This is a genomic window from Streptomyces resistomycificus, assembly GCF_001514265.1.
Classification (GTDB): domain Bacteria; phylum Actinomycetota; class Actinomycetes; order Streptomycetales; family Streptomycetaceae; genus Streptomyces; species Streptomyces resistomycificus.
This window is the reverse complement of record NZ_KQ948989.1, coordinates 341425-572110: the sequence shown is the minus strand read 5'-3', so window position 1 is coordinate 572110 and position 230686 is coordinate 341425. Positions and strand designations below refer to the sequence as shown.

The 230686-nt window shown below is 70.9% G+C and carries 175 protein-coding genes and 5 pseudogenes (2 of these 180 running past the window's edge); 104 read left to right on the top strand and 76 right to left on the bottom strand.

The window, feature by feature from the left end:
- Positions 1-518: the 5' portion of a TetR/AcrR family transcriptional regulator gene (locus AQJ84_RS07670; protein ID WP_030045048.1), read on the bottom strand. Its footprint begins 181 nt before the window's first position; only the first 518 of its 699 coding nucleotides appear in the window; it begins with the start codon at positions 516-518; its stop codon lies beyond the left edge, outside the window.
- 164 nt (positions 519-682) lie between these two features.
- Here AQJ84_RS07670 and AQJ84_RS07665 point away from each other — a divergent pair, with 164 nt between their 5' ends.
- Entirely contained in the window at positions 683-1132 is a 450-nt protein-coding gene (locus tag AQJ84_RS07665; protein ID WP_030045047.1) for a nitroreductase family deazaflavin-dependent oxidoreductase, read from the top strand.
- Here the strand turns inward: AQJ84_RS07665 and AQJ84_RS07660 are convergent.
- A complete protein-coding gene (locus AQJ84_RS07660; protein WP_030045046.1) occupies positions 1122-2369 on the bottom strand; it encodes a geranylgeranyl reductase family protein in 1248 nt (415 codons plus the stop codon). The genes AQJ84_RS07665 and AQJ84_RS07660 overlap by 11 nt on opposite strands.
- Before the next feature lie 133 nt (positions 2370-2502).
- Between AQJ84_RS07660 and AQJ84_RS07655 the strand changes: the two genes are divergently transcribed.
- Both AQJ84_RS07655 and AQJ84_RS40635 read left to right on the top strand, forming a co-directional pair.
- A complete protein-coding gene (locus tag AQJ84_RS07655) occupies positions 2503-3858 on the top strand; it encodes a dipeptidase (RefSeq protein WP_030045045.1) in 1356 nt (451 codons plus the stop codon).
- Positions 3859-3924: 66 nt separating this feature from the next.
- Positions 3925-4614 (top strand): annotated as a pseudogene (locus tag AQJ84_RS40635) (MBL fold metallo-hydrolase); the annotation flags it as partial.
- A 1069-nt stretch (positions 4615-5683) separates the two neighbouring features.
- Here the strand turns inward: AQJ84_RS40635 and AQJ84_RS07645 are convergent.
- From AQJ84_RS07645 to AQJ84_RS07630, 4 genes are all read right to left on the bottom strand, one after another.
- Positions 5684-6742, bottom strand: coding sequence for an NUDIX hydrolase (locus AQJ84_RS07645; RefSeq protein ID WP_030045042.1), 1059 nt, complete (start codon positions 6740-6742; stop codon positions 5684-5686).
- A 126-nt stretch (positions 6743-6868) separates the two neighbouring features.
- Entirely contained in the window at positions 6869-7060 is a 192-nt protein-coding gene (locus tag AQJ84_RS07640) for a hypothetical protein (RefSeq protein ID WP_030045041.1), read from the bottom strand.
- Positions 7061-7091: 31 nt separating this feature from the next.
- Positions 7092-8102 (bottom strand): TIGR01777 family oxidoreductase, encoded by a 1011-nt coding sequence (locus tag AQJ84_RS07635; RefSeq protein WP_053190631.1) that lies wholly within the window; start codon positions 8100-8102, stop codon positions 7092-7094.
- 140 nt (positions 8103-8242) lie between these two features.
- Entirely contained in the window at positions 8243-9196 is a 954-nt protein-coding gene (locus AQJ84_RS07630) for an ROK family protein (RefSeq protein ID WP_053190630.1), read from the bottom strand.
- 226 nt (positions 9197-9422) lie between these two features.
- Between AQJ84_RS07630 and AQJ84_RS07625 the strand changes: the two genes are divergently transcribed.
- Positions 9423-10472: a LacI family DNA-binding transcriptional regulator gene (locus AQJ84_RS07625; RefSeq protein ID WP_030045039.1), complete on the top strand. Its 1050-nt coding sequence runs from the start codon at positions 9423-9425 to the stop codon at positions 10470-10472.
- A 7-nt stretch (positions 10473-10479) separates the two neighbouring features.
- Positions 10480-11306, top strand: a pseudogene (locus tag AQJ84_RS07620) (hypothetical protein).
- Here the strand turns inward: AQJ84_RS07620 and AQJ84_RS07615 are convergent.
- Together AQJ84_RS07615 and AQJ84_RS07610 are read right to left on the bottom strand one after the other, a co-directional pair.
- The gene (locus tag AQJ84_RS07615) at positions 11252-13201 is read right to left on the bottom strand and encodes a serine/threonine-protein kinase (RefSeq protein WP_053190628.1); all 1950 of its coding nucleotides are present in this window, start codon (positions 13199-13201) and stop codon (positions 11252-11254) included. The pseudogene AQJ84_RS07620 and the gene AQJ84_RS07615 overlap by 55 nt on opposite strands.
- Before the next feature lie 125 nt (positions 13202-13326).
- On the bottom strand, positions 13327-14631 hold the full coding sequence (locus AQJ84_RS07610) for a DUF6986 family protein (protein ID WP_053190626.1): 1305 nt from the start codon (positions 14629-14631) through the stop codon (positions 13327-13329).
- A 251-nt stretch (positions 14632-14882) separates the two neighbouring features.
- Between AQJ84_RS07610 and AQJ84_RS07605 the strand changes: the two genes are divergently transcribed.
- Positions 14883-15788: an endonuclease/exonuclease/phosphatase family protein gene (locus tag AQJ84_RS07605; protein WP_030045034.1), complete on the top strand. Its 906-nt coding sequence runs from the start codon at positions 14883-14885 to the stop codon at positions 15786-15788.
- A gap of 78 nt (positions 15789-15866) precedes the next feature.
- Here AQJ84_RS07605 and AQJ84_RS07600 read toward each other — a convergent pair whose 3' ends face one another.
- The 4 genes from AQJ84_RS07600 to AQJ84_RS07585 form a co-directional block, all read right to left on the bottom strand.
- Positions 15867-16829 (bottom strand): electron transfer flavoprotein subunit alpha/FixB family protein, encoded by a 963-nt coding sequence (locus AQJ84_RS07600; protein ID WP_053190624.1) that lies wholly within the window; start codon positions 16827-16829, stop codon positions 15867-15869.
- A 53-nt stretch (positions 16830-16882) separates the two neighbouring features.
- Positions 16883-17671 carry an electron transfer flavoprotein subunit beta/FixA family protein gene (locus tag AQJ84_RS07595; RefSeq protein ID WP_030045032.1) on the bottom strand — a complete coding sequence of 263 codons (789 nt, stop codon included), beginning with the start codon at positions 17669-17671 and terminating at the stop codon, positions 16883-16885.
- Between the two features lie 219 nt (positions 17672-17890).
- Entirely contained in the window at positions 17891-18400 is a 510-nt protein-coding gene (locus tag AQJ84_RS07590; protein WP_030045031.1) for a flavin reductase family protein, read from the bottom strand.
- Positions 18401-18607: 207 nt separating this feature from the next.
- Positions 18608-19021, bottom strand: a complete 414-nt coding sequence (locus tag AQJ84_RS07585; protein WP_030045030.1) for a TlpA family protein disulfide reductase — start codon at positions 19019-19021, stop codon at positions 18608-18610.
- Between the two features lie 77 nt (positions 19022-19098).
- Here AQJ84_RS07585 and AQJ84_RS07580 point away from each other — a divergent pair, with 77 nt between their 5' ends.
- The 3 genes from AQJ84_RS07580 (at position 19099) to AQJ84_RS07570 (ending at position 23509) form a co-directional block, all read left to right on the top strand.
- Positions 19099-19515, top strand: a complete 417-nt coding sequence (locus tag AQJ84_RS07580; RefSeq protein ID WP_030045029.1) for a DUF4395 domain-containing protein — start codon at positions 19099-19101, stop codon at positions 19513-19515.
- 190 nt (positions 19516-19705) lie between these two features.
- On the top strand, positions 19706-20434 hold the full coding sequence (locus AQJ84_RS07575) for a lysophospholipid acyltransferase family protein (RefSeq protein ID WP_030045028.1): 729 nt from the start codon (positions 19706-19708) through the stop codon (positions 20432-20434).
- 171 nt (positions 20435-20605) lie between these two features.
- The gene (locus AQJ84_RS07570) at positions 20606-23509 is read left to right on the top strand and encodes an NACHT domain-containing protein (protein WP_053190622.1); all 2904 of its coding nucleotides are present in this window, start codon (positions 20606-20608) and stop codon (positions 23507-23509) included.
- Between the two features lie 16 nt (positions 23510-23525).
- Here AQJ84_RS07570 and AQJ84_RS07565 read toward each other — a convergent pair whose 3' ends face one another.
- From AQJ84_RS07565 to AQJ84_RS07545, 5 genes are all read right to left on the bottom strand, one after another.
- On the bottom strand, positions 23526-24227 hold the full coding sequence (locus AQJ84_RS07565; protein WP_030045025.1) for a B3/B4 domain-containing protein: 702 nt from the start codon (positions 24225-24227) through the stop codon (positions 23526-23528).
- A gap of 8 nt (positions 24228-24235) precedes the next feature.
- On the bottom strand, positions 24236-24808 hold the full coding sequence (locus AQJ84_RS07560; RefSeq protein WP_030045024.1) for a transglutaminase-like domain-containing protein: 573 nt from the start codon (positions 24806-24808) through the stop codon (positions 24236-24238).
- 69 nt (positions 24809-24877) lie between these two features.
- Positions 24878-25954 (bottom strand): threonine aldolase family protein, encoded by a 1077-nt coding sequence (locus AQJ84_RS07555; protein ID WP_030045023.1) that lies wholly within the window; start codon positions 25952-25954, stop codon positions 24878-24880.
- A gap of 11 nt (positions 25955-25965) precedes the next feature.
- Complete coding sequence (locus AQJ84_RS07550; protein WP_030045022.1) at positions 25966-26721, bottom strand: SDR family oxidoreductase; 756 nt, start codon at positions 26719-26721, stop codon at positions 25966-25968.
- Positions 26722-26759: 38 nt separating this feature from the next.
- Complete coding sequence (locus tag AQJ84_RS07545) at positions 26760-28157, bottom strand: DUF6421 family protein (protein WP_030045021.1); 1398 nt, start codon at positions 28155-28157, stop codon at positions 26760-26762.
- Between the two features lie 287 nt (positions 28158-28444).
- Between AQJ84_RS07545 and AQJ84_RS07540 the strand changes: the two genes are divergently transcribed.
- A complete protein-coding gene (locus tag AQJ84_RS07540) occupies positions 28445-29128 on the top strand; it encodes a glycerophosphodiester phosphodiesterase (RefSeq protein ID WP_030045020.1) in 684 nt (227 codons plus the stop codon).
- A 3-nt stretch (positions 29129-29131) separates the two neighbouring features.
- On the opposite strand, the gene AQJ84_RS07535 is transcribed toward AQJ84_RS07540, so the two are convergent.
- The gene (locus AQJ84_RS07535) at positions 29132-29671 is read right to left on the bottom strand and encodes a GNAT family N-acetyltransferase (RefSeq protein ID WP_030045019.1); all 540 of its coding nucleotides are present in this window, start codon (positions 29669-29671) and stop codon (positions 29132-29134) included.
- A 117-nt stretch (positions 29672-29788) separates the two neighbouring features.
- On the opposite strand from AQJ84_RS07535, the pseudogene AQJ84_RS07530 reads away from it, so the two are divergent.
- Both AQJ84_RS07530 and AQJ84_RS07525 read left to right on the top strand, forming a co-directional pair.
- Positions 29789-29965 (top strand): annotated as a pseudogene (locus AQJ84_RS07530) (VOC family protein); the annotation flags it as partial.
- Positions 29966-30218: 253 nt separating this feature from the next.
- Complete coding sequence (locus AQJ84_RS07525; protein ID WP_053190620.1) at positions 30219-30983, top strand: VOC family protein; 765 nt, start codon at positions 30219-30221, stop codon at positions 30981-30983.
- 466 nt (positions 30984-31449) lie between these two features.
- Here AQJ84_RS07525 and AQJ84_RS07520 read toward each other — a convergent pair whose 3' ends face one another.
- From AQJ84_RS07520 to AQJ84_RS07510, 3 genes are all read right to left on the bottom strand, one after another.
- A complete protein-coding gene (locus tag AQJ84_RS07520) occupies positions 31450-34026 on the bottom strand; it encodes a cellulosome protein (RefSeq protein WP_030045015.1) in 2577 nt (858 codons plus the stop codon).
- Positions 34027-34139: 113 nt separating this feature from the next.
- Positions 34140-34682: a MarR family winged helix-turn-helix transcriptional regulator gene (locus AQJ84_RS07515; RefSeq protein WP_030045014.1), complete on the bottom strand. Its 543-nt coding sequence runs from the start codon at positions 34680-34682 to the stop codon at positions 34140-34142.
- Complete coding sequence (locus AQJ84_RS07510; RefSeq protein ID WP_030045013.1) at positions 34679-36364, bottom strand: FUSC family protein; 1686 nt, start codon at positions 36362-36364, stop codon at positions 34679-34681. Before AQJ84_RS07510 ends, AQJ84_RS07515 begins: the two co-directional genes overlap by 4 nt.
- Positions 36365-36522: 158 nt before the next feature.
- On the opposite strand from AQJ84_RS07510, the gene AQJ84_RS07505 reads away from it, so the two are divergent.
- From AQJ84_RS07505 to AQJ84_RS07480, 6 genes are all read left to right on the top strand, one after another.
- Positions 36523-37053 (top strand): DUF5134 domain-containing protein, encoded by a 531-nt coding sequence (locus tag AQJ84_RS07505; RefSeq protein ID WP_053190618.1) that lies wholly within the window; start codon positions 36523-36525, stop codon positions 37051-37053.
- Between the two features lie 143 nt (positions 37054-37196).
- Positions 37197-38129 carry a M56 family metallopeptidase gene (locus AQJ84_RS07500; protein WP_053190616.1) on the top strand — a complete coding sequence of 311 codons (933 nt, stop codon included), beginning with the start codon at positions 37197-37199 and terminating at the stop codon, positions 38127-38129.
- Positions 38130-38443: 314 nt separating this feature from the next.
- Positions 38444-39115: a phosphatase PAP2 family protein gene (locus tag AQJ84_RS07495; RefSeq protein ID WP_030045008.1), complete on the top strand. Its 672-nt coding sequence runs from the start codon at positions 38444-38446 to the stop codon at positions 39113-39115.
- Complete coding sequence (locus AQJ84_RS07490; protein ID WP_030045007.1) at positions 39112-39627, top strand: hypothetical protein; 516 nt, start codon at positions 39112-39114, stop codon at positions 39625-39627. Before AQJ84_RS07495 ends, AQJ84_RS07490 begins: the two co-directional genes overlap by 4 nt.
- A gap of 9 nt (positions 39628-39636) precedes the next feature.
- Positions 39637-40329, top strand: coding sequence for an HAD family hydrolase (locus AQJ84_RS07485; protein WP_030045006.1), 693 nt, complete (start codon positions 39637-39639; stop codon positions 40327-40329).
- 161 nt (positions 40330-40490) lie between these two features.
- Positions 40491-41189, top strand: coding sequence for a TetR/AcrR family transcriptional regulator (locus AQJ84_RS07480; protein ID WP_030045005.1), 699 nt, complete (start codon positions 40491-40493; stop codon positions 41187-41189).
- Here the strand turns inward: AQJ84_RS07480 and AQJ84_RS07475 are convergent.
- Positions 41177-42679, bottom strand: coding sequence for an LVIVD repeat-containing protein (locus AQJ84_RS07475; protein ID WP_030045004.1), 1503 nt, complete (start codon positions 42677-42679; stop codon positions 41177-41179). The genes AQJ84_RS07480 and AQJ84_RS07475 overlap by 13 nt on opposite strands.
- 194 nt (positions 42680-42873) lie before the next feature.
- On the opposite strand from AQJ84_RS07475, the gene AQJ84_RS07470 reads away from it, so the two are divergent.
- Entirely contained in the window at positions 42874-43527 is a 654-nt protein-coding gene (locus tag AQJ84_RS07470) for a DUF305 domain-containing protein (RefSeq protein WP_030045003.1), read from the top strand.
- A 25-nt stretch (positions 43528-43552) separates the two neighbouring features.
- On the opposite strand, the gene AQJ84_RS07465 is transcribed toward AQJ84_RS07470, so the two are convergent.
- Positions 43553-44008: a DUF6214 family protein gene (locus AQJ84_RS07465; RefSeq protein ID WP_053193546.1), complete on the bottom strand. Its 456-nt coding sequence runs from the start codon at positions 44006-44008 to the stop codon at positions 43553-43555.
- Between the two features lie 208 nt (positions 44009-44216).
- Between AQJ84_RS07465 and AQJ84_RS07460 the strand changes: the two genes are divergently transcribed.
- Together AQJ84_RS07460 and AQJ84_RS07455 are read left to right on the top strand one after the other, a co-directional pair.
- Entirely contained in the window at positions 44217-45563 is a 1347-nt protein-coding gene (locus tag AQJ84_RS07460; RefSeq protein ID WP_030045001.1) for an FAD-dependent oxidoreductase, read from the top strand.
- A gap of 129 nt (positions 45564-45692) precedes the next feature.
- A complete protein-coding gene (locus AQJ84_RS07455) occupies positions 45693-47078 on the top strand; it encodes a nucleobase:cation symporter-2 family protein (RefSeq protein WP_053193544.1) in 1386 nt (461 codons plus the stop codon).
- On the opposite strand, the gene AQJ84_RS07450 is transcribed toward AQJ84_RS07455, so the two are convergent.
- Positions 47001-47351, bottom strand: coding sequence for an ArsR/SmtB family transcription factor (locus tag AQJ84_RS07450; protein WP_030045000.1), 351 nt, complete (start codon positions 47349-47351; stop codon positions 47001-47003). The genes AQJ84_RS07455 and AQJ84_RS07450 overlap by 78 nt on opposite strands.
- A 124-nt stretch (positions 47352-47475) precedes the next feature.
- Here AQJ84_RS07450 and AQJ84_RS07445 point away from each other — a divergent pair, with 124 nt between their 5' ends.
- The gene (locus AQJ84_RS07445; RefSeq protein ID WP_053193541.1) at positions 47476-48555 is read left to right on the top strand and encodes an NADH:flavin oxidoreductase/NADH oxidase; all 1080 of its coding nucleotides are present in this window, start codon (positions 47476-47478) and stop codon (positions 48553-48555) included.
- Between the two features lie 100 nt (positions 48556-48655).
- Here the strand turns inward: AQJ84_RS07445 and AQJ84_RS07440 are convergent, their stop codons facing one another.
- Complete coding sequence (locus AQJ84_RS07440; RefSeq protein ID WP_374935445.1) at positions 48656-49969, bottom strand: extracellular catalytic domain type 1 short-chain-length polyhydroxyalkanoate depolymerase; 1314 nt, start codon at positions 49967-49969, stop codon at positions 48656-48658.
- A gap of 507 nt (positions 49970-50476) precedes the next feature.
- Here AQJ84_RS07440 and AQJ84_RS07435 point away from each other — a divergent pair.
- Positions 50477-51454: a pectate lyase family protein gene (locus AQJ84_RS07435; RefSeq protein WP_030044998.1), complete on the top strand. Its 978-nt coding sequence runs from the start codon at positions 50477-50479 to the stop codon at positions 51452-51454.
- A 31-nt stretch (positions 51455-51485) separates the two neighbouring features.
- Positions 51486-52268: a pectate lyase gene (locus AQJ84_RS07430; RefSeq protein ID WP_030044997.1), complete on the top strand. Its 783-nt coding sequence runs from the start codon at positions 51486-51488 to the stop codon at positions 52266-52268.
- Positions 52269-52335: 67 nt separating this feature from the next.
- Here AQJ84_RS07430 and AQJ84_RS07425 read toward each other — a convergent pair whose 3' ends face one another.
- On the bottom strand, positions 52336-53106 hold the full coding sequence (locus AQJ84_RS07425) for a PaaX family transcriptional regulator C-terminal domain-containing protein (RefSeq protein WP_030044996.1): 771 nt from the start codon (positions 53104-53106) through the stop codon (positions 52336-52338).
- A 73-nt stretch (positions 53107-53179) separates the two neighbouring features.
- On the opposite strand from AQJ84_RS07425, the gene AQJ84_RS07420 reads away from it, so the two are divergent.
- Positions 53180-54880, top strand: a complete 1701-nt coding sequence (locus AQJ84_RS07420) for an acyl-CoA dehydrogenase family protein (protein ID WP_030044995.1) — start codon at positions 53180-53182, stop codon at positions 54878-54880.
- Positions 54881-55422: 542 nt separating this feature from the next.
- Here AQJ84_RS07420 and AQJ84_RS07415 read toward each other — a convergent pair.
- Positions 55423-56007, bottom strand: a complete 585-nt coding sequence (locus tag AQJ84_RS07415; RefSeq protein ID WP_053193539.1) for an Rv1733c family protein — start codon at positions 56005-56007, stop codon at positions 55423-55425.
- A 281-nt stretch (positions 56008-56288) separates the two neighbouring features.
- Here AQJ84_RS07415 and AQJ84_RS07410 point away from each other — a divergent pair, with 281 nt between their 5' ends.
- The 4 genes from AQJ84_RS07410 to AQJ84_RS07395 all read left to right on the top strand — a co-directional run bounded on the left by AQJ84_RS07410 (position 56289) and on the right by AQJ84_RS07395 (position 60208).
- The gene (locus AQJ84_RS07410) at positions 56289-57374 is read left to right on the top strand and encodes a WD40/YVTN/BNR-like repeat-containing protein (protein ID WP_053193550.1); all 1086 of its coding nucleotides are present in this window, start codon (positions 56289-56291) and stop codon (positions 57372-57374) included.
- 70 nt (positions 57375-57444) lie between these two features.
- On the top strand, positions 57445-58122 hold the full coding sequence (locus AQJ84_RS07405; RefSeq protein ID WP_030037599.1) for a uracil-DNA glycosylase: 678 nt from the start codon (positions 57445-57447) through the stop codon (positions 58120-58122).
- The gene (locus AQJ84_RS07400) at positions 58119-59102 is read left to right on the top strand and encodes an N-acetylglucosamine kinase (RefSeq protein WP_053193535.1); all 984 of its coding nucleotides are present in this window, start codon (positions 58119-58121) and stop codon (positions 59100-59102) included. The genes AQJ84_RS07405 and AQJ84_RS07400 overlap by 4 nt, the downstream gene beginning before the upstream one ends.
- 182 nt (positions 59103-59284) lie before the next feature.
- Complete coding sequence (locus AQJ84_RS07395) at positions 59285-60208, top strand: sirohydrochlorin chelatase (RefSeq protein WP_030037601.1); 924 nt, start codon at positions 59285-59287, stop codon at positions 60206-60208.
- Between the two features lie 110 nt (positions 60209-60318).
- On the opposite strand, the gene AQJ84_RS07390 is transcribed toward AQJ84_RS07395, so the two are convergent.
- Both AQJ84_RS07390 and AQJ84_RS07385 read right to left on the bottom strand, forming a co-directional pair.
- Positions 60319-61359, bottom strand: a complete 1041-nt coding sequence (locus AQJ84_RS07390; RefSeq protein ID WP_053193533.1) for a lactonase family protein — start codon at positions 61357-61359, stop codon at positions 60319-60321.
- A gap of 125 nt (positions 61360-61484) precedes the next feature.
- On the bottom strand, positions 61485-62996 hold the full coding sequence (locus AQJ84_RS07385; protein ID WP_053193530.1) for an FUSC family protein: 1512 nt from the start codon (positions 62994-62996) through the stop codon (positions 61485-61487).
- Between the two features lie 215 nt (positions 62997-63211).
- Between AQJ84_RS07385 and AQJ84_RS07380 the strand changes: the two genes are divergently transcribed.
- The 4 genes from AQJ84_RS07380 to AQJ84_RS44925 all read left to right on the top strand — a co-directional run bounded on the left by AQJ84_RS07380 (position 63212) and on the right by AQJ84_RS44925 (position 66340).
- Positions 63212-63688 carry an Lrp/AsnC family transcriptional regulator gene (locus AQJ84_RS07380; protein WP_053193527.1) on the top strand — a complete coding sequence of 159 codons (477 nt, stop codon included), beginning with the start codon at positions 63212-63214 and terminating at the stop codon, positions 63686-63688.
- Between the two features lie 19 nt (positions 63689-63707).
- Positions 63708-64406, top strand: coding sequence for an HAD family hydrolase (locus AQJ84_RS07375; RefSeq protein WP_030037604.1), 699 nt, complete (start codon positions 63708-63710; stop codon positions 64404-64406).
- Positions 64407-64489: 83 nt separating this feature from the next.
- Positions 64490-64819, top strand: a complete 330-nt coding sequence (locus AQJ84_RS07370; protein ID WP_128092172.1) for a hypothetical protein — start codon at positions 64490-64492, stop codon at positions 64817-64819.
- Positions 64820-64852: 33 nt separating this feature from the next.
- Positions 64853-66340 carry a S8 family serine peptidase gene (locus AQJ84_RS44925; protein ID WP_030037606.1) on the top strand — a complete coding sequence of 496 codons (1488 nt, stop codon included), beginning with the start codon at positions 64853-64855 and terminating at the stop codon, positions 66338-66340.
- A gap of 86 nt (positions 66341-66426) precedes the next feature.
- Here the strand turns inward: AQJ84_RS44925 and AQJ84_RS07360 are convergent, their stop codons facing one another.
- Complete coding sequence (locus AQJ84_RS07360; RefSeq protein ID WP_030037607.1) at positions 66427-67818, bottom strand: FAD-binding oxidoreductase; 1392 nt, start codon at positions 67816-67818, stop codon at positions 66427-66429.
- A gap of 246 nt (positions 67819-68064) precedes the next feature.
- Here AQJ84_RS07360 and AQJ84_RS07355 point away from each other — a divergent pair, with 246 nt between their 5' ends.
- The gene (locus AQJ84_RS07355; RefSeq protein WP_059198807.1) at positions 68065-70869 is read left to right on the top strand and encodes a beta-L-arabinofuranosidase domain-containing protein; all 2805 of its coding nucleotides are present in this window, start codon (positions 68065-68067) and stop codon (positions 70867-70869) included.
- Between the two features lie 51 nt (positions 70870-70920).
- Here AQJ84_RS07355 and AQJ84_RS07350 read toward each other — a convergent pair whose 3' ends face one another.
- Positions 70921-71694: a LysR family transcriptional regulator substrate-binding protein gene (locus tag AQJ84_RS07350; protein ID WP_053191667.1), complete on the bottom strand. Its 774-nt coding sequence runs from the start codon at positions 71692-71694 to the stop codon at positions 70921-70923.
- Positions 71695-71752: 58 nt separating this feature from the next.
- On the opposite strand from AQJ84_RS07350, the gene AQJ84_RS07345 reads away from it, so the two are divergent.
- The 9 genes from AQJ84_RS07345 to AQJ84_RS07305 all read left to right on the top strand — a co-directional run bounded on the left by AQJ84_RS07345 (position 71753) and on the right by AQJ84_RS07305 (position 81994).
- Positions 71753-72142 (top strand): DUF5997 family protein, encoded by a 390-nt coding sequence (locus tag AQJ84_RS07345; protein WP_030037613.1) that lies wholly within the window; start codon positions 71753-71755, stop codon positions 72140-72142.
- Positions 72143-72235: 93 nt separating this feature from the next.
- The gene (locus AQJ84_RS07340; protein ID WP_030037614.1) at positions 72236-74407 is read left to right on the top strand and encodes a TerD family protein; all 2172 of its coding nucleotides are present in this window, start codon (positions 72236-72238) and stop codon (positions 74405-74407) included.
- 399 nt (positions 74408-74806) lie between these two features.
- Entirely contained in the window at positions 74807-75643 is an 837-nt protein-coding gene (locus tag AQJ84_RS07335; RefSeq protein ID WP_030037615.1) for a DUF4397 domain-containing protein, read from the top strand.
- A gap of 337 nt (positions 75644-75980) precedes the next feature.
- Positions 75981-76364 carry a class F sortase gene (locus AQJ84_RS44680; RefSeq protein WP_259294319.1) on the top strand — a complete coding sequence of 128 codons (384 nt, stop codon included), beginning with the start codon at positions 75981-75983 and terminating at the stop codon, positions 76362-76364.
- A gap of 237 nt (positions 76365-76601) precedes the next feature.
- The gene (locus tag AQJ84_RS07325) at positions 76602-77933 is read left to right on the top strand and encodes an ABC transporter substrate-binding protein (RefSeq protein ID WP_030037617.1); all 1332 of its coding nucleotides are present in this window, start codon (positions 76602-76604) and stop codon (positions 77931-77933) included.
- On the top strand, positions 77930-78841 hold the full coding sequence (locus AQJ84_RS07320) for a carbohydrate ABC transporter permease (protein ID WP_030037618.1): 912 nt from the start codon (positions 77930-77932) through the stop codon (positions 78839-78841). Before AQJ84_RS07325 ends, AQJ84_RS07320 begins: the two co-directional genes overlap by 4 nt.
- Positions 78838-79782, top strand: coding sequence for a carbohydrate ABC transporter permease (locus tag AQJ84_RS07315; RefSeq protein WP_053191665.1), 945 nt, complete (start codon positions 78838-78840; stop codon positions 79780-79782). The genes AQJ84_RS07320 and AQJ84_RS07315 overlap by 4 nt, the downstream gene beginning before the upstream one ends.
- Positions 79783-79829: 47 nt before the next feature.
- Positions 79830-80738 (top strand): 5-dehydro-4-deoxyglucarate dehydratase, encoded by a 909-nt coding sequence (locus AQJ84_RS07310; protein WP_030037620.1) that lies wholly within the window; start codon positions 79830-79832, stop codon positions 80736-80738.
- Complete coding sequence (locus tag AQJ84_RS07305; protein WP_053191663.1) at positions 80735-81994, top strand: glucarate dehydratase family protein; 1260 nt, start codon at positions 80735-80737, stop codon at positions 81992-81994. The genes AQJ84_RS07310 and AQJ84_RS07305 overlap by 4 nt, the downstream gene beginning before the upstream one ends.
- Positions 81995-82111: 117 nt before the next feature.
- Here the strand turns inward: AQJ84_RS07305 and AQJ84_RS07300 are convergent, their stop codons facing one another.
- Positions 82112-84424: an ABC transporter permease gene (locus tag AQJ84_RS07300; RefSeq protein ID WP_053191661.1), complete on the bottom strand. Its 2313-nt coding sequence runs from the start codon at positions 84422-84424 to the stop codon at positions 82112-82114.
- Complete coding sequence (locus AQJ84_RS07295) at positions 84421-85128, bottom strand: ABC transporter ATP-binding protein (RefSeq protein WP_053191659.1); 708 nt, start codon at positions 85126-85128, stop codon at positions 84421-84423. Before AQJ84_RS07295 ends, AQJ84_RS07300 begins: the two co-directional genes overlap by 4 nt.
- A gap of 76 nt (positions 85129-85204) precedes the next feature.
- On the opposite strand from AQJ84_RS07295, the gene AQJ84_RS07290 reads away from it, so the two are divergent.
- From AQJ84_RS07290 to AQJ84_RS07245, 11 genes and pseudogenes are all read left to right on the top strand, one after another.
- Complete coding sequence (locus AQJ84_RS07290) at positions 85205-86128, top strand: sensor histidine kinase (RefSeq protein ID WP_225889076.1); 924 nt, start codon at positions 85205-85207, stop codon at positions 86126-86128.
- A complete protein-coding gene (locus tag AQJ84_RS07285; protein WP_053191657.1) occupies positions 86125-86808 on the top strand; it encodes a response regulator in 684 nt (227 codons plus the stop codon). Before AQJ84_RS07290 ends, AQJ84_RS07285 begins: the two co-directional genes overlap by 4 nt.
- A 235-nt stretch (positions 86809-87043) precedes the next feature.
- The gene (locus AQJ84_RS07280; protein WP_030037625.1) at positions 87044-88102 is read left to right on the top strand and encodes an NAD-dependent epimerase/dehydratase family protein; all 1059 of its coding nucleotides are present in this window, start codon (positions 87044-87046) and stop codon (positions 88100-88102) included.
- Positions 88103-88348: 246 nt separating this feature from the next.
- Positions 88349-90091 (top strand): C40 family peptidase, encoded by a 1743-nt coding sequence (locus AQJ84_RS44920; protein ID WP_059198806.1) that lies wholly within the window; start codon positions 88349-88351, stop codon positions 90089-90091.
- Between the two features lie 287 nt (positions 90092-90378).
- Positions 90379-93312: a glycosyl hydrolase 115 family protein gene (locus AQJ84_RS07270; protein WP_037801934.1), complete on the top strand. Its 2934-nt coding sequence runs from the start codon at positions 90379-90381 to the stop codon at positions 93310-93312.
- A 275-nt stretch (positions 93313-93587) separates the two neighbouring features.
- A complete protein-coding gene (locus tag AQJ84_RS07265) occupies positions 93588-95066 on the top strand; it encodes a cytochrome P450 (protein ID WP_078631473.1) in 1479 nt (492 codons plus the stop codon).
- Entirely contained in the window at positions 95050-96057 is a 1008-nt protein-coding gene (locus tag AQJ84_RS07260; RefSeq protein WP_053191653.1) for a (-)-alpha-amorphene synthase, read from the top strand. The genes AQJ84_RS07265 and AQJ84_RS07260 overlap by 17 nt, the downstream gene beginning before the upstream one ends.
- 168 nt (positions 96058-96225) lie before the next feature.
- Positions 96226-96738, top strand: a pseudogene (locus AQJ84_RS44915) (AAA family ATPase); the annotation flags it as partial.
- 1279 nt (positions 96739-98017) lie between these two features.
- Complete coding sequence (locus AQJ84_RS44910) at positions 98018-99136, top strand: helix-turn-helix transcriptional regulator (protein WP_310591775.1); 1119 nt, start codon at positions 98018-98020, stop codon at positions 99134-99136.
- Between the two features lie 142 nt (positions 99137-99278).
- Positions 99279-100394, top strand: coding sequence for a GDSL-type esterase/lipase family protein (locus tag AQJ84_RS07250; protein WP_030037632.1), 1116 nt, complete (start codon positions 99279-99281; stop codon positions 100392-100394).
- A gap of 36 nt (positions 100395-100430) precedes the next feature.
- Positions 100431-102080: a cellulase family glycosylhydrolase gene (locus AQJ84_RS07245; RefSeq protein WP_030037633.1), complete on the top strand. Its 1650-nt coding sequence runs from the start codon at positions 100431-100433 to the stop codon at positions 102078-102080.
- On the opposite strand, the gene AQJ84_RS07240 is transcribed toward AQJ84_RS07245, so the two are convergent.
- From AQJ84_RS07240 to AQJ84_RS07225, 4 genes are all read right to left on the bottom strand, one after another.
- Positions 102069-103559, bottom strand: a complete 1491-nt coding sequence (locus AQJ84_RS07240) for an alpha-amylase family protein (RefSeq protein ID WP_053191651.1) — start codon at positions 103557-103559, stop codon at positions 102069-102071. The genes AQJ84_RS07245 and AQJ84_RS07240 overlap by 12 nt on opposite strands.
- A gap of 95 nt (positions 103560-103654) precedes the next feature.
- The gene (locus AQJ84_RS07235) at positions 103655-107029 is read right to left on the bottom strand and encodes a pyruvate carboxylase (protein WP_053191649.1); all 3375 of its coding nucleotides are present in this window, start codon (positions 107027-107029) and stop codon (positions 103655-103657) included.
- Positions 107030-107236: 207 nt separating this feature from the next.
- Positions 107237-108049 (bottom strand): DUF427 domain-containing protein, encoded by an 813-nt coding sequence (locus AQJ84_RS07230; RefSeq protein ID WP_030037634.1) that lies wholly within the window; start codon positions 108047-108049, stop codon positions 107237-107239.
- A 62-nt stretch (positions 108050-108111) separates the two neighbouring features.
- Positions 108112-109317, bottom strand: coding sequence for a cysteine desulfurase-like protein (locus AQJ84_RS07225; protein ID WP_030037635.1), 1206 nt, complete (start codon positions 109315-109317; stop codon positions 108112-108114).
- Between the two features lie 332 nt (positions 109318-109649).
- Between AQJ84_RS07225 and AQJ84_RS07220 the strand changes: the two genes are divergently transcribed.
- The gene (locus AQJ84_RS07220; protein WP_374935401.1) at positions 109650-110567 is read left to right on the top strand and encodes a trypsin-like serine peptidase; all 918 of its coding nucleotides are present in this window, start codon (positions 109650-109652) and stop codon (positions 110565-110567) included.
- A 181-nt stretch (positions 110568-110748) separates the two neighbouring features.
- Positions 110749-111651, top strand: a complete 903-nt coding sequence (locus AQJ84_RS07215; protein ID WP_030037637.1) for an amidohydrolase family protein — start codon at positions 110749-110751, stop codon at positions 111649-111651.
- 250 nt (positions 111652-111901) lie between these two features.
- On the opposite strand, the gene AQJ84_RS07210 is transcribed toward AQJ84_RS07215, so the two are convergent.
- The 4 genes from AQJ84_RS07210 to AQJ84_RS07195 form a co-directional block, all read right to left on the bottom strand.
- Positions 111902-113065, bottom strand: a complete 1164-nt coding sequence (locus AQJ84_RS07210; protein WP_030037638.1) for a substrate-binding domain-containing protein — start codon at positions 113063-113065, stop codon at positions 111902-111904.
- A gap of 68 nt (positions 113066-113133) precedes the next feature.
- Positions 113134-114234 carry an ABC transporter permease gene (locus AQJ84_RS07205; RefSeq protein ID WP_030037639.1) on the bottom strand — a complete coding sequence of 367 codons (1101 nt, stop codon included), beginning with the start codon at positions 114232-114234 and terminating at the stop codon, positions 113134-113136.
- Positions 114231-115823: a sugar ABC transporter ATP-binding protein gene (locus AQJ84_RS07200; RefSeq protein ID WP_079022678.1), complete on the bottom strand. Its 1593-nt coding sequence runs from the start codon at positions 115821-115823 to the stop codon at positions 114231-114233. The genes AQJ84_RS07205 and AQJ84_RS07200 overlap by 4 nt, the downstream gene beginning before the upstream one ends.
- A gap of 89 nt (positions 115824-115912) precedes the next feature.
- Entirely contained in the window at positions 115913-118756 is a 2844-nt protein-coding gene (locus AQJ84_RS07195; protein ID WP_107082731.1) for a SpoIIE family protein phosphatase, read from the bottom strand.
- 295 nt (positions 118757-119051) lie between these two features.
- Here AQJ84_RS07195 and AQJ84_RS07190 point away from each other — a divergent pair, with 295 nt between their 5' ends.
- From AQJ84_RS07190 to AQJ84_RS07180, 3 genes are all read left to right on the top strand, one after another.
- On the top strand, positions 119052-121244 hold the full coding sequence (locus tag AQJ84_RS07190) for an MMPL family transporter (protein ID WP_053191647.1): 2193 nt from the start codon (positions 119052-119054) through the stop codon (positions 121242-121244).
- A 79-nt stretch (positions 121245-121323) separates the two neighbouring features.
- On the top strand, positions 121324-122511 hold the full coding sequence (locus AQJ84_RS07185; protein ID WP_030037644.1) for a sensor histidine kinase: 1188 nt from the start codon (positions 121324-121326) through the stop codon (positions 122509-122511).
- A 77-nt stretch (positions 122512-122588) separates the two neighbouring features.
- A complete protein-coding gene (locus AQJ84_RS07180; protein WP_030037645.1) occupies positions 122589-123266 on the top strand; it encodes a response regulator in 678 nt (225 codons plus the stop codon).
- A 90-nt stretch (positions 123267-123356) separates the two neighbouring features.
- On the opposite strand, the gene AQJ84_RS07175 is transcribed toward AQJ84_RS07180, so the two are convergent.
- Positions 123357-124517, bottom strand: coding sequence for a sensor histidine kinase (locus tag AQJ84_RS07175; protein ID WP_053191679.1), 1161 nt, complete (start codon positions 124515-124517; stop codon positions 123357-123359).
- Between the two features lie 88 nt (positions 124518-124605).
- On the opposite strand from AQJ84_RS07175, the gene AQJ84_RS07170 reads away from it, so the two are divergent.
- On the top strand, positions 124606-125076 hold the full coding sequence (locus tag AQJ84_RS07170; RefSeq protein ID WP_051869426.1) for a DUF4333 domain-containing protein: 471 nt from the start codon (positions 124606-124608) through the stop codon (positions 125074-125076).
- Positions 125077-125118: 42 nt separating this feature from the next.
- On the opposite strand, the gene AQJ84_RS07165 is transcribed toward AQJ84_RS07170, so the two are convergent.
- Positions 125119-125601, bottom strand: coding sequence for a MarR family winged helix-turn-helix transcriptional regulator (locus tag AQJ84_RS07165; RefSeq protein WP_030037649.1), 483 nt, complete (start codon positions 125599-125601; stop codon positions 125119-125121).
- A 160-nt stretch (positions 125602-125761) separates the two neighbouring features.
- Here AQJ84_RS07165 and AQJ84_RS07160 point away from each other — a divergent pair, with 160 nt between their 5' ends.
- The gene (locus tag AQJ84_RS07160) at positions 125762-127126 is read left to right on the top strand and encodes a pyridoxal phosphate-dependent decarboxylase family protein (protein ID WP_053191645.1); all 1365 of its coding nucleotides are present in this window, start codon (positions 125762-125764) and stop codon (positions 127124-127126) included.
- 42 nt (positions 127127-127168) lie between these two features.
- On the opposite strand, the gene AQJ84_RS07155 is transcribed toward AQJ84_RS07160, so the two are convergent.
- Positions 127169-127819, bottom strand: a complete 651-nt coding sequence (locus tag AQJ84_RS07155) for a DUF4232 domain-containing protein (protein WP_157874959.1) — start codon at positions 127817-127819, stop codon at positions 127169-127171.
- A 150-nt stretch (positions 127820-127969) separates the two neighbouring features.
- Between AQJ84_RS07155 and AQJ84_RS07150 the strand changes: the two genes are divergently transcribed.
- On the top strand, positions 127970-129877 hold the full coding sequence (locus tag AQJ84_RS07150; RefSeq protein ID WP_053191677.1) for an SMI1/KNR4 family protein: 1908 nt from the start codon (positions 127970-127972) through the stop codon (positions 129875-129877).
- A 132-nt stretch (positions 129878-130009) separates the two neighbouring features.
- Here AQJ84_RS07150 and AQJ84_RS07145 read toward each other — a convergent pair whose 3' ends face one another.
- Positions 130010-130432 (bottom strand): YjbQ family protein, encoded by a 423-nt coding sequence (locus AQJ84_RS07145; protein WP_030037654.1) that lies wholly within the window; start codon positions 130430-130432, stop codon positions 130010-130012.
- 124 nt (positions 130433-130556) lie between these two features.
- Here AQJ84_RS07145 and AQJ84_RS45075 point away from each other — a divergent pair, with 124 nt between their 5' ends.
- The 6 genes from AQJ84_RS45075 (at position 130557) to AQJ84_RS07120 (ending at position 135804) form a co-directional block, all read left to right on the top strand.
- Positions 130557-130640 (top strand): putative leader peptide, encoded by an 84-nt coding sequence (locus AQJ84_RS45075; protein ID WP_349817350.1) that lies wholly within the window; start codon positions 130557-130559, stop codon positions 130638-130640.
- Positions 130641-130773: 133 nt separating this feature from the next.
- A complete protein-coding gene (locus tag AQJ84_RS07140) occupies positions 130774-131724 on the top strand; it encodes an ABC transporter permease (protein ID WP_030037655.1) in 951 nt (316 codons plus the stop codon).
- Positions 131697-132437, top strand: a complete 741-nt coding sequence (locus AQJ84_RS07135) for an ABC transporter ATP-binding protein (protein ID WP_030037656.1) — start codon at positions 131697-131699, stop codon at positions 132435-132437. Before AQJ84_RS07140 ends, AQJ84_RS07135 begins: the two co-directional genes overlap by 28 nt.
- A 63-nt stretch (positions 132438-132500) precedes the next feature.
- A complete protein-coding gene (locus AQJ84_RS07130) occupies positions 132501-133526 on the top strand; it encodes an ABC transporter substrate-binding protein (protein WP_053191643.1) in 1026 nt (341 codons plus the stop codon).
- A 1-nt stretch (position 133527) separates the two neighbouring features.
- Positions 133528-134679, top strand: coding sequence for an LLM class flavin-dependent oxidoreductase (locus AQJ84_RS07125; protein ID WP_030037658.1), 1152 nt, complete (start codon positions 133528-133530; stop codon positions 134677-134679).
- Between the two features lie 42 nt (positions 134680-134721).
- A complete protein-coding gene (locus AQJ84_RS07120; protein WP_198536322.1) occupies positions 134722-135804 on the top strand; it encodes an NAD(P)-binding domain-containing protein in 1083 nt (360 codons plus the stop codon).
- Between the two features lie 12 nt (positions 135805-135816).
- On the opposite strand, the gene mltG is transcribed toward AQJ84_RS07120, so the two are convergent.
- Positions 135817-136656: an endolytic transglycosylase MltG gene (gene mltG / locus AQJ84_RS07115; protein WP_030037660.1), complete on the bottom strand. Its 840-nt coding sequence runs from the start codon at positions 136654-136656 to the stop codon at positions 135817-135819.
- Between the two features lie 43 nt (positions 136657-136699).
- Positions 136700-138508 carry an ABC transporter ATP-binding protein gene (locus tag AQJ84_RS07110; RefSeq protein ID WP_030037661.1) on the bottom strand — a complete coding sequence of 603 codons (1809 nt, stop codon included), beginning with the start codon at positions 138506-138508 and terminating at the stop codon, positions 136700-136702.
- 126 nt (positions 138509-138634) lie between these two features.
- Here AQJ84_RS07110 and AQJ84_RS07105 point away from each other — a divergent pair, with 126 nt between their 5' ends.
- Positions 138635-139090, top strand: a complete 456-nt coding sequence (locus AQJ84_RS07105) for a MarR family winged helix-turn-helix transcriptional regulator (protein ID WP_030037662.1) — start codon at positions 138635-138637, stop codon at positions 139088-139090.
- Positions 139091-139265: 175 nt separating this feature from the next.
- Here the strand turns inward: AQJ84_RS07105 and AQJ84_RS07100 are convergent, their stop codons facing one another.
- From AQJ84_RS07100 to AQJ84_RS43955, 3 genes and pseudogenes are all read right to left on the bottom strand, one after another.
- On the bottom strand, positions 139266-140714 hold the full coding sequence (locus AQJ84_RS07100) for a cation:dicarboxylate symporter family transporter (RefSeq protein WP_030037663.1): 1449 nt from the start codon (positions 140712-140714) through the stop codon (positions 139266-139268).
- A gap of 199 nt (positions 140715-140913) precedes the next feature.
- Positions 140914-142542, bottom strand: a complete 1629-nt coding sequence (locus AQJ84_RS07095) for a peptide-N4-asparagine amidase (RefSeq protein WP_030037664.1) — start codon at positions 142540-142542, stop codon at positions 140914-140916.
- Positions 142543-142713: 171 nt separating this feature from the next.
- A pseudogene (locus AQJ84_RS43955) lies at positions 142714-143163 on the bottom strand (hypothetical protein); the annotation flags it as partial.
- Positions 143164-143314: 151 nt separating this feature from the next.
- Here AQJ84_RS43955 and AQJ84_RS07085 point away from each other — a divergent pair.
- The 4 genes from AQJ84_RS07085 to AQJ84_RS07070 all read left to right on the top strand — a co-directional run bounded on the left by AQJ84_RS07085 (position 143315) and on the right by AQJ84_RS07070 (position 148455).
- Positions 143315-145165 carry an ABC transporter transmembrane domain-containing protein gene (locus AQJ84_RS07085; protein WP_030037666.1) on the top strand — a complete coding sequence of 617 codons (1851 nt, stop codon included), beginning with the start codon at positions 143315-143317 and terminating at the stop codon, positions 145163-145165.
- Positions 145162-146943: an ABC transporter ATP-binding protein gene (locus AQJ84_RS07080; RefSeq protein ID WP_053191641.1), complete on the top strand. Its 1782-nt coding sequence runs from the start codon at positions 145162-145164 to the stop codon at positions 146941-146943. Before AQJ84_RS07085 ends, AQJ84_RS07080 begins: the two co-directional genes overlap by 4 nt.
- A gap of 735 nt (positions 146944-147678) precedes the next feature.
- Entirely contained in the window at positions 147679-148149 is a 471-nt protein-coding gene (locus AQJ84_RS07075) for a DUF5709 domain-containing protein (RefSeq protein ID WP_053191639.1), read from the top strand.
- 54 nt (positions 148150-148203) lie between these two features.
- Positions 148204-148455 carry a type B 50S ribosomal protein L31 gene (locus AQJ84_RS07070; protein ID WP_030037671.1) on the top strand — a complete coding sequence of 84 codons (252 nt, stop codon included), beginning with the start codon at positions 148204-148206 and terminating at the stop codon, positions 148453-148455.
- 56 nt (positions 148456-148511) lie between these two features.
- On the opposite strand, the gene AQJ84_RS07065 is transcribed toward AQJ84_RS07070, so the two are convergent.
- Positions 148512-149306: a metal-dependent hydrolase gene (locus tag AQJ84_RS07065; protein WP_030037672.1), complete on the bottom strand. Its 795-nt coding sequence runs from the start codon at positions 149304-149306 to the stop codon at positions 148512-148514.
- Between the two features lie 145 nt (positions 149307-149451).
- Here AQJ84_RS07065 and AQJ84_RS07060 point away from each other — a divergent pair, with 145 nt between their 5' ends.
- Both AQJ84_RS07060 and AQJ84_RS07055 read left to right on the top strand, forming a co-directional pair.
- On the top strand, positions 149452-151965 hold the full coding sequence (locus tag AQJ84_RS07060; protein WP_030037673.1) for a DEAD/DEAH box helicase: 2514 nt from the start codon (positions 149452-149454) through the stop codon (positions 151963-151965).
- 19 nt (positions 151966-151984) lie between these two features.
- Complete coding sequence (locus AQJ84_RS07055) at positions 151985-152851, top strand: acyl-CoA thioesterase (RefSeq protein ID WP_030037674.1); 867 nt, start codon at positions 151985-151987, stop codon at positions 152849-152851.
- On the opposite strand, the gene AQJ84_RS07050 is transcribed toward AQJ84_RS07055, so the two are convergent.
- On the bottom strand, positions 152838-153737 hold the full coding sequence (locus tag AQJ84_RS07050) for a DUF6397 family protein (protein ID WP_030037675.1): 900 nt from the start codon (positions 153735-153737) through the stop codon (positions 152838-152840). The genes AQJ84_RS07055 and AQJ84_RS07050 overlap by 14 nt on opposite strands.
- Before the next feature lie 125 nt (positions 153738-153862).
- Complete coding sequence (locus tag AQJ84_RS07045; protein WP_030037676.1) at positions 153863-154276, bottom strand: roadblock/LC7 domain-containing protein; 414 nt, start codon at positions 154274-154276, stop codon at positions 153863-153865.
- A 94-nt stretch (positions 154277-154370) separates the two neighbouring features.
- Between AQJ84_RS07045 and AQJ84_RS07040 the strand changes: the two genes are divergently transcribed.
- Positions 154371-154799, top strand: a complete 429-nt coding sequence (locus tag AQJ84_RS07040; RefSeq protein ID WP_030037677.1) for a PPOX class F420-dependent oxidoreductase — start codon at positions 154371-154373, stop codon at positions 154797-154799.
- Positions 154800-154813: 14 nt separating this feature from the next.
- Here the strand turns inward: AQJ84_RS07040 and AQJ84_RS07035 are convergent, their stop codons facing one another.
- The 5 genes from AQJ84_RS07035 to AQJ84_RS07015 form a co-directional block, all read right to left on the bottom strand.
- Complete coding sequence (locus tag AQJ84_RS07035; RefSeq protein ID WP_030037678.1) at positions 154814-155419, bottom strand: GTP-binding protein; 606 nt, start codon at positions 155417-155419, stop codon at positions 154814-154816.
- Positions 155420-155606: 187 nt separating this feature from the next.
- Positions 155607-156020 (bottom strand): DUF742 domain-containing protein, encoded by a 414-nt coding sequence (locus AQJ84_RS07030; RefSeq protein WP_030037679.1) that lies wholly within the window; start codon positions 156018-156020, stop codon positions 155607-155609.
- Positions 156021-156042: 22 nt separating this feature from the next.
- Positions 156043-156480 carry a roadblock/LC7 domain-containing protein gene (locus tag AQJ84_RS07025; protein WP_030037680.1) on the bottom strand — a complete coding sequence of 146 codons (438 nt, stop codon included), beginning with the start codon at positions 156478-156480 and terminating at the stop codon, positions 156043-156045.
- Entirely contained in the window at positions 156477-159008 is a 2532-nt protein-coding gene (locus AQJ84_RS07020; protein WP_053191637.1) for a sensor histidine kinase, read from the bottom strand. The genes AQJ84_RS07025 and AQJ84_RS07020 overlap by 4 nt, the downstream gene beginning before the upstream one ends.
- A 57-nt stretch (positions 159009-159065) precedes the next feature.
- Complete coding sequence (locus AQJ84_RS07015; protein WP_053191635.1) at positions 159066-159839, bottom strand: MHYT domain-containing protein; 774 nt, start codon at positions 159837-159839, stop codon at positions 159066-159068.
- 152 nt (positions 159840-159991) lie between these two features.
- Here AQJ84_RS07015 and AQJ84_RS07010 point away from each other — a divergent pair, with 152 nt between their 5' ends.
- Positions 159992-160591, top strand: a complete 600-nt coding sequence (locus tag AQJ84_RS07010) for a class I SAM-dependent methyltransferase (RefSeq protein ID WP_030037684.1) — start codon at positions 159992-159994, stop codon at positions 160589-160591.
- 68 nt (positions 160592-160659) lie between these two features.
- Here AQJ84_RS07010 and AQJ84_RS07005 read toward each other — a convergent pair whose 3' ends face one another.
- On the bottom strand, positions 160660-161415 hold the full coding sequence (locus AQJ84_RS07005; protein ID WP_030037685.1) for an alpha/beta fold hydrolase: 756 nt from the start codon (positions 161413-161415) through the stop codon (positions 160660-160662).
- Positions 161416-161528: 113 nt separating this feature from the next.
- Between AQJ84_RS07005 and AQJ84_RS07000 the strand changes: the two genes are divergently transcribed.
- A complete protein-coding gene (locus AQJ84_RS07000; RefSeq protein ID WP_053191633.1) occupies positions 161529-162062 on the top strand; it encodes a PadR family transcriptional regulator in 534 nt (177 codons plus the stop codon).
- Here the strand turns inward: AQJ84_RS07000 and AQJ84_RS06995 are convergent.
- A complete protein-coding gene (locus AQJ84_RS06995) occupies positions 162039-162944 on the bottom strand; it encodes an oxygenase MpaB family protein (protein WP_030037688.1) in 906 nt (301 codons plus the stop codon). The genes AQJ84_RS07000 and AQJ84_RS06995 overlap by 24 nt on opposite strands.
- Before the next feature lie 99 nt (positions 162945-163043).
- Here AQJ84_RS06995 and AQJ84_RS06990 point away from each other — a divergent pair, with 99 nt between their 5' ends.
- Together AQJ84_RS06990 and AQJ84_RS06985 are read left to right on the top strand one after the other, a co-directional pair.
- Complete coding sequence (locus tag AQJ84_RS06990) at positions 163044-163340, top strand: hypothetical protein (protein WP_030037689.1); 297 nt, start codon at positions 163044-163046, stop codon at positions 163338-163340.
- A 135-nt stretch (positions 163341-163475) separates the two neighbouring features.
- Entirely contained in the window at positions 163476-164354 is an 879-nt protein-coding gene (locus tag AQJ84_RS06985) for a hypothetical protein (RefSeq protein ID WP_053191631.1), read from the top strand.
- Between the two features lie 152 nt (positions 164355-164506).
- On the opposite strand, the gene AQJ84_RS06980 is transcribed toward AQJ84_RS06985, so the two are convergent.
- Together AQJ84_RS06980 and AQJ84_RS06975 are read right to left on the bottom strand one after the other, a co-directional pair.
- Positions 164507-164689: a hypothetical protein gene (locus tag AQJ84_RS06980; RefSeq protein WP_030037692.1), complete on the bottom strand. Its 183-nt coding sequence runs from the start codon at positions 164687-164689 to the stop codon at positions 164507-164509.
- A gap of 116 nt (positions 164690-164805) precedes the next feature.
- Positions 164806-165858 (bottom strand): acyl-CoA desaturase, encoded by a 1053-nt coding sequence (locus AQJ84_RS06975; protein WP_030037693.1) that lies wholly within the window; start codon positions 165856-165858, stop codon positions 164806-164808.
- A 251-nt stretch (positions 165859-166109) separates the two neighbouring features.
- On the opposite strand from AQJ84_RS06975, the gene AQJ84_RS06970 reads away from it, so the two are divergent.
- Both AQJ84_RS06970 and AQJ84_RS06965 read left to right on the top strand, forming a co-directional pair.
- On the top strand, positions 166110-168959 hold the full coding sequence (locus AQJ84_RS06970) for a DEAD/DEAH box helicase (protein WP_063785372.1): 2850 nt from the start codon (positions 166110-166112) through the stop codon (positions 168957-168959).
- Positions 168959-170227 carry an SWF or SNF family helicase gene (locus tag AQJ84_RS06965; RefSeq protein WP_053191673.1) on the top strand — a complete coding sequence of 423 codons (1269 nt, stop codon included), beginning with the start codon at positions 168959-168961 and terminating at the stop codon, positions 170225-170227. Before AQJ84_RS06970 ends, AQJ84_RS06965 begins: the two co-directional genes overlap by 1 nt.
- A 377-nt stretch (positions 170228-170604) precedes the next feature.
- On the opposite strand, the gene AQJ84_RS06960 is transcribed toward AQJ84_RS06965, so the two are convergent.
- A complete protein-coding gene (locus AQJ84_RS06960) occupies positions 170605-170886 on the bottom strand; it encodes a hypothetical protein (protein WP_225877083.1) in 282 nt (93 codons plus the stop codon).
- Between the two features lie 580 nt (positions 170887-171466).
- The gene (gene xylA / locus AQJ84_RS06955; RefSeq protein ID WP_030037700.1) at positions 171467-172633 is read right to left on the bottom strand and encodes a xylose isomerase; all 1167 of its coding nucleotides are present in this window, start codon (positions 172631-172633) and stop codon (positions 171467-171469) included.
- 119 nt (positions 172634-172752) lie between these two features.
- Between xylA and xylB the strand changes: the two genes are divergently transcribed.
- The 4 genes from xylB (at position 172753) to exaC (ending at position 178801) form a co-directional block, all read left to right on the top strand.
- Positions 172753-174198 (top strand): xylulokinase, encoded by a 1446-nt coding sequence (gene xylB, locus AQJ84_RS06950; protein ID WP_030037701.1) that lies wholly within the window; start codon positions 172753-172755, stop codon positions 174196-174198.
- Positions 174199-174276: 78 nt separating this feature from the next.
- Positions 174277-175485 carry an ROK family transcriptional regulator gene (locus tag AQJ84_RS06945; RefSeq protein ID WP_030037702.1) on the top strand — a complete coding sequence of 403 codons (1209 nt, stop codon included), beginning with the start codon at positions 174277-174279 and terminating at the stop codon, positions 175483-175485.
- Positions 175486-175739: 254 nt separating this feature from the next.
- Positions 175740-177017, top strand: a complete 1278-nt coding sequence (locus AQJ84_RS06940) for a GAF domain-containing protein (protein WP_030037703.1) — start codon at positions 175740-175742, stop codon at positions 177015-177017.
- A 260-nt stretch (positions 177018-177277) separates the two neighbouring features.
- Entirely contained in the window at positions 177278-178801 is a 1524-nt protein-coding gene (gene exaC / locus AQJ84_RS06935) for an acetaldehyde dehydrogenase ExaC (protein ID WP_030037704.1), read from the top strand.
- Between the two features lie 67 nt (positions 178802-178868).
- Here exaC and AQJ84_RS06930 read toward each other — a convergent pair whose 3' ends face one another.
- The 5 genes from AQJ84_RS06930 to AQJ84_RS06910 all read right to left on the bottom strand — a co-directional run bounded on the left by AQJ84_RS06930 (position 178869) and on the right by AQJ84_RS06910 (position 188694).
- Positions 178869-180212, bottom strand: coding sequence for an IS630 family transposase (locus AQJ84_RS06930; protein ID WP_164872978.1), 1344 nt, complete (start codon positions 180210-180212; stop codon positions 178869-178871).
- 241 nt (positions 180213-180453) lie between these two features.
- A complete protein-coding gene (locus tag AQJ84_RS06925; protein ID WP_053191627.1) occupies positions 180454-181716 on the bottom strand; it encodes a TIGR02679 family protein in 1263 nt (420 codons plus the stop codon).
- The gene (locus tag AQJ84_RS06920; protein WP_053191625.1) at positions 181713-185861 is read right to left on the bottom strand and encodes a TIGR02680 family protein; all 4149 of its coding nucleotides are present in this window, start codon (positions 185859-185861) and stop codon (positions 181713-181715) included. The genes AQJ84_RS06925 and AQJ84_RS06920 overlap by 4 nt, the downstream gene beginning before the upstream one ends.
- Complete coding sequence (locus AQJ84_RS06915; RefSeq protein WP_053191623.1) at positions 185858-187144, bottom strand: TIGR02678 family protein; 1287 nt, start codon at positions 187142-187144, stop codon at positions 185858-185860. The genes AQJ84_RS06920 and AQJ84_RS06915 overlap by 4 nt, the downstream gene beginning before the upstream one ends.
- Positions 187141-188694 (bottom strand): TIGR02677 family protein, encoded by a 1554-nt coding sequence (locus tag AQJ84_RS06910; RefSeq protein WP_030037710.1) that lies wholly within the window; start codon positions 188692-188694, stop codon positions 187141-187143. The genes AQJ84_RS06915 and AQJ84_RS06910 overlap by 4 nt, the downstream gene beginning before the upstream one ends.
- A 267-nt stretch (positions 188695-188961) precedes the next feature.
- Here AQJ84_RS06910 and AQJ84_RS06905 point away from each other — a divergent pair, with 267 nt between their 5' ends.
- Genes AQJ84_RS06905 through AQJ84_RS06890 form a run of 4 tightly spaced genes read left to right on the top strand, consistent with a single transcriptional unit; the run spans position 188962 to position 202909 of the window.
- A complete protein-coding gene (locus AQJ84_RS06905) occupies positions 188962-195243 on the top strand; it encodes a protein kinase domain-containing protein (RefSeq protein ID WP_053191621.1) in 6282 nt (2093 codons plus the stop codon).
- Between the two features lie 29 nt (positions 195244-195272).
- Positions 195273-198209: a DEAD/DEAH box helicase gene (locus AQJ84_RS06900; RefSeq protein ID WP_030037715.1), complete on the top strand. Its 2937-nt coding sequence runs from the start codon at positions 195273-195275 to the stop codon at positions 198207-198209.
- Positions 198209-202390: an Eco57I restriction-modification methylase domain-containing protein gene (locus tag AQJ84_RS06895; RefSeq protein WP_053191619.1), complete on the top strand. Its 4182-nt coding sequence runs from the start codon at positions 198209-198211 to the stop codon at positions 202388-202390. Before AQJ84_RS06900 ends, AQJ84_RS06895 begins: the two co-directional genes overlap by 1 nt.
- Before the next feature lie 27 nt (positions 202391-202417).
- Entirely contained in the window at positions 202418-202909 is a 492-nt protein-coding gene (locus AQJ84_RS06890) for a hypothetical protein (protein WP_030037718.1), read from the top strand.
- A 29-nt stretch (positions 202910-202938) separates the two neighbouring features.
- On the opposite strand, the gene AQJ84_RS06885 is transcribed toward AQJ84_RS06890, so the two are convergent.
- Positions 202939-203124: a DUF397 domain-containing protein gene (locus tag AQJ84_RS06885; RefSeq protein WP_030037719.1), complete on the bottom strand. Its 186-nt coding sequence runs from the start codon at positions 203122-203124 to the stop codon at positions 202939-202941.
- Positions 203121-203990, bottom strand: a complete 870-nt coding sequence (locus tag AQJ84_RS06880; protein ID WP_030037720.1) for a helix-turn-helix domain-containing protein — start codon at positions 203988-203990, stop codon at positions 203121-203123. The genes AQJ84_RS06885 and AQJ84_RS06880 overlap by 4 nt, the downstream gene beginning before the upstream one ends.
- A gap of 167 nt (positions 203991-204157) precedes the next feature.
- On the opposite strand from AQJ84_RS06880, the gene AQJ84_RS06875 reads away from it, so the two are divergent.
- The 6 genes from AQJ84_RS06875 to AQJ84_RS06850 all read left to right on the top strand — a co-directional run bounded on the left by AQJ84_RS06875 (position 204158) and on the right by AQJ84_RS06850 (position 213358).
- Complete coding sequence (locus tag AQJ84_RS06875) at positions 204158-204616, top strand: ATP-binding protein (RefSeq protein WP_037801858.1); 459 nt, start codon at positions 204158-204160, stop codon at positions 204614-204616.
- 117 nt (positions 204617-204733) lie between these two features.
- Positions 204734-206026, top strand: a complete 1293-nt coding sequence (locus AQJ84_RS06870; RefSeq protein WP_030037722.1) for a PIN-like domain-containing protein — start codon at positions 204734-204736, stop codon at positions 206024-206026.
- A gap of 1 nt (position 206027) precedes the next feature.
- Positions 206028-208373, top strand: a complete 2346-nt coding sequence (locus AQJ84_RS06865) for a competence protein CoiA family protein (RefSeq protein WP_053191614.1) — start codon at positions 206028-206030, stop codon at positions 208371-208373.
- Positions 208374-208464: 91 nt separating this feature from the next.
- Positions 208465-209451, top strand: coding sequence for a hypothetical protein (locus AQJ84_RS06860; RefSeq protein WP_030037725.1), 987 nt, complete (start codon positions 208465-208467; stop codon positions 209449-209451).
- Entirely contained in the window at positions 209444-209875 is a 432-nt protein-coding gene (locus tag AQJ84_RS06855) for a hypothetical protein (RefSeq protein ID WP_030037726.1), read from the top strand. The genes AQJ84_RS06860 and AQJ84_RS06855 overlap by 8 nt, the downstream gene beginning before the upstream one ends.
- 105 nt (positions 209876-209980) lie before the next feature.
- Positions 209981-213358, top strand: coding sequence for a type ISP restriction/modification enzyme (locus AQJ84_RS06850; RefSeq protein ID WP_053191612.1), 3378 nt, complete (start codon positions 209981-209983; stop codon positions 213356-213358).
- A 46-nt stretch (positions 213359-213404) separates the two neighbouring features.
- Here AQJ84_RS06850 and AQJ84_RS06845 read toward each other — a convergent pair whose 3' ends face one another.
- The gene (locus AQJ84_RS06845) at positions 213405-213950 is read right to left on the bottom strand and encodes a hypothetical protein (protein ID WP_030037729.1); all 546 of its coding nucleotides are present in this window, start codon (positions 213948-213950) and stop codon (positions 213405-213407) included.
- Positions 213947-215128 carry a helix-turn-helix domain-containing protein gene (locus AQJ84_RS06840; protein ID WP_030037730.1) on the bottom strand — a complete coding sequence of 394 codons (1182 nt, stop codon included), beginning with the start codon at positions 215126-215128 and terminating at the stop codon, positions 213947-213949. The genes AQJ84_RS06845 and AQJ84_RS06840 overlap by 4 nt, the downstream gene beginning before the upstream one ends.
- Before the next feature lie 216 nt (positions 215129-215344).
- Here AQJ84_RS06840 and AQJ84_RS06835 point away from each other — a divergent pair, with 216 nt between their 5' ends.
- The 7 genes from AQJ84_RS06835 (at position 215345) to AQJ84_RS06805 (ending at position 226522) form a co-directional block, all read left to right on the top strand.
- Positions 215345-217792: an ATP-binding protein gene (locus AQJ84_RS06835; protein ID WP_053191610.1), complete on the top strand. Its 2448-nt coding sequence runs from the start codon at positions 215345-215347 to the stop codon at positions 217790-217792.
- Positions 217792-218181: a hypothetical protein gene (locus tag AQJ84_RS06830; RefSeq protein ID WP_051869430.1), complete on the top strand. Its 390-nt coding sequence runs from the start codon at positions 217792-217794 to the stop codon at positions 218179-218181. The genes AQJ84_RS06835 and AQJ84_RS06830 overlap by 1 nt, the downstream gene beginning before the upstream one ends.
- A gap of 45 nt (positions 218182-218226) precedes the next feature.
- Positions 218227-219864 carry a hypothetical protein gene (locus AQJ84_RS06825; RefSeq protein WP_128092174.1) on the top strand — a complete coding sequence of 546 codons (1638 nt, stop codon included), beginning with the start codon at positions 218227-218229 and terminating at the stop codon, positions 219862-219864.
- A 90-nt stretch (positions 219865-219954) separates the two neighbouring features.
- Positions 219955-221253 (top strand): hypothetical protein, encoded by a 1299-nt coding sequence (locus AQJ84_RS06820; RefSeq protein ID WP_225877087.1) that lies wholly within the window; start codon positions 219955-219957, stop codon positions 221251-221253.
- A 73-nt stretch (positions 221254-221326) separates the two neighbouring features.
- Entirely contained in the window at positions 221327-223144 is a 1818-nt protein-coding gene (locus AQJ84_RS06815) for a DUF4357 domain-containing protein (protein WP_030037736.1), read from the top strand.
- Positions 223141-224352: an McrC family protein gene (locus tag AQJ84_RS06810; protein ID WP_053191608.1), complete on the top strand. Its 1212-nt coding sequence runs from the start codon at positions 223141-223143 to the stop codon at positions 224350-224352. The genes AQJ84_RS06815 and AQJ84_RS06810 overlap by 4 nt, the downstream gene beginning before the upstream one ends.
- A gap of 40 nt (positions 224353-224392) precedes the next feature.
- The gene (locus AQJ84_RS06805) at positions 224393-226522 is read left to right on the top strand and encodes a UvrD-helicase domain-containing protein (protein ID WP_030037739.1); all 2130 of its coding nucleotides are present in this window, start codon (positions 224393-224395) and stop codon (positions 226520-226522) included.
- A 12-nt stretch (positions 226523-226534) separates the two neighbouring features.
- On the opposite strand, the gene AQJ84_RS06800 is transcribed toward AQJ84_RS06805, so the two are convergent.
- Positions 226535-228211 (bottom strand): N-6 DNA methylase, encoded by a 1677-nt coding sequence (locus tag AQJ84_RS06800; protein WP_053191605.1) that lies wholly within the window; start codon positions 228209-228211, stop codon positions 226535-226537.
- A gap of 525 nt (positions 228212-228736) precedes the next feature.
- Between AQJ84_RS06800 and AQJ84_RS42945 the strand changes: the two genes are divergently transcribed.
- Positions 228737-229234 (top strand): hypothetical protein, encoded by a 498-nt coding sequence (locus AQJ84_RS42945; RefSeq protein ID WP_128092175.1) that lies wholly within the window; start codon positions 228737-228739, stop codon positions 229232-229234.
- A gap of 216 nt (positions 229235-229450) precedes the next feature.
- Here the strand turns inward: AQJ84_RS42945 and AQJ84_RS06795 are convergent, their stop codons facing one another.
- Both AQJ84_RS06795 and AQJ84_RS06790 read right to left on the bottom strand, forming a co-directional pair.
- The gene (locus AQJ84_RS06795; protein ID WP_030037742.1) at positions 229451-229840 is read right to left on the bottom strand and encodes a hypothetical protein; all 390 of its coding nucleotides are present in this window, start codon (positions 229838-229840) and stop codon (positions 229451-229453) included.
- Between the two features lie 279 nt (positions 229841-230119).
- A protein-coding gene (locus AQJ84_RS06790; protein ID WP_128092176.1) for a cation:proton antiporter family protein crosses the window boundary here: on the bottom strand, positions 230120-230686 show its 3' portion. The gene runs 837 nt beyond the window's last position; only the last 567 of its 1404 coding nucleotides appear in the window; its start codon lies off the right edge, out of view; its stop codon occupies positions 230120-230122.

Sequence of the window (230686 nt, the reverse complement as noted above, 5' to 3'; positions counted from 1 at the left end):
AGGTCGGCGGTCATCCGGTCGGCCTCGGGGCGCAGCTCCGGGGCCAGCGGGGGAACGGCCAGACCGGGGCCCTGGTGGGCGTCGCGGAGGATGCCGATGAGGACGAGCCCGACGCGGGAGGCGGCCGGGACGGTGGTCTTCGGCGCGACGTAGCCGGGCACCGGGGACCCGTAGATCAAGGCGTACTCGTGCGGGTGCCCGAGCGCCCACGTGCGTACGGCCTCGCACACCGCCGACCAGCGTCGCACCGCTCCGGCGTCGGCAGCGGCGGCGTGGGCCGCTTCCGCGGTCTCGCCGAGGGAGTCGTAGGCGTCGATGATGAGTGCGGTGAGCAGGTCGTCGCGGCTCGGGAAGTAGCGGTAGAGCGCGGAGGAGACCATGCCGAGTTCGCGCGCCACGGCTCGCAGCGAGAGTCTGGCGGCGCCTTCGTCCGCGAGCTGTCTGCGTGCCTCGTCCTTGATGGCCGCCGTGATCTCGGTCCTGGCGCGGGCTCGGGCGCCGCGTGCGGTGCTGCTCATGGGGCCAGTGTCGCACGGAAGGAGATCGGTGCACACAAACGAGAGCAGTGCCCAGAAACGAGAGCAGTGCTCTTGCTTCGATCACCGATCGGGGCCAGACTGTTCATCAAGCGAGAGCAGTGCTCACAAAAGTGAGCGGCGCTCACTCGATCCTGGGGGTCACCATGTCCACGCACGTCCAGAAGCCCGGCTGGTTCACCGTCAACGTCTTCAACCGCGTCGTGGCGTGGATGACCCGCCGGGGCATCAGCGTCTGGGGCTCCCGGGTGCTGGCGGTCCGCGGCCGCAAGAGCGGCGAGTGGCGGACCACACCCGTCAACCTGCTGACCGTGGACGGACAGCAGTACCTGGTCGCCCCGCGCGGGCACGTCCAGTGGACGCACAACATGCGGGCGGCCGGCGGCGGCGAACTGCGCCTGGGCGGGAACGTGGACACGTTCACCGCGACCGAGGTCGCCGACGACGAGAAGGCCCCGCTGCTGCGCGCCTACCTCAAGCGCTGGAAGGCCGAGGTCGGCGTCTTCTTCAAGGGCGTCGGCCCCGACTCCCCGGACGCCGACCTGCGCCGGATCGCCCCCGACCACCCCGTGTTCCGGATCACGGTCACGAGCTGACGTCGGCGGCGGTGCCGGCGGGACCCTCCTGGCGCCGGTCCAGCGCGGTCAGTGCACGCTGGGCCAGCGGATACGTGCGGACGATCTCGCCCAGCGACGTCGCGCCGCGGGTGATGTCCATGAACGCCTTCCAGACCGGGCGGAAGCCGGTCAGCCCCGCGTGGAACAGACCGGGGCGCCGCTCGAACACGGTCAGCATGCGCTTGCCGACGCTCATCTCCACACCGAGCCCCGCCTTGATCGCGAACGCGTAGTTCAACGCCTGTCGGCGGGCGTCCACCGCGTCGTGCGCCTCCGCGATCCGGACCGCCCACTCCCCCGCGAGCCGGCCGGAGCGCAGCGCGAACGAGATGCCCTCGCGGGTCCACGGCTCGAGCAGCCCCGCCGCGTCCCCGCACACCAGCACCCGCCCGCGGGACAGCGGGGAGTCGTCGGCACGGCAGCGGGTCAGGTGGCCGGAGGAGATGCCCGGTTCGAAACCGGCGAGGCCGAGCCGGCCGATGAAGTCCTCCAGGTACCGCTTGGTCGCGGCGCCCTCGCCGCGCGCGGAGATCACGCCGACGGTGAGGGTGTCGCCCTTGGGGAACACCCAGCCGTAGCTTCCGGGGATCGGGCCCCAGTCGATGAGCACCCGGCCCTTCCAGTCCTCGGCCACCGTCTCCGGCACCGGGATCTCCGCCTCCAGGCCGAGGTCCACCTGGTCGAGCTTCACACCGACGTGTGCTCCTATCCGGCTGGCGCTGCCGTCGGCCCCGACCACCGCCCGCGCGAGCACGGTCTCGCCGCCCTGCAGGACCACCGCGACGGTACGCCGGTCCGGCACGGACGAGCCGTGCTGCTCGACCCGCTGGACCGCGACGCCCGTCCGCAGCTCCGCGCCCGCCTTCTGCGCGTGCTCGACCAGCTGCTGGTCGAACTCGGGCCGGTTGATCAGCCCGAACAGCATCTGCCGGGAACGGCGGGTGCGGGCGAAGCGGCCGTTGTGCGAGAACGTCACCGCGTGCACCCGGTCCCGGAACGGCAGTTCGAAGCCGGGCGGCAGCGCGTCGCGAGAGGGGCCGATGATGCCGCCGCCGCACGTTTTGTAGCGGGGCAGCTCCGCCTTCTCCAGCAACAGGACGCGCCGCCCCGCGACCGCCGCCGCGTAGGCCGCCGAGGCCCCCGCGGGTCCCGCGCCCACCACGACGACGTCCCACACCCGCTGCACGTCGTCCGCCGAAGAGTTCTCGCTGCTCACGATGGTCTACTGCTCCCGATCAAGCCGCTGCCGCACCTGTCCCCCGCATCCTACGGCGGACGTCCCCACAGACCGCTGTGGGAGGATCTACGGCACTCATCGGTACAACGTCGCACCCACAAGGAGCGTGCCCATGTCGTCGAATCCGGTCGCCGAGACCGTCGCCTCGCTGATGCCGAGAGCGCGGGTGGAGCTCACCGAGCTGGTGGCCTTCAAGTCGGTGGCGGACTTCGACCAGTTCCCGAAGAGCGAGAGCGAGGGCGCCGCCCGCTGGGTCGCCGACGCGCTCACCGCCGAGGGTTTCCAGGACGTGGCCCTGCTCGACACCCCCGACGGCACACAGTCGGTGTACGGCTACCTGCCCGGCCCCGAGGGCGCTAAGACGGTCCTGCTGTACGCCCACTACGACGTGCAGCCGCCCCTGGACGAGGCCGCCTGGGCCAGCCCGCCCTTCGAGCTGACCGAGCGTGACGGCCGCTGGTACGGACGCGGGGCCGCCGACTGCAAGGGCGGCGTGATCATGCACCTGCTCGCGCTGCGTGCGCTGAAGGCGGACGGGGGCGTCCCGGTGCACGTCAAGGTCATCGCCGAGGGCTCCGAGGAGATGGGCACCGGCGGTCTGGAGCGGTACGCCGAGGAACACCCCGACCTGCTGGAGGCGGACACCATCGTCATCGGCGACGCGGGCAACTTCCGCGTCGGTCTGCCGACGGTCACCTCCACCCTGCGCGGCATGACCCTCGTCCGCGTGCAGATCGACACCCTCGAAGGCAACCTGCACTCGGGCCAGTTCGGCGGCGCCGCCCCGGACGCGCTGGGCGCCCTGATCCGCGTACTGGACTCGCTGCGTGGCCAGGACGGCTCGACCACGGTCGACGGGCTCACGCCCGAAACCCGGTGGGAGGGGCTGCAGTACGACGAGAAGCAGTTCCGCCAGGACGCCAAGGTGCTCGACGGCGTGCGGCTGATCGGCGACGGCACGGTCGCCGACCGCATCTGGGCCCGCCCGGCGGTCACGGTCCTCGGCATCGACTGCCCACCGGTCGTCGGCGCCACCCCGTCCGTACAGGCGAGCGCCCGCGCGCTGGTCAGCCTTCGGGTGCCGCCGGGCGTGGACGCGGTCGAGGCGACCAAGCTGCTCGAAGCCCATCTGGAGGCCCACACCCCGTGGGGCGCCCGGGTGCGCACCGAGCAGATCGGCCAGGGACAGGCGTTCAGCGCGGACACCACCAGCCCGGCGTACGCGGCGATGGCCGAGGCGATGGCGGTCGCCTACCCGGGCCAGGAGATGCAGTACGCCGGCCAGGGCGGCTCCATCCCGCTGTGCAACACCCTCGCCTCGCTGTATCCGCGCGCGGAGATCCTCCTCATCGGCCTGAGCGAGCCGGAGGCCCGGATCCACGCGGTGAACGAGAGCGTGTCTCCCGAGGAGCTGGAGCGCCTCTCGGTGACGGAGGCACTGTTCCTGCGCAACTACGCGACGAGCTGAGCCCCCCGCTCTGCTGTCGGCAGAGGGCCCTCGTCTTCGGTCGGGGGCCCTTTCTACGGTCGTTCCATGGACGTCATCGCACTTCTCCCGCACCTGCGTCTCCTGCGTTTCCCGGTCGGTCAGGCCTATGTCTGGTGCGACGGCGACGAGTTGACCCTGATCGACGCCGGTCCGGCGGACGCCGGAGCACCGATCGCCGAACTCGCCGGGACGCTGGGGCGGTTACGGCGGATCGTGCTCACCCACTTCCACAAGGACCACGTGGGCGGCGCCGCCGAACTGGCGGAGTCGACAGGCGCCGAGGTGCTGGCCCACCGCCTGGACGCACCCGTCGTTCGCGGCGAAGTGCCGGGACCGCCACCGGTGTTCGAGGACTGGGAGGTTCCCCTCCACGCGGAGGCCGTACGGCACCTGCCCCAGGCGGAGTTCACGCGCCCGTCGCAGGTCACCGAGCTGTCCGACGGTGATGTCCTCGACTTCGGCGGCGGAGCGCGGGTCGTGCACGTCCCCGGCCACACCCACGGCAGCATCGCGCTGCATCTGCCTCGGCACGGCGTGCTGTTCACCGGGGACGCCGTCGCCGCGTCCCCGGTCGACCAGAGCGTGCTGCTCGGCGTGTTCAACGTCGACCGCCCCCAGGCCGTCGCCTCCTTCCGGCGGCTGGCGGCGCTGGAGGCGGAGGTGGCCTGTTTCGGCCATGGTGACCCGGTGGTCGGCCAGGCTTCCACAGCGCTGGGGCGTTCCGCCGACACCTACCAGCGGAACGCCGATGATGGGCTCATGCCCCGCACCGCACGCCTCGCCCGTCACACCGCGGTCGCCACCGCACTCGACCTGCTGAGCGATCAGGAGGTCGCGGGGCTCGTGGCGGCGGGCACGCCAGGCGGCTCGGGGATCGGCGGGCGTTCGTCGCTGGTCGAGGTGGAGGGTGTCCAGGTCTTCGTGAAGCGGGTGCGGCTCACCGACATCGAGCGGCGGCCCGAGCACGTCCGCTCCACGGCGAACCCGCACGGCCTGCCGACCTTCCTCCACTACGGCCTCGGCGACCCCCCGGGCCCGGGGTTCGGCGCGTGGCGGGAGCTCGCCCTGCACACGACGACGACCGACTGGGTCCTGTCGGGCGAGTTCCGGGGCTTCCCGTTGCTGCACCACTGGAGGATCCTGCCGGACCGGCGACGGCCCCTGCCCGAGGAGCTCGGGGACGTCGAGCGGGCCGTCGCCTACTGGGGCGGCACCCCGCGGGCGCGCGAGCGCGTCGAGGCGCTGCGGACGGCGACCGCGGACATCGCCCTCTTTCTGGAGTACCTCCCCACCACCCTCCACGACTGGCTCCGTACGCAGTTGCGGACGGGTGACCCGGAGGCGGCCTGCCGGCTGGTCGAACGAGGACTGGAGGAGATCGTCTCGTTCCTGGAGGGACACGACGTCGTGCACTTCGACGCCCACTTTGGCAACATCCTCACCGACGGCCGGCGCCTCCACCTCACCGACCACGGCCTCGCGCTCTGCTCACGCTTCCGCCTGACACCGCACGAGCGCGCCTTCTTCGACGCCCACCGCCACTACGACCGCGCCTACACCCGCATGTACCTGGTGATCTGGCTCGTCACCGAGCTGTACGGGTACCGGGGAGCGGAACGCGAGGCGTTCGTCCGCGCCTGCGCCGAGGGCGAGCGGCCGCGCCACATCCCCGAGGCCGCCGCCGCTCTCATCACCCGGTACGCCCGGCAGGCCGCGGTGATGGACGAGTTCAGCCGGAGGTTCCGGGAGGAGAGCCGGCTGACCCCCTGTCCCCCGCCGTTCGGTGAGGCGAGCGACGCGCGGGTCAGGGAGTAGGAATTCCGGCCTCCAGATACATGGCCGCATCCCGTTCCCGCGCCCGCAGGGCCCAGCGCAGCCGCTCGTAGCGCACCGGCGGAAGCAGGCCCGCGGCCTCCTCCTCGGTGACGAAACGCCAGCCGCGCAACTCGGGGCCGGGCAGCAGGAGACGGTCGGCGTCGGCGGAGTCGAGCCTGCCACCGTCGAAGAGCAGCCGCAGACCGCCGTAGCCGGGCGGTGCGGGCGGCTCCCAGTCGACGACGAGGAGCCGGGGGACGTCCTCGAGACGGATCCCGGTCTCCTCGGCGACCTCGCGCATGCCGGCGCGGGCGGGCGCCTCACCGGGTTCGACGACACCGCCGGGAAACTCCCAGCCGGCCTTGTAGGTGGGGTCCACCAGCAGCACCCGGTCCTGCTCGTCGAAGAGCAGGACGCCCGCGGCGAGGGTCTCGGCGGTGGGCTCGGGCGTCTGCACGATGTCGCACACCGGCACGGTCCCGGCGCTGACGGCCTCCGCGACCTTGGCGGCGGTCTCGTACGGCGTGAGGTTACCGCTGTCGATCGGGTGGGCGTCGGCGGTGAGCCAGGAGGCGAGGGCGGCCCGGTACGGCTCGATGTGCTCGTAGGCCCACTGCCGTTGCCGGATCTCCCCGTCGGGCAGGTCCGGCGGGATCTCCCGGCCGGCTATTCGCTCCCGCAGGATCGTTTCCGCCGGGGCGAGCAGGACATGGCGGACGGTGATCCGGCGCGCGGCCAGGCCGCCGAAGATCTCGTCCCGGTAGTCCTGGCGGAGCAGAGTCATCGGGACCACCAGCACCCCGCCCAGCTCGGCGAGCATGGCGGCGGCGGTGTCGATCACGAGCCGGCGCCAGATCGGCAGGTCCTGGAAGTCGCCGACCTCGGCGAGGCGCTTGGGCGGGAGCAGGTGCGCGAGTGCTCCGCCGATGACCTCCGGGTCGAAGAGCGTGCTGTTCGGGATCAGTTCGATCAGTTCGCGTGCGGTGGTGGTCTTCCCCGCACCGAACGCGCCGTTGACCCAGACGATCACGTTGCCCCCTCTTCTCATGGCCCCCTGAGGCTTGCCCGCTCCACCCTGCCACGAAAACCAGCCGCAGTTGAGGGCGCGTGAACGGACGCCGGCGCCCCCTCCTGGTGGGGGCGCCGGCGCCGGGTGCCGTTGTGCTGTGTCTCGTCAGCCGTTCTGCCCGAGGGCCGCCTTGTCCACTCCGGCCAGGCTGTCGCTGGCGATGGTCTGGTCGAGGGCGCTGAGGGTCTTGTCGACGTCGAGGTCGCCCAGCTCCTCCGCGGAGTGGGACGGGGAGACCGCGGCGACGACGAAGCCGGTGGCGAGGGAGGCGATGGCGAGCATGCTGCGCTTCTTCATGCCGGATTCAACTGGGGAACGGCCGTGGGGGTCACGCCCGCCGTCGAAGTGATCGGGACGGTTCCGCAAGCCGCCCGCGAGGGCCGGGGCCGGCCGGGACGGACCTGCCGCGCAGCCGCCGTACCAGGTCGTCGGCGGCTCCCGGCCACTCCGCGTGCTCGAAGGCGAAGCCCGCGTCGAGCAGACGGTCCGGTATCACGCGTCGGCTCTTCAACAGCAGTTCGGTGTCCGAGCGCAGGGCGAACGCGCCGATCTCCGCCATCCACCTCGTGGCGGGCAGGCCGACAGGGACGCGCCACGCGGAGCGCAGCTCGCGCATGAACGCCCGCTGCGGCAGCGGCCCGGGAGCGGCGAGGTTCACCGGCCCCTCGAGGTCGTCCCGGTCGATCAGGAACGCGAAGGCGCGCACGAGGTCACGGTCGTGGATCCAGGACACGTACTGGGCGCCGCCCGCGACGGGACCGCCGAGCCCGAGCCGGGCCAGCCGCGACAGGACGTCGAAGACACCGCCGCGGTCGGGACTCATCACCATGGCCGCGCGCAGAGCGACCTTGCGGGTGGCCGGGGTTCGCGCCTGCCGCTGGGCCTGTTCCCAGTTCCTGGCGATCTCGACGCTGTAGGCCCAATAAGCCGGTACTCCGGGCTCGTCGCCGCCGATCGCGCCCGTGGCCTCGTCGTGCGGGGCGTCGAAGCGGTGGGCGTAGACGGTGGCCGTGCTCATCTGCAGCCAGAGCCGCGGCGGCCGGGCGGCGGCCTGCACCGCCTCGCCCACGACCCGGGTGGAACTGACCCGCGAGTCCATCATGGCCCGCAGGTTGGCGGGGGTGTAGCGGCAGCTGACGCTGCGGCCCGCCAGGTTGATCACGACGTCGCTGCCGTCGATCTCCCGGGTCCAGCTTCCCAGTGTCTCCCCGTCCCAGGCGACCTGGCGCTCGCGCAGCGGCCGACGCGTCAGGACGACGACGTCGTGGCCGGCGGCGGTCAGCGCACGGTCCAGGACCGTGCCCACCTGCCCTGTTCCTCCGGGTATCACGATCTTCATCGGGCTCCCCCTTCGTGTGGGGACAGCCTAGCCCAGAAAGTTGAACATGTTCAAAACTCTCCCGGTGTCACGAAACCAAGGAGCTCGGCCGACCCGCGCGGGTCGGCCGAGCTCCAGGTAAACGTTCCTGCCGAGGTGTCTCAGACGCCTGCCGCGGCCGCGTCCGGTCGCCGGGCGAGGGCCGCCGCGGCCGCCCCCACCAGCCCCGCGTCCGTGCCCATCTGGGCGGGCGTCACGGTCAGCCGCTGGACGAAGGACAGCGTCGCGTAGTCACCGAGCGCCTTGCGCAGCGGCGTGAACAGTACGTCCCCGGCCTTGCCGACCCCGCCGCCGATGACGGCCACGTCGATCTCCACGAGGGTCGCGGTGGCCGCGATGCCGGCGGCCAGCGCCTGGGCGGCCCGCTCGAAGGAGGCCACGGCGACCGGGTCGCCCGCGCGGGCCGCGGCGGCCACCGCGGCGGCGGAGGTGTCACCTTCCGGGCCGGGGCGCCAGCCGTTCTCGATGGCCCGCCGGGCGATGTTGGGGCCACTGGCGATCCGCTCGACACAGCCACGCGAACCGCACGGGCACAGGTCGCCGTCGAGATCCACGCTGATGTGACCGATGTGCCCCGCGTTGCCGGTGGGGCCCGGATGCAACTGCCCGTTGAGAACCAGACCGCCGCCGACGCCCGTCGAGACCACCATGCACAGAGCGTTGTCGTGGCCACGCGCCGCGCCCTGCCAGTGTTCGGCGGCCGTGATCGCGACGCCGTCGCCGATCAGCTCCACGGGCAGCCCGTCGGCCGCCGCCCGCACCCTCCCGACCAGCGGGTAGTCGCGCCAGCCGGGTACGTTCACCGGGCTCACGGTGCCCGTGGAGGCGTCCACCGGACCCGCGCTGCCGATCCCCAGCGCCGTGACACGCCCCCACAGCGGCGACACCGTCAGCTCAGCGAGCACCTCCTCGACGGCCCGCATCACGGTCTCACCGTCCTCCCGCGCGGGCGTGGCGCGCTGCGCGCGCGACTGGATCCGGCCGTGGCCGTCGACCAGCGCGCCGGCGATCTTGGTGCCGCCGATGTCGAGCGCGGCCACGAGGTCGGTGTGCATCAGTGTCGGATCTCCCCGTCAGACATGAGAACAACCTTGCGAAACAATGGTGAGGAAAGAGCGGAACAGCAGGCCGGTCGCGCAGTGGGGACGCGGGACGGAGAGTGCGGTGGACAGTGTCCCCCGCACCTGACAACGTTGTCCAGGCTCTATGCTCGACGCCACATCCTCATACAACATCATGGATCTCCGCATCCCGTGGACGACAAGGACAGGACGCCGCATCGTGCCCGAGACCCACAGCCGAGCAGACCGCATCTCCGGTACCCGCTACGGCAACCGTCCGACCATGAAGGACGTGGCCGCACGGGCCGGTGTGGGCCTCAAGACCGTCTCCCGGGTGGTCAACGGGGAAACGGGCGTCACGGCGGAGACGGAGCGCCGGGTCCAGGAGGCCATCGACGCGCTCGGCTTCCGCCGCAACGACAGCGCGCGGGTGCTGCGCAAGGGCCGCACCGCGAGCATCGGCCTGGTGCTTGAGGATCTCGCGGACCCGTTCTACGGCCCGCTCAGCCGAGCCGTGGAGGAGGTGGCCCGGGCCCACGGGGCGCTGCTGATCAACGGTTCCAGCGCGGAGGACCCCGATCGGGAGCAGGAGCTGGTGCTGGCCCTGTGCGCACGGCGGGTGGACGGGCTGGTGGTCATCCCGGCCGGGGACGACCACCGTTATCTGGAACCGGAGCTGAAGGCGGGCGTGGCCACGGTGTTCGTGGACCGTCCGGCCGGGAGGATCGACGCGGACGTCGTCCTCTCGGACAACTACGGGGGCGCCCGCGCCGGCGTGGCCCACCTGATCGCCCACGGGCACCGGCGGATCGGGTTCATCGGTGACATGCCCCGTATCCACACCGCCGCCGAGCGCCTGCGCGGCTACCGGGCCGCCATGGAGGACGCCGGCATACCGGTGGAGGACTCCTGGATGTCCCTGGGCGTCACCGACCCCGGGCGGGTGCGGCGGGCGGCCGAGGAGATGCTGTCCGGCCCCTCCCCCGTCACCGCGGTCTTCGCGGGCAACAACCGCGTGACGGTCACCGTGGTCCGCGTCCTCGCCGAACAGGCCCGCCGGGTCGCCCTCGTGGGCTTCGACGACTTCGAGCTCGCCGACCTGCTGCGACCGGGGGTCACGGTCGTCGCCCAGGACGCCGCGACCCTCGGCCGGACGGCCGCCGAGCGCCTCTTCCGCCAGCTGGACGGCCTCCTGCTCACCCCGGAGCGCATCGAGCTGCCGACCCGGCTGATCACCCGAGGCTCGGGCGAGCTGCCGCCGACGGACTGAGCGGCCCATGACCGACGACGTCGACCGCACGCTGGAGGCCCTCGGCCTGGCCGTGGTGCCGCGCGAGCACCCGCTGCTCTACCCCGGCGTGTGGCCGCGCGCATCCGGACTGCTCGACGGTGACCGGCTGCTGCCCCTCGACGCCCTCGTGCACGAGGACCGCGCCCCTGTCCTGGCCATCGGCTCCAACGCCAGCCCGGCCCAACTGCGTCACAAGATGGCCGAGTTCGGGATCACCTCGCCCATCCCGATGGTCAGGGCCAAGGTCACCGGCATCGGAGTGGGCGTCTCCGCGCACGTCAGCCGCATGGGGTACGTCTCGGCGTCCCCCTTCGAAGCGCCGCGCGCGGTGAGGGAGTTGTTCGTCATCTGGCTGGACGCCGAGCAGCTCGAGGTGATCGACGCGAGCGAGGGTGTGCCGCTGCCGAACGGCAACTACGGCCGCGCCTGGCTGCCCTCGCCCCAGGTGAGCGTCGAGGTCAGGGCGGAGGCCGGGGCCGAGGGCGGGGCCGGGGTGACGCTCCCCGGGGTGTACTCGTACGTCAACCGTCACGGTGTCCTGCACGACGGCACCGGCGTCCCACGCGCCCACCCCGGCCAGCGGCCTCTCCTCACCGAACTCCTGGTGGGGTCCGCCCGGTTGCGTGGCATGTTCGGGGGCACGCCGGAGGAGTTCTGCGCGCGGGCGCGTGCCGACCGGCGGCTGTGCGAGCGGGGCACGCGGCTGTTCAGGGAGGAGCAGCGGGTGACGGCTTCCGGGCTGGAGCGCTTCCTCCCGATCAGCAGACCGGAAGCCCGGGTACCGGCTCGTCGTTGTCGCCGCCCTTGATATAGACGTCACTGACATAGACGTTCGTGTTGCCGCTGTCGTCGTCCGTCTTCGCCCACCAGACGTTGGTCCATTCGCCGTAGGTCTCGCGACGGCCCAGGTTCTGCTGGCAGTAGAAGTAGTTGGTGCCCGCGCCGAGTTCGCCGGCCTCGGCGCCGGACGCGGTGTAGGACGTGGCGGTGCGCCAGACCTCGCAGTTGTACTTGCCGCCGCCGATGGAGTGACAGACCGGGGCCTGGGTCGTGGCCGTACCGCCCCCGCCCGTCGCGCCGCCGTCGCCCGAACCGCCCCCGGAGGTACCGCCGTCGCTGCCTCCGCCGGTTCCGCTCCCCGCCGTCCGTGCCGGGGAGGACTTGTCGGTGGGCCGACCCGGGGGCGTGGCCTTGTCCTCGATCGTGGCCTCGCCGGCCGACGGGGACTCGCCGGCACTCTCCTTCGTGGCCTCGGGGTCACCCGAGCGGCCGGCCTCGACCCGCTCGGCCGCCGCGGCGGACGCTCCGGCGGAGGCGGCGGACGCCGAGGGCCGCGCACCGGCGTCCGGTTCCCCCTTGTGGTTGAGCAGGGCGACGGTGGCTCCGGCCGACGCGAGGACGACGGTGACGGCGGCGGCGGCGAGCAGGGCACGGCCCTTGCGGCGACGGGGCGGGGCCGGGGTGGCGGCCGTGGGAGGACCGGACGCCGCGGACGCCGCAGGCCAGGCCCCCGCCGTTCCGGCCGCCATGGGTGCGGCAGGTCCGGAACCTGCCGTTCCGGCCGTCATGGGTGCGGCGGGTCCGGAACCTGCCGCTGAGTCCGTGCTCCGTGTCGCGGCCTCGGATCCCGGCGTGGACGGGGCGACTGGCTCGGCGGGCCCGAACCCCGGCGTGGCCGCTGCCGCGGCCCCGGCCGAACCGGCTCCCGGCTGCCCGGGCGTCACCTGGGCCGTCGGCCCGAACCCCGGCGACACCGCCGGGCCGTTCGGCTCTGCCTCCTCCGCGGTCGGACGCGCGGTACCCCGGGGAACCGCCGGCCCGCGCAGGGTCGTCGTCGGGGTGTCCTTGCCGCCCGAGTCCGCCACCGCCTGCAACAGGCGCCGGGCCTCGTCCGCCTCCGGGCGGGACTCGGGGCGCTTGTCCAGCAGGCGCTGGAGGACGGGGCCCAGCCGACCGGCACGGTGGGACTCGGGAAGGGGCTCGGTGACGATGGCGTTGAGGGTGGAGAAGGTGGACGTGCGACGGAAGGGCGAGGCGCCCTCGACCGTCGCGAACAGGGTGGCGCCCAGGGCCCAGATGTCGGAGGCGGGGCCCGGTTCGGCGCCCTGGGCGCGTTCGGGTGCCAGGTAGTCGAGCGAGCCGACGAGTTCACCGCTGCGCGTGAGGTGGGTCGCCGAGCCGTCGCCCGGGTCCTCCATGGTGGCGATGCCGAAGTCGGTGAGGAGGACGCGGCCCGACCGGTCGAGCAGGATGTTGCCGGGCTTCACGTCGCGGTGCAGGACACCGGCACGGTGGGCGGCGGCCAGCGCGTCCATGACCTTGGCGCCGATTCCGGCCGCCTCGCGGGGGTCGAGGGTGCCACGCTCGCGCAGCACGTCGTCCAGCGACGGTCCGTCCACCAGCTCCATCACGATCAGCGGCCGGCCGTCGACCTCCGCGACGTCGTGCACGGCCACGACCCCGGGGTGCCGCACCCGTGCCGCCGCCCGGGCCTCGCGCTGCATCCGCAGGCGCAGCCCGGCGAGTTCGGGCCCGTCGGCGTCCGTGTACGTCCGCAGTTCCTTGACCGCGACCTCACGCCCGAGCACCTCGTCGACGGCCCGCCACACGACGCCCATTCCGCCGCGCCCCAGCTGCGCCACGACGCGGTACCGCCCGGCCAGCACCCGCCCGACCCCGTCCGTCTGTCCGCTCTCCCCCGAAGACACCGCCGCCCCGTTCCTGTGACCTGTCCGTGCCTGGCGTACAGACTACGGGGCCCGGGTGACGACTTCGGCCGACAGTGACCGCTGTGACAGGCAAGCTACCCGGCGGGGACGCGAGGCCGCCGACGTCACGTGCCGGAGACCGTGAGGTCCCCTCGCCGCGGTGCCGCGAAGCCCTCCAGGTCCGCCCGGGTCAGGCCGGCGAGGCGGGCGACCTCGGCGATGTCGAGGGCGCCGCAGTCGAGACCGCGCAGCAGGTAGCCGGCCAGGGCCTTGGCGGTGGCGGGCTCGTCCATGACGTCGCCGCCGGTGCGGTTGGCGTAGCGGGCGAGACGGGCGGCGGCCTGTTCGAAGCCCTCGCGGTAGAAGGCGAAGACGGCGGCGTAACGGGTCGGGATGTGGCGGGGGTGCATGTCCCAGCCCTGGTAGTAGGCGCGGGCCAGGGCGCGGCGGGTGAGCCCGTAGTGCAGGCGCCAGGCGTCGTGGACCTTGTGGGTCGGGCCGACCGGGAGCACGTTGGTCGAACCGTCCGAGACCCGTACGCCCGTGCCCGCGGCGGCGACCTGCATGATCGCCTTGGCGTGGTCGGCGGCGGGGTGGTCACTGGCCTGGTAGGCGGCCGACACCCCCAGGCAGGCGCTGTAGTCGAAGGTGCCGTAGTGGAGTCCCGTGGCGCGGCCCTCCGCGGCCTGGATCATCCGGGCGACGGTGGCGGTGCCGTCGGTGGCGAGGATGGACTGGCTGGTCTCGATCTGGATCTCGAAGCCGATCCGGCCGGGCTCGAGTCCGCGCGCCTTCTCGAAGGCCTCCAGCAGGCGGACCATCGCGGTGACCTGCTCGGCGTACGTCACCTTCGGCAGCGTCAGGACCAGCCCGTCCGGGAGGCCGCCCGCCTCCATCAGCCCGGTGAGGAAGATGTCGAGGGTGCGGATGCCCCGGTCACGGACGGGCGCCTCCATGCACTTCATGCGGATGCCCATGTACGGCGCCGCCGTGCCGTCCCGGTACGCCTCGGCGATCAGCCGCGCGGCCCGGGCGGCCGCCTCGTCCTCCTCGGTGTCCGGGCGGGGGCCGTAGCCGTCCTCGAAGTCGACGCGGAGGTCCTCGACCGGCTCGCGCTCCAGCTTGGCGCGGACGCGGGAGTGGACGGGCTCGGCGAGTTCCTCGGACAGGCCGAGGACCGCGGCGAAGGAGGCGGCGTCCGGGGCGTGTTCGTCGAGGGCGGCGAGTGCCTGGTCGCCCCAGGAACAGATGGTGTCGGCGGCGAACGCGTCGCCGGGCACGTAGACGGTGTGGACGGGCTGGCGGGTGCCGGGGTCGCCCGGGTAGCGGCGCTCCAGTTCGGTGTCGACGGGGGCGAGGGAGGCGCTGATCTCCTCGCTGACGGCTCCCGCGAGGCTCGTCGCCACCTGCTCCTGCTGGCCCTGACCCATCCCGCACCCTCCTGTTTTCCGCTCTACGGAATCAACAATCCGTAGAACGAAGTTATCCGGCGACCTTCCCGCTGGTCAACACCGGCTTTCATCCGATCCACTCCGACATCTCGGCATGTTCACGTCCATCTGGCACCGTTCAACAGACAACTTCACAGCGCACACCGCGACTTCACAGCAACCGCACCCCGATCCGCTCGACCCGCCCGACTCGCCCGACTCGCCCCCAAGCCGCCACAGAAGGAGACCCTGTGCCGAACCACAGCCGAGTCACGCGCCGCATGGGCCTGAGGACCGCGTTGGCTGCCACGATCTCCGTACCCCTGTCCAGTACAGCACTGTCCCCCGCCCCCGCCTCGGCGGACGAGCCCCGGAGTGGTCCCCTGGAAGTGATGTCGTTCAACCTCCGTTTCGCGAGCGCCGCCGAACCCAACAGCTGGACGGCCCGCAGACCCGTCATGCGCGAGCTGCTGCGCCGTGCGAGCCCGCACCTAGTCGGCACCCAGGAAGGCCTCTACCAGCAGCTGCGTGACATCGAGACCGACCTCGGCCCGCACTACGACTGGATCGGCACCGGACGCGCGGGCGGCAGCCGCGACGAGTTCATGGCGATCCTCTACGACACCCGCCGGCTCGCCCCGCGGGAGTACGACCACTTCTGGCTCTCCGACACGCCGAACGTGATCGGGTCCAACACCTGGGGCGGCAGTTCCATCCGGATGGTGACCTGGGTCCGCTTCCGCGATCTCCTCGACGGGGACCGGGAGTTCTACCTCCTCAACACGCACCTCGACAACGCCAGCCAGTACGCACGCACGCGTGCCGCCTCTCTGACCACCCTGCGGATCGCCGGATTCGACCGCACGCTCCCGCTCCTGATGACCGGCGACTTCAACGTCGCAGCCCACGGGAACCCGGTCTACGACACGATGCTGGCCGCGGGGCTGGTCGACACCTGGGACCACGCTGCCGAGCGGAGCAGGCTGTACGGCACCTTCCACGGCTACCAGCCCCTGACGCCGGACGGCGACCGTATCGACTGGATCCTCGCGTCGTCCGGAGTGACGACCCACCGCGCCTCGGTCAACACCTTCGCGGTGAACGGGCAGTTCCCGAGTGACCACCTCCCGGTGCAGGCGTCCCTGACCCTGGGATGACCCGAGGCCCCCGCGACCGTCTCAACGGTCACGGGGGCCTCGTGCAGCCACATCACCCGGAGTGCGCCGGGAGCGGGATCAGCCCTTGCGGGTCTTGATCTCCTCGGTCAGGGACGGGACGACGTCGAAGAGGTCGCCGACCACGCCGTAGTCGACCAGGTCGAAGATCGGGGCCTCGGCGTCCTTGTTGATCGCCACGATCGTCTTCGAGGTCTGCATGCCGGCGCGGTGCTGGATCGCGCCGGAGATGCCGGAGGCGATGTACAGCTGCGGCGAGACCGACTTGCCGGTCTGGCCGACCTGGTTGGTGTGCGGGTACCAGCCGGCGTCCACCGCGGCACGCGAGGCACCGACGGCCGCACCGAGCGAGTCGGCGAGGGCCTCGATGATCGCGAAGTTCTCCGCGCCGTTGACACCACGGCCGCCGGAGACCACGATCGCGGCCTCGGTCAGCTCCGGACGCCCCGTCGACTCACGCGGCGTGCGGCCGGTGACCTTGGTGCCGGTGGCCTGCGCGGAGAAGGACACCGCGAGCGCCTCGACGGCCGCATCGGCCGGGGCAGCCTCGACCGCGGCCGAGTTCGGCTTGACGGTGATGACCGGGATGCCCTTGGAGACACGGGACTTGGTGGTGAAGGACGCGGCGAACACCGACTGGGTGGCCACCGGACCCTCGTCGCCGGCCTCGATGTCGATGGCGTCGGTGATGATGCCGGACCCGATGCGCAGCGCCAGACGGGCGGCGATCTCCTTGCCCTCGGCGGAGGACGGGACAAGGACGGCGGCCGGAGAAACCGACTCGACCGCGGCCTGGAGGGCGTCCACCTTCGGGACGACCAGGTAGTCGGCGTACTCGGAGGCGTCGTGGGTGAGGACCTTGACGGCGCCGTGCTCGCCGAGGACGGCGGCGGTGTCGGCGGCGCCGGCACCCAGTGCGACAGCAACCGGCGAACCGATACGACGAGCGAGCGTCAACAGCTCCAGGGTGGGCTTGCGGACGGCACCGTCCACGTGGTCGACATAGACGAGAACTTCAGCCATGGGAATGCTCTCCTGCGTGTTGCGAAGTCTGAGGGGGCGGTAAGCGGGGGGCCTTAGATGAACTTCTGGCCCGCGAGGAACTCAGCGAGCTGCTTGCCGCCCTCGCCCTCGTCCTTGACGATCGTGCCGGCGGTGCGCGCCGGGCGCTCGGACGCGGAGGCGACGGCCGTGTAGGCGCCCTCCAGACCGACCTCCTCGGCCTCGAGGTCGAGGTCGGACAGGTCCCAGGACTGAACCGGCTTCTTCTTCGCCGCCATGATGCCCTTGAAGGACGGGTAACGCGCCTCGCCCGACTGGTCGGTGACCGAGACGACGGCCGGCAGGGAGGCCTCCAGCTGCTCGGACGCGGCGTCGCCGTCGCGGCGGCCCTTGACGGTGCCGCCCTCGACGGAGACCTCGGACAGCAGCGTCACCTGCGGTACGCCCAGGCGCTCCGCCAGCAGGGCGGGTACGACACCCATGGTGCCGTCGGTGGAGGCCATGCCGGAGATGACCAGGTCGTAACCGGCCTTCTCGACGGCCTTGGCCAGCACCAGGGAGGTACCGAGGGCGTCGGTGCCGTGCAGGTCGTCGTCCTCGACGTGGATGGCCTTGTCGGCGCCCATCGACAGCGCCTTGCGCAGCGCGTCCTTGGCATCCTCGGGGCCCACGGTCAGGACGGTGACCTCGACGTCGTCGTCGGAGTTCTCCGAGATCTGCAGCGCCTGCTCGACCGCGTACTCGTCCAGTTCGGAGAGCAGACCGTCGACGTCGTCCCGGTCGACGGTCAGGTCATCGGCGAAGTGCCGGTCGCCAGTGGCGTCGGGCACGTACTTCACAGTGACAACGATCCTCAAGCTCACGCCGGCTCTCCTACTGCATCGTCATTTTTCGGCTGCCTACTTGCAGGCAGCATAGGCGCCCCAAGCGGCCGATCCCGGTCGGGGCGACCTGCGCTCCGAGCGAAATATTACTCGCCAGTACACCCAGTTCCTGCCCGCTAAGCAAGCGCTTTGAACTGTGACCTTTGCAACGCAGCGTAATCGGAACTCGACGGCTTCGCAGAAGGGCGGGCGGGTGGGTCAGTCACGCAGCCCATGGAAACGGCCCTGGTGGTAGAGCAGCGGGCGGCCCGGCCCGCTGGAGTCGCCGAGGACGACCTCGGCCAGCACGAGACGGTGGTCGCCGGCCGGCACGCGGGCGACGATCCGGCACAGCAGCCAGGCCTGGACGTCGTCGAGGACGGGGACGCCCTCGGGACCGTGGCGCCAGGCGGTGGCCGCGCCGAAACGGTCGGCGCCGCTGCGCGCGAAGGTGGCGGCCAGGTCCTGCTGGTGTTCGCCGAGTATGTGCACCCCGACGTGGTCGCTCTCGGAGACCGCGGGCCAGCTGGAGGCCCCGGTGCCGATACCGAACGACAGCAGCGGGGGCTCGGCGGAGACCGAGGTGAGGGAGGTGGCGGTGAAGCCGACGGGGCCGGTGTCACCGACGGCGGTGATCACCGCGACTCCCGCCGCGTGCCGCCGGAAGACGGACCGCAGCAGGTCGGGCGAGGCGAGCCGGGTGGTGTCGAGGTCGGGTGTGGCCGTCATGGAGCTGTCCTTCGGCGAGAGGTGGCGTGGGCGTCCCGGGCTGTTCACCAGCCCGGACAGCGCGCGCTCGCGGTGCGGGCGAGGTCCACGTGCGCCCGCCCGAAGAGAAGGAGTTCCGAAGGCATACGGTCAGGCTGACGATAGGTGGTGCGCACAGTCAAGTACGTCCCGGCATATGGGAGATGCTTCACGCCCGCCCCGCGCCCCTCACACCGCCTCCCCGAGCGCGGCGATCACGTCCGCCTTGCGCGGCTGGCCGACGGCCCGTCGCACGATCCGGCCACCGGCGTCCAGGACCAGCACGGTCGGGGTCTTGAGGATGCCCAGTTCGCGCACGAGGTCGAGGTGGTCCTCGGCGTCGATCTCGACGTGCGTCACACCGGGGACCATCGCGACCACCTCCCCCAGCACCCGCCGGGTGGCCCGGCAGGGGGCACAGAAGGCGCTGGAGAACTGGACGAGCGTGGCGCGCTCACCGAGCGGCCCGCCCAGTTCGTCCGCGCCGAGCCGCTTCCCGTCGTCGCGCCCGCGCACCCTCACCCTCCCGCTCCGCCGCCGATGCAGCACTCCGTAGGCGCTCGCCACCGCGAGCACCGCCACGCACACCACCAGTCCGGTCATCCCCTGCACAAGCATTCACACGACTGCAAAGATTCCCGTCTCCCCCGAATCCGCACGGTGCGGAATCCTTGGTTCCCATGGACATCGATGTGAGGGGGCCGCGCTTCGGGGCGGCCGTGACGACCGCGCTGCTGGCAGTCGTGCTGATCACGGGCAGCGTCTGGCTGCTGGCCTGGCAGACGCTGGCGTTCGCACTGGGCGCGGCGGGCGGGGTGGGCAGGTCGCCGTACGGCTGGCTGTTCCGCACGGCGGTGCGGCCGCGGATCGGTCCGCCGAGCGAGTTCGAGGCGCCCGAACCGCCGCGGTTCGCGCAGGCGGTCGGGCTGGTCTTCGCGGGGCTGGGCCTCGTCGGCTACACCCTGGGACCGCAGTGGCTGGGACTCGCCGCCGCCGGGGCCGCCCTCGCCGCCGCGTTCCTGAATGCCGCGTTCGGGTACTGCCTGGGATGCGAGATGTACCTGCTTGTACGTCGGGCTACGGTACGCGCGCAGTAAAGGCAGCGTAAAAGCCCGAGGTGGATCACTGGGTGGACGTGACGAGAATCTCGCCGTCCACGGGCTCGAGGACTGGCTACCGGTCCGTTCTTGGGGCACGATCTGCGAGATGCCGTAAACCTACGGCTGCGTAGCTTTCCCGCCGGGAGTTTCCTTTTCCCAGGCAGAGAAGGAAGGGTCCACACCGTCCATGGCAGAGCTTGTCTACCGCCCCGTCGTCGGTCTCGCCCAGACGTTGTTCAAGGTGTGGGACCTCAAGATCGACTGCCAGGGTTCGGAGAACATCCCGCGCTCGGGCGGCGCCGTGCTGGTGAGCAATCACATCAGCTACCTGGACTTCATCTTCGACGGGCTCGCGGCGCTCCCGCAGAAGCGCCTCGTGCGTTTCATGGCGAAGGAGTCCGTCTTCCGCCACAAGGTCTCCGGCCCGCTGATGCGCGGGATGAAGCACATCCCGGTGGACCGCAAGCAGGGCGAGACGGCGTACGCCCATGCGTTGGACTCGCTCAGGTCCGGCGAGATCGTGGGCGTCTTCCCGGAGGCGACGATCTCCCCCTCCTTCACGCTGAAGTCCTTCAAGTCGGGCGCCGCGCGCATGGCCCAGGAGGCGGGCGTGCCGCTGATCCCGATGGCGCTGTGGGGCACCCAGCGGCTGTGGACCAAGGGGCACCCGCGCAACTTCAAGCGCAGCCACATCCCGATCACCATCCGGGTGGGCGAGGCGATCGAGGCGTCGCGGGACAAGTACGCGGGTGCGATCACCCGCCAGGTGCGCGAGCGGGTGAACGAGCTGCTGGAGGCGGCCCAGCGCGCCTACCCGGTCCGCCCCAAGGACGCGGACGACACCTGGTGGATGCCGGCCCACCTCGGCGGCACCGCCCCGACCCCGGAGCAGGTACGCGAGGCCGAGGCCCGCTGACGCGCACCTGAGCGGAGCGCGGTCTGCGAGGGGCGCGCCGCGCGACCCTCCATGGGACAGGCGAGTCCGTCGCCCCGCACACCTTCGCTCCCCCCTCGCCGTCTGGACGCACGGTAGCCGGGCAACTACGGTCGCGTTACCGAGCCACGTGCGGGAGGGGGCCCGAGCTCAGTGCTTGCCGAGATCGCAGCCGGCCTGATGATCGAGGCCGTCGCGGGGACCGCGCGCTGGCTCAGGCGCGAGACCACGGGTGCGGACGGCGCGGACGAGGCCCTGCTCCGCTGGTTCGACACCTATGAGTTGTCCGTGGGGGCGGACGACGGCCCCCGCCTTCCGGACGGGCTGCCCCGGGCGCAGGCCGAGGAGTTCCTCCGCGGCGACGACAGCCAGGCCGTCCTGCACGAACTGCTCGCGGCTCGGCTCACCGACGCACCCGAAGCCGTGGTCGGACAGCTGCGCGAGGCGTATGCGGCCTGTGCGCAGGTGTCGTTGACGCCGGTCCTGGCCTCGACGGGACATCAGGATCCCGGCGTGGCAACGGCCACGCTCGCGAGAGAGTTCTTCGACCACTGCGACCTCCGAATCAGCACGGTCGTAGGCCGGTTGACGGGTTCCGACTCCGCGTTGCTGGACCGGATCCGCCAGGATGCGTTCTCGGCGCGCATCACCGCCGTCCTCGGCGCGATCGAACGGCACACCCGCGCGCTGTCCCTGCGCGACACGGCCTGCCTCGAGGCGGACCAGGCGTTCGCCGCGGCCTATCGTCGGCAGGCGAGGTTCGCTCACGGTTCCCTGGAGCCGCCCGACTTCGAGCGCCGCAGGCGGGTGCCGATCGGCGCCCTGCACGTGAGCCCGGGTTTCGAGAGGGTCGTCGAGAACCACGCCGGCCAGGACGACGTGTTCACGCTCGGTCTCGCCGACCTGGACCGTGCCCTCGACCGGACGGTACTCCTGGGAGATCCGGGGTGCGGCAAGTCCACCACGTGCCAGGTGCTCATGCACCGGCGTGCGTCCGACCCGCGGCAGCCGCTGCCGTTCCTCGTCTTGCTGCGCGACTTCGCCGCAGACGCGGAGAAGCGCTCCGTCGTCGACCACATCGAGGCACGTCTCGAAGCCCTCTACCAGTGTCCCGCGCCACCCGGTGCCGTCGACCGGCTGCTGCTCAGCGGTGCGGCGTCGGTCGTCTTCGACGGGCTCGACGAACTCGTCGACTCCACCCGGCGCCGCGAGGTCACCGAGATCGTGGAACTGTTCTGTGCGAAATACCCGCTGGCACCGGTCCTGGTGACCTCCCGGATCGTGGGCTACAACGAGGCACGTCTCGACGACCGCTACTTCGAGTGCTACCGGCTGGGCCCGTTCGGCCCGGACCGGACCAAGGAGTACGTCGAGAAGTGGTTCGCCCAGGAAGAAGGCACGCGGGAGGAAGCCGAGCTCAGCGCCCGCAGCTTCCTCGCCGAGAGCGCGGGCCTCACCGATCTGCGCGCCAACCCCCTCATGCTGGCGCTCATGTGCATCCTCTACCGGGGCACGGGGTCCGTTCCCCGCAGCCGCCCGGAGGTGTACGAGCAGTGCGCGTCGCTGCTGTTCCACAAATGGGATGTCCGACGGCGCATCCACGTGGAACTCTCCATGGCCCGCCTCGTCGAACCGGCCCTGCGCCACATCGCCTTCTGGCTCTTCACCCGGGGCGCGGACGCCCCGGCGGTCACGGAGCGCGAACTCGTCGGCGGGGTCGTCGAGTTCCTTGACGGCCGGGGCTACGAGGAGCGCGCGGAGGCCGAATCGGCGGCCCGCCAGTTCGTGCGCTTCTGCCGCGGACGCGCCTGGGTGTTCAGCGAGGTCGGCACCACCGCACGCGGTGAAGGCCTCTACACCTTCACGCACCGCACCTTCCTGGAGTACTTCGCCGCGGCCCAGCTCGCCGGCACCAGCGACACCCCGGAGATACTGGCCCGCCGCCTCGCGCCGAAAGCGGCCCGGCAGGAGTGGGACATCGTCGGCCAACTGGCGGTCCAGATCAAGGAACGCACGACGGTGGACGGGGCGGCCCGGGTCTTCGCCGCGCTGCTCGGTGAACGGCGTCAGCGCTCGGCCGGCGGTCGCGGGAATGTACTGGCGTTTCTCGCACGGTGTCTGAGCTGTGTGGATCCGCCACCACGCATGGTGCGGCAACTGACCAGGTCCGTCGTGGACCACCTCATGTCGGGGGATCCGGAGGCCGAGGAGTTCAGCGGTCCGATGGAGGCGCTCCTCGCAAGCTGCTGGAACAGCCGGGATTTGGTCGCGGGCGAACTCGTCGCAGCGATCGCCGAAACCATGGCATCCACGGACAGGCGCCGGAGGCGAACGGCGCTGCTCCTGGCCGCGTACGCGAGTATGCAGTTCAACGACGACCTGTCCACGTACTGGTGGGACTTCACCCGGCGGATGATCAGCGAGTACGAGGCGGAGTTCCGGGCGGCGAGAGCGGACGATCTCGGTCTGGTCGACGTCGCCCTGGGCCATGGGCTGACGGACCTCGGTGACTGCTTCCAGGAGCGCGGCCTGGAGTTCGGTTCCCTGTTCCAGAGCTGGCCCATGGGCATCTACAGTCCGAACCACACGTGGCACCCCTACGCGGCCCGGTGCGTGTACGTGCTTCTCCTGGGCACGGAAGGCTGCCGTCCCCCCTTCGAGACGACGGTGCGTGACTGCGCGGCGGTCGGTTCGTGGTTGCGGGACCATTCCGGTCCGCCCTGGGTGCCACGTGCTGACGACGTGACCCGGTTCCTGGACATCATCGCCGAGGGGCTCGCCGCCAACACGGAGGGCCGACGGCCCGTACTCGACCCGGACGCCTACCTGGGCGCCTCCGTCCTGCTGCTGACCTCCCTGGAAGCAAGCCGCGAACCCCCGATCGAGCAGCTGGCGCCCTTCCTTGGCCCACTGGCCGACCTGGCCCCGTATGCACGGGCCAGGTACGGCGGCGGGAGCGGGCGTGACAGCCTGCCCGAGCTGCCCGTTCCGGACGGCTTCGGGGCAGTACTGCGGGCCTGGGCGCGGCGCGAGGTGGACTTCGTGGGCCGCCCGTAGCCGACGCCCCCGACGCTCACTCCCCCGACACCGGCCCGCCGACCACGATCCGCGCCCCCGGGCTGAACTTCTCGAGCAGCTCGGCGAGTTCGGTGGCCGCCGTCTGCGCGGCGGTGGTCGGCAGGGGAGCCAGGGTCTCCAGCAGGAAGACGGCGGAGACGGTGTCCTCGGTGAGCCTGGTGCGCGGCCCCTGGCGCCAGTTCCAGCGGCGGCAGGTCACCCCCGCCTCGTCACGCCACACGACCTCGCCCACGTCGGGGTGCTCGACTACCTCCTCGCCGCCGGCGACGGTCACGAAGTCCTCGTCCCCGGTGGCACGCACGAGGCGCATGCCGCCCTGGATGCGGTCGATGTCCTCGCCGCCGACGGGGACCAGGTGGGCGACGCTGACGGCGTTGTAGAGGTCGACGAGCCGGTTGATCCGGGGCAGCCCGCCCTCCGCGAGGGCCCTCTTCGCCAGCGCCTCCGCCGAGTTGCGTGTCCGTGAGGGCTTCGCGCCGAACGCGGTGTAGGCCGCACGCCAGGCGGCCATGTGCGGGTCCTCGTGCGGGGCACGTCCGTCCAGGCGTACGGCGAGACGGCGGGCCGCGTCGTCGAGGAGGGCGGAACTCGCCTCGGTGCTGGGCCCGTTGACCAGGCCGTGTGCCTCGACGGCGAGGTGCGAGAAGCCGGGTGCGAGGGCGCGCACCTCGTCGGAAACGGTCAGGGAGAGGGTCATCGCCGGCCTCAGAGTGCGGTGGGGAGCGTCTTCCAGAGGTACGGGCGGTCGGGGGCGGCCTTGAGTGCGCCGACGACCACCGGATGCGGTTCAGCGTACAGTACCGGATAGTCCATCTCGTTGGACTCCGGGTCCGGCGTGAAGGCCAGGCGCTCCCCGTCGAGAGAGAACCGGGCATCCACACCCGGCTTATTGCCCCTCGGATCCTGTCGGTGCCAGGCCCCGTTGAACCGGACGGCGACCAGGCCGTGCACCACGTCGAGCCGCTGGTAGCAGAGCGCGGTCGGGATGTCCTCGGCTCGCAGCAGAGCGGTCAGCGCATGGGCCTTGGCGTAACAGATTCCGGTCCCCTGCTCCAGGACGTCGGAGGCGCGCCACGTGACGCGCGGGTCGCCCGAGTCCTGCGAGTGGGGAATGGTGTCGCGGACGAACTCGAACGCCAGCCGCGCATAGGCATACGAATCCTCGGCCTCGCCCGCGAGACGGGCAGCCGTCTCGCGCACGAGCGAATGGTGATGGTCGATGACGTCGTCGGCTGCCAAGTAGGCCGACAGGTCCGGGGTGTTCTGGATCAGCTCCATAGCCGCAGAGCATAGGAAAGCGATCACTGAAGAGTCAATGACTTTTCAGCGAAACGCATACCTATGCACTCACGCCTGGTGAGCCATCTCCTCCTTCAGCGCCGCCACGAACGCGTCCACGTCGTCCTCGGTCGTGTCGAAGGCGCACATCCAGCGCACGACGCCGGCGGCCTCGTCCCAGAAGTAGAACCGGAACCGCTGCTGCAGTCGCTCGCTCACGTCGTGCGGAAGCCTGGCGAACAGCCCGTTGGCCTGCACGGGATAGAGGATCTCGACCCCGTGCACCGCCCGCACGCCCTCCGCCAGCCGCTGTGCCATGTCGTTGGCGTGGCGGGCGTTGCGCAGCCAGAGGTCCTTGGCGAGCAGCGCCTCCAGCTGCACCGACACGAACCGCATCTTGGAGGCGAGCTGCATGGACAGCTTGCGCAGGTGCTTCATGTGGCTGACGGCGTCCTGGTTGATGACGACGACGGCCTCACCGAACAGGGCGCCGTTCTTCGTGCCGCCCAGGGAGAGGATGTCGACGCCCACCGCGTTGGTGAACGTCCGCATCGGGACGTCCAGCGAGGCCGCCGCGTTGGCGATGCGGGAGCCGTCCAGGTGGACCTTCATGCCGTGCGCGTGGGCGTGGTCGCAGATGGCGCGGATCTCGTCGGGCGTGTAGAGGGTGCCGAGTTCCGTGCTCTGGGTGATCGAGACGACCTGCGGCATCGCCCGGTGCTCGTCCTCCCAGCCGTACGCCTGCCGGTCGATCAGCTCCGGGGTGAGCTTGCCGTCCGGCGTGGGCACGGTGAGCAGCTTGAGGCCGCCCATGCGCTCGGGGGCGCCGCCCTCGTCGACGTTGATGTGCGCGCTCTCCGCGCAGATCACCGCGCCCCAGCGGTCGGTGACCGCCTGGAGCGCGACCACGTTGGCCCCGGTGCCGTTGAAGACCGGGAAGGCCTCCGCCGTGGCGCCGAAATGGCTGCGGACGATCCGTTGGAGGTTCTCGGTGTAGACGTCCTCGCCGTAGGCGACCTGGTGCCCGCCGTTGGCCAGGGCCAGGGCGGCGAGCACCTCCGGGTGGGCCCCGGCGTAGTTGTCGCTGGCGAAGCCGCGGACGTCCGGGTCGTGGTGACGACGGGCGTCGGTCCTCGGTGGGTTCACGGCTTCTCGTATCACGGCTTCTCGGTCAGCCACAGACGCTTTCCGTTCACTTCTGCGGCGGGCTTCTCCCAGACCCCGACGATCTGCTCGGCCAGATCCTTGACGTCGGTGAAGCCCGCGAACTTCGCGTTGGGGCGCTCGGCGCGCATCGCGTCGTGCACCAACGCCTTCACCACCAGGATGGCAGCGGCCGACGTCGGCCCGTCCGCCCCCTCGGACAGGCCCGCCTTGCGGAAGTAGTCGGCCAGTGCCAGCGTCCACGCCTCGGCGGCCGCCTTGGCGGCGGAGTACGCGGCGTTGCCCGCGGTCGGCTTGCTGGCCCCGGCGGCGCTGATCAGGACGTAACGGCCGCGGTCGCTGCTCTGCAGAGCCTCGTGGAAGGCGAGGGAGGTGTGCTGCACGGTGCGGATGAGCAGCATCTCCAGCAGGTCCCAGTCGTGCAGGTTGGTCTTCGCGAAGGTCTCGCTGCCGCGCCAGCCGCCGACCAGGTGGACCACCCCGTCGACCCGGCCGAACTCCTTCTCGGTGCGGGCGGCCCAGTCCCTGGTCGAGTCCAGGTCGAGCAGGTCGACCGTCTCGCCGGTGACCGCGGCACCGCCGGCGCTGTAGCGGGCCGCGTCCACGGCCTCCGCCAGCCGCTCCGGGTCGTTGTCCGCGCCGACCACGGTCGCGCCCGCCTCGGCGAGCCTGAGCAGCGTCGCCCGCCCGGCGGGTCCGCCCGCGCCGGCCACCGCGATCACCGCACCGCTGAGAGCCCCGTTCCCCATGTTCTTCGCCTCCTGAGCAGTGTTCTGGACGCGGTCGCTCACGCGGCGACCCGCTCGGCACTCTCCGCCGTGATGCCCTTGGTGGAGGCGATCACGTTCTTCAGCTTCTTGGAGAGGGCCTCATAGAACATGCTCAGCGGAAACTCGTCCGGAAGCACGTCATCGACGAGTTTCCGCGGCGGCAGGTTCAGGTCCAGGGCGTCGGGGCCCTTGGCCCACTTGGATCCCGGGTGCGGGGCGAGGTAGGTGGAGACCAGCTCGTACCCCGCGAACCAGTGGACGAGCTTGGGGCGGTCGATGCCGTCCCGGTAGAGCTTCTCGATGGCGGCGCACAGTTCGTTGGTGACCCGGGGCGCGCGCTGCCAGTCGATGAACAGCTTGTTGTCCGTCCAGCGGACGACGTCGTGCTTGTGCAGGTAGGCGAAGAGCAGCTGGCCGCCGAGGCCGTCGTAGTTGCGGACGCGCTCGCCGGTGACCGGGAAGCGGAACATGCGGTCGAAGAGGACCGCGTACTGCACGTCTCGGGCCTGCGGAACGCCGTCGGCCTCCAGCTTCACGGCCTCCTTGAAGGCAGTGAGGTCACAGCGCAGCTCTTCCAGGCCGTACATCCAGAACGGCTGGCGCTGCTTGATCATGAACGGGTCGAAGGGCAGGTCGCCGTGGCTGTGGGTGCGGTCGTGGACCATGTCCCACAGGACGAAGGCCTCCTCGCAGCGCTTCTGGTCGTGGACCATCGCGGCGACGTCCTCGGGCAGCTCGAGGCCCAGGATGTCGACGGCGGCGTCGGTCACATGGCGGAAACGGGCGGCCTCGCGGTCGCAGAAGATGCCGCCCCAGGTGAAGCGCTCGGGGGCCTCGCGCACGGCGATGGTCTCCGGGAAGAGAACGGCCGAGTTGGTGTCGTAGCCGGCCGTGAAGTCCTCGAACTTGATGCCGCAGAACAGCGGGTTGTCGTAGCGGGTGCGCTCCAGCTCGGCGAGCCAGTCCGGCCAGACCATGCGCAGTACGACCGCCTCGAAGTTGCGGTCCGGGTTGCCGTTCTGCGTGTACATCGGGAAGACCACCAGGTGCTGGAGGCCGTCCGCACGGTGCGCGGCGGGCTGGAAGGCCAGCAGCGAGTCCAGGAAGTCGGGCACCCGGAAGCCGCCGTCGGCCCACCGGCGGAGGTCCTTCACCAGGGCCTCGTGGTAGGCGACGTCGTGCGCGAGCAGCGGCGACAGCTCCTGCACGGCGTCGACGACCCGCCGTACGGCGAGCTCGGCGTCCGCCGGGTCGGGGGCGCCCTCGGCCTCGAAGTCGATGGCCCCGTCCTTGGACTGCCATGGCCGGATCTGCTCCACGGCATCCTTGAGCACCGGCCACGCCGGGTGCTCCACCACCCTGGTCGCGGGAGAAACCTGTTCCCCCGTAGCCGCCTGCACAAGAATTTCCGTCATGTCCCATCCTCCACGGGAGAACCTCACGTCAGGACACCGTATGCATATGCGGTTTCTCCAAGCAAGTGCATGCCCGGGAAATTATCCTGTACACCCCCATGGTCACAGGATTTTTTCCTGTGCGACATGCACGTGGCGGCTGCTTACGCATCGCACACCCGCTCGCGTCGCAGGAGCGGGTCCACTCGCACGCCCGGGCCGTTAGGCTGCACAACTGCCCGCGTGACCGTCCGCCCCGGCCCGCGCGGGGAGCCGAGCAGCCGCCCCCGACGGAAGCGAGTCGAACCTTGAACTTCCTCACCATCGGTCACCGCGGAGTCATGGGTGTCGAACCCGAGAACACCCTCCGTTCCTTCGTCGCCGCCGAGCAGGCCGGCCTCGACGTCATCGAACTCGATCTGCACCTGTCCAAGGACGGCGCCCTCGTCGTCATGCACGACACCGACGTGGACCGCACGACCGACGGCACCGGCCCGATCGCCGAGCAGACCCTCGACGAGCTGCGCGCCCTGGACGCGGGCCGCGGCGAGCGGGTCCCGGTGTTCGAGGAGGTGCTGGACGGCGTGCGGTCGCGCCTGCAGGCCGAGATCAAGGACGCGGCGGCGGCGCGTGCGCTGGCGGAGGTCATGCACCGCCGGGACCTGATCGGCCGCGTGGAGGTGTCCTCGTTCCACGACGAGGCGATCGCCGAGATCCGCCGGCTGGTGCCCGGCGTGCGGACCGCCCTGATCGGCAGCCGGTTCGGCACCGACATCGTGGACCGCGCTGTCGCGGTCGGTGCCGCGACCGTCTGCCTGAACATCCGCCGCCTCACCCTGGAGGTCGTGGAGCGCGCCCGCAAGGCCGATCTGAAGATCATCGGTTGGGTGGTCAACACACAGGACCACCTGCGGCTCGTGCGCGCTCTGGAACTGGACGGCGCGACCACCGACTACCCGGAGATCAAACGCACCGGCCGCTTCACGGCGTAACGATTATGCGACCGGGGTCAGCTCCTTGACCAGCAGCTCGAACTGCAGGTCGGCGCGCTGCGGGATGCCGAAACGCTCGTCGCCGTACGGGAAGGGGGTCGTCTTTCCCGTACGGCGGTAGCCGCGGCGCTCGTACCAGGCGATGAGGTCGTCGCGTACGGAGATCACCGTCATGTGCATCTCCGTGACACCCCAGGTCTCGCGGGCGATGCGCTCCGCCTCGGCGATGATGACCTTGCCGAGGCCGCCGCCCTGGAGCGCGGGGCTGACCGCGAACATCCCGAAGTAGGCGTGCGCGCCACGGTGTTCGATCTGGCAGCAGGCGACGACTCGTCCGTCGTGCTCGACCGTGAGCAGTCGGCTGTCGGGCGACTTGATGACCTCCAGCACACCCTCCGGGTCCGTCCGCTGCCCTTCGAGGATGTCCGCCTCGGTGGTCCATCCGGTGCGGCTGGACTCTCCCCGGTACGCCGACTCGATCAGCGCGACGAGCGCGTCCACGTCGGCGTCGGTGGCATCACGGAAGGTCAGGGCGGATTCCATGGTCGGCTCTCCGGTTCTCACGCGCGGCTCGGGCATCGACGAGGGTAACCCTGCCACCAGGCTCAGGATGCATGGCGCATGTACTGAGCGGCCGGACCTTGCTGCGTGCCCGTCGACGAGGACGTGGCCGCCGCGCGCGAGGAGTTGCGGGCCAAAGGCGTCACGATCGTGCGGGAGCCGGTGCGGGAGCCCTGGGGGCTGGTCGGGATGTGGATCGCGGATCCGGACGTCACGCCGGTCGTGCTGGCGGAGGTCCCGGCCGATCATCCCCTGCGGTACCGGCCCGGGACCTGAGGGCCGACCTCGTGTCGGTCTCGACGAAGCCGAGCGCGCGGCCGTCGTGGTTCACGGCCTCGGCGGGTCAGTGAGGGACTGCCCGGCTGTCGCTCCAGGCCGCTCGGGACGGAGACTCCGAGGACGACGGCGGCGACGTGGTGTTCCTTCCGCACCCGCGGGACGCCCCGGCCTCGTCGCCGGATGGCCGGGCCGTCGCCGCGGGTCTAGCGTGCGGAGAGGGGCACCCGCGTGGCAGGAAGGCCGTGACGTCATGAAACTCGACAAGCCGGTGGCCGGCGGGCCCTGCTGGGCCGAGGTGGGAGCGCCCGATCTGGCGGCGGCCCAGCGGTTCTACTCCACCGTGTTCGGCTGGCGGACGGAGACGGACAGCCGCGAGGAGATGGGCGGCTACACGATCGCGTCCCTGGACGGCCTCCCGGTCGCCGGGCTCGTCCCGCTGGGCGATGAACCGCAACCCGTCGTCTGGTACGTGACGTTCGCCGTGTCGGACGTGGACGCCACGGTGGAGACGCTGCGGGCGGCGGGCGGCTCGGTGGTGTTCGAGCCGGGGGACGTCCCCGGCATGGGCCGCTTCGCCTCCGTCACCGATCCGCAGGGCGCCGCCTTCCATCTGTGGCAGGCGGCCGGATTCGAGGGCGCGGGCCTGCTGAACGCGCCCGGTTCGCTGGGCTGGGTGGAGCTGATGACCCGGGCTCCCGAGCGGGCCGTGGACTTCTACCCGGCGGTCTTCGGCTGGAGCGTCGACGCCTCGGAGCACTACACGCAGTGGGGCCTCGACGGCGCGGACTTCGGCGGCATGGTCACGATGGACGACAAGTTCCCGCCGGAGGTGCCGCCGCACTGGCTGCCGTACTTCGCGGTGGCGGACGTGGACGCCGCCTCGGCCACGGCGGCCGGGGCGGGCGGCACCGTCCTGATGGAACCCACCTCCGTACCCGACGGGCCGCGGATCGCGGTGCTGCGGGACCCGCACGGGGCGATGTTCGGCGTGTATCCGGCCGGCTACGAGCGCTGAGGACCACACGCCCTCACCCACACCCGGTCAGAGCGGCTGCGCAGCACGATCAGCGCGTCGCCGACAGGGATGCCGGCGGCGAACGGCGTCGACACCGCTTGATCCGGGAACCCGCGGGCACGTTGCATTCATGGCGACGGGGGAAGTCCTTTCACCTGCTACCTCACCGACGCCACCGGCAACCTCCCTGGCCAGGTCGACGACATGGGGAACGCGACGGAAGGGCACATCGATGGATGACGCGATCAGAGGAGTGCGAACCCTTTCTGCGGTTTCGATCGCCGGAGGGATATGTGCGTGCGTCGCAGGAACGGTCACCGGCGATGCCGTGCCCATCGCACTCGGCGTGATCGCCACCGTCAGCGGAGTGGTTCTGGCGGTCCTCGCCCTCCTGGCCCATCGCAGGACCCGCTCCTGACCCGATGACTCGTATGGCGGAGCGGCGCTCGAACGCCGGCCGCTCGACCTAGGACAGCGGTGTCACCGTCACCTGGTCGACGACCGGTGCGTACGCGGAGCGTTGGCCGTACCGGTTGCGGGACTTGCCGTCGAAGTCCGGGAGTTCGTCGGCGGTGAGGGTGAGCGTGTTGGTGCCCTCCTCCAGGGTCACGGGGACCGAGAGGTTCCAGAAGTTGTTGAAGTGGAAGGTGGTCGGGAACAGGACGCGGTGCGGGGCGGCCCCGTTGACCGAGACGTCGGCGTGGCGGCAGACGGGGTCGGGGTTGTAGTGCGTGGCGGGGGCCTGCTCGCCGTTGGCGTAGCGGATCGTGAGGGCGTGGCGTCCGGCTCGTGTGGCGGTCACGGTGAGGGTGAGGGCGTTGCCCGGGCCACCGCCGATGCCCTCCACCGCCTTGCCGCCGGTGGCGTACGGGTATCCGGTCACCTTCGCGGAGCCGGTGAGGGCGCCTTCCTCGGCCGGGTACGCCGTGCTCGGCAGCAGGTCGTGGGAGGGGCCGACGCGCAGCCGGTCGACGACCAGGAGTTGCGAAGTCCCGGTGACGGTGAGCTTGTTGACGCCTCCGGCCAGGAAGAGCGGCATCGCACCCCGTACGACGGGGCCGACCGGCTCGCCGTTGACCGCGAGGAGGCCTTCGCCGGGGCCGAGGACGTCCACGTTCACGCTCGCCTCGCCGTCGTCGGCCGCGTGCACCCAGAAGGTGACCGTGCCTTCGCGCGGGAGGACGGCGGCTCCGGGGCCCGAGGCCCCGCGGTGCGCGTGGCTGACGACCGCCCCGCCGTCGAGGGACGCGTACTCGGCCTCGTAGACGGCGGTACCGTCGTCGTCGCGCAGGATGAGGTCCACCTTGTCGACGACGGCGTCGCCCTTGGTGACGCCCAGGTCGGGGTCCTGCGCGGCGAGGGTGATGCGGTGCCTGCCCGCGGACAGCTCGACCCGGGTGTCGGTGTGGCCCCACACCGCCCACTTGTAGCCGAGCGGGAGCCGCAGTTCGCGGGGTGCCTCGCCGTCCACCCGCAGGAAGACGTTGGTGGGGCCGAACTCCCGTACCAGGTCGGCCTGGTTGTAGGAGTTGGCGAAGACGCTGACCTCGTACGTCCCGTCCCGGGGGACCTCGACGTCGAAGGCGAGCACGCCGTCGGAGCCGGTGCGCAGACCGCCCACGTGGTAACCGCCCGAGGTGGCGAACCTGTCGACGTCGGACGGGGAGCCCTCGGGCCCGTTCTTCGCGTAGCCGCCGCCCGTGTAGGTGGCGTCCTCGGCCTCGTAGGTGCGCCGCCAGGCGACGGAGGCCGGCAGCAGGCGGGCTCCGTTGCCGCCGGGCGACAGGACGACCTGGTAGGCGGACATCGCGTCGAGGTCGCTCACGGACAGGGTCACCCGCCCTTCCCCGACCGGTAGTTCCTCGTCCCGCAGCCGCAAAGGCTGCGCGCCGGCGCCGACTTGGCCGGTCCAGGGGATCTCCTGGAGCCGTACGTGAACGGTCGCGCCGAAGACGTCCGGGTCGACGCCCTCGAAGACGATGTCCGCGGCGCCCGCCGCGCCGCCGAACAGCAGGCGCGCCTGCCGCTTGTCCCGGTCCAGTGCGGCGACGCCCTGAAGGGTGTACTGCACGTTGGGGCGCGGGGCGGCGACCTGGACGGTGTTGCCGGTGAGCTGCCCGTAGGCGTTGAACAGCCACCACTGCCCGTTGGCCTTGTTCGCCTCCACCGCCGAGTCGTTGAGGTTGCCTGCGATGTTCCAGTACGCCAGGTCTGCGTCGACCTTGGACTCCTCGATCGCGGAGATCCACTGCACCATCTGACCGGGCACGGAGACGTGGTAGTTGTGCGCGTACTCGTTGAGGTTGACCGGCAGCGGCCCGATACCCAACTCCCGTTCCATCTCACGATACTTGGCGACGTTCGTACGGACCTCGGCCGGTGACGAGAGTTCGTGCCAGGTGATCACGTCGGGCAGCACGTCGTGCGCCTTGGCGAACTCCAGGAAGCCCCGGACCTCGGGGTACAGGATGCTGGTGTTGGGGCCGGCGACACGGGCGTCCGGATCGAGGCCCTTGATGAGGTGGTACGCCGCCTTCCAGGCCTCGAAGTAGTGCCGCGGGTCGGTGCGCCAGGAGATCCCGTCGTGGCTCCACTCCCCCTCGCCGAACATGTTGCCCTCGGGTTCGTTGAACGGGACGTACACGACCGGGGTCCGGTCGGGGCCGAGCGTCAGGACGTGCTCGACCTGGCGGCGGACGACCTCCAGGAATCCGGCCAGCCGCTCCTCGCCCGTCGAGCCGGGCCACTCGTAGGGGAAGCCGCGGTAGAAGTCGGGGAGGTAGACGTACACGTCCCTGCCGCCGGCCGCGACGAAGGGCGGCAGGATCTCCAGGGCGTCGCCGCCGGGGTGCTGGATACCGTCCTGGGCCTTGGTGGTGACGGTACGGACGTACATGCCCTCGACGAGGGTGCGGCTGGGCACTCCGTCGCCGTACAGGCCGTAGAGCGTGCCGCTGGCGCCGCCGTGGAAGGGGCCGGTCTCGGTGCCGAGGTCGACGGTGAGGGTGTCGGGCGACGGGGTCTCGGCTGTCACGGCGTCCATCTTTCGTCCGGTATGTCGTACGCCGATCGATGATCCGAACCGGCCTGGTCGAACGTAGGAACCAGGCGCCGCTCACGTCAATGGCCTGCGGGCTTTCGAAACTTCCGGCCCGCTCAGGGGCGCGGCGCTCCGAGACGGCCCTCCAGCCTGCCGAGCAACGCGGAGAGCAGTACCGCCAGCCCGTCCTGCTCGGCCGGGTCCATGCCGGACAGGACACTGGTCTCATAGGCGAGCTGCTCGGGCAGGAGGCCGTCGACCAGATCGCGTCCGGCGTCCGTGAGGCGCAGGTGGGCGACGCGGCGGTCGCGGGTGTCGCCGCGGCGTTCGACCAGACCGCGTTCGGTCAGGGCCTTGACGCGTTTGGTGACGGCGGCGCCGGAGGAGAAGGTCTCGCGGGCCAGGTCGCCGGGGGTGAGTTCGTGACCGGTGCGGCGTAGGGCGCCCAGCAGGTCGAACTCGGGGCGGCTGAGGCCGGCCCGGCGCAGCGGGGCGTCCTCGGCCTGCTGGAGGAGTGCGGCACAGCGGTTGACGCGGCCGATGATCTCCATCGGCCCGGTGTCGAGATCGGGGTGGACGGCCTCCCACTGCCGGACCACCGTGGCGACGGTGTCGCTCCTCGTCGCGCCGGGCACGCCCGCTCCGCTGCTCGCCGTCATGGCCGTACGTCCTCCGTCGCCTGGTCCGTGGGCAGGTCCAGGTGCAGTCCCTGGCGCCGTACCGTCGCCGCGAGCGTACGGTGTCCGGACTGTTCGGCGAGCACGACCCTCTCGTGGGGCAGGGCACGCTGCCACCATTCGCCGGATGCGGCCTCGACGGTGGCACGCAGGTCGACGAGGGCGGTGGCGAGGCCGCGGCGGGCGGTTTCCAGGGACCCGGGGGCGGGGTGCGGCTCCGCGAGGAGGCGGGCGGCACGCTCGCGGGAGCGCTCGAGGTCGGTCAGCGTCTGCTCGACACGGTCGCCCGCGCGCCGGTTGGTGACGGCGACGGCCGCGACGAAGCCGACCAGGGCGCCGACGGCGGTGTCCACCATCCGCTCGGCGATCAGCAGGCCGGGCCGCTGGTACCCGGCGAACTCGGTGATGAGCAGGGCCATCGGGGTCACGCAGACGCTGCCGAGCCAGTAGTTCCGGCTGATCAGGGCCTCCGCGCCGAAGTTGAAGGCCAGGCAGCACAGGACCAGGGCCGCGGGCCCGAGGTGGGCCAGCGGTACCACGGCGGCGAAGAGAAGGACGCCGAGGAGGTTGCCGACGACACGCTGGACGCCCCGGCTCCAGGTCAGGGTGAGGTTGGCCTGGTAGAGCGAGGCGGCGGTGACCAGGGCCCAGTAGGGGCGGCCCACACCGAGCGCGAGGGAGGCGTACCCGGCGAGGGCGCAGCCGAGGGCGGTGCGGACGGCGAGCGGGGCCAGCGGGCCGAGCCGGCTCCACCACGGCCGGACGGGGGCGGCGAACTCCTCGTCCACGCCGAGGAGTTCGTCGCTCTCGGTCGGCAGCTGTCCGGTCCGCGGGACGGGACCGGTGCCGCGCAGGTCGCGTGCCCAGGCGCGCAGCCTCTCCGGGTCCGTGTCCGAGGGCGCCGCGAGGGCGACCTCGGCGCGCACGACGAGCCGTTCGAGTGAGCGCCGGGTCGCTGTGGGGGCACCGGCGGACAGCAGCGACTGCCAGGCGGCCTGCACGGCGGCGGCCGCGGCGGTACGGGCCTTGGCGTGCCCCGCGCCGGCGCCCCGGGTGACCGCGTACCCGGCCGCCGCGGTCAGGGCGTGTGCGGTGGCGCGCCGCTCGGGGCCGTGCGGCCGCAGCAGGCCGGGCGCCATGCCGACGAGCCAGGCCCAGACGCCCGCCACGGCGGCCAGCGCCAGATGGGCCGGGATCTGCCCGAGGGTCTGGGGCGCGAACAGGGCGGCGGAACTGATGAAGGTGAGGACCACGTTGCCGGGCGGGCCGACCCGGGTGGCGTCGCACAGCACCTTCTGTACGGCGGCCAGGACGGCCCCGACGGCGACCAGGACGACGGCGTCGCTCGTCAGCGCTGCCGCGAGCAGGGCCACGGCGAGGCCGCCGATCATGCCGAGGACCACCCATGCGAGGACGCGGGCCCGTGCGACGTAGGGGCGGTTGTGGGCGTAGAGCGCGCACAGGGACCCGGCCATCGTGTACATCGCCAGGTCGAGGCGGCCGAGGACCAGCAGGAGCAGGTTGGGCGGCGCGACCGCGACGACCACGCTCAGGGCGGGCTTGAACCAGATGTCGGAGGGGCGGCCGAGACGCAGTACGCCGGCCAGCGGGAGGCGGCGGACGGGCGGGGCGTCGGCGTGCGGGGCGGGGGGCGTACGGCTCATTCCGATAAGATTAGCAGGTGTTTTACTCGTAAAGCACCTACTCTCACCTGTCGTGCTCCGTCGAATGCTCCCCATGTACACCCTTGCGCTTGCTTGCGCGCCGCATGACCAGGGCATTCCTTGACCGACCGTCTAGCGGGTCGAGCGGGGAGGTGGGCGTGCACGGACCGGCTTCGCCCGGCTGGCTGCTGGTGGCGCTGTGCGCGGCGACCGGGGCGTACTGCCTGCTGCGGATGCGCAGCAGCGTCGAGGAACAGCGTCGGGCCGCGGGCGGCGAGGCGCTGATGGGCTTCGGCATGGCCGCGATGGCCGTGCCCGCGGCGGTGTTCACCCCGCCGTCGTGGGCCTGGCCCGCCTACGCCGTCGTGTTCGGCGCGGCGGCGCTGCGCGCGCTGTGGGCGGCCCGGGCGAGCGCCCACCACCTGCACCATCTCGTGGGCGCCTCGGCCATGGTCTACATGGCGGTGGTGATGGCCACCTCCCCAGGCCACCACGGCGGCGCCGGGATCCCGGCGCTGACCGGTGCGCTGCTCCTCTACTTCACCGGGTACGTGCTGCTGTCCGGCCTGCGGCTGGTGCCCGTCGCCGCCGGTGGCGGGGCCGTCGGGTGGGGCGACCGTCCTGAGGTGGCGCGGGCGTGCCGGCTGTCGATGGGGATCGGGATGCTGGGGATGCTGCTGACCCTGTGACGCGTCGGCACCGGTTGGCCGCGCGCCCGGGGGCTGGTCGCGCGTCGACACCGGTCGCGCGCCGGGCCGTGGGCGACCGTTGCCTGCGTCACTTCGCGCCACGGGCCGTACCTGCGGGGGCACGGCGCTCATAGGGTGCTCCCATGATGCTCCCCGCGGCACTGTTGCTGCTCGGCGCCCTCACGGCCGTCGTGGCCCCCCGGCTGCTGGCCCGGGCCGACTGGGCGGACCGCGAACCGGTGCTCGCCCTGTGGGTGTGGCAGTGCGTGGTGGCGGCCGTACTGGTGTGCTGCGCCCTGTCGATGACCCTCAGCGCGGCGAGTGCCTGGCAGGCGGTGCGCGGGCGGGTGTTCGCCCCGGCGCCGCGAGTCGTGGCGGAGGCGTACGCGCTCGGTACGGCCGAGCCGTGGGCCGCGACGACGGCGTTGACGCTCGCGTGCGGCGGGGTGTGGAGCGCGGTGATGCTGGTCCGTGAGGTCGCACGGGCGCGTACCCGGCGTCGGTCGCGCCGGGCCGAACTCCTGCTCCGGTCCCCGGTGTTGCCCGGCGAGGAGCCCGGCGGCCGACTCGTGGTCCTGGAGGGTGAGCGGTCCGACGCCTGGTGGCTGCCGGGCGCCACACCCCGCCTCGTCATCACGACGGCCGCGATGCGCCGCCTGAAGGGCCGGCAGCTGGACGCGCTCGTCGCCCACGAGGAGGGTCACGCGCAGGCCCGGCACGACTGGCTTCTGCACTGTTCGGCCGCGCTGGCCGGCGGTTTCCCACAGGTCCCCGTCTTCGCCGCGTTCCGCGACGAGATGCACCGGCTGGTCGAACTCGCCGCCGACGACATGGCCTCCCGCCGTTTCGGCCGGCTGACGACCGCGCTCGCCCTGGTCGAACTCAACGAGGACCGGGGCGTGTTCGGCCCCTCCCCGACCCCACAGGCCCATGTGCCGCAGCGGGTCCACCGGCTGCTCACACCCCCGGACCGCCTCACGACGGCCCGCCGAGTAAGGCTGACGGCTACGGCCGCGCTGGTGCCGGTCGTCCCGGTGCTGGTGGCGTTCGTCCCGGGGCTGCGGGCGCTGGGGTGAGGTGGTGGGCTGAGGTGGCGGGCAGAGGTAGTGGGCAGAGGTAGTGGGCAGGTGGACTGAGGTGGTGGACTGAGGTAGCGGGCTGAGGTAGTCGTCGAGGTGCCGGGCAGTCACCCCAGCCACTCCCTCACGTTGGACCACTCCCTCACGTTGAGCCACTCCCGCACTCCCAGCCACTCCCACCCCACACCCCGAAGTCCCCCACCGTCCGCACCTCACACCCCCACCCCGAAGCCACCCCGAGGTTGCCTCGATTTCGCCACGAGGTCTCCCGGAATTCGCTTCCCGCCCCTTCGTTCGGCGAGTATCTCTGCATGCACACCCCGCCCGTCGACTCCCCGCCCCGCCCGCCGGCGCACCGCCGCGCCGCCCGCGCCGCAGGCATCCTCGCGCTGTGCTCCGTGCTGCTGCTCGCGTTGGTCGCCGCCGAGTGGCGCCCTCTGTTCAGCCTGGACGGCGACATCTCCCGGACCACCCACCGCTGGGCCGTGGACGACCCGGACGTCACGCAGGCGTTCCGCATCCTGACGGACTGGGTCTGGGACCCCTGGACGATGCGCATCCTGTGCGCGGTCGTCGTGGTGTGGCTGGTGTGGCGGCGTGCGGCCTGGTGGACGGCCGGCTGGCTGGCGGCGACCTGCCTGCTGGGCAGCCTGCTCCAGCAGGCCATGAAGGCCGCCGTCGGGCGCCCGCGGCCCGTCTGGCCCGACCCGGTCGACTCGGCCCACTACAGCGCCTTCCCCTCCGGCCACGCCCTGACCGCGACGGTCGTGTGCGGCCTCCTGCTGTGGCTGCTGCGCCGTCACGGCGCCGGCCGGGTGTGGTGGCGTACGGCTCTGGCCGTGACCGTGATCTCCGTCGTCGGCGTCGGCCTGACCCGCGTGTGGCTGGGCGTGCACTGGCCCTCGGACGTGGTCGGCGGCTGGCTCCTTGGCGCGATGGTCGTGGCGCTGGCGGTGACGGTCCACAAGCGCCTGCGCCCGTGAGCACCCCCGCACGCCGCTACCCCTACGTCGGTCCGCCCGAGCTGCGGGCGGCGGCGGGGCCGCACACCGCGGCCCGGGTGCTGCGCGACACCGCCGACCTGGACGTCTGGCTGTCCGGACGCGGGGCGGCCGAGAGCGGAGAGCCGTTCACCTTCGTCGTCGCCCCGGACGGTCTGCTGCGGCTCGCGCCCCGCAGAAGCGAGCACGTGGCGTGCGCGGGCGGCGGCGAGGTCCTGGCCGCCGGCGAGATGGGCTTCGACCGTGCCTTCGGGCGCTGGACGGTCCGGGAGGTCACCAACCAGTCCACCGGCTACTGCCCCGACCTCGGTTCCTGGCACGCCGTGGCCCGCGCCCTGGACGGCCTGGGCGTCGAGCACCCCGGCGGTTTCACGCACGAGGTCGTGTTCCGGCGGTGCGAGCGGTGCCACGAGTGCTCCGTGGTGCGTGAGGGCGACTTCGTCTGTGTGTTCTGCGGCAGCGATCTTCCCTCGGCGTGGAACATCGCCTCTTAGGATCACCGCATGGCTGCTGTGTTGTTCGACTTCTCCGGAACGCTGTTTCGTATCGAGTCCACCGAGTCATGGCTGCGAGCCGTCCTGGCCGATGCCGAACTCTCCCTCCCCGACGCCGAGTTCCACCTGACCGCGCAGGCCCTGGACCGGGTGGGCGCGCTCCCCGGCGGGACCCACCCCGTCGAGCGGATCCCCGACGAGCTCGCCCATGTCTGGGAGATCCGCGACAAGAGTGCCGAGCTGCACCGGGCCGCGTACACCGGCGTCGCCCGCCAAGTACCGCTCCCCGACCCCGCGTTGTACGACCTGCTGTACGACCGGCACATGACCCCGACGGCCTGGCTGCCGTACCCGGACGCCATCGACGTGCTCCGGACGCTGCGCGAGCGCGGGATCCGCGTCGGTGTGGTCAGCAACATCGGCTGGGACCTGCGGCCGGTGTTCCGCGAGCACGGTCTCGACCCCTACGTCGACACCTACGTCCTGTCCTACGAACACGGCATCCAGAAGCCCGACGCCCGGCTGTTCGCGACCGCGTGCGCCGCGCTGGACGTCGACCCACGGGACACGCTCATGGTCGGTGACGACCGGCGGGCGGACGGCGGGGCCGCGGCCCTGGGCTGCTCGGTGCACTTCGTGGACCACCTGCCGGTGGCCGAACGGCCGGACGGGCTGCGGGCGGTGCTGGATCTGGTGGGCTGATCTCGAGGTTGCCCGGGGCCACCATCAGGGTGTGCGCGACCGTCCTGGACGATCCCCCGCGTCGTCCAGGACGGCGGCAGCCCTGACCAGGCCCTTTCGGGAACCGGTCCGGACGCCCTGAGTATAGTTGGCTGATAGCCAGTCAACGCAGGAGTTACAGCATGTCCCCGCGCAGCGCCTCGGTCAACGAAGAGTTGCGGCGGCGTTCCCGGGAGCGGCTGCTGCAGGCGGCCGTCGAGCTGGTCAGCGAGCGCGGGTACGAGGCGACGACCCTCGCAGACATCGCCGACAGGGCGGGCTCGGCGCGCGGTCTGGTGTCGTACTACTTTCCCGGCAAGCGCAGGCTCGTGCAGTCCGCCGTGCACCGGTTGATGCACCGCACGCTGGAAGAGGCGCTGGAGCGCGAGCCGCGTACGGAGGACGGCCGGGAGCGGATGGCCCGGGCCATCGACGCGATCCTGGGCCTGACGCGTGACCAGCCCGTGCTGATGCGCCAGCACATGGCCGGGATCCTGGAGGCCGAGGGCTTCGTGCAGTGTCCGGAGCAGCAGCGCCTGGGCCGGCTCCTGCGGGACACCGTGGCCCGGCACGGCTCCGAGGACGTCGAGGCGGACTACGCCGTCCTGCGCGCCTTGTTGATGGGCTCGGTGTTCGCGGCCCTGGTGCCGGGGGTGCCGATGCCGCTGCCGGTGCTGCGCGCCGAGTTGTTCAAGCGGTACCGGCTGGACCGGGAGCTGGGGTTCCCGTCGGACACCGGGCCGGCGTCCGACGGGGCGTGCGACAGCGATCTGTCACGGTTCTTCGCCACCGGGTCCGCACCGGAGTGCGGACCCGGGCCGGAGGCGGCTCAGTCGAAGTAGTCCGGCTGCGTCTGGACGTTGAGTTCGTCCAGACGGACCCGCTTCGCCGGGTCGGTACGCCGGTCGTTGATCTTCAGAACGTCGAAGCCCTTGGCGATGTCGTTCGAGTAGATGTAGCCGTTGTAGTAGTACGCCGACCAGGAGCCGGCGGTCGTGAGGCGCTCGGTGTTCACCGGCCCGCGCTCGAAGTAGGCGATCTCCTTCGGGCGGGAGGAGTCGGTGAAGTCCCAGACGGAGACGCCGCCCTGGTACCAGGCCTGGACCATGAGGTCCTTGCCCTTGACCGGGATGATCGAGCCGTTGTGGGCCACGCAGACCTCGACGTCCGCCTGGTGACGGTCGATCTTGAAGTAGCTGCGGAAGACGAGCTTGCGGTGCTCACCCCTGCCGACGATGTCGTAGATGCCGTCGGCGCCCTTGTTCGGGCCGATCTCCGCGTTGCAGGTGGCCGCTCCGCCGCCGCCCAGCTCGTCGGTGAACACGATCTTGTCGGCCTTCTGGTTGAAGGTCGCCGAGTGCCAGAAGGCGAAGTTCACGTTGTCCTGCACCCGGTCGATGACCTTCGGGTTCTCCGGGTCCTTGATGGAGAAGAGAATGCCGTCGCCCATGCAGGCGCCCGCGGCCAGGTCCTTCGACGGCAGCACGGTGATGTCGTGGCAGCCGGTGGTCTTGGAGACGCCCGGGTTGGTCGGGCCGCCCGGGTTGCCACCGCCGTCCGGGCCCTCACCGGGGAAGAGCACCGGGAAGCCCACGACCGCCGCCTTCTCGGGAGCCTTGCGCGGCACCTTGATCACGGAGATGCCGTCGTGCGGCGGCTTGCAGTCCGGGTAGGTGGCGTTCGGCGAGTACGAGGAGACGTAGACGTAGACGTTGCGCCGCTCGGGCACCAGCGTGTGGGTGTGCGAACCGCAGGCGGTCTCGACGGCGGCGACGTACTTCGGGTTCCTCTTGTCGCTGATGTCGAAGACCTTCATGCCCTCCCACGACGACTTCTCGGTCGCGGGCTGCGAGGTGCTGTTGCAACTGCTGTCGCTGCGCGAGGAGTCGGTGGACAGGAAGAGCAGGTCGCCGGAGACGGATATGTCGTTCTGCGAGCCCGGGCACAGGACCTGCGAGACGGTCTTCGGCGCCTTCGGGTTGCTGATGTCGAAGATGCGGAAGCCGTCGTAGTTGCCGGAGAAGGCGTACTTCCCCTGGAAGGCGAGGTCCGAATTGGTGCCGGGCAGCACGTCCTTGGGGATGTTGACGACGTGCTCGATGTTGGCGGAGTGGACGATCTCGTCCTGGCCCGGTATCTCGCCTCCGGCGATCGCCGCGCGGACCTCCGCCTCGGTACTCCTGGACACCTCCTCGCTCGTGGCCGGCGCGTCCCCGGGGTCGGGGGTCGCGACGGCCGGGCCGGCCGTCAGCAGCGCGGCCAGCAGGCCGACCGCCGTGGCGGCAACACCCAGGCGTCTGTGACGCGTTCGGGGTTCGTTCAACAGGATCACTGTGTTTCCTCCCTGGCGCCGTTCGTGTGGGAACGGTTCACGCACCACCGAAGTATCGTCTTCACCATGCACATATCAACAGGGGGCAACGAACATGTAATGAAGGTTTTTGATCAGCCACGCGCCCGAGCGTGCTAGGACGGTCCTCGACACTCACGAGGTGTCACCCACCACGCCTGCCACAGGAGGTCGTTGTGCCCTTCCGCCGTGCGTACCGCGCGCCCCTCGTCACGGTCTCGCTCGCCGCCCTGGCCGTACTCGGCCTCGGGGGCTGCGACTCCGGTTCGGACGCGAAGCCGGCCGGGGCGACCGGCCCCTCCGTGCTCGTACCCGGCAAGCCCGGCGAGGCGAACCGCACGATGTCCGCCGAGGACGCCGCACGGCAGCGCAGCGACGACGACACCCCCAACTCGGCCGACATCGCCTACGCGCGGATGATGATCGAACACCACGCCCAGGCCCTGGAGATGACCCGGCTGGTCCCCCGGCGCGCCGAGTCGTCGAAGCTCGAGAAGCTCGCCGAGCGGATCGCGTCCGCCCAGGGGCCGGAGATCGAGAGCATGCGGGCCTGGCTGGCGGAGCACGGCGAGGACGAGAAGGGCGACGGCCACGAGCACGCCACCATGCCCGGCATGGCGAGCGAGGCCCAGCTGAAGAAGCTGGACGCGGCCGACGGCAGGCAGTTCGACGAACTCTTCCTCAAGCTGATGATCACTCATCACGAGGGCGCGATCACGATGGCGACGGACGTGAAGGCACACGGCAACAACATCCGGATCGAGGAGATGGCCGACGACGTGGTCGCTCAGCAGACCAGCGAGATCACGCGGATGCGCGCCATGCAGTGACCCTCCCGCCCACCGGCCGGCGTACTCAGCGCCGCGCGTGACGCGGCGTCAGATATCCCGCGTCGCGCGCCTGGGCGATGAGACGGAGCGACTTGCGACGGCTGTGCCCGGTCGCGCACATCACGGCGAGAACGGGGTCCACGCCCCCTTCCTGGGCCGCCCGGTACTCCTGGGCGACGAGCCACCGCCCCTCGGTGCCCCGCGGCCACGGCGGGCGGGCGCGGCGTGAGGTCCCCTCGGGCGCGGTTGCCGGTCCGACGCCCGCGGCCTCGGCGAGCGGACCCTCGATCCAGTCCGCCAGCGTCGCCAGGTCGTCGAGGGACAGCGCCGGCTGGGCCCGTACGTCCTCCAGGGAGACGCCCCCCTCGCACACCACGGCGAGCACGTGGACCCGGGCACCGTCACCGAACTCCAGCCGGACGTCGAACCACGAGGTCGAGACCCCACCCTCCTGCACTTCCCACGCGGGCCACACGGACACGGCGCCGTCCGCCGGACAGCGATCGGAAAGATTAAGAAAGGATGCTTCTAGCACACACGCAACGTAACCGCATGATCACATTCCATACGAACGGACACGCCTGCCTCTCCCCCGCACGGCCCCTGTCAGCGGAGCCTCCGCGGTGCGATGCTGGAGGTGAGAGCGATCTCCCGTCGACCCCGCAGGTCCCCCGGTGAGGAGTTCCGCCGTGCTGCATGTCGCCGTCATCGGCTCAGGGCCGAGCGGGTGCTACACCGCCCAGAGCCTCGTTCAGCAGGACCCGGACGTGCTCGTCGACGTACTGGACCGGCTGCCGTGCCCGTACGGCCTGGTGCGGTACGGGGTGGCGCCGGACCACGAGAAGATCAAGTCGCTGCAGGGCAGTCTGCGCACGGTCCTGGAGCACGAACGGGTGCGCTTCCTCGGGGGCGTCCAGGTCGGCCCCGGAGGTGTGCCGGCCGCGCGGCTGCGGGAGCTGTACCACGCCGTCGTGTACTGCGTGGGCGCCGCCACCGACCGGCACCTGGGCATTCCCGGTGAGGACCTGCCGGGCAGCTGGTCGGCGACGGAGTTCGTGTCCTGGTACAGCGCGCATCCCGACTCCGCCGCCGACGGTTTCGTGGTCGGCGCCCGGTCGGCGGTGGTCATCGGTTTGGGGAACGTCGCCGTGGACGTCACCCGGATGCTGGCCCGGGGCCTCGCGGAGCTGAGCCCCACCGACATGCCGCAGGCGGCGCTCGCCGCGCTGGCCGCGAGCCAGGTGACGGAGGTCCACATGGTGGGGCGGCGCGGCCCCTCCCAGGCCCGTTTCACCACCAAGGAGCTGCGCGAGCTGGGCACCCTGCCCGGCACCGATGTCGCCGTCGATCCGGCCGAGTTGGCCCTGGACCCGGCCTGCGCCGACCCCTCCGGGCTGCCCGCCGCGCAGCGCCGGAACGTGGAGGTGCTGCGCGGCTGGTCGGAGTGTGCGCCCGGCGACCCGGCACCTCACCGGATTCAGCTCCGGTTCTTCCTGCGGCCCGTCGAACTGCTCCCCGACGCGGGGCGCGTGGGCGCGGTGCGGTTCGAGCGGACGGTGCCCGACGGGCTGGGCGGAGTGACGGGCACCGGCGTGTTCGAGGAGGTCGAGGCGCAGCTGGTGCTGCGCTCCGTGGGCTATCGCGGCGTACCGCTGGAAGGGTTGCCGTTCGATCCGGCGAGCGGCACGGTGCCGCATTCGGCCGGACGGGTGCTGCGTGACGGTGTCGTCGCGCGGGGCGAGTACGTGGCGGGCTGGATCAAGCGGGGCCCGACGGGCGTGATCGGCACCAACCGGCCGTGCGCCAAGGAGACGGTGATCTCCCTGCTGGAGGACGCCCCGGTCCTCGCGCACAGGAGACTTCCCGGCGAACCGCTCGCGGCGCTGCGGGCCGACGGGACCCGGCCGGTCGAGTGGGCGGGGTGGCAGGCGATCGAGCGGGCGGAGGCGGAACTCGGGGCCTCGCTGGGGCGCGGCGTGGTCAAGCTGCCGGACTGGCCATCGCTGCTGGCGGCGGCGCGGTCGGCCACCTCTTAGCGGGCTTCGCCGGCCATCGGGTGGGCAGGACACACATCGGCAACAGCGTCGAAATCAACAAACTGTTCAAGGCCCTTACGGTCTCGTTCAGTTCGCAGGTTCCCCGCCACCCGCCGCTCTGGAGTGCCCATGGCAACGACCTCACCCGTGCATCCCGTCGACGAGGTCCCACCCGTCCGGCAACTGGCCGCCTTCGGCCTCCAGCACGTCCTCGCGATGTACGCCGGCGCGGTGGCCGTGCCGTTGATCGTCGGCGGTGCGATGAAGCTGTCCGCCGCGGACCTGGCGTATCTGATCACCGCCGACCTGTTGGTGTGCGGGATCGCCACCCTCATCCAGTGCGTCGGGTTCTGGCGGTTCGGGGTACGGCTGCCGATCATGCAGGGCTGTACGTTCGCGGCCGTGTCGCCGATGGTTCTGATCGGCACGACGGGCGGCGGACTCCCCGCGATCTACGGCTCGGTCATCGTCGCGGGGCTCGCGATCGTGCTGCTGGCCCCGGTCTTCGGCAGGCTGCTGCGGTTCTTCCCGCCGCTGGTGACGGGCACGGTCATCCTGATCATCGGCATCTCGCTGCTGCCGGTCGCGGGCAACTGGGTCGCCGGCGGGGCCGGGGCCGAGGACTTCGGGAAGCCGAGGAACATCGCCCTGGCCGCCTTCGTGCTCGCCGTGGTGCTGGGTGTCCAGCGGTTCGCGCCGGTGTTCCTGAGCCGGATCGCAGTGCTGATCGGCATCGTGGTGGGCCTGGCGGTCGCCGTACCCTTCGGCTTCACGGACTTCGGCGGGGTCAAGGAGGCCGACTGGGTCGGCATCAGCACGCCGTTCCACTTCGGCGCGCCCACCTTCGAGGCCTCGGCGATCATCTCGATGCTGGTGGTGGCGCTGGTGACGATGACCGAGACGACCGGCGACCTGATCGCGGTCGGCGAGATGACCGACCGGAAGGTGGAGCCGCGCTCCCTGTCGGACGGCCTGCGCGCCGACGGCCTGTCCACGGTGCTCGGCGGAGTCTTCAACACCTTCCCCTACACGGCGTACGCGCAGAACGTCGGCCTCGTCGGCATGACCCGGGTACGCAGCCGCTGGGTGGTCGCCGCCGCGGGCGGCATCCTCGTTCTGTTGGGTCTGCTCCCCAAGCTGGGCGCGGTGGTCGCGGCGGTGCCGGCGCCGGTGCTCGGCGGTGCAGGTCTGGTGATGTTCGGGACGGTCGCGGCGAGCGGCCTGCGGACTCTGGCCCAGGTGGACTTCAGGGGCAACGACAACCTGACGGTGGTGGCGGTCTCGGTCGCCATGGGCGTGCTGCCGGTCGGCGTGCCGACGATCTACGAGGGGTTCCCGGACTGGTTCCGGACGGTGATGAACAGCGGCATCAGCGCGGGCTGCCTCACGGCGATCGTGCTCAACCTGCTCTACAACCACCTGCCGGGCAGGAGGCGTTCAGACTCCGACGCGGGCGGCCTGCCGGGCGGCGGCGTCGAGGAGGGCGTCGAGAAGTCCCGGGAACAGGCCGTCTAGGTCGTCCCGGCGCAGCCCGTTCATCTTGGCCGTGCCCCGGTAGATCTGCCGGATCACCCCGGCCTCCCGCAGCACCCGGAAGTGGTGCGTGGTCGTGGACTTGGTGACGGGCAGGTCGAAGCGCGAACAGGAGAGCTCGTCGCCGACCGCGGCGAGCTCTCGCACGATCCTGAGCCGCATCGGGTCCGACAGCGCGTGCAGCACAGATTCCAGCCGGATCTCCTCGCGCGCCGGATGCGGAAGGTCACGACTGCTGACGACGGGGGAGGTCACGGCTGCTCCACAGGCTCTCGGGGCGTCCCATTGTACGAGAGGTCTCGTAGTTTGACACTTCCCGTACTACGATGCCTATCGTACGAGTCGTCCATCGGCACCGCGACGATTGGAGCAGCTCTCCATGAGCTCCCTCTTCCAGCCCCTCAGCCTGCGTGACGTGACCATCCCGAACCGGGTCTGGATGCCCCCGATGTGCCAGTACTCGGCGGCGCCCCAGGGGCCGGAGACGGGCGCCCCGAACGACTGGCACCTGGCGCACTACGCGGCACGCGCGGCCGGCGGCACGGGCCTGATCATCGTCGAGGCCACCGGCGTCAGCCCCGAGGGCCGGATCTCCCCGTACGACCTCGGCATCTGGAACGACACCCAGGCCGAGGCGTTCCGCCGGATCACCCGCTTCCTGGTGTCCCAGGGCACCGTGCCCGGCATCCAGCTCGCCCACGCCGGCCGCAAGGCCTCCACCGACCGGCCCTGGACCGGGGGCGCGCCGCTCGGGCCGGACGCCGACGGCTGGCAGCCGCTGGCGCCGAGCCCGGTGGCGTTCGACGAGAGGCACCCGGTACCCACCGAACTGACGGCCCCGCAGATCCACGAGGTCGTCGGCCAGTTCGCGGACGCGGCCCGCCGTGCTCTCGCCGCCGGCTTCGAGGTCGCCGAGATCCACGGGGCGCACGGTTACCTGATCGGCAACTTCCTCTCCCCGCACTCCAACCACCGCACCGACGAGTACGGCGGCTCGTATGAGAACCGCACCCGTTTCGCCCTCGAGGTCGTCGACGCCGTACGGGAGGTCTGGCCGGACGACAAGCCGCTGTTCTTCCGCGTCTCGGCGACGGACTGGCTGGAGGAGGGCGGCTGGACGGCGGACGACACGGTCCGCTTCGCCCGCGACCTCAAGGCCCACGGCATCGACCTCCTCGACGTCTCCACCGGCGGCAACGCCTCCGGCGTCCGCATCCCGACCGGCCCGGGCTACCAGGTGCCCTTCGCCGCGCGGGTGAAGGCCGAGACGTCCCTGCCGGTCGCCGCGGTCGGCCTCATCACCGACCCCGGGCAGGCCGCGAAGATCCTGGCGAACGACGAGGCCGACGCCGTACTGCTGGGCCGCGAACTCCTGCGCGACCCGTCGTGGGCGCGGCACGCGGCACGCGAGCTGGGCGGGGACGTGCACGTTCCGGACCAGTACCACCGGTCGGTCTGAGCGCACGAGGTTCCGTGCCGCGGCGCGACCGCACGACGGCGCGGCGCGACCGCACGACGGCCGGGCAGTTACCCCGTCCGCCGTGCGTCCCGCCGTGACATCAGCCCGTGCAGGCCGTCCCGTTGAGCTTGAACGCGGTGGGGGCCGCGCTGTTGCCGGAGTGGTTCGCCTGGTAGCCGACACTGACGCTCGCGTTCGGGGCGAGCGTGCCGTTGTACGAGGCGTTGGTGGCCGTGACCGACCCGGAGGCCGGCGCGTAGGTGGCGCCCCAGCCGTTGGTGATGCTCTGGCCGGCGGGCAGGGTGAAGCCGAGCTGCCAGCCGTTGATCGAGGTCGTACCGGTGTTGGTGATCGTGACCGAGGCGGTGAGGCCCGTGCTCCAGGCGCTGGTGCTCGCGGTCACCTTGCAGGCGCCGGGCTGCGGTTGCGGCGCGGGCCCCGAGCTGTCCAGGCCGAAGAAGGTGAGGGCGCGGGCCGCCATGCCGTTGGTGTAGAGGTTGTGGCCGACACCCTGGAGGCTGATCGCCTCCACGGGGGCCCGGTCACCGGTGGCGCCGTAGCGGGTGCGGGTCCAGCCGGAGACGGGAGTGTCGGTGGCGGCCGGGGTCTGGCTGACACCGAGCACGTTCGTCCACTGTTTGACCTCCTCCCCGAAGTTGGGGTAGCGCAGGACGTCGTCCTGGGTGCCGTGCCACACCTGCATGCGGGGCCGGGTGCCGGTGTAGCCGGGGTAGGCGGCGCGGACCAGGGCGCCCCACTCCTGCGGGGTGTGGGTCACGGTGCCGCCCGAGCACGCGCTGTTCCACTCGGAGCCGTCGGTGGTGGCGAAGCAGCCGAACGGCACTCCGGCGAAGGCGGCGCCCGCCGCGAACACGTCGGGGTAGTCGCCCAGCAGGACGTTGGTCATCATCGCGCCGGAGGAGATGCCGGTGGCGAAGATCCGGCCGGTGTCGGCGGAGTAGGTGCGGGTGACCCAGTCGACCATCGACTTGATGCCGACGGGATCGCTGCCGCCGCCACGCTTCAGCGCCTGCGGCGAGGAGACGTCGAAGCACTTGCTGGCCCGGGTGACGGACGGGTAGACCACGACGAATCCGTAGCGGTCGGCCAGCGAGGCCCACTCGGTGCCCTGGTACATGGCAGGCCCCGAGCCGGTGCAGTAGTGCACGGCCACCACGACCGCCGGGTTGGCGGTGACGCTGTCCGGCACGTACAGGTACATCTGGAGGTTGCTGGGGTTGGCGCCGAAGCCGGTGACCTCGGTGAGCGCCGCGGTGGGGGCCGCGGCGGTCCGCGCGGGGCGGGCCGAGGCCGTGGGCGCGGCAAGGATGGTCGTCGCGAGCAACGGCACCAGTGCCGCGAACAGCGTCACGAGCACCGAACGCAGCGCTCTCCTAGCGGTGTTGCCGGGGATCGTGGGCACGTCCTCGTCCCTTTCTGATCGCGACTCGGGGACCTCGTGCTCGGGTGGTTCAGCAGGAGGAGTTCGTCTGGGTCAACAACACGCGTCCGTCCGGACGGCCCCAAAACCCGCGGCGGCCCGCCCCGGGGGCGACAGCCGCCAGGCCGGCGGCCACCAGCGCGAGCACCGGGCCGCTGACGAACGTACGCGTGCGTGGAGTCGTCATCGACCGGCCTCTCACGGAAGGAAGCGTCCGCGGAGCATCGTGGCATGCACATGGCTGACGTGGAAGCGCTCCCACGCTTCGAAAGAATTCGCTCCCGAGTTCACAGGGTGGCCGAATGTGTTCTGCGCAAAGCGTTGACTAGAAAGCGCTTGCCCCCTACGTTCCGTTCAACAGTGTGACCGATCCGCTCCCCCCACGACCTACACGGCCACCCTGAACCCGCGCAGCGAACAGCATGGAGAACACAGTTCACATACATATTCACGCCGGGCATCCTGAAGGGACGCACCCGCATGCGTACTCTCCCCCCACGTACACACGCGCAAAGATCCGCACTGGCGGTCGGCGCGGCCGCTCTCACCACCGTGGCCGCCCTGGCCCTTCCCCAGTCGGCCGGGGCCGCCGAGACCTCGCCGATCGGGTTCGGCGCCGGCACGACCGGAGGCGGCGGCGCCACGGCGGTCTCCGTATCGACACTGGACGCCTTCAAGTCGGCCGTCACCGGCAACTCGGCCAAGGTCGTCAGGGTCAACGGCCTGATCTCGCTGAGCGGTCAGGTCGACATCGGCTCCAACACCACGGTGGTGGGCGTCGGTTCGTCCTCCGGGTTCACCGGTGGCGGGCTGCGGCTGAAGAAGGTCACCAACGTCGTCCTCCGCAACCTGAACATCAGCAAGCCGGTCGCGCCCGCCGACGGCGTCACCGTCGAGGCGTCGACGAAGGTGTGGATCGACCACAACTCCTTCTCGGCCGACCGCAATCACGACAAGGACTACTACGACGGTCTGCTGGACATCAACCACGGCTCCGACAACGTCACGGTGTCCTGGAACACCTTCAAGGACCACTTCAAGGGCTCGCTCGTCGGCCACAGCGACAACAACGCGAGCCAGGACACCGGGCACCTGAAGGTGACGTACCACCACAACCACTTCAACAACGTGTACTCGCGCATCCCCAGCCTGCGCTTCGGTACCGGGCACTTCTACGACAACTACGTCGTCGGCGCCGAGACCGCCGTGCACTCCCGCATGGGCGCACAGATGCTCGTCGAGAACAACGTCTTCCGTTCGACGAAGGTCGCGGTCACCACGAACCGCAGCAGCGACGTCGACGGATTCGCCAACCTGCGGGGCAACGACCTGGGTGGAGCCGCCACCGAGGTCTCGCAGGTCGGCACCTTCACCACCGCTCCGTACGGCTACACCGCCGAGCCCGCCTCCTCCGTCGTCGCCTCGGTGACGAACGGCGCGGGCGCCGGAAAGCTCTGACCACCCCACAACTGGAAGAAGGCATCGGGACATGACTTCACCAGCGATTCCGCGCACCCGCCGGCGCGCACTGACCGGCACCCTGGCCGCATTCGGCCTCTCGTCTGTCATGATCACGACAGTCGGCGCCCCTCCGGCGAGTGCCGCCTCCTGGCCGACACCCTCCAGCAGCAAGCCCGTGAGTTCGACCATCTCCGTCTCGGGCGTCCGGGACGGCGGCATGGTGCGGTACTACGGCAGCGGCGACCTGGCAGGCGACGGGCAGGAGGAGGGCCAGGACCCGATCTTCAAGCTCGCTGCGGGCGCGACCCTGAAGAACGTCATCATCGGCGCCCCCGGCGCCGACGGTATCCACTGCGAGGGCAACTGCACCCTGCAGAACGTCTGGTGGGAGGACGTCGGCGAGGACGCGGCGACCTTCCGCGGCGGCTCCACCTACACGGTGACCGGTGGCGGCGCCAAGAAGGCGGCCGACAAGGTCTTCCAGCACAACGGACCCGGCACCGTGAACATCTCGAACTTCGCCGTCAGCGAGTTCAAGACGCTGTACCGCTCCTGCGGAGACTGCTCCACGCAGTACACGCGCAAGGTGAACCTCAGCAACATCGAGGTGACCGGGACCGGCTCCACCGCGCGGCTCGTCGGCATCAACGTCAACCGCAACGACGTGGCGACCCTGCGCGGGATCACCATCCTGAACGACTCCAGCCGCAAGGTCGTCCCCTGCCAGAAGTACAACAACACCACCGCGGTCGGTACCGGCCCCGACAGCACCAACTGCCGGTACGCCACCTCGGACATCACCTATAAATAAGCCCCCCACGGTAGGTGAGGCGGCCGTCCGCAGCGTCCCCCGCACGGCGCTCCGGACGGCCGCCGCGTCATGCCCGCGGGCCGCCGTGCTGGGGCACGGTCTCCGCCAACTCCCCCTGGTAGTCGGTGTACGCCATGCGCAGCTCACTGCCCGGCCAGTCCTCAGGCAGCAGTTCGGCGGGCAGGACGGGGTCGGCGAGCAGATGCCGTACGACGGCCGCGAAGGCGGTGAGCCGGTCGGCGGGCCGGTCCGGCCCGGCCACCTGTCGCACGTGGACGAGCAGCGCCCTGGCCGTGTCCGCCCAGCTGTCGAGCGGCCACAGACGTGCCGCCAGCTCGGGCGCGGGCCGGTCGGGCCGGGCCGTACAGCGCTCGGCCACGGTGTCGAGGTCGTCGGGGAGCGTCCGGCGCAGGTTGGCGGGGCGGAGCCAGACGCCCTCGCGGAGTTCGGCGAGCCTCAGGGTGGTCAACCGGGCACGCAGCTCGGCGCGTTCGGCCGGCGTGCGGCCGGTCGCGGTGATCACGGCCATCTCCCAGTCGCCGTCCCACGCGCGCGTGTGGGGATGCACGGCCTCGTCCTGACGGCGCTGGCGGGCGAGCAGCCGGTCGCTGAGACGGTGCACGGAGTCCGTCCGCCGCAGATCTCCGGCGGCCACCATCCGGCTGAGCGCGGCCCGCAGGGTGGAGCCGCCGACGCCGAAGGGCTCGACCGCCCGGACGAGATCCTTGGCCGACAGCTCCGGCGGATGTGCCCCCAGCAGCAGGCTCAGCACGACCGACCGGGCGGACAGCGGCCGCAGGTCGACCTCGCCGGGCTGCACTGTCACGTTCGTCCGCATGGCCACGTACTCTACGAGCCGCCACGATGTTGCACTATTGCTGCGGTCGCAGCAGGAGTGCAACATAGGGTGCATGGTCTCGATACCCTTCCCGAACCGGCCGACGTCAGCGTCCGTGCGTGAACCGTCCGCCACGCACACCGTCACCAACCAGCCGCCGCCCCTGGCCCCGTACGACGCGTCGCAGGACGCGGCGCTCCTCGAGGGGCTGCGCCGGGAGGGCGCCGGATGGGCCGAGGGGGACATCCGGCGGCTCGGCCTCCGGGCGGGCAGCGCGGAGGCCCAGGAGTGGGCGGAACTGGCCAATCGGCACGAGCCCGAACTGCGCACGCACGACCGGTACGGCAACCGCGTCGACGAGGTCGACTTCCATCCGAGCTGGCACCACCTGATGCGGGTGGCGGTCGGCGAGGGGCTGGCGGGCGCCCCCTGGGCACAGGAGCGGGCCGGTGCCCATGTCGCCCGGACCGCCGGTGGCCTGGTGTGGGGGCACACCGACGCCGGCCACGGCTGCCCCACGTCGATGACGTACGCGGCGATACCCGCGCTGCGCAGGCAGCCGGAGCTCGCCAAGGTCTACGAACCGCTGCTGACCGGTCGTGAGTACGACCCGCAGCTCAAGGTTCCGACCGAGAAGCGCGGCTTGCTCGCGGGCATGGGGATGACCGAGAAACAGGGCGGCTCCGACGTCCGCACGAACACGACGACCGCCACGCCCAGCACCGAACCGGGCGTCTACACGCTGCGCGGGCACAAGTGGTTCACCTCGGCGCCGATGTGCGACGTGTTCCTGGTGCTGGCGCAGGCGCCGGGCGGGCTGTCCTGCTTCTTCGTGCCGCGCGTGCTGCCCGACGGGAGCCGCAACACGTTCCGGATCCAGCGCCTGAAGGACAAGCTGGGCAACCGGTCCAACGCCTCCTCCGAGCCCGAGTTCGACGGGACCGTCGCCTGGCTGGTCGGTGCCGAGGGGCAGGGCGTCAAGACGATCATCGAGATGGTCAACTGCACGCGGCTGGACTGCGTGATGATGTCGGCCACGCTGATGCGCAAGACGCTCGTCGAGGCGGGCCACCATGTCCGGCACCGCGCCGCGTTCGGCGCGCGGCTGGTGGACCAGCCGTTGATGCGCAACGTGCTGGCCGACCTCGCGCTGGAGTCCGAGGCGGCCACGACGCTCACGCTGAGGCTGGCCGGCGCGGCCGACCGTGCGGTGCGGGGAGCGGACGATCCCGGCACGGCCGGCGCCGAGACGGCGTTTCGCCGAGTCGCCACCGCGGTCGGCAAGTACTGGGTCACCAAGCGGGGGCCGGCCTTCACCGCCGAGGCTCTGGAGTGCCTCGGCGGCAACGGGTACGTCGAGGAGTCGGGCATGCCCCGCCACTATCGCGAGGCGCCCCTGCTGTCGATCTGGGAGGGCTCCGGGAATGTCAACGCGCTCGACGTGCTGCGGGCGTTGCGGCGCGAGCCGGCCGGCGCCCAGGCCCTGTTCGACGAACTCGCCCTGGCCCGGGGGGCGGACGCCCGGCTGGACTCCGCCGTGACACGGCTGAAGGGGCGGCTGGCCGAGACCTCCGAGGCCGGTGCGCGTCGGATGGTGGAGCTGATGGCGCTGACGCTTCAGGGTTCCCTCCTGGTCCGGCACGCCCCGCCCGCCGTCGCCGACGCCTTCTGCGCCACCCGCCTCGGCGGCGACTGGGGCCACGCCTTCGGCACACTTCCCGACACCGCCGATCTGGACGCGATCCTGGCACGAGCGCTGCCTGAGGGAAGCTGAGACGCTGCCCGGGCGGCTCCGGTGGCGGGGGCCGTCCCGCCGGGTACGGCTCGCGCACGTCCAGCAGCACGGCGTCACCTCCGCTGTCGGCGGCGCCGCCGTGGCCGGTGCCCGGTGCCGGGCCCGGTGCCGGGCCCGGCCGCCACACCTCCGATGGCGGGGCCCGTCCCGCCGCGTCCCCGATGGCGGGGGCCGACCGCCAAGCGACCACGCCGACCCCTCCGACGGCGGGGGCCCGTCCCGCCGCGTCCCCGATGGCGGGGGCCGACCGCCAAGCGACCACGCCGACCCCTCCGACGGCGGGGGCCCGTCCCGCCGCGTCCCCGATGGCGGGGGCCGACCGCCAGGCCTCCGATGCCGCGAACCGGCCGCCGGGCCTCCGATGGCGGGGCCCAGCCCGCGGCATCCCGCGCCCCAGCAAGCGGGCGTCTGCGACCGGCCCGCGTCCCAGCAAGCGGCGGCTGCGTCCGGCCAGGGCATCGGTGGGGGCGTCCGCCGATGCCCTCCGGCGGGACGGAGGGCCGGCGGGTGCGGGGCGTGGGTCAGCCCGTCGTGCGGCCCCACAGCGGGCCAAGGAGGGCCCACTCCGTGTCCCACCGGTCCAGGCGGCGGCGTTCCAGCCGGCCGCGGAGCACCCGGCCGCACACGAAGGGGACCGTTCCAGCGCTGGCTCCTATCAGGCCGCCGATCAGGGCGGCCCGCAGACGGGCCTGGGCGGGCGTGGCGGGCTCCGAGACCAGGCGGCCCTGCGGGTCCGTCCACACGGTGACCGGGGCCCCGAAGGTGCTGCCGGGCGGGACCCGGACCTGGCCCTCGTGCGCGGAGCCGTCGGCCATGGTCCAGCGCACCTCGGCCCACACCCGCTCGCCGCTCACCGTCTCGGAGGCCCCGTCGGACGTACCCGGCGCCTGTTCGGCGAGGCGGGCCACGACCGGCCGCCACTCGACCCGCTCCCGAGCAAGCTCGCGCTCCACGGACCAGGTGACCGCCAGACCCGCGAGCACACCGGCGAGGAGGGTCAGCACCCAGGCGCCGAGCACCACCCAGGCCTCCAGCACGTCGGCCCCGCGCTTGAGCGGATTGCGCCGCCAGCGCCACAGCCACACCTTCGGACCACGGAACGCCATCGAAGGCATCCTCCTCACCAGCGCCGGAAGCGGGCGCACGAACGTGCCGCACCGCACTCCCATACGGGAGACGTCTCTTCGATGCTCACGCCAACTTCCCCGACTCGCCTGTCCACGGGTCCCCCGACGGTGCGGTAACCGCCCGAAACCGGCCCACGACCGTCCGCGGCAAGCTATCCTCGCCGCCCTGACCTGCGACGAAGCGCTTCCGGGGGTGACTGTCAGTGGTGGGGTGCAGACTGACGGGTGTCTGAGACGAAGACGTCGCGGAGGTGATCGGCATGACCGAAGTACTGCTCGCCGTGGGGACACGCAAAGGCCTGTTCATCGGGCGGCGGCGAGGTGGCACCTGGGAGTTCGACGAGAGCCCCTACTTCAACGCGCAGGCGGTGTACTCGGTCGCCATCGACACCCGGGGCGAGCGCCCGCGGCTGCTGGCCGGCGGGGACAGCGCGCACTGGGGGCCCTCCGTGTTCCACTCCGACGACCTGGGCCGGACCTGGACCGAACCGGCGCAGCCGGCCGTCAAGTTCCCGCAGGACACGGACGCCTCGCTGGAGCGGGTGTGGCAGCTGCACCCGTCCGCCGCGGAGCCGGACGTGGTGTACGCGGGCACGGAACCCGCCGCGCTGTACCGCTCCGAGGACCGCGGCGAGAGCTTCGAGCTCGTCCGCCCGCTGTGGGAGCACCCCACGCGCTCCAAGTGGGTGCCGGGCGGCGGCGGTGAGGGCCTGCACACCGTGCTCACCGACAAGCGGGATCCGCGCGCGGTGACGGTCGCGGTCTCGACGGCCGGGGTGTTCCGTACGCGGGACGGCGGCGCGAGCTGGGAACCGTCCAACTCCGGTGTCTCCGCGGTGTTCCTGCCGGACCCGAACCCGGAGTTCGGCCAGTGCGTGCACAAGATCGCCCGCGACGCGGCGGACCCGGACCGGCTGTATCTGCAGAACCACTGGGGGGTGTACCGCAGCGACGACGCCGGTGGCCACTGGACCGACATCGGCGAGGGACTGCCGTCCACCTTCGGCTTCGCGGTGGCCGCACACCCGCACCGGGGCGAGACGGCGTACGTGTTCCCGATCAACGCGGACGCCGACCGGGTGCCGGCCGACCGCCGATGCCGGGTCTTCCGCACGGCCGACGCGGGCAAGAGCTGGGAGCCGCTCACCGCGGGCCTGCCCCGGGAGGACCACTACGGCACGGTCCTGCGGGACGCGATGTGCACCGACGACGCCGACCCGGCAGGCGTGTACTTCGGCAACCGCAACGGCGAGGTGTTCGCGTCGGCCGACGACGGCGACAGCTGGCGGCAGTTGGCCTCGCACCTGCCGGACGTGCTGTGCGTGCGGGCCGGGGTGGTGGGGTAAGCCGAGGCGGTGACCGAGGCCTTGGCCACTGGTTGATCTCCGCCGCGTGTACGGCAGTAGGGTGACGCCCGTGGCACCACGACCCTTGCATGAAATCGTCGAACCGGGCTGGGCGAAGGCCCTCGAACCCGTTGCCGGGCGGATCGCCGACATGGGCGACTTCCTGCGCGCGGAGATCGCCGCGGGACGCACCTACCTCCCGGCCGGACCCAACGTCCTGAGGGCCTTCCAGCAACCCTTCGACGAGGTGAGGGTCCTGATCGTCGGGCAGGACCCCTACCCGACGCCGGGGCACGCGGTGGGCCTGTCGTTCTCGGTCGCTCCGGACGTACGCCCGCTGCCCGGCAGCCTGATCAACATCTTCCGCGAGCTGAACACGGACCTGGGGCTGCCCCAGCCGTCGAGCGGCGATCTGACGCCCTGGACCCGACAGGGTGTGCTGCTGCTCAACAGGGCGCTCACCACGGCGCCGCGCAGTCCGGCAGCCCACCGGGGGAAGGGCTGGGAGGAGGTCACCGAGCAGGCGATCCGCGCGCTGGCGGCGCGCGGCAAACCGATGGTGTCGATCCTCTGGGGTCGCGACGCCCGCAATCTCCGTCCGCTGCTCGGCAGCCTGCCGTCGGTGGAGTCGGCGCACCCCTCCCCCATGTCGGCCGACCGCGGGTTCTTCGGCTCCCGCCCCTTCAGCCGGGCCAACGACCTGCTGGTCGGGCTCGGCGGACAGCCGGTGGACTGGCGCCTGTCGTGACCGGTGCGGGGGACGGGTTCCTCGCCGTCGACTCCGGCGGCTCCGGCCTCCGTGCCGCCGTCGGTGCCCCCGGGGGTGCCCGCCTTCCCCAGCGAGAGTCCCGCGAGCCGGTGCGCACCGGCGGGCGGGGCATCGATCCGGCGCACTTCATGGAGCAACTGGTTCCCCTGGTGCGTGCATTGACCGCGGAGGCCGGAGTCGACGCTCTGCGCACGGCCGTCGTCGGCGCCGCGGGGCTCGCCACTCTGGGCGAAGCGCTGCGCGCCGAACTCCCGGCAGCGCTGGCACGGGAGTTCGGTGTCGGCACGGTCGCGCTGGCCGCGGACGCCGTCACCGCCTACGTCGGCGCTCTCGGGCCGCGCGCGGGTGCGGTCCTCGCCGCCGGCACCGGGCTGATCGCGGTCGGCACCGATCTCGTCCGCTGGCGACGCGCGGACGGCTGGGGCCATCTGCTCGGCGACTGCGGAGGCGGCGCCTGGATCGGCCGGTCGGGGCTGGAGGCGGCGTTGCGCGCGCATGACGGGCGGGAAGGGGGATCCGTCGGGCTGCTGGCCTGCGCCGAGGAGTTGTTCGGCCCGATGCCGGAACTGCCCGGGAAGCTGTACCCGCGCCCCGACCGCGCCGCCGTCCTCGCCTCGTTCGCCCCGCGGGTGGCCACGTGCGCCGCCGGCGGCGACCCCGTCGCCGGGGGGATTCTGCGCGCGGCTGCCCGGCACATGGCCGACTCCGCGGCCGCTGTCTGCCCGCCGTCCGGCGAACCCCCCGTCGCCCTCACGGGTGGCCTGGCCAGGTTGGGCGACCCGCTGACGGTCCCCCTGGAGGAGGAACTGGCACGTCGGTTGCCGCACGCGCGGCGTGTGGTCGCCGAGGGTGATCCACTGCACGGCTCCGTGCGCATCGCGACCGGTCTGTTCGCAGGTCGGCTCACTCTGCCGGGTGACGAGAAGATGTTGTACGTGGTGACCGTGAAGGGTGATTGATCCCCCGGAACGGCAGGTGTCCGGCACATACCCTTTCGCACCCCGGCACTTGAGCCCACCGCCGGGAAAACCGCTGATCACTTCGGATGCGTACGTAACTCATCAGACAAAAGCGGACGGATACCGCTCACCTGCCCCCTCCCCGAACAGAGGAGCCCAGGAAGCCAGTAACATGCGACGCCATGAGCTCCCCCACTGGGCCCGCGTCCGGCCTGCCAGTACGAATGCCGCGACCTCGCCAGCCCGGGCGGCACCGCCGACCCGAACCGCTGGCGGCTCCCGAGGGCGCGCCCGCGCTCGTCCTCGCGGTGCCGGGCACGCCGGGTACCGCCACGCGCAGCCTGGCCGAAGAGGTCGTGAGCATCGCGCGTTCCGAGCTGCCGGGCCTCGACGCCCGGATCGGGTACCTCGACGGGGACGACGCGGAGTTCCCCACGCTTCAGGCCGTGCTGGTGCACGCCGCCGAGGAGCGCGCCGCCCGCTATGAGCAGGCCAAGGCCGCGGGCCTGGACGTCAGGGAGCCGGAGGGTCCGGTGGCCGTCGTCGTACCGCTGCTCGCCGGCCCGGACAGCGCGCTGCTGCGCCGGATCCGCCAGGCCGTGATGGACAGCCGGATCGCGGCCGACCTGACCGATGTGCTGGGCCCGCACCCGCTGCTCGCGGAGGCGCTGCACGTGCGGCTGTCGGAGGCCGGCCTGGCCCGTGCCGACCGCGCCCGGCTGTTCACCGTGGCGACCGCCGCGGACGGCATCATCCTGGCCTCGGTGGGTGGCGACGAGGCCGTGCAGGCCGCCGGGATCACCGGCATGCTGCTGGCCGCGCGCCTGGCCGTGCCGGTGATGGCGGCGGCCCTGGACCAGGAGGGCTCGATCGCGTCCGTCGCCGAGCAGCTGCGGTCCTCGGGTTCGCAGCAGCTGGCGCTGGCGCCGTACCTGATAGGGCCGGAGATCGACCCGGCGCTGGTCACGGAGGCGGCCAAGGAGGCGGAGTGCTCCGCAGCCGAGGCGCTCGGCCCCTACCCGGCGATCGGCAAGCTCGCCCTGGCCAAGTACACGACCGCGCTGGGCATCGCCCCGCAGCAGGCGCAGGGCGCCCCGGTCCGCTGACGCGCACCGCACGTCCGTGCGGGAAGGGCCCGCTCCCGTAAGGTGAGCGGGCCCTTCGCCGTGTCCGGGACGCCGTACGCCGCCCGGTGGGCCCCGGTCGCGGCCTCGGCTCAGCCGATGACCACGCACGACGCCGCGGGCACCTCGACCGAGCCGCCGTGGTACGGCAGGCCGGTGTCCGGGTCGACTGCGAACCAGGAGACGTCACCCGAGCGCTCGTTCGCGGCGTAGAGGAAACCGCCCGACTCGGCGATCGCCCGGGGCCAGTGGCCGCCGCAGGGCACCGTGCCGACCAGCCGCAGCCCCTCGCCCTCACCCTCGACGGCGAAGGTGGACAGGACGTCCTCGCCGCGGGTGGCGGTCCACACGAAGCGGCCGTCGGACGAGACGGCGATGCCCGACGGATACGCGTCGCCGGCCGGGGAGCCGGCCAGGACCGTCGTCTCGGTCAGCGGCTTCAGGGTGCCGTCCGCCACCTCCCAGCGGCAGACGGTGACGGTCGGGGCCAGTTCGTTGACGACGTAGGCGTAGCCGCCTGCGGGGTGGAAGGCGAGGTGCCGTGGTCCCGAGCCGGGACGCAGGGCGGTCTCGCGGTGCAGTACCGGAGCGCCGTCGGTCAGCGTGCACACCCGCACCGAGTCCGTGCCGAGGTCGACGCTGACCGTCCAGCGTCCGCTCGGGTCGGGCTGCACCTGGTGCGCGTGCGGTCCCTGCTGGCGGGGCGGGTACGGGCCCGACCCCACGTGCCGGAGCGCGCCGGACGGGGCGCCGGCGAGGCTGCCGTCAGGACGTACGGGTACGGCCGTGACGCTGCCGGAGCCGTAGTTGGCGGTCAGGACGTGGCCGGCGTGGTAGCTGAGGTGGGTGGGCCCGATCGCGTCGACCGGCACGGGCCGGCCGACGGGTTCGGGCTTGTCGCCGGTCACGCGGTACGCGGCCACCGCGCCCTCGGCGGTCTCGCTCACCGCGTACAGCGTCTCGCCGCCGGGCCCCAGGGCCAGGTACGAGGGGTCGGGCAGGCCGTCCAGGCTGCTGAGGACGGTGAGCGCCCCGGTGGCCGGGTCCACGGCCGCCGTCACGATGCCGGGGCCTCCGGCCGCCGTGAAGGATCCGATGAAGGCTCGCTGTGCCTGCCTGCCGCCGTCTGCCACCGCAGTCCCCTCTCGGTCCGGTGTCCCTCGGGGTGACGGTAGCAGCCGATCATGCGAGGTCTAGACCAAAAGGGGGACGTTCCTCGGCTCGAGGCGGTGTTCGTGACCGCCCGGCGGACCGCGCCTCAGGCGCCGACCAGCGGCGAGCGCGAGGGCGCCCGCAGTGGCGTGGCGAGTTCCGCCAGGGCGCGTTCCAGGCCGTGCAGATGGGCCAGCGCGGGCTCGGCGGCGGCCGGGCGGGGTGCGGGCACGGTGATGTGCTCGCGGCCGGCCGCGCTCAGTCCGTCACCGACGAGCGCCTCGACCGCGGCCTCGACACGCCAGCACGCGGCGGCCAGCCGAGCGTCGTGCGAGGCCTCCGGATCGGCGGCGACGGCGACCAGGCCGCGGATCTCGCGGGCGCCGTCGTCGAGCAGGGCCAGCACCCGGCGGGCCCGCCGCTTGCGGCCGAGCATCGGGTTGAGCGGGTGCACCAGCGGGGCGACCGACAGCCGTACCCGGCCCAGCAACTGCTCCAGTTCGGCCACCCGGGACGCCGGGTCGGCGGTCGCGGAGCCGGCCAGCCGGGCCGCCGCCTCCGCGGTACACGCGTGGACACAGCGCAGGGCCCGGTGGATCCAGGCGTCGGTGACGGCGTGGGTGGTGACGGGCAGCACGAAGAGCACCGCCAGCACGGCCCCGAGCGCGCCGATTCCGGTCTCCGCCAGGCGCAGGGCGAGCAGCGACGGCTCGAGGACGCCCAGCAGGCCGTAGAGCAGCTCCGCGAGGAGCGTCACGCAGAGCATCATCCAGGTGTACGACACGGCTGCCGTGTAGAAGATGCCGAAAACGCAGGCGGCGAGCAGAACCGCCGAGGGGAGCGCGGCCCCGTGCAGGGGGACGGCGAGGAGCAGCCCGAGGCCGATGCCGATCACGGTGCCCAGGATCCGGCGGAAGCCACGGACCAGGGTCTCCCCGCGCGAGGTGGTGTTGACGAAGATCCACCAGGTGGCGCCGACGGCCCAGTACCAGCGCTGCCCGGACACCAGCTGGCCGACGACGAGGGCGAAGCCCGCGCCGGCGGTGGCCTGGACCGCCTGCCGTGTGGTCACGCGGGCGAGGCCGGTGCCGCCCGGCGGGGCGGGCACGGGGGGCGGCGGCAGGCGGCGCTCGTAGCACCACAGGCCGAAGCGCACGGCCGCGGCGGTCAGCACGGACAGCACGACGGCGGCCCAGAGCTCGGGCAGCCGGTCCGGGGTGGCGTGCAGGAACTGGGCCACGAAGAACGTCATGAACGCGAACACGCCGAGGCTGTGTCCGCGCGGTCCCCAGCGGCGCGCGTAGACGCCCGCGCCGACCACGGCGAGGAAGGTGAGGTCCCGGGCGACGGGCTGGTCGTGCAGTCCAGCCGCGGCGGCGAGCACGGGCAGCCCGACGGCGGGCAGCAGCGCGGTGGTGACGGCCTGGCCGCGGACCGTGGCGTCGGTGACGGTGAACAGGGCGAGCAGCGCGGCGAGGCCGCCGGTGACCGCACCGGCGAGCGAGTGGCCGGCGAGTCCGCACAGGACGACCGCCAGACCGATGCCCAGCACGGCCCGCGTGGCGAAGCGCAGCCGCGTCCGCCCTGGGTCCGGCGCCACGAACACCCTCTTCAGCACTGCTTCCCGCCCCCTTCCGCGCCCGGAACGAGACCAGGCGTGAACGACATGGAAAAGGCGCCGCGGGATCCGCAGCGCCATCGACCTGCCCATCAGAGCATCCGGGCGCCTCGTGGCTCAAGTCGCGACTAGAATGCTGAGCCATTGGCACAGTGATCGTGGTTCCGGCATGTCCATCGGCATGCCAACGGACCATGCGGGAGGAGGCCGGCCTCATGGCCGTGGACGAGCTGGACACCCGCATCCTGCGACTGCTGCTGGAGCAGCCGCGGACGAGCGTGCGGGAGTACGCCCGCATCCTCGGGGTGGCTCGCGGCACGCTGCAGGCCCGGCTGGACCGGCTGGAGCGGGACGGGGTGATCACCGGCACGGGGCCGTCCCTCTCCCCCGCCGCGCTCGGCCATCCGGTGCTCGCGTTCGTGCACATCGAGGTCACCCAGGGACATCTGGACGACGTGGGCGACGCGCTGGCCGCCGTGCCGGAGATCGTCGAGGCCTTCTCGATCACGGGCGGGGGCGATCTGCTGACACGGGTCGTCGCGCGGGACAACGCGCATCTGGAGGACGTGATCCAGAAGCTGATCAGCCTGCCGGGTGTGGTCCGCACCCGCACCGAGGTGGGTCTGCGCGAGCGCGTCCCGTACCGGCTGCTGCCACTGGTCGACTCGGTGGGGCGGGCCGCACGGAAATGACCTTTGACATCCTGAGGACATGAGCAATCTCGGTACCCTCTCGGTCATCTTCGATCTCGACGGAACGCTCGTGGACAGCGAGCCGAACTACTACGAGGCGGGTCGGCAGATCCTCGCCGAGCACGGCGTCCCGGGCTACTCCTGGTCGGACCACGAACGGTTCGTGGGTATCAGCACGCTGGAGACGGTCACCGTCTGGAAGGACGAGTACGGCCTGCGCGCCTCCGTGGACGAGCTCTTCGCCGCCAAGAACCAGCGCTACCTCGAACTGGCCCGCGCCGCCACGCCCGCCTATCCCGAGATGCGCAGGTTCGTGGAACTGCTGGCGGGCGAGGGCGTCCCCACCGCCGTGGCCTCCGGCTCCTCCCCGGAGGCCATCGAAGCGGTGCTGGCCGGCACCGGCCTGGACGCGTACGTGCCGCTCGCCGTGTCGGCCGACGAGGTCGCGCACGGCAAGCCCGCCCCGGACGTCTTCCTGGAGGCGGCCCGCCGACTGGGCGCGGACCCGGCCGACTGCGTCGTCGTGGAGGACGCCGCTCCGGGCGCCGTCGCCGCCCACGCGGCCGGGATGCGCTGCATCGCCATCCCGTACCTCGCCGCGCAGGCCGACGCACCGGAGTTCGCCACCGCCGGTCTGCTCCTGCGGGGCGGGCAGACGGAGTTCACGGCGCGGGTCGCGTACGACTGGCTGGTACGGACGGCGCCCGTCACGCGGTGACTGCCGCGCCGCGAGAAGGAGATTCGAGCCGGATTACCATCTTTTGCGGAGCGCCGCAACAAATGCGAAGCTTGAAGAGATGAGTGAACTACCAGGAGAAACAAGTGACATCAGGGCAAGGTGACGCGCCCGACGACGAGTTCGTCGAGGCCCTGGTCGAGCTGCAGGCCGACGCTTCGGTCGGCGACCTGGTCCCGTGGTGTTCCCGTCATGGCATCGACGTGCTGCCCATGACCGCCGGAGCGCTTCTCACCGGATCGAGCCGACGATTCGCCGAGGCGTTCGGCGTCGCGCATCTCGAGAGCCGCTCACGTCCCCGGACGCTGGCAGTGCCACCGGCACTCGCGAACACCGCGAGGTCCGTCACCGTGCTGTCCGCACCCACGCCCGGAGCTCGTGACCGGCAGCCGTGACACGTGCGTCCGGGCCTCCCCTCTGGAGGACAGATGACCAGCCCGACAACTCCCCACTACGGGCAGGACGTTCCGGAAACGGTGTACGGCTATGTCTCCGCCCGCTCCCAGGGCGGGGTCCCCATGACCCAGGCGACCAGCTTCGAGTCGGCGACGCCGTTCCGCGCCGAGGGTGACTCCCGGCAACGCGCCGAGGAGTACGCACGGACCGCGGGGCTGACCGTGACCGCCGAGAGCCGTCTCGGCTTCACCGTGGCCGGTACGCCGGCCGCCTACGAGCAGCTGACCAGCGGACGGCTCGCCAGCTACGAGGTCCGCCAGCGCGTGTCGATGAACCGGACGCGTACGGTCACCCACCTCGACATCATCGGCGACCGGCAGCCGGACGCCCGCGGCATCGGCTCAGCGCCCGGCGAGGACGCCATCGAGGCCGTCGCGCTGGAACGGCCCCGCACGCCCATGCATGTCCTCCCGGCCGCCGCCACGCCGCCTGAGGTCACCGCGTTCCACCTCGAACTCCCGGACGACGTGGCCAGGCTGCTCAACGCGGCCCAGGCACACCAGGCGGGGGAAGTGGGGAGAGCGGTGCAGGTCGCCATGGTGGACACCGGGCAGGCTCCGCACGCCTTCTTCTCCGCCCACGGCTACGACGTCGCCCCGACCGTCGCCCTCGTCCCCGGCACCAGTCCCGCGGAGGACCCGGTCGGCCACGGCACCGGGGAATCGGCGAACATCTTCGCCGTGGCTCCGGGCGCGCGGCTGCGCCCGTACCGTGCGAGCAACCGCCAGGGCCGTCTCACCGCCGCGGTGGCGGGCTTCCTGCGCGCGAAGGCCGACGGTCCGCAGGTGCTCACCAACTCGTGGGGCGGGGACGGTGAGTTCCCTCCGGCCGGGCCACCGAGCCAGGCCGACGTGATCTTCGCTCTGGAGGTCCTGGACGCGGTGGAACAGGGCATCGTCGTCGTCTTCTCGGGCGGCAACGGCCAGTTCGCCATCGAGCCGCAGGTGCCGGGCGTGATCGCGGCCGGTGGTGTGTTCGCGGGGCCGGACGGCCGGCTGCAAGCGTCGAACTACGCCAGCGGGTACGTCAGTCCCTGGGTCGACGGCGTCGTCGTGCCGACGGTGTCCGGTCTGGTCGGCATGCTGCCCCGCGCCCAGTACCTGATGCTGCCGGTGCCGCCCGAGTGCGAGATCGACGTCGGCGAGAGCCTGCCGGACCCCGGCGACCCGAGCGCCCTCGCGGACGGCACCACGAGAATGGACGGCTGGGCCCTCTTCTCGGGTACGTCGGCCGCGGCCCCGCAGATCGCGGGTGCGGCGGCGGTCCTCCTCGGAGCCCGGCCCGGACTCACGCCCGCCCAGGTCGGCGAGGCCCTCGTCAGGACCGCCACCGACGTCACGGCCGGCACCTGCCACCCGCGGTTCGGCAACCGCGCCCGGCTGGGCCCGGACAAGGCCACCGGAGCGGGGCTGGTCGACGTCAGCGCCGCGCTGGACTTCGTCCTGACGCAGAACCCGTAGCTACTGGGCAGTCTGGAAGTTCCGTCTGACGCAGCACCTGTTGCTACCGGGCAGGCTGGAAGTTCCGCCTGACGCAGCACCCGTTGCTACCGGGCAGGCTGGATGTTCTGGTTGAGCCGGAAGACGTTGTCCGGGTCACGGTCGGCCTTGACGCGGGCCAGGCGGTCGTAGTTGCCGCGGTAGCTGGCCCGGACGCGTTCCTGCCCCTCGTGCATCATCATGTTCACGTAGGCGCCGCCCGCCGAGTACGGGTGCAGGGCGTCGAAGTAGTCGACGGTCCAGCGCTTGACGAGTTCGGCGTTGGCCGGGTCGGGGTCGACACCGGCGTACACCGAGGCCCAACGCGAGTCGCGGTAGGCCCACGGCGTCTCGTCGGGGCCCACGTCGTGGACTGCGCCGTCGATCGGGTACAGGTGCATGGTCGAGTGCATCGTCGGCGTCCGCGCACCGAACTCGGCGTGCAGGTCCACCGCCTCGGCCGGGATGTCGTTCACGAAGTCGGCCCGCCAGTACCACTGGTGACCCGGCGGGTAGAGCCCGTCGAACATGGACTGCAGTTCCGGGTGGGGCAGCGGGCCCGGCGCGTGCATCAGTGGCTGCGGCAGCGCGTCGAGGAGCGGAGCCATCTCGCGCGCGGCGGCCTCGGGGTCACCGCCCGCGTAGCACCACACGACGCCGGCGACCTTGCGCAGATGGAGTTCCTCGGGGAACGGCGGGGCCGGCGGGACGGTTCCGAACATGAAGAAGCCGTTGAGCTCCCGGGGTGCGTTCGGGAGGAAGTCGCGGTAGGCGGCGAGGACTTCGGCGCCGTTCTCGACGGGCCAGAAGGTCGGTCCGGCGACGACCGTGCTGATCTCGTGCAGCCGGAAGACGAACGAGGTGACGACCCCGAAGTTCCCGCTGCCTCCCCGGATCGCCCAGAACAGGTCGCTGTTCTCGTCGGCGTCGGCCCGCACCCGCTGTCCGTCGGCCAGGACCACGTCGGCCGCCAGCAGGTTGTCGATGGTCAGCCCGCACCTGCGGGTCAGGTGGCCGAGCCCGCCGCCGGTGGTGAGGCCGCCGACGCCGGTCGTGGAGATGATGCCGCTGGGGGTGGCGAGGCCGTGCGCGTTGGTGGCACGGTCCACCTCTCCCCAGACGCAGCCGCCGCCGACCCGCACGGTTCGGGACTCGGGGTCGACCTCGACGTCCTTCAGAGGGGACAGGTCGGCGACCACTCCCCCGTCGACGGTGCCGAGGCCCGCTCCGTGGTGCCCTCCACCGCGGACGGCGAGGGGCAACCCCTGCGCTCGGGCGAAGCCGATCACGCGGGCCACCGCGTCGGCGTCGGCGCAGCGCGCCAGGAGTGCGGGCCGCTTGTCGATCATCGCGTTGTAGACGGCGCGGGCCTGCTCGTAGCCGGCGTCGTCGGGGCCGATCAGCTCTCCCGTGAACCCGGTCAGTTCACTGCGGGCCGCCTGTACGGGTGTACCGGACATGTGGTCCCCCGTTCAATATCGGGTCAATCATCCGAAATGATGTCGATTCGCATGATTCTAGTCCCGCGCGTGCACGCAGGCATCCGTGCCCGCCACTCAGGACGGGCCCGCCGGCTACCCACGCTTCGCGGGGCCGACTGTGGAACTCGGCCCCTCCTGAACCGTTGACGCTCAACTCCCCCCTCCCTATCGTCTGGTCGACTATTCGTACGACATTCGGCATTTCGAACACGGAGGAGCACCCCCATGGCACCGCCCCTCTCCCGACGGCACCTTCTCCAGGCCGCGGCGATCACCGCGGCGACCCCGGCGATTTCGTACGCGGCAGCCACCCCGGCCGCCGCCGCAGTCTCGGAGGAACCGTCCGTGTGGACCGTACGGCCGTTCGCGCTCGAGGACGTGAAGCTGGGGAAGGGCGTCTTCGCCGACAAACGGCAGTTGATGCTCGACCACGCGCGCGGGTACGACGTGAACCGGCTGCTCCAGGTCTTCCGCGCCAACGCCGGTCTGTTCACGGGCGGCGCCGTCGCCCCCGGCGGCTGGGAGGGCCTGGACGGCGAGGCCAACGGCAACCTGCGCGGCCACTACACCGGCCACTTCCTGACCATGCTGTCCCAGGCGTACGCAGGTACCGGCGAGCAGGTCTTCGTCGACAAGACCCTCACCATGGTCGAGGCACTGACCGAGGTTCGAGAGGCACTGCGCCACGACCCCGTCGTACTGAACTCCCCCGGCCGGTTAGGGACTTCGGCGGAGAACGTGCGCGGCTCATACCAGTACGTCGATCTCCCCGGCGGCGTCCTCGGCGACGCCTCGGCGATCACCCTGTCCTCCTGGGTGAAGCCCACGCACGACGCCGACTGGACACGGATCCTCGACTTCGGCAACGACACCACGCGCTATCTGTACCTGGCCACGAGGAACGCGAGCGGTGTGCCCCGCTTCGCCATCACGACGAGCGGAGCGGGCGGCGAGCAGGGCCTCAACGGCACCGCCGCACTGCCGATGGACCGCTGGAGCCATCTGGCTGTGACCATCGCGGGCGGCACCGGCACCCTGTACGTCAACGGGACCGCGGTGGCACAGAACACGTCGATGTCGCTCACGCCCGCGACCCTCGGCACACTCGCCCACCACTGGCTCGGCCGCTCCCACTACTCCTCCGACCCCGTCTTCCCGGGCGCCTTCGACGAGTTCAACGTCTGGTCACGCGCCCTGAGCGCCGCCGAGATCGCCGGACTGCAGGACAGCCGGGCCGCCGACGCCTCCGCCGGCCGGGGCGACCTCGTGTCGTACGCCTTCGACGAGACCACCGGGTCGACGTTCGCGGACGCCTCCGGGCGTGGCCTGACCGCCACCCTGCGCCGCACCTGGGGCGCGCCCAGCCATCCCGGGTTCCTGGCGGCGTACCCCGAGACGCAGTTCATCGACCTGGAGACGAGGACCAGCCCCGACTACACCAAGGTGTGGGCGCCCTACTACACCGCTCACAAGATCCTCAGGGGCCTGCTGGACGCGTACACGGCGACCGACGACGACCGGGCGCTCGACCTCGCGTCCGGCATGTGCGACTGGATGTACTCCCGGCTGTCCAAGCTGCCTGACGCCACCCTCCAGCGGATGTGGGGCATCTTCTCCAGCGGCGAGTTCGGCGGCATCGTCGAAGCGATCGTCGACCTGCACTCGCTCACCGGCAGGGCCGAACACCTCGCCCTGGCCAAGCTGTTCGACCTCGACAAGCTCATCGACGCCTGTGCGGCGAACACCGACATCCTCGACGGCCTGCACGCCAACCAGCACATCCCGATCTTCACCGGGCTGGTCCGGCTGTACGACGCGACGGGCGAGGAGCGCTACCTCACCGCCGCGAAGAACTTCTGGGGCATGGTCGTACCGGGCCGCATGTACGGCATCGGCGGCACCAGCGCCACGGAGTTCTGGAAGGCCTCCGGGGTGATCGCGGGGTCGATCAACACGACGACCGCCGAGACGTGTTGCGCGTACAACCTGCTCAAGCTCAGCAGGATGCTGTTCTTCCACGAGCAGTCGCCCAAGTACATGGACTACTACGAGCGGGCCCTCTACAACCAGGTGCTCGGCTCCAAGCAGGACAAGGCCGACGCGGAGAAGCCACTCGTCACCTACTTCATCGGCCTGACACCCGGTCATGTCCGGGACTACACGCCGAAGCAGGGCACCACCTGCTGCGAGGGCACCGGCATGGAGAGCGCCACCAAGTACCAGGACTCGGTGTACTTCAAGAAGGCCGACGGCAGCGCCCTCTACGTCAACCTCTACAGCCCGTCCACCCTCACCTGGGCGGAGAAGGGCGTCACCGTCACCCAGAAGACCGGCTACCCGAGGGAGCAGGGGACCACGCTGACCATCGGGGGCAGGAGAGCCGCCTTCGAACTGCGGCTGCGGGTGCCCTCCTGGGCCGGCGCCGGGTTCCGGGTCACGGTCAACGGGCGGGCCGTACCGGGCACTCCGACTCCCGGCAGCTACTTCCCCGTGTCCCGGACCTGGCGCGCGGGCGACACCGTGCGCGTCTCCATCCCCTTCCGGCTGCGCGTGGAGAAGGCCCTCGACGACCCGTCGCTCCAGACCCTCTTCTACGGTCCGGTCAACCTGGTCGGCCGTAACGCGGCCACGGACTACCTGCCGCTGGGCCTGTACCGCAACGCCGGACTCTCCGGCGACCTGCTGCCCACCCTGACGCCCGTGCCCGGCAAGCCCCTCCACCACACCCTGGACGGCACGGAGTTCGCCCCGTTCTCGGAGGGGACGGAGGATCCGACACACGCCTACTTCCGACGGTCCGAACCGCGGGTGTGCTTCGGCACCCTCGACTCCGGCGTGGTCAACCCGGCGAAGCCCGACGGGACCACGCTGCTGGACGAGATCTGGTCGGCGGCCCCGTTCCGCAGCAAGGGGACGCTGGTCTCGCGGGTACGGGCCGTGGTGGACACCTGGGTGTCGGCCGGGCTGCTCACCCGGGCCGACGGCGCCAAGGTGGTGAGCACGGCGGGCAGCGCGACCTACGCGGCCTGACGGTCCTCGCGAGGCGCGCCAGGACCGCGCCGGGGCCGAGCCAGGACCGCGCTAGGACCGGCGGCGGGGCTTGCCGCGCCGGGCGCCCTTGGTGCCGGCGGCGCCACCGGCCCCGCCGCGGGAACCCTTGCCGGCCGCCCGGCCCGGCGCCGGCTTGCGGGCTCCGCTCTTGTCGGTGCGCTTGCGTTCGGGGCGGGCCTCGGCCTCCGGCCTGGCCCGGCCCCGGGTGCTGTTGACCGTCCGGCCCCGGACGATCCCGATGAAGTCCTCGACCAGGTCGGTCGTCGCGTCCTCGGGCCAGGCCAGGGCGACGTCCGACTGCGGCGCGTCCACGAGCGGCCGGTAGGTGAGGTCCTTGCGGTGGTGCAGGCGGGCCAGCGACTGGGGGACGGCCAGCAGGCCGATGTTCGCCGCCACGAGTTCGATCGCGTCCGCGGTGGTGGCGGGGCGTTCGAAGGCGGGCTCGCCGGGCGGCCGCTCCCAGTCGAGGACGTCGTCGAGCGGGTGCAGTACGACCTCGTCGGCGAGGTCCTCGGCGGACACCTCGTCGGCGGCGGTGACGACATGGTCCTTGGGGACCACGACGACGGTGGTCTCGGTGTAGAGAGGGATCGCGCTGAAGACCGTACGGTCGACCGGGAGCCGTACGAGCGCCGCGTCGGCCTCGCCCGCGCGCAGCACGTCGGACACCTCGGCGGCCGACACGGCGACGAGCTCCAGGGGGACGTCCGGCAGGCGTTCCTGCCAGGTCCGCACCCACTTGCCGGGGGTCACTCCCGGGACGTACGCGAGCCGGAACGAAGGGGATGCCGCAGAGCCTGTCACCTGGCCAGGCTACCCGCCGTGGTCGGAGGCCCCGTGCGCGGTCGATAGTCTTGACACCATGAAGTCGCACCAGAGCACCCAGACGATGAAGCCCGCGACCGCGGCGAAGAAGCTGGGTGTGTACCTCCCGGCCACCCCTCAGGACTTCCAGGACGGGGTCGTCACACGCTCCGAGCTGAACGAGTTCCAGGCGAACCCGCCCGCGTGGCTGCAGGAGCTGCGGAGCAACGGCCCGCACCCGCGTCCCGTCGTCGCGGCGAAGCTCGGTGTGTCCATCGCCGGACTGGCACGCGGCGGGGTCACGGAGGCGCTCACCACCGAGCAGATCGAGGCGATCAAGCAGGACCGGCCCGAGTGGCTGGAGAAGGAGCGCGCCACCCAGGCCGAGGTGCGCAAGGAAGCGGTGCGCCTCAAGGAGAAGAACGCCGAGCGCGACGCGCGTTCCTGACGCCGCTCCGCACACGGGTCGCGGAGGTTCCAGCTCGAACACCGGTCGAAAACTCCGGTGCGGTGGTGTGTGCCGTTCTGCGACCATCCCGGCATGGTCCTCAGCTTGGAATCGCTGGTCGTACGGCACACTCACCGCATCCCCGCCCCCACGGGTCCCGCCGGGGCGGGCGACGTCGCGGCGCGGCAGTTCGACGCCGCGCTGATGTCGGCCGGCTTCAAGTTGTCGGCGCAGCTGCTGGAGCACCTGTCGGAGCTGTCCGAGGCCGCGGTCGTCGACACCGCCGTACGCACGCTGCGCACGGTCCGCGAGCTGGTCGGCGACCACGTCGAGCACAACGTCTACTTCGTGGACTTCCCGGCCAACGTGCCGGACACCTTCGACTTCTGGATGCGCTGCGTCGCCGAGGCCCTCGACGACAGCGGGTCGCGCGCCGGCGTGCTCGAACAGCTCCGCAAGGGTGTCGTCGACCTGCTCACCCTGCCCTCGTACGGCCGCTACCAGCACACCTACGCCGAGATGCTCACCTCCCACGACGAGCTGCTGGCCGCGGCGGGCGACCGGATGACGGTGCTCCACCTCGGCGGTGCCCTCGACGACGAGGTCACCGGCCTGTACCTGGCCCTGGCGGGCAGCGCGACGCCGCTCGGTGAGGAGGGCCTGCGCGATCTGAAGGCGCTCGCCGAGCACTGCGCGAGCGGCCCTCAGCCGGAGACGATCGCCGTCCGCGAGAACCGTGCCGTCGTCAACGAGGCCCGGTTGCGGGTGGGTGCGGAGCTGCTGCTGGACACCGTGACCGACGTGCTGCGTCTGGCGTGCGCGCTGTCGGGCGGCGATGTGACCCTCCAGGAGCCGACGCGCTTCCGTGCGCTGCCCCGGCCGACGCGTCGTGCCCTGCTCGCCGGGCTGGACGCCGTCGTGGCCGCGGCGCCGGCGAAGCTCGCCGACGTGCACGCGCACCGCGAGCAGTTCAAGCGCCTCGGTGAGCGGCTGCACCCCCACGAGTACCCGCGCTGGCCGCGGGCGGCCGAGGTGTTCGCCGTCGCCCGTGGTGAGCGGCAGGCGCGGTCCTTCGACAGCCGGGTCGAGGAACTGCTCTGCGCGGGCGACGTGCTCGCGGCGGCCGGGCTGCTGCGGTCCGCTCCCGGCAAGCTCTTCCGGGCGCTGGACCGGCTGCTGCGCTCGGCCGTCACGGAGGCCGAGCGGGAGGCCGTCGTGGCCGCCGTCGAGGAGGCTGCCCCCGCGGTCGCCGGGCGGGTCGTGCTGTCGGTGCGCGAGCACCTGGACAACCGCGCCGACGAGTCGGGCGACCGACGGGTCTTCATCAACCGGCTCGGCCGTGCCTGGGTCACCGACGAGCGGCGTCCGCCCCTGCCCAAGGCGCACCGGCGGCGGCTGGTTGCCCTGCTGGACGCGGAGATCCGCCGCCGGCTCCCCGCTCCGGGACGGCTGCTGGTCGACCCCGACGTGCTCGACGTGGCGCTTCCGCTCAGCGGGAAGGCGACCGCGGCGGGCCTCGGCGTACTGCCGCGCGGTTCGGTGTCCCCGGTCGACGGTGAGCTGCTGCGGTTCTTCGTGTACTGGAAGCAGCGCGAGCGCTCGACCGACTACGACCTGTCGGCGCTGATGCTGGGCGCCGACTACGAGACGGTGTCCTGGCTGTCGTACACGAACCTGTCCGCGGTGGACGGTGAGCACTCCGGCGACATCGTCGACGCGCCCGAGGGGGCCTCGGAGTTCATCAACCTGCGGCTCGGTGCGGTGCGGGGCACGTTCGTCGTGCCGCAGGTCAACCTGTTCGCGGGTGAGGGGTTCGAGGAGGTCGAGGAGTCGTTCTTCGGCTTCATGCTGCGTGACGGCGATCAGCAGGGCCGGCCTTTCGAGGCGCGTACGGTGCGGATGAAGTCGGATCTCCGGGGTCCGGGCCGGGTGGCGCTGCCGCTGGCGTTCGTACGGGGCGAGGACGGCCGGTGGCGTGCCAAGTGGCTGCACCTGTACCTGAAGGGCACCCCGACGTCGAACCAGGTCGAGGGCAACCGGGTCTCGGTCGCCACCCTGCTGCGCGGGATCGTCGAGCGTGAGCAGCTGACGGTGCGGTACCTGACGGAGCTGATGGCCGAGGGTGCCGGCGGCACGACGGTGTGGGACGGGGTGTCCGTGCCCGACCACCCCGTGACCTACGTCGGCCTGGAGCGCCCCGAGGGGCTGCATCCGGACTCCCGGATCGTCACGCTCGAAAATCTGTGCGACCTGATCCCGGACTGACTGCTACCTTTGATCACGGCGAGGCCATGAAGGGGCTTCCTTCTCACCCACTCCTTGAATCTAGTCCCTTCGCTTTCCTCGCCCTCGACGTCACGCCGCAGGGCGTTGTTCGTACGGCGGCCCGGCACGCGGATCAGCGTGCCGGGCCGTTCGTGCCTCCGGTGCACTCCGCCGCGGTCCCGTCGGTCTTCGGCACCCCACAGCACGTTGCCGCTCCACAGGTCGCCGTGGAGCCGGGCCGGCCACTCGGCGCGTGCCGTCCGTGGCTGCCGGCCACTCGGCGCGTGCCGTCCGCGGCTGCCGCTCCCTCTCGGTGCCGCCTGCATCCGACCGTCTCGTTTCAGCGGTAGAGGAGGTAGGGCCCGCAGCCAGCAGGCCTGTGCGTGAAGGGAACGCATGATGAGGAAATCCCGTACGACCGCCGTGATCGCCGCCTGTGTCGGAGTCGGTGCTCTGAGCCTTGGTTCTGCCGTTCCGGCCGGCGCGGCACAGGCCGACGACCCAGTGATGCTCTCCGTCTTCCACGCGGTTCCCGGTCTGACGGTGGACGTCTACGCGAACGGCGACGAGCTCCTGCCGGACTTCGAGCCCGGCACTCTCACCGACCCGCAGGAGCTGCCGGCCGGCTCCTACGACCTGAAGGTCTTCAAGGCCGGTGCCGACCCCAGGACGGCAGACCCCGCGATCCAGAAGACGGTCGCGGTACCCGCCGGGGCCAACGCCACGGTCGTGGCCCACCTTTCGGCCGACGGCAAGCCTCAGCTCGACGCCTTCGTCAACGACACCTCCGCTGTCGCAGCGGGCAAGTCGCGCCTCACGGTGCGACACGTCGCCGCCGCCCCGGCCGTGGACGTCCGCGCCAACGGCACGGCGGTGTTCAAGGAACTGGTGAACCCGAAGGAGGACACCACCGAGGTCGAGGCGGGCACCGTCTCCGCCGACGTGGTCCTCGCCGGCACCGACACCGTCGCCATCGGCCCCGCTGAACTGAACCTCGAGGAGGGCACGAACAACATCGTCTATGCCTGGGGCAGCGCCGACGACAAGAACCTGGCGCTGAAGGTCCAGACGATCAGTGGCATGCACTCGCCGCCCCGCGGAGTGGACGCGGGCGGAGACGGTGCCATGGCCTCGGCGAACTCCTCCGACGCGTGGATGGCCTGGGCAGCGGGCGCAGGGGTGCTCGCCCTGGCCGGAGCACTCGCCATCAGGTCCCGGGCACGGCGGGATGCCTGACCGTCCACACCAGCGTGCGCGGTGGTGGACGGGAGCGGCAGGCTCTCTCTGGTCCGCTGTCGCCGCCGGCTCGGCCGCGGCCGTCGTCACCGCCCTGCTCCTGTTCCCCTCCGGTGGTCCGGGGCCGCCGGCCGGTTTCGGGCCGGCGCCCGACACCGGCCGCGGTACGGGGACAGCCGCGCGCCCTTCTGCCCGGACGGCAACGCCGCCCGGGCAGAACCTCGCGCCCTCCCCACAAGCCACTCACCAGAGCAGCACCACCAGGGCCCACGGTGCTCCACCGGTTCGCGTCATCATCCCGAGAGCCGACCTGTCCGCCCGCGTCGTTCCCGTCGGCGTGCGGGACGACGGCCGGACCGACGTACCGGCCGACCCCGCCCAGGCAGGCTGGTACCGCTTCGGGCCGGCGCCGGGCGACGCCGCCGGCTCGGCCGTCCTCGTCGGACACGTCGATTCACGCACGGGGGAACTCGGCGAGCTCGCAGCGCTCTACGACGTACGCGCCGGCGACCGCGTCGGCGTCCGGCGAGGAGACGGCACGACCATCGCCTACGAGGTCGTCGCCCGTCGCACCGTCACGAAGGACCGGCTGCCCGCCGACGTCTTCCGGCGTGAGGGTGACCCCGTTCTCACCCTCATCACCTGCGCGCCTCCCTACGATCCCGGCCGAGGCGGCTATCAGAGCAACCTCATCGTGACAGCGGTCCGCTCAGCGTCCTGAACGCCCTCTCGCAGCGGCCTGAACGCCTTCTCCCAGCGGCCTGAGCGCCTTCTCTCCCTCCAGCGGCACCGGTCAGGTGCCGCTCGTCGCGTCGGCGGACGCCCATGGTCGTCGCTCCACACCGTGTGACGCTGGTGAAACATTTCAGCCATGTATTGACATGTGAATGAACCATTCGTAGCTTGGGCGATCATTTAGATTCGTGAAACGAGTTCACGGATATGAACGGAGAGCTCCATGGGCGATCGCCGACGAAGTCGCCGCCTGGCTGCCGCGCTGACTGCCGCGGGATTGACGTTCGGAACGGCCGCCTGTGGGTCCGGCTCCGACAGCGCAGGTTCCGGCGACCCGAACACTCTGGAGGTCTGGACCCGGAGCAACCCGGACTCCGCCGCCACCTACGACCGTGTCTTCGCCGCCTTCACCAAGAAGACCGGCATCAAGATCGACTATCAGCCGGTCATCAACTTCGACCAGCAGCTCCAGAGCCGGGCGTCCACCAAGGACCTGCCGGACGTCATGATCAACGACACGGCGCTGATGGGCAGTTACCAGAGCCAGGGGCTTCTCAAGCCGATCGACCCCGACTCGATCGCGGGCCACGCCCAGATCACCGCCAAGAGCTGGGCCTCCACCGTGGGCATCGACGGCCGGCACTACGGCATCCCGTACTCCCGCCAGGCCCAGACCTTGATGATCCGCAAGGACTGGCTGCACAAGCTCGGCCTGCCGGCCCCCAGGACCTGGGCGGACATGCTGAAGGTCGCCACCGCGTTCGCCACCGAGGACCCCGACGGCAACGGCAAGGCCGACACCTACGGCATGGTCGCCCCCGGCAGCGCCCAGAACGGCTACGTCGCCTGGTGGGGCTCCAGCTTCCTGTGGCAGGGCGGCGCGCAGATCATCGAGAAGGACGGCGACGGCTACCGCCCCGCCATGGACTCCGCGGCCGCCCTGCGCACCGTCACCTGGATGAAGGACAACCTCTTCTGCGGCCGGAAGAACGTCCTCCAGCCCGGCGCGATCACGGCCGTCACCTCGACCGCCACCAACTTCCAGGACGGCAACGCCGGTATGTACCTCACCGGCCCGTACAACATCACCACCTTCGACGCGACGCCCGGCAAGGACAAGTACGAGGTGGTCCCCGCCCCCGCGGGCCCGGCCGGCTCCGACGTGCTGGCCGACGGCGAGAACGTCTACTTCGGCGCCAGGACCGGCAAGACGGAGCAGGAACAGGCACTGGCCGCGTTCCTCGTCTCCGCAGAGGGCCAGAAGATCGCCATGACCAGCGTCGACGGCCACCAGCCCGTCGTGCGCATTCCCACCAACGCCACGCTGGACGCGGCGAAGGTGCGCGACGACGCCCGCTGGAGCGTCGTGCAGAAGGCGTACGAGGACACCTCCCGGCAGTTCCCGAACGCTCCGGACTTCGCCCCGATCAAGCAGGACACCGCCGACAGCCTCAACGCGATCTTCACGTACTGCGGCAGCGACGTCAGCTCCAGCCTGAAGGAACTCAACGACACCCTCGCCGGTGACCTCAAGGACCAGGACCTGTTGAAATGACCGCTACCGTGACCGCGCCCGGAGCGCGCAGAATTCGGGTCTTCGGGAAGAAGGCCGTCCTGCCGTGGGTGTTCCTCGCCCCCGGCCTGCTGCTCGCCCTCGTCTTCAAGTTCGTCCCGATGGCCAAGGGCATCTGGCTGAGCTTCTTCGACGTACGGCCCTTCCTCGGCGACAAGTGGGTCGGCCTCGACAACTACACCCGCGTCCTGACCGACCACCGCTTCCAGGACGCGATCGGCCACACCCTCCTCCTCGGCATCGGCATGTCGCTGGGCGGCATCGTCGTCGGCTTCGCGCTTGCCCTGCTGCTCGAGGGTCAGGCCCGCTCACTGAAGATCGTGCGCACGGCGGTCTTCCTGCCGGTCGTCACGGCGACCGCCGTCGTCGGCGAGATGTGGCGGCTGCTCTACTACCCGACCTCCGACGGCCTGATCAACCAGGGCCTCGGCTTCCTCGGCCTCGGGCCCACGCCCTTCCTCGACAACCCGGACACCGCGCTGTGGGCCACGATGGTGATGAGCGTCTGGATGCTCGCCCCGTACAACATGGTGATCATCCTCGCCGGCCTGGCGGGCGTGGACCGAACCCTGTACGAGGCCGCCGCGATGGACGGCGTCTCCCTGTGGCAGCGCCTGCGCCACGTGACGCTGCCCGCGATCCGTCCCGCGCTCGGCATCGTCCTCACCCTCGCCGCGATCCGCGGACTGCGCGTGTTCACCGAGGTGTACGTCCTCACCGGCGGCGGCCCGGCCGGCTCCACCGAGGTCTGGATGACCCGCGCATACACCCTGGGCTTCACCCGCAACGACATCGGCGGCGCCTCCGCGGCCTCCGTGGTGCTGCTCTGCGTGACCCTGCTGCTGACCGTCACGGTCAACCACTTCCGCAAGAGGGGAGACGCGCGATGAGCGCACCCGCCATCGACCCGGTCCGCACACCGGTACCGAGCGCCGCCGTGCGCAAGGCCGCCGAGCCCCGGCGCGCGACTCCCGCCCGCTTCGACACCGCGCTCGGCTGGAGCGACAGGCCCTCGGCCGCCTGGGCCCTGCGGATCCTGCTCTGCGCGATCGCGCTGGGGATCTTCGCGGCGCCGTTCCTGACGATCGTCTCCGGCGCGTTCAGCACCCACGCGAGCGGCTCCTCGCTGTCCTTCCTGCCGCGCGACAGCACCATGCTGAACTTCAGGGTGGCGGGCGAGCGCGGCATCTGGGACTACTTCACCAACTCGCTGGTCATCGCCGGCGGCGCGCTGCTGCTGCAGCTCGCGGTCTCGGTGCTCGCCGCGTACGCGCTGGCCCGGCACAGGTTCTGCGGTCAGGCGCTGATCCTGACCCTGTTCATGCTCACCATGATGCTCCCCGAGGAGGTCATCGCGATCCCGCTGTCCCTGGTCCTCGGCCACGTCCCGGTGGTCGGCCTGGACCTGAAGGGCACGGCCTGGGGTGTGATCCTGCCTCTCGGAGCCTGGGGCTTCTCCGTGATGCTCCTGACCGAGTTCATGAAGGACATCCCCACCGAGATCGAGGAGGCCGCCCGCCTCGACGGCGTCGGCGAGTTCCGCATGCTGTGGCAGATCGTGCTGCCCCTGTGCAAGCCCGCCCTCGGCGTGGCCGGCGTGCTGGGCTTCGTCATGATCTGGGACCAGTACCTGCTGCCCCTGATCGCCGCCAAGGACCCCACCGACTACACGGTCACCGTCGCCCTGTCCATCCTGCGCACCGACCCCGAGGTCGGCTCCGGGGTGGTACTCGCCGGTGCGCTCATCGCCCTGGTCCCCAGCCTGATCGTCTACCTGCTCCTCCAGCGCTCGCTGGTCACCGGCATCGCCGCCGGTGCCACGAAGGGCTGATCCCCCCGCGCAAGTGCTGCCCCCACACCCGTAGTTACGAGGGAGACATGAAGTTCCAAGGAGTGCTGTTCTTCCCGGTCACGCCGTTCGCCGCGGACGGCTCGCTGGACGAGGAACGGCTCGCCCGGCACATCGAGGCCGGAGTCACGGCCGGAGCGGGCGGCGTGTTCGTCGCCTGCGGCACCGGTGAGTTCCACGCGCTGACGCCCGACGAGATCGAGCGGGCCACCCGGGTCGCGGTCGCGACGACCGGGGGACGGGTGCCCGTCCTGGCGGCCGCGGGCGGCCCGACGCCGGTCGCCGCGGACCAGGCCGCCCGCGTCGAACGCGCGGGCGCCGACGGCATCCTGCTGCTGCCGCCGTACCTGGTGACCGCGCCCCAGCGGGGTCTGGTGCGGTACGTCCGCGAGGTCACCGCCTCGACGTCCCTGCCCGTGGTCTTCTACCAGCGCGGCACCGCCCGGCTCACCGCGGCGACGGCCGCCGAGATCGCCGCCCTGCCCGGGGTGGTCGGCCTCAAGGACGGCCTCGGGGACATCGAGCGGATGCACCGCATCGTGCGTGCCGTGCGGATGGTGCCGGGCGGGGAGGACTTCCAGTTCTTCAACGGCCTGCCCACCGCCGAGATGACCGCCCCCGCCTACCAGGGCATCGGCGTCGACCTGTACTCCTCCGCCGTGTTCGCCTTCGCCCCGGAGATCGCCCTGGCCTTCCACCGTGCCCTCACCGAGGGCGACGAGACGCTGGTCAACACGCTCCTCGACGAGTTCTACGCCCCGCTCGTGGAGCTGCGCGACGAGGTTCCCGGCTACGCCGTGGCGCTCGTCAAGGCCGGGGTGACGATCCGCGGTCTGGACGTCGGCGGCGTCCGGGCGCCCCTGCTCGACGCCACGCCCGAGCACGTCGCGCGGCTCGCGAAACTCATCGACCACGGCCTGGAGGTGATCGGCGCGTGAGCACCTCGGGCGACACCAGGATCCGTGAACTCGTCGTCACTCCGATCGCGTTCCGCGACCCGCCGCTGCTCAACTCCAACGGGGTCCACGAACCCCTGGCACTGCGCGTGATCCTCCAACTCGTCCTGGAGGACGGCACGGTGGGCCTCGGCGAGTCGCCGGGCGGTACGGCCCGTCTGGAGCGGCTCAAGGCGGCGGCCAAGGTCGTCGTCGGCATGGACGTCTTCGACACGACCGCCCTCTCGGCCGCGATCGACGCCGCCCTGCTGCCGACCGTGCCCAGCTCCCACGAGCGCGGGTGGACGACCTCGGCGGTGGAGGTGGCCTGCCTGGACGCGCAGGGCAGGCTGCTCGGCCGCCCGGTCGTCGATCTGCTCGGCGGTGCGGTCCGCGACCACGTGCCCTTCGCGGCGTACCTCTTCTACAAGTGGGGCGAGCACCCGGCGCTCGACGGCCGCGCGGCCGTCGGCGACGACTGGGGTGAGGCGCTGGACCCCGCCGGGATCGTCGAGCAGGCCCGGCTGATGCGGCAGCGCTACGGCTTCCGCTCGTTCAAGCTCAAGGGCGGGGTCTTCCCACCCGACGAGGAGATCGCCGCGATCAGGGCGCTGGCGGAGGCGTTCCCCGGGGAGCCGTTGCGACTGGACCCGAACACCGCCTGGACGGTGGAGACCTCGCGGTACGTCGCCCGCGAACTGGACGGCGTACTGGAGTACCTGGAGGACCCGACCAAGGGCATTCCGGGTATGGCCGAGGTCGCGAAGAACTCGCCCCTGCCACTGGCGACGAACATGTGCGTGATCGCCTGGGAACACCTGAGGCCGGCGGTCGAGCAGGACGCGATCCAGGTCCTGCTCACCGACCACCACTACTGGGGCGGCCTGCGCCGGACTCGCGAACTGGCCGCCGTCTGCGAGGCGTTCGGGCTCGCCCTGTCCATGCACTCCAACTCCCACCTGGGCATCTCTCTCGCCGCGATGACCCACGTGGCCGCCGCCATCCCGAATCTCGACCACTCCTGCGACACGCACTACCCGTGGAACTCGGCCGACGACGTGATCGTGCCGGGTGTATTGGAACTGCGCGACGGTGCCGTCGCGGTGCCGAGCGGTCCCGGCCTCGGGGTGGAACTCGACCACGACGCCCTGGGCCGGCTGCACCGGCTGTACGTGGACTCCGGGATGCGGACGAGGGACGACACGGGGTACATGCGGCGGATCCAGCCGGACTACGAACTCAGGCTGCCGCGCTGGTGACCGGGTTCGGGCAGCGGCTGCCGCTCTCCTGAGCGGAGGGGTCGGTGGCACGTCGGCGGGCGTGCCACCGACCCCGCAGGGGTCACCCGCCGGCAGCAGCGCTGTCGCCGCGGCACGTCACTCGCTGTGGAGTACCTGCGCGACCGTCAGCCGCGCCGCCCTGCGCGCCGGGACGTACGCACCGAGGACGGCGATCCCGACACCCGCCGGCGCCAGGGCCAGCAGCGTGCCCGCGTGCCAGACGTCCGTCATGAACGAGGGCAGCGTGATGTCCACGGCATCCGCCATCCGCGGCACCACCAGGTGGTGACCCGCGATACCGAGCGGGACACCGACCAGGGTGCCGAGGGCGCCGAGCACCGCCATCGAGGTCACCGTCATCGCCGTGACCTGTCGTGGCGTCATGCCGATTGACTTGAGCATGCCCAGGTCGCGGCGGCGGTCGCGGGTGTTGAGGACGGCGGTGTTGAAGACGCCGAGGGAGGCGACCACGGCGAGCATCAGGGTGAGCACCGCGGCCGAGCCGATGATGGTCTGGGTGGTGGCGTTGGCTCCGACCGGGTCCGGGCTGACCCCGGGGTCGGCGGCCCGCGCCGCGCGGGCATAGGCGGTCGGATCGGCTCCGTCGCGCAGCTTGACGTGGTAGGCGATGGGCTTCTCCCCGGGCACCAGGGCGGTCAGCGTCGACTGGTGGGTGACCACGAGACGGCGGTCGTTGTGCATGAACTCGCCGACGATCACCAGCGACTCGTGCCGGTCGCCCTTCTCCAGGCGGAAGCGGTCGCCGACCCGCAGGTCGTTCTGCCGCAGGAAGGCGGAGCCCGCGACGACCTCGCCGGGCCGGTGCAGCCACCGCCCGTCGGTCAGCACACTGTCCAACCGCGGCCGGTCGCCCCGACGGCCTTCGAGCATCACCGGCTGCGCGGAGCCGGCCATGCGCACCTCGACGTCCGACCTCGCCGTGACCTCCTCGGCTCCGGGCAGGTCCCCCAGCAGCGAATGGAGCGCGAGGTCGTCGTGCGTCGGCCTGATCTCCTTGCCGTCCTTGTACTTGCCCACGTACACCGTGACTTGGTACGAGTCCCGGCCCGCCTCACCGAACCGGGTCATCGTCGTGGCCAGACCGGTCGCGAACGTCACCGTGGTCACCCCGAGGATGACGGCGGCGAGCGTGAGGGCGCTGCGGCCGGGACGGGCGAACGGCAGACCGACTCCGAGGCTCACCGAGCGCGGCAGCCGGCTGCCGGCCAGCCGCCGCTGGACACCCAGGGCGCGCCCGGCGCGCGGGGCGCTGCCCGCGCTGATCGCCCGGGCCGCGGACAGCCGGTGGGCACGCGCCGCCGGGGCGAGGGCGGCGAGCAGACACACGCCGGGCATGCCGAGCAGGGCGAGGACGTTCACCCACACCGCGATGCCCACGTTGCCGTGGAACACCCCGGCATCGGGCCCCGTGAAGACGAGCTCGAAGAAGGGGCGCGCCAGCAGGTTGCCGGTGACGGTACCCAGGACGCACCCGGCGACCGCGGGGACGGAGATCATCGTGAGGTACACGGCGACCACCTGCCCCGGCGTGAAGCCCAGGGCCTTCAGAATGCCGATGTGCCGGAAACCGGAGATGACCGCGCCGCTGACCACGTTGGCGACGATCAGCACCGCGACCACGATGCCGAGGACGCCGAAGGCCATCAGGTAGGGCGTGTACGCCTTGGCCGAGCTGCCGATCCGGTCCTTGAGGGTGAGGTACGACTGCGAGGCCGTCAGCGCGTTGGGCGCCAGCGACTCGGTGACGTCGGCCAGGCTCGCCTGGAGCCCGTCCTTCGACGCCGCGTCGGTGAAGCGGAAGAGCATCTGCGTGGCCGTGGGGTGCAGGGCGTCCATCTGCTCGGGGGCCACCCAGCCGTGCGCGCTGCGGCTCAGGTCGAAGGCGAATCCGACGACGGTGAGGTCCGGGCCCGACGGCACCTCGAGTTTCTTGCCGAGGTCGTCGGCGGTCCAGTCCGGCTGCCGGTTCAGGACGACCTCACCGGGCCGGGTCGCCCAGCGCCCCGCCCACACGTCGAGCCGGTCCACCGGCGCGGCGGGGTCGGCACGTCCGACGATGGTGAGGTCGCTTCCGAGGCCGAAGTCCATGGTCCCGCGCGGGAGTTCGATCACGGCCTGGGCGAAGGGCCCCGCGGCCGCCTCCACCCCGGGCTGCCGGGCCGCCCGCGCCAGCTCCGCGTCTAAGACCGCGGCGGGATCGAAGGCGGCGACGACATGCGGGCCGCGCTGCTTTTCGAAGGCCTTGTCGAAGGGGGCGGTGGCCGCGTCGAGCAGGCCGAGCGCCACCACGATCGCCGTCGTCGAGGTCAGCGTGACCAGCGCGATGACGAGGGTCTGGAGTCTGCGCCGCCGAACCGCCGCGCGGGCCGTGCGCCACACCGCCCTCATGCGGACGGCTCCAGGGTGTGCTCGCCCTTCACCCTGCCGTCGGCGAACTCGACCAGCCGGCTGGCACAGCGTTTGGCGAGGCGCTCGTCGTGGGTCACCAGGATCAGGGTCTGGCCGATCTGGTTGAGGTCGAGCAGCAGGTCCATCACCTGCTCGCCGGAGCGGCTGTCGAGGGCGCCGGTCGGCTCGTCCGCCAGCAGCAGGGCCGGGCGGTTCATCAACGCCCGGGCGACGGCGACGCGTTGCCGCTCGCCGCCGCTGAGCGCCGCCGGGTAGGCGTTGCGGCGGTCGGCGACACCGAGCTCGTCGAAGAGTTCGAGCGCGCGGCGGCGGGCCTGGCGCGCCGGGGTGCCGGTCAACTGCGCGGCGAGGGCCACGTTGTCGAGCGCCGACAGGTCGTCGACCAGGTTGAAGAACTGGAAGATCATGCCGATGCGCCGGCGCCGGTACAGGGCGAGGCCCTTCTCGTTCAACTCCCCCACGTTCTCGCCGTGTACGACGACCGTCCCGCCCGTCGGCCGGTCCAGTCCCGCAATCATGTTGAGGAAGGTGGACTTGCCGCACCCCGAGGGCCCCATCACCGCGACCGCCTCCCCCGCCCGGATCTCCAGCGACACCCCGTTCAGCGCGGTCGTCTCGCCGTACTCCTTGCGCACACCGTCGAGCCGTACGACGGCCTCTCCCCTGCTCTCCTCTGTGATCATGCGGGAAACGCTACGGAGGGGACGAGGGCCTGAACATCCCTCCAGGGATGGCAGCTTGGCCCCTCTCATCCCGGAGATGCAGTCACGCTGGATCCACAGGCTGATGCGGATCCTGTGCCGGTCTGCCAAGGTGAACGTCGTGTGGGACGGGGAGACGAACGCGCTGATGACGGCGTTGGGGGTGGCCTGTGCGGCGGCTGTCGGGCTGGCGGTGGCGCTGTGGCGTACGCGGCGCCGGTGGCAGGCGGCCGTCGGGGAACGCGGCTGGCTGCTGGAGCGGGAGCGGGAGAGCGCCACGCGGGCCGCGGTCGAGGCCGAACGCGACCGTATCGCACGGGAGTTGCACGACATCGTCAGTCACAACGTCAGCCTGATGGTGGTGCAGGCCGGCGCCGCCCGGGAGGTGCTGGGCACCATGCCGGACGAGGCCGCGGCGGCACTGCGGGCCGTGGAGGACGCCGGGCGCGGGGCGATGACCGATCTACGGCATCTGCTGGGGCTGTTGGCGCCGTCGGCGGACGGGGAGGACGAAGAGGTGGAGCACGGCCCTGCCAGGGGCGTCGATTCGGTGGAACTGGTTCCGCAACCCGGCCTGGACCGGCTCGGCGCGCTCGTCGACCGGATCTCGTTCGCGGGACTGCCCGTCGAGGTGCGGATCTCCGGGGAGCCGCGTCCGCTGCCGCAGGGCGTCGACGTGACCGCGTACCGGATAGTCCAGGAGGCGCTGACCAACGCGCTGCGGCACGGCGACGGAGGCAAGGCCGAGGTCACCGTGCGGTACGCGGACCACGCCCTGCGGGTCGAGGTGCTGAACACCGGATCGAGCGTGCTGACCGGTGCCGCGCCCGCGCGGACATCGCCCCGGCACCGGGACGGCACGGGACGCGGCCTGCTGGGTCTGCGCGAGCGGGTCGCGGTGTACGGCGGTGACCTGGACGCCCGGCGCCGGCTCGGCGGCGGCTACCGGGTCCGGGCGCGCATCCCCCTGGACCGCCCGTGACGGCGGCCGAGCGGACACCCCGCGTCCTGGTCGCCGACGACCAGACCCTCATCCGGACCGGTTTCCGGCTGATCCTCACCGCGCGCGGCATCGAGGTGGTGGGCGAGGCGGCCGACGGTGCCGAAGCGGTGGTGATGGCGCGTGAACTCGTACCGGACGTCGTGCTGATGGACATCCGCATGCCGAACATGGACGGCCTGGAGGCCACCCGCCGCATCCTGGAGCACACCCCGGGCTGCCGGGTGCTGATGCTGACCACCTTCGACCTGGACCGCTACGTGTACACCGCCCTGTCCGTCGGAGCCAGCGGCTTCCTCCTCAAGGACGTCACCCCGGAGCACCTGGCGGCGGCCGTACGGCTGGTCGACACGGGCGACGCCCTGCTGGCCCCGTCCATCACCCGGCGGCTGGTGGAACGCTTCGCGTCCGACACCGGCCGTCCGAGAGCCGTCCCCGCGGATCTCGCCGCCCTGACACCTCGCGAGCTGGAGGTCCTGACCCTGCTGGGCCGTGGCCTGTCCAACACCGAGCTCGCCGCCGAACTGACCCTGAGCGAGGCCACGGTGAAGTCCCACGTGGCCCGCATCTTCGCCAAGCTGGCCCTCCGCGACCGCGCCCAGGCCGTGGTGCTGGCGTATGAGACGGGGCTGGTGCGGCCGAGTGGGCTGCGGGATCGCTGACAGCGGCAGCCGGGCCTTCACCGACAGCCATGAAGGTCGCGGTGCGGTGGTGCTCGGCCCTCGTTCGGGTGGTGCTCGACCCTCGTTCGCTACGGACGGCACTGCCGAGTAGTGCCGGGAACGATCACAACTCGGCCATTGATATTCCCTTCCGGTGGGGGCATGCCCGACTCTGGCCGGGGGCGCGGAACACCGCGCTCACGGACGTCCAAGTGACCGGACCGAGGAGTAGGGCGTGGGCGCAGGCGGGCAGACGGTCGTCGCGGTGACCGGCGGCAGTGGTTTTGTCGGCAGTCACCTGGTGCGGCGGCTGCTGGAGCGTGGCTACGCGGTGCGCACCACCGTCCGCAGCCTCGCCCACACGGCGAAGGTGCGCCCGCTCAGGGAGATGCAGGAGGAGTTCCCCGGCCGGCTGGACCTGTTCGAGGCGGACCTGCTGCGCGAGGGCTCCTTCGACGACGCGATCCGCGGCTGCCGGGTGGTCTTCCATGTGGCGTCGCCGTTCTTCATGCCGGAGAAGATCAAGGACGGCCGACGGGACATGCTCGACCCGGCCCTGCGCGGCACCCGCAATGTCCTGGCGAGCCTGGAACGGACGCCGACCGTCAGAAGACTGGTCTTCACCTCCACCGTGGGCGCGATCTTCGGCGACTACGCCGACGTGCGGAAGATGGACGACCAGGTGCTCTCGGAGAAGTACTTCAACACCACCAGCACGGTGCAGAACAACCCCTATCACTACGCGAAGACGGTCGCGGAGCAGGCCGCGTGGGAGGCGGAGGCAGCCCAGGACCGCTGGCGCATGGTCTCCGTCAACCCCGGTCTGATCCTGGGCCCCTCGCTCGCGCCCGCGTCCGAGTCCGGCAGCCTCTTCCTGCTGGAGGAGCTGTTCAAGGGCTACTTCTTCTACGGCGCGCCGGACTTCGCCTTCACGACGGTGGACGTGCGGGAGGTGGCCGACGCCCACATCGCGGCGGCCGAGAACCCCGATGCGAGGGGGCGGTACATCGTCGCGGCGGAGACGATGACGTCGTTCCACGAGATGTCCCGCATCATCCGGGCGCACCATCCGCGCGACCTGCGGATCCCGCGCACCGAACTCCCGCACTGGCCGGTCAGGGTCCTGGGCCCCGCTTTCGGCCTGACGCAGGACTACATCCGCAAGCACCTCGGCATCCGCTTCCAGGTCGACAACAGTCGCAGCGTGCGTGAACTCGGGGTCACCTACCGCCCGATCGAGGAGACGGTGCTCGACCACTACGAGGCGTGGCGGGAGCATCGCGCACCGCGGTGACGGTCGCCGCCCACCGGAGGCCATCCGGAGGAACACGACGAAGGTCACACTTACGTATCGGGCATTTCACCCGTGAATCTTCACGTGAGCCACACAAGTTGGTTAAGTTGGCCGCCGGACCGCACGACTTTCTCCGGCGAACCCCGCCGCGTCACGCGTTCCTCGGTCGAATCACCCCTGTCTGTCCGCCAGAAACCGGCTCAGTGACAGCACTTGGGTGACGGTTACGGAAGGAGTACGTCTTCCATGGCGTCGGAGCGAACCCCGCGTCCCGGAGGGATCAACCTCCCGGGCATACGCAACTCCGCACTTGCCACGGCGGCTCTGACCTCCGTGGCCCTCCTCTCCCAGACGGCGAGCGCGACTCCCGCGGCAGCGGACGACGGACCGAGCCGTGAAGAGGTCAAGCAGCGCGTCGACAACCTCTACGACCGGGCCGAGAACGACAGCGGCACCTACAACGCGACCCGCGCGGCCGGCCCTCGCAAGCGCGCCGGCTCGGTGGCCGACCGGGGCCGCGAGCGTGCGGGTTCGGCCGCCGACGCGGGCCGACGAGCCGACCGGGGCGGCGACGACGCCCCGCGTCGGCAGGCCGGTCCGGCCGTCGGCGACGTGGCCCGGCAGTGGTTCGACGTGGGCCGCGCCAAGCTCGGTCCCACCGTCGCGGCGGCGCTGCCGACCGAGCGGCCGCCGACGTCGTCACCTCAGGCCCGGCCCGCCCGCCCGGCGACCGCCCCGGCCGTCCGTGACGCGGCGACGGCAGGCCGTTCCACCCCGGAGCTGACCTCGGGCTCCCGCCCCGCCCTGCCCGCAGCGCCGGACGCCCAGCCGGACGCCGCCCCCAAGGCACTGACGGCCGCCCCTGAGACGGCGCAGTCCTCGCTGCAGGCGACCAAGCGGCGCGTCCAGCGCCAACTGGCCGACGCCCGCGCTTTGTTGACCGCCCGAACGGGGCAGGTCACGCAGGTCGCGCTGCCGAGCGCGTCTCTCCCCGCGATCGAGTCCCGCCCGGCGGAGGCCGCTTGGACGCCTCCGGTCCAGGAGACCCTCCCCGCAGCCGACCCGCTCTGGCAGCAGCCGACCGCCGCCACGGGCACGCCGTTCACAACGAGCACGCCGCGCCCCATGGACGCGACGCCGGCCACGGGCATCCCCCTCACCGCGGACTCGTCCCTCGCGACGAACGCGCCCCTGACGGCGGACCCGTACCTCCCCACCTACACGTCCCTCCCCATGGACGCGACACCCGCCCACGGCACCCCCCTCACCGCGGCCACGCCCCCCGCGACGAACACACCGCTCACCACGGACCCGTACCTCCCCACCTACACGTCCCTCCCCATGGACGCGACACCCGCCCACGGCACCCCCCTCACCGCGGACCCCTACCTCACGACGAACACACCCCTCGCGGACGCGTCGTTCACCATGAGCACCCCCGTCGCCACGGACGCCCTCGCCACCGCGCAAGCGCCCTACGCCGCGACCCCGCCCTACGCCCCGAACGCGCAGTTCCGGGCAGACGCGACCTCGGGCACCGGGCTTCCGCTCGCGACACCGGCCCCCGCCGGCATCGCGTCCGCACCGTCCCCCGTCGGCATCGCGCCCGCACCGGAGGCCTCGGCAGCCGACACCAAGGCCCATCGCGCCAGTGCCTTCGCCCGCGCGCAGATCGGCAAGCCGTGCGTCTGGGGTGCGGCCGGTCCGGGCTCGTACGACGCCGCCGGGCTCGTCCAGGCCGCCTGGAAGGCCGCCGACGTCGCCCTGCCCCGTACCGCGCCCGCCCAGGCGGCCGCCGGCACGGTGGTGTCCCTCGCCGACGCCCGCGTCGGCGACCTGATCTTCTTCTACGACGACCTGAGCCACGTCGGGCTCTATGTCGGCAACGGCACGATGATCCACGCGCCGGGCCCGGGGGCGTACATCCGCGAGGAGTCCGTCTTCCACGCGGGCGAGTCGGCGATCCGCGGCGCGGTACGACCCGCCTGAGCCCCTCACGCCCCTTGCCGGTGCCGGCAACACCAACGGTCCCCTGTGGTCCCTGCCGGCACTCCGCCAACGCAAGGCTCTGGACGCCCCGTTGGGCCCTGCCCTAGGCTGCGACAGCAAGCGCTTTCTAGCCTGCTCACGCCACCCGCCCCACGCGCTCAGCCCCGCCGGACGGTCCGCACGAGGGGCCGCCTCGGGTGCCCGGCGCGGAAAGGAAGCGTCTCGTGCCCCACAACGAACCGCAGGGCCCGTCGCAGCCATGGACCCGCAAGTCGTTCCTGCGCGGAATGGCGGCCGTAGGGGCCGCCCCGTTGCTCCCGGGGGTGATTGCCGCGACGGCCCCGGCCGCCGAGGCCGCCCCCTCCGACCGGCCGGCGTTCCCCCTCGTCCGGGACGGCTCCGCCGTCGACGTGTTCGTGGACCCGTCGGACGACCCGGCCGTGGTCCGCGCCGCCGGGGACCTGCCGGCGGACGTCGAACGGGTCGGCGGCGTACGGCCGCGACTGTTGCACACCCTCCCCGAACGGGCGGCACACCTGGTGCTGGTGGGCACGATCGGCGCCAGCCCGGTCATCGACCGGCTCGTCGCGGAGCGGCGCCTGGACGTGTCCGGAGTAAAGGGCCGCTGGGAGGCCTCGGTGACCCAGGTGGTGGAGCGACCCGTACCCGGCGTGGACCGCGCCCTGGTGATCGCGGGCAGCGACCGGCGCGGCACGGTCTACGGCGTGTACGACACCTCGGAGCGTATCGGGGTCTCGCCCTGGTACTGGTGGGCCGACGTGCCCGTCGTGCGCCGGGAGACGGTGTCGGTGCCGTCGGGAGCGGTCAAGCGGCGTGAACCGTCCGTCCGTTACCGGGGCATCTTCATCAACGACGAGCAGAACCTGACCACGTGGTCGCGCCGCAAGCAGGAGCCGGACAAGAACATCGGCCCGGAGACCTACAAGCGCGTGTTCGAACTGCTGTTGCGCCTGCGGGCCAACTACCTCTGGCCTGCCATGCATCCCTACTCCGACTTCTTCAACAAGCACCGCGAGAACCCGGAACTCGCCGACCGCTACGGCATAGTCGTCGGATCGAGCCATCCCGAGGCCCTGCTGCGCAACGGCGTCCACGAGTGGGATCCGTGGGCGAAGGAGCACCCCGGACCGGACGGCGCCCTGCCGGTGTACGACTACACGGTCAACCCCGGCGTCATCTCCGACTACTGGCGCGCCAGAGCGCGGCAGAACGCCTCGTACGAGAGCAGTTGGACGCTGGGAATGCGCGGGCTGCACGACAGCGCGCTGGAGACGAAGCACGCCACGACCATTCCGGAGAAGGTCGTGGTGATGAACAACATCATCGCGGACCAGCGCAGGATCCTCGCCGAGGAGGTCACCGCGGGGGCCGAGCCGCAGATCTTCATCCCGTACAAGGAGGTGCTGGACCTGTACAACGCGGGCGTACAGGTCCCCGACGACGTCACGCTGATCTGGCCGGACGACAACCACGGCAACATGCGTCAGCTGCCGGACGACGCGGAGCGGGTGCGGGCGGGCGGCAACGGCATCTACTACCACCTGTCCTACTGGGGCCGGCCGCGCAGCTACCTGTGGCTGGACACCACCCAGTTGTCCAAGGTCTGGCAGGAGCTGCGCCGGGTGTACGAACACGGCGCCGACCGGATGTGGATCTTCAACGTCGGTGACGTCAAGTCGATCGAGACCGGCCTGTCCTTCTCCCTGGACATGGCCTGGGACGTGGACCGCTGGAACGCCGACGGCGAGGACGACGTCGAGGACTTCGTCGCCGAGTGGGCCGGGCGGCAGTTCGGGCGGCGCCACGGACCGGAGATCGCGGCGATCCGTACGGAGTACTACCGGCTCGCGGCCGAGCGCAGACCGGAGTTCATCGACCGCGGGATGTTCTCCGTCGTCCACCACGGTGACGAGGCCGGGCGCCGGATGGCCGCCTACGGCCGGCTGCTGGAACGGGTCCGAGGTCTGGGCGCCGAGCTGCCCGAGGCCTACCGGGACGCGTTCTACGAGCTCGTCGAATATCCGGTGTACGGCGCGTACCTGATGAACGTGAAGTACTACTGGGCGGACCGCAACGCGCTCGCCGTCCGGCAGGGGCGCGGGGCCGGCGCGAACCGCTTCGCGGACCTGGCCGAGGCCGCCCACGCCGAGGAGGCGGCGATCACCAAGCGGTACAACACCGAGGTGGCGGGCGGGAAGTGGGACGGGATCGTCAACCCGTACCCCTCCCAGATCCCGAAGGCGCCGGGCCGGCCGACCGTCACCAGGGTCCCCCGGCAGGAGACCTCGGGACTCGGGGTGGCGGCGGAAGGGAACGAGACGGGGGCGGGCCGGCCGCTGTCCTTCTCCTCCTACACTCGCGACCGCCGCTTCCTGGATGTCTTCAACACCGGTTTCCTGAGCGTGGACTGGGCGGCCGAGGCCGGTCACCCGTGGGTCCTGCTGAGTGCGACGGGCGGCTCGGTCAGCGAACAGACCCGGGTGTGGGTGGAGATCGACTGGTCGCGCGCTCCCCTGGGCGCCCAGGAGTCCACCGTCGTCGTCACCGGCGCCGGGCAGCGGGTCGAGGTGCCCCTCAAGGTGGTCAACGACGGGGATCGGGCACGTCGGCGGGCCCGCGGGTTCGTCGAGGCGAACGGGTACGTGTCGATCGACGCCGTGCACTTCGAACGCCGGGTGACGCGGGGCGGATCCCGCTGGCGGACCGTGCGGGGGCTCGGCCGTCGTAGCGCCGCGGTGGAGGCGGTGCCGTCCACGGCCGCGCCGGTCACCGGCGACTTCGCCGCGCGGGCACCGGAGTTGCGCTACCGGGTTCGCTTCGCGAGTGCCGGGGTCTTCCCGGTCACCGTGTTCCGGCTGCCCTCCCTCGACGAGCGCGGTCACCGGCGGATCGCTGTCGGTCTCGACGACCAGCCGGTCTCCGTGCTGAGCGGGCAGTCCGTCGCGACCGGCAACCGCGGTGACGCCTGGGCCCGGAACGTGGAGGAGGGCATCGAGAAGCTCACCACCACCGTGACCGTCGACGAACCCGGCGAGCACGTCCTGAGGCTCTTCATGGTCGACCCCGCGATCGCCGTGGACCAGATCGTCGTCGACACCGGCGGCCTGCCCGCCACCTATCTCGCGCCGCCGGAGAGCTACCACCCGGTGTTCAACCCGAATCCCGATTCCACTGCCGGGCTGGACGCTCCGTCCCGATGAGCGGCAATACCACCTGCGAGTGCCCTGCCCCATAGTGATTCGGGCCGTGCGAAATGGGAGCACGAAAGGCGCTTGAGTGACAGAAGGCGACCATTCTTTGGTGTATAACGCATCGAAGGTCGCTCACTCAATGCGTCTTCGTGCTCCTGTGCGCCCCCGCGCACAGGCGATTCGGGGCGCCGTCGGCTGCCTGGACTGGGCAGGACATGACTCGAACGCCAAGTCGGTGGAACATCCAACGACTTTCGGGCGTCGACTGAGACAGGTGGTATTCGATGAGCAATGCCGTACCTGAAACAGAGCGAGTATGGACCGTGGGTACTGCGCCGGGCATATTCCCTTCCGTCAGCCACCCTATCGCCTTGTTCCGTCGGCCGCTGGGTTTTCTCAATTCCCTTCCACTCTGCGGCGACCTCGTCGAGATACGTCTGGGCCCGCACCGCGCATGGATGGCGTGCCATCCGGAACTGGCCCACCAGGTCCTCATGGACCCACGCACCTTCGACAAGGGCGGGCCGCTGTACGACCGGCTGCGGCAGTTGATGGGCGAGGGCGTCGTGACCTGCCCGCACCACGCGCACCGGCGCCAACGCAGGCTGCTGCAACCCGACTTCCGCGCCTCCCGGGTAGCCGACCACACCGACATGATGGGCAGGGAGGCCGAGGCGGTGTGCCGTCGGTGGCGAGCGGGCGACCGGGTCGACGTGAGTGCCGCCACGATGGCCGTGACGACCCGGGCGATGAACCGTGTCCTCTTCTCCGACTCGCTCGGCAGCGCTGCGGCGGCTGAGGTGCGTGAATGCCTCGCCGTCATCGTGCGCGGCCTGTTCGTCCGTACGGCTGTCCCGGTCGACGCCCTGTTCCGTGTTCCGACTCCCTCGAACCGGCGCTATCGCGACGCGGTCGGGCGGGTGCGCGCGATCGTCGACGAGGTTGTCGCTCAGCGTCGCCTCGGCGGCCCGGGCGGCGGCCGTCGGGACGTACTCGACACCCTGTTGTCGGCCGCGCGCGGTGCGGCCTCGCCGGTCACCGGACAGGAGGTCCGCGACCAGCTCGTGACCCTGTTGCTCACCGGCGTCGAGAGCACCGCCCTGTGCCTCGCCTCCGCCCTCGACCTGCTGGCCCGGCACCCGGAGGCGGAGCGCCGGCTGCACGCAGAGGTCGATTCCGTGCTCGCCGGCCGGCCCACGCCCGGCCCGGACGAGCTGGCGCGGCTCACCTACACCCGGTGCGTCGTCGACGAGACGCTGCGCCACCGGCCGCCCGGCTGGCTCTTCACCCGGGTCACCACCGAGGAGACCACGCTCGCCGGACACCGGCTGCCCAAGGGCGCCACTGTCCTCTACAGCCCCTATCTGCTGCAGCACGACCCCGCCTCGTTCGCCGAACCCGAGCGCTTCCTCCCCGAACGCTGGCTGCCCGGACAGGCCGGCGCCGTGCGGCAGGGCGCGATGATCCCGTTCGCCACGGGCAGCCGCAAATGCCTCGGCGACACCTTCGCCCTGGCCGAGACCACGCTGGCCCTCGCCACCATCGCCGGTCGCTGGCGACTGCGCCATCTGCCCGGACACAGGGAACGACCGCGCCCCGCCGCCACCTTGGGGCCACGGTCGCTGGTCATGACATGCGAGCCCCGGGCGCAGCGGCCCGCCGACGCCGCACGAGGTGCACGATCCCTGACTCCCCGAGCAACCGCAGCAGCCCGCGCACAGGACTCCCGGACGGCAGGAGACAACGGTGTCGACGACGCATGAGGAAATCACCGCGGTTCCGCGCGGCATGGTCCGCCCCGGCAGCCTCAGGGATCTGATCGACGCCCACCTCTACATGCCCTTCCCGTTCCGGCAGAACCAGCACGCGGCCAAGGCGGCGGCGGGCATGGTGACCTGGCTGAGCGACCGGCGGCTGACCGACGACCCGACCGTGTCGGCGATGATCACCGCCACCCGCCCCGCCGAACTCGCGGCCTACAACAGCCCGGACATGGATGCCGAGCTGCTCCAGATCGTCGCCAACCAGATCGCCTACCAGTTCGTCTTCGACGACCGGGCGGAGGAGGTCGGCCGCCACTGGCCGGGCCGGCTGCTGCCCATGCTGACCGAGAGCATCGAGATCCTCAGGGACGGCCGGCCCCCGCGCACCCTTCTGGGAGCCGCCCTCGACGACCTTCACCGGCAGGTCCGGGAACGCTGCACGCCCGCCCAGGCCGCGCGTTGGGCGTTCAACAGCAGGGAGTACGTGCACGGGCTGCTGTACGAGGCGGTGGCGCAGACCGACACCGTGCCCCTGCGGATCGGGACGTGCAAGTCGATTCGGTCGCTCATCGCCGGCGTCGAGCCCTTCCATCCGCTGTGTGAGGCCGCCCAGCCCCGCGAGCTGACCGCCGACGAACTGCATCACCCGCTCATGCGGCGTCTGGGACGGCTGTCCGCCGACGCGGCGGTGTGGATCCCCGACCTGTTCTCCGCGGTGAAGGAACAACGCGCGGGCGGGCTGATCAACCTCTCGCTCGCCTACCAGCGCGCCGAGCGGTGTTCCCTGCCGGCCGGGGTCATGCTCGCCCTCCGTCTGATCAACAGCACGATCCGCGAGTTCGAGGAGGTCTACGACGAGATCAAGCCGCAGTTGAGCCCTGCGGGCGCCGGCTACGTGGAGGGGATGGCCGGCTGGATCCGCGGGTGCTACTTCTGGTCCCGCACCGTGCCGCGCTACGCGGACACCTTGGTGACGTCCGCCGCTCGGTGAGGTGAAAGCAAGCGAAGTATTTTACCTGACAAAGGCTCATCCGGGCCGTTGCCTTGAATATTTCACCCTCCTTGCCGTCCTCCTGTCCGAACTCGACCGCCGAGTGCTCGCCCAGGCGTACGCTCGGCGCCGTCCTTCAAGGATCAACCACAGGAAGCGGTAGCGCGTATGGCGCCTGGGCTGCGGGAACCCTTCACCCCACACCGTCTGTTGCTGGAACGCCATCGGGAACTCGAGTCGCTCGACTCGGCTCTGGCCGAGCTCTGTGAGACGGCCGGCGGGGTACCGCGCTCCCCGGTCAGTGAGCTCGTCACCTTCGCCGGTCCGGCCGGCATGGGAAAGACCACCCTCGTCGCGGCGGCACGGACCCGCGCCGCCGCACGGGGCTGCACGGTGCTGTCGAGCAAGGGTGCCGAGAACGAGCACGGGCTGGCGTTCCGCGTGGTGCGCCAGCTGATGCAACCCGCCCTGGCCGCGATGGACGAGACGGAACTGCGTACCTTCCTGGGCAGTTGGTACGACATCGTCGCGGTCGCCCTCGGCCTGGAGGCCAAGGACACCTCCCATGTGCCGGACCCGACCGGGGTGCGCGACGGTCTCGACTGGGTGATGACGCGCCTGGCGGTGAAGAAGGCGCCGCTCGTCCTGCTCCTGGACGATCTGCAGTGGGCCGACGCCGAGTCCCTGGGCTGGCTCGCCTCCTTCGCACCACGGGCCGCCGACCTCCCGATGCTGATCGTCGCCGCCTACCGCCCCGACGACATGCCGCCGGAGGCGAAGGCCTTCCGCACCCTCGTCGAGCGCCACGGCAACCGCCCCCACACCCTGGCCCCGCTCAACGCCGACAGTGTCGCGCGGATCGTCAGGAACGAGGTGGGGGAAGAGGCCGAGGACGAGTTCTGTCACGAGTGCTGGACCGCCACCGGCGGGAGTCCGTTCGAGGCCGTCGAACTCGCCATCCGGCTCGCCGAACGGCATGTCCGGGGCATGCGGCACGAGTTGCCCCTCATGCGGGACCTCGCGGCGGCCGTCAAGGGCCCCGGGCTGATCGAGCGTCTGCACCGACTCGGCCCGGCCACCGTCCGCTACGCGTGGGCCGCCGCCGTACTGGGCGGGTCCTTCTCGCCGGAGCTCGCCGCGAACATCGCGGTCATCGGCACCGCGGAGTCCGTACAGGCGACCGAGCGGCTGCGCGCCGCGCGGATCCTGGCCGAAAGCCAAGGGCCGGGCTGTGGCCTGGAGTTCGCCCACCCGCTGATCGGGAGGACGATCTACGACGACGTGCCCACGCACCTGCGCGTCGGCATGCACAACACGGCCGCCGAGGTCGTCCGCGCCGCGGGCTTCGGCCCGACGGCCGCCGCCCGGCACCTCCTGGAAGTCCCCTGCGACTCGCGGCCCGAGGCGGTCGAATGCCTGCGCGCCGCCGCCCGTGAGTACCTGCGCGCCGGGGCACCGGAGGCGGCCCGGCGCATGCTGACCCGGGCGCTTCAGGAGCCGCCCCTTCCGGAGGACCGCGCGGCCATCCTCCACGAACTCGCCTGCTCCACCTTCCTGATCGAACCCACGGCCACGGTCAGCCACCTCCGTGAGGCGCTGGCCGAACCCGGGGTCGACCCCGATCTGCGAGCCGCCATCGCCTATCGGCTCGCCCAGGCGCTGGCCCACACCGACCGGATGGCCGAGGCCGCCTCGGTGGCCGCCGACGAGGCACAGCAGGCCCGCAGTCCCCGGATCAAACTGCGCATGCAGGCCGACCACTTCGTGTGGAGCATGTTCCGCAACGACGAACCCGACTCCTGCGCCCGCTCCCGCAAGCTCACCCGGCTGGCCGCGAAGCTGACCGGCCGCGGATTGGAGGAGCGCTACATCCTGGGCCTGCGCGCATGGGACGCCCTGGTGCGCGGCGAGCCCCGCCCGACCGTCCTCACGTGTGCCGACGACGCCCTGCGCGGGGGGGATGAGCTGGACCGACGAGCACCGGGGCTTCGAGATCCCGGTCTCGGTCGCTCTCGTGTTCATGTACTGCGACCAGCCCCGACGGGCCGAGGAACTGTTCACCAAGGGCATGGCGGAGTGCGAGACCAAGGGCTGGCGCGGCTCCCATCTGGCCCTGGGCCAGGCCCTGCTGGGCTACGTCCGCTACCGGCGCGGCTGCCTCGCCGAGGCGGAGGAACTCGCGCGGGAGGGTCTGCGCATCGCCGACCGGGTGGAGGGCGCGGTACCCGCCCAGTGGTTCGCCATCGGCATCCTCATCCAGATCCTGCTGGCCAGGGGGCGGGCCGCAGCCGCCCGTCGGCTCGCCGACCGGTACCACTACGGCGAGATCGTCCCGAACGCCGTCATCTACCCGGATCCGCGCACGGTGTACGCCGAACTGCTCCTCGCGGAGGGCCGGCGTGCCGAGGCGGAAGTACTCCTGTTGGAGGTCGGGGACCAGCTGGAGACCCGGGCCTGGCGCAATCCCTCCTGGTGCTCCTGGCAGCTGGATCTCGCCTCCTCCCTCGCGCCCACCGCCCCCGACCGGGCGGTCCGCCTGGCCCAGGACGCCGTCAGGCGGGCCCGCGACTTCGGTGCGGCGTCCGTGATCGGCCAGGCACTGCACGTCGAGGCCGAGGTAACCGGCGGTCCGGCGGCGCTCGACCTGCACGCGCAGGCAGTCGAACAGCTGGAGCAGTCGCCCGCCGCCTACGAACTGGCCCGGGCGCTGGTCGGCCACGGGGCCGCCCTGTCCCGCCACAACCGGCTCCAGGAGGCCGCCGACCGGCTCTACCGTGGCCTGGAGACCGCCGTGCACTGTGGCGCCGAGTCGGTGGTCACCCGGGCGAGGGAGGAACTCTCCGCCGCCGGCATGCGGCCGCTGCCCCTGCGCTACGGCCAGACGGACACCCTCACCGCCCACGAACGCCGGGCGGCGGAGATGACGGCCCAGGGGCATCCGGTGGCGGTGGTCGCGAAGGAACTGCGCCTCACCGAGCAGGGTGTGCGGCAGCTGCTGTCCGCCGCCTACCGCAAGGTCGGCACCGACGCGGCGGGCCTGGCGGCGGCGTTGCGGACGTTCCCCCGCCCGTTGGCGTGAGGTGGGGGCGGGTGAGCAAGGCTCCCCCGCCCCCACCTGGGCCTCGGTCACGGCCTCACGCCGACATCTTGACGCGTAACTGACAAGAGTGGCTTGATGGCTTCATGGGAGCGCTCCCACCTCGCTCAGGGAAGGGAACACCATGCGCGACACCCGCCACACACCCTTGTCACGGATCGTTTCGCTGCTCGGCCTGCTGACCGCCCTCCTCCTGCCCCTCGGGATCACCCTCGCACCGGGCGCCGCCGCCGCACCGTCGGCGGACCCCGTGCGTGTCATGCCGCTGGGCGACTCCATCACCGGTTCGCCGGGCTGCTGGCGGGCGGTGCTGTGGAACCGCCTGCAGAACGCCGGCCACACCGACGTCGACTTCGTGGGCACCCTCGGCCCACAGGGATGCGGACAACCGCACGACGGTGACAACGAGGGGCACGGCGGCGAACTGGTGACCAACGTCGCCGACCAGAACCTGTTACCGGGACGGCTCGCGGCGACGGATCCGGACATCGTTGTCATGCACTTCGGCACCAACGACGTCTGGAGCGCGATCGCCCCCGACCGCATCCTGAGCGCCTACACCAAGCTCGTGGCCCAGATGCGGGCGTCCAACCCGGACATGAGGATCCTCGTCGCCCAACTCATCCCCATGAACCCCGGCAGCTGCGCGGCCTGCGCGCAACGTGTCGTCGACTTCAACGCGCGGATTCCCGACTGGGCCCGGGCCACCGGCACCAGCCGCTCCCCGGTCACCGTGGTCGACCAGTGGACGGGCTTCAGCACGGCCGCCGACACCTACGACGGTGTCCACCCCAACGCCTCCGGCGACGACAAGATCGCCGCCCGCTGGTACCCGGCGCTGGCCGCGCTCCTCGACACGGTCCCGCCGGAGGACCCGGATGACCCCGGTGACCCCGGTGACCCCGGTGACAAGTCCTGCACCGCGTCCTTCCGGGCCGTCGGCACCTGGCAGGGCGGCTATCAGGGCGAGGTGACGGTGACCAACACCTCCGCCGCCCCCGTCAAGGGCTGGACCGCGACGGTCGTACCGGCGGCGGGCGCACGCGTCGGCCAGGTCTGGAACGGCACCGCGAGTACCGCCTCCGACGGTACGGCCACCGTCACCGACGCCGGCTGGAACGGCGGCCTCGCCCCCGGTGCGAGCGCCACCTTCGGCTTCATCGCCACCGCCCCCGCGGCCGGCGGCACCCCGTCGGCCACCGTCACCTGCACGGTCCGGACAGCCGCCGCCTCCTCCTGACTCCGGCACGGACCCCACCCCTCTCCTGGAGCCGCCATGAGATCCCGTACGACCTTCCGTCCTCCCGTCGTCCCACGGCTGACCGCCATCGCCGTCACCCTCCTCGGTCTGCTCCTCCCCCTCCTCGCCCTCACCACGCCGTCCGCCCATGCCGCACCGACCGGTTTCCGCGTCCAGGGCGGCCGTCTGCTGGAGGCGTCGGGGAACGACTTCGTGATGCGGGGCGTCAACCACGCGCACACCTGGTACCCCGACCGGATCAGTTCGCTGGCCCACATCAAGGCCAAAGGCGCCAACACGGTCCGGGTGGTCCTCTCCAGCGGTGACCGCTGGACCCGCAACGACACCGCGGACGTGGCGAACGTCGTCGCCCAGTGCAAGCGGAACCGGCTCATCTGCGTCCTGGAGGTACACGACACCACGGGATACGGGGAACAGAGCGGCGCCGTCACCCTGGCGCGGGCCGCCGACTACTGGATCAGCGTGCAGAGCGCGCTGACCGGTCAGGAGAGCCACGTCATCGTCAACCTCGGCAACGAGCCGTACGGCAACAACGACTACGCGAGCTGGACGGCCGACACCAAGGCGGCGATCCAGAGGCTGCGCACGGCCGGCTTCGGCCACACCCTCATGGTCGACGGGCCCAACTGGGGACAGGACTGGGCGTTCACCATGCGCGACAACGCGGCGTCGGTCTTCGCCGCCGACCCCGACGCCAACACCGTCTTCTCCATCCACATGTACGGCGTGTTCGACACCGCCGCGGAGGTCAACGACTACCTGAACCGGTTCGTCGCCGCGAGACTGCCCATCGTGGTGGGCGAGTTCGGCCACAACCACTCGGACGGCAACCCGGACGAGGACGCCATCCTGGCCGCCGCGCAGCGGCTGGGCCTCGGCTACCTGGGCTGGTCGTGGAGCGGCAACGGCGGCGGGGTCGAATACCTGGACATGGTCACGGGCTTCGCCCCCGACCAGCTCACCACCTGGGGGCAGCGGATCTTCAACGGGGCGAACGGCATCGCCGCCACCGCCAAGGAGGCCGCCGTCTACTCCTCCGGCGGCGGCGACACCACTCCCCCGACCGCGCCCGGCACACCGACCGCCTCGGCGGTGACCTCCTCGTCGGTCACCCTCACCTGGCGGGCGGCCACCGACGCGACCGGAGTCACGGGGTACGACGTCGTCCGGGTCAACGGCACGACCGAGACCGCCACCACCACGACGACCGGAGCCACCGCCACTCTCACGGGCCTCTCCCCCGCCACCTCCTACACCTACGCGGTGTACGCCCGCGACGCCGCCGGCAACCGCTCTCAGCGCTCCGGCGCGGTGACGGTCACCACCGCTGCCGACGGTCCGGCGGCCTCATGCGGTGTCGGCTACCGGGTGACGAGCCAGTGGTCCGGCGGGTTCCAGGGCGAGATCGTCGTCCGCAACACCTCGAGCTCGGCGGTCAACGGCTGGACCCTGCGGTGGACCTTCCCCGACAGCCAGCGCGTCACCAGTCTGTGGGGCGGCACCGCGACACAGACCGGCTCCGACGTCGCCGTGGCGTCCGCCTCGTACACGGCGGCGATCCCCGCGGCGGGCTCGGTCACCCTCGGCTTCACGGCGACACGGGGCGCGGCGAATCCCGGCCCCTCGGCGTTCACCCTGAACGGGGCCGCCTGCTCACTGACCTGACCGTGGATCCGGAGCGCGCGCACCGGTCCCGGGCCGTACCGAGAGGACGTGCCCCTGCCAGGCGTCCAGGGCCACGAACAGGCCCGGGTCGGTGAGTTCGTCGCCCTCACGGTCGTACGTCCGGTCCGTGAGGAGGTCGGTCAGGTGGGGCGTGGTGCCGCGCAGGTCGTGCCACGGCAGGGGGAGGCGGGCCCGGGCCGGGTGGCCGGAGTAGTTGACGACGACCACGTGGCGGGCCTCGTCGCGGGTCCAGGTCCATGCCAGCAGGTGGCGGTGGGTGTCGTCGTCCGGCCATCCGGTCGGGGCCAACGGCCGCCACTCCCCCTGGCGCACGGTCGCGGCGGCGGGCAGCAGACGGGCGTAGAAGTCCCGCAGCCGCTCGTCGACCGGCTCCCGCGGCCTGCGGGACAGGAACACCGGTGGGCGCACCCGGCGGCCCTCGAACTGGCCCTCGTGCCACAGCGTCGCGCCGGGCAGGGTCGCGACGATCGTCGCCGCCGCCCGCCCCCTCAGCCCCGGCACGGTGGCGGCGGCCCGCGGCTCGTCGTGGTTCTCCAGAAAGCGGACCAGGCCCCGCTGGTGCGCGGGGTCGGCCCGCAGGTGGCTGCGGACGGACGCGGCGTCCTCCTGGCACAGACGGTCGTACAGCGGCTTGTCGTAGCAGTGGTCGAAGCCCTGTTGCCGCAGGGCGTGTTCGAGGTCCCAGTACGCCTCGGCGACGAGGAGGAGGTCGGGGTGGCGGGTCCGGACGCGCGGGATGACGTACGGCCAGAAGTCCTCGGCGGGAGCCGGGCCCGCCCGCTCGCCCCAGGTCCTGGCGAAGACGTCGTTCATCATCAGCATCGCCATGTCGCAGCGCACGCCGTCGGCCTGGTCGCCGATGGCCACCAGGGTGTCCACCGTCGCCGCCCGCAGCCCGTCGGCGAAGGCGTTCAGCTGGACCACGTCCGGCCAGGGCGGGAAGTACGGGTCGCGGCCACGGGCGTAGATCCGCCCGCCGGCCTCGACGAAGTCGGCGGGCGCCCGCTCCAGGTCGTCCGCGGTGCCCCGGATCAGGCGGTCGGGGTGCTCGGTGAGCCAGGGATGGTCGGGGGCGACGTGGTTGGGGACGAAGTCCAGGAGCAACCGCAGCCCGCGCGCGGCCAGTTGGGCGCGGGCTGCGGCCAGCCCCTCCGGTCCGCCGAGGGAGGCGTCGACGACGTGGTCGCGTACGCAGTACGGGGATCCCGCGACGTCCCCCTCGGTGACGTCGGGCAGGGCCTGGCGGAACGACGCCGACAGGGCCGGATCACGCAGGGCGATCGCCAGCCCGGCCGGGCTGCGTTCCCAGACCCCCATCAGCCAGACGGTGTCCAGGCCCGGCCGGGCGATCTCGTCCCACGCCTCGCCCGGCACCTCGCCCAGGGTGACGCGGTGGCCGCGTCGGCGGCTCAACCCGTCCAGCCAGACACCGGTGTTGACCTCGTAGATCACCGTCACGACCGGACCTCCTCCCGCTCACCCGGGGCCGTGGGGGCCGGCCCGGCCCCCACGGCCACTCGCCGCGCTGACAGCACGGAGCGGGGCTCAGGCGGTCAGGCGATCTCCACGAGCAGGTCGCCGCCCTCCACCTGCTGGATCCGGTTGATGGCGAGCCGGGAGACCTGTCCGGCCTTCGGCGCGGTGATCGTGGCCTCCATCTTCATCGCCTCGATCGTGGCGACCGTGGCCCCGGCCTCCACCTCGTCGCCCTCGGCGACGGCGAGTGTCACCACTCCGGCGAACGGCGCGGGAACGTGGCCGGGCTTGGAACGGTCGGCCTTCTCGGTCACCGGTACGTCGGAGGACGCGGCGGTGTCGCGGACCTGGATCGGGCGCAGCTGGCCGTTCAACGCGGACATCACCGTGCGCATGCCGCGTTCGTCGGCCTCGCCGACCGCCTCCAGCTCGATCAGGAGCCGCACGCCGGGCTCGAGGTCGACGGCGTACTCCGTGCCGGGCCTGAGCCCGTAGAAGAAGTCCTTGCTGTCCAGCACGCTGGTGTCGCCGAAGGTCTGCCGGTGGGTCTCGAACTCGCGTGTCGGCCCGGGGAACAGCAGCCGGTTGAGCGTGGCACGCCGGTCCTTCTCCAGTCCGGTGCGGTCCTCGGCCGTCAGCTCCTGCACGGCCTTGGCGTCGGCGCGGCCCTGCAGCGCCCGGCTGCGGAACGGTTCCGGCCAGCCGCCGGGCGGGGTGCCCAGCTCGCCGCGCAGGAAGCCGATGACGGAGTCGGGGATGTCGAACCGGTCCGGCGTCTCCTCGAACTCCTCGGGCGACACCCCGGCGCCGACCAGGTGCAGGGCGAGGTCGCCGACCACCTTGGACGAGGGGGTGACCTTCACCAGGTGGCCGAGGATACGGTCGGCGGCTGCGTACATCGCCTCGATGTCCTCGAAGCGGTCGCCGAGGCCCAGCGCGACGGCCTGGGTGCGCAGGTTGGACAGCTGCCCGCCGGGGATCTCGTGGTCGTACACGCGGCCGGTCGGCGAGGCCAGGCCCGCCTCGAACGGCGCGTAGATCTTGCGGACGCTCTCCCAGTACGGCTCCAGGTCACCGACGGCCCTGAGGTCGAGGCCGGTCGGCCGCTCGGAGTAGTCGGTCGCCGCGACGATCGCCGACAGGGACGGCTGCGAGGTGGTGCCCGCCATCGAGGCGACCGCGCCGTCCACCGCGTCCGCGCCGGCCTGGATCGCGGCGAGGTAGGTGGCGAGCTGGCCGCCCGCGGTGTCGTGGGTGTGCAGGTGGACCGGCAGGTCGAACTCGCGGCGCAGGGCGGAGACCAGCTTGGCGGCGGCGGGGGCGCGCAGCAGGCCCGCCATGTCCTTGACGGCCAGGACGTGGGCGCCGGCGTCCACGATCTGCTCGGCCAGCCGGAGGTAGTAGTCCAGGGTGTAGAGCCGCTCCGCCGGGTCGGACAGGTCGGAGGTGTAGCAGAGGGCGACCTCGGCGACGGCCGTCCCGGTGGCCCGTACCGCGTCGATGGCGGGCCGCATCTGGTCCACGTCGTTCAGCGCGTCGAAGATGCGGAAGATGTCGATGCCGGTGTCCGCGGCCTCCTGCACGAAGTGGTCGGTCACCTCGGTCGGGTAGGGGGTGTAGCCCACGGTGTTGCGGCCGCGCAGCAGCATCTGCAGACAGATGTTCGGGACGCTCTCGCGCAGGGCGGCGAGCCGCTCCCAGGGGTCCTCGGCGAGGAAGCGCAGGGCGACGTCGTAGGTCGCGCCGCCCCAGCACTCCAGGGACAGCAGCTCGGGCAGGGTGCGGGCCACCACCGGGGCGACGGCGAGCAGGTCCTTCGTCCGGACGCGGGTGGCGAGCAGCGACTGGTGGGCGTCGCGGAACGTGGTGTCGGTGACGCCGATGGTCGGCGACTCGCGCAGCCATCGGGCGAAGCCCTCCGGGCCGCGTTCGGTGAGCTGCTGCTTCGAGCCCGCAGGGGGTTCGGCCACGGTCGGCGACGGCAGTTTGCTGGTGGGGTCGATCAGCTCGGGACGCTCGCCGTGCGGCTTGTTGACGGTCACGTCGGCGAGGTAGGTGAGCAGCTTGGTGCCGCGGTCGGCGGAGTGGCGGGCTGTGAGCAGGTGCGGGCGCTGCTCGATGAACGACGTGGTGACGTTGCCGGCCTGGAAGTCCGGGTCGTCGAGGACCGCCTGCAGGAACGGGATGTTCGTGGCCACGCCGCGGATGCGGAACTCGGCGACGGCACGCCGGGCGCGGCGGACCGCGGTGGTGAAGTCCCGGCCCCGGCAGGAGAGTTTGACCAGCATCGAGTCGAAGTGCGCGCTGATCTCGGTGCCGGCGTGGGTCGTACCGCCGTCGAGGCGGATGCCGGAGCCGCCGGGCGAGCGGTAGGCGCTGATCCGGCCGGTGTCGGGGCGGAAGCCGTTGGCCGGGTCCTCGGTGGTGATCCGGCACTGGAGCGCGGCGCCGTGCAGGGTTACGGTCTCCTGCGAGAGACCGAGGTCGGCGAGACTCTCGCCGGCGGCGATGCGCAGCTGGGCCTGGACCAGGTCGACGTCGGTGACCTCCTCGGTCACCGTGTGCTCGACCTGGATGCGGGGGTTCATCTCGATGAAGACGTGGTTGCCCTCGCGGTCGAGCAGGAACTCGACGGTGCCGGCGTTGCGGTAGCCGATCTCGCGGGCGAAGTTCACGGCGTCGGCGCAGATCCGCTCGCGCAGGGCGGGGTCGAGGTTGGGCGCGGGCGCCAGCTCGATGACCTTCTGGTGGCGGCGCTGCACGGAACAGTCCCGCTCGAAGAGGTGGATGACGTTGCCCTGCCCGTCGGCGAGGATCTGCACCTCGATGTGGCGGGGTTCGACGACCGCCTTCTCCAGGAAGACCGTGGCGTCGCCGAAGGCGGAGGCCGCCTCGCGGGCCGCGGCCTCGATGGACTCGCGCAGCTGGGCGGGGTCCTCGACGCGGCGCATGCCCCGCCCGCCACCGCCGGCGACCGCCTTGACGAACACGGGGAAGCCGACGTCCTCGGCGGCCCGCACCAGCTCGTCCACGTCGGTGGAGGGCGCCGAGGAGCCCAGCACGGGTACGCCGGCCGCGCGGGCGGCGGCGACCGCGCGCGCCTTGTTGCCCGTCAGCTCCAGGATCTGCGCGCTCGGCCCGACGAAGGTGATGCCCGCCTCCTCGCAGGCCCGCGCCAGCTCGGGGTTCTCGGACAGGAATCCGTAGCCGGGGTAGACGGCGTCGGCTCCGGCCAGCCGGGCCGCCCGGATGATCTCCTCGACGGAGAGATAGGCCCGTACGGGGTGCCCCTGCTCACCGATCTCGTAGGCCTCGTCGGCTTTCATCCGGTGCAGGGAGTTGCGGTCCTCGTGCGGGAAGACGGCGACAGTCCTCGCGCCCAGCTCGTAGCCGGCGCGGAAGGCGCGAATCGCGATCTCGCCGCGGTTGGCGACCAGTACCTTGCTGAGCATCCCCGATCCTTTCGGCCTGCGGTGAGGAACACCATGGTCGCGGCTATGCCGCCCGGGTGCCATGAGAGCCGGGTCACGTGGGGGTCTACCTGCCTGCGGGCCGGAAGGCAAGCGTCGGCGGGGGGCAGGTTCCGGTGCCGTCCGGGATGTCCGGTCCGTACACGACCATTCAGGTGTCGGTTCGCTCGCCCCTCGTCACCGGCCACGTCACGTCGACGACCGCGGCGAGAGCCCTGGGGTGAACGGCGTGACGGGGCGCTCCAGCCGCTCGCCGTCGACGGTGATGTCGACCGCCTCGTTGTAGAAGGCCAGCAGGCCCTTGACGGCGCCGACCGCGGGCAGCGGATCGGCGTAGCTCCAGACGATGTTCGGCGGCACCTGGGCCTCGCCCCGCCGGGACCAGTACCGCGCGGTGCCCTTGTACGGGCATCCGGTGCTGTGGTCGGTGGGTGCGAACAGGTCGAGGCGGACGTCCTCGCGGGGCACGTAGTACCGGGTCGGCAGGCTCGTCTCGAAGAGCAGTACGGGGCGGTGGGTGTCCGCGACGACCGTGCCGTCGATCTCGACCACGACGTGCCGGGCGCTGGGCATGGCGTCCACCCGTTTGTGCGGGTCGCGGGGGTGGACGAAGATCTCTTCCTCCTCTTCGTACCAGTGGTCCAGACCGCTGTCCCAGTGCCGGAACCACTCGAAGGCGATGTGGCCGGCCAGGTCCGCGGCGGGGAAGGTCCAGGCCGCGTTCTCCACCACGGTGCCGTCCGCTTCGAGGTCGTAGAAGACCCGTGAACCGGTGTGCGCGCCGGTCGGGGGGTTCTTCGCGGGCCGGAGCAGGTCCTCGCGGACCTCCGCGCGGGGGAAGGCGTACAGCGGGACCGGGACGTCGGGCTCCCAGACGAGGACGGGGTGCCGGCTGTCGACGACCGTGACGTCGCCCTTGCGGCCCCGCACCCAGCGCTCGCTGGGCTCCCACAGGAGACCTTCCGGGGTGGTCCTGACGGCTCGCTCGGTGGGGAATGTCATGACCGGCTCTCCTTCGGTTGCCCGAGCTGGCGTCCTCGTCCCAGTCTCCTCCCCGCGCCCGCTCAGAGCGCCAGGAACCCGGCCAGCCCCGTCAGGAACCGGTCCACGTCGTCGCTGTCGTTGTAGGGGGCGAGGCCGATGCGCAGGCCGCCGGAGTCGCCCAGCCCGAGGCGGCGGGAGGCCTCGACGGCGTAGAAGGAGCCGGACGGGGCCTGTACGCCGCGCTCGGCGAGGAAGCGGTAGGCGTCCGTGGTGTCACGGCCCTCGAAGGTCAGCAGCAGGGTGGGCGTGCGGTCGGCCGCCCGGGAGTGGACCGTGACGCCTTCGAGGGCCGACAGTCCCTTGTCGAGCTGGGCGCGCAGGGTCTGTTCGTGCGTTTCGAGTGCGGCGAACGCGGCGGTCAGGCGCTGTCGCCTGGTGCCCGTGGCGTCCGCGTCGAGCCCGGCGAGGAAGTCCACGGCCGCACGGGTGCCGGCCAGGAACTCGTAGGGCAGGGTGCCCAGTTCGAAGCGTTCCGGGACCGCGTCGGTGGCGGGCAGGAGCTTGTCGGGGTGCAGGGTCTCGAGCAGTTCCGGCCGGGCGGCGAGGACTCCGTGGTGAGGGCCGAGGAACTTGTACGGGGAGCAGACGAAGAAGTCGGCGCCGAGCTGTTCCAGGTCGACGAGGGTGTGGGCGGCGTGGTGGACACCGTCGACGTAGCAGAGCGCTCCGGCGTCGTGCGCCAGCCGTGCGATCTCGGTGATCGCGGGTCGGGTTCCGATCAGGTTGGAGGCGGCGGTGACGGCGACCAGCCGGGTGCGGTCGGACAGCACGGCGCGGATGTGGTCGGTGGTCAACTCCCCGGTGGCGGGGTCGAAGTCGGCCCAGCGGACGGTGGCGCCGGCCCGGGCGGCGGCCTGGACCCAGGGGCGGATGTTGGCGTCGTGGTCGAGGCGGGTGACGACCACCTCGTCCCCGCGCGACCACGTCGTGGCGAGGGTGCGGGAGAAGTCGTAGGCGAGCTGGGTGGCGCTGCGGCCGAAGACGATCCCCGAGGGGTGCGCCCCCAGCAGGTCGGCCATGGCCCGGCGGGCGCCGGTGACGATGCGCTCGGCGTTGCGCTCTCCCGGCGCCAGGTGGCCCCTGTTCGACAGGGGGTGCGCCAGCGCGTCGGCGATGGCCCGGATGACGGGCTCGGGGGTCTGCGTGCCGCCGGGGCCGTCGAAGTGCGCCGTCTCGCCCGTGAGGGCGGGGATCAGGGAGCGGATGGCGGTGCTGTCGTACGTCACGGGGAGCTCCTGTGGGTGGTGCCGGGCCAGGGCACGAGTCAAACGCACCCTCCGGGCCGTGGCGAGAGGCGCCCCTCGTGCCGTCGGCGAAGAGAGAGTGTGCGGTTTCGGTCATTATCCTGACGTGCACCTGCCCATTTCCTGTCGGTGGTGGCACGCTGCCCCCTGACTGCACGCAGTAACAACCCTGTCTGCCCGGGCGGTTGACCCCTGCCGCCCGGTCCCCCACCGCAGAAGGAGACCGCGTGAACGGCAGCCTCAGCAGACTGCGTACCTCCGACGGCACCCGTGTGCGCCGCACCCTCCTCGGCGCCCTGGCCGGGGTCGCCGCGATGCTGGCCACCGGCGTCGTCGCCACACCCGCCGGTGCCGCCCCGCAGCCGGGAGCGGTGACGCTCTCGGCGCAGGAGCGCGCCCGTGACTTCTGGACGCCGGAACGGATGCGCCAGGCCACCGGGCTCGACGTCCTGTCCGTCGACCGCTCGGCCACGGCGGCGTCGCAGCCCCGTAAGGGCGAGAAGACCGTGATCCGGCCCAGCGTGCCCGCCTCCGACGCCGGAGTCAGGGCGATTCCCCACAGCGGCGGCCCCTGGACCGCGGGCGGGGCCGTGGCGCGGACCGCGGGGCGGGTGTTCTTCACGTACCAGGGCCGTACCGCCTCCTGCTCCGGCAACGCCGTCACCAGCGCCAACAAGAGCACCGTGATCACCGCGGGGCACTGCGTCAAGCTGGAGGGGGCCTGGCACACCAACTGGGTGTTCGTGCCCGGATACCACGACGGACAGGCCCCGTACGGCACCTGGACCGCGTCCAAGACGCTGTCCACGCCGCAGTGGACGGCCAGCGAGGACATCAACTACGACATCGGCGCGGCCGTGGTCTCGCCGCTCGACGGGAAACGGCTGACGGATGTCGTCGGCGGCCAGGGCCTGGCCTTCAACACCGGCTACAACAAGGCCATGTACGCCTTCGGCTTCCCCGCCGCAGCCCCCTACGACGGCGAGAAGTTCATCTACTGCAGCGGGACGACCTACCGGGACTTCCTGCTGTCCGGCGACCACGGTCTGACCTGCAACATGACCGGCGGCTCCAGCGGCGGGCCCTGGTTCACACAGTTCGACGAGTCGACCGGCGCCGGGCTGCAGTCCTCGGTGAACAGCTTCAAGTACAACTTCCTTCCGAACGCCATGTACGGGCCGTACTTCGGCGCGGACGCACAGAACCTGTACCAGGCGGCCCAGTCGTCCTGATCCCCACCGGCACGTCCACGGCGCCTCACCCCACGCGGTTGAGGCGCCTGTCGGTGTCCGCCGTGAGGATCTCCCACAGACCCGTCCTCCTGCGCCTTGGCCTGCGCGGAGGAGGTGAGTCACGACATGCTGGGGGCGGCGACGTGCGGAGCGCACTGCGCACCTGCGTGGGAGGAGCGTCATGACGAACGTCGACGTACACCAGCATCTGTGGAGTCCCGCGTTGGTGGCGGCCCTGCGGTCGCGCCGCGAACCGCCGTACCTGGACGACTGGACCCTCTTCCTGCACGGTGAGCCGCCTTACCAGATCCCTCCCGCCGACCACGACGTCGCCCGGCGCGCCGAGCTCGCCGCCGCCGACGGTCTCGGCAGGGTGCTCGTCTCCCTGTCCTCCCCGCTCGGCATCGAGTGGCTGCCCGCAGCCGAGGGCCGCCCCCTGCTGGACGCCTACCACGAAGGCGCGGCCGCGCTTCCCGAGCCGTTCGGTTCCTGGGCCGCCGCCAGTGTCGGCGAGGTCGACGCCGGGGCCACGGCCGCCGTGCTCGACCAGGGCTTCGCCGGCCTCCAGCTCCCGGCGAACGCCCTTGCCGACGCGGCCGGTTACGCGCGATGCGCCCCGCTGCTCGATCTGCTCGAAGAGCGCGGTCTCCCGCTGTTCGTGCATCCCGGTCCCGCGGCCGGCGATTCCGAGGGGCCCGGCTGGTGGCCCGCGATGGTGCCCTACGTCCAGCAGATGCACGCCGCCTGGTTCGCCTTCCGGGCCTTCGGCCGGCCACGCCACCCCCGTCTGCGGGTGTGCTTCGCCCTCCTGGGCGGGCTCGCCCCGCTGCACGGCGAGCGTTTCGCCGCCCGGGGCGACGGGGGCGCCCTCGGAGTGGACCCCGACGTGTTCGTGGAGACGTCCTCGTACGGTCCGACCGCCGTGGACGCCGTCGTGCGCGCTCTCGGCGTGGACGCCGTCGTCCAGGGCTCGGACCGCCCCTACGCGGAGCCGCCGCAGTACCCCGGCTTCGGTCTGGGCGGAGCCGCGGCACACGCCTTCCGCATCGCCAATCCGCGCCGCCTGCTCTCCGGGAAGGAGTGAACTCGACCAGCGCCGCCGCCGGGGTCGGCCGCACCCCCGCTCAGGGGATCAGTCCGTCAACGCGGGCCGCGGGTGTTGCCGCCCGCCGGGTCCTTGCCCACGTCCAGCGGGAGCTGGAGCGCCACATCACCGTGGATCGTGGTGAACCGCAGCTCCGGACAGCGTGACTGATCACCGACAAAAAACGCCCGGCAGGTCCCGACGCGTTCTTGTGAGTGGGCCATAGAGGCTGGTCGGGTCGCCTTTACGGTCACTTGCCCCAGATCTCGCGGTACCCCTCCCGGTAGCCCGACGGGTCCCACGCCGTGACACCGGCGCTGTTGTCGGCCGTGGCGATGTGGACCGGTGCCACATACCCGCTGGCGGGACGGCCGGAGAAGGCCCGGTTGAGCTCGTCGACGATCTGCCAGCCCTGCAGCGACAGCGGCTCGGGCACGGTGGCGGCCTGGTACTGCCTGCTGTTGATGCGCTGGAAGGCGGAGGGGTCGCCGTCGCCCGCTCCGATGTTGAAGGGCGGGCCGGAGCCGTTCTCCCCGGCCGCGCGGAAGGCGGGGGCCGCGTCGGCGAAGTACAGGTCGTTGATGGCTACGGAGTGGGTCCACCTGTTCCCGAAGCGTGCCAGGAGAGAGGAGATCTCCCGAGGCGTGCGGCTGCTCGCGTCCGGGATCGGGATGTTCTCGTACGCGAGCAGTCTGACGCCCCGGCAGGTGGCGAGCGCCGTCCTGATCAGTTCGGACTTGTTCCTGGCGAAGGGGATCGACGAGTCGGTGATGAGCACGACCCCCGCCCGGCCGTTGGAGCGCGAGATGATCCACTGCGCGCTGATCGCGGCCACGTCCTCGACGCGGGTGGTGACGTTGGTGAAGAGCTCGGGCCGTCGGCTGGGGCCGGGCTCGGCGACCGCGTGCCAGCCGACGAGCGGGATGCGCTCCTCGTTGGCCCGAGTGACCTGCCGCGACGTCGAGTTGGGGTCGAACCCGCCGATGACGATGCCCGAGGGCTTCAGGGCCACCGCGTCGCTCATCGCCGCCTGGATGCCGGCGGGGCTGCCCCCGCCGTCGATCACCCGGACGTTCCATCCGATGACCCGTGCGGCCTCCCGCACCCCTTTCGCCGCGCCGGCGACACCGGGGTTGGTCATGGTCTGGGCGACGTAGACGATGGTCTTGCGCGACGCCGCCGGGGGACCGCTGGCGGGCCCGTCCCAGGAGACGTCGGTCTTCTCCGCCCTCGCGACGGCGGTCTCGGCCCTGGCGTGGGCGGCCGGGCAGCCGCTCGGGCCCGTGGTGGACTCCTGCGGGCCACGCGAGGAGCCCCGTTCGCAGCCGGTCAGGAGGGTTGCCGTGGCCAGCAGGGCGCAGGAGGCGAACCGAACCGTGAAGACGCCGGGGGTGGCTCTGCGGTTGCCGTGCACAGGGACTCCTCGCGGGGGAACGAGCGGGAGGACACGGCCGGGGCACGGGAGCCGTGCCCCGGCACGGGTCAGGGAAAGGTGCCGCCTGACCCACCGTCCGGTATCTGGGCGGGCGGCGCGCCGGGCGCGTCCCGGGCCGCGACGACGCCGCTGCGCAGCCGGCGGCGGGCGGCGTAACCGGCCAGGCCGACGGCGATGAGCAGCGTGCCGCCGTGGAACAGCGGGACGGTCCAGAAGTCGGCGCCCAGCTGGCCGATGCCGGTGAGGCCCACGGCGAGGACGGCGACGGCCACGACGGTGCCGATGGCGTTGGGCCGGCCGGGTTTGATCGCCGTGGCGCCGAGGAGGGCGCCGACGAAGGCGGGCAGCAGGTAGTCGAGGCCGACGCTCGGATTGCCGATCTGTTGCTGGGCCGCGAGCAGCACCCCGGCGCAGCCGACGATCAGCCCCGAGGCGGCGAACGCGTACACGGTGTAGGTGCGGGTCGGGATGCCGACCAGGTCGGCCGCACGCGGGTTGGAACCGACGACGTAGAGGCACCGGCCGAGCGGCAGCCTCTCCAGCACCAGCCAGAGAACGACCGTGAGGACGAGCACGTAGAAGGCGGGGACCGGAAGGCCGAGGAACGTGGAGTCGTAGAGGTCGGTGAACGCCGCCGGAAGTCCCCCCGGGCCGGGGACGATCCGGCCGCCGTCGGTGATCCAGCCGGTCACGGCGTACATCATGCTGCCGGTCCCGAGGGTGGCGATGAACGAGTCGATCCGGCCGAACACGACGATGACACCGTTGAGGACGCCCACCACCGCCCCTCCGGCGATCACCGTGAGGCAGGCCAGCGGCCAGGGCCAGCCCTCGCCCACGACGAGCTGCATCACCGTGACGTGCGCCAGGCCGAGGCCGTAGCCGATGGAGAGGTCGAACGCGCCGGCCACGATGGGGACCATGGCGGCGAGTGCGAGGACGGCCGGGATCGACTGGTTGGACAGGATGGAGTCGACGGTGTCCAGCGTGGGGAAGGTGCGGGGCAGGGCGAGGGAGAAGATCAGGAAGAGCAGGGCCGTGAGGGCGAGCAGGCCGTAGGCGCCGATGAGGTGTCCGCCCGGTCGGCGCGGGCGGTCCGGTCGACGCGCCGGCCTCCGGGACGAGGAGGGTGAGGGCGGGGTGGTCATGGGTTCGTCCCGGTGCCGGAAGGAGGCCTGCCGGACGGGGGCATGCCGGAAGGGGGCATGCCGGAAGGGGGCATGGCCGAAGCCGCCCGGGTCAGCCCGGCCGCCGTGAGGTCCGCACCGCTCAGCTCGGCCGTCACGGACCCGCGGACCAGGACCAGGGCGCGCCGGCACACACTCGCGACCTCCTCGAAGTCGGTGGAGATGAGCAGGACCGCGAGACCTGCCGACAGGGCCTGGTCGAGCAGGCGGTGGATCACGGCCTTGGCCCCGACGTCCACGCTCGCGGTCGGCTCCTCGAGGATCAGCAGGCGCAGACCCATCCGCAGCCATCGGCCGATCAAGACCTTCTGCTGGTTGCCGCCGGACAGGGTGGCGAGGGGGGCCTCGCTGTCGCGGGGACGGACCGCGAACCGCTCGATCAGGGCGGTGGTCTCGGCGCGTTCCCGGCCCGGGCTGATCCAGCGCGGCGTCGGACGGTCTCCCGCGCGGGGGTTGGCCAGGAGGTTCTCCCGTACGGTCAGGTCGGTGAGGCAGCCCTCGCCCAGTCTGTCGCCGGGCACGAGGCCGACACCGAGCCGGACGGCGTCGGCGACCGTACGGGGGCGGTACGGCCTGCCGCAGAGCAGGGCCCGCCCCTCGAGAAGGGGCCGGGAGCCGGCGAGGGCCCTGCCCAGCTCGGTGTGACCGGCACCGGTGAGGCCGACCAGCCCCAGGACCTCCCCCGCTCCGAGCTCCAGGCTGACCGGGCCGGAGCCGGGAGTCCGTACCGCGTCCAGGGTCAGGACGGCCGGCCCGCCGACCGCGGCCGTGGCGGGGCGGTGGCGGGTGGGTTCCTCGCCGACGATGTCCCGCACCAGCCGGGCGGGGCTGTGGGTCGCCAGTGGGCCGTGGCGGACGAGGCGGCCGTCGCGCAGTACGGCGAACGTGTCGGCGACCTCGTACACCTCGTCCAGGCGGTGGCTGACGTAGAGGATGCCGTGCCCCCGGTCGCGCAGGGTGTGCAGGACGCGGAACAGCCGGGCGCAGTCCGCGGCCGGGAGGCGGGCGGTGGGCTCGTCGAGAACGATGAGCCTCGCGCGCTCCGCGAGCGCTCTGGCGATCGCGACCAGCGAACGCTCGGCCGGGACGAGTGAGGCGATCGGCGCGTCGGGGTCGAGATGTCCGGCGACGATCCGCAGGGCGTCGACGCAGCGCGCGCGGGTCCGCCGCCAGGAGATCAGTCCGGCGCGGCGTGGATATCCGGCGCTCAGGGCGATGTTCTCGGCGACCGTCATCCACTCCACGAGACCGAGGTCCTGGTGGATGAAGGACATGCCGAGGGTGGCGGCACGACTGCCGAGCGGGTGCCCGTCGACCGTGACCTGTCCCGCGTCGGCGTGGTGGACACCGGCGAGCACCTTGATGAGCGTGGACTTTCCGGCACCGTTGGGCCCGAGGAGGGCGAGGACACTGCCGGCGTGGACGTCGAGGTCGACCCGGTCCAGCGCGAGGGTCCCACCGAACCGCTTGCTGAGCCCGCGGACGCGGACCAGGGGTTCCGTCCCGAAGGGGGGACCCGCCTTCACGGACGTGTCGGGAGCGTCGTACACGGACATCTCCGGGGGTCGGCCTGGCGAGTTCTTCCCGACGTTCAGGGCCACATACTAGTGGGTCAGATCATGCCATTTCAGACATTTCCTCACATGCCGTCGAGTCCGCACTCGGCCCAGATGACCTTGCCCTCGGGGAGGTAGCGCGTACCCCAGGTCCGCGACAGCTGGGCGACGAGGAACAGCCCGCGTCCGCCCTCGTCGGTACTGGCCGCCCGGCGCAGGTGCGGGGCGGTGTTGCTGCTGTCGGAGACCTCGAAGATCAGCGTGCGGTCGTACAGCAGCCGTACCCGGACGGGCCCGGATCCGTGCCTGATGGCGTTGGTGACCAGCTCACTGAGGATCAGTTCCGCGGCGAACGCGGCCTCGTCGAGTCCCCAGTCGGCCAGTTGCCGGAGCGCGGACGCACGGACCTCGCCGACGAGGGCCGGGTCGGAGCGCAGGTCCCAGGAGGCGATCCGGCGGGGGTCCAGGGCGTGGGTGCGGGCGACCAGCAGGGCGATGTCGTCGCACGGGTGGGCCGGCGCCACGGTGTCCAGGATCGCCTGGCAGGTCTCCTCGGGCGTGCGCTGCGGATGGTGGGCCAGGGCCCCGCGCAGCTGCTCGAGGACCACGTCGACGTCGCGCTGCCGGTCCTCGATGAGCCCGTCCGTGTAGAGGACCAGCTGGCTGCCCTGGGGGAGGTCGAACTCGACGGCGTCGAAGGGCAGGCCTCCGAGGCCGAGAGGGGGCCCGGCGGGCAGCTCGGGATAGGAGACGCTGCCGTCGGGGAGGACCAGTGCGGGCGGCGGGTGGCCGGCGCGGGCCATCACGCACCGCTGCGAGGTCGGGTCGTAGATGACGTACAGGCAGGTCGCGCCGATGATGCCGGCGCCCTCGCCCTCGGAGTCCTCCCGGTCCATGCGTCCCACCAGGTTGTCGAGGTGGACGAGTACCTCGTCAGGGGGGAGGTCGAGTTCGGCGAAGCCGCGTGCGACGGTGCGCAGCCGTCCCATGGTGGCGGCGGAGAGCATGCCGTGGCCGACGACGTCCCCGACCAGCAGGCCGATGCGGGCGCCCGGTAGCGGGATGACGTCGTACCAGTCTCCGCCGACGTCGAACTCGGCGGGCAGATAGCGATGGGCGACCTCGACGGCCTCCTGGTCCGGCAGCCCGTGCGGAAGCAGTCTGCGCTGGAGGGCCAGGACCATGGTGCGCTCATGCGTGTAGCGCCGGGCGTTGTCGATGGACAGGGCCGCGCGGGCGGCCAGTTCCTGGGCGAGCGAACGGTCGTCGTCGTCGAAGGGGGCGGGATCCTGGGCGCGGTAGAAGCTCGCGATGCCCAGAACGACACCGCGGGCGAGAAGGGGGACCGCGATCAGGGAGTGCACGTGGGCCAGCAGCTGTTCGGTGTGCTCGGGATCCTGGGCGAGCCAGCCCGCGGACCGCGTCAGGTCCGGGTCCAGCACCGCCTGTCTGCTGGTCAGACACCGCAGCTGGGGCGCGGTCGGACCGTACTCGATCCGTTTGTCGACCTGGGTGAAGGGGAGGTCGTCGCGGATGCCGTGGACCACCGTGCGGCGCAGGTCGCCCAGGGGGTCGGCGGACTCCTCGCCCCGCAGCACGGCCTCGGGCAGATCGACGGTGACGAAGTCGGCCAGTCGCGGGACCGCGGTCTCGGCGAGCTCCTCGGCGGTGCGGCGCACTTCAAGGGTGGTGCCTATGCGGGCGCTGGCCTCGGACAGCAGCTCCAGGCGGCGTCGCGCGGCCAGGGCGTACGCCCCGACCTGCGGCTCCCCGACCAGCACGAGCCCTCTGCCCGAGGAGGACGGTCCGGCAGGCCCGTCCGTCGCACCGCCGGTGCCGTCGAGGGCGGGACCGCTGCCGTCGACGGCGGCCTGGCCGGGCGTGGCCGCGGGTACGGGCCCGGGCCGCGGGGCGACGGAGAGGCGCGCGAGCCGCGAGACGGCGACGCCGACGGCGGACTCGGCGGCGGACTCGGCGACCAGGCCCGGCAGGTTGTCGGCCTGGTGCGGGATGGCCGCGGGTTGTCCTGCCGACGGCCAGACGGCCTCGACGGCGAAGCCGTTTACCCCGGCGGCAGTCTCCATCGGACGGCTGAGGAGGGTGATCCGCCGGCCGTCGGGCAGGGACACCTCGACGGCGGCCCGCTGCGCACGGGAGATCAGCTCGGCGGCCTTCTCCATGAGGACCGCCTGGTCACGGGGGTGCAGCTCGAGGGCCAGTTCGTCCACCGCGACGCCTCGGTGGGGGCCGGCGACCGCTTCGGTTCCGGTGGCCAGGTACGCCCGCAGCAGAGCGCGTTCCCGCGCGGAACTCTGCCCCAGCAGCCGCCGTTCCATGGCCCGGGCTGCCTTGCCGATCACGGTACTCAGCGCCGGGGTCTCGAAGCTGCGCGGATAGCCGAAACACAGGACACCCTCGATGCGCCCGCTCAGCGGGTCGCGCACGGGCAGGGCGACGCAGGCGTTCCCCTGGGAGCGCTCCGCGAAGTGCTCGGCGCCGTAGACCCGGATGTGCTGCCGTTCCGCCAGGGCGAGGCCGATGCCGTTCGTGCCGGCGTACTGCTCGGCGAACACGAAACCCGGGACTCTCTGGATCGCCGGAAGGTTCGTGACCTGCGACATGTCGCCGAAGCGGCGCAGGAGGACCACCCCCTCGGCGTCGGCGAGGGAGATGTTGATCTGACTGCCGGAGAACCTGGACTGCAGTCGGTCCAGTACCGGAACGGCCGCGCGGACGATCCGGCTGTCCAGGTCGAAGTCTTCCCGAAAGGGCAGGTCGGACTGGTCCGGCGAGAGGCCCAGGGAGCGGCAGCGCAGCCACGAGTCCAGAATCGACGCCCGCACGCCCTGCCCGACCGGCTCACCCTGCAGAAACCGCTCACGGAAACGGGCGGGCCCCGTGCCGTCTGTCGCACGCCCCGCCTGCATCGACTCCCTGCCAGGCCGAACCACGCTTCGCCTCACCTGCGCCCGCGATACATCACTCTTCGCAGATAATCTGACATTGACGAGGATACGGGCATACGGGGCGCTAGTCATGGTCGGCCCGGCCCCTCACCCGCGGTGACCGCCCACGGGCCGGTTCTTCTTCTCCCGTCTGCTGCGTTCGCAGTAGACGGGAGTGTCTGCGGGTGGCCGACGACGAGAGACGCGGGGATCGCGAGGCTGATGACCGAGCCGGGATCACGGCTCGACTCGTGATGTGTCGTCGGAAGGTTCGTTGATGTCCCCTCTCGCCCGATGGTGCCAACGGCACCGGCTGGCCGTCGTCGTGGCCTGGGTGTGCCTGCTGCTCTCCCTCGGCGCCGGCGTCGGCGCGGCCGGCAGCGCTTTCGGCAACAGCCCGATCTCCCAGGACACCGACTCGGCGAAGGCGACGGCTCTGCTGCAGAAGGCCGCGAACAGTGCGGCGGGCAAGAGCGGCAGGGTCGTCTGGCAGGCCGAGGGCGGCAAGGTCACCGACGCCCCGGCCGAGCAGCGGATGACCGACGCGCTGAAGCGCATCGCCGACGCTCCGGGCGTGGCCTCCGTGACCAGCCCCTACCCGCCCGGCGGCAGGGCGCAGATCAGCAAGGACGGCAGGATCGCCTACGCCACGGTGTCCTTCGACCAAGGTGCCGACGACGCCCGGATCGACCATGTGAAGGAACTCGCCACCGCTCCGGAGTCGGCGTCACTGCGCATCGCGCTGAACGGGCAGGCCTTCACCGTCAACCCCGAGCCGAACGCGGCGGCCGACGCCCTGGGCATCGTGCTCGCCTTCGTCGTGCTGCTGTTCGCCTTCCGAGCGGTATGGGTGGCGGCGCTGCCCATCATCACGGCCGTCGTCGGCGTGGGCACCTCCGCGATCGCGGTGATGCTGCTCAGCCATGTCATCACGCTCTCCGACACCACGCTGACCCTCGGCTCGCTGGTCGGCCTGGGCGTGGGCATCGACTACGCGTTGTTCATCGTCAACCGGCACCGCTCCCACCTGATGGCGGGCATGAGCGTCGCCGAGTCGATCGCCCGGTCCCTCAACACCTCCGGTCGTGCCGTGGTGTTCGCCGGACTGACCGTCGTCGTCGCGCTGCTCGGCATGCTCACCCTGAACGTCGGCATCATCAACGGCATGGCCATCGGCGCGGCCGTCACCGTCGTCCTGACCGTGCTGGCCGCCGTCACGCTGCTGCCGGCCCTGCTCGGACTGATCGGGACGAGGGTCCTCAGCCGCGGTCAGCGCCGTACCCTGGCCGCGTACGGGAGCGTCACCGTCGCCAGGACGGGGATGTGGAGCCGCTGGGCCGAACGGGTGCAGGCCCGGCCCAAGGTGCTGGGCCTGGTCGCCCTCGTCGTCCTGGCGGTGCTCGCCCTGCCGACGCTCACCCTCCGCCTGGGCGCGTCCGACGACGGCAACCTGCCCACGACCTCGACGAACCGTCAGGCGTACGACATGATCGCCGACGGCTTCGGGCCCGGCGTCAACGGCCCCCTGGTCCTGGCCGTCGAGGCCCCCACCGCCGCCGACAAGGCGGCCACGGCGAGGCTGGCGACCGCCCTCGAACGGGTCGACGGTGTCGCGGGTGTCGGCGCCGCCCCCATGCGGGGCGATCAGAGCGTCGGTGTGATCTCCGTCGTGCCGAAGACCTCCCCGCAGTCCGCGCAGACCTCCGACCTGATCCACCACCTGCGCGACGACGTGATCCCGCAGGCGGCCCAGGGCACGTCGATGAAGGTCTACGTGGGCGGTCCCACCGCGAGCAACGACGACTTCGCGTCGGTGCTGATGGGCAAGCTGCCGGTGTTCGTGCTGGTGATCGCCGCGCTCGGCTTCCTGCTGCTGACCGTCGCCTTCCGCAGTCTGCTCGTCCCGGCCGTCGGCGCGCTGCTCAACATCCTCAGCATCGGGGTGGCGTTCGGGGCGATCGTCGTCGTCTTCCAGTACGGGTTCGGTGCCGGGCTGCTCGGGCTCGGCGCCGCCGGACCGATCGAGTCGTTCGTGCCCATCCTGGTCGTCGGCATCATGTTCGGCCTCTCCATGGACTACCAGGTCTTCCTGGTGAGCCGGATGCGCGAGGAATGGGCCCACACCGGGGACAACCACCGTGCGGTCCGCGTCGGCCAGGCCGAGACCGGCCGGGTGATCACCGTCGCCGCCGCCATCATGGTCTGCGTCTTCGGCTCGTTCGTCTTCGGCGGGATGCGCGTGATCTCCGAGTTCGGCGTGAGTCTGGCGGTGGCCGTCGCGGTCGACGCCCTGCTGATCCGTATGGTCGTCGTGCCCGCTCTCATGCACCTGTGCGGGCGGGGCAACTGGTGGCTGCCCCGCAGGCTGGACCGGGCGCTTCCCCGTGTGTCGGTGGAAGGCCCGTCGGACGAGCCGGCGCAGCGGCCCGGCAGGGACCGTGAGCCGCAGACGGCCGGAATCGCCGGCTGAAGCCCGGCGCCGCAGCGCGCGGACCGGCCGGCGGGAGGCCCCTCACCACCGTCCGGTCCGCGCTGCATAAAGTGAAGGAATGCAGGTGACAGCCGTGTTTCGGAAGTGGTCGGCCCGCCATGAGCGGATCAGGGACGCGCTTCCGGCGCTGCTGGTGGTCCTGGTCGGCGCGGCGGCGAGCGCCGTGGGAGAAGGACATTCCGGCTGGCGCCTGCCCGGGGCGACGGGGGTGGCCTGGACCGCGCTGGCCTGCGTACCCCTGGTGGTCCGCAGTCGCCGGCCCCTGCTCGTCGTCGTCACCACACTGGGGATCGACCTGGCCCACATGGTCCGGGTGCCGGATTCCGCGCTGGCGCCGGCCGCGAGTCTGGTGGCCCTGTACACCCTCGCCACCCGCAGCAGCCGACGCACCGCGTGGATCGCCGGTATGACCGCCTCCCTCGCGATCACGACGGTCTACGCGATCAGCCAGTCGCAACCGCCGCTCGCCGGTACGAGCCTGCTCCGGTTCGACCTCGCGATCGCGGCGACCGCTCTGGGCGACGCCATCCGCAGCCGCCGCGTGCGCCTGGCCGAGGTCGAGGCACGTGCGGACCACGCCGAGCGCACCCGCGAGCAGGAGGCCCGCCGCCGGGTCACCGAGGAACGGGTCCGCATCGCCCGCGAGCTGCACGACGTCGTCGCCCACCACATCACCCTGGTGAACGCCCAGGCCGGCGTGGCCCACCATCTGATGCGCACCGACCCCGACCGGGCGTACCAGGCGCTCGCCCACATCAAGGACAACAGCCGTGCCGCGCTCGACGAACTGCGCGCCACCGTCGGTCTGCTGCGCCAGCCCGACGACGGACCCGACTCCCGGGCGCCCGTTCCCGGCCTGGCCGACCTCGACACCCTGATCGACGGTCTGAGCGCCGGCGGACTGTCCGTGCAGGTCGTGCGCCAGGGAACCCCTCGGCCGGTGGCACCCACGACCGGCCTCACGGCCTACCGCATCATCCAGGAGGCACTCACCAACACCCACAAACACGCGTCCGCCACCCGGGCCGACGTGACCCTGGACTACGGCGCCGAGACACTGCGGGTCACCGTCACGGACGACGGGCGTCCCGGCGCGGTCAAGGGCCCGGGCACCGGCCACGGTCTGATCGGCATGCGCGAACGTGCCGCCGCCATCGGAGGCACGGTCACCGCCGGGCTCCGACCGCAGGGCGGTTTCCGGGTGCGGGCCGAACTCCCCCTCGCTCTGGCCCCGCAGACCGCCTGAACCCCCTGCCCTGCCCCTTACCCCTGCCCTCGCCCTCGCCCTTGCCCTCGCCCCCGCCCCTGCCTCGAAAGGCACCCATGACCATTCGTGTCCTGCTCGCCGACGACCAGGCCCTGCTGCGCGGCACCTTCCGGCTGCTCATCGACGCCCAGCCGGACATGGAGGTCGTGGCGGAGGCCTCCAACGGACGGGAGGCCGTGGGCCTGGCCCGCTCCGAGCGCGCCGACGTGGTCGTGATGGACATCCGGATGCCGGAGGTCGACGGTCTGGAGGCCACCCGGCTCATCGGTCAGGACGAGGACCTGGCCGGAGTGAAGGTCCTCGTCCTCACCACGTTCGAGGTGGACGAGTTCGTCGTCCAGGCCCTGCGGGCCGGGGCGAGCGGCTTCCTCGGCAAAGGTGTCGAACCTGCCCAACTCCTCGACGCGATCCGCCTCGTCGCGGCTGACGAGGCGCTGCTCTCCCCCACCGCGACGAAGGGACTGATCGCCCGCTTCCTCGCCCAGGCCTCTCCCGGCGCTCTGTCCGACCCGGAACGGCTCGCGACGCTGACCCCTCGGGAGCGCGAGGTGATGACCCTCGTGGCCACCGGCCTTTCCAACGACCTCATCGCCGAACGCCTCTTCGTCACGCCGGTCACCGTCAAGACACACGCCAACCGGGCCATGGCCAAACTCGGTGCCCGCGACCGCGCCCAACTCGTCGTCATCGCCTACGAGACCGGCCTGGTCCGCGCCGGGGAGACATCGTCCTGAGGGTCACGGCTCCGCCGACGCCGTACGTCGAACGCCGTCGGGAGGCCGACAGCACCGCACCACCGCTCACGTCCGTTCGCCCCGGAGCCCTCAGGGCTTGCGCACCGGCAGAAGCGCCCGAACCTCCCAGCCGTGGCCGACGCACGGCCCCGCGTACAGGTTACCGCCCAGCGCGGTCACCCGCTCCTTCAGCCCGACCAGGCCGAAGCCTCCACCGCGCGCGGCCTCCGGGAGCTGGGTACCGCCGTGGCCGTCGTCCGTGACCGACACCTCCAGCCGGCCGCCCTGGTGCCGCAGACCGACGGTGATCTCCGCGGCGTCGGACGCGTGCCGCCGTACGTTGGTCAACGCCTCCTGCACCACCCGGAACGCCGCCGCCTGCACCTCGTGCGGCAGGTCGTCACGGACGGCCGGGTCGCGGCGCAGGGTGACCTTCTGCGTCGGGCTCGCGAAGCCGTCCACCAGGTCCACGATGCCCACCAGATCGCCCACCGGGCGACGCTCGGCCTCCGCATCGCCCGTCTCCCGCAGTACGCCTACCGTGCGCCGCATCGACGCCAGTGCCTGGGTCGCCGCGCCTTCGATCCCCGCGAGGACCGGGTCCAGCTCACCCTGGCGTGAAGCCGCCATCATCCGGGCCATCTGGGTCTGCACGAGGATCCCCGTGACGTGGTGGGCGACGAAGTCGTGGAGATCGGCGGCGATGGCCAGCCGTTCGGCGCGGCGTGTCTCGCCGACCGCGACCGTACGGCGGTAGTCCATGGAGCGCAGGTACGCGGCGAGCCCGGCGACGAGACCGATCAGGACGAGACCGATCACCAGCAGCGCCAGGCTCTCTTCCGCTCGGGGTCCGTAGAGGCGCATCGGAAGGGCGAGGAGTGCCACGGTGTCGAGGGCCCCGCACACCAGGGCCCAGCGCGGCCGGGCGTGCCGTACGGCGACGAACAGCAGGCACAGCAGGACGACGGCCTCACCCGGGCCGAACGGTTCCCTCCGGTGGGCCAGCGCGGCGCCGAAGCCGTACAGGAGGGACAGGACGGCGGGCACGGCGGTACGCAGCGGCACCGAGAGCCACCGCGGTCGCCGTCGGGCCGGCCAGAGGACGGCGGCGAGCCCGGCGACGAGAACGACGGCGGCCGGCGCCATGCCGGAGCCCGAGCTCTCCGCGTAGGCCAGGTCGACGGTGGACGCCGCGAGCAGGACACCGGAGCCGAAGCCCCGGATGCAGCCCTGGGGGGAAGCGGATCTCATGATGGTCACCGTATGTCCGGCCGAACGTCGGCCGGATCGGCCGATCGGTCGAGAGACCACCGCACGGCCGGCCACGGACTCCGGCCATATGGCCGAGGCACGCGCCCCGGCGCGTGCGCGAGAGTGGGGCCACTTCCTCCGCTCGATCCCCCTCACCCAGGAGTACGAGATGCAGCGCGGTTTCCTCCTCGGCGCCGTCGGCGGCGTGGCCACCATGGCCGCCGCGGGTGGTCTCGTCACCTGGCTGCTCGCCGCCAAGGACGTGCAGCACACCACGGTCGATCCCGTCGCCCAGGGCCTCTACGTGAGGGTGGACGGTCACCTGGCGGTCGCCAGGACCATCCTGGAGGCCCGCATCCAGGGCTGGTACCACCCACTTCCCTGGGTCGGAAGGGACATCCACGACGTGTCCTGCCCGGCGCATCTGAAGGCGGTGGTCGGAGCCACCGGGACGTGTACAGCGCGCTCCGACGGCGAGCGGGTCTCGATTCCCGTCCGCGTGATCAAGGTCGAGGGAGACCCCGCGAAGCCGCGCGTCTTCTGGAAGTTCGAACGCTGACGCGACGGAGGAGCACACCACCGCCGAGCGGAGTTCCCGAGGTCAGTCGTCGCGCAGCGCCCGGTGGATCTCACCCAGCGAGGTGGTCAGCCGTCCGTAGTCGGCCGGGGCCAGCGGCGTGACGAAGTACCGTTCGACGACCTGCCCGTGAACCTCCGCCGCGCGGAGAAACACCGCACGGCCGTGATCGGTCACCTCCACCAGGACGCTTCGGCGGTCCTCGGGTGACGGCACGCGCCGGACCAGAGGGGCCTCTTCCATGCGGTCGATCAGGCGGGTGATGCCGCTGCTGGTGAGCGTGAGATCGTCGGCGAGCGCACGCTGCGAGACCTCCTCGTCCGGTTGCCGGCAGAGCCTGATGAGGACCTCGAACATCGTGTGGCTGATCCCGCACTCCCGTCGCAGGGCGACGTCGATCCGCTGTTCCAGGCGGGTGGCGGCTTTGATCAGCAGCCCGAAGTCCTGAACGATCCGGCTGTTGGCGGCGCGGGCGGTCTCGTCGTCCCGCCGGGTCGCGGCATCCATCTGTCCGAGTCCTCTCGTAGCGAAGACCCTGCCCGGGTCTCCCCCGACTTTACTGCCCGGTCATCTACCGACGTCTCAACTACTGAGCAGTCAATTGCTGAGCAGTCAATGAAATCCTAGGATGGGCGTGCCGCCGGGGGAATCCGAGAAAGGGACACCTGTGGACCTGCAGCACTGGCTCGGCCGAGCCGACGACGCGATTCAGAAGTGGGGCGACACCTTCGGCCCCTACCAGCCCCATCCGTCCCTGCACGTCGACGACGACGGTTTCGCCGCCGTCTTCGAGGAGTTCACCGGGCGACTGAAGGACAACTACCCCTTCTTCCACCCGCGCTACGCGGGCCAGATGCTCAAGCCCCCGCACCCCGCCGCCGTGGTCGGCTACCTCACCGCCATGCTGATCAACCCGAACAACCACGCGCTGGACGGCGGCCCCGCCACCGCGGCGATGGAGCGGGAGACCGTCGCGCAGCTCGCCGCGATGTTCGGCTACGACACGCACCTCGGCCACCTCACCACCAGCGGCACGATCGCCAACCTCGAGGCCCTGTTCGTCGCCCGGGAACTCCACCCCGGCCGGGGCGTCGCCTACAGCGCCGAGGCCCACTACACGCACGGCCGTATGTGTCACGTCCTCGGCATGAAGGGGTACCCGATCCCCACCGACGAGGGGGGCCGTATCGACATCGACGCGCTGGAGGAGGTGCTGCGCACCGGGGACGTGGGCACCGTCGTCCTCACCGCCGGAACCACCGGCCTGGGAGCTGTCGATCCGATACACACCGCGCTCGCCCTGCGGGACCGGTACGGCGTCCGTCTCCATGTCGACGCCGCCTACGGCGGTTTCTTCACCCTGCTGGCGGGCGCCGACGGCATCGAAGGACTCCCGTCCGAGCCCTGGCGGGCGATCGCCCGGTGCGACTCTGTCGTCGTCGACCCGCACAAGCACGGGCTCCAGCCCTACGGGTGCGGCGCCGTCATCTTCCGCGACCCGGAGGTGGGGCGGTTCTACCTGCATGACTCGCCCTACACCTACTTCACCTCCACCGAACTCCATCTCGGCGAGATCAGCCTGGAGTGCTCGCGGGCGGGCGCCTCGGCTGCCGCCCTGTGGCTCACCTTCCAGCTCATCCCGCCCACGCCTGCCGGTCTGGGCCGTGCGCTGGCGGCCGGCCGGCGCGCCGCGCTGCGGTGGGCCGACCTGATCGACGCGTCCGACGTCCTCGAGCTGTACCAGCGGCCGGAGTTGGACATCGTCGGCTACTTCCCTGCCGTGGACACCACCACGCTGACCGCCGTCGACGCCGCGTCCGCACGCGTCCTGGCGGCCGGCATGAACCATCCCGATCCGGTGTTCCTGAGCACCCTCAGGGCCGGTCGGGACGCTTTCACGGCCCGCCACCCCGGGATCACCGCCGACGCCGACGGCGCGCGCATCCTCCGCAGCGTCCTGATGAAGCCGGAGTCCGAGCAGCACATCGAGCGAATCCACGAACAGGTCGAACAGCTCGCCCGGTCACGCTGAGCGAAACCGTTGTCCGGCCCGGCCCGGGCGACTTCGCCGCCTCTAGGAACCGAGCGCGTCCTCCGCGTTGTCCACCCACGCCGTCACGGAGTTCTTGTCGGGCGAGACGTACAGGCCGGGAGTCGACGCCTTGAGTGGCGTCTGCTCCAGGTCGGACTCGGTGTTCATGGTCATCGCGATCGAGTCGACGGTCTTCCCTGTGCCGTCGTCGACGCCGCCCATGAGTCCGGCGTACGCCGACTCGCCCGCCTCCAGCCTGAGAGCGTCCTCGATGCCGGGGGCCTCGCCTCGCTCCGTGGCCTGCCCATCCAGATCGCCGAAGGTCACGACCGGATGGCCCAGCACCTTGCACGCCTTGGTTCCCTTGTTGGTGATCTTCAGCAGGTAACTGCCGGTCGTGGACTCCGCCAGGGTCGCGGTGAACTTCACGTCGTAGGTGCTGCAGGGAAAGAGGGCGTACTCGGGGTCGGGCGACGAGCCGTCCCCGCCGCTGGGCGAGCCCTCGTCTGCGGACGCCGACGGTGTCGTCGGCTTCGACGGCTTCGACGGCTTCGACGGCGTCACAGACTCCGGCGTGCTCGCGGTCGGTCCCTCGACCCCGCCCGACGCGTCGTCCTCGGCCGGGCCACAGGCAGTCAGGGCCAGACCGGACACGAGGGCGAGAACCACAACAGCTCTGCGAACGGTGCTCATGGTGATGTTCCCCCCGATTGAGAAGCGCTGGATGCGCTGACCAGGCACAAGATCGCACAGCAGCTTCACAGTCCTGTGACGGCGGCTCGCCGAATCCATCACAGTCGCCGCGGCGGAGCGCTGTCAGTGGTGGGTGGCAGCATCGGGCACATGACGGACACCACGACTTTCGACTGGCGGTCTTTCCTGCGCAGGTGGAGCGGGGAGTGGGCCGACTCCCTGACGGACGACGAGACGCGGGGCGAGGACGACGAGGCCGCGCGCCGGGCGCGGTGGCTGGGGTTCCCACCCGCGTCGGAGGAGCGGATCGCCGCCATGGAGGAGCGCCTGGGCCGACGGATGCCCCCGTCGTACCGGGAGTTCCTCGAGGTCAGCGACGGCTGGCGGCACGCGGGCGGGTTCGTGTGGCTGCTGGCGGGGACCGAGGAAGCGCGCTGGCACGACAACGAGTCGGGACTCGCGGACACCTTCGAGGAGTACCTGGACGAGGACTCCGGGCCCGAGGAGTGGCGGGAGGCGGACCTCTGGCGGCGCGCGTTACAGCTCGACGTGGAGTCCGACATCACCCACGTCCTCCTGGATCCCGAGGACGTGGACGAGGACGGCGAGTGGGCCGTGTACACATGGGCGAGCTGGCGGGCCGCGCCACCCGAGCGGCACGCGAACTTCCTCGAGTTCATGCGGGACATGTACCGGGAGTTCCACAGCCTGCGGTCGCGCCGGAGCGACGGGGAGCCGGTGTTCGCCAACGACACGACGCTCAGGCTGGACGCGCTGGTGGAGGAAGCCCGGCTGGCCGCGCTGAGCGGAGACTGGGAACTGGCCGTGAGGTCACTGGACGAGGCCAAGGAGTACGGCAGACCGCGGGCCGCCGGGCTGGGCGACCAGATACGCCGCCTGCTCGGACAGACCTACATGGTGCGCTTCGACGGCCTGGTGACAAACCCGCGGTACGCTCCCGAGCTGCTGCCACCGCTGGTCGCCGAGCACGCGGCGCACTCGTACCGGGACGACTCCACGCTGCGGTTCCACCTGCGGGGCGCCGACGACGACCTGGTGGCTCTGGCCTACGCGACGCTGGACCAGATGCGGAGCGGCACGTACCGGTACACGGCGGCCGGGCCGTTCGGGGAAGCGGTCGAGCGGGCGCGGGAGCTCGCGCGGTGGGGGGACACCGACGGGGCATGGGCGACGCTGAGAGACGCTGTGCCCCTGTGGGAACCGCTGGGACCGGACCACCTGGCGCCGCTGGGATGGGTGGCCGACCCCGTGCTCGGGCCGATGCTGACCCCGGAGCGGGGCCGCGAACTGCTGTCCACTCCGAGGGGCGGACAGGCGGCTGAGGCGCCGAGGCCGACGGCCGGGCTCGACCCGGGGGACCTGGCCTGGCTCGCGGAGCCGGACCCGGGCAACAACCGCACGTCCTACCGGTTCGTCCTGGTGGAAGGTGTGGCGCCGGAGGAGTTGCCCCAACGGCTCGCGGACGGGGACGGGGACGGGGACGGCACTGTGCTGAACGAACCCGTGACCCTCTGGGAGGCGCGCCGCAGGTCGCTGGAGAGCCGAAGGGAGTTCTCGCCCTTCGAGGACAGGGCTCTCATGGCGGTCGGCCGGGCCGGCGACGGTTGGAGCTTCGCCTTCGACGGCGATCCTGCCCCGCTCGACCAGCGGCGGTTCGTCTCACCGGCCGCGGCGGCCAGCGGGGGCACCCGCGCGGTGGTGGTGTGGAGCGGCCTGCGGACATCGCGCGGTGAGCCGTTCTTCCATCTCTCGGTCGCGCGAGACGGCGCCGAGGAGTACGCGTTCACCTACGCGGACGGAGAGGTCCGGTCAAGCGGGGAGATACCAGGGGCGCTGGACCCGAGCCGGTTCTTCGGTGACCTGGAGGACGGCACCGAGGTGGAACAGACGTTGCTGCAAGCGGTGACCGGGGAGTTCGGTGTCTTTCTGCCCCGTCACGCGATCGTGAACGGGCGGCTGCACACGTTTACCACTCGTTCCTGGACACGGCCGCCGAGGGACGGCGAGACGTACACGGTGATCCGCGTGCACGGGTAAGCCGCGCGTCCGGCGGAGGGCGAGCGGACCGGAGACGACGGGCGGGGAAACGGATGGAGACCGGCCGGGGCGGCGGCCAACCAGGAGCCCAAGGCGAGCAGTTCCGAACAGCTCCGCCGCCCTTCGAGCGACCTAAGCGAGGAAGCTCAGCCGAACCCGCCGGTCGGGATTGTCCTTGTTGGTGTCCACCAGACACACCGACTGCCATGTCCCGAGCTCCAGTCGGCCGCCCACCACGGGGAGCGTCGCGTGGGGCGGGACGAAGGCGGGCAGGACGTGGTCGCGGCCGTGTCCGGGGCTGCCGTGGCGGTGCTGCCAGCGGTCGTCGGCGGGGAGGAGCGTGTGCAGGGCGGCGAGGAGGTCGTCGTCGCTGCCCGCGCCCGTCTCGATGATCGCGATGCCGGCCGTGGCATGCGGCACGAAGAGGTTCAGCAGGCCGTCGCGGCCTGCGGCCACCTCCCGGAGGAAGGCTTCGCACTCGCCTGTGAGGTCGGCGATCCGCTCCGTGGAGCCGGTGGCCACGTTCAGGACTCGGGTGGTGAAGGCGTCTGACATACCTCCCATCCTCACCCACGTCCTCCGCTTCACACGCGACTCGTTCGCCCGCCCACCGATACGAGCGGTCCAGTACGCGAGACACCATTGACCATGGCCACGCCATCTGGCTAGTTTCGGCCGCATGTTGCGTTCAGCCCTGCTCACCACGCGCGGTCACATCGACCTGCTGCGGGTGGCCTCCGCCGCGTGTCGCCGCGGCTGCTGACGCCCTCTCCCCTTCTCTCGCCTGATCTTTCTCGCGCCTGATCCGCGCCCTCGCACCCGTACGTCCGCCTCGGCTCTGAGGCGTCGCGGTGCCGGCGTGCGTCCCTGACGGCCGCTCTCCCCGTGGAGCAACCATGAGCATCAGCCATGCCCCGCCCGGCTCGCCCGAACCCGATATTTCAGATATGTCGCCCCAAGACCACAGAAGGGCCGAGGGAGACACCGAGGCCGCCACCGGCGTCCCCGCCGACGCAGACGCGGACTTCGGCCAACGGGCCCCGCTCGACCTCGCCCCCATCGTCCCCGCCTCCTCCCGCCGAACCCGCGTCCCCCGCTGGCTGCGTCGCGCCACAGGCCCCCTCGTCCTGCTGGCACTGTGGCAACTCCTCAGCAGTACGGGCCTGTTGACACCCGACGTGCTCGCGTCGCCGGGACGCATCGCCGAGGTCGCCCGCGATCTCGTGGCCGACGGATCGCTGACCGACGCCATGGGCACCTCGCTCCGGCGTGTCGCCGCAGGACTGCTGCTGGGCACCCTCACCGGCACCGGACTGGCCCTGGTCTCGGGGCTGTTCCGCGTCGGCGAGGACCTCGTGGACGCTCCCGTCCAGATGCTGCGGACGGTGCCGTTCGTCGGCCTGATCCCCCTGTTCATCATCTGGTTCGGCATCGGCGAGGCTCCGAAGGTCGCCATCATCACGCTCGGCGTGACCTTCCCGCTCTACCTCAACGTGTACGCCGGTATCCGCGGCGTGGACGCGCAGCTGATCGAGGCCGGTGAGTCGCTCGGCCTGTCGCGGTGGGGGTTGGTACGGCACGTCGTCCTGCCGGGCGCGCTGCCCGGCGCGATGACGGGCCTGCGGTACTCCCTCGGCATCGCCTGGCTGGCGCTCGTCTTCGCCGAGCAGGTCAACGCGGACTCCGGCATCGGCTTCCTGATGGTCCAGGCACGGGACTTCCTGCGGACCGACGTGATCGTGGTCTGCCTGATCGTCTACGCCTTCCTCGGCCTGCTGGCCGACTTCGTCGTCCGTTCCCTCGAAAGGCTGCTGCTGCAATGGCGACCGACGTTCACCGGCCGGTGACCCCTGTCTCGGCTGTCCGCGTCGAGGGGCTGACCCGCTCCTTCGACGGCCGTGCCGTCATCGACGACCTTCGACTCGACGTCCGTCCGGGCGAGTTCGTCGCCCTGCTCGGTCGCAGCGGCTGCGGCAAGTCGACCTTGCTGCGCATCCTCGCCGGCCTCGACCGCGACATCGAGGGCACCGTCCTCGTGCCGCGCCGCAAGGCCGTGGCCTTCCAGGCTCCGCGCCTGATGCCGTGGAAGAAGGTGTGGCGCAACGTGCTGCTCGGCCTGCCGGGCAAGCCCGAGCGCGCGGTCGCCGACCGGGCTCTGGAGGAGGTCGGTCTGAGCCACCGCTCAGATGCCTGGCCGAAGACTCTCTCCGGTGGCGAGGCCCAACGCGCCTCGCTGGCCCGGGCGTTGGTGCGCGAGCCCGACCTGTTGCTGCTCGACGAGCCGTTCGGCGCACTCGACGCGCTCACCCGCATCAAGGCCCAGCGCCTGGTGGGTGAGTTGTGGCAGCGCCGCGGCTGCGCCGTGCTCCTGGTCACCCACGACGTCGAGGAGGCCGTCCTGCTCGCCGACCGTGTCCTGGTGATGGACGACGGTGTGATCGCGCACGAGCAGGAGATCGACCTCGACCGCCCGCGCGACATCACCGACCCCCGGTTCGCCGAACTACGCGCCGGACTGCTGGAACGGCTCGGCGTCGACACCACCGCCGACGCCGCCTGAACCCCCGACCGGCAACGCACAACCCACCTTTCCGCACGTCAAGTCGTACAGAACGGATCCGTCATGCGACGACGCCTCGTCCCCGCCGCACTGCTCCTCCCCCTGGCCCTGCTCCTGTCCGCCTGCGGCGGGAACTCGGCGGCCTCGACGGGCGGCGACACCGACGGCTCGGGCTCTCTCACGCTCAACGTCGGTGACCAGAAGGGGGGTTCGGAAGCCATCCTGCGGGCCGCCGGAGAGCTGAAGAACCTCGACTACAGGATCAGGTGGTCCACGTTCACCTCCGGCCCGCCACTGTTGGAGGCCGTCAACGCCAAGGCCGTCGACATCGGAGGCGTCGGCAACACCCCGCCGGTGTTCGCGGCGGGCGCCGACTCGAAGATCACGGTGGTGTCCGCCTGGCACGGCACGTCCAAGGGTGACACCATCCTCGTCCCGAACGACTCCAAGCTGACCGGGACCGCGCAGCTCAAGGGCAGGTCGGTCGCCGTGGCGCAGGGTTCCTCCGCGCACTACCAACTGGTCGCGTCGCTGCGGAAGGTCGGGCTGGGCCTGGGCGACGTCAAGGTCAAGTACCTCCAGCCGGCCGACGCGCTGGCCGCGTTCACCTCCGGCAAGGTCGACGCGTGGGCAGTGTGGGACCCGTACACCTCGCAGGTGCTCAAGGGGAAGCAGGGCCGGGTCCTGACGACCGGCGACGGCATCACCAATGGCCTCACCTTCCAGGTGGCGGCGCCCGACGCGCTGAGGGACAAGAAGAAGACGGCCGCCATAAAGGACTACCTGCAGCGGCTCCAGCGTGCCTACACGTGGGTGTACGACCACGAAGAGGAGTGGGCGAAGGTCTGGGCGAAGGAGACCGGCCTGCCCGAGGACGTGGCGCTGGCCGCGGTGAAGCGCACCTACGCCACCCGGGTGGCGGTCGCCGTCGACAAGCCGCTGATCGCCTCCGAGCAGGAGATCGCCGACACCTTCACCCGGCTGAGGCTCATTCCCCGCAAGGTCGACTTCGCCGACTTCACCGACCCGCGGTTCAACGGCGACCTCCCGGCCTCGACCACCGCGCCCCGCCCCTCGGAAGGGTCCTGACATGACCGTCCGACTTCACTGGTTCCTGCCGACGAGCGGCGACGGCCGCACCCTGGTGGACCGCCACGCGTACGGCTCCCGCGACGCCGGGCCGGTTCGCGGGGTCCGCGCGCCCGACATCGACTACCTCACCCAGATCGCCAAGGCCACCGAGCAGTTGGGCTTCGAAGCGGTCCTCACCCCCACCGGCACGTGGTGCGAGGACGCCTGGCTGACGACCGTGGCCCTGGCCCAGCACACCCAACGGCTGAAGTTCCTGGTGGCGTTCCGGCCGGGTCTGATCTCGCCCACGCTCGCGGCGCAGATGGCGGCGACCTATCAGCGCCTCACCCGGGGACGGCTGCTGCTGAACGTGGTCACCGGCGGCGACTCGGCCGAGCAGCGGCGCTTCGGCGACCGTCTCGACCACGACCGACGGTATGCCCGTACGGACGAGTTCCTGTCCGTCGTACGAGGGGTGTGGCGCGGACAGCCGTACGACTTCGACGGGGCCCATTACCAGGTCGAGGGCGGCCTGACCGCGCTGCCGCCCGATCCGGTGCCGCAGCTCTTCTTCGGCGGGTCGTCGCCGGCGGCCGGCCCGGTCGCGGCGCGGCACGCGGACGTGTATCTGACCTGGGGGGAGCCGCCCGCCCAGGTGAAGGGGAAGATCGACTGGATCCGGTCGCTGGCCGAGCGGGAGGGCCGCACGGTCCGCTTCGGGGTCCGGCTGCACACGATCTCCCGGGACTCCTCCGCCGAGGCCTGGGCGACCGCTAACCGGCTGCTGGACGACCTCACTCCGGACACCGTCGCGGCGGCGCAGGACGCCCTCGGGCGCAGTGAGTCGGTGGGGCAGCGGCGCATGCTGGCCCTGCACGGCGGCTCACGCGACGCGCTGGAGATCCACCCCAACCTGTGGGCCGGGGTCGGTCTGGTGCGAGGTGGCGCGGGCACCGCTCTGGTCGGCAGCCATGCCGAGGTCGCCGACCTGATCGAGGAGTACCACGCGCTCGGTGTCGAGCACTTCGTGCTCTCCGGCTATCCGCATCTGGAGGAGGCGTACTGGTTCGGGGAGGGGGTGATCCCCGAACTGGCAGCTCGTGGTCTGGTCGACAGGACGGGCGACAGGACGGCGGCCGGTGCTCCCATCCTGGTGGGGAGCGGGCGCTGACCGCTCGGGAAGATCCACGACTTCCGCGCTGTTGGTAGAAACGTGAACAACATGCGCGAGGTCGATGTGGTCGTCATAGGCGCCGGTCAGGCCGGACTGGCCGGCGCCTTTCACCTGCGGCGCACCGGTTTCGAGCCGGACCGCGACTTCGTGGTGCTCGACCACTCCCCCGCCCCCGGCGGCGCCTGGCAGTTCCGCTGGCCGTCGCTGACGTACGGCAGGGTGCACGGGATGCACGCGCTGCCCGGCATGGAACTGACCGACGCCGACCCCGACCGACCGTCGTCCGAGGTGATCGCCGAGTACTTCGACACCTACGAGCGGACCTTCGACCTGCGCGTACGGCGGCCCGTCGACGTCCGTGCGGTGCGCGAAGGTGCCGACGGGCGGCTGCTCGTCGAGACCTCGGCCGGGACGTGGGCGACCCGGGCCCTGATCAACGCCACCGGGACCTGGGACCGGCCGTTCTGGCCGCGCTATCCCGGCCAGGAGACCTTCCGCGGACGGCAGTTGCACACCGCGCAGTACCCGGGACCCGAGGAGTTCGCCGGGCAGCGGGTCGTGGTGGTCGGCGGGGGCGCGTCCGGCACCCAGCAGCTGCTGGAGATCGCCCCGTACGCGACCGCCACCACCTGGGTCACCCGGCGCCCGCCCGTCTTCCGCGAGGGCCCCTTCGACGAGGGGGCCGGCCGGGCTGCGGTCGCGCTGGTCGAGGAACGGGTACGGCAGGGGCTGGCACCGAAGAGTGTCGTCTCGGTGACCGGGCTGCCGCTCAACGACGCGATCCGGCAGGGCATCGCGGACGGGGTCCTGGACCGGCTGCCGATGTTCGACCGCATCACGCCCGAGGGCGTGGAGTGGGACGACGGGCGGCGGGTGGACGCCGACGTGATTCTGTGGGCGACCGGCTTCCGTGCCGCCATCGACCATCTGGCGCCGCTGCGGCTTCGCGAGCCCGGCGGCGGTATCCGGGTCGAGGGCACGCGTGCCCTCGCCGATCCGCGGATCCATCTCGTGGGCTACGGCCCGTCGGCGAGCACCATCGGCGCCAACCGGGCGGGCCGCGCGGCCGTACGGGACATCAGGCGGCTGCTGGCCGGGGAGCCGGAGCCGGTCTCCGTCTGACGCCCCGGCGGGTCATCCCGTTTTCGGCGAGCCGCTCTGGCCGCGGTTGAACTCGGCCACGTTGCGCTGGTGCTCGGCGTAGTCGGCCGTGAAGCGGGTGTCGCCGGGCTTGACCGTGACGAAGTACAGCCAGTCTCCCGGCGTCGGGGTGATCGCTGCGCGCATCGCGTCCTCACCGGGGTTGGCGACGGGGGTCGGCGGCAGCCCCATGCGCTGGTACGAGTTGTACGGGCTCTCGATGCGTGTGTCGGCCTCGGTCGTCCGCAGCGTGAAGCGGTTCAGCGCGTAGTTGAGGGTGGAGTCCATCTGCAGCGGCATGCCGCGCTCCAGACGGTTGAAGACGACCCGGGCGACCTTGCCCATGTCGGCCTTGGTGGCCGCCTCAGCCTGGACGATGCTGGCGATGGTCACCGCCTGGTAGACGTTCATCGCGTTGCGCTGCGCGCCGGCGGCGATAGGGGCTCGGTTGAACTTCCTGTTCGCGGTGTCGACCATGAACGTCAGCAACGACTCGGGCGTCGCCTTCTCCCGGAGCGGATAGGTCGCGGGGAACAGGTAGCCCTCCGGATTGCCCTCCGCGTCGTTCGGGAGCTTCAGGCGGGCCTTGCCCAGGGACTTCTTGGCCGTTCCGGTAGGCAGGGCGAGGGCCTTGTCGACGGCGGCGTAGATCTGAGTCGCCCGCCATCCCTCCGGGATCACCAGCGTCCTGGGCTTCGGCTCCCCGTCGCTGTCCAGGCTCAGCAGCGGCACCGCCACGGCGGTACCGGCCACGACGGCCCCGGTCGCGACGAGGGCGATACGGCCTCTGCGCGTCAGTCGAATCTCGCTCCGTGGCGGAGTCTTCGTGTGCATGCGGGCACGGTAACCCGCAAATGCACACAAACCCGGCATATCTTCATCTTGTCGGCTCCAGTCGGGCGTCCCGGCGGACCAGCGCCGCATACCGCCCGTCGAGCCCCAACAGCTCCTCGTGGGTGCCCTGTTCGGCGACCCGTCCGCCGTCCAGGACCACGATCCGGTCGGCACCCCGAATGGTGGACAGCCGGTGCGCGATGGTGATCGTGGTGCGATTGGCGGAGAGCGCGTCGATGGCCTGCTGGACGGCGTGTTCGGTGCGGGTGTCCAGGGCACTGGTCGCCTCGTCGAGGATCAGGACCGGGGGGTCGCGCAGAATCGTGCGGGCGATGGCAAGCCGCTGCTTCTCCCCGCCGGAGAACCGGTGGCCGCGCTCGCCGACGACCGTGTCGTAGCCGTCGGGCAGGGAGGCGATGTGGTCGTGGATCTGGGCCGCCTTCGCCGCCTCCCGCAGCTCCTCGTCGGTGGCGTCCGGCTTGGCGAAGCGCAGGTTGTCCGCGACCGAGGCGTGGAAGAGGTACGTCTCCTGGGAGACGACGCCGACCGACCGAGCGAGGGTGTCGAAGTCGAGGTCGCGGACGTCGACCCCGTCGAGGGTGAGGCGGCCGCCCGTGACGTCGTACAGCCGCGGCACCAGATAGCCGAGCGTCGACTTGCCCGCGCCGGTCGGTCCGACGACCGCGAGACTGCCGCCGGCCGGGACGATGACGTCGATGCCGTCGAGCACGGGGTGACCCTTGTCGTCACCGTCGTAGCGGAACTCGACGTTCTCGAAGCGGACCTCGCCCTTGACGTGGTCGAGATGGACCGGCTCCTCCCGCTCGGTGATGTCGATCGGCAGGTCGAGGTACTCGAAGATGCGCTGGAAGAGCGCGAGCGAGGTCTGGATCTGGACGCCGGTCGACAGCAGGCTGACGGCCGGGCGGAACAGGCCCTGCTGGAGCGAGACGAAGGCCACGATGGTGCCGATCGAGATCTCGGGGCCGCCGGTCTGGAGCGCGAGGCCGGCCGTCCAGTAGATGACGGCGGGCATGGCGGCCATGACGATCGAGATGACGGCCATCCGCCAGCGCCCCGCCATGTTCGACCGGACCTCAAGGTCGACCAACTGCTCGGACTCGTCGGAGAAGGACCGGGTGAGCGAGTCGGAGCGGCCCATGGTGCGGCCGAGCAGGATGCCGCTGACCGACAGCGACTCGGTGACGGTCGCGGCCATCGCGGCCATCTGCTTCTGACGCTGAGTGGTGATCTTCTTGCGCTCGTTGCCCACCCTGCGACTGATCCACACGAAGGCCGGCAGCAGGAGCAGGGAGACGACGGTCAGGCGCCAGTCGAGGGCGAGCATGGCGACGATCGTGGCGACGACGCTGGTCAGGTTGGAGACCAGGGAGGTGGCGGTCGAGGTGACGGTGGCCTGCATGCCGCCGATGTCGTTGGCGATGCGGGACTGCACCTCGCCGGTGCGGGTGCGGGTGAAGAAGGCGAGGGACATGCGCTGCAGACGGCCGTAGACCGCGGTGCGCAGGTCGTGCATGACGCGCTGGCCGACCGTGGTGGAGATCAGGGTCTGCAGCACGCCGAAGACGCCGGTGAGGACGGCGCTGAGGATCATGCCGAGCGCGAGCAGGCTCAGCAGGCCGGTGCGGCCCTCGGGGATGGCGACGTCCAGCGTCTCCTTCAGCAGGAACGGGGTCGCCACGGTGACCAGGGACGAGGCGCCGACCAGCAGGCCGACAACCGCGAGCCGGGCGCGGTAGGGCTTGAAGAGCCTGAGGATGCGGCGCACCTGACGGGGCTCGTCGGTCGAGGTGCCGGGAGTGGGGGTCCAGTTGATGTCGTCGCGGGGCATGGCTCCTACGGAGGGTGAGACGGCGGATGGCGAGGCGGTCCGACGGAACGGGTACGTCAGGACTGACGGAGCTTAGCTCATTGTTACCTATACTCACAATGAACGTGGTCCTGATATTGTTCCCGTATGACCACCCCCGATTCCGACGGTCTGCTGGCCGAGCAGCTGCTGTGGCTGACCCGCCGTGTGCACCGCATCCAGAAGCACCATCTGGAGCAGCGCGGCCTCGGCGTCACCCCGGCACAGTCCCGGCTGCTGCGCACCCTCGCACACTGCGACGCACCGCCCCGGATGGCGGACCTGGCCCAGCGGCTGGAGGTGGTACCCCGGGCCGTGACCACCCTGGTCGACGGCCTGGAGGCGAACGGCAAGGTGCGCCGGGTACCGGACCCGACCAACCGCCGGGTGATCCGTATCGAGCTCACCGACGACGGACACGACGCGCTGCGCGAGCTGCACGGCGCCCGCAGGGCCGCCGCGGAGGAGATTCTGGCCCCGCTCACGGACGACCAGCGCGAGGTACTGGGCGGACTCCTGGACACGCTGGTGGACGGGGTGCCGGCGCGGGGGCGCGGCTGCTGAGCAAGCCCGGGGGCGGCCGCTGAGCGGGCGGCCGCTCAGCGCGACCGGGCCGTGGCACGGAACGCGAACAGCCGCGGCACCGGCGACCGCGTGACGCTGCTTGCGACAACACCGCGGCCGCCGCTCCGGGAGTGCCGGAGGGCGGCCGCGGCCTGGTGTCTCGGTGCAGCTGTCGTCAACCGACCTCGGAAGCCGGTTCCTTGGACGGCTGGGCGGGAACGGCGGAGAGCTGCTCCTGGTCCTGCCCCTCGTCGACACCGGCTGCCGGCTTGCGCTCACCGGCGTCCGCGTCCACGTGCTCGCCCTCTTCCTCGTCCTCGTCCCGCGTCGGCACGATCTCGCGGTCCAGGACCTTCTTCGCCCTGTCGGTGTCCAGCGCGCCCTCCCAGCGGGAGACGGCGAAGACGGCGACGCAGTTGCCGAGCAGGTTCGTCACGACGCGCATCGAGTCCATGATGCGGTCCACGCCGAGCAGCAGCGCGACGGCACCGGCGGGGATGGCTCCCAGCGAGGAGGCGGTCGCGGACAGGGCGAGGAAGGCGGAACCGGGAATGCCCGCCATGCCCTTGCTGGTCAGCATGAGCACCAGGACCACGGTGATCTGCTGACCGAGGCTGAGGTCCACGCCGACGGCCTGGGCGATGAACAGCGTGCCGATGGACAGGTAGAGAGAGGCGCCGTCCAGGTTGAAGGAGTACCCCGTCGGCAGCACCAGGCCCACGGCGTCGTCGCGGGCGCCGGCCTTGCGCAGCTTCTGCATGACGCGCGGCATGACGGACTCGGTCGAGGCGGTGCCGAGCGCGAGGAGCATCTCCTCACGGATGTAGCGGAGGAACTTCCAGAGGCTGAGCCCCGTGACCGCCTTGAGCGCGACGGCGAGGAGCACGATGAACAGGGCGGCGGCCGCGTAGCACAGGATGATCAGCTTGGCGTACGTCTCGATCACGCCGAGTCCGTACTGGCCGATCAGGACGGCCATCGCGCCGAACACCGCGATCGGGGCCAGCCGCATCACAAAGCCGACGACCGCGAAGATGATCTCCTGCGCCTGCTCGATGGCCGGCAACACCTGCGGCACCTTGGTGTGACCGAGGTGCAGTAGGGCGGCACCCACCAGGCAGGCCAGGATGAGCACTTGGAGCAGGGAGTTCTCGGCGAAGGCGCCGACGAAGCTGGTGGGCAGGGCGTTGACGACGAACTCGGTCGTCGAGGGCAGCGAACCGCCGCCCGTCTTGGCGTCCACCGCCGCGGTGTTGAGCGTGGCCGGGTCGACGTTCATCCCCGCGCCGGGCTGGACGACGTTGGCGGCGAGGAGCCCGATCACCAGGGCCAGCGTGCTGGCGACCTCGAACCAGATCAGCGCCTTGAGCCCGATCCGGCCGAACGCCTTGAGGTCACCGGCCTTGGCGATGCCGACGACGACCACGCAGAACACCAGCGGCGAGATGATCGTCTTGATGAGCCGTGTGAAACCGTCGCCGAGCGGCTGGAGATCCGCGGCGAAGTCGGGCCACAGCTTCCCGACGACGATTCCGAGCACGAGCGCGCAGGCGACCTGCGCGAAGAGAGAGGTACGCAGTATGCGTGCGACACGTCGCGGCAGGGACGGTACGGACGGCGGCACGAGCACTCCTTGGGGGGACGGTGATACCCAGAAGCCCCAAGGAGACGGCGGGACTTCTGCGATACGGAAAGCTGCTTCCGTGGCGATCACTCTGGAGGTCCCGTTGATCGCGCACAAGACCCCCGCGTTTCAGCCGTGTAAATCACGCCACGTGTGACGCATCGCACACGCTCCCTCGGAGTAGGCCTCGACAGCCGCCTCAGCAGCCGCCGCGATCCTCGGTGAGCACCCCCTGCACCGTCGTCAGGGAACGGTCGTAGCACCCGCCCGAGCCGTGGATCCGGTACCGCTCGCTCGTCGTGCCGACCGCGTGTCGCTGGTCGCGCGGCACGTTCGCGGTGTACGTCGCGTCGCCCGCGTAGGTGTCGTCGAGCCGCGACCAGGCGATGCGCCGGCCTCCGCTCGACTCGGTTATCACCGCACGGTCACCGAGGGTCAGCACGGTGCGCAGCCGGTCAGCCGCACCGAGCGTGGTGGTGCCGTCCATCGAGTACGTCCGCTGCGTGCGCGTCGTGCGGGCAGGTCCGCCTCCGTCGACCGTGACCGACTCGTCGTCCGTCCAGGTGGCACCCAGCGCGTCCATGGCCTCGCCGTCGGTCCAGCGGTGCGTGGAGGTGTTCGCAAGCAAGCGGTGGACGGTCGTGCGCACCCGTCCGTGCGAGGTGTCGACGTATCCCGCGACGGTCAGCCGGTGATCACCCTCGGTGTCCACGCGGTGTTCCGAACCGGGCGTGTACGTCGAGGAGTCGGCGAGGTCGCCGACCTCGTGCCGGGTGAGCTTCCCGGTGACGTGTGCCCGCTTCGCGTCCTGCCAGACGAGGACGTTCACTGGGGTGCTCCAGCCGCTCTGCCCCTCGGGCACGCCGACGACGGACACCTCCACGCTGTGCGGGCGGCCGTCGTTGAGGAGACCTGCGAAGGGCGTCAGGTCGTATTCGATCGGCTTGATGTCGAAGGCGCGCGGTCCCGGAACCACGTACCAGAGGAAGGGGTTGGACCAGCCACCGGTCCACACGGTCGGGAACGGCGCGGCGATGCCCGCGAGTTGCCCGTCGACCTTGATCTGCACCTCGCGGTAGGGGCCGGTGTCGGCCTGGCACGAGTACGGGGCGGAGGACGGCACCGTCAGGTACCAGTACTCCTCGCAGCCGCCCCCGGAGCCGGTCGCGTAGACCTCGGCGACGATGCGTTCGCTGTTGCGGGGCGCGGTGAGAACGGACCGGTCGTCGAGGGTCAGGACCCGGTCCGGGACGTCCCGGGTGTGCGAGGTCCCCGGGGTCCGCGGCCCGGACGTGGGCCTGCCCGGGTAGAACGTCAGTGTCACCTTGACGTCGATGATGCCCGTGTACGTGTCGTCGACGACGTTGCCGATGAGCATCTCGACGTCCTGACCGGCGCGGAGGGTGTCGCTGTAGCGGGTGACGTCCTTCTCCACCGACCACTCGATGCCGTCGGGCGAGGGCTGGGGCGTGGACGTGCGGAAGATCTCCACCCCGCCCAGGTGCAGATAGCCGAGCCGGTCGAACTGCCGCCCCTTGACCTTGCCGTCCATGCGCAGCACGACCTTGCTCCAGCGGTCGCCGCAGCCGTCCGGGGGCGTGTAGGTGCCCCGGTAGGGCGTGAAGTCCCGGAACCGCGCCTCGGCCACGGTGACCTGGCAGGACTTGCCGGAGGGTTTCGTGACGGGCGGGGCGGCGGTGACGGGGTCGTGCCAGTCACTGCCGAACTCGGCGGGCACGTCGGCGGATTGGGCCGGGGTCGCCCCCAGCAGACTGCCCGCCAGGAGGGTCGCTCCGGCGAGCATGGACATCATGATCCGTCTCTTCATGCCCGGAGTTCTACGGCGAGTCGGGCGTCGTCCGCAATGAGGCCTCCCGCAGGAGGGCCGGGGCCTGTCGTTTGGGTCAGGTCGGCAGGGAGGCACCGCACCGTTCGGCCGACCTGATCCAAACGACAGGCCCTAGCTGTTCAGACCCGCCCTGTCCCCCATCACCACCACGTGCGCCGGCCAGCTGCGGGTGCGCTCCCAGAGCGAGCCGTGCTTCGTGTACAGCACGACCGTAGCGTCCGCCGAGTCCTTTCCGTCGCCGTAGACCGCCACGACCTGCCGGGAGTCGGCGGGGATGCGCCGCAGCAGCCGGTCACCCACGTCGGGGACGCGGGTCGGGTCGGCGGCGGAGCTGCCTGGTCCGCCAGTGACGGAGCTGCCTGGTCCGGTGGCGGCGGAGCTGCCTGGTCCGGTGGTTGCGGAGCGGCCTGGTCCGGTGGTTGCGGAGCGGCCCGGCCCGGTGGTTGCGGACCGCGTCGGTGCGGCCTTTCCGGCGGAACCTGCCTCCCCGTCATCTCCGTGCCCGGAGTGCCCGTAACCCCCGCACGCGGCCGTCACCGTCAGGAACAACCCACCGGCCACGCAGGCCACGGCACGCCGCACACCACTGCCCGTCCGCATCGCTCCATGGTCGCACCACGCGGGCAGCCGGTTCTGGGCGTCGGGACGGAAAACCGGTTGCCCCCGACCGCGTCACGACGCGAATCTTGCACGGTTTGCTCCCGCCGTACTCGGCCCATTCCACCCCCCTGACACGAGCCACTGGGACGTCATGCAGATTCAAGACCTTCCGTATTCCGACCCGGGAGTGCCGGACGCGCGCTCGGGTCCCCGATTCCTGTGGTGGCTCTTCCGGAATCAGCTGGGAGGCCAGCTCAAGTCACTGGCTTGGGGACTGCTGCACTTCGTGTCCGTCTCCGCCCTGCCCTTCTGCGTCGGTCTGGCGATCCAGGCCGTCGTCGACCACTCCGGCAGACGGCTCGCCCTCGCGGGCGGGCTGCTGGCCCTGTGCTGCGCCGGGAACGCCGTCGGCGACACCTTCCTGCACCGCAGCGCCGTCACCAACTGGATCACGGCGGCCGCCCGCGTCCAGCAGCTGCTGGCGCACAAGGGCGCCCAGCTGGGCTCGGCGCTGACCCGGCGGGTGGCCGCCGGCGAGGTCGTCGCCGTCTCCACGGGCGACGTCGAGAAGATCGGCTGGTTCGTCGAGGCCTGGTCGCGGTTCACCGCCGCGGCGGTCACCATCGTGCTGGTCTGCGTCGGCCTCGTCGTCTACCAACCGGCGCTCGGCGCGGTCGTCGCCGTGGGTTTGCCGGTGCTGGCCCTGGCGGTGCTGCCGCTGCTCCCCCGCGCCACCCGGCGCGCCGACTTCCAGCGGGAGAAGGCAGGACGGGCCACCGAGCTCGCCTCGGACACCGTCGCCGGACTGCGCGTGCTGCGCGGCATCGGCGGCGAGGAACTCTTCCTCGACCGCTACCGCCGCGCCTCCCAGGAAGTCCGCCACGCGGCCGTGCGCAGCGCCCGCATGTGGGCGCTGATCTCCGCGGTGCAGGTGCTGCTGCCGGGCCTGCTGCTGATCGCGGTCGTTTGGTACGGCGTCCATCTGGCCCGCGAGGGCCGCATCGGTGTCGGCGAACTGGTCACCGTCTACAGCTCGGTGATGGTCCTCACCTATCCGCTGCGGCACTTCGAGGAGATCGCCATGGCGTACTCCTTCTCCCGCCCGTCGGCCACCCGGGCCGCCCGTGTGCTGTCCCTGGAACGGGTGACCGACACCGTGGGCTCCCGGGCCGCCGAGGTGCCCTCGGGTGACCTGTTCGACCCGGCGACCGGTCTGCTCGCCCCCTCCGGCCTGCTCACCGCGGTGGTCTGCGGCGACCCGGACGCGGCGGGACGGCTCGCGGAACGGCTCGGCGGACATCCCTCGGAGGAGGGCACATCCGTCCTGCTGGGGGGTGTCCCCCTCGACGAGCTCCCGCTCGACTCGGCACGCACGGCCGTTCTCGTCCAGGACAAGGACCCGGTGCTGCTGTCCGGCTCACTGCGCGACCTGCTGGACGTTCCCGCGTCGGGTGACGTCGACGCCGAGGACGCGCTGGCGGCCGCGCAGTGCGGGGACGTCCTGGCGGCCCTCGTGCAGGGTTCGCTCGACGCCGAGGACCCGATGGACGCCCGCATCACCGAACGCGGACGTTCCCTGTCCGGCGGCCAGCGCCAACGGCTCGCCCTGGCCCGGTCACTGCTCACCGACCCGGAGGTCCTCGTCCTGGACGAACCGACCTCCGCCGTGGACTCGCACACCGAGGCACGGATCGCGCTGGGCGTGCGGGAACTGCGGGCCGGACGCACCACCGTGGTGTTCACCTCCTCGCCCCTCCTCCTGGACCACGCGGACCGGGTCGTCCTGGTGCACGAGGGCGAGGTCGCGGCCGTAGGCGTACACCGCGAACTGGTGCACACGGAACCCCGGTACCAGGCGGTCGTGACCCGAGAGACCGACGAAGAGGGCGCCCAGAACAACGCCCGCGAAGGACTCGACGAACTCGACGAACTCGACGGACTAGACGGACTGCAAGAACTCAACAAGCTCGACGAGCTGGAAGAAATCGAGGAGACAGCATGATCGGCGTGGCGCCACCGGCGTACGATCCGGCGGCCCCGACGACGGCGAACACGCTGCCCGTCGGCGCCACCGCGACCGTACGCGCCTACGTGACCGAACTGTTCCGCCGGCACCGCCGTGCCTTCCTGCTCCTCATCACCGTCAACACTGTCTCCGTGCTCGCCTCGATGGTCGGCCCGTGGCTGTTGGGCGGGCTGGTCGAGCGTGTGACGGACGAGGCACGGGAACTGCATCTGGAGCTCACCGCCGGGGTGTTCGTGGTAGCGCTGGCCGTCCAGGCCGTCTTCGTACGGCAGGTGCGGCTGCGCGGTTCGATGCTCGGCGAGCGGATGCTGGCCGACCTGCGCGAGGACTTCCTCGTACGGTCGGTCGGACTGCCGCCGGGCGTCCTGGAGCGGGCGGGGACGGGCGACCTGCTGTCCCGGATCACGACGGACATCGACCGCCTCGGCAACGCCATGCGCGAGGCCGTGCCCCAGCTGGCGATCGGTGTCGTATGGGCGGCCCTGCTGCTGGGCGGCCTCGTGATCACGGCACCGCCGCTGGCGGCCGCCGTGCTGCTCGCCGTGCCCCTGCTGGTGGTCGGCTGCCGCTGGTACTTCCGGCGGGCGCCCTCCGCCTACCGATCCGAGTCCGCCGGGTACGCGGCCGTGGCCGCTGCCCTCGCCGAGACCGTGGACGCCGGACGCACCGTGGAGGCCCACCGGCTCGGCGCCCGCCGCATCGAGCTGTCGGAGCGCCGGATCAAGGAGTGGACGGCCTGGGAGCGCTACACGCTGTGGCTGCGGTCGGTCCTCTTCCCGGTCATCAACGTCACCCATGTGACGGTCCTCGCGTCCGTCCTGATGGTGGGCGGTGTGTTCGTCCTGCAGGGCTGGATCGACGTCGGGCAGCTGACCACGGGTGCGCTGATCGCCCAGATGCTCGTCGACCCGGTGGGACTCATCCTGCGCTGGTACGACGAGCTCCAGGTGGCCCAGGTGTCGCTGGCCCGCCTGGTCGGCGTGCGGGACATCGAGCCCGACGCCGGGGACGCCGCGGTGGCCCCCGACGGCCGGGACGTGCAGGCGGACCGGGTGCACTTCGGCTACCTCGAAGGCGTGGACGTGCTGCGCAAGGTCTCCCTCGAGGTGGCGCCCGGCACCCGGCTGGCCCTGGTCGGCCCGTCGGGCGCGGGCAAGTCCACGCTCGGCAGGCTGCTCGCCGGCGTCTACGCACCCAGGGACGGGCGGATCACCCTCGGCGGCGCCGAACTCTCCCGGATGCCCGCGGAACGGGTCCGCGAGCACGTGGCCCTCGTCAACCAGGAACACCACGTCTTCGTGGGCTCCCTGCGCGACAACCTCCTGCTCGCGCGGACCGACGCCGACGACGCGGAACTGTGGGCGGCGCTCGCTGCGGTCGACGCCGACGACTGGGCGCGTGCCCTCGACGACGGCCTGGACACCGAGGTCGGCTCGGGCGGAGTGGCGCTCACCCCGGCCCAGGCCCAGCAGATCGCGCTGGCCCGCCTGGTACTGGCCGACCCGCACACGCTGGTCCTCGACGAGGCGACCTCCCTCCTCGACCCGCGTGCCGCGCGCCACCTGGAACGCTCCCTCGCCCGTGTCCTCGACGGCCGCACGGTGGTGGCCATCGCCCACCGCCTGCACACCGCCCACGACGCGGACGTCATCGCCGTCGTCGAGAACGGCCGCATCACCGAGCTGGGCAGCCACGACGACCTCGTCACGGCGGACGGCGCGTACGCGGCACTCTGGAGGTCCTGGCACGGGTGAGGCGGGGGCTCGGGGCCGGAGCGGGGCAGGACGCTGTGGCCACCGGCTCGATGCATCGCGGCGGAGCGACATGAGAGACAGGAGGGGCGGTGCGGGTTTCCCGTGCCGCCCCTCCCGTGTGCGGTGCGGCCGCTTCAGCGCGAGCAGCCCGCAGCGGTCCGAGCCGGGCCGCGGTGACGCGGGCGAGCATGCGGGAGCGGCGCGGACGGCGGACGCCTCGCAGGCGAGGCCGGCCGGCAGGGCGGCCTCGCCGACGGGCGGGGCAGCCTCGCCGACGGGCGGGGCAGCCTCGCCGACGGGCGGGGCAGCCTCGCCGACGGGCGGGGCAGCCTCGCCGACGGGCGGGGCAGCCTCGCCGACGGGCGGGGCGGCCTCGCCGACGGGCGGGTGATCCCGGAACGGCGCCGTGGGGCGGCCCGTCGCGGCACAGCCAATCGCATCGCCGGGCCGCCCCGGCCAGCCGGTGACGTGGTGGAACCTCGGCGCTCCCGGGCCGGCGGGGACACCCCGGCGCGAGCCGTGCTGGGGCGGGTCTGCGGCCAGGGGTCCTGGCCTGGCCGGGTCCGTGGCGTTGCGCGGTTCCGAAAAGGGGTGGAAGGCTGGAAACCGGCACCGGATCGGGGAGCGCCCGTGGTGCATGCGGTTGGCCGACGAGCGCCGCCTGTGCCCCGTTCGCCCGCGACCGACCGCCGACCGCGAGGAGGACGCGTCCGCCCTCAGCACCTGGAGGTACCCGTGAACAGCGCCGACGGATGGGGCGACGACGTCTACCAGCCCGACGGATCGGAGATCCAGGACGACGCGGGCCTGCTGGACGCGGAAGACACCCTCGAGGACGACGGTGTCAGCGACCCTCTCGACCGGGGCTGGTCCCCTCCGGAACGGCCCTGGGCGGTGGAGCACAGAGGCGTGACCGCCGCCGAGCGCCGAGAGGGCGAGACGCTCGACCAGCGGCTCGCCGAGGAGAGGCCCGACGTCGCCACCCCCGAGGACGACGGCATCGGGGACTGCGAGGGCACCGACGGGGAACTCCTTGACAACGAGGTCGGCTCGGCCCGCTCCGGTCGCCTGGTGGCCCCCGACGAGGGTGCGCACGAGGACGAGGAGAGCGCGCTGGTCGCCACGGACGTGGGCATCGACGGTGCGGCCGCCTCCGCCGAGGAGGCCGCGATGCACATCGTCGACGAGGATGCCCTGTCCGGCTGATCTCGCCGTTCCCGCGCCTTCGGGCGCCCCACCGACGCCGCAAGAGGAGTGTTCATGCAGCAGGACAAGCACCCCGACTACCAAGAGGTCGTCTTCCGCGACCGCGCCGCCGGCTACGCCTTCCTGACCCGGTCCACCGCGACCAGCGACCAGACCATCGAGTGGGACGACGGCAACACGTACCCGGTGGTCGACGTGGAGATCTCCTCGGAGAGCCACCCCTTCTACACCGGCAAGGCGCGGACCGTGGACACGGAGGGCCGCGTCGCCCAGTTCGAACGGCGCTACGGCGGCGGGGCGAGCTGATCCCACCCCAGCCGGAATCCCGGCGGAGGTGAGGCCGCCCGGGGCGCTTCGGGCACTCAGATGAAGTTGAGCGCCGCGGCGCAGCCCACTCCCCCGAGCAGCATGAACGCCGGCATCAGCACCTTCAGCTCGACCCAGCTGCCGGCCCGGAACCGCATCACCTTCGGCGGACCGATCGGGTACCAGCGCTTGCGGCCGACCGGGATCGGCCACAGGATCGGGCAGCCGGAGACGGTCAGCGCGTCCCCGATGTCGTGCACCAGCGCGCCCAGCAGGATCGGCAGGCCCAGCCACAGGTACTCCTGGCCCGGCGCGGTGAACAACCAGTCCGAGCCGTTGCCCGGCTTGTCCAGGACGCCGGCGAGGATCCAGGAGCTGGTCGCGGCCAGCAGCCAGACCAGGACGTCGGCGCTCGAGCCACGGGTCGCCCGCCACAGCAGCCCTTCGATGGCCAGCACCATGTGCACGAAGAGCAGCGCCAGCACGGCCCAGCGCCCACCGGTGATCGCGGCGGCCGAGGCGCCCGCGCCGATCATGACGGCCCACAGCCAGGTGTGCGTGAGCGTGCGGTGTCCGCCGGAGCGGCGCGGATCGCCCTGCTTCTTCGTGGCCTTGTAGACGGCGTAGGAGAGCTTGTCGACGATCTCGCACAGCCCGCGGGAGATCGGCCCGAAGGCGCGCGAGATCGTGGCCGCCTTGTGGTCGAGGTCCGGGGCGAGTGCCGCTCCGGCGCAGATCAGCGCTCCGGCCAGGAGGACCGGCCAGGGCATCGTGTGCCCGGCCGCCGCGGCGGCCGCACCGACGCCGAGCCAGGCGGCGGCGCCCGACAGTGAGTGTGCTGGTCCCATCATCGCGGTGGCCCGCCCCATTCCTCGTGTGCCGCTGTCCAGTTGACCCGGTGCGCTGACGCTCCGTCGGCGACACAGCGTAGCGTTCGCGATCTTCGTGCCCGCATCCGATTCCCCTGTAAGGCAGGAGGGCAGGCAAGATGGGTGGGTGACCCTCATCGATCAGCTGCCGCCGACCGCCGACCCCGACGCCTTGTACGACGCCTTCGAGGCGTGGGCCCAGGAGCGCGGTCTCACGCTCTACCCGCACCAGGAGGAGGCGCTGATCGAGGCTGTCTCGGGTGCCAACGTGATCGTGTCGACGCCGACGGGCTCCGGCAAGAGCATGATCGCGGCGGGTGCGCACTTCGCCGCGCTGGCCCGTGACGAGGTCACTTTCTACACGGCTCCGATCAAGGCGCTCGTCTCGGAGAAGTTCTTCGAGCTGTGCAAGATCTTCGGCACCGAGAACGTCGGCATGCTGACCGGCGACGCGTCCGTGAACTCGGACGCGCCCGTCATCTGCTGCACCGCCGAGGTGCTCGCCTCGATCGCCCTGCGCGACGGCAAGCACGCGGACGTCGGCCAGGTCGTCATGGACGAGTTCCACTTCTACGCTGAGGCCGACCGCGGCTGGGCCTGGCAGATCCCGATCCTGGAGCTTCCGCAGGCGCAGTTCGTCCTGATGTCGGCCACGCTCGGCGATGTCTCGATGTTCGAGAAGGACCTCGCCCGCCGCACCGGCCGGCCGACGTCGGTGGTCCGCTCGGCCACCCGCCCGGTGCCGCTGTCCTACGACTACCGGCTCACCCCGCTCACGGAGACGCTGACGGAGCTGCTGGAGACCAGGCAGGCGCCGGTCTACATCGTGCACTTCACGCAGGCGCAGGCCGTGGAGCGGGCGCAGGCGCTGATGAGTATCAACATGTGCACCCGCGAGGAGAAGGACCAGATCGCCGAGCTGATCGGCAACTTCCGCTTCACCACCAAGTTCGGCCGCAACCTCTCCCGCTACGTACGCCACGGCATCGGCGTCCACCACGCCGGCATGCTCCCCAAGTACCGCCGCCTGGTGGAGAAGCTCGCGCAGGCCGGTCTGCTCAAGGTCATCTGCGGCACGGACACTCTCGGCGTGGGTGTCAACGTGCCCATCCGCACCGTGCTGTTCACCGCGCTCACCAAGTACGACGGCACGCGTGTGCGTACCCTGCGCGCTCGTGAGTTCCATCAGATCGCCGGCCGCGCGGGCCGCGCGGGCTTCGACACGGCGGGCTTCGTCGTGGCCCAGGCTCCCGAGCACGTGGTCGAGAACGAGAAGGCGCTCAACAAGGCGGGCGACGACCCGAAGAAGCGCCGGAAGGTGGTCCGCAAGAAGGCACCCGAGGGCTTCGTCGGATGGTCGGACACCACCTTCGAGAAGCTCATCTCCTCCGACCCGGAGCCGCTGACCTCCCGTTTCCGGGTGACGCACACCATGCTGCTGTCGGTGATCGCCCGGCCCGGCAACGCCTTCGAGGCGATGCGCCATCTCCTGGAGGACAACCACGAGCCGCGCAAGCAGCAGCTCAGGCACATCCGGCGGGCGATCGCGATCTACCGCTCGCTGCTCGACGGCGGCATCGTCGAGAAGCTGGACGAGCCGGACGCCGAGGGCCGCATCGTCCGGCTCACGGTCGACCTCCAGCAGGACTTCGCGCTCAACCAGCCGCTGTCCACGTTCGCCCTCGCCGCGTTCGAGCTCCTCGACCCCGAGTCGCCGTCCTACGCGCTGGACATGGTCTCCGTCGTCGAGTCCACGCTGGACGACCCGCGGCAGATCCTCGCCGCCCAGCAGAACAAGGCGCGTGGCGAAGCCGTGGCCGCGATGAAGGCGGACGGTGTCGAGTACGAGGAGCGCATGGAGCGCCTCCAGGACGTCACGTACCCGAAGCCTCTCGAGGAGTTGCTCTTCCACGCGTACGACACGTACCGCAAGAGCCATCCCTGGGTGGGCGACCACCCGCTGTCCCCGAAGTCCGTCATCCGCGACATGTTCGAACGGGCGATGTCCTTCACGGAGTTGGTGTCCCACTACGAGCTGGCCCGTACCGAGGGCATCGTCCTGCGCTACCTCGCCAGTGCCTACAAGGCTCTGGACCACACCGTCCCGGACGACCTCAAGTCCGAGGATCTCCAGGATCTGATCGAGTGGCTCGGCGAGATGGTGCGCCAGGTGGACTCCAGTCTGCTGGACGAGTGGGAGCAGCTCGCCAACCCGGAGGAGATGACCGCCGAGGAGGCCCAGGAGAAGGCCGACCAGGTCAAGCCGGTCACCGCCAACGCCCGCGCCTTCCGTGTCCTCGTCCGCAACGCGATGTTCCGCCGCGTCGAACTCGCCGCCCTCGACCATGTGGAGGAGCTCGGCGGGATGGACGCCGAGTCCGGCTGGGACGCCGACGCATGGGGCGAGGCGATGGACAAGTACTGGGACGAGTACGACGACCTCGGCACCGGCCCCGACGCCCGCGGTCCCAAACTGCTGGTGATCGAGGAGGAGCCGCAGAACGCCCTGTGGCGCGTCCGTCAGATCTTCGACGACCCCAACGACGACCACGACTGGGGCATCAGCGCTGAGGTCGACCTGACCGCCTCCGACGCGGAGGGCCGTGCGATCGTCCGTGTCACCGACGTCGGCCAGCTGTGAGCACAGGAGAGAATCACCCATGACGAACCCGGCCGAGAAGCTCGTCGACCTGCTCGATCTGGAGCAGATCGAGGTCAACATCTTCCGCGGGCTCAGCCCGAACGAATCGCTGCAGCGGGTCTTCGGCGGCCAGGTCGCCGGCCAGGCACTGGTCGCCGCCGGCCGCACCACGGAGGGCGACCGCCCCGTGCACTCGCTGCACGCGTACTTCCTGCGTCCCGGAAGGCCGGGAGTGCCGATCGTGTACCAGGTCGAACGGGTGCGGGACGGGCGGTCCTTCACGACCCGCCGGGTCACCGCCGTGCAGCAGGGCCGCACGATCTTCAATCTCACCGCCTCCTTCCACAAGCCTGAGCAGGGGAGTTTCGAGCACCAGCTGCCGCCCGCGCGCAAGGTTCCGGACCCGGAGTCGCTGCCGACGGTCTCCGAGGAGATCCGGGAGCATCTGGGGGCTCTGCCCGAGCAGTTCGAACGCATGGCGCGCCGGCAGCCCTTCGACATCCGTTACGCGGACCGGCTGCGCTGGACCACCGAGGAGGTCAAGGACTCGGAGCCGCGCAGCGCGGTGTGGATGCGCGCGGTCGGGCCGCTCGGCGACGACCCGCTCGTGCACACCTGCGCACTGACGTACGCCAGCGACATGACTCTCCTGGACGCCGTGCGCATCCCGGTCGAACCCCTGTGGGGGCCGCGGGGCTTCGACATGGCGTCGCTGGACCATGCCATGTGGTTCCACCGGCCCTTCCGTGCGGACGAGTGGTTCCTGTACGACCAGGAGTCGCCGATCGCCACCGGCGGCCGCGGGCTGGCCCGCGGCCGGATCTACGACGTGGAGGGACGGCTGCTGGTGTCGGTCGTCCAGGAGGGGCTTTTCAGGGCGCTGTAGACCGCGTCCTGCCTCGGCGCAGCCACCCCATCAGCCTTCGGGGTGGCTGCGTCTCGTCGGGCACGGGTGAGCGAGGGTGGGCCGCCCCGGTGGCCGGTTTCGCCGCGGGGCGCGGGGCGGGCCTGTGCTGCCGGGCCTCCTGCAGCACCCGGGCCAGATCGGCCCTCAGCCAGCCGATCTCGTCCGAGTCGTCCGCCGTCATGATCCTCTCGGCCAGGCGCGCGGCCGGGGAACCCGGTACTCCGTGAGCGGGTGGCCCCGGCCGGAAGCGGTGCAGATGGGAGCGCTCGTAGGGGTCGGGGACGAGCTCCGCGATCTTGATGGGGTCGAGGAACGCGGCCACGGCCCCGGCCTGCTCCCAGGGGTCGCCGGCCTGCCGGAGCAGGAACCCCAGGTGGCGTCCGCGCCAGTTGCGGGCACGCAGGTCCAGTCCGGCGTCCAGTTGGTCACGCAGCCCCTCGGGCATACGGGCCGTCAGCAGCCGGGTGTTCTTCTGGTCTGCCGCGAACTGGCGTAGCTCCTCGGCCAGGTACTGCCAGACCACGGCCCGGTAGCGGTTGAGATAGAACGTCACGGGAACGACCAGGCCCAGGCGGGCCAGGCGGGTGAACCGGCCCGGCGACACCTCCATGAGGGCCGCCGCCTCGGTGGTGCCCACCGCTTTCACGCGGTGGCGCAGGTATTCGGGAAAGCCTTCACGCGAGGTCAGCCTGTCGATCTCGGAGCGGGCGACACGAGGTGGCCCGCCTCCTGCGTCGGGCACCGTCTGGATGTGGCCGAGGTGCACGGCGAGATCGAACTCGCCCCGCCTGAGCCCCAGTTCTCGTGCCGCACGGCTCGGCGCGCAGGAGGGACGGTGCTGTGTGGTGATGGTGTCGACGGACATGATCGGTCTCCCCCGTGGAGTCGGTCGCTCACGCTGTGTGCGTTCGCCGTGACAGAACCGTAGCCGGTCCGGCGGACATCGCGAGGAGCCTGTGGATAACTCCACGGGGATGAGGAACGTGCAGGTCAGAGGTCCGCTGCCGGGCTGCGCTCGGGCTGTCGGGCGTCCACGCCGAGGTGCTCTCCGACCCGGTTGACGAGCAGGGTCATCTCGTAGGCGATCTGGCCGATGTCGGCCTCGGCGCCGCTGAGCACGCACAGACAGCTGCCGGTGCCCGCCGCGGTGACGAACAGCACCGCGTCGTCGAACTCGACCATCGTCTGGCGCACCCTGCCCGCGCCGAAGTGCCGTCCCGAGCCCTTGGCGAGGCTGTGCAGTCCGGACGAGACGGCGGCCAGATGCTCCGCGTCCTCACGGCGAAGCCCGGTGCTCGCCCCCGTCACCAGCCCGTCGTTGGACAGGACCAAGGCGTGCCGCACGTGTTCGACGCGCTCGGTCAAGTCGTCCAGCAGCCAGCCGAGTCCCTCGTTCTGCCCCATGCTTCCCGTCTCCCCGTGTGACGTCTCCTCCGCGCCGGAGGATCCCCCCGCCAGCCTTCACCACCACCGGCGCGCGGGCAAGGAGGATAGGGACATGGCACAGAAGATGACCGACATGGAGTGGCGGGAGTTCGTCTCGCACGGCACCCGCACCGGGAAGCTGTCGACGGTGCGGGCCGACGGGAGCCCGCACCTGACGCCGATCTGGTTCCTGCTCGACGGGGACGAGATCGTGTTCAACACCGGCAAGACCAGCGTGAAGGGGCGCAATCTGGCGCGGGACGGCAGGGTCGCCCTGTGCGTGGACGACGACCGGCCCCCCTTCGACTTCGTGGTGATACAGGGTGTGGCCAGGCTGTCGGAGGACCTCGACGAGGTCCGCGACTGGGCCGGCCGCATCGGCGCACGGTACATGGGCGAGGAGCGGGCGGAGGAGTTCGGCGCCCGCAACGGCGTTCCAGGTGAACTCCTCGTCCGCGTCTCGATAGAGCGTGTCCTGGCGCAGAAGGCCGTCGCCGACTGAGACCGGTGCCCGGGTCAGCCGACCGAGTCGAGCAGCCGGGCGGTGTGCATCCGCCCGGCGTACTCGACCAACCGGATCAGCACCTCCTTCCCGGAGTCGCGGTCACGGGCGTCGCAGAGCACCACGGGTGTGCCCTGGTCGAGGTCCAGCGCGCGTGAGACGTCCTGGGCGCCGTAGGTCCGGGCGCCCGAGAAGCAGTTGACGGCCACCACGAACGGGATGTGCCGGTGCTCGAAGTAGTCCACCGCGGGGAAGCAGTCCTCCAGTCGGCGGGTGTCGGCGAGGACCACGGCACCGAGAGCGCCCTGCGACAGCTCGTCCCACAGGAACCAGAACCGGTCCTGGCCCGGGGTGCCGAAGAGGTAGAGCGACAGCCCGGAGCGGATGGTGATGCGGCCGAAGTCCATGGCCACCGTCGTGGTGACCTTCTGGTCCACGCCGTCCGTGTCGTCCACCAACTGGCCCGCTTCGCTGAGGAGTTCCTCGGTGCGCAGCGGTCGGATCTCACTGACCGCTCCCACCAGGGTGGTCTTGCCCACGCCGAACCCGCCGGCGACGAGTATCTTCAACGCGAGGGCGGCCGTCTCGCCGTCCTGGGCGTCGGAGTCATCGGAGACCATCGATCACTTCTCTCGGGAGGGCCGGCAATCGGTCGACGTCGACAGGTGTATGCATGGTGGCAACTAAGGCTTCGTTCTGAGGGATCGGACCGCTGTTCGCCCCATCTGACCGAGTAGCGCCTCTTCGTTGCCCGAACGGGTGAGCAAGTAGGCGCGAAACGGATCCGGGTGGCTTCTCGACTTCCATCTACAACGCTCGCAGTCCCTCGATCACCTCGCGCAGAATCCGTTCGTCGGGCAGTTGCGCGGGCGGCACCGGACGGCTGACGGTGACACAGCCGAGTTCGAGCAGATCACCGAGGAGCACTCTGACCACGCCCAGGGGCAGGTCGGCGCCCGCGGCGAGCTCCGCGACCGACTGCGTCTCCGGGCGGCACAGGTCGATCAGTGCCCGGTGTTCCGGGCCGAGCGCGGTGTCGTCGTCGACGACGGGCGCGCCCGCGTCCAGCGTGACGAGGGCGATCAGATCGAAGCGCACCCCGGTGGGGCCGGGTTTGGTGCGTCCGCCCGTCATCGCGTACGGCCGTACGAGCGGCCCGGCCTCGCCGTCGTACCACTGGCTGCCCAGCTCCCGCGGAGCGCCGGTCATGTCCTCGGTCATCTGCGTGGACCGCCCTCTCGCCTCATCCGGCGGCGGGAGGCCGCGCGCCGACGCGCGTCGGCGTGTACAGGTGCTCGCCGACCCGCTTGACCAGTCGTGCCATCTCGTAGCCGACCAGGCCTATGTCGGCGGTCACGGCGGTGAGGACGGCGAGGCAGGAGCCGTCCCCCGCGGCGGCCACGAACAGGAATCCGTCGTCCATCTCCACCATGGTCTGGCGCACGCCCCCGGCGCCGAAGTGCCGGCCCGTGCCCTTGGCCAGGCTGTGGAAGCCGGAGGCGACAGCGGCGAGGTGTTCGGCGTCCTCGCGCCGCAGATCGGTCGACGCGCCCACGGCGAGCCCGTCGTTGGACAGCACCACCGCGTGCCGTACCTCGCTCACGCGCAGCACCAGGTCGTCCAGCAGCCAGTCGAGTTCGCCGGACCGCTGGGCGGCTCTCATGCTCGGGTCCTGGATCATGCGGGGTCTCCTTCGCTGCTGTCGCTGCCCGCCGGGAAGTCCGGGGTGGCGCCGCGGCCGGGCTGCCTGCCGCCGCCGCGGGCCCACCCGTCGCGGTACGCCGCCATGCGGTCCCGTACGAGTTCGGGGGTGCGTCGGTCGTCGCCAGGGGGCACGGTTGTCTGTTCCTGCTCCTCGGAGCGCCGCTCGCGCAGTTGGGGGGCGAGGTTCGCCTGACGCACCCGGCGCGGGAGGTCTTCCGAGTCCTCGGGGGAGTCGTCCGGGGGGCGGTGCAGACGCAGGGCGGTGACGCCCGGGGGCGGGGTGTCGTTCGTGGCCCGGGCCGCGGCCGGTGCCGGCCCCGGTGCGCCCAGTGCGGGGCGGTCCGCCGATGCCGGGACGGACTCCTGGTGCTGTGCGGTCGCGGCCACGCGCGCGTACTCGTGTTCCGCCGGCCGCTCCGCCTCCTCGACCCGGCGGGGAGAACGTTCCGCCGTGGTCGCGTGGAGCAGTGCCGTGGGCAGCAGGACGACCGCTGTGGTGCCGCCGTAGGGCGAGGTGCGCAGGTGGACCTTGATGCCGTGCCGGGCGGCGAGCCTGCTGACCACGAAGAGGCCGAGCCGGTCGCTGTCGAACAGGTCGAGTGCCTCGGACTGTTCGATGCGCCGGTTGGCCTCGGCGAGCGTTTCCCTGCCCATGCCCAGCCCCCGGTCCTCGACCTCGACGGCGTAGCCGTTGCCGACGGGCTCTCCGGTGACGCGCACGCGTGTGTGCGGCGGCGAGAACTGGGCGGCGTTCTCGATGATCTCGGCCAGGAGGTGGGTGAGGTCGGCGACGGCCGCGCCCACGACGGACGCGTCGGGGAGTTGCCGTACCTCTACGCGCGCGTAGTCCTCGACTTCCGAGACCGCCGCGCGCACCACGTTGGTCAGCGAGACCGGCATGCGCCAGGCGCGGCCGGGTGCGGCGCCGGAGAGAATGATCAGGCTCTCGGCGTGACGTCGCATACGGGTGGTGAGGTGGTCGAGCCGGAAGAGGTCGCTGAGTTCGTTCGGGTCGTCGGAGCGGCGTTCCATGCTGTCCAGCAGGCTCAGCTGGCGGTGGACGAGGACCTGGCTGCGGCGGGCGAGATTGACGAAGACGCCGGAGATGCCGCTGGCGAGTTCGGCGCGCTCCACGGCGGCTCGGAGGGCGGCGCGGTGCACTGTGCTCAGCGCTTCGGCCACCTGTCCGGTCTCGTCCTCCGAGGGCGGCCCGGGCGGGGCCTCGGCCTGTACGTCGATCTCCTCGCCCCCGCGCAGTTTGCTCATGGCTTCGGGGAGCTTGCGACGGGCGATCTCCAGAGCGCTGTTGCGCAGGCTCACCAGCTCGATGACCAGGCCGCGTCCGATGCGTACGGAGATGACCAGTGAGGCGGCAACGGCGACGAGTCCCAGAAGCACAGCGGCGCCGGCAGGGGTGAGCAGACCGCGGGTGAACGGGTCGGCCCGGTCGGCGACAGCGCGTCCGGCGTCCGCCTCGATGGTGCGTATGCCGTCCTGCACGCGCGCGTGTGCCGCGGTCCAGGCGGCTTCAGGTGCCGCGTCGATCGCGCGGGAGCCCGCCCCGACGGCGAGGATCTTGTCCTCGGTGGCGCCCACGGTGGCGTAGGCGCGGCCGTCGGCGAGGTCGTGCCAGGCGGCGCGTTCGGCACCGCTCAGGTCCGCGACGGCGGACTCGGTGAGGGCGCGCCGGGTGTCGACGGCGCCGGTGAACAGCCGCAGCCGCTCGCCCGAGAGGCCGCCGGTCAGGCGTGCGCTGGCGAGGACGACGTCCTCCTGGGCCAGGGCTTCTCCCGCGCGGGAGAACTCGAGCAGCACGCGTGCGTCGGAACCGAGTTCGGCGTCCTGGATGCCGGTGAGGGCGCCGCCCACCGCGAAGGCGCTCCTGATGGTCTTCGTGTACCGGCCGTAGGTCTCGTCCCAGCCCGCTCGGCGGTCGAGCACGGCCGCGCGCAGCGAACGCAGTTGTTCGGCGCCGGTGACGAACGCTTCGAGGCGCTCTGCCACTCCGGAGGGCAGTTCCTCGCTGTCGGCGATGGTGTGGTCGCCGCCGAGCCGTAGTTCGGCCACCGCGCGGTCCGTGCGGTCAGCGAGCTTCTTCAGGTCGTCGCCCTGCCCGGCGGACGGGTCGGTCGCATGGCGTACGGCGGCCGCCCGCTCGGTCTGGAGCGCGGCCACGGCCGCCGCGACGGGGGTGCGGATGCCGGAGTCCACCCGTTGCAACTGCCTCAGGCGGGCGACGTCCTGAGCGGTGGTGACGGTGGCGTACGCCCAGAGGGCGAGCAGCGACACGACCGGCACCATGAGAAGGCAGACGATCTTGGCGCGGACCGTCCTCGGACGCATCAGCCGGCGTCCCACGCGCGCGGGCGTGTCGTCCGGTATCGCGCCCACGGGTTCGTCCGGAGGTTCTTCGGCCGGCGGTCCGGCGTGGGCGCGGCGGCCGCGCACGGGGGGCTGGGTCGGCGTCTCGGCGCCGGTTGTGGGGGTCCTACGCGGTGTACGCATGGCCTCCTCGCTCGGGAGTGGTCGGGGCGGGCCGTCCGGGCGGTGTCCGGGGCGCCGTCAGTGGGCCGTGCTCTCGATCGGCCGCTGGGCCGAGGCGGATGCCTGGCGCTCCCCCGTGGTCGGCGACAGCGCGACGAAGGCCGAGGTCAGGAAGAGGTAGGAGCCGAGGCCCACGGCGAGGGGGAAGATGAACTGCATAGCCGTGGCCCCGGGAAGGGGCGCGGCGGAGGGCGCGACACTCACACTGACCGCGAACATGCCGGTGTAGTGCATGCTGCTCACGGCCGCCCCCATGATGAGCGAGGCGAGGGTGACGGCGACGGGTGACTTGATGTTGAGGGCCGCCCACAGGGCCGCTGTCGCCGCGACGACGGCGATCAGCACGGAGAGTCCGACGAGTACCGGGTCGTAGGCGACGACGCCGTGCAGGCGCACCGCCGCCATGCCCAGGTAGTGCATGCTCGCGACACCGAGGCCGGTGGTGAGTCCGCCGAGGAAGAGCGCGCGCGTGCGGTCGCGGCTGTAGCCGACGGCGAAGACGCCGGCACAGACGACGATCATGGCGACGAGGAGGCTCACGATGGTGAGCGGCACGTCGTAGCGGATGTCGGTGCCCGTGACGCTGAAACCGAGCATGGCCACGAAGTGCATGGTCCAGATGCCGGTGCCGATCGCGGAGGCCGCGGTGATGAGCCAGTTGCGGCGAGAGCGTCCGGTGGCACCGAGCGCGCGGACGGTGCAGCGCAGCCCGAGTGCGGCGCCTATGCAGGCCATCACGTATGACAGCGCGGGGGTCAGCCACCCCAGGGCGGCGTGGTCCAGGTGTCCCATGGCTCAGGGACGCTAGTCGCGCCATGGGCGCACACAGGGGGCGCAGTTCGAAAGGTGTTGGAATATGACGCAGAGATGTACCTGAACGATCGCGTCACGCTCGAACGTGTGCGCTCGGACGTCATCCCGGTCGGTGAGGGATCATGCGAGGCATGAGCGACGACCACACAGACGTCCAGGAGTTCTTCGGCCCCCGTGCCGCCGACTGGGACGCCCGGTTTCCCGACGACGGCCCCGCCTATGCCGCCGCGGTCGCGGACCTCGGGCTGCGCGAGGGAGATCGCGTGCTCGACGCGGGCTGCGGCACCGGACGGGCCCTGACGCCGCTGCGCGCGGCCGTGGGGCCGTCAGGAGTGGTCGTCGGGGCCGATCTGACCCCGGACATGCTGCAGGCCGCCGTACGGGCGGGACGGGACCGGGACGGGCGATTGCTGCTCACCGACGTGACCGCGCTGCCGCTGCGGGCGGGGTCGCTCGACGCGGTGTTCGGCGCGGGGCTCATCTCCCACCTGCCTCACCCCGCCGAGAACCTGCGGGAGTTGGCGCGCGTGGTGCGCCCCGGCGGGACGCTGGCCCTCTTCCACCCGATCGGCAGGGCGGCGCTCGCCGCCCGCCAGGGCCGGCAGATCACCCCGGACGACCTGCGCGACGAGTCCCGCCTCGGTCCGCTGCTGGCCGGCTCCGGGTGGCGCATGACGTCGTACGTCGACCAGGACGACCGGTTCCTGGCCCTGGCGGTCCGCGAGAGCTGACCCGAGCCCTGGCCCCGGCACGCCGAGGGTCGACGAGAAGCCCTTGCCCTCGGCGCCGCGGGACTTCGTCAGCCCTGTCCGGCCACCGCCGCCACGAAGGCGTCGGGGTTGTCGAACATGATGTTGTGGCCGGCGCCGGGCACGGTCACCACCCGCACGCCGGAGGCCTCCAGGTCCTTCCTCCCGTCGAGTTCACCACTGAGTTCACCCTGCAGGTACACGCGGTCGACGGGCAGCTCTTCGAGAATCGTGCGCATGACGGGCTCCGACCCGCGTCGCAGTCCGACGGCGGTGCGGTGCAGGGCTCGCGGGTCGGCCAGCCTCATGGTCGCCGCCCACAGGGGACCGACCTGTTCCAGCACGCGCGCGTACTCGCCGTCGACGAACGCGTCTTCCTCGCAGGAGGCGATACCGCTGCTCCCGGCCGAGGGCGGCGGAAACGCGTCGAGATTGGCCTCGGTGAGGACCAGCCGGGAGACGAGGTCGGGCCGCCGCCTGGCGAGAACGAGGGCGACCGCGCCGCCCATGCTGTGCCCGACGAGCTCCGCGCCCACCACGTCGGCCGCGTCCAGGGCCGCCGCCAGGGCGTCGGCGTGCTCTTCCAGCGTGTATCCGAAGTCGCCGGGCCGGTCGCTGATGCCGTGTCCGGGCAGGTCCACGAACAGGCTGCGCCGTCCCGCGAGTTCGGGCCGGGCGGCGATGTGCCCGTGGTAGACGGCCGAGACCGACCCCAGTCCGTGCACGTAGACACGCGCGGGCTCCTCCCCCGGAGTCTCCGTCCACCGAATGCGGCTTCCCCGGCCGTCGAACTCGGTCTGCTTCATGGCCCCTCCCTATCTCGCTCTCTCGACACGATGAGAATACATCGCAACCGATGTATTGAGTAGACGAGGTATGCCGACTGGGATGTAGCCCTTGGGTACGGAAGAATGCGCGCATGCTGGAGCTCGCCATCCTCGGATTCCTCTACGACACCCCGCTGCACGGCTACGAGCTGCGCAAACGCATCACCGCCCTGACAGGGCACGTACGCCCGGTCGCCGAGAGCACGCTCTACCCCGCGATCAAGCGGCTGGAGAAGGCGAACCTGCTGGCCCGGACCACTGAGCCCGGCTCGGTGGCCGCTCCGCGTCATGTGCTGACGCTCACGGACGAGGGCAGGAGGGAGTTGCGTCGTCGGCTCGCCGAGCCGGTCCAGCGGGACATCACGGACGAGAACCGTTGGTTCACGGTGCTCGCCTTCCTCCGGCACCTCGACGACGCCGGCGCGCAGGCGGCCGTACTGCGGCGCCGGCTCGCCTTCCTGGAGGAACCCGCGAGCTTCTTCTACGAGGGGGACCGGCCGCTGCGCGCCGAGGAGCTGGACGATCCTTTCCGCCGCGGCATTCTGACCATCGCCCGGGCGACGTCCCGGGCCGAACTCAGCTGGCTGCGCGACACGATCGGCTCACTCCGCGCGGCCGACCTCTGACCGGTTGCCGTCGCCGATCGGGCAGCCGCGCACGCCGGGGACCGGACGGGTGCCCAGGTCCTCGACCCGGTAGCCGTTCGGATACCCCTTGATCTCCCAGTTCTGGCGCGCGAAGTGGGGTGCGCGCCGGGGCGGCAGCAGCCGCACGGCCCTGCCGCGCAGCCGGACCGCACGGCGGACGACCGCCCGGGTGACGGCGCTCGGGACCGGATACCGGAAGGCCTGCAGGAGCGGCTCGTCGAGCAGGGCGAGCGTCGCCGTGTGCAGGAGGGGCGCGAGCGGGCGCGGGTACCAGGAGGCCATCAGCGCGAGCGTGGCGTCCGAGACCTGCCGCGCCTGCGGGTCCCAGGCGAAGTGGGACTCTTCGTAGGCGTCGAGGCACGCCTCGAACTCCTCGTAGGTCTCCGGGACACCCTTGATGCCCATGTGCCGTCCGAGAGCGCGGTGGTGGACGGTGGAGGCGTCGATCTCGTGACGGGACAGCCGGCGCCAGCCGTAGGCGTCGATCCAGCGCTTGGGCATCACGACGAACGTGCAGAGCACGTACCGCATGTCGTCGTTGCTGATGTCGTAGCTTCGGTGCATCTGGTTGATACGGCGAATCGCCGTGAGCCCCTGTTCGCTGCCGAAGCCGTGCTCGACGACCGTGTCGAGGAGCAGTGACGTGTCGTCGTACCGCTTCTGCGTCCGGTCCGTGAGCTCCGCGGTCTCCGCCAGCAGTCGACCGATGCTCGGCACCGCGTACGTGCGGTAGAGGGCCAGCTCCAGCGCTCGGGTGAAGTCCCAGGGGAACTCGTACGCCACGGTGAGCCGGTAGATCTCCGTGGCCTCCTTCTCCGGGTCCATGGTCCGGATCCGTGCGAGTCGCTCGAAGCGCTTCAACGCGCCCGCCCCCTTCTGTCGCCAAGCCTTCAACTCTACGTTGAATAGCGCAAGATGAGCGATCGGTCATGGCAGCCACACAGGGGGAAGGTGGTCAGCATGTTGGGCAGGGTGCGCAAGTCGTGTGCCGGATTCTTCAACGCGTTGCGCGTCGACCGGGACACCGAACGGGACACGCGCTCACACAATCTCTTCGAGGCCGCCGCCGCGTATGTGTCGGCCTGCGCCGAGGACGACCAGGATCGGATCGACGAGGCCGCCGGCTGGGTGTCCCCGGAGGCGCTGTCGTTCGGGGTGAACGAGCTGGCCTGCCGGGCCGTCATCGCGCTCGCACGGGAGCGTGACGAGTCGCCCGGGACGGTGGCGAGGTCGCTTTTGGGGCTCCCGGCGGCCTGACGTCCGGGGTCGGGATGGTCGATTCGCCCCGTCCGGTCGGAAAGCTGCAGCTCCAGGTGTGCCGGGGAGTCGTGACAAGCGGCTTCCCGGCGCATTAGGGTGCGCGCGGTTGGACGAACCAATGGGGAGGCTGGGATGGCCGGGACGGACGAGGAAGCCGTCGCCGCCGCGGACGACGCGCTCTACGTGCTGACGGCGGTGCTGCTGACGCCGGCGAAGTTCCCGAGCGTGCTGGGCGACGACTATCCCGAGGCCTGCGCGGCGCTCGGCCTGGCTCCGCTGGCCGACGGGTACGGCCTGGTGCTCGGGCAGGACGGCGAGGGCGCCCGGTGGACGGTCGTCATCGACGACGTGTCGTTGGTCGCCGTCGCCATCGCGTCCTGGGACTGCGGCATGGAGTACGACCTCTCGCCCGACGAGCGCACGGTCGTCGCCGCCCTTCCCGGCTGGCCCCTCTTGGTCGCCGTCGCGGCACCCGGTGTCCCCGCACCGCACGATCCCGACCCCGAGGACGCGGACGGTCCCCCGCTGGCACCGCCGGACACCACGACCTGGGGGGCCGCCCAGCGTCGTCTGGGCGCCGACGAGATCGCGCTTCAGTGGGCGATCTGGCGCGAGCAGATCGACGACGCGGCCTTTCGTCGCCCGGGCGACGACGCCTCCGACGCCACGGACGAGGCCGGAGCGGACGGAGCCGCCGACGGCACGGCGGGGGCGGAGGAAGCGGAGGAGGGTGAGCGCGAGGGACACGTCGGCATCAGGCGGGTCCTCGCGGAGGCCCGCTCGTACGTGGACTCGCCACCGCCGCTGGGTCGGGTCCGGTCGTCCTTCGCTCCCGGGGACGCACGGACCCTGCGCGCCGACGGCCCCGGCTGGTCACTCGTGGCCAGGACCGACGACATCGCCTTCGTGCTGCTCGACGACGAACCCGGTGAGGTCCTGCCGGTGGGCCGGGGCCCGGAGCTGCCGGGTCTTCTGGAGGCACTCGACAAGATGGCCGTACGTCCCCTCTGAAGCCTCCGGCATCGCGTCGGCCCGCCTGCCTCCGTGGGCGACTCGCGGCTACCGCGCACGGACCGGGCCCAGGCGGAACGGGGCCCGAAGTGGACCCGCCCGCCGGAGGGGCGAGCGGTCGGTCCGCCGGGGCCGGGCCTGCCCCGGCGACGTCAGCGGCCGAGCTCCTTGCGCGTGGTGCGGCGCAGCCTGCGCCGCTGGGAGGGGTCCAGCGCGAGATACGCGGCCGCCGGGACTCCCAGGACTATCAGGAGCGCGGCCCACCAGGGCAGCCAGATCAACAGGATCAGTCCGACCGCCACACCTCCTGCGGCGATCTTCGCGTTCTTCGACATGTGCGTCGCCTCCTTCGCGGCCCGTGCCGCGTCTGTGTCCAGAAAAACGGCTCCGCGCCTCCCACGGTTCCGAACCGCGACCCTGAGACGCCCCTGAGACATCCCCGATGTCGCCCCTACTTCGCCCGCAGGGGCTCTCCCACCTCGTGCATGTGGCGCAGCGCCTGCCGGTAGGAGTCGACGAGCGTGGCCTCCGCATAGGGGATACCCAACTCCTCGCAGTGGGCGCGCACCAGGGGTTGGGCGAGCCGCAGATGAGGGCGCGGCATGCTGGGGAAGAGGTGGTGCTCGATCTGGTAGTTCAGGCCGCCGAGGAGCCAGTCGGTCACCGCGCCGCCACGGATGTTGCGCGAGGTGAGCACCTGCCGGCGCAGATGTCCCCAGGGTCGGCCGCTCGGATCCGGCATCTCCATGCCCTTGTGGTTGGGCGCGAAGGACATCCCCAGATGCAGGCCGAACAGAGCCTGGTGGAGAGCCGCGAACGCGAGGGCCTTGCCGGGCGACATGGCCGTGAGCAGCAGCGTCGCGTATCCCACGACATGACTCACCAGCAGCACGGCCTCCACGGACCGCTCCGCGGGCGACTGGCGGCGCAGGTCCCTGAATGCCTGGACTTTCAGGGCCACGCCTTCGAGGAGGGTGAGCGGGAAGAACAGCCACGCCTGGTTGCGGGTGAGCCAGCGCCTGAAACCCGTCCGGTCCACCGCCTGCCGGCCGGTGAAGACGAGCACGTCGGCGGCGACGTCGGGATCCTTGTCGACATGGTTGGGATTCGCGTGATGGCGGTTGTGCTTGCGGTTCCACCAGGAGTAGCTCATCCCCAGGAGCAGGTTGCCGTGGACGAGACCGAGGATGCGGGCGGCTGCCTTGTTGCCGGTGATCTGCGCGTGCCCGGCGTCGTGGCCTATGAAGGCCGTACGCGCCGAGAACACGGCGAGCAGGGGTGCGAGGAGAAGGACCCACCAGGAGTCACCGGTCAGGACGACGCCCGTGAGTACTCCCCCGAGAGCGAGGGCGTTGATGGCGATGGCCCGCGCGTACCACGCGTACCGGCCTCTCAGTAGGTTCTGACTCTTCACGATGCGCAGGAGGGGTGTGAACTCGCTGCCGCCCGATGAGGAACCCGGTGCTCCCCGAGCGCCGGCTTCGACGGTGGCTGCCTGGGACATGTCCGGACTCCGGCTCTCTCAGGAACGTGCTGACCTGAGAAAACGTACGGATCCGTGACGCCTGGCGACCATGAGGCAACCCCCCGTGTATCACCTGAGGCCAGCACCGCGCAGACAGGGGGGTTGATGACACCCCACATGGATATGGCGCACAGCACACTCACACTCACCATCAATCCCGCATGCACACTGTACAATGAGCGATCCATTCGGTAGTCAAATTTGAGGAATGCAGCATTTCTGCGCAGAGGATTCCCGCGGCACCATCGTCCGAGATCACCGAACTGACCCGCTGCTGTGCCGTGTTCGTGCCGGGTGACCCGGCTCGCACCGGCGGTGTCGCCTTCTGGCGGCCGGACGGCGGTCTTCTCCCTGCCGTGGAGGCGGGGTCCGTCGAGGAGCTGACCGTCGTTCTGCCCGGCCGCGACGGTGTGGAGCCGGTGAACGTGTCGGCGGTCCTGCTGCCGGTGCGCGCCGCGCTTCCGGTGCTCACGCGCGCGCGTACGTCCGAACGCGCGCACCGGGCGCCCGCGTTCTGGGGCGCGGCAGCCATGCTGGCCCTGCACCTCGCCGCCCGCGGCCTCCTGTTGCCCGGCCTCTCCGCGCGCGACCACGACGCGTGGCGCGCCGGCCCCCTGGGGGCAGAGGACGTCGAGCACCTGCGCCGACTCGCCGCCGCGATGCCGCCCGAGGCACACGCGTCGCCCCTGGACAGCGCCGAACACCTGTGCCTGCCCGAGCCCGAGCGGCTGCTGCGGGCCTTCCTGGACGCGGTCGCCGACACCCTGCCCCGCTCCCCCGCGGCCCACCTCGCGACCGGCGGGCCCGCCTATGCCGCGCCCGAACCGCAGCACCTTCCCGAGCAGCGTGCCTGGGCCGCCGACGTCGCCGCGGGCCACGACGCGGGCGTACGGCTCTCCCTGCGGATCGAGGTGCCCGGCCTGGGCGAAGCCCGGGACGACGCGGTACTGCCGTTCCATGCCGTACTGCAGGTGCACAGCGTCAGCGATCCGACGATCGTCGCGGACGCCGTCGAGGTGTGGACCGGTACGGGCACGGTGGGCGAGGCATTCGGCCCGCGCGCGCGGATGGACGCCCTGCTGGCGCTCCGCCGCGCGGCCCGGGCCTGGCCGCCGCTCGCACCGCTGCTCTCCGCATCCGTGCCGGACGGGCTCGAACTCGCCGACGAGGAGGTCACCGAGCTCGTCGCGGAAGGCGCGCGCAGCCTTCTGGGCGCCGGGGTCGAGGTGCACTGGCCCAAGGAGCTGGCCCGCAAGCTGACCGCCCGCGCGGTGGTCGGTCCGCCGGACGAGGCGACAGGGCCCGGAAGGGTCTTTGCGGACACTCCGTCGTTCCTGTCGGCCGACGCGCTGCTCGCGTTCGACTGGAGGTTCGCCCTGGGCGAGCAGCGGCTCACCCGTGAGGAGCTGGACCGGCTGGCGGAGGCCGGGCGACCCGTCGTGCGGCTGCGTGACCAGTGGGTTCTGGTCGACCCCGAGGAGGTACGCCGCGCCCGCGCCCAGCAGGACCGCAAGGTGACGCCCATCAAGGCTCTGAGTGCCGCTCTGACGGGCTCCACGGAGGTCGACGGCCGCCAGGTCGAGGTCCATACCACCGGGTGGCTGGCGGCGCTGCGGGAGCGGCTCGCGGACCCCGAGGCGCAGGAGCCGGTCGCTCAGCCCGCCGCGCTCACCGCCACCCTGCGGGACTATCAGCGACGGGGCCTGAGCTGGCTGGCCCGGACGACGTCCCTGGGCCTCGGCTGTTGTCTGGCCGACGACATGGGGCTCGGCAAGACCATCACGCTGATCGCGCTGCATCTGCACCGGCAGACGGACGCCGCGTCCGCCGGTCCCACGCTCGTGGTGTGCCCGACGTCCCTGATGGGCAACTGGCAGCGCGAGATCGAGAAGTTCGCGCCCGGCACGCCGGTGCGCCGCTTCCACGGAGCGCGCCGCGTCCTGGACGACCTGGCTGACGGCGAGTTCGTCCTCACGACCTACGGCACGATGCGCCTGGACGCGCGCCGGCTGGGCGAGGTGCCGTGGGGCATGGTCGTGGCGGACGAGGCCCAGCACGTGAAGAACCCGTACTCAGCGACCGCCCGGGAACTGCGCTCGATCGGCGCACGCGCACGCGTGGCGCTCACCGGCACCCCGGTGGAGAACAACCTGTCGGAACTGTGGGCGATCCTCGACTGGACCACTCCGGGCCTCCTGGGACGGCTCGGCACCTTCCGCACGCGGTACGCCCAGCCCGTCGAGGACCGTAAGGACCCGGCCGCCGCGGAGCGGCTCGCCCGGCTCGTACGACCCTTCCTGCTGCGCCGCCGCAAGTCGGATCCGGGGATCGCCCCGGAGTTGCCGCCGAAGACCGAGACCGACCGCGCCGTCACCCTCACCAGGGAGCAGGCGGGTCTGTACGAGGCGGTGGTGCGCGAGACGCTGGCGGAGATCTCCCGGGCCGACGACATGGTGCGGCGCGGCCTGATCGTGAAGCTGCTGACGGGCCTCAAGCAGATCTGCAACCACCCGGCGCAGTTCCTCAAGGAGGAGCGGCCGACGATCATCGGGCGCTCGGGGAAGCTGGAACTGCTGGACGAACTCCTCGACACCATCCTCGCGGAGGAGGCGAGCGTCCTGGTCTTCACGCAGTACGTGCAGATGGCCCGTCTCATCGAGCGGCACCTGGCCACCCGCGGCACGCCCACCCAGTTCCTGCACGGCGGGACGCCCGTCCACGAGCGGGAGGCCATGGTGCGACGTTTCCAGGACGGTGAGGTTCCCGTCTTCCTGCTGTCGCTGAAAGCGGCGGGCACGGGCCTGAACCTCACCCGGGCCGAGCACGTCGTGCACTACGACCGTTGGTGGAACCCCGCCGTGGAGGCGCAGGCGACCGACCGCGCCTACCGCATCGGCCAGACGCGGCCCGTGCAGGTGCACCGGCTGATCACCGAGGGGACCATCGAGGACCGTATCGCCGCCATGCTCAGCCGCAAGAAGGAGCTGGCCGACGTGGTGCTCAGCTCGGGCGAGGCGGCGCTCACCGAACTGACGGACGCCGAACTGGCGGACCTGGTCGAACTGCGAGGGGGCGCATGATGCACGACTACGACGGTGACACCGAGCGCACGTTCGCCACGCTGCCTCCCGTGCGCGGGAAGGGGTTCGCGCAGACGTGGTGGGGACGGGCCTGGCTGCAGGCCCTGGAGGACACGGCGCTGGACTCCGCGCAGGTGAAGACGGGCCGCAGACTCGCCCGCGCGGGGGCCGTGGGCGCGGTGTCGGTGCGCCCGGGGCGCATCACCGCGGTCGTCAAGGACCGCGACGGTACGGCGCATCGCGCGGACGTACTGCTGGCGGAGCTCACCGCCGAGCAGTGGGACCTCTTCCTCGACATGGCCGTCGAGCGCGCCGGGCACGTGGCGGCGCTGCTGGACCGCGACATGCCGCCGCACCTCGTGGAGGACGCGGAGGCGGCCGGCATCGAGCTGCTGCCGGGCATGGGCGAGCTGGAACCGGAGTGCGACTGCGAGGCGTGGGACCACTGCGGGCATACGGCAGCCCTGTGTCACCAGGTGGCCCGGCTGCTGGACCAGGACCCCTTCGTGCTGCTGCTGATGCGGGGACGCGCCGAACGCGCCCTGCTGGACGCCCTCCAGGAACGCAGTGCGGCGCCCGCCACCGAGGCCGCCGCACCGTCGGGCGTGGACGCCGCGGAGGCTTACGCGGCCGGTGACGTCCTTCCGCCCCTGCCCGCCCTGCCGGAACTCCCCGAGGAGCCCGGGGTGCCGCCGGCGCTGGACACCGAGGCACCGCCCGCGCCCGGCGTCGAACCGGCCGCCCTGGAGTTCCTGGCCGCCCGGACCGCCGTGGAGGCCCACCGCCTGCTCGCCGAGGCCCTGCGAGGCGGCCCGGAACCGCATGGTGGTGCTGCGTCACTGACGGTGGCTCAGGATGCCGTCCGCCTGGCTGCGGGCGATCCCGCGCCGGCCATCGAGGATCGGCTCGCCGAGGCGTCCGGACGTGGCCGGGAGCAACTGGCCCTGGCGGTCCGTGCCTGGCGGCACGGGGGCGCGGCCGCGCTCTCGGTATGTGAGGAGGAATGGGCGGTGGAGGGGGAAACGCTGGCACGCGCGCGTGCCGCCCTGGACTCGGCCTGGGAGGAGGACGAGCGACCGACGCTGCGGGAGCGGGCCAACCGGTGGACGGTGGTCGGCGCGAGCGGCCAGCTACGGCTGGGGCGGGACGGCCGCTGGTGGCCGTACCGGAGGGAGGGCGGCCACTGGGTGCCCGCCGGCGGGTCGGCGCAGGATCCCGCGACGGCGCTGGCTTCTGCGGAGCCCGTGCCCGACAAGGAAGCCCCCTGAAGCAGGCCTGCGACGATCAGGCCCCCGACGCCCGCGGGCCGGAGGAGTCAGGCGGTCCAAGGCGCGGCCTGAGGAGTCTGTGGCGTGCGGCGCCCTCATCTGGATCTGTCGGCTGTCGGCTGTCGGCTGTCGGCTGTCGGCGAGTCCTGCACCTAAGGAGGAGGGCCCGATGCCCCGCCCCCCCACGGGCCGGCGCCGCGCCGCCCACCGCGCGTTCGACGCGCAGGGCCGTCCGGTAGGCGGCGGGGTGGAGACCACCGGTGACGTACACAGGGCTCCCGCGCGGTGACTGAAACGCGGTGACTGAAACCACGTCGGACGCCCTGCGGCCGCCGCAGGGCGTCCGACGTCGGACTACGGCTCACGTCGGTCGACGGCTACGGCAGCGCTTCCTCCAGGGACGGGATCAGCGATTCGAGGTCGCTCGGCAAGCCGCTGGGCAGCTCGGTGGGCAACTGAGACGGCAGCTCGGTGGGGAACTGCGACGGCAGCTCGGTGGGCAGTTTGCTGGGCAGCTCGGTCGGAAGGCCGAAGGACGGCGAGGGTGAGCCACTCGTGCTCTTGCCGCTGCCGGGGGTCGACTTGTCGTCCGGCGAGTCCTCGCTCCCCGACGCCATGAGGACCACGGCCACCACGGCCACCGCGGCGACGATCACCACGAGCAGGACGAAGAGGGGGCTCCGGCGCCTCCCCGGCCCGCCGGACGGCCCGCCCGGTTCACCGGCCGGGCCCATCGGCTGCGTCGACGACCCGTCGCCGTACGCCCCGTCGTGGTATCTGCCTTCACCGGACGGCGAAGGCCCGTACTGTCCGCCGTCGTGCGACGGTGAAGGACCGTACGACGCGTTGCCGCCGTACGGGGTCGGCCCGGCACGGCCGAAGTCGTCGGGAGGTCGTCCGGAGTCATCGGGAGGCGGTCCGAATCCGTTGTCGGGAGGCGGCGGGTCACCCGGAGGCCCGGGTGGCGGAGGCGGTACGGGCGGCATGGCCATGCCGTCCAGAGTCACCTCGAAGCGGCCATGGCGCGACCCCCGCGCGGAAGTTGCTACGGCCCCATGCCTTGGAGCACATGATTCCGGAACATTCCGCACGGAGGCCGGTCGCGAGGCTGCCCACGCCGGTCGAGAACTCCGCTCAGGCCGGTCGAGCAGCTGCTCACGTCCGTCGCGAACCCCCTCAGGCCGCTCGGGAGACCCAGTGCCGAGGTCACGCGAAAGCCGAGCGCACGCGCGCGTGCCTTCAGCCGCGTGCCCCCAGCAGGTGGTCCATGGCCAGCTGGTCGAGTCGCTCGAAGGCCATCCCGCGCGCGGCGGCCGACTCCACGTCGAAGTCCTCGAACGCGGTGCGGTCCGCGAGGAGGGACTTCAGGCCGTCGGCCGCGGTGGGCTGGGCCAGCTCGTCCAGACGCGAGGCACGCAGGGCCTCCTGGACCTCCGGGTCGGCCCGGAACGCGGCGGCGCGCTCCTTGAGGATCAGGTAGTTGCGCATGCAGCCCGCTGCCGACGCCCACACGCCGTCGAGGTCCTCGGTCCTCGGCGGCTTGAAGTCGAAGTGGAGGGGGCCGTCGTAACCGGCGCTCTCCAGGAGATCGACCAGCCAGAAGGCGGAGCGCAGGTCGCCGGCGCCGAAGCGCAGGTCCTGGTCGTACTTGATGCCGGACTGGCCGTTGAGGTCGATGTGGAAGAGCTTGCCCGCCCACAGGGCCTGAGCGATGCCGTGCGGGAAGTTCAGGCCGGCCATCTGCTCGTGGCCCACCTCCGGGTTGACGCCGTACAGCTCGGGGCGCTCCAGGCGCTCGATGAACGCCAGCGCGTGGCCGACCGTGGGCAGCAGGATGTCGCCGCGCGGCTCGTTCGGCTTGGGCTCGATGGCGAAGCGCAGGTCGTAGCCCTGCTCGGTCACGTACTCGCCGAGGAGGTCGAAGGCCTCCTTCATGCGGTCCAGGGCGACGCGTACGTCCTTGGCGGCGCCGGACTCCGCACCCTCACGGCCGCCCCAGGCAACGTACGTCCGGGCGCCGAGCTCGGCGGCCAGGTCGATGTTGCGGATCGTCTTGCGCAGGGCGTAGCGGCGCACGTCGCGGTCGTTGGCGGTGAACGCGCCGTCCTTGAAGACCGGGTGCGTGAAGAGGTTGGTGGTGGCCATCGGCACCTTCATGCCGGTCGCGTCGAGGGCCTCACGGAAGCGCTTGATGTGCCCCTCGCGCGCACTGTCCGAGGCGCCGAAGGGGATCAGGTCGTCGTCGTGGAACGTCACGCCGTGGGCACCGAGCTCGGCCAGGCGCTGCACCGACTCGACCGGGTCCAGGGCACGCCGCGTGGCGTCGCCGAACGGGTCCCTTCCCTGCCAGCCGACGGTCCACAGTCCGAAGGTGAACCTGTCCTCGGGGGTGGGCTGGTAGTTCATGCCGCGGCTCCTTGTCGTGCGGAAACTATTTCGTCATGGCCGTTTACAAATTAGTATGCGAACGCATCTCTGGGAAGACAGACCCTGCAGAGCCGCGGAAAAAACTTAGGGAGAGCCCGATGTCAGCAGCCGAGGGTCCACTCGTCGTCGGCGTGGACACGTCCACGCAGTCCACGAAGGCGCTCGTCGTCGACGCGGCGACCGGGCAGGTCGTCGCGAGCGGCCAGGCCCCGCACACCGTGTCCTCCGGCGCGGGCCGCGAGAGCGACCCGCGCCAGTGGTGGGACGCCCTGTGTGAGGCTCTGCGCCAGTGCGGCGACGCGGCTCGTGAGGCGGCCGCGGTGTCGATCGGCGGGCAGCAGCACGGTCTCGTCACCCTGGACGCGCGGGGCGAGCCGGTGCGTCCGGCCCTGCTGTGGAACGACGTGCGCTCGGCTCCCCAGGCCCGCCGCCTGACCGAGGAACTGGGCGGGGCGAAGTTCTGGGCCGACCGCACCGGCTCCGTCCCGGCCGCCTCGTTCACGGTCACCAAGTGGGCGTGGCTGGCCGAGCACGAGCCGGAGGCCGTCCGGGCCACCAAGGCGGTACGCCTCCCCCACGACTACCTCACCGAGCGCCTCACCGGTCAGGGCACCACCGACCGCGGCGACGTCTCCGGGACGGGCTGGTGGGCGTCGGGAACGGAGTCGTACGACACGGAGATCCTCGCCCACGTCGGACTGGACCCCGCCCTGCTGCCCCGGGTGGTGCGGCCCGGCGAGGTGGCCGGCACCGTGCGCGACGGGCACGGCCTGCCCTTCGCCAAGGGCACCCTGGTGGCCCCCGGCACCGGTGACAACGCGGCCGCCGCGCTGGGCCTGGGGCTGCGCCCCGGTACACCGGTGATGAGCCTCGGCACGTCGGGCACGGTGTACGCCGTGTCGAAGCGGCGCCCCGCCGATCCGACCGGCACCGTGGCGGGCTTCGCCGACGCCCACGGCGACTGGCTGCCCCTGGCCTGCACCCTGAACTGCACCCTCGCCGTGGACCGGGTGGCGGCCCTGCTGGGACTGGACCGCGAGGCCGTCGAACCCTCCACCGGCGTCACCCTCCTCCCCTACCTGGACGGCGAACGCACCCCTGCCCTGCCGAACGCTTCCGGGTTGCTGCACGGGCTGCGTCACGACACGACCGGCGGCCAGCTCCTGCAGGCCGCTTACGACGGCGCCGTCCACTCGCTGCTCGGCGCGCTCGATCTGGTCCTCGACGAGGACGCGGACCGCTCGGCCCCGCTGCTGCTGATCGGCGGCGGTGCCCGGGGCACGGCCTGGCAGGAGACCGTACGGCGGCTGTCGGGGCGCCCCGTCCAGGTGCCCGAGGCCAGGGAACTGGTCGCGCTCGGCGCGGCGGCCCAGGCGGCCGGCCTGCTGACCGGCGAGGACCCGGCGGCGGTCGCCCGGCGCTGGAACACGGCCGCGGGCCCGGTGCTGGAGGCCGTGCAGCGGGACGAGGCGACGCTGGCCAGGATCGCCGGGGTACTCTCCGACGCGGCGCCGCTGCTGGATCGGGGGACGGAGATCCACTGACGGCACCCTTTCCGCCGACGGCACCCCCGGCACCGACCGGTGCCCGTCGGCCGACCCCGACGAAGGACGGACGGAGGCATGACCGCACCCCCGCACGAGGCCCGACCGGCCGGACCCGGCCGCGCGCTGCCCGACACCCAGCAGGGCATGCGCCGCCGCAACCTCTCCCGGGTGATGCACACCGTCAGCTCCGAGGGACCACTGTCCCGTGCCGCCGTCGCCTCCCGCATCGGCCTGACCCGTGCCGCGGTGTCGACCCTGGTCGACGAACTCATACGCTCGGGACTGCTGGAGGAACTGGGTCCCGAGCGGCCCGGCCGGGTGGGCCGACCGGGGTCGGCACTCGCCGTCAGCGGGCACGGCCCCGCCGGGATCGGCGCCGAGATCGGCGTGGACCACCTCGCGGTCTGCGCGGTCGACCTGCGCGGGGAGGTCAGGGCCAAGGCCGTCCGGTACGGCACGAACCGCGGCCGTTCCCCACAACCGGCGGTCGGCGAACTCGCCGCACTGGTACGCCGGGTCGTCGACGAGGCGGAGGCCGAGGGCCTGTGGGCCGCGGGACTCGCGGTCGCCGTGCCCGGACTGGTGGCACGCGACGCGCGTACCGTCGTCCGCGCCCCGAACCTCGACTGGCACGACACGGATCTCGGTGCCCTGCTGCCCACCGACTTCCCGCTGGCCGTGGGCAATGAGGCCAACTTCGGTGCGCTGGCCGAACTCTGGCTGGGCGAGGGCACCCCGCGCGACTTCCTGCATGTCTCGGCGGAGATCGGCATCGGCGCGGCGGTCGTGGTGGACGGGAGGCTGCTGCACGGAACACGTGGCTTCGCGGGCGAGCTCGGACACGTCCCCGTGCGGCCGGACGGGCCGGACTGCGCGTGTGGCGGGCGCGGGTGTCTCGAGCAGTACGCCGGCGAGGAGGCGGTGCTGCGGGCGGCCGGTCTGGAGCCGGGCGAGGATCGCGTCGGGTTGCTCGCGGGGCGCGCCGCCGACGGCGACGAGGACGTACGGCGGGCGCTGCGCGAGGCGGGAGAGGCCCTCGGGATAGCGCTGACCGGTGCGGTGAACCTGCTGGACCCGGAGGGGGTCGTGCTGGGCGGCGCGCTGGCCGGGCTCGCGCCGTGGCTGCTGCCGTCCCTCAGCGAGGAGCTGGCCCGGCGTACGGCGGGGCCGGCGTGTCCTGTCTCGGTGTCCCGGTTGGGTCCCGAGGGGCCGTTGCTCGGAGCCGCCCACTCGGTGGTGCGGGCCGTCCTCGACGACCCGGCGGGCGTGGCCGAACGGGCCTGATCGCGGGCCGACTTCACCCTCCCGGGTGAGCAAGTTGTCCACAGTCGGGCCGTCGTCCACCGAAGCGCGGAGCGCCACTCCGCCCCACCAGTCGGCGCCGTACCGTGATTCCTGGGCGCGCCACCTGGGACTGATCAGCCTCGCCTGGCCGGGTCCGGATCGCACCGTCGGGGTCAGGGCGGTCGAAACTGTTGTCCGGGCGCGCACCCGGAGTAACGATGTCCGCAAGCCCATCGCCTTTCGGGGAGGCTGAGTTGACCGATCCATGGGTGGCCCTGGAACCGGGGGCCGACCCTGCCGAGCACGTACGGATGCTGCGTCGGGCGCACGAGACGTTCACCGAGGTGGGCACGGTGCCGCGGCCGGTCCGCCCGGTGGTGGCCGACTCGTGGCGGCGCTCCGCGCGGGCCGGCGTCGGCCCCGACGGGACCGCGGACGTCGAGCTCATGGACGGTGACCTCGGGTCCTACCGTGCCGAGCACCCGCTGGCGCGGGTGATGCCGCTGTTCCGTGAGCTGCTGGGCACGTTCGCCGCCGACGGCGAGCACCTGCTCGCGGTGTGCGACGCGCACGGCAGGCTGCTGTGGGTGGAGGGGCATCCGGCCACGCGTGCGCGGGCGGGGCGGATGAACTTCGTGCCGGGGGCGCGGTGGGCGGAGACCGCCGTGGGGACGAACGCACCGGGCACCGCGGTCGCGGTCGACCGGCCGGTGCAGGTGTTCGCGGCCGAGCACTTCATACGGCGGGTGCAGCCCTGGACGTGCGCGGCAGCGCCGGTGCACGACCCGCGCTCCGGGCGGGTGCTCGGTGCCGTGGACATCACGGGTGGGGACGGGCTCGCGCATCCGCACAGTCTGGGGTTCGTGCAGGCCGTCGCGCGGGCCGCCGAGTCCCAGCTGGCGCTGCTCAGCCCCGAGCAGCCCGCCACCGGCGCGGCCGAACTGACCGCGCTGGGCCGGGACGAGGCGCGGCTGCTGTCCGGCGGACACAGGATCAGGCTCAGCCGCAGACACAGCGAGATCCTCGTGCTGCTGGCCCGCCATCCGGAAGGGCTGACCGGCGACGAGTTGCTGTGTGCGCTGTACGAGGACGAGTCGGTGACGCCGGTGACGCTGCGCGCGGAGCTGGCCCGGTTGCGCCGGGTGCTCGGTCCGGGTCTGCTGGCGTCGCGGCCGTACCGGCTCACCGTTCCGGTCGACTCCGATGTAGCCGTGGTGGAGCGGCGGTTGGAGTCGGGCGCGGTCATGGCGGCCGCCACCGCGTACGCCGGGCCCCTGCTGCCCGGCTCGCAGGCCCCCTCGGTGGTCCGGCTCAGACGCCGCCTGGCCGACGGACTGCGTACGGCGCTGATCGCGCGGCGCGACCCCGACCTGCTGGCGGACTGGGTGCACACTCCCTGGGGCGAGGACGACGTCGACGTGTGGCGGGCGCTGGCGGCGACGCGTCCGACGGCGACGATCCGGGCTCGCCTGCTCGCGCTTGAGTCGGAGCTGGCGGCACCTCTCGCCTGGTCGCGTCGGCCGGGACGCTGACCGTCGGCGTCTTCAGCGCTGCGACCGGGGGTCTTCGAGGCGGCGAGGGAAGGTCGTTCGCAGCGGAGAAGAGGCTTTCACGACGACGACCGAGGGCTTCGTAGCCGCGACCGGCCGTCCGTCACGTCCGCGACCGACGCCCGCGACGCCCCCCGATTCCCAGGTCTCGTTCGCGCAACGTAGGTGCAACCTCCCGCTCCCTAGCCTCGCGCCGAGAGCTGTCCAACGGCGGGCAGCGCTTCTGAAGGAGGCCGACCAGTATGACCCGTTACGCGGCGCCGGGGACCGAGGGCGCGATCGTCTCCTACCAGGCGCGCTATGACCACTTCATCGGCGGCGAGTACGTGCCGCCGGCCCGCGGTCAGTACTTCGAGAACCCGTCGCCGGTGAACGGGCAGCCGTTCACGGAGGTCGCCCGTGGCACCGCGGAGGACGTGGAGCGGGCCCTGGACGCGGCGCACGCGGCGGCACCCGGCTGGGGTCGCACGTCGGTGACCGAGCGCTCCGCCATCCTGCTCAGGATCGCCGACCGGATGGAGGCCCACCTCGAGCCCCTGGCGGTGGCGGAGAGCTGGGAGAACGGTAAGCCGGTGCGCGAGACGCTGGCCGCCGACATCCCGCTCGCCGTCGACCACTTCCGCTACTTCGCGGGCGCGATCCGCGCGCAGGAGGGTTCGCTCGGCGAGGTCGACGACGACACGGTGGCGTACCACTTCCACGAACCGCTCGGCGTCGTGGCGCAGATCATCCCGTGGAACTTCCCCATCCTGATGGCGACCTGGAAGCTCGCCCCGGCACTGGCGGCGGGCAACGCGGTCGTGATCAAGCCCGCCGAGCAGACCCCGGCCTCCATCCACTACTGGATGAGCCTGATCGCCGATCTGCTGCCGCCGGGCGTGGTGAACATCGTCAACGGATTCGGCGCGGAGGCCGGCAAGCCGCTCGCGTCGAGTCCGAGGGTGGCGAAGGTCGCGTTCACGGGCGAGACCACGACAGGGCGGCTGATCATGCAGTACGCCTCGGAGAACATCAAACCGGTCACCCTGGAGCTCGGCGGCAAGTCGCCCAACCTCTTCTTCGACGACGTGTGGGCGAAGGACGACGACTTCCGCGACAAGGCGCTCGAAGGCTTCACGATGTTCGCCCTCAACCAGGGCGAGGTGTGCACCTGTCCGTCGAGGGCCCTCGTCCAGCGCGGCCACTACGCCGAGTTCCTGGAGGCTGCTGTCGCCCGCACCGAACTGATCCGGCCCGGCCATCCCCTCGACACGGACACGATGATCGGCGCCCAGGCGTCCAACGACCAGCTGGAGAAGATCCTTTCCTATATGGACATCGGCCGGCAGGAGGGCGCGAGGGTTCTCACCGGTGGTGAACGCATCGAGCACGACGGCGAGTTGAAGGGCGGCTACTACGTCCAGCCGACCATCTTCGAGGGCGACAACCGCATGCGTGTCTTCCAGGAGGAGATCTTCGGGCCGGTGGTCGCGGTGACCTCCTTCGACGACTTCGACGACGCGATGAAGATCGCCAACGACACGCTGTACGGCCTCGGCGCGGGCGTGTGGACGCGGGACATCAACACGGCGTACCGCGCGGGCAGGGCGATCCAGGCCGGCCGCGTCTGGACCAACTGCTACCACGCCTACCCGGCCCACGCGGCGTTCGGCGGCTACAAGCAGTCCGGGATCGGTCGCGAGACGCACAAGATGATGCTGGAGCACTACCAGCAGACGAAGAACTTGTTGGTCTCGTACTCGCCGAAGAAGCTGGGCTTCTTCTAGGCCGCTTGAAATGGGTGCCTAGCTGGTGAATTCACCAGCTAGTGTCATGCGCCAGAAATCCTGGGGGTTAGTTCTGCTCGGTTTTCTGGCTGGTGGTTCCGACTTTGGTGAGATAGTCGGCGAGGGAGTTGAGGATCTCGTCGGCTGTCTTGGTCCAGGTGACGGGCCGCGGGTTCTCGTTCCAGGTGTCGATCCACGCAGTGATGTCGTCCTCCAGCGCCTTCACGGAAGTGTGGACGCCGCGGCGGATGAGCTTGTCGGTCAGCAGGCCGAACCATCGCTCCACCTGGTTCATCCACGAGGAGCCGGTGGGGGTGAAATGGACGTGGAAGCGGGGGTGTTTGCCGAGCCACGTCCTGATGTCGGCGGTGTTGTGGGTGGCGTAGTTGTCGCAGACGAGGTGCACGTCGAGGCCGGCGGGCACCGCCTTGTCGATCCGGATCAGGAACTTCTTGAACTCGATCGCCCGGTGGCGGCGGTGCAGTGCCGATATGACGGTGCCATCGGCGATGTTGAAGGCGGCGAACAGGCTGGTGATGCCGCGCCTCAGATAGTCGTGGGTGCGGCGTTCGGGCATGCCCGGCATCATCGGCAGCACCGGCTGAGACCGGTCCAGCGCCTGGATCTGGCTCTTCTCGTCCACGCAGAGCACGACCGCCTTCTCGGGCGGGTGGTGGTACAGGCCGACAACGTCGACGACCTTGGCGACGAACTGTGGATCGGTGGACAGTTTGAAGGAATCCTGCAGGTGAGGCTTGAGGTCGAACCGTTTCCAGATGCGCCCGATCGTCGACTTGGACAGGCCGGTGCGCTGGGCCATCGAGGCCCGGGACCAGTGCGTGTCTCGGCCCGGGACCGACTCCAGGGTGGCCACGACGACCTCCTCGACCTGGTCGAGGAGGATCGAGGGCGGCCGGCCCGAGCGCGGCTCGTCCTGCAGGCCGTCGAGGCGTTTCGCGATGAACCGGTCCCGCCAGCGGTCCACGGTCGACCTGTCGATGCCGAGGTCGGCCGCGGCCTGCTGGTTCGTCCCGCCCTCCGCGCAGCGCAGCACGATCTTGGCCCGTAACGCGAGGAACTGGGCGGTCTTGGCCTGCCGAGCCCACTGCTGCAGCTGCCTGCGCTCAGCATCGTTGAGGATCAGGTCGGCCTTCGGCCGGCCAATCCAGCCGGCGTCCTCAAGCCCAGCCATCCGCTGTGCGGCGAAAGCCCGACGCCACTTGCCGACCGTCTTGGCCTGGACACCGATGAGCCCTGCGACACCCGCGTTTGACAGGCCGTCAGCACACGCCAAGATGATGCGGGCCTTCTCGGCCGAGCGCCGGTGCGGCATTTCCGTCCGGCGCACCAACTCGGCGCGCTCGGCCTCGGACAACGTGATCGCCACAGCAGAAGGCCCCGAATGCGACATGACGACAGGGTACTTACTAACCCCGAGGATTTCTGGCGCATGACACTAGGCACCCTCATTTCCCTTGCGTCTCAGAGCGCCCCGATCAACCCGCTCCTCCGAAATACCGATGCGCCAGACGGATCTTTCGGACCAGTCACGGACCAAGAAACGTGTAGTGCAGCTCGTTGTGAGTCCGGGGCACCACGGCCCGTCCGAGCCGGACGCGTTGACGTCGCAGTCGAAGGAGTGTCGTGGCCGGTCAAAGCAGCGTTGCCACAGCCTCGGCAGCAAGGTCTTCCAAGAGTTCAGCGGCCACCAGTTCCTCGACCACGGCGGAGCCGTGGTCTGTCATGGCCTGGGCCAACTCGGCATCCCACGGTGCTTCGGTGATGCGCCCGGCCTGAGGGCCGAGTGGGTGGCGGACGACCGCCGTACGGTAGTCGGCTGCCGTCATGCGCCAGGGGTGCGCCGGTGTCTTGTCCAAGACGTACGCAGCGATGCGGATGCCTTCGCCGTCGAAGTCGCCGTGGTAGCGGAGAGCGGCTCCGTGGTCCGCGAGCATGCGCAGAAGCTGGATCGCCGCACTGTTGGGCCAACCGGATGTGCAGACGAGCGGCGGAGAGTCCGCGCCGAAACGGCGTACGGCGAGAGCCAGGATGCTGGGGTTCTCCGTGACATGCACGACTGGTGCGGGGTGCGCTGCGAGGGAGAACTCGCCCGGAGACCGCAGTTGGGCGAGCGTCAGGCTGGCGGCCTGTCCGGCCTCGGCACAGACGCGAGCCACACAGGCGACCGTGCCGTCGCCGACGGGACGAAGTCCACCGACGAGAACGGTTGCTGACAGGTCATCGTCGGCGACACCTGCACGGGTCCACAGGGCTCGCCGGTCCGCTGAGGACTGCGGCGGTGCGGTGTCGTACAGGATCGTCAAGGCACGCAGGACGTAGTGGGACAAGGGCGTACCGTCGTCAAGTGCGTGCGCGTGTCCGCCCAGGACCCGGGCAGCGAAGACGGGCAGTGGCTCCGCCTGGGCGGGAAGTTCCGCGAGCACGGTGAGCGCGTCTGTGAGCAGGGATCGGGTGCGTCCCGCCGAGCCTGCGATCAGGCCGGTGGCCCGGCAAGAGGCAGCCCAGTCGGAGAGCACCGGCTGAGCCCGCACGGTGGCGTGACCGGCCAGCCAGGTCCACAGTTCGGCGCGTTCTCCCTCCTGGCGGCGCAGTTCTCCCGCCCGGTCGCCGAGAGGTCCGACGAGTTCGGTGACTATGTCGCGCACCGTGCGGCCGGACAACTCGGTGACGGCCTCTTCCAAGTGGGCGAGCGGGACCCACGGGTGAGAGGACGGTAGCCGGTCCAGGCCGAGGAGGTCGGCGAGGGCCTCGCGCTGGGCGTCGTCGAGCGGCCCGAGGCGCACCCGGGTGACGGGACGGCCGGACGAGAGGCGGATGTGGACCGTTTGCCAGAGCGGGCCGAGTTCGGGGCGCCGCAGGGCGCGTTCGCCCGGGACCGGTTCCGGGTGGGTCATCCCGCCTCCAGCTCGGTGCCGTTCCAGACGAAGCGGGCGCTGGTGACAGCGTCGTCGCCCCCGTCGGTGAGGAGTTGATGGACGGCGATGCCGGGCAGTTCGCCGTAGGTGCACCACTCGTGGTCCGACGTGACCATGAGGTCCAGGTCGAGGGCGGCGAGCAGGCCGAAGACCTGTCCACGGTTGACGGTGTCGACACCGACGAAGACCTCGTCCAGCAGAATCGGCCGGGGTGCCCGGGGCACGGCTTCGTAGTGGGCGGCGACGGCGGCGAACAGCGGCAGGTGCAGTGCGATGGCCTTCTCTCCGCCGGAGAGCGCGCCGTGCAGCTTCTTGGTCAGCGGTTGCCATCCGCTGCCGTTGGCCCGGTCCAGGCGGACGGTGAAGCGGTGCCAGGCGGTGTAGTCGAGCACTTCACCGAGCTGTTCCTCCCAGCTCGCGGCCGTGTCGCTGCCCTTGGCCTCCTCGATCCGGGCGCGGAAGAAGGCGTGCAGGGCTTCCCGATCGGTCTCGTTGACCCGGCCAGGGTCCTTGAGTAGCAACTGTCGGGCGGTGCGGGTGCCGTCCGGGAGATCGGGTCGGACGTCCCAGACAAGCTGGACGGCGACGTTGGAAGCGGTACGCACCCGCTCCAGGTGCCCGTTCATGCGGTCGACGAGTTCGCCGGCCTGGCGGATACGGGCTGCGAGGTGTCGGCGGATGTCGCCGGTGAGGATCTGGTCGAAGAGGCGTCGCTCCGCGGTGGTGATGTCGTCGCGACCGCGGTCGCGCTCCTGGGTGAGCGTGGTGAGCAGGCCCGTCGCGCCTACGCGCACGCCGTCGAGGGTGGCGGTGAAGAGCTGGATGTCGTCGTCGGGTTCCATCTCCAGGTCGGCACGGGCACCGAGGCGCTGACGGGCCTCGTGGACCGCTTCCGAGAGACGGGTCGCGGCGTCGCCGAGGTTGCGGGATGCGTGCGGCACGGCGGGCCAGGTGGCCGCTGTGGCACGGGCGGCCTCCAGGGTGGCTTTGGTGCCGCCCTCGGCGTCGAGTTCCGGTGTGATGCCTGCGTCCTCGGCCAGCCCGACCAGGCACAAGTGCCGGAACCGGTGTGCCGCGCCGTCCCGTGTCGCGACGGCCTGCTCCCGTATAGCGGCGTCCTGAGCACTGGTGGCCCGTAGTCCTCCGATACGTCCTTCCAGCCGCAGCAGGAGATCGGCGGCCCGGCCGGCTTCCTCTCGGCAGCGTCGCAGTTCTGCGCGAGCCTCGGCGACGCGTGCGACGATCTGCCGGTAGTCCTCGCCCACGGTGGCTTCCACCGCCGCCAGGCGCGCTGTGAGACCCGCCGCCTCCGCTTCGGCGGCAGCCGCCTCATTCGCTTGTTTCTCGGCAGCCCGGCGGGAACGGTCTGCCTGCGCGGCCAGCTGATGGGCCCCGTCGGCAGCGGCAGTGGTCGCGAGCAGGGCGTCCACCCAGCTGTCGGCGGCGTCCCGGAACCTGTCGATGTCGGCGGAGAGAGCACGCAACCGCTCACGGTCGGTGGCCAATCCGTGTTCCGCGGCCCGGCGGCTGAGCGTGCGCAGAGCGCCTGCCGCCGCGCTCTCGCATCGTGCGAGATGCCCGGCGGCATCACGCACGGCGTCGTCTCGCGCGGCCGCCTTCGCCTCGGCCAGGTCCCAGCCGCGTCGGCGGGCGTCGAGTTCCCGGTGGTCGGGACGGGCGGCGCGGTCGGCGTCCAGCTGGGCACGGCGAGCATCGAGGCCGCGCAGCTGGTCGTCGAGCCCGGCGAGGGAGGCGTTCGTCTCGGTGATGAGGTCGGTCAGTTCACCGATCCTGCGCTGCCGGGCCCGCTGTCGTGCAAGGGCACCGATGTGAGCCGGTTCCGGCTTGCTCCACGTCCCGGTGGCGAGGGCGAGACGCCAGGCGCCGTCGGCGGAGACGGCCGCGGGGTGACCGCCGGGAAGCGTGGTGCCGTACGCGACACCGGCGAGGATGCGGGTCACGGTGTTGGCCGGGACGGGTATGTCCTCCTCCGGCCTGAGCACGTCCAGCAGGCTGGGTCCCTGCGCGGTCACCGCCAGGGCTGCCTCGGCGCGGGTGTCGTGGCCCGGCAGCTTGATCCCGTCGTAGGGGCTGACCCAGGCATCCAGCAGGCCCGATGCCTCCAGCGCCGCCTCCACCGCTGCCTGGACGGGCGGGGGAACATCCTCGCGGAAGGCGACCAGCCGCCACAGTGGTGCTCCCGCCGTCGTCGTGCGGACCGTGGTACGGGTGGGCGGGGACAGAGGCGGGAGGTCGGTCTCTCCACTGAGCCGTCGCACCTCCGCCTCAAGTCGGCTCCGCTCGTCCCTCAGGTCCTGGCGTACGGCTCGGGCGGTGGCCTCCGCCGTGCCGATCTCCCGTTCCAAGGGGCGGGCGGCGGCTTCGATCAGGGCCGTCACCTCGGCCTCGGCCGCGGCTCTGGCCGCCAATTCCCCGGGATCGGCGATGCGCAGCTCCATGCAGCCTTCGGCCCAGGTGAGCAGCCGTTCCGCCTGTACGGCAAGGACGTCTTCCCAGGCTCCGGACGCCTCGTCCCGTCGGGCGATCGCCTCTGCGAGCCGGGTACGGGCATCATCCAGCAGATCCTCGGCGGCGCCCCGGGCGCGTACCGCACGATCGTGCTCGTCGATCGCCTCGTTGACGAGGGTGACTTGCTGCCGTCGGGCGGTGACCGCGCCGCGGAGCAGCCGACGGGCTCGTCGGGCACCGTTCTCGCCCGCCGCGCGTGTGACGCCGGAATCCTTGCCAGGCCCCGCCCTGTCAGGGAGGGCCACCCCGAGTTCCTCGTCGAGGATCACTCTGACCTCATGATGGATGGACTCCATGCCCGCTGCCCGAGCCGGCCGGCGTGCCTCCTCGGCGGCCTCGCGCGCGTGTCCGTCGAGTGTTCGGGCTCGCCCTGCGGCCTCCTCGGCGTGTCTCTGGTCCTCCTCCGCGCCGACCTGAGCGGCCTGGGCCGAGGCCCGCTGCCGACCGGCGGCGGCTGCCGCACCCTCGGTACGGCGTCGAAGCCGGTCCAGTTCCGCACCCTGCTTGTAGGCGTCGCGCTCGCGCAGCCCTTCGACGGTCTCGTCGAGGGAGTGTGCGCGCAGTTCCAGTTCCTCCCGCTGTGTCCGGGCGGACTCGCGTTGCGCCAACGCCTGTTCGAGATCGTCGGCGCTCTGACGGGCGACGCGGGTGAGGTTGTCCATCTCGGTGGTCGCCGAGATCAGCGCGGCGGAGCCGGCTCGCAGCACCCGCCTCGCGTAGGCGCGTTGCCGCGATGCGACGGTTTCGGCCGCCGTGACTTCGTCGTCGAGCCGCTTGAGATGTTCACGCTGCCGGTCCAGGCGCTCGAAACCCTCGGCGAGTTCGGCGATCTCGCCTTCGCCCAGTGGTGGCAGGGCACGGGACAGCAGGGTGGAGAGCAGGGACGGGTCGAGCCGCTCGGACAGTTTGGGCTGGCGCAGCTGAAGCAGGGCGGACAGCAGCGACTCGTAACGCTGCTCCGTCATGCCGCCGAAGAGTTCACGTCGTACGGCGGCTCGGTAGTCGGTGGCCGAGGAGTGCATGTGGCCACGGTCACCGAGGGCATCCGCGAGTGCGGCGCGGGTCAGCGGCTGTCCCGCCTCGTTGACGAGCTGGACACCGTCGGCGTGGCCGATCCGGGAGCCGGTGGTGAAGTAGTCGGCGTGCGCGCCGCTGGTGTGCACGCTGGCCTGCAGACGCGCCCCGCAGCCGAACCAGTGCTCGGTGCCGTCGTCGCCGACGCGACGGAACTCCATCCATACGTACCCGACGCGGGTCTTGCCCGAGGCGCCTTCACCCAGCAGGTTCCAGTGCATGGTGCGCTCCGACCCGCCGAACGTGGACAGACGGTTGGGGCGAAGGCTGGCGTCGAAGAGGAAGGGCAGCAGCAATTCCAAGGCCTTGGACTTGCCCGACCCGTTCTGGCCGCGCAACAGCAGACGGCCCTGGTGGAAGGTGAAGGTCTCGTCGTAGTAGCGCCAGACGTTGAGGATCCCCGCGCGGTACGGCTGCCAGCGGTGGCCGCCGGTATCCCCTGCTGATGCCGCCGTCGCCGCTGTCCTGGTCGAGCCAGTGGGCTCCGGCCGTCGCGGGAGGGGAAGCTCCGTCACGCTCACTGCTGGTCTCCTTCTACGACTTCTACGGCGACGGCATCGAAGGCCGGATCCGAACTCATCGTCTGCGTCAGGCGGTAGCGGTACGCGGCCGGGCACGCGACGACACGCCCTGAGGTCCTGCGGGCGAGACCGACGTCCCGCAGTACGCGTACGGCGTCGTCGGTCAGCCGGGCCGCACCCTCCTCGGACTGATAGGCCTTGGCCCAGCGCGGAAATCGGCGCAGCAGATCCGCTCCGGCTTTGGCGAGCTGTTCGGGCAGCAGGCCGGCGGGCGCGGCGCACAGTGGCTCCAGAAGGAGCAGCGCGGCGACCCGCGCGGTGGAGGTGTCGTCGGGAAGGCGGACATCGGTGGCGATCCCGTCCGGGTCCACGAGCAGGAAGCCCTCGGCCCGCTCCTCCAGGAGGAAGCCTGCCTGTTCGACCGACCGGCGCAGGATCTGCCGTCCGGTAAGGGAGGTCACGTACGCGAGCTCGTCCTCGGCAAGGTCGGCCCGGTACAGAACGGGGTCGTCGAAGAGGCGTCGCAGCACCGAGTGGCGCAGCCTCAGGTTGCGTTGTGCGTCCGTGGCGGCGGTCTCGTCGGACAGCTGGTCGCCGAGTGCACCGCCGTATCGGCGCTCCCGCACAAGGCCTGTGAGGAGTTCCTCAAACCGCGCGGGCACCTCGTCCAGGGGCGTGGCGAGCTGGGAGGCGCCGACGGGCGCGGCGGGCAGCCGCATCAGCAGCGTGGTGTCCACGCGGTAGAGGACCTTCGCCTCCGCGGACTCGACGTATGTCTCGGTCGTCCCGTCCACGGCGCCCAACACGTCGTACGACTCCAGCAGTTTCAGGACATCGACGAATGCCATCCGCTCCGGCCGGTGGACCGGGTCGAACGCGGCCAGCGCGGGGTCGGCCGCCGTGGCCTGTACGACGCGGTCGGCGAGCATACCGATGGTCGTCATCGGCATCGACAGCAACTCAGCTGCGGTCAGGCACAGCAGGACATAACGCCGACGGTCGAACGGAGCCCGGCCGGAACGCGCCCTGCGGGGCGGGCGGGAGCCGTCCGGGTTCGCGCGGACTTTGGCGAGGCGGGCGTAGCCGCGGCGGGGCTCCACGACCAGGCTCCAGCCGCAGGTGTAGTCGAACCACTGGGCCAGCGGTTCGCGTCGGCGTCGTACGAGTTCGAAGCCGGCCGGGTCGGCGGTGGCGGTCAGCAGTGGGTGGGCCAGCAGGAGACGGATGGCGCGCGCGACCTCCTCCCGTTCCGCGGCGGCCAGTTGGTTTGCGAGCGTGCTCATCCGGCTGCCTCCTCCGGCGCTGAGCGGAGGGCTGGAGAGACACGCGCCCCGCCCGCCTCCGTGATGTGGACGACGTAGTCCGGTCCGGTCAGTGAGCCCTTCGTGGTGCGCAGTACGGCGGTGCGCGCGTCCGGTGGCGGCGCCAGCGCGATCTCCACCCGGCCGTCCCCTGTAGTGGCGCGCCGCAGGCCACCCGCGTCCGGCGTGGCGGACAGCGCCCGGCCCAGCAGGTCGAGCAACCGGTCGAAGACAGCGGGATCCAACGCGCCGAAGGACGACAGACGCACGGGTCCGTCCGTCTCCAGCTCCTGCCAGGCACGAGCGAGTTCCGCTCGCTCCGCGCGGGCCCGCTCGGCGCGCTCGGCCCTGACCGCGGCGACGTCCCGCACCTTGCCCGTGCGGGTGAAGCGCTCCGTCCGCCCGCTGGTCCGCAGCAGCGCCGACACCTCCACCGGCGGGGCCTCGGACCAGGAATGGGACGACGGGATCAACTCCGGGTCGGGGTGGCCGAGATGAGCGTGGCGGGCCGGGCCGAGCCCGAAGGCCGCCGACCAGAGCCGGTGCAGATCCTCCTCCGCGGGAGCCGCCGCGAACCAGCGCGCCAGCTCCCGGAAGTCCTGCACCGCGCTGGAGGAGCGGCGCCGCGACTCGTTGATCCGCTCCAGGACCTGGAGCAGCGAGACGATGGCCCGCCGGGCTATGTCGTACAGCTGCTCGATCCGAGGCCGCGCCCCGCCGTCCGGCAGGAACCACGCCCGCAGGCCCGCCCAGCGCGCCCGCCGGCCCTCCAGCCAGCCGGCCGCGGGATCCGCACCGGCCACCGGCGGCAACTCGGCCCCGCGCAGGGCCCGCTCGCGCAACACGGCGATCCCCCGCTCCTCCACCCGCGCCACGGCAGCGGCGACCGCCTGCCCGCGCCGGTCGAGGTTGACCAGGAATTCCTGCAGGTAAGCCACGGTGGCGGCCTTCACTTCGCGGAACACGTCCAGATCCGCGCCCTCGGCGCGCAGGAGCCGCTGCAGTTCGCCGTTGAACGCCTTGGTGTTCTCCATCAGAGCGTCCAGATGCCCCTCCAGCTCCCGCAGCGTGCTGAAGATCCGCCGATCGGCCGAGGAGGGCTCGCTGGACAGCAGGCACAGTTCGTCCAGCCGGTCGGCGATCGCCTCCAGCACGGCCGTCTGGAGCGCGCCCGTCGAGGCGAGCACCTCAAGCGCGTGCCGCACCCCGGCGAGAGCGGCCTCACCCCGGCGCGTCAGCGAGTACTGCAAGTTGCGGCGCTCGTACTCCTCGGCGGTGCGGTAGTTCTCCGCATGGTTGTGCACCACGTCCAGCAGCTCCCACTGCACGAGCTTCTTGAGCACCTCATGCAGCTCGCCGTCCTCGACCACCGCCGCCCAGCCCACCCCACGCAGCCGTTCGCGCACCGCGTCGAGCCCCAGCGCCGTCTCCAGATGCTCGCCGGCCACGCCGAAGGCGTCCAGCACCGCCCCGTACAGGTCGGACCTGTCCACGGTCGTGAACCGGAACATCTCCGGTGGAACCCTGCGCATGCCTGCGGCACTCCTCCCCGGCCGCCTGAGCGACATCAGAATCCTCACGGTAGAGGGCGGTGCCGACATTCAGGGGCGTGTTACCAAGACTGCACAGCTCTGTTGACAGAGTCAACACGCAAACACTTACCTGGCTCACCAGTATCCGTGTACTGTAATGACTGTCTCACCGTCTGTTCTGACACGATGGGGCGCGCGGCAGCACAGCAGGGGGGGCGCGTTCACCCGGGGAACCCCGAGAGCGCGGCACGGAGCAGAGGAGCAGCAGTGACCCACGAGCTCGTCGGCGGCAGATTCCGCATCGGGCGTGTGATCGGCAGAGGCAACATGGGGGAGGTCCACCAGGCAGAGGACCTCGAGGCTTCCGAAGGAACTCCCGAGCGCACGGTCGCCGTCAAGACGATCCTCCGCCGCCGCACCGGCATCCGTATCGACACCGGCGGCGACACGAAGGCCGTGGAACGCTTCGCCCGTGAAGTGACCATCATGCGCCGGCTCGACCACCACCCCAACATCACCCGGCTCATCGCGGGTGGAATTGCCGCGGACCGCGAGGGTCTGCCCTATCTGGCCATGGAGCTGCTGGACGGCCGGTCACTACGTGACCTCATCGAGGAAGAGTCCCAGCTCCCGATCGTCTGGGCAGCCGCCATCGCAGCCCAGATCGCAGGCGGGCTCGCCACCGCTCACGCTCAGGGCGTGGTCCACCGGGACCTGAAGCCGGCCAACGTCATGCTCACGCGCGGCGGGACCGTCAAGGTCCTGGACTTCGGCATGGGCAGCATCGTCGACGACCCGGACCAGACCCGCCTGACCAGCACCGGCGTCAGCGTGGGCACGGCCCGCTACATGGCCCCGGAACAGTGCCAGGCCAAGCAGGTGTCCCAGGCCGCCGACCTCTACGCGCTGGGCTGTGTGCTGTACGAGATGCTGGTCGGCGTTCCGCCGTTCACGAGCGAGTCCGCGTTCGAGCTGGCCGAGCGACATGTGCACGATGACCCGGCTCCCCTCCGCCGGATCCGTGACGAGATCCCTTCGGAGCTCGCCCGCCTCGTGGACCGGCTGCTGGCCAAGAACCCCGCGGACCGCCCGGCCGACGCCGTGAGCGTGCGGGACGCGCTGCTGCCCCTCGCCGTACCGGCCGACGGAACGTGCCTCGTCCCCGGCTGGGGCGAGCTTGACCCGACGCGGCAGCCGCGGGCGACGGCTCCTGCACCGGTCCCCGCCTCAGGACAGTCGGCCCCGACGACCGCATCAGGCTCCGGTATGGATGTCTTCAACGTCCACCAGACGCTTATCCGTGACTACCGCTCCTTCACGGAGGGCGGCACCGTCATCCGCGATGAGCACATCAAGGCGTACGTCGCGAAGGACCTCGATGACAAGTCCCAGTGGCCGAACCCCTGGTTGTCGCTCAACCCGTTCTTCCAGGGCGGCGGCTCCGTGGTCGAGCTCGCCCAGCAGAAGGTGCTGCACCCGGAGTGTGCCCGCATCTTCCAGGCGAGGAAGACGAAGGACGGCACGGTCTGCGACGGCCGTCCCCTCAGGCTGCACCAGCACCAGCGCGACGCGATCGACGCCGCCGCGTCCGGCGCCTCCTACGTCCTGACGACCGGCACCGGCTCCGGCAAGTCGCTGTCCTACATCGTGCCGATCGTCAACAGGGTGCTGCACCAGCGCGACGCCGAGGGACCGAACGCCGAGAAGCGGGTACGGGCCATCATCGTGTACCCGATGAACGCGCTCGCCAACAGCCAGCTGGAAGAGCTGAAGAAGTTCCTCCACGACGGCTACGGCGACGGCAGGGAGCCCGTCACCTTCGCCCGGTACACCGGCCAGGAAGACGACGAGAAGCGCCGCGAGATCCGCAGGAACCCGCCGGACATCCTCCTCACCAACTACGTCATGCTGGAACTGATGCTGACCCGCCCGAACGACCGGGACAGCCTCATCCGCATGGCGCGCGGCCTGGAGTTCCTCGTCTTCGACGAACTGCACACCTACCGCGGCCGCCAGGGCGCCGACGTCGCCCTGCTGATCCGCCGCGTCCGCGAGGCCTGCCAGGCGGAGAACCTCCAGTGCATCGGCACATCGGCCACCATGTCGTCGGAGGGCACGCTCGAGGATCAGCGGCAGGAGGTCGCGCGGGTCGCGAGCACGCTCTTCGGTACGACGGTCCGGCCCGAGCGCATCATCGGCGAGACCCTGGTCCGCGCGACCGACGAGGCACCCGCCACCGTCCCCGCCGAGCGCCTCGTCTCCTCCGCCCCTCGCGCCTACGACGACCTCGTGCGTGACTCGCTGGCCCGCTGGATCGAGGACCGCTTCGGGCTGGCCGAGGACCCGGCCACAGGCCGTCTGGTACGTCGCTCGCCCGCCCAGGTCGAAGTGGCCGCCCGGGAGCTGCACGAGCTGTCGGGAGTGGACGAGGAGAGGTGCGCGACGGCGATCCGCGAGACACTGGAAGCCGGCTCGCAGGCGCTCAACCCGCGTACCGAGCGGCCCCTGTTCGCGTTCCGGCTGCACCAGTTCCTGTCCAAGGGCGACACGGTGTACGTGACCCTGGAGGACAAGAAACTCCGCGGCCTCACCCGGTCGTACCAGCTCGAACAGCCGGGCAGCGGCGGCAAGTTGCTGATGCCGCTGGCGTTCTGCCGCGAGTGCGGCCAGGAGTACCTCACGGTGTGGCGTACCGAGAAGGACGGCGAGGTCCGCTACGAGGCCCGGCGCGACACCTCGGCGACCGGCGGCCGCCAGGGCGACGGCTACCTCTACGTCGACCACGAGCGGGAGTGGCCGTCCAGCGTGCAGTACGCCGTGGACGACCGGCGACTGCCCGAGTCCTGGCTGGAGTTGGACGACAAGGGCCAGGAGGTCGTCAAGCGCGCCTATCGCGACCGCGTGCCGAAGGCCGTCACCGTCGACCCGTTCGGCCATGAGGGCCGCGGCGAGCTGAAGGCGGCGTTCATCCCGTCGCCGTTCCTGTTCTGTCTGCACTGCGGTGTGGCGTACGAGCAGACGCGCGGCCGGGACTTCGCCAAGCTGGCGACGCTGGACCAGGAGGGCCGTTCGTCAGCGACCTCGCTGGTCTCCGCGTCGATCGTCCGTTCGCTGAAGTCGGTGCCGGAGGAGGCCCTGGACAAGAAGGCCCGCAAGCTCCTCACCTTCGTCGACAACCGGCAGGACGCCTCCCTCCAGGCGGGCCACTTCAACGACTTCGTGCAGATCACCCAGTTGCGTGGGGCCCTGTACCGGGCGGCGCTGGAGGCGGGCGAAGACGGCCTGCACCACGAGGAACTGGCCTCGGCCGTGACCAACGCGCTGGCCGTCTCCTCCGTCGACTACACGGGCGACAGCGACCTGCCGCCGTCGCTCGCCCGCAACGCGGCCCGCACGCTGCGCGATGTGGTCGCCTTCCGCCTCTACCTGGACCTGGAGCGCGGCTGGCGCGTCACCATGCCCAACCTGGAGCAGACGGGCCTGCTGGAGATCGACTACGAGGACCTCGACTGGGTCGCCGCCAAGCAGGACCGCTGGGAGGGCACGCACCGGGCACTGTGCGATGCGGACCCCGCGCTGCGGGCCGAGATGATGAGGACGCTGCTGGACGAGATGCGCCGCTCGCTGGCTATCGACGTGGCGTACTTCCGCGACGAGGCCTTCGACTCCCTGCAACGGGCGAGCGAGGAACGGTTGGTGGACCCGTGGATGCTGTCCGCCGCGGACAAGCCCCGGGTGGGCACCGCCTACCCACATCCGTCGCGACCCGGCATGGACCGGTCGAGCCTGTTCCTGTCGGCACGCGGCAAGTACGGCAAGTACCTGCGGCGCGCGGACCGCGCCTTCCGCCACCTCGACCCGGACGACATCCAGCTGATCATCACCGAACTGCTGAAGGTGTTGACCAAGGCGAGCCTGGTCAAGGAGGTCGAGGCGGCGCCCCAGCGGGCCGGGCGCTACCGCAGGGCATCGTCCGGTACCGCGACCGGATACCGGGTCGCCGCCCAGTCGCTGGTGTGGCGGGCGGGCAAGGGCGAGTCGGGCGCCCATGACCCGCTGACGCGTACGTACCAGAGCGGTGACGGCCCCCGCATCAACACGTTCTTCCTCACGCTGTACCGGGAGACGGCCAACGCCCTGTCGGGCCTGTACGCCCGCGAGCACACGGCACAGGTGTCGCCGGAGGACCGCGAGGCACGCGAAAAGGCCTTCCGTGAAGCGGAGTTGAAGCTGCTCTACTGCTCCCCCACGATGGAGCTGGGCGTCGACATCTCCGAGCTCAACGCGGTGATGATGCGCAACGTGCCGCCCACGCCCGCCAACTACGCCCAGCGTTCGGGCCGCGCGGGCCGCAGTGGCCAGCCCGCCCTGGTGACGACGTACTGCGCGACGGGCAACAGCCACGACCAGTACTACTTCCGCAACTCCGAGCGGATGGTCGCGGGTACAGTCGCACCCCCGCGCCTCGACCTGGCCAACGAGGACCTGGTTCTCTCCCACCTGCAGGGCATCTGGATCGCGGAGGCGGGTCTGAGCCTGGGCCGTTCCGTCCCTGAAGTACTCGATGTGACGTTCCCGGACACCGGCGACCGCCCGGACCCGGACTTGCCCCTGCTGTCCGAGATCCAGCTGGCCGCGCGGGACGAGAACGCCCGGCGGCGCACGGTGAACGCGGCCCTGCGCGTGCTCGCCCCGCTGATCGACGACTTCACCGACACCACCTGGTGGCACGACGACTGGATCGACGACAAGGTTCGGACCGTCGCCGAGCGCTTCGACCGAGCCTTCGACCGCTGGCGCGACCTGTTCCGGTCGGCGCTGACCGACCAGTACGTCCAGAACAAGCGGCGCCTCGACTACAGCCTCACCGAAGGTGACCGGCAGCGCGCCCGGAGCCGCCGTGATGTCGCCGAACACCAGCTCGCCCTGCTGCGGAACGAGACCACGGACAGCAGATCGGTCCTCTCGGACTTCAACCCGTATCGCTATCTGGCCTCCGAGGGCTTCCTGCCCGGCTACAGCTTCCCGCGCCTGCCGCTGGCCGCGTACATCCCGACGATCGGCCGTCGCCGCGGTGACGGCGACTACCTCCAGCGTCCCCGCTTCATGGCCATTCGCGAGTTCGGCCCCGGTGCGCTCATCTACCACGAGGGCGCTCGCTACCAGGTGACCCGTGTCCAGCTGCCACCGGACTCCTCCGGCGAGCTGACCACCGATGAGGCCCGCCGCTGCACGCACTGCGGCTACCACCACGATCCCAAGGAACGCGAGGATCGCTGCGACTTCTGCAAGGAACCGCTCGGCGCGGCCACGTACGGCCTGCTGCATCTGCACACCGTGTACACGAGCCGCCGTGAGCGGATCTCCTCCGACGAGGAGGAGCGCCGCCGGGCTGGCTTCCGGCTCCAGACGTCGTACCGCTTCCATGACCACGGCGCCCGCAAGGGCCGCGTCAACGCGACGATCGCCGATCCGGAAGGTCAGCTCGCGAAGATCGCCTACGGCGACTCCGCGACCGTCCGCATCACCAACACGGGCCGGGTGCGCGCCAAGCGGGACGAGCCGGCAGGCTACTGGCTGGACCTCGGCGACGGCCGCTGGATGAACGACAAGGACGCGGCCGAGGCGTCCGGCGACTCCGCCGAGCTGCCGTTGGTGGATTCCGACGGCAACGAGCGGCGCCGCAAGAAGCGGGTCATCCCCTACGTCGAGGACCGGCGCAACATCCTCGTCGTCACCCTCGACGAGGCGCTGCCCGAGCCGATCGCGCTCACCCTGATGTACGCGCTGGAGCGTGGCATCGAGAACGCGTTCGAGCTGGAGGACGCCGAGTTGGCCGCCGAGCTGCTGCCGCCGGACGACGGCCCGCGGCGCCGCATCCTGTTCACGGAGGCCGCCGAAGGTGGCGCGGGTGTCCTGCGCCGTCTCCAGGCGGAGGACGACGCCCTCGCCAAGGCGGCCCGCCGCGCCCTGGAGATCTGCCACTTCTCGGCGGACGGCAAGGACGAGGGCGGCAAGGAACACCGCCCCGACCGCCCCTGTGCGCGCGGCTGCTACGACTGCCTGCTCACGTACGGCAATCAGCTCGACCACGCCCAGATCGACCGGCGCACGGTGGCCGCCCTGCTGGTCCGGTTTGCTTCGGCCACGGCGGAGCGGGAGTCACGGGGGGAGTCCCGCTCGGAACAGTTCCGGCGGCTTCTCAACGCCCCCGAGCCCACGCCTGTGGAAGTCTCCGCCGGCGAACTGGCAGCCCAGGGCGACTTCCTGGGCTGGGCCAAGGCTCGAGGCCTGCGTCTTCCTGACGAGAAGGACGTCTTCCTGACGGAAGCAAACGCGGCACCCGACTTCGTCTACCGGCTGGCGGGCGCCAATGTCGCCGTGTTCGTGGACGGCCCGGCGGCAGAGGTGAGCGCCCTGCGCGACGCCGACGCCGAGGAGCGGCTGTACGACGCCACCTGGGACGTCGTCCGCTTCCCGCACGGCGCCGACTGGGACGCCATCGCCCATGCCCACGCCCGCTACTTCGGCTCTCCGGCCGCGAACTGACCGACCACCAAGAGGATTTGACGATCGCTATGGCATTCACGTTCTCCGCCGGATCCCTGGTGACGGCCCGTGGCCGCGAGTGGGTGGTACTCCCCGAGAGCCAGCCCGACCTGCTCGTCCTACGCCCGCTGGGCGGCTCGGACGACGACATCGCGGCGGTGCTCCCGTTCGAGCCCGTCGAGGAGGCCCGCTTCGCCCCACCCGAGCCGTCCGACCTGGGCGACCAGCGGGCCGCCGGTCTGTTGCGCACTGCATTGCGGGTGGGCTTCCGCTCAGGCGCCGGCCCGTTCCGCTCGCTGGCGGGCATCGCAGTGGAGCCGCGCGCATATCAGCTCGTGCCCCTCCTGATGGCGCTGCGCCAGAAGACCGTTCGCATGCTGATCTCGGACGACGTCGGCATCGGCAAGACCATCGAGGCAGGCCTTGTCGCCAGCGAGATGCTGGCGCAGGGAGAGGCCACGGGCCTGGCGGTGCTGTGCAGCCCGGCTCTCGCCGAGCAGTGGCAACAGGAGCTGCGCGGCAAGTTCGGCATCGACGCCGAACTGGTGCTGGCGTCGACGGTCTCCCGTCTGGAGCGGGGCCTGGACCTCGGCCAGTCCCTGTTCGACAAGTACCCGAACGTGATCGTCTCCACGGACTACATCAAGTCCCCGCGCCACCGCGACGACTTCGTACGCCACTGCCCCGACCTGGTGATCGTCGACGAGGCGCACACCTGCGTGGCCGCCGACGACACCTCCACGAGCGCGCAGAGCCAGCTGCGCTACGAGCTGTTGCGCCGCGTGGCCGAGGACCCCGACCGGCATCTGCTGCTGGTGACGGCGACCCCGCACAGCGGCAAGGAGTCGGCGTTCCGCAATCTACTCGGCTTGGTCAAGCCGGAGCTGGCGGACGTGAGCCTGGAGTCGGAGTCGGGCCGAAAGCTCCTGGCCCAGCACTTCGTGGCGCGCAAGCGGGCGGACGTAAGGCAGTACCTCACGAAGGAGGACGGCCTCGCGGACGACTCGCTCGCCGAACGCACGGCCTTCCCGTCGGACCGCTACTTCAAGGACGAGACGTACAAGCTCTCCCCCGAGTACCGCGCCCTGCTGGACGACGCGATCGCCTACGCGAGTGAGCGCGTCGAGGAAGCGGGGGGCCAGGGCAAGCGGGAGGCGCGGATCGCCTGGTGGTCGGCGATCGCGCTGCTGCGCTCGCTGATGTCGTCGCCGGCGGCGGCCGCGCAGACGCTGACGACGCGTTCGGCGGCGGCGATCGCGGCGAGCGCGGAGGAGGCCGACAAGCTGGGCGCTCCGCTCAACAGCGACGCGGCGGACAGCGACACCCTGGAGGGCATGGACGTGGCGCCGGGCGCGGAGACGGACGAGGGGCCCGTGAAGTCGCGTTTGGCGGAACTGGCGGAGCTCGCCGAGCAGTTGAAGGGCCCGGAGAAGGACCTGAAGCTGAAGGCGCTCATCAAGCACCTCAAGGCGCTGCTGGCGGACGGCTACAACCCGATCGTCTTCTGCCGCTACATCCCGACGGCCAAGTATCTGGCCGCTCAGCTGGAGAACGACCCGGAGAAGAAGAAGCGCAGCCCGCTGGGCGCGAAGACGGTTGTCAGGGCGGTCACCGGCGAGCTGTCACCGCAGCAGCGCATTGAGCGGATCGAGAAGCTGGCGACGGAGGCCGGCGCGGACGCGGCGGCCCGCCGGGTGCTGATCGCCACGGACTGCCTGTCGGAGGGTGTGAACCTCCAGCACCACTTCGACTCGGTCGTCCACTACGACCTGGCCTGGAACCCCACTCGCCACGACCAGCGCGAGGGCCGCGTCGACCGTTACGGTCAGCGCCGCGACGAGGTCCGGGTCATCACCCTGTACGGCGACGACAACGGCATCGACGGCAAGGTCCTGGAGGTGCTGATCCAGAAGCACCGTCAGATCAAGAAGGACTTGGGCATCTCCGTCTCGGTCCCGGACGAGCTGTCGACGGGCGTCACGGACGCGATCGTCGAGTGGCTGCTGATGCGAGGCCGGGACGACCAGGACGCCCTCTTCAGCGCCGACGCCTTCAAGGTGAGCACGGAGAAGCTGGAGAGCGACTGGAACTCGGCGGCGGAGCGCGAGCGCGCCTCCCGCTCCCGGTTTGCGCAACGCTCGATCCACCCGGAGGAGGTGGCCCGCGAGGTCGCCTCCATCCGGGCGGCGCTGGGTGGCACGGGCGAGATCACGACGTTCGTACGGGAGTCCCTGAGCGCCCTGAACGCCGTACTGCGCGGCGACGGCGAGGACTTCACGGCACAGGTTGGCGGCACCCCGGCGGGCCTGCGGGACGCCATCGCATCGACCGTCGGCGCGGAGGTGGTAGAGAAGGACCGCGAGATCCCGTTCCGCAGCGACCCCGCCGTGACGCGCGGGGAGGCGGCGCTGGTCCGCACGGACCCGGTGGTGGGAGCCCTGGCGTCCCATGTCCTGAACGCCGCGTTGGACACCCAGGCCGAGGGCGCCCGCCCGGCACGCCGCTGCGGGGTGATCACGACGGATGCGGTGAGTACGAGGACGACGCTGCTGCTAATCCGCTACCGCTTCCACCTCACGCTGCCGTCGAGGAACGGTGAGCGACAGCTGGTGGCGGAGGACGCGAGGCTGCTGGCCTTCGAGGGGGCGCCGAGAAACGCGGTGTGGCTGCCGCAGGAGCGGGCCGCCGAATTGCTGGACGCGACGGCGTCGGACAACACCGACCCGCACTTCGGGGAGCGGACGATGACCCGCATCCTCGATCAACTGCCGGATAAGAATGGCTATTTGGAGACCTACGGCGACGAACTGGCGGCCGAGCTGCTCGCCGCCCACCGCCGGGTGCGCACCGCGTCCGGCGAGATCATCCGTGGTCTGTCGGTCACGGCCCAGAAGCCGGCCGACATCCTCGGCGCCTACGTCTACCTGCCCGCCGCTGCTTCCGTTCCCGCTGGAGTGTCCGCCTGATGTCCGCCACCACCCGCAACCAGGCGTTCATGTCCGTCCACACCGTCGGAGGACTGCTTCCCACCGACATGCTGCTCCGGATCTCGGAGGGCAAGGACGTCCCCGGCTGCAAGCCCGCCGACTACGGCCTGCCGTCCTCCCGTTCGGTGCGGGACGAGGCGGAACGCAGCTGGGAGTACCTCAAGCCGCTGTGGCGGGAGCTGCGCACACGGCTGTCGGAGAATCGAGAGACAGGCGTCCCCGCGGCCGACCCGACGGGTCTCGCCGACACCGACTGGCTGGCTCCCCTCTGGCGTGAACTGGGCTTCGGCCGACTCACGGCGGTGGGCCCGGCGGGCGTTACGGCGGACTCCGACGCGGAGAAGAAGTTCCCGGTCTCCCATCGCTGGGGCAGCGCCCTGTTCCACCAGGCGGCCTGGAACGCCAACCTGGACAAGCGGCCCGGCGGCGCGGGCACGGTCCCGCCGCAGTCGATGCTCCAGGAATGCCTGAACCGAACCGAGGCCCACCTTTGGGGCACCCTCACGAACGGCCGCCAGGTCCGCCTGCTCCGGGACTCCAGCGCGCTCGCCACGGCGTCGTACGTCGAGTTCGACCTTGAGGCGATCTTCGACGGCGAGCTGTTCAGCGAGTTCGTGCTGCTGTACCGGCTGCTGCACGCCTCGCGGTTCGAGGTGGCGGAGGGGGCGGCGCCTTCCTCCTGCTGGCTGGAGTCCTGGCGCACGGCGGCCATCGAGTCGGGCACACGCGCCCTGGAGCACTACCGCGACGGAGTCCAGCAAGCCCTGGCAGCCCTCGGCACGGGCTTCTTGCGTCACCCCGACAACACGGCCTTGCGGGAGGGTCTGGACCCGTCGGCACTCCAGTCCGCGCTGCTGCGCCTGGTCTACCGGCTGATCTTCCTGTTCGTAGCCGAGGACCGCGGCGCGTTGCTGGACCCCGAGGCCGGCGAGCAGGCTCACGACCGCTACCACAAGTACTTCTCCACGGCCCGGCTGCGGGAACGCTCGCAGCGCAGGCAGGGGACAGCGCACAGCGACCAGTACGCCGCCGTTGAGTTGATCCTCGCCGCGCTCGGTGACGAACAGGGACAGCCGGAGCTGGGTCTGCCGGGGCTGGGTGGCCTGTTCAACGCGACGGAGGCTGACAGGCCTCTGCGCGACGCCCGGCTCTCCAACCGGTACTTCCTGGAGGCGGTACGTCATCTCGCGCGCGTCCGAGACGCCGACTCCGGGCGCTGGCGGTCAGCCGACTATCGGCACATGGGCGCCGAGGAGTTGGGGTCGGTGTACGAGGCGCTGCTGGAGCTGGTGCCGAAGCACAGTGCGAGCAAGCGGACCTTCGAGTTGGTCGACCGGGCAGGCAACGACCGTAAGAAGACCGGCAGTTACTACACCCCGTCCGCGCTGACCGAGACGCTGCTGGACTCGACGCTGAACCCGGTGATTGACGCCGCTGTCGTGCGGGGCGAGGAGCGGGCCCGGTCCGAGGGCCTTGCTGACCCCGCCGGGACGATCGTCGAGGAGCTGCTGTCCCTGACGGTCTGCGACCCGGCCTGCGGCTCGGGCCACTTCCTCGTCGGCGCCGCCCGTCGTATCGCCAAGCGGGTCGCCTCGGTACGGGAGCGTCTCCCCGAGCCGACCGGCGATGCGGTGAGCGAGGCCATGCAGGAGGTCGTCGCCCGGTGTGTCTACGGGGTGGATCTCAACCCCATGGCGGTGGAACTGGCCAAGGTGTCCCTGTGGCTGGAGGCCATGAAGCCGGGGCGCGCACTCGGTTTCCTCGACGCGCACGTCAAGCACGGCAACGGCCTCATCGGTGCAACGCCAACGCTGATGAAGGACGGCATCCCCAACCGCGCGTTCAAGAAGACCGAGGGCGACGACGAGGCTTTCGCCAAGCGCCTGTTCAACGAGAACGACCAGCAACGGACCGGCCAGGGGCTGCTGTTTGAGGCGGAGGAGAAGGAGCCGACGGTCGCCAACACGGCCTTCGCGACGGGGTTGCGCCGGATCACGTTCGCACCTGGCCAGAGGCTGGTGCACGTACGTCGTAAGGAAGAGGCGTTCAAGGCCTGGTCGACGTCCGCGGAGTATCTGCGGATGCTGCACCGTGCCGATGCGTGGTGTGCCGCGTTCGTCTGGGAGAAGCGGGAGGATGCGCCGCCGGCCATCACCCACCAGGTGTTCCGGGGGCTTGAGGATCCGGAGGGGGATGCGGCTCCGCGGTCTACTCACGATGAGATCGTGCGGTTGCGGGATCAGTATGCGTTCTTCCACTGGCATCTGGAGTTTCCCGAGGTTTTCCATGTGCCGGAGGAGGGTTCGGGGTCGGAAACGGGTGCGTCGGGGGTTGATCCTGCGACGGGCTGGGCGGGGGGATTCTCTTGCGTGGTGGGGAACCCGCCTTGGGACAAGGTCGACTTCGAGGACAAGAAGTACTTCAGCGTTGTCGATCCGGAGATCGCGGCAATCTCGGGGACGGCTCGGCGGACGCGGATTGTGGAGTGGGAGCGGGAGCATCCGGCGGAGGGGGCGCGGTATCGGGAGGCGCGCCGGACTGTTAAGGGGACGTTCCATTTTGCGGGGGACTCGGAGGTCTTTCCGTTGTGCGCAAAGGGATTGACAGTCAAAGGCGTCACCATGCTCCAGACAGACACCCTGTTCGCTGAGCGTATGTCAACTCTGGTGGCATCACAGGGGCGGTTCGGGGTGATCCTGCCGACGGCCATCGCAACAGCAGCAGGCGCGCAGCACCTCTTCTCGGATGTTACGCGACGGGGAGCGCTGGTCTCGCTCTTCGACTTTGAGAACCGCCGGCCCAAGAGTCCAGCCCTACCGCAGGGTGGCAAGTGGTTTGAGAGCGTAGATTCCCGCTACAAGTTTTGCCTGATTTCCCTTACAGGCCGCGCCGCGCCAGAGCCCGCCGCTCAATACGGTTTCTTTCTCTCCGACATCGGCGATCTCGACAATCCTGAGCGCGTATTCACTCTGAGTCCCGAGGACCTCACTCTCATCAATCCCAACACAGGCACGCTCCCTATCTTCCGGAACCGACGTGACGCAAACTTGACGACGGGGATTTACCGAAGGATGCCCGTGTTGTGGCACGAAGGCCGCCGAGACGGTAACCCGTGGGAGATGGCCTTCAAAGCAACCTTGTTCCATATGACCGACGACTCCGACCTCTTCCGCGCGAGCGGACGGCTGGAAGATGACGGCTGGCAGTTGGAAGGCAATACCTTTGTGCGAGGGGAAGAGCGAATGCTTCCGCTATACGAAGCCAAGATGGTCAACTTCTTCAATCACCGTGCCGCAGATGTGGTGAAGAGCCTGACAGCTCTTAACCGACAGAACCAGCCAAGTTATCTGACCGCCGAGGAACTTCAGGATCCGGCCCGCTTGGCAACCCCTCTCGCCTGGGTCCAGGAGGGCGGGACGATCAAGAGCCGCCGCCGCGGCAAGGACGTCAAGGTTCCGGGTGTCAACATGCGCCTCGATGAGGTGAAATGGGAACGCGATTGGCTGTGCGGCTGGTGCGACGTCACTGCGTCGACCAACGAACGCACCGCGATTCCCGCCTTTCTCCCCCGCGCGGCCGTGGGTCACACGTACCCATTGATGCTCCCCCGCGTCTCCCCACCGCTGGTGGCCGCACTCTTGGCCACCCAGTCCTCCCTGGTCTTCGACTTCGTAAGTCGCCAGAAGATCAGCGACGCCCACATGAAGCTGTTCGTGTGGAAACAACTCCCCGTCCCCACCCCCACCACCCTCGAACCCCACGTCCCCTTCCTCCTCCCCCGCGTCCTAGAACTCGTCTACACGGCCTACGACATGTCGCCCCTCGCCCGCGACCTGGGCGACGAGGGCCAGCCGTTTCTCTGGGACGAGGCACGACGGTCCCAACTGCGGGCCGAGTTGGACGCGTACTTCTTCCACCTGTACGGCATCTCGGCCGAGGACACCGACTACGTCCTGGAGACGTTCCAGTCGGAGTCAGGCGGCCTGAAGCACAACGAAATCGGGAACTTCGGCGAATACCGAACCAAGCGCCTCGTGCTCACAGAGTACGAGCGTATGTCGGGCACCGGACTGTCCCTGGAGAAGCCCCTCAACGACGGTGAGACCTACACCTCTCCCCTGACCCCACCTCCAGGTCACGGACTCCGTCATCCGTCCTGACGCAGATCACCCGGATATCGTGGACTCATGCCGACGACCCACCTCGTGATCATCAGCGAACGCACCGCCCTGAGTTGGGTGCTCAGCGCGCAACGAATGGCGTTCCCGCCTATCCGGGCGCGTGCGGCGCAGGCCATCAACGCGGGCGACGAGGTGTTGCTGTACTCCACGCGCGGCTGCTTTGGCAGGCCCGAACGCGATCTCGGTCGCGTCTTCGGCCACGCCACCGTGGCCTCCTCGGTCCATACCCTCGCCGAACCCGTCGTCTTCGGCGAGCGGAACTTCACGGAAGGGTGCGAACTGACCATCCACGGCCTCACCCCCTTCCGGGAAGGCGTGTCGCTACGCGATCACGTGCACCAGCTCACCGTGTTCCCTGACCCAAAGTCCTGGAACATCCGTATGCGCCGAGCCTCCCTCCCTCTCCCAGAAGCCGACGCCGCTCTCCTCCGAAACGAACTCCACCCGCTCCTCAAGCCCTACGCGGAAACAGTCGAGGCGTACCGCTGGCCCCGCTGACGGAACCACCGGCACGCCTCATACATGCGTCAGCTACCAGCCGCGTACCGCACGAACCGCGCCCAGCCATCCCGCCGGACCACAAAATCGGGGCGCGCAATGTCCTTGGAGTCCCGCACGTGCACGGCCTGCCCGGTGACGGCGACCTCGACGCAGTCGTCACCCTGGCTGCCGCTGTAGCTGGACTTGAACCAGGCCAGTTCCGTCGTGCTCATAGCTCTCCTCGGAGTCGCTCCAACAGACCCCGCGAGTCCTTGGCATTGAGGGCCTGCGAGCGCAGTGTGTCATAGCGCTGGCAGAGCAGGCTCACCTCTTTCGGGTCGGAGATCAGGCGGCCGTTCTGCTGCCCTTCCGAGTACCCAAGTCGCTGCCCCTTGGGCGTCTCCAGCAGCCGGAGCGGCCCATCCAGACACGCATGCATCCCCGCCTCCAACGGCACCACCTGCAACGTCACATTCCGCGGCGCACTCAGCTCCAGCACATGATCGAACAGCCCCCGCATCCGCTCCACGTCCCCGAACCGCCGCCGGAAGACATGCTCCTCAACAATGAAGCTGAACGGCGTTGTCTGCCGCTCGAACAGCATCCGCTGCCGCTCCATCCGTTTGGCCATGAAATCCTCCAGTTGACCATCCGGCGCCACCGGCACCGTTCCCTCGAACACCGCCCGCGCATACGCCTCCGACTGCAAAAGCCCCGGCACCAACCGGCACTCATACGTACACAGACTCACCGCCACCCTCTCCAGCCTGGCCCACCGTCGGAACCACGCCGCCAACCCCGCCTCCCCCCGCGTCAGATACCGCGCCGCCTTCCGCAACGCCCCCGTGCTCCCGGTCGCCTCCTCCGCCCGCTCCACGAAGGACTCGTCCGGCATCCGCCTCCCCAACTCCACCGACTCCACGGTGTGTTTGGAAAACCGCACCCGATCCGCGAACTCCACCCTGCTCAACCCAGCGTGCTCCCGCAGGGCCTGGACGACGGCCCCGAAGGTCCGCAGACTGTCCGAGGGATCGGGTTCCCGCTCCTCCTCGCAGGCCGTCAAGTCGTCGTCGTACTCGCTCACGTCGCCATGCGTCATCCGCGGCCACCTCCTGGTGCGTACGTGCCGTATTGCATCCCCGCGATCGACAGGACCCAGAGTGACGGCAAGATCGCCGCACCGTCTACCCACCGTGCCCGTACGCTGACGCACCGTACGGGCCGCACCCCTGGAGAACACGCCCGCGCGCCCGCCACCGTGGCCCCATGAAGCCGCTCACACCCCAACTCCCGGCACCCGTACGCACGTTCGCCCTGCTCCTGTCCCCCACCCGCCGCGGCGCCCGGCTGGCCCGACTGCTCACCACCGAGCAGCTCCGCACTTGGGATACGCCCCTCGCCGTCACAGAACGCGCCGAGCAGGTCGTCGCCGAACTCGCCGCCAACGCGGCCCTACACGGCCGGGTCCCGGGCCGTGACTTCCGCCTGGCGCTCACGCTCGACACCGTGGCCGGCACCCTCCGCATCGCGGTCAGCGACGCGCGGGGCGACCACATTCCCGTACTCACCACGGCGGCCGATCCGGAGGAGGCGGAATCAGGCCGCGGCCTCCTCATCGTCACCGCGCTCGCCGACCATTGGGGCACAGAGCCGCACCCGCCCGGCGGCAAGACCGTCTGGGCGGAACTCGAAGACCGCCCCGCCGACTCCCACGATCACCGTTGATCGAGAAAAGTCCCCAGTTTCACTGCCTCGCACCGCTCCTGAAGCGTTATGGTCGCCTCGCATGCGCCGGCGAACGGGTGGGGTGGTCCGGCGCGCGAGTGACCGACGGGGGCAGCGGTGGGCGACGACGCAACGTCGGGCGCGGACAACGTCCGTGGCCTCTTCGACGACTTCGGGGCATTCAGGACCCCGACCACCGACGACTTCACGGACGTCCTCACAGGCGGCCTCGTCGCCCCGTACGCCAATGTCCTGCTGAACCTCTACCGGTACACGGGACAGGCACGGACCGACCTTCTCCAGGCTCTCGGCGCGCTGGACGACCGGCTCTGGGTGCCCCACCAGGTGCTCGTGGAGTTCTGGCGGAACCGCGAAGGCACCATCGGTGACGCGCGGTCGACGGGGACGAAGGCCGCGGAAGACATGGCCGGGCATGGGGCTCAGGCGGTGAAAACCTTGCGCACCTGGGCCAACCATGTCGCCCTGCCCGACGGGGAGTTCGACAGGCTCCGCACGCAGCTCTCCGAGGTGTTCGACGACGTCCAGGACACGATCGTCAACGTCGGTGAGGGTGAATGGCAGAACATCACGCCCGACACGAGCACCGATCCGGTGATCGCCCGCCTGGAGCCCGCGCTGGCAGGGCGCGTCGGAGCCCGCCTCAGTCCGGAAGATCACGAGAAGGCCGTGAAGGAAGGGATGCGCCGGGTCGAGAAGCGCATTCCCCCGGGCTACATGGACCGGAGCAAGGACGGAGACGGGGCGTCGGGCGACTTCCTCGTCTGGGAGCAGATCCTCCGGGGGGCCGCTCGCCGCAAGTGCGACGTGTTGTTCGTGACCGCGGACGGCAAGGAGGACTGGTGGCGCAAGGAGCGGGGCTTCAGTCGCGGGCCCCGGCCGGAACTCACCGCGGAGCTCAAGGCCCGTGGCGGCGGTCGGCTCCTGATGCTCACTCCCAAGCGCTTCCTCGAAGTCGCCGCACCGATTCTGAAGTTCAACCTCCGGGAAGGGTCGGTCGAGGACATCGAACGGGTCGAGCGGATCGGGACGGAGGACAAGCACGGCGGCTGGTCGGCCGTGGCGCTCGGCGAGCTCTTCGACCGCCTGGCGTACGAGGGCTACCAGAACCGTGTCGACGTCATCAGGTACGCCGCCGAGATGAACGGCTTCGCGAGCGCCCTGAGTGTCTACGAGATCTGCGACTACGACGACGACCGCACCCTCAGAGGCTTCACCCGCCCCGTCAAGCGCATCACCGGCCAGCTCCGTCAGCTCGGAAAGATCCCCGAGTCGGCGGTCTCCGTCCTGGAAACCCGCTACGAGCCGGGCGAGATGAAGGCTTCCGGATTCTCCGTCGACCCTCTTCTGGTGCCCCTGGTCAACGAGCTGGCGGACGACGCCGAGGACTGACATGCCGTTCGAGGACGAGGACACCCGCAAGGTCCAGACCGCCGTCATCGGCCAGGCCGATTCCGACTGGCCCGTCTTCCTGCCGTACGACCACGACGACTTCGACCGCTTCATGCGTGGCCGAACCCGCGACGACTTCTACTGTGGCGTCCTGCTCGGTGGCTGCGGCAGGAAGCTGACTCCGAAGCGGTACACGGAGAAGAAGTGCCACTTCGCGCACCGGCCTCCGGTGCACTGCCGCCGCACGGAGACCGGTGAGGCCAGCGCCGACCACCTGTACATCGGACAGGCGCTACGGCGCTGGCTGCTGCGGCAGGGGTACCAGGACGCCGAAGTGACGTATCTGGAACCCGGCTCGGTCCACGGTGGAGCCGTCGAGGTCCGGTTCGGCCAGGGTCGATCCCGGCTCGTCCGGGTCCAGTTGGCCCGCCTCACCCTCCGCGAATGGCAGGAGACCCGCGAACGCCTCGCCGACCGGCACACCCACGTCCACTGGGCTTACGGCCCCTACTGCGGGCTCTCGCACAACGAGGTGGACGCCGCCGGGTATGCATTGCGCGTCTCTTGCCGAACGGAGCGCGAGACTCGTGAGGTGTACGTCGGCACGCAGTACCCGGACAACAGCCTCGCGTGGTCGGGAATCACCGAGTGCCACATGTCGGACGACGGGATCATCACACCTCGCCTCGAAGCCGAACCGCCTGCGAGCAGCACTCCCGTGCCCATCCCTACGCCCGTGGCCTTCCCTCTCGCTCCGGGCACTGTCGCCTTCACCGCTGCGACCGAACTCCCGGCACCGCGCCCCCACCTCGACGGCACCGCCATCCGTCTCTACGAGGCCGAAGTCCAGCCGATCGGCTCGGCCGTCGTCCGCGCGCGGATCTCCCTGCCGCACGCTCACCCTGCCCCGCCTCCTCACCAACTCCACGTCATCTACTCCTCCGCCCACCTCGTACCGCTCACCGAAGTGGCCCCCTCCGAGCCCGCCTGGCTCATACGCGCCGACGGCGCCTCACCCCTGCCCCAGCAGACCGACGCTCGCTGGCCGGGACTGCGCCCGGGATCCCCGCCACCCGCGCCGCCCCCGCCAACCCTCACGCCGAACGAGCCGTCCGCCTCAACACGCCGCTCCCTCCCCCTCGATGAGGCCGAGACGGTCCACGTCCTCCGCTCAAGGCTCGACATCGTCGCCCGCGCTCACGACCTCATCGACTGGGAGACCCTCCTGAGCCACGCGGGAGCGGCACCCGGCGACATCACACTGGAAGAACGCGTCCGCCTTCTCACCGCGGTGGACCACCCCCGAGCCGTCGGCAAGCCCGTACTGTCGGCCCTCGTCACATCTGCCATCGAGCCGGACGCGCCCGCCCCGCACTTCGCCAAAGTCCTCGCCGGCCTCGGCTGGAGATCGGACCTGTCCGAGTCGAGGGTGACGGAGATCTGGGAGCGCGAGCGAAAAACCGCCTACACCCTCGCCCTCGCGGGGCCGACACCCGCACGGGAGCAGCCCTCGACCGGCCCGCCGAAGACGGAAACCGGCAACGATCAGATACTCAACGAGGAGCGGCTCGTGGCCCGGATCCGCGAGCATCTGGAAGTCGTGGCTCGGAGCCACGGCATCATCAAGTGGTCAACCCTGCTCAAGAAGCAGCGCGTCTCGCCGTCCACGTTGTCGGATCAGGACCGTGTCCGGCTGCTGGTCGCCGTGGACCGGTCGTACGCTCCCGGTCGCCGCATGCTGTCGGCCCTGGTGAAGGCGGACGGCCAGACCCCAGGCCCGGCCCCGTTCTTCGGCGACGTGCTGGCCCAGTTGGGCTGGAAGCCCGACGCCGCCGTTCCGACCGTGGAGGCGGCCTGGCGGGAAGCCATGGACCATGCGTACGCGCGGGGTTCGCAAGCCGTCCCCGCGACCGGGACCACCTCCGCCGACCGCGCCACCGCGGCGGACCGGGTGCGCTGGTCCAAGCTCGGGACCACCAAGGCAGCCGTGGTCGTGGCCGTGCGTCGGGCACTCATCGACGCCGCCCGACGTCAGGTCTGCGTGGGCTGGCACACGCTCGCCGCTGCCGCCGGCCTCAAGCCGACGGAACTCACAGACCGGGCCAGGGAAGCGATCCTCGTATCCGTCGACAGCCCTCCCGTCTACGGTGTGTTGCTGTCCTCCCTTGTCGTCGCCTCCGAGCACACTCCCGTCCCGTACTTCGACAGCATCCTCAAACACGTCGGACGACCCCACGGCCTGCGCCCCATCGAACTGGGTCAGCTCCGGAAGACGGAACAGGCCCGGGCGTTCGCGGCGTACAGCGCTGCCGCCGACACCACCGAGGGCTCGAAGGAACGAACGTGAGACCGAATCGTCGCCAGGCGGAAGTCTGTTGACATAGCTAACAATCCACCGTCATGCTTGAAGTGCAAACGGGGGGCACATCGGGGGGATCATGCCGTTCTTCATACCCGTCATCCTCATCGGCGTCGGCGTGGCGACCGGCGGTGGCGGTGCCGTCCTCGGCGGCAAAGGCGCCCACGACCTCAAGCGCTCGAAGGACCGGCACAAGGAGGCGAGTCGGGAGTACGAGCTACGCCGAGCCCAGACCGAGGACGCCCGGGCAGCGACGAACGCCGCGCTCGCGGCGCTGGGCGAGCAGCAAGGGCGGGCGCTTGTCGAGGTCGTCGTACGCATGGGCGACTTCCTGCGCCGTCATGAGCGACAGGTACGCGAGAGCGAGCGGTTGCTGGTGGACGGCGTCGACGTCACCGTGACCGAGATCCCCGGGCTGCGCAGCCTCGATGTCGACGCGGCGGCATGGATCGGCGGGGTTCTCGGATCCGCCGTGGCCGGAGCGGGGGCGGGCACAGGGGTCGTGGCGGCAGCCGGCAGTTTCGGAGTCGCGAGCACCGGAGCGGCGATCTCCGGTCTGTCGGGCGCCGCGGCCGAGAGCGCGCTCCTCGCCTTCCTGGGCGGTGGGTCGCTTGCATCGGGCGGCGGCGGGATGGCCCTGGGAGCCGCGGCACTCAACTTCGTCACCATCGGCCCCGGGCTGCTCGTCGGTGGACTGGTCCTCAAGGGCCAAGGCACCAAGGCGATCACCCGTGCGAGGGAGTTCGAGGCGCGAATCGCCCTGGAGGTCGCCACACTTGACGCGACGGACGCTCATCTCAAGGGCGTCGACGCCCGCGCCGCAGAGCTGCGTGGGCTCCTCACGGACCTCACCTCCCGAGCCCTTCAGGCACTGGAGCTTCTGGAGTCCGAGCCGTTCGATCCGCCGAGGCACGCCGCGCGCTTCCAGCGGGCCATGGCTCTGGTCATGGCGGTCCGCGACGTGGCGGCGACTCCGATCGTCGACGCCGAAGGCATGGTCGAGGAACGCAGCGCGAACCTCACCATCAGGTATAGACCCTTGATCGAGGAGACTCAGGATGGCTGACCAACCCAAGGTGCATGTCGGCAAAGTCGTCAACGCGGCCAGGGGCTCCGTCCGGGCGATGGACGGCTTCGCCGCGCTGAACCAGATCGTCGAAGCCGCGCGCGAGTGCATCCACATCCACGAGGTCGAGAGCACCAAGAGAGCCCGGCTCGAGACCTACGAGGCCACAGAGGTCGCTCGGATCCGGGCCGCCGAATCCGTCCTCAAGGACTACTTCACACAGGCATTCGCGGAACGACGCACCGTCTTCGAGGAAATGTTCACCCGCCTCGACAGGGCACTCGACGAGGGCAACGGCGAGGTCCTGCACACGGTCGTGCGCGGAATCGTCGACATCGCCAAGACTTCACCGCTCGCGGATGTCGGAGATCTCTCCCAGATCCGGGCGGCGCTGGACGACCCGGATCAAGTATGGGAGCTGTAGCCCCAACAACTTGAGACGTGACACTGGCGTTTGCCGCTTGCGCTGACATGGGCATTCTGTATGGGTCTGATCACCTGTGTGGACGCAGCCTTGGGGGGCAGGCCGATGTCACGAGGGGACGTCTGGACAGGAAAGGGCACCGCCGGACCGGTCGCGGACCTCGTCGCCCGGTTCGGCCAGGAGGTCAGGGCCAAGCTGCAAGGTCCCGCCGGGGCCGTCAGCAGCAAGGAGGAGAGCCTCACCGCGCCGGTGGAGCAACTGCTGCGCGGCATGGCGTGGCGGCAACGTCTCAAGCTCATCGCTCATGGCCAGAGCCGTGTCAAAGAACTCGGGATTCGGCCTGACTTCGCCATCGCCTGCGGCGGCAGAACCATCGGGCACGTCGAGCTGAAGCAGCCGGGCAGAGGGGTGGATCCGGAGAAGTGGTCCGTGAAGCACCACGACCGGAAGCAGTGGGAGAAGATCAAGGCGCTCCACAACGTCCTGTACACCGACGGGTACAGGTGGGCGGTCTACCGTTTCGGCGTCCAAGTCGGCCCTACCGGCGAGCTCGTTGGAGACCTGGAGTCCGGCAATCGCCAACTCGTCGTCGCGGACGGCGGGTTCGAACGCGCTCTCACGTACTTCTTCACACCGGCACCCATCACCCACGGCAGCATCGATGAACTGGTCAGGCGCATCGCGGGACTCTGCGCCCTGCTGCGCGACGAGGTCACCGAACGTCTCACCCGCGAGGATCACGGAGAGGCCGAGGCAGCGTTCTCGATCCTGGCCGGGAACTGGAAGGACCTGCTCTTCCCCGACGCCCGCCCGGAGGAGTTCGCGGACCATTACAGCCAGACGCTGACCTTCGCCATCCTGCTGGCCCGCCTTGAGCGCATCGACCTGAACAAGCTCTCCCTCCCCGATGTCGCGATCCGATTAGGGAAGCGGCACTCCTTGATGGGCAAGGCACTGGCGGTACTGACGGACGAGGCCCTCATCGATCTGCAGGGCATCATCGACCCGCTCATCGACGTCATATCGGCCGTCGACCCCGACATGTTCAAGGACGAGTCCGGAGACGCCTACCTCCACCTCTACGAGGGCTTCCTGAACGCCTACGACCCGGAACTGCGACGGCGAACAGGGACGTACTACACACCCGGCGAGGTCGTCCGCTTCATGGTCGGTTTCACGGACGAGATACTGCGAGACCGGCTCGGCCAGGAGGACGGGTACGGAAGCGAGGACGTCACCGTGGTCGACCCGGCCATGGGCACCGGGACCTTCCTCATCAACATCATCGACCACGTCGCCAAGCACCTGTCACTGAAGTACCGCGGGCCTCTGAAGTCCGGACTCCTCCGGGATCTTTCAGGCCGGCTCGTCGGTCTGGAGAAACAGACCGGGCCGTACGCGGTGGCCGAACTCCGTGTGCACCACGCCTTCCAGTCCCACGACGCCGATGTCACGGGCCGCCCGCCGAGGCTTCTGGTGGCGGACACACTCGACGACCCCTCCGTCGAGCACCACCTGGGCCTGATGTACGAGGCGATCGCCCGTCACCGCCGTATGGCGAACAGGATCAAGGCGGACGAGAAGGTCATGGTCGTCATCGGCAATCCGCCCTACCTGCGGGGTGCCAGACAGTCGGGCGTCGGACGTTGGGTCACCGAGGGCAACCCCAACGACCAGGGCCCGATCCTCGCCCGCTTCCATCCCGAGGACAACGGACGCGTCGGATACGCACTCGACAACCTCTACGTCTACTTCTGGGCATGGTCCACCTGGAAGGTCTTCGACCAGCTGACGGCTGCGGGCGCGCCGAAGGCGCCCAGCGGGGTCGTCGCCCTCATCACCAACTCCGGGTTCCTGGACAGTGAGGGCGCCGCCGGCATGCGCCACTACCTGCGCGAGGCCGCCGACGAGGGCTGGATCATCGGCCTCTCCCCCGAGGGCGCCTACTCCGACACGCGCACCCGTGTCTTCCAGGGCGTCAAGCGGGAGATCTGCATCGCCGTGTTCGTCCGCCATGGCGCCCCGGACTCGGGTACACCGGCGCGAGTCTGGCGACTCGACGTCCCGGCGGGCACACGCGAGGAGAAGTTCGACTGGCTGGAAGGGCTTGGCCTCGACGGCCATCGCAACGGGACCTCCTGGCAACTCTGCCCCACACAGTGGACCGCGCCTTTTCACGTCACGTCCGACTCCGAGTGGTCGGCAATGCCCCCGGTGGACGCCCTGCTGCCCTGGACGAGTTCCGGCAACAAGAACAACCGTAACTGGCCTGTCTCACCCAGCCGGGACGTCCTGGAGAGCCGGTGGCGCAGGCTCGTCCAAGCCCCGGCGCAGGACAAGGCCGCACTGCTGAAATCCACCAGAGACCGCCATCCGGACAAGCCGGAACCACCGCTGCCCGGGCAGCAGGAAAGGGACAGCCTCGCTACGGAGAAGGAGACGGTGCCGGTCATCGTTCCCTATGGCCGGATGACCTTCGACAGGCAGTACATCATCGCGGACAGGCGAGTGATCGACTTTCCACGACCGGCCTTGTGGTTCGCGCACAACGATCGACGCCAGATCTACCTCTCCGAGCTCCATACCGAGTCGGGACGCGTCGGCCCAGCGGTCGGGTTCACCGCGCTCCTTCCCGACATGCACCACTTCAAAGGAACCGAAGGCGGCCGCGTCGCCCCTCTCTACCGCCACCCCCACCAGGCTGAACCAAACGTGACCCCTGGCCTGCTGCGGTTGCTCACCAAAACGCACGGCGTGCCGGTCACCGCCGAGGACCTCTTCGCGTACATCGCGGGAACAGCCGGCCACAGCGGCTACACCCGCCTCTTCGCCGCGAACCTCGCCGAGCGGGGTGCACGTATCCCTATGACGCGCGACCCGGCTCTATGGGCGGAAGTCGTGGAGGTGGGCAGGCGCACGGTGTGGATCCACACGTACGGCCAGCGCTTCGCCTCCCACCACGACAGTTCGCCTGGATCGATCCCGAGGCTCCCCCCGGAGGAACAACCGGAATGCGTCGTCATGATCGGAGAGGGCGACGGTTTACCCGAGGACATCTCCTACGACGCGGCCACGCGAACCCTCACGGTGGGCACGGGCTGCATACGTCCGGTGGCGCCGGAAGTCTGGGACTACCGGATCGGCGGGGTGCAGGTGATCCGCAAGTGGTTCAGCTTCCGCAAGCGCAAGCCGGACGTGGAACGACAGACCCCGTTGAACGACATCCTGCCTGCGACCTGGCCTGACCGGTGGACCGTCGACCTGTTGGCCCTCATCAACGCGCTCGGGCTTCTCGTCGCCCTCGAACCCCGGCAGGCCCGGCTTTTGGACGCTGTGAGCAAGGGGCCGCTCATCACCACCGACGACCTCCGGGACGAGGGCATCCTGCCCATACCTGCATACGCGTCCAAGGAACCGAAGCCACCACGGCTGTCCCGGCGCAGCCCTGGGCCTGGTCAGGAGAGCCTCGACTTCCCGAACTGACCCAGGACCGTTCCCTCAAGGGCCAGTCGAAGGGCCGCTACGAACCTCAGCGCAGCAGATCCACCGACCTGTGCGGAACACCCCGCAGGTGACGTCCCGCCCGTTGCATCTCCAGCAGGAGCCCGTGACCGTCGTCCGCCGTGACAAGACCCCCCACGACGGCTTCGCGCATGATGTCGACGGTGTCTTTGACGCAGATGCCCTTGCGGCGTGCGTAGTGCCCCGCCTCGCCGTCGTCGGTGATCCACACGGACTGTGCGAATCCCCCGCGGTGTTCGATGACGACGAGCGTCTCCGCCTCCCCGAGATGTTGCAGCGGCCGGGACGAGGAACCGGCGAACACGACCCGGCGTATGCGGTCCACCAGGGCGATCTCGGCAGGACTGTCGATCTCGATGGGCTCACCGAGCCAGCCACCGTCGGTCACCTGCCCGAGCTTCGGCCAGTGCCGCCTCGACTGCTCAGCCTCGGCCGCGACGGCCTGCGTCCAACGGCCGCGGCTGTCAAGGACCTTCTCCAGGAGGCTCAGACGGTCGACGGCGGCGAAGTTGCACAGCACCGTGTTGTCGGGGAACCAGCTGTGGCGCGTCATGGCTGGAAGACCACGTCGCCTTCGTCCACTTCGGCGCCGGCGGGTGCCTCGTCCTGTGGGGCCGGTTCTGGTTCGAGTAGCTCGCGCATCCTGTCCGCGCCCAAGCCCGTGTACGCGGCGAGCGGGCGCAGGGTGGTGTCCCCGGCCAGATATGCCTCGTAGAGCAACTGGGCGGGCCGGAAAGGCAGTCGATGGGTCTGCGACCAGGTCTTGTGGGCCTCGAAGAGATCGCCCTGCCCCTTCAGCCAGTGACAGTTCTGCGTCGTGAGCCCCCGCAGCCTGTTCGCCGTCTCCGGGGCGATCACGTCCAACTGCACGAGCCGCGCCGCGAGAGCACTGGGAGACACCTGGAACCGCACGACCAGCGAGGTGAGCCGCTCATCCGTCAGCTCGCCTTCCTGTATCACCCGTCCGATCTCGCTCCTGGGCATCAGGAGGTTGGCCGCGAACACGTTGGCGCGTACCTCCGTCAGGTTCTTCTGATGCCCCGGGGACAGCTGGGTCTCCGTCAGCAGGTCCTGAGCATCCCTGGCCAGGATGTGCCCGAGCTCATGGGCGAGGGTGAAGCGCTGACGGGTCGGCACACCGGTGCCGGCGATCATGATGAGTCGGAATCCGTCTGCCTGCCAGGCCGCGCCGTCGACTCCGTCCGGCAACCTGATCTTCGCCACGTCGACACCGAAGGCCCGCTCCATGGCCTGAAGCAGATCGGCGGTGTCTAGGCCGTCCACCGTCGGTGAGCCCACGTCGGCGAGTCGGGCGAGTGCATCGTCCGCCAGGGCCACGCCCTGATCGACGTAGCGCTTGAGGTCCGAGCGGACAGCGGGCAGCTCCGGCAACCGGGGCGACCGGCCGAGGAGATCGATCACCTCGTACGCCGTCGTGAACCGCTCAAGAAGGTCGTTCAGTCTTCCTCGGCCGTGCTCGTCGACCGCCGGCGAGCTCGTACGGGCCGCGAAGTCGGGGCGCAGCGGCTCCCTGCCCGTCAGCAGCCAGTCGACCGTGGTGTTGCCGAACTCCGCGATCCGGGCCAGGTCCAAGGAGGTGAACCGCCGCACTCCACCGAGAGACTTCGACACCTTGTCGGGTGTCAGCCCGATGGTCTCGGCGAACACCGCCTGACTGACCGAGGCCGCCTCCATCACCTTGTGTACACGGTCGATCACGGATTCACCCATGAGTCCACCATATGAGCGGGTTGCGAAAATCGCAACACGGCCCGTCCGAGGCCAGAGAAGCATTCACATTCGACATGTGTACACAAATTCGAGTTCACCAATTCCAAAAGTACGTTGACGACGCTAACGAGCTTCCATCATGCTCAAGATGCAAACACGTCAGCCTCACATGGCGCACCTGCGATCCCGGGCCGCGCCAGGCACAAGGAGCAGAGCATGACCGAGCAGCGCCCCGTGTCCCGCGAGCCGTCCGCCGACGCGCCCGGCTCCCTCCGCGACCTGCTCCTGGCCCGCCTGGACGATCCCGATCTCACACAGGGCGCGCGGGAGCTGCTGCGTGAGCTGCTCCCCGAGGACACGGTCAGGAGTAGCGGAGTGCGGACCGAGCAGGTCCAGCTGCGCTCCATCACCGCGGCCGGCTGGCGCGGTGTGGGACCCCGGAAGACGCTCGAACTGCCTCCGGGGCCCGGCCTGGTGGTCGTCGCCGGTCCCAACGGCTCCGGCAAGTCGAGCTTCGCCGAGGCCGCCGAGACGGCGCTGACGGGCCGCAACTCGCGGTGGGAGGGGCGGCGGGCCCGCGACTGGCAAGGCGGCTGGCGCAATCTGCACAGCCCCGACATCACGCCGGAGGTCTGCGTCGAGCTGACGGTGGGTGAGCGGGGTGAGCCCGTCACCGTGCGGCGGACCTGGTACGGCGCCAAGGTCGACGAGGCGCGCACGCGGGTCATGGGGGCGGACGGCTCGGAGCGGAGGCTGGAAGAGGTCGTCGACGCCGCGGCGATGGACCTGGCCCGGCCCTTCCTGCCGTACAGCGAACTCGGTTCGATGATCAACGGCACGCTCGGCGGGTTGCACGACGCCTTCTTCAAGCTTCTCGGGCTTGAACTGCTCGCCGAGATCGACGGGCGGGTCAAGGACGTCGTGGGCGAGTGCGGCCAGGTGGTCGACCACAAGAAGGCGCTCACCGCGAAGCTGATCGAGGAGCTGGCCGAGCTCGACGACGACAGGGCCCGTGAGGCGGCCGAGGCGTTGTCCGGGACCAAGCCCGATCTCGCACGGGTCCGGGCGTTGCTGGAGAGCCGTTCCCCTGCGGCTGAGGGCGAGCTGGCCCGGCTGCGTCAGTACGCAAGCCTGGCCGGGCCGGACCTGGTGGAGGTTCAGGGGGCCGTCGCCCGGCTGCGGGAGGCCGCCGTCGAGGCCGAGGAGGCGCGGTACGGCAGCGCCGAGGACGCCCGCCGCCTGGCCTGCCTGCTGGCGGCGGCCCTGGACCACCGACGCCGGTCCGAGAGCGAGGACTGCCCGGTCTGCGGAGGCGAGAGCCGACTCGACCGGGCCTGGGCCGAGCAGGCGCGGGCCGAGGTGGAGCGGCTCCAGACGCTGGCCGTCGGCGCCGAAGCGGCCCGGCAGGCCGTGTCGGTCTCGGTGCGGGCCGTCCACGATCTCGTCCAGCCGGTTCCGGTGTGGCTGCGCGGCGAGAGCACGGCGCTCGTCACGGTCTGGCGGGAGTGGGTCGTGTGCCGCGACATCGCCCACCCCCGGGAACTGGCCGACCGCGCCGAGCGGGCCGCGGTCGCCCTGGACGACGCCTGCCGTCAGATCCGGGAGGAGGCTGCCGGACGTCTCACCGACCACGACGGGGCCTGGCAGCCGACGGCTGTGCGGCTCGCCGAATGGGTGGGCGCGGCGGAGGCGGCCGAGGCAGCGCGCGTCCGGCTCGGGCACGCGCGCAAGGCGCGCACCTGGTTGCGACCGATCATCGACGACCTGCGGGACGAGCGGCTGCGGCCGTTCGCCGCCCGGTCCCAGGGGGTGTGGCAGCAGCTGTGCGAGCACAGCAGCGTCACCCTCGGATCCGTCACCCTCGCAGGCACGCCCGGCCGCGGTCGCGTCGAACTGGACGTCTCCGTGGACGACATGTCGGCCCCCGCCTACAGCGTGATGAGCCAGGGTGAGCTCCACTCCCTCGCGCTGTCCCTGTTCCTCCCGCGCGCCACGCACGCCGGCAGTCCTTTCGGATTCCTCGTCATCGACGACCCGGTGCAGTCCATGGACCCCGAGAAGGTCGAGGGGCTGGCCCGGGTCCTGGACGCGTGTGCGAAGGACCGGCAGGTGGTCGTCTTCACCCACGACACCCGGCTGCAGCAGGCCATCGTCCATCTCGGCATCAAGGCGACCGTTCTGCGCATCACCCGGCAGACCGACTCGGTGGTGGGCGTGGAGACCCTCACCGACCCGGTGGAGCAGGCGCTCGCGGAGGCTCGGGCCATCTCCCTGGACCCGAACCTCCCGCAGGACGTGGCCGATCACGTGCTGCCCGCCATGTGCCGGGTGGCGGTGGAGGCGGCCTGCCTTGCGACCGCGCGGCGCCGCCTCCGCGACGAGCACGGACTCGGCCTGCGGGCCGTGGAGGAGCGGGTGGCGACACTGGACCGCACCAAGACCTACGTCTCCCTCGCCCTGCTCGGCGACGAGCGGCGGCACTCCCGGGAGACGGTCGAGCGGCTCTGCCCGGGCGGCTGGACGCTGGTCGAGGCCTTCAACTCGGGGGCGCATGCGTCGCTGCCGACGGTCGACGACCGCAAGGACCTGGTGCGACGCACCAAGGCGCTGGCCATGGCGATCCTGCGCAGCGGGGGCGTCCAGGGCGAGGAGGGCCGCCGGTGATGTCGTCCCCGGAAGCGCTCGTGGCCGCCGCCGGCCGGCTCCTTCTGCCCGAACCCGGAACCGCCCAGACACTCTCTCCCGGCCTGCGCGCCCGTGCCGCCGCGGTACTGCTGCGCATGGCGCTCGACCAGGCCCTGGACTCCTACTGGCTGCGTGTCACGCCGTCGATGACGTGGATCGGCAAGCACCGCATGCTGTGCCTGGAGTGGTACGCGGGCTCCGACACCGCCCGCAGGTGCCGCACCACCTGGTCGGCGCTCAGTGCGGCCTGCCACTACCGGACGTACGAACTTCCTCCCGCCCCGGCGGAGATCCGCATCCGCCTGCTGGAGGTCAACGGCCTCCTCAAGGCCCTGGGCATCGGCCCTGACCAGGCCCCGGCCCCGTAGCCCGTGCATCCCGGCAATCCACACCCAGGACCGTGAGGAACTCCCTTGGACACCCGTCGCTATCGCATGGTCGTCACCAGCGGACTGGACTACGTCACCACAGGCGCTCAGGTCGATGGCCAGCTCCGGCAGTGGCTGAAGGAACCGCCGAAGAGCTACGACATCGCCGCCTTCGCCGAGGGCCGCAACGAGATAGCCCGCGGCGTGACCCTCGACCACGACTCCGCCACGGGGACTTCGGGAGCGTACGGCCGCTGGCGGCTCCGGGAGACCGCGCCCGACGGGACCTGGCAGACCACCGTGCTGATCCGCCAGTCCGGAGACGGACCGACCCGGGTCCAGCTGGACGTCGAGCACCTTCCGGACGCCCCTGAGGCGCTGCCCGTACCGGCCAAGACACCCCGGCTCGCGGGCAGCCTCCTGAGCGTCCTGGACGCGCGGGACGGCCTGGCCGACGTCATGGCCCAGCCCCAGGTCATCGAGGCCGAGGACGTCGACGACGTCGTCGACGAGCTGTGCGACGAGACGCGGCGCCTGCCGATCGTCGTGGCCAGTACACCGTACGGCGTCGCTTTCGACAGTTGGCTCGAAGGCACCTTGGACCCGCTGGTGCGCCCCCTGGCCGGACTCGCCGTCCTCTACGTCCTCGCCCCCGAGGCGGAGCCCCTCTTCAACCGCGCGCTGGAGTACCACCGGGTCTACGGCGGCGGTGTCCGTACCTACCTGCCCGGAGTCGACCCGGCGTGGCCCGCCGACGGGCAGCGGCACCGGGTGATGTCCCGCCGCCTGCTCGCCGAACGGCCCGACCGGGCCAGGCGCATCCTCGCCCAACTGCCCCAGCGGCTGGCCGCGCGCACCCCGCTGCCCGCCGAGTTCGACTCCGTCCCGGTCATGCGGGCCCGTACCCGGGGCGACTCCGAGGCGCCCGAGCTGGAGCGACTGCGTGACGAGAACCACGCGCTCCTGGAGATCCTGGAGGAGGCCGGCCGGGAACAGCGAGTACGGGCCGACGAGATCCGTGACCTGAAGTACGAGCTGCGCAAGGCCGAGGACAACGAGACCCTGCTCGTCGCCGAGTACGACGAGCAGTACCGTGAACTGCACACGGCCCGCAGGCAGTTGATCGCTCTGCAGAAACAGCTGGTAACCCTGGGCGCCGGAGCGGCCGCCTACACCCCCGTCAGCACGCCGGAGGACGCCCCGGAGTCCTTCGAGGAACTCCTCGACCGCATGGGCGACCTGCCCCTTCTGCACTTCACCGGCTCCCGCAAGATCGCCCTCGAACTCGACGCACAGGCCTACGGGTCCTCCTGGGTACGCATGACCTGGGACGCTCTGCTGGCGCTCCGGGACTTCGCCGAGGCCGCCGCCTCGGGGCACACCGACCGCGACTTCAGGCAGTGGTGCGCGGACGCCCCGACCGGGGCACGCACGATCTCACCACGGAAGATCGTGCGGGACGAGTCCAAGTCCGTGAAGACGAACTCCGCCTGGCGCAGGGAGCGCACCTTCCCGGTGCCCGACGTGGTGGACCCGGCACGGAAGGTCTTCATGGGCGCCCATGTGCGGGTCGGTGGTGGCAACACCATCGCGCCACGGCTCCACTACCACGACGGGGCCCGCACCGAGCACGGGATCTACATCGGATACATCGGGCCGCACCTGACAAACACGCTGACGTGATCGGCCAGGAACCCCCTTCTCCCGGGGGCGGCCGAGGCCATACCCTCACGAAAAGATCATGATCGCACCGCACCCGCAGGAGCGCCCCCTTTGTCCTTCCCGACGGCTGACACGCTCGCCGCCTTCAGCAGACACCTGCATTTCCGGACGCTGGAAGAGAAGCTCCGAGAGCGTCACCCCGAACTCGGTGACCGGATCCAGCTCGGTGACATCGAGGGACGCGACTACCTCAAAGTGGACCTGACCGGCCACCAGTCGGTCGTGCTCTTCCTCTGCCGCTTCGGACACGCCGATGTCTGGGCGATCGAGGACCCGGACCTCGACAGCCCTCCGTCCGTCTGGCCGCTGACCACGCCCGCCGATGCCCTCGTCGACGCCGTGCACGCCGTCGCCTCGGCGCACCTCGCCGGTGTGCCGCTTCCCTCGCCGTGGCGCTGGCACGAGAGCGAGCCCTCCGAAGTGACCGAGCTGGCCGATCTGCTCGTCGCACGGGATGTCCGGGTGTTGCGTGTGGCCGCGGGCAATCGCTACTTCCCCTACGGCACGCGGCACGCTCCGAAACTCGACACGGTGGGCGGCGGGTGGAGCAAGGCCGTTCTCGAGGCCGAGCTGCCCGACGCGTACGTGCGCGTCGCGCTCAAGCCCAGCCTGGGCTGGACGGTGGACGCGCACAGCCCGCTCTGGGACGGCTGGAGCCGGATCGACCTGGGGTGGTGTCTGCGCGGTCGGTCTTCTCCGGTACCGGGCATGCCCAATACCAGGGTCTCGTTGACGGAGATCGCGGAGTTGTTGTGCCGGGGCCGGCGAACCTGGGACATCGAGTCGGCGTGGAAGCCTCCACGTCCCAGTTCACCGCCTGCCCCGACATCGGCGCCGACTCCGCAGGACGCCCTGTTCCCAGACGCTCTCGAAGACGAGTGCGTGCCCGGCTGGTTCGCGGGGTTCCGCGAACTCTGGGCCACGGCCGAGGGCCCGGAGAAGCGGGGCGGTATCGGGACGCTCAGCGCGTCAGAGGTCGTGGAAGCGGTCCTTGAGCAGCTCTCGGATCTCGGCTTCGCGGACCTCAGGGAAGGCGTGGACCCGGACGAGCCCATACAGTCCGACTTCTTCCATATCGCCTGGCACAGTGGCCGCAAGAGCCTGTCGACCTCGGCGGTCCACAAGATGAACAGCCTCGCTGCGGCATCCGGCGAGGACGCCCCCAAGCGGCTGATCGTGATCACGGGTACCGGACTCACCCGCCCCGCGGCGGATGTCGCGAACCAGGCCAAGGCGTTCGCCTTCTACCTGGACCGCGAGACCGGCGAGCTGTCCGCCCAGCACTCCCGCACCCATGAGGCCCTGCTGCCCGTCAGGCAGCCGGTCCGCCGGGAGCTGGAGCCCTGGTGAACCACCAGTTGTCAGTGCGGCTCTCTATGGTTCTCGGTGGATGTGATGTGCGCGTACGGGGAGAGTGGTGAGGATGTCCGCTACCGACACGGATTACCCGGAGTTCCGGCTGCAACTGCCGGGCGGAGGTCCCGAGGCCCGCGGACGGCTGCTGACCGAGAAGGGGACCAACGGGAGCCAGAAGTTCGTTGTCCTGGCCGGGTCTCCGGGGCGGCAGGAGGTCGTACCGTCGTTCCCCATCCGCATGCCGTCGTCGTATCGGCTGAGGCAGCGTCTCGTCGAGGACGAGATCTTCACCGAGTCGGCAACCTGGCCCGGCTGGCTGGAACTCACCCAGGACGTCGAGTGCAACTCCCCGTCGGCCGCCGCCGAGATCCTGGTCGGCCGCAGCGCCAACGGCTGGCTGGAATGGAAGTCGACCGACGGCCATCCGCTCTCCGACTATCTCGATCAGGTGTGGTGGGGCCCCAACCGGGCCTGGCTCGTGCGCGGTTCCAACGTTTCCGGTCTCGACCTCGTCCGGCGGCTGTGGCTGCCGGAGGGGCTGGTGACCCTGCGGGTCCGACATTTGCGGCAGGGCGTCGAGCAGGGCATCAGCAAGGATCGTCTGCGGGCCGCTGTGGAAGAGGATTACGCCGCCACAGCGACGTACAACCAGAAGGTCCAGCTGGTCGAGGAACTGCACATGTTCCTCTCCAGGATGAGGCCCGGCGACACCATGTGCACCATCTCGGGCGGCCGCCTCTACGTAGGGAAGATCACGGGTGGCGCAGAACAGGTCGCCTCCGAGGACGGCCGGTCCGATCTGCGCCGACCGGTCGACTGGGCGGATCAGGGACATCCTTACGAGGACCTGCCCGAGGCACTGCAGCAGAAGCTCTCGGCTCAGCACGACGTGATCGACCTGACGTCGGTGAAGGATCTCATCGACGGCCTGGGGATAAGCGACGAGGACCTGATCGAGGAAGCCGAAGCCGCCGACCGGGATCCGAGCGTGGAAATCCCCGCCCTCACCGCCCGCCGGGAACCGGAGCTGCCTGTCCCGACGGACGAGCTCGCCGCCGAACTCCTCGTCCACGACGCCGACTGGCTTCGAGAGGTACGCGATCTGCTGTGGGACGAGCGCCAGTTGGTCCTGTACGGCCCACCCGGCACCGGCAAGACCTATCTCGCACTCAAGCTGGCCGAGTTTCTCGGCGGCGGCCCGGAGCAGGTCAAGCTCGTGCAGTTCCACCCCTCGTACGCGTACGAAGACTTCTTCGAGGGCTTCCGGCCTCAGGAAGACCCCCAGACTCGCGAGGTCGCCTTCCGTCTCACCGCCGGTCCGCTGCGCGAACTCGCTGATCTGGCCGACCGCGAGGGCAACCGTCATGTCCCGCACTTCCTGATCATCGATGAGATCAACCGTGCCAACCTGGCGAAGGTCTTCGGCGAGCTGTACTTCCTGCTGGAGTACCGGAACAAATCCGTCCGGCTCACATACTCCGGTGACGACTTCGCGCTGCCGCCCAATCTCTTCGTCATTGGCACCATGAACACCGCCGACCGTTCGATCGCCCTCGTCGACGCTGCCATGCGACGACGCTTCGCCTTCGTCGAGCTGTCACCGCGCACCGAGCCGACGAGCGGGCTGCTGCGTCGTTGGCTCGCGCGCGAGGGCCGCGAGAGCGAGCCGGCCGATCTACTCGACGTACTCAACTCCCGTATCGACGACGCCGACTTCCGTATCGGGCCCTCGTATCTCATGAAGAAGGGTGTCTACCGGGAGGGCGGTCTGGAGCGGACCTGGCGGACCAAGATCCTCCCGCTGCTGGAGGAGCACCACTACGGCGAGGGCATCGACATCGAGAAGCGGTACGGGCTGGCGGCGCTCCGGGAGTCGCTCCGGTGAGTCGGGTCATCGAACTCGTCGAACACGCCCCCGCCCTCTCTGTGCCCCTGCCGGAAGAGATCGGGCGTGCCCTGGCCGCAGGAGACATGGTGGACGCGGCCCCTGATCCGTACACTCCGGGACGCTGGTCCCTGCGAGCCGGTAGCAAGGTCGGCGCGGTGGCCTTCGCCGCCCCGGGTTTCGGCACGCCGGTCACGGTGCGCGTCACGCCCAAGGTCCCCATCGCCCGTCTGTTCTTCCTCCTCGGTTACGCCCTGGACCCCGCAGGCATCTGGCGGGAGGGGAACGTGGAAGTCGCAGAGCACCGAGATCTGCTCCCCGCCCTCGCACATGCCGTGGAGCGGCAGGTCGACCGGGCATTGCGGCAGGGTCTGCTGCAGGGATACCGCGCGACCGAGGAGAGCTCCCTCGTCGTACGCGGTCGTATCCGGGAGTCCGAGCAGATACGGCGGCGGTTCGGCGCCCCACTGCCGGTCGAGGTCGCCTACGACGAGTTCACCACCGACATCGCGGAGAACCGCATCCTGCGCACGGCCGTGGAGCGCCTGCTGCGGCTGCCCGGCGTACCGGGCGACGTACGCCGCAGGCTCCTGCACCAGCGCGCCCGACTCGCGGATACGGACACGCTTGTGCGCGGTCAGCCGCTGCCGAAGTGGCAGCCCACCCGCCTCAACTCGCGGTACCACCACGCCCTTCACCTGGCCCGGGCCGTTCTGGACGACACATCGGTCGAGCATGTCGTCGGCGGACTGCACATCGACGGATTCCTTTTCGACATGAACAAGCTCTTCGAGGACTTCGTGACCGTCGCGCTGCGGGAAGCCTGCCGCGCAGGCGGACGCTCGGCTCGGCTCCAGGATCCGCACCACCTCGACGAAGCCTCCGCGATCCGCATGAAGCCCGACCTCGTGCTTTACGGACCGAGCGGTGCGGTATGTGCCGTGGTGGACGCCAAGTACAAGGCCGAGAAACGGGACGGGTTTCCCGACGCCGATCTGTATCAGATGCTTGCGTACTGCACCGCTCTGGGCCTGCCGGAAGGTCATCTGGTGTACGCCAAAGGCAACGCGGCGCACACGGCCCACGCGGTGAGACACGCGGGCATCGTCATCCACCAGCACACCCTCGACCTGGATCTGGATCCCTCCGGGCTACTGGCAGACATCGAGGATCTGGCCGCCCGGCTGGTGACTACACCACGCATATGATCAACTGCGAAGTGTCCGTCCAGGGTGGGGAGTTCACGGAGTGCCACAGCTCGCGTTCGCCGGCAGTTTCTGGGAGAGCTACGACGTCCTCGAGAAGCCGGTCAGGGCCGGTGTGCGCAAAGCCATGCAGAAATTCCAGCAACTCACCGTCCCTGAACTCCATGCGGACAAGGGACTACACCTGGAGTCCGTCGAGAACGCCCGCGACCCTCGCATGCGGACCATCCGCATCAACGACTTCTGGCGGGGAGTCGTGCTCGCGCCCGACGACGGGAGCAACGTATTCCTGCTCGTCAACGTCGTCCCCCACGACCAGGCGTATTCGTGGGCTGCGAGGCGGATGTACACGACGAACTCCGCCACGCGGGCCCTGGAAGTCCGCAACGTGGTCGCGATCGAAGAGCTCACTCCTGCCCTGGAGAAGGCCGCCGCAGCGTCCGATTCGCTGCTCTTCGCCAAGTACTCGGACACCGTCCTGCGCGAACTCGGCATCGACGACCAGGTACTCCGGGCCGTACGGACCATTGTGGACACGACACAACTACGGGCGTTCGAGACGCTACTGCCGGAGGACCAGTGCGAGGTACTCCAGTACCTCGCTGAAGGGTTCAGTCCCGAGGAGGTATACCGGGACGTCGTCGCGGAACGACAGCCCGTCGACGCCGGACCCGACCCGGACGAGAGCCTCGCCGTCGCCATCGCCAACACCACAAGCCGGATCACGCTCGTCACCGGACCGGACGAACTCGTTCACATCCTGGAAAAGCCCTTCGCCGCCTGGCGAGTGTTCCTTCACCCCTCGCAACGCCGTGTCGCCTATCGGGTTTCGTACCGTGGACCGGTGCAGGTCACCGGCGGCCCGGGAACCGGCAAGACGGTTGCGGCACTGCATCGGGTCAAGCACCTGCTCACCCGGTCCCCCGACACCCGTGTCCTGCTCACCACCTTCACCGGTGTCCTGGCGGCGTCCCTGCGGGAGAACCTGTCCGTCCTGCTGGACAGCGATGCCTCACTACTCGCGCGTACCGACGTGACCACGGTCAACGCCTACGCGCACGGCATCGTGAGCCGCATCGACGGCAAAGTGCACTCCCCACTCGGCGACCGGGAGGAGCGGCAACTGTGGCAGCGAGTGATCAAGAACCTCGGACTGCCGTGGCCGGAACAGTTCCTGGCTCAGGAGTATCGGCACATCATTCTCGCTCAGGATCTGCGCAGCTGGGACGAGTACCGAGTCGCCTCACGGCGTGGCCGCGGCAGTGCGCTGTCGTCCGCACGGCGGGAACAGCTGTGGCCCGCCGTCGAGTTGTTCGAGTCGATGCTGCGCGACCGGAAGGCCACCACCCACCTCGGGGTATGCGCACGGGCTGCCGAGCTGCTCGCGGCGTCCTCCCCCACCCACGACCACGTGGTGGTGGACGAGGCCCAGGACCTGCACCCGGCACAGTGGCGTGTCCTGCGCGGCGCCGTGTCGCCCAGCAGGGACGACATGTTCATCACCGGTGACCCTCACCAGCGCATCTACGACTCAAGGGTGTCGCTCGGTTCCCTGGGGATCGCGGTGACGGGCCGCACCCACCGTCTGCGCGTCAACTACCGCAGCACGGAGGAGATCCTGTCCTGGGCGACCGGGATCATGAGCCAGGTCAGCGTCGATGACCTGGCCGGCGACAGCAGCGACTCCCTGGCCGGCTACCGCTCGCTCCTCCACGGACGCAGACCGCACATCAAGGGGTACACGTCGGAGCAGGCCGAGATCGCCGCGCTGGTCGAGCGCGTGCAGGGCTGGATCAACCAAGGAATCCGGCCCTCGGAGATCGGCGTGTGCACCCGCTTCAACGTGCTGCTGGACAAGGCGTACGACAGACTCTCCGCGGCCGGGGTTCCTGCGGCCCGGATCAGGGACAACCCGGGGCCGCAGGTGGAAGGTGTACGACTGGCCACCATGCATGCCATGAAGGGACTGGAGTTCCGCTGCGTAGCAGTACTCGGTGTGTCGGCGGGTGTGGTGCCCTTCGCTCGTGAGGTGACCCCGGCCTCGGTCGATGCCCTCCAGCACCAATCGGATCTGCTGCGGGAACGCTGCCTGCTGTTCGTCGCGTGCACGCGTGCACGCGAGGCCCTGGCGGTGTCGTGGACCGGGGAGCCCAGTCCTTTCGTCCCGTGCTGAGTCAGCCGGGCGTCATTCGGCAGCGGGCGCTTCTGTCGGTGGTGTGAGGGCACCACTGCTCAGTCCGTCACGCGCGAGCGCGGCAGCTTCCTTGCTGAGTTCGGCCATTTTCCGTGCCCGCTCCTCGAACTCCTGCAATGCCCGGAACGCGGCGCCGTAGCGGCGCTGCTCGACGATGTCCATCTGCGGGATGCGGGCACCCTTCGTATCGAACCGGAAGGTGCCACTGGAGCTGGTGGAGCGACGAGTATTCGGCGCGCTGCGCAGGAAGCCCAGGAGGAAGTCGGTGTCGAGCTGGTCGCTCACGGAGACCGGCTCGGCCTCACCGTATTCCACAAGTCCGGCACGCGCGAGGTCGGCGACACTGACGGACGGGCCGTCCAGGACACCGGCACCCTCGCCTTCGATCAAGTGAGGCAGCAGCTCGGCCAGTCGGCGAACCTGCTGCGACAGCTCATCCCGCAGACGAACGTATTCAGCGGCGTAGTCGTGATGGGACTCCCTGACATAGCGTCCCGGCGTGAGGTCCACGGTGTCGTCGAGCAATTCGATCAACGGCACGTTCACCGTCTGATCGGGCCTGGGATCCAGTGAGCCGTCCGGCTCGTTCTCGGTCAGGTCCAGCATGCGCACGCTGTCCGCCTCGCCGCCAGAAGACTGCGGCCGACGCAACTGCCAGAGGTGCACCGGAAGGGCGTGCGAGGCCGCGCTACCCGGTGGCAGGGCGACGACTTGAGTGAGCACACCGCGCCGTACGAGCTCGGCTCGGATACGACGGCCCGCCTTACGGTAAGCAGCCGACGCCGACATGACCATCAGCACCTGACCGCCTGGCGCGGTGTGCGCGTAGGCATGCTGCAACCAGGCGAGTTCGCCCTCGGCGCGGGACGGTGTACCGAACTCCCAGCGCGAGTCGAGGAGCAGTTCCTCGCGCCCCCAGTCACTGTCACCGACCGGTGGGTCACAGACGACGAGATCCGCCTTGAGGTCCGGCCACTGATCATCTCGAAGAGAGTCGCCCGCGACAACGTCTACCCCGGTAAACCCAGTGAGGCCTGCTCGCAACTGTGCGAAGCGGGCGCTGCGCACGTCTACTTCCTGGCCGTACCGGCGCGTTCCCTGCTCGGTCCCGACAGCCATGAGCAATGTACCGATACCGCACGCCGGATCGAATACGGTTGCGACGGCGGTGGCGTCTGCGACGCAGTGCCGCACCGCTCGGACGATGAGCGGCGAGGTCACCAGATCCGATCCGGCACGCCGGACGGAGTCGGTGAAACGTTCGGCAAGTACGTTCGCCGTCTCACCTGTCGCGTCTCCCTCTGCCGCGGTGCGGAGCAGTCGGACAGCCTCGGGTGGCAGAGCACCGATCGCGTCTGCTGCCGGGTCGACCAGCAGTCGAGCAGCATCAGCGAGGGCGCCGAGCATGTCGTCGCCGTAGGCACCCCGCAGCGCCTGCCACAGCTGCACGTCCTCCGAAAGGTCCTGCCCCTTACGCTGCTTGTCCAGCCAGGCCTGCACCTCTGCCAAGGCGAAGAGCGGGCTGCCCGCTCCACCGCCGACGGGCGCCGGGAAGTCGTCGTACCGCCGCCTCCAATTGGAGACCGCGGCACGCGTGACACCGGCGAGCCGGGCGATCTCTGAACCGGTGACCAGCGGGCCGGTCTGCGGAGCGGATGTGTCTGGCATGGCACCACCGTACACAGAGGTCTCGACCTTTCCAAGAGAGAACTCGTTGACGACGTCAACAAGCAGCAGCTTGCCTCTTGCCTCTTGCCTCTGCGACGGCCCCGAAGATCAGCGATCTCGGAGGGGCGGATGGACCGTCAATCGGTCAGGAATGGAGTGGCACTGGCAAGCGCAGATCGTTCGTTTCTGGTGAGCGGTTGAATACGTCAGCCCGCCAAAGGTGGACCCGGCCAATCCGAGCCAGAACAAGTTCGCTGTACAGCAGGGGCGGCCACTGCCGTGGGAAGCCGGTTCCCAGTGGCGGCACACCGTGCACGCCGGGGTCTTCGCCGTCGACAAAGTGCGCAACGTACTGCGGGAAAGCGTTCCGCACACCGGATGCCGGCGAGGACTTCGATGGTCGGATCGGTGGCGACGGCGCCGTGTTGTGCTTCACCGTGAACGAAGAAGGACGGCTGATCAAGGACAGCGTCACGTTGTCCTCCTGCGCCTGGACATTGGGACAGACCCTGGAACCCGGACCGCATGACGACGGCTGGCTGGTCGGCTTGGAGGAAGACAGCACACATCTGCTGCAACACCTGCTCGACCTCGGGAACGGAAAGGGTCAAGGTCGAGCGCCAGCCGCTGCGCGACCGGGAGTCACCACCGTCGGGCCTCGGCCCGGTTGCGGGGCTCGTGTCCCGGCTGGCTATCAGTACAGCGAAAGGCGGGCTGAACACGGCGGCCAAAGCGGTCAGCGCCGGATTGAGCCCGCCGGCAGGAGCGGTCACCGCAAAGGCGGTCGAGCAAGTCAACAGTGACCTGATCCACTCCGCGGCCTCAGACTCGCTGGCGGAAACGTCGACGACCAGGCCGTTTCAGATGATGAACAGCCTGCGGCCGGCTCGGAAGAACTACCTGCCGAACTGGGCACAAAAGTTCTGCAAGGGCTCCACCTGCGTGAACGACGTCGATTTGGACCACATGAACGACAGAACACGGTTCCGCCTACCTGGGCCATGCCTACTACCGCGGGCGTGACTTGGCACCGCGCACCAAGATCCGGACCAGGGGCGGACCAACTCAGTTATCCGCAAGGAGATTCCACCCGTTGCCGCAGGTCAGAGGTGGGCAAGACCGTGTACCACCAGCAGACGAAGAACATCCTCGTTTCATACAGTCCGAAGAAACTTGGGTTCTTCTAGATGATCAATTCCAGGGGATGCCTGCGGAGGGTGTGGGGTGGGCGGCGGGCGGTCAGGCGTCAGGGTCGACTTCGGGGTGCGTGAACCGCACGGGCTTGCCCAGCGACCGGGCGTAGGCGATTTCGGCTCGGGTGCTGTCTCCGATGTAGTCGCCGACTACAAGCACCTCATCAGCGAGCCGGACCTTCGCCCGGTGCAGATCGTCGAGTCGAACCTTCAGCGCCTCGGCCTCGACAGGATCGGACCACAGTTCGTGCGGCGACTTCATGTCACAGCCCGGCTTGACGACAATCTTTCCGGCCTTGGTCTCCCGCAGATCGGCCTCGTTCATCTCGGCCATGAAGCGGGTGGAGCCGCAGATCACGACGATACGCGGGAGGCTCAACAGCTTCTTCGCGTCGGCGAGCTTCTCCTCGGGGGTGAGCAGTGGCGGGTATGACACTGGTTCCTCCTGGTGGTGTGGTCCAAGGGGTGCCTGCGGAGACGAGAACGAGGGTGTCCAAGATCGTTTTGTGACGAACGATGTGGGCACCCTCGCGACAGGACTCTATGCGACGACCGACGACATGCTGAAGGAGCGTCTCGATCCGGCCCCGTGGCACCTCGGTGGTGGAGCGACGACGAATGGGTCGTGGACTCCACCCCGGTGGAATGCGGCCGCTCCCGCGAGACCGTCGAGACCTTCAAGGGACGGCTTGACCTCGAACGGTTTAACGCCCCCTCAGGGGCCTTCCTCGCTGTCGTCGGACTCGCGGGCCGGGCGCCCGGCGATGACCTGTTGGCCCGGGCCGATGCCGCCGTTGATGTCGTACACCCCGTGCAGGTCCGCGAAGTGCGCGTGGACCGCGAGGTCCGCACCCTCGGCTGCGCGGGCGCGGACGTGGGCTCCGGATTCCCGCGGCGCGCCGCGGCCGCTGCCCGTCCGTTCAGGATCGGTGCCCGGGTGGTCGTGGCCGGGATCGGAGGGCGCGGGCTGGTCGTCGGCCGGGGAGACAGGGTCGCCGGCATCGCTGTTGACCCCGTAGGGGTTCGGCGGTGGCGGGCCGTCCGGCTCCGGCTCGAGGGGGGGTTGTCGCCGGTTCCAGGCCTCGTTCGCCAGAAGGTGCAGGATGTTGATGGTGACGATGGCCGGGGCGACGAGGGCGACCGTGCGGGGCAGGGCCGGTTTGAGGGAGAGGGCCAGGACCACGGCGGTCACGCCGTTCTGCTGGCCGAGTGCCAGGGAGATGCGGTCGAAGGGCTTCAGGTTCCGGGCGATGATCCAGCCGACGATCATCTGTGCGACGAA

Bases quoted from the DNA above. Each gene is read 5' to 3' on its own strand.
- AQJ84_RS07665 (WP_030045047.1), top strand. From the start codon at position 683: ATGTCCACGCACGTCCAGAAGCCCGGCTGGTTCACCGTCAACGTCTTC.
- AQJ84_RS07655 (WP_030045045.1), top strand. From the start codon at position 2,503: ATGTCGTCGAATCCGGTCGCCGAGACCGTCGCCTCGCTGATGCCGAGA.
- AQJ84_RS07645 (WP_030045042.1), bottom strand. From the start codon at position 6,742: ATGAGAAGAGGGGGCAACGTGATCGTCTGGGTCAACGGCGCGTTCGGT.
- AQJ84_RS07640 (WP_030045041.1), bottom strand. From the start codon at position 7,060: ATGAAGAAGCGCAGCATGCTCGCCATCGCCTCCCTCGCCACCGGCTTC.
- AQJ84_RS07635 (WP_053190631.1), bottom strand. From the start codon at position 8,102: ATGAAGATCGTGATACCCGGAGGAACAGGGCAGGTGGGCACGGTCCTG.
- AQJ84_RS07630 (WP_053190630.1), bottom strand. From the start codon at position 9,196: ATGCACACCGACCTCGTGGCCGCGCTCGACATCGGCGGCACCAAGATC.
- AQJ84_RS07610 (WP_053190626.1), bottom strand. From the start codon at position 14,631: ATGGGTCAGGGCCAGCAGGAGCAGGTGGCGACGAGCCTCGCGGGAGCC.
- AQJ84_RS07600 (WP_053190624.1), bottom strand. From the start codon at position 16,829: ATGGCTGAAGTTCTCGTCTATGTCGACCACGTGGACGGTGCCGTCCGC.
- AQJ84_RS07590 (WP_030045031.1), bottom strand. From the start codon at position 18,400: ATGACGGCCACACCCGACCTCGACACCACCCGGCTCGCCTCGCCCGAC.
- AQJ84_RS07585 (WP_030045030.1), bottom strand. From the start codon at position 19,021: ATGACCGGACTGGTGGTGTGCGTGGCGGTGCTCGCGGTGGCGAGCGCC.
- AQJ84_RS07580 (WP_030045029.1), top strand. From the start codon at position 19,099: ATGGACATCGATGTGAGGGGGCCGCGCTTCGGGGCGGCCGTGACGACC.
- AQJ84_RS07575 (WP_030045028.1), top strand. From the start codon at position 19,706: ATGGCAGAGCTTGTCTACCGCCCCGTCGTCGGTCTCGCCCAGACGTTG.
- AQJ84_RS07565 (WP_030045025.1), bottom strand. From the start codon at position 24,227: ATGACCCTCTCCCTGACCGTTTCCGACGAGGTGCGCGCCCTCGCACCC.
- AQJ84_RS07560 (WP_030045024.1), bottom strand. From the start codon at position 24,808: ATGGAGCTGATCCAGAACACCCCGGACCTGTCGGCCTACTTGGCAGCC.
- AQJ84_RS07550 (WP_030045022.1), bottom strand. From the start codon at position 26,721: ATGGGGAACGGGGCTCTCAGCGGTGCGGTGATCGCGGTGGCCGGCGCG.
- AQJ84_RS07545 (WP_030045021.1), bottom strand. From the start codon at position 28,157: ATGACGGAAATTCTTGTGCAGGCGGCTACGGGGGAACAGGTTTCTCCC.
- AQJ84_RS07535 (WP_030045019.1), bottom strand. From the start codon at position 29,671: ATGGAATCCGCCCTGACCTTCCGTGATGCCACCGACGCCGACGTGGAC.
- AQJ84_RS07525 (WP_053190620.1), top strand. From the start codon at position 30,219: ATGAAACTCGACAAGCCGGTGGCCGGCGGGCCCTGCTGGGCCGAGGTG.
- AQJ84_RS07520 (WP_030045015.1), bottom strand. From the start codon at position 34,026: ATGGACGCCGTGACAGCCGAGACCCCGTCGCCCGACACCCTCACCGTC.
- AQJ84_RS07515 (WP_030045014.1), bottom strand. From the start codon at position 34,682: ATGACGGCGAGCAGCGGAGCGGGCGTGCCCGGCGCGACGAGGAGCGAC.
- AQJ84_RS07510 (WP_030045013.1), bottom strand. From the start codon at position 36,364: ATGAGCCGTACGCCCCCCGCCCCGCACGCCGACGCCCCGCCCGTCCGC.
- AQJ84_RS07500 (WP_053190616.1), top strand. From the start codon at position 37,197: ATGATGCTCCCCGCGGCACTGTTGCTGCTCGGCGCCCTCACGGCCGTC.
- AQJ84_RS07495 (WP_030045008.1), top strand. From the start codon at position 38,444: ATGCACACCCCGCCCGTCGACTCCCCGCCCCGCCCGCCGGCGCACCGC.
- AQJ84_RS07485 (WP_030045006.1), top strand. From the start codon at position 39,637: ATGGCTGCTGTGTTGTTCGACTTCTCCGGAACGCTGTTTCGTATCGAG.
- AQJ84_RS07480 (WP_030045005.1), top strand. From the start codon at position 40,491: ATGTCCCCGCGCAGCGCCTCGGTCAACGAAGAGTTGCGGCGGCGTTCC.
- AQJ84_RS07455 (WP_053193544.1), top strand. From the start codon at position 45,693: ATGGCAACGACCTCACCCGTGCATCCCGTCGACGAGGTCCCACCCGTC.
- AQJ84_RS07445 (WP_053193541.1), top strand. From the start codon at position 47,476: ATGAGCTCCCTCTTCCAGCCCCTCAGCCTGCGTGACGTGACCATCCCG.
- AQJ84_RS07435 (WP_030044998.1), top strand. From the start codon at position 50,477: ATGCGTACTCTCCCCCCACGTACACACGCGCAAAGATCCGCACTGGCG.
- AQJ84_RS07430 (WP_030044997.1), top strand. From the start codon at position 51,486: ATGACTTCACCAGCGATTCCGCGCACCCGCCGGCGCGCACTGACCGGC.
- AQJ84_RS07425 (WP_030044996.1), bottom strand. From the start codon at position 53,106: ATGCGGACGAACGTGACAGTGCAGCCCGGCGAGGTCGACCTGCGGCCG.
- AQJ84_RS07420 (WP_030044995.1), top strand. From the start codon at position 53,180: ATGGTCTCGATACCCTTCCCGAACCGGCCGACGTCAGCGTCCGTGCGT.
- AQJ84_RS07415 (WP_053193539.1), bottom strand. From the start codon at position 56,007: ATGGCGTTCCGTGGTCCGAAGGTGTGGCTGTGGCGCTGGCGGCGCAAT.
- AQJ84_RS07410 (WP_053193550.1), top strand. From the start codon at position 56,289: ATGACCGAAGTACTGCTCGCCGTGGGGACACGCAAAGGCCTGTTCATC.
- AQJ84_RS07395 (WP_030037601.1), top strand. From the start codon at position 59,285: ATGAGCTCCCCCACTGGGCCCGCGTCCGGCCTGCCAGTACGAATGCCG.
- AQJ84_RS07380 (WP_053193527.1), top strand. From the start codon at position 63,212: ATGGCCGTGGACGAGCTGGACACCCGCATCCTGCGACTGCTGCTGGAG.
- AQJ84_RS07375 (WP_030037604.1), top strand. From the start codon at position 63,708: ATGAGCAATCTCGGTACCCTCTCGGTCATCTTCGATCTCGACGGAACG.
- AQJ84_RS44925 (WP_030037606.1), top strand. From the start codon at position 64,853: ATGACCAGCCCGACAACTCCCCACTACGGGCAGGACGTTCCGGAAACG.
- AQJ84_RS07360 (WP_030037607.1), bottom strand. From the start codon at position 67,818: ATGTCCGGTACACCCGTACAGGCGGCCCGCAGTGAACTGACCGGGTTC.
- AQJ84_RS07355 (WP_059198807.1), top strand. From the start codon at position 68,065: ATGGCACCGCCCCTCTCCCGACGGCACCTTCTCCAGGCCGCGGCGATC.
- AQJ84_RS07345 (WP_030037613.1), top strand. From the start codon at position 71,753: ATGAAGTCGCACCAGAGCACCCAGACGATGAAGCCCGCGACCGCGGCG.
- AQJ84_RS07340 (WP_030037614.1), top strand. From the start codon at position 72,236: ATGGTCCTCAGCTTGGAATCGCTGGTCGTACGGCACACTCACCGCATC.
- AQJ84_RS07335 (WP_030037615.1), top strand. From the start codon at position 74,807: ATGAGGAAATCCCGTACGACCGCCGTGATCGCCGCCTGTGTCGGAGTC.
- AQJ84_RS07325 (WP_030037617.1), top strand. From the start codon at position 76,602: ATGGGCGATCGCCGACGAAGTCGCCGCCTGGCTGCCGCGCTGACTGCC.
- AQJ84_RS07320 (WP_030037618.1), top strand. From the start codon at position 77,930: ATGACCGCTACCGTGACCGCGCCCGGAGCGCGCAGAATTCGGGTCTTC.
- AQJ84_RS07315 (WP_053191665.1), top strand. From the start codon at position 78,838: ATGAGCGCACCCGCCATCGACCCGGTCCGCACACCGGTACCGAGCGCC.
- AQJ84_RS07310 (WP_030037620.1), top strand. From the start codon at position 79,830: ATGAAGTTCCAAGGAGTGCTGTTCTTCCCGGTCACGCCGTTCGCCGCG.
- AQJ84_RS07300 (WP_053191661.1), bottom strand. From the start codon at position 84,424: ATGAGGGCGGTGTGGCGCACGGCCCGCGCGGCGGTTCGGCGGCGCAGA.
- AQJ84_RS07295 (WP_053191659.1), bottom strand. From the start codon at position 85,128: ATGATCACAGAGGAGAGCAGGGGAGAGGCCGTCGTACGGCTCGACGGT.
- AQJ84_RS07290 (WP_225889076.1), top strand. From the start codon at position 85,205: ATGCAGTCACGCTGGATCCACAGGCTGATGCGGATCCTGTGCCGGTCT.
- AQJ84_RS44920 (WP_059198806.1), top strand. From the start codon at position 88,349: ATGGCGTCGGAGCGAACCCCGCGTCCCGGAGGGATCAACCTCCCGGGC.
- AQJ84_RS07270 (WP_037801934.1), top strand. From the start codon at position 90,379: ATGGCGGCCGTAGGGGCCGCCCCGTTGCTCCCGGGGGTGATTGCCGCG.
- AQJ84_RS07265 (WP_078631473.1), top strand. From the start codon at position 93,588: ATGAGCAATGCCGTACCTGAAACAGAGCGAGTATGGACCGTGGGTACT.
- AQJ84_RS44910 (WP_310591775.1), top strand. From the start codon at position 98,018: ATGAGCTGGACCGACGAGCACCGGGGCTTCGAGATCCCGGTCTCGGTC.
- AQJ84_RS07250 (WP_030037632.1), top strand. From the start codon at position 99,279: ATGCGCGACACCCGCCACACACCCTTGTCACGGATCGTTTCGCTGCTC.
- AQJ84_RS07245 (WP_030037633.1), top strand. From the start codon at position 100,431: ATGAGATCCCGTACGACCTTCCGTCCTCCCGTCGTCCCACGGCTGACC.
- AQJ84_RS07235 (WP_053191649.1), bottom strand. From the start codon at position 107,029: ATGCTCAGCAAGGTACTGGTCGCCAACCGCGGCGAGATCGCGATTCGC.
- AQJ84_RS07230 (WP_030037634.1), bottom strand. From the start codon at position 108,049: ATGACATTCCCCACCGAGCGAGCCGTCAGGACCACCCCGGAAGGTCTC.
- AQJ84_RS07220 (WP_374935401.1), top strand. From the start codon at position 109,650: ATGCTGGCCACCGGCGTCGTCGCCACACCCGCCGGTGCCGCCCCGCAG.
- AQJ84_RS07215 (WP_030037637.1), top strand. From the start codon at position 110,749: ATGACGAACGTCGACGTACACCAGCATCTGTGGAGTCCCGCGTTGGTG.
- AQJ84_RS07205 (WP_030037639.1), bottom strand. From the start codon at position 114,234: ATGACCACCCCGCCCTCACCCTCCTCGTCCCGGAGGCCGGCGCGTCGA.
- AQJ84_RS07195 (WP_107082731.1), bottom strand. From the start codon at position 118,756: ATGCAGGCGGGGCGTGCGACAGACGGCACGGGGCCCGCCCGTTTCCGT.
- AQJ84_RS07190 (WP_053191647.1), top strand. From the start codon at position 119,052: ATGTCCCCTCTCGCCCGATGGTGCCAACGGCACCGGCTGGCCGTCGTC.
- AQJ84_RS07185 (WP_030037644.1), top strand. From the start codon at position 121,324: ATGCAGGTGACAGCCGTGTTTCGGAAGTGGTCGGCCCGCCATGAGCGG.
- AQJ84_RS07180 (WP_030037645.1), top strand. From the start codon at position 122,589: ATGACCATTCGTGTCCTGCTCGCCGACGACCAGGCCCTGCTGCGCGGC.
- AQJ84_RS07175 (WP_053191679.1), bottom strand. From the start codon at position 124,517: ATGAGATCCGCTTCCCCCCAGGGCTGCATCCGGGGCTTCGGCTCCGGT.
- AQJ84_RS07170 (WP_051869426.1), top strand. From the start codon at position 124,606: ATGGCCGAGGCACGCGCCCCGGCGCGTGCGCGAGAGTGGGGCCACTTC.
- AQJ84_RS07165 (WP_030037649.1), bottom strand. From the start codon at position 125,601: ATGGATGCCGCGACCCGGCGGGACGACGAGACCGCCCGCGCCGCCAAC.
- AQJ84_RS07155 (WP_157874959.1), bottom strand. From the start codon at position 127,819: ATGAGCACCGTTCGCAGAGCTGTTGTGGTTCTCGCCCTCGTGTCCGGT.
- AQJ84_RS07150 (WP_053191677.1), top strand. From the start codon at position 127,970: ATGACGGACACCACGACTTTCGACTGGCGGTCTTTCCTGCGCAGGTGG.
- AQJ84_RS07145 (WP_030037654.1), bottom strand. From the start codon at position 130,432: ATGTCAGACGCCTTCACCACCCGAGTCCTGAACGTGGCCACCGGCTCC.
- AQJ84_RS45075 (WP_349817350.1), top strand. From the start codon at position 130,557: ATGTTGCGTTCAGCCCTGCTCACCACGCGCGGTCACATCGACCTGCTG.
- AQJ84_RS07140 (WP_030037655.1), top strand. From the start codon at position 130,774: ATGAGCATCAGCCATGCCCCGCCCGGCTCGCCCGAACCCGATATTTCA.
- AQJ84_RS07135 (WP_030037656.1), top strand. From the start codon at position 131,697: ATGGCGACCGACGTTCACCGGCCGGTGACCCCTGTCTCGGCTGTCCGC.
- AQJ84_RS07130 (WP_053191643.1), top strand. From the start codon at position 132,501: ATGCGACGACGCCTCGTCCCCGCCGCACTGCTCCTCCCCCTGGCCCTG.
- AQJ84_RS07125 (WP_030037658.1), top strand. From the start codon at position 133,528: ATGACCGTCCGACTTCACTGGTTCCTGCCGACGAGCGGCGACGGCCGC.
- mltG (WP_030037660.1), bottom strand. From the start codon at position 136,656: ATGCACACGAAGACTCCGCCACGGAGCGAGATTCGACTGACGCGCAGA.
- AQJ84_RS07110 (WP_030037661.1), bottom strand. From the start codon at position 138,508: ATGCCCCGCGACGACATCAACTGGACCCCCACTCCCGGCACCTCGACC.
- AQJ84_RS07105 (WP_030037662.1), top strand. From the start codon at position 138,635: ATGACCACCCCCGATTCCGACGGTCTGCTGGCCGAGCAGCTGCTGTGG.
- AQJ84_RS07095 (WP_030037664.1), bottom strand. From the start codon at position 142,542: ATGAAGAGACGGATCATGATGTCCATGCTCGCCGGAGCGACCCTCCTG.
- AQJ84_RS07085 (WP_030037666.1), top strand. From the start codon at position 143,315: ATGCAGATTCAAGACCTTCCGTATTCCGACCCGGGAGTGCCGGACGCG.
- AQJ84_RS07080 (WP_053191641.1), top strand. From the start codon at position 145,162: ATGATCGGCGTGGCGCCACCGGCGTACGATCCGGCGGCCCCGACGACG.
- AQJ84_RS07070 (WP_030037671.1), top strand. From the start codon at position 148,204: ATGCAGCAGGACAAGCACCCCGACTACCAAGAGGTCGTCTTCCGCGAC.
- AQJ84_RS07065 (WP_030037672.1), bottom strand. From the start codon at position 149,306: ATGATGGGACCAGCACACTCACTGTCGGGCGCCGCCGCCTGGCTCGGC.
- AQJ84_RS07055 (WP_030037674.1), top strand. From the start codon at position 151,985: ATGACGAACCCGGCCGAGAAGCTCGTCGACCTGCTCGATCTGGAGCAG.
- AQJ84_RS07050 (WP_030037675.1), bottom strand. From the start codon at position 153,737: ATGTCCGTCGACACCATCACCACACAGCACCGTCCCTCCTGCGCGCCG.
- AQJ84_RS07045 (WP_030037676.1), bottom strand. From the start codon at position 154,276: ATGGGGCAGAACGAGGGACTCGGCTGGCTGCTGGACGACTTGACCGAG.
- AQJ84_RS07040 (WP_030037677.1), top strand. From the start codon at position 154,371: ATGGCACAGAAGATGACCGACATGGAGTGGCGGGAGTTCGTCTCGCAC.
- AQJ84_RS07035 (WP_030037678.1), bottom strand. From the start codon at position 155,419: ATGGTCTCCGATGACTCCGACGCCCAGGACGGCGAGACGGCCGCCCTC.
- AQJ84_RS07030 (WP_030037679.1), bottom strand. From the start codon at position 156,020: ATGACCGAGGACATGACCGGCGCTCCGCGGGAGCTGGGCAGCCAGTGG.
- AQJ84_RS07025 (WP_030037680.1), bottom strand. From the start codon at position 156,480: ATGATCCAGGACCCGAGCATGAGAGCCGCCCAGCGGTCCGGCGAACTC.
- AQJ84_RS07020 (WP_053191637.1), bottom strand. From the start codon at position 159,008: ATGCGTACACCGCGTAGGACCCCCACAACCGGCGCCGAGACGCCGACC.
- AQJ84_RS07015 (WP_053191635.1), bottom strand. From the start codon at position 159,839: ATGGGACACCTGGACCACGCCGCCCTGGGGTGGCTGACCCCCGCGCTG.
- AQJ84_RS07010 (WP_030037684.1), top strand. From the start codon at position 159,992: ATGAGCGACGACCACACAGACGTCCAGGAGTTCTTCGGCCCCCGTGCC.
- AQJ84_RS07005 (WP_030037685.1), bottom strand. From the start codon at position 161,415: ATGAAGCAGACCGAGTTCGACGGCCGGGGAAGCCGCATTCGGTGGACG.
- AQJ84_RS07000 (WP_053191633.1), top strand. From the start codon at position 161,529: ATGCTGGAGCTCGCCATCCTCGGATTCCTCTACGACACCCCGCTGCAC.
- AQJ84_RS06990 (WP_030037689.1), top strand. From the start codon at position 163,044: ATGTTGGGCAGGGTGCGCAAGTCGTGTGCCGGATTCTTCAACGCGTTG.
- AQJ84_RS06985 (WP_053191631.1), top strand. From the start codon at position 163,476: ATGGCCGGGACGGACGAGGAAGCCGTCGCCGCCGCGGACGACGCGCTC.
- AQJ84_RS06980 (WP_030037692.1), bottom strand. From the start codon at position 164,689: ATGTCGAAGAACGCGAAGATCGCCGCAGGAGGTGTGGCGGTCGGACTG.
- AQJ84_RS06975 (WP_030037693.1), bottom strand. From the start codon at position 165,858: ATGTCCCAGGCAGCCACCGTCGAAGCCGGCGCTCGGGGAGCACCGGGT.
- AQJ84_RS06965 (WP_053191673.1), top strand. From the start codon at position 168,959: ATGCACGACTACGACGGTGACACCGAGCGCACGTTCGCCACGCTGCCT.
- xylA (WP_030037700.1), bottom strand. From the start codon at position 172,633: ATGAACTACCAGCCCACCCCCGAGGACAGGTTCACCTTCGGACTGTGG.
- xylB (WP_030037701.1), top strand. From the start codon at position 172,753: ATGTCAGCAGCCGAGGGTCCACTCGTCGTCGGCGTGGACACGTCCACG.
- AQJ84_RS06945 (WP_030037702.1), top strand. From the start codon at position 174,277: ATGACCGCACCCCCGCACGAGGCCCGACCGGCCGGACCCGGCCGCGCG.
- exaC (WP_030037704.1), top strand. From the start codon at position 177,278: ATGACCCGTTACGCGGCGCCGGGGACCGAGGGCGCGATCGTCTCCTAC.
- AQJ84_RS06930 (WP_164872978.1), bottom strand. From the start codon at position 180,212: ATGTCGCATTCGGGGCCTTCTGCTGTGGCGATCACGTTGTCCGAGGCC.
- AQJ84_RS06925 (WP_053191627.1), bottom strand. From the start codon at position 181,716: ATGACCCACCCGGAACCGGTCCCGGGCGAACGCGCCCTGCGGCGCCCC.
- AQJ84_RS06915 (WP_053191623.1), bottom strand. From the start codon at position 187,144: ATGAGCACGCTCGCAAACCAACTGGCCGCCGCGGAACGGGAGGAGGTC.
- AQJ84_RS06910 (WP_030037710.1), bottom strand. From the start codon at position 188,694: ATGCGCAGGGTTCCACCGGAGATGTTCCGGTTCACGACCGTGGACAGG.
- AQJ84_RS06900 (WP_030037715.1), top strand. From the start codon at position 195,273: ATGGCATTCACGTTCTCCGCCGGATCCCTGGTGACGGCCCGTGGCCGC.
- AQJ84_RS06895 (WP_053191619.1), top strand. From the start codon at position 198,209: ATGTCCGCCACCACCCGCAACCAGGCGTTCATGTCCGTCCACACCGTC.
- AQJ84_RS06890 (WP_030037718.1), top strand. From the start codon at position 202,418: ATGCCGACGACCCACCTCGTGATCATCAGCGAACGCACCGCCCTGAGT.
- AQJ84_RS06885 (WP_030037719.1), bottom strand. From the start codon at position 203,124: ATGAGCACGACGGAACTGGCCTGGTTCAAGTCCAGCTACAGCGGCAGC.
- AQJ84_RS06880 (WP_030037720.1), bottom strand. From the start codon at position 203,990: ATGACGCATGGCGACGTGAGCGAGTACGACGACGACTTGACGGCCTGC.
- AQJ84_RS06875 (WP_037801858.1), top strand. From the start codon at position 204,158: ATGAAGCCGCTCACACCCCAACTCCCGGCACCCGTACGCACGTTCGCC.
- AQJ84_RS06865 (WP_053191614.1), top strand. From the start codon at position 206,028: ATGCCGTTCGAGGACGAGGACACCCGCAAGGTCCAGACCGCCGTCATC.
- AQJ84_RS06860 (WP_030037725.1), top strand. From the start codon at position 208,465: ATGCCGTTCTTCATACCCGTCATCCTCATCGGCGTCGGCGTGGCGACC.
- AQJ84_RS06855 (WP_030037726.1), top strand. From the start codon at position 209,444: ATGGCTGACCAACCCAAGGTGCATGTCGGCAAAGTCGTCAACGCGGCC.
- AQJ84_RS06850 (WP_053191612.1), top strand. From the start codon at position 209,981: ATGTCACGAGGGGACGTCTGGACAGGAAAGGGCACCGCCGGACCGGTC.
- AQJ84_RS06845 (WP_030037729.1), bottom strand. From the start codon at position 213,950: ATGACGCGCCACAGCTGGTTCCCCGACAACACGGTGCTGTGCAACTTC.
- AQJ84_RS06840 (WP_030037730.1), bottom strand. From the start codon at position 215,128: ATGGGTGAATCCGTGATCGACCGTGTACACAAGGTGATGGAGGCGGCC.
- AQJ84_RS06835 (WP_053191610.1), top strand. From the start codon at position 215,345: ATGACCGAGCAGCGCCCCGTGTCCCGCGAGCCGTCCGCCGACGCGCCC.
- AQJ84_RS06830 (WP_051869430.1), top strand. From the start codon at position 217,792: ATGTCGTCCCCGGAAGCGCTCGTGGCCGCCGCCGGCCGGCTCCTTCTG.
- AQJ84_RS06815 (WP_030037736.1), top strand. From the start codon at position 221,327: ATGTCCGCTACCGACACGGATTACCCGGAGTTCCGGCTGCAACTGCCG.
- AQJ84_RS06800 (WP_053191605.1), bottom strand. From the start codon at position 228,211: ATGCCAGACACATCCGCTCCGCAGACCGGCCCGCTGGTCACCGGTTCA.
- AQJ84_RS42945 (WP_128092175.1), top strand. From the start codon at position 228,737: ATGACGACGGCTGGCTGGTCGGCTTGGAGGAAGACAGCACACATCTGC.